We start from the raw sequence: 230,686 nt of genomic DNA, 5'->3' as shown, positions 1-230,686 counted from the left end.
TCAAGGGTCAACTCCTGGCCCGGTTCTCCCAATTCAGCAAGCCGCGGTGCCTGGCGAGTCGAGGTTGCGAAGTGGATGTTGCCCAACCCACCACGTCCCCCGCGAGCGGCGAGCAGGCGTTGACCAGGGCGGGCCAGATCGACACTGTACGTAACGCCGTCGATAGTTGCCCGCACTACTGTGCCCGGTGGTACCGGTACGTAGACATCAGTGCCGTTGCGCCCATGCATCGCATTTTTGCCACCGTGCCCACCATTTTCGGCAACGAACTTGCGCTGATAGCGAAAATGGAGCAGCGTGTTGTATTCAGGATCGGCGATCAGATAGACGTGACCTCCACGACCACCATCACCGCCATTGGGGCCGCCACGCGGAACATATTTTTCACGCCGGAATGTGGCCGCACCGTTACCACCGTTACCGGCACGTACTACAATTGTTGCCTGATCAAAGAAATCGGTTTCAGTTTTCATAAGCGTATCAACATGGGGTGTCTGATGACGCCCCCAAATTGCGTTTATTTTTAACGGTCAGCTTTCATTATACGTCCGAGTGAGGTATGCAGAGCGGACATGACTCTACCAGGACAATAGGATACGTCTCCACAGGGCAGAGAGAGTGTGTACCTGCTCATGTTGGTTAGGGTTGACGTCGCAGGTATCACAACTTTGGAACTGGTGAATGGGGCAAAAGACTTCCGTGCCTGAAACGAGGTTTTTACCCTCCTTGCTTCAGGCCAGACGTTTTCAGGTGCGTGAGATACTCTCTTCTAACGAAGAGCAAGCTATCTGAACGAGCAGCAGCACATTTCACCGGTGAAGACCTAACGTGTGAGACTAGACTTTGGTCTCGCCCTCGGTCTTCGCATCGCTGCGTGGCTCATCATCACCCTTTACCGCTTTGCGGAATTCGCGAATACTGCTGCCGAGTGCTCCACCCAGACCCGCCAGCTTCCCGGCACCAAAGATCGCAATCACAATAATCAAGATGATTAACAGCTCACCCCAGCCAAGACCACCGATCATACGGCACTCCTTCCTCGTTATTGCACCAGCGCTATCCATGGCTATGCTCATTCATTATACCCCACCAGAGGGGTGTGTCAACGCTGCCCGGTACGCTTCCAGGGTCTTGATTGCTGTCTGCGTCCAGGAAAACTGTTGAGCGCGCTTCAGGCCACGGGTACGCAGATCTGCTCGTACATCAGCACTGGTCAGAATACGCTGCATTGCTTCAGCAAGCGCAGTGGTATCGGTGGGTGAAACCATTATCCCGGCATCGCCGACTACCTCCGGCAGGCTGGATGTGTTCGAGGTGATGACAGGTGTCCCGCAGGCCATTGCTTCGAGTGGTGGCATCCCGAAGCCTTCATATATCGACGGAAAAACAAAGACGGTAGCCGCTGCATACCACAGGGGTAATTCCTCTTCGGGAATATAACCAACGAACTTTACCCGGTCACGTAACTGCAATTGTTCGAGACGGGCAAAGATCGGTTCATACATCCAGCCCTTTCCACCGCCAATAAGGAGAGGAACGGTCGGCACCTGTCGGCTCAGGATGGCAAACGCTTCGAGGAGCGTCGTCAGATTCTTGCGCGGTTCAAGTGTTCCGACGTATAAAATGAAGCGCTCCGGCAGACTATGGCGAACACGGAACTGCTCGAGTTGAACCGGATCAGGCGGACGGAAGTGATGACGCACGGCATTTGGTGTCACAACGACCCGTTCTGGATCAACCCCGAGCAATCCCACCACTTCGCGTTTTGTGTGCTCGGAAACAACGAGAATCCGACTGGCCCGCCGGGCGCTGAGCCGGGTGGCGAAATCGAGGTAGATGCGATTGTAGGCCCGAAACGTTTGCGGAAAGCGGATGAAGGCCAGATCGTGGATGGTGATTACCGTTGGCACCGGACTGAGCAACGGTGCCACGTTAAGGCAGCCGTGATAGAGGTCTGCTTTGCCGCGCAACATGAGTGGCGCAATAATCTGTTCCCACGGAATCCGGACGCGCGGGTTAATGGTTGGTAAGCGTGATGGTTTGACCACGAAGTTGGCCGGTAAGCCGAGGGCCGCCTGATCGAGGCCGCGTGTGGTGTAGACGGTGTAGCGATTCTCGCGATCAATTTGGGCCAGGTGGAGTAAGACTTGTTCGATATAGTGAGAAACACCGGCCCGCCGAAACGAGTGGGTATGCGCAAGCAGATGAGCGTTGATAGCGATATGCATACGATTGAGCGGTTGACTAAGGTGCTACCGCAGTACTGGTCTCGTAGCGATGGTGCGGTACCAATCCCCAATCACTAAACGGAAAGTAGATGAGCCATGCCTGACCGACAACCCGATCCAGCGGTAAGGCATCCCACTCTCGCGAGTCGGAACTATTGCCGCGATTGTCACCCATCACGAAGATACTACCGGCTGGCACCAGGACCGGTCCCTGGGCGCAGGGATACCCACCCAGACAATAGGTGGACGCACCGCGCAGGTATGGCTCATCGAGCGGTTCGTTATTGACAAAGACTTTACCTTCACGAATCTCGATAATGTCACCCGGCAAACCAATAACTCGTTTGATATAATCTTTACGTACATCACGTGGATACTCAAAGACAACAATGTCACCGCGTTGGGGAGGGCGAAAAGGATATACAATACGGGGTGGAAGATCAGATTGGCCGGGAAGCAGGCGTAGTGGTGCGTTTAAATCGAAATGAAAATAGATGAGTTTGTTGACTAAAATATATTGACCGGTGTGGAGCGTTGGCTCCATACTTGAGCCTTCAATCTTGAAATTTTGCACGACACCGCGCACGATGAGAAAAACCAGCAGAATAAAGATAGCTGTTTCGAGCAGTTCACGAACCACGTACCGCAGAGGGGCACGAGGTTGACGAACTTGAACAGTTTCCGGATCACTCGTGAGCGGTTCTGATGATGAAGGACTATTCGTCATAGCATGAACGTGGACACTCTATGCTACACTAAGAGATAGCACGTAAAGCCAAAGATGGTATGCGGAGGGAAGGTTTCCCTCCGCCACCCATGGCATTATACTCGAATGAACGGCAAATTGCCAGTCCGTAGCAATAAAGGAACGTCGATCCTATGTCATCGCTGGCCACATTAGCGCAACCGCTTGCCGATGGAACATTTCAGTGTCTGGCATGTCAGTGGCGTTGCACGCTGGCACCGGGCGAGATTGGGCGTTGTCACATGCGTATCGGTCGTGAAGAAGGGATCGAATTGATCAATCACGGCATGATCAGCGGAGCAGCGATTGGCCCGGTTGAGGATCATCGTCTCTGGCATTTCTTCCCGGATACGACGGTGTTGGCGATTGGCGGATGGGGCTATGCGCTACCTATCGATCAGCAGCGTGGTCCTTACGGCACATTACCAACCGAACCGGCAAAGCAGCGTCGGCTTGAACCGCAACGGGCCGCCGATTTTGCGCTCGAACGGCTTTGCCGCGGTGTGGTGTGGGCATTTGGTGAGCCGGCGGTCAATTTTGAATATGTGCTGGCGCTGCTGCAACTGAGCCGTGCTGCCAGCCGCTATACGGCGATTGTAACCAGCGGTATGCTGAGTCTGGAAGCCTTGAATGAACTAGGACCGTACCTTAACGGCATTAGCCTCGACCTGCGCGGCTTTTCCGATAATGCGTACCAACGGTTGGGTGGGATAAGCGACTGGCGCCACATTCTCCGTTTTGCCGAAGAGGCACAGCAGCGCTGGAAATGTCATATTGAAATTACGACCCGTATTCATCACGGCGTCAATGATCACCCCGATGAGCTGCGTGATCTGGTTGAGTGGATCAAGAAGACCCTGGGTGAGGAAACGCCGTGGCATGTGTTGCCAGGTGATGCCGGGAGCGAGACGGCGGCGGCAACCAAGCAGGCTCGTCGTATCGGCCACGAGGGTGGCTTGCAGTTCATTTACGGTCACGAGCCTAATCAGCCCACACGTTGTCCGTCCTGCCACGCAACGCTGATTAATCGGCAGCACGGTGTGAGCCGGCGGGTTGGTCTCGATGGCAATCGCTGTAGTAATTGTGGTTATGCCACGAATTTGTATCTATCGATCTTTAAGGTGCATCGCACGTAATGTTGTTGTTAAACAGCAGACGACGCTAAAGGAGCGAGTTCTGCATTCGTAGCATCGAGAGCACCTCACCGACTATTGGTTGCACACTGTGTGTCCTGTGCTCGTTGCCCGTCTTGAATTGAGCACAGGATCAATTCCACACCCACAAGAGAGACGTGCTATGCGCAAACCTGAAATAATGAGTCCAGCCGGTTACTGGCCACAACTGTATGCTGCCATTGAAGCCGGCGCGGATGCGGTCTATTTTGGATTAACCCATTTTACGGCGCGGGCCAAGGTAGGCTTTACCCGCAGCGAATTACCTGACGTGATGAAGACGCTTCATCGGCGCGGCGTGAAGGGGTATGTCACCTTTAACACGCTGGTGTTCGATCACGAGATACGGGCTGCCGCAAATGCTCTGGCCGAGATTGCCGCTGCTGGTGCCGATGCGATCATTGTGCAAGACCTCGGCATTGCGGCTCTTGCGCACCGGATTGCGCCTGATCTTCCCATTCATGGTAGTACGCAGATGAGTATTACCAGCGCAGAAGGTGTTGAACTGGCGGCTCGCTACGGTGTGTCGCGGGTTGTACTGGCGCGCGAATTATCGCTGGCAGAGGTGGCCGCGATCCGTGCCCGCAGCCCTATCGAGCTGGAGATCTTTGTCCACGGTGCGCTCTGTGTCTCGTACTCCGGTCAGTGCTTTTCCTCGGAGGCATGGGGAGGGCGCAGCGCCAATCGTGGTCAGTGTGCGCAGGCCTGCCGGTTGCCGTATGAGATGATTGTCGATGGTGAGCACCGACCACTGGGTGCAGCTCGTTATCTCCTCTCGCCGGGTGATCTGGCGGCAATTGATGATATGGCAACCATTGCGCGCCTGGGTGTCAGTGCGCTTAAGATTGAAGGTCGCTACAAAGATGCTGAATATGTTGCGATTACGACGAATGCCTATCGCCGGGCGCTCGATGCGGCATGGGCAGGTTTGCCGTCCGATCTGACCGGGGCTGATCGGCTGCATCTTGAGCAGGTGTATTCGCGTGGTCTGGGGCCTCATTTCCTGCGGGGGACCAATCATCAGGCAGTTGTTGAAGGACGGGCACCACGCCATCGTGGTCTCCTGATGGGGCGCGTCGTACAGGTACGGTCGGATGCGATCATCATTACGCCGGAGCCGGGGCGTGAGGCAGCGCCACTGAAACCCGGTGATGGTGTCGTTTTCGATGCCGCCGACTGGCGTAGTCCAGAGGAGCCGGAAGAGGGTGGCCGGATCGTCGCCGTCGAACCGGTAGGTGATGGCCGGCTGGCAATCCGGTTTATGAAGGGGGTGATCAATCCGCGCCGGATTCGGGTCGGTGATCTGCTCTGGCGCACGTCTGATCCGCAGACCGAACGGATTGCTCGCCCCTTCGTCCAACCGGCGGCGCCGGTGCGCCGGCAACCGGTGCGTGTTCACGTCCAGGCATCCGCCGGTACGGCTCTGGAAATGAGGTGGACGCTCATCGATCAGCCGGCATTGTCGGTCGTTGTGCGGAGTGAGACATCGCTCACAACTGCGCAAAACCGACCGCTTGATGAAGCAACGTTACGTGATCAACTCAGTCGACTGGGGGATACGCCCTACATTCTGAGCGAACTTTCGGCGGTGATTGAAGGCAATCCCTTCGTACCGGTATCACTGCTCAACCAGTTACGCCGTCAGGCAACGACGCAACTCGCCGAATTGCAGAGTCAACCACCCGCGTTGACCATTCTTAATCCCGATCAGGTGGTAGATGAAGCCCTGGCCGCAGTAGAACCGACCGCACCGTCGGCAACACCGCACCTGCACCTGTTGGTGCGTTCGCCCGAACAGCTCGCGGCAGCGATTGCCCTGCGCCCTGATAGCATCACGCTCGACTACCTTGATCTTGAGGGATTGAAGCCGGCGCTGGCTCAGATTCGTGACGCCGGTATTCCCGCCCGGATCGCCGCCCCACGTGTGCTCAAGCCCGAAGATGAGCGGATCGTGCGGTTTCTGCGCAAACTACAAACCCCGTTGCTGGTACGCTCAACCGGCTTGCTCGAACTGCTGCGCGATGATCCGACCGTAGCGTTAACTGGCGATTTCAGCCTGAACGCCGCAAATGTCCTGACCGCCGATCTGCTGCTGAAACTGGGATTGCAACGATTAACACCCACCCATGATCTCAACGCCGAACAGATCGCGCATCTGGCGGAGCGGATTGGCGGGAGCCGGATTGAGGTGATCGCCTACCACCATCTTCCGGTCTTCCACACCGAACATTGCGTCTTCTGTCGGTTTCTGTCGAATGGTACCAGCTATAAAGACTGTGGTCGGCCCTGCGAACGGCATCACGTGGCATTACGCGATACAAATGGACGAGAACATCCGGTGATTGCTGATGTCGGTTGTCGCAATACTGTGTTCGGTGCCGAGGCGCAGGAAGCCAGTAAATACCTTGATCGCTGGCGGGCTGCCGGGATCGGGCACTACCGCCTGGAATTCGTTCACGAGTCGGCGGCGCAGGTCACTGCTATCAGCGAGGCATTTCGGGCATATCTCCACAACACGATCAGCGCAGCCGAGCTAGGCCGTCGCTTACGCCAGTGCTCACCGCAGGGCGTGACGGAGGGGAGCTTCTTCGTACCGGCAAACTATCAGTACATTCCACTACAGTAGAGAGGATACGCTCATGGTCGCGAGTTTGTGGGATCAACTGGCCCGGCGCCTGGTTGATGCACTCGGCGCCCAACGCAGTGAGCTGATTGAGGTTCGTGACGAAGCGGGCAATCAACGTCTGCTGCACGCGGTGTTGCTGGCTCTGGAAAGCATTGGCGCGGAACCACTGATTGCCATTCAGCCGGCGCAGCACGTTGAACGTTTACTGGCAACGACACCGCCAGAGGTGCTCACCGAGCGACATCAGCGATATGCCGAATGGTTAAAACTCGTTGATCGCTCACTGACGCTGATCGGCGCGCAACCAGACCTGAAACAGGTGGCTGATGAAGCGCTGTGCGCCTTCGGTACCTCCTACGACCGGCTGGAAATGGTGCGTGAGGAGCGGCGTATTCCACAGGTCATTGCTGCCATCCCGACCATTGGCAAAGCAGCCCAATTGGGCATCAGTCACGAAGAACTGGAATTGCGCATGATGCCGGCGTTGCTGGTAGAACCGGCAGAACTGCGTGCTATCACCGAGCGGGTCATGCCGGCACTGCATAATGCATCTACCATCACCATCGTGAGTGGGCCGGGGTATGAGTTACGACTCGACCACGGTGAACGCCCGTGGTTGTGTGATACCGGCCAACTGACCACCAGTGTCGGTGAGACAGGAGCCATCGTGATCAACCTGCCGGCAGGATCAATCTACACTACTGTCCTTGAGGAGAGCGCCGAAGGCGATCTCTTCTTGCCGGTGGCCGGCCCGGCCCGCGCCGTTCATCTCCACTTTGCCGGTGGTCGCGTCACGCAGATTGAAGCGGCCAGCGGAGCCGACCAGCTCAATGCGCTCTTCGACCGCCACAGTGGTGAACCACGCCGGATCAGCCATATTGGTATTGGCCTCAATCCGCGATTGCACCATCCTATTGGCTGGACAATCGTTGATGAGCATATTCAGGGCGCACTCTTCATTGCGTTTGGCGAGAACCGGTATATGGGCGGAGCGAATGCCTCATCGCTCAACATAGATTTTGTGATCAGTGCGGCCAGTTTGCGGGTCGATGAGCGGGTGATCGTTGATCAGGGACGTTTGATCGTGTAACTGTTCGTCCTACACGTCGTTAGACAGGAGCATTAGAGCGATAATGTTGCAACCGCACGAAATGCATCTGGCGGGTGATCTATTAGACTTCTTGCGCGATCCATCTACTGCCATTGCCCGCGATTTTGCTACGCAGGCGACACTCATGCGTATCGCAAGCGGTGCAACCGTTTTTGCCGAAGGCGATGAGTGTAGCTTTTTTGCGATTCTTGCCGATGGTCAGATTCGGGTGTTCAAAATTGGCGAAACCGGACGGGAGATTACGCTCTATCGGTTTGGTCGTGGTGAGAGCTGCATTCTCACTACCAGTTGTGTCTTGAGTAACCATCAGTTCCCGGCAATCGCTGTGGTTGAACGTGAGGCAACCGCCTTTCTGGTTGGTCAGGCAATCTTTCGCGATTGGATCGAGCGCTATAGCGCCTGGCGTGACTATGTCTTTCAACTGCTTTCAAGGCGGCTGGCATCGGTAATGGCAATCATTGACGAGATCGCCTTCCGACGGGTTGATGTGCGCCTGGCGGCATTTCTGCTGCGGCAGGCTGTTGGTGATCCGCCTACACTCAATCTCACCCATCAGCAAATTGCCGCCGAGCTAGGCACATCGCGCGAAGTCGTCAGTCGCATTCTGGCCGACTTCAGTGAGGAGGGGCTTATCAGCAGCAGTCGCGGGCAAATCACGGTGTGTGATCGAACGCGCCTGTATCAGCGGAGCGAAGCGCGCTGAAGCCGACCGGAAAGGAGACTGCGGTGGATGTGTCGGTGCTGACGCAGAAACTCAGTGATAATGCCAGACGGATACAGGTATTGCTTGCAGGGGCATCGCTCGAACAGGCGCGTTGGAAGCCGCAACCTGCAATGTGGTCGATGCTCGAAGTGATTGGTCATCTGGCCGATGAGGAGCAATACGATTTTCGGGTGCGCCTCGACTACACACTCCACCGTCCGGGAGAACGCTGGCCACCGATTGATCCAGAGGGTTGGGTGATAGCTCATCGCTACAACGAAGGCGATCTTACTACGACCCTGGAGCGCTTCCTTACAGCTCGTGCCGAGTCGATCCAATGGTTGCGTGGCCTGCACCAACCTGACTGGAACGCAACCTACACTGCACCATTTGGTGTCATACGTGCGGGTGATTTGCTGGCAGCCTGGGTAGCCCACGATCTGCTGCATCTCCGTCAGTTGGTCGAGCTGCACTGGGCCTGTCTGGCGCAAGACGTTGTTCCTTATCAGACGATCTACGCCGGTGAGTGGTGACCTTATGAGCGATAGGCGAGGTTTTCTATGACGATTCGGGTGTGCCTGGCGGGTGCGACCGGATGGGCCGGTTCGGCACTTGCCCGTGCGATTGCGCAAACTGACGATATTGTGCTGAGTGCTGCGCTAAGCCGCCGCGCTGCCGGGCAGTCGCTGGCCGATGTGTTGGGTGAACCACGACTGACGTGTCCTGTCTACGCGACCGCTGCTGAAGCATTGACGCAGCCGTGTGATGTCTTTTTCGAGTATACCCGTCCTGACGTTGCGAAAGCCAATGTCTTGACCGCCCTGCAACACGGATGTCACGTGGTGATTGGTACTTCGGGGCTGAGTGATGACGACTATCGCGAGATTGATGCAGTGGCAACAGCGCAGCAACGGGGCGTGCTGGCAGCAGGCAACTTTGCTTTGACTGCCGTCTTGCTGCAACGGTTTGCCAGTATTGCTGCCCGCTACATCGAACAGTGGGAGATCATCGATTATGCCCGCGATAGCAAACCGGACGCACCGAGCGGGACAGCGCGTGAACTGGCTGCCAGGCTGGGGCAGATTCGCTCGTCGCATCTGAGCGTACCGCTTGAGCAAACCCAGGGTGTTCCGGCAACCCGTGGTGCCCGCCTAAACGGCATGCAAGTGCATTCGGTGCGTCTACCGGGCTACACAATCGGGCTGGAAATCATCTTTGGCATGCCCGACCAGCGGCTGAGCATTCGCCATGATGCCGGTGCCAGTGCCGAACCCTATGTCGCCGGAGCACTGTTGGCCATCCGGCGCGTGGGGAAACTGGTTGGTCTGCATCGGGGACTTGATAGTGTCTTAGAGCTGTAGAAACCTGAGCATGTGAAGCAGGTATGCCGCTCGTGCGCATAGGTACGGTGCAGAGGCTCCCACAGCTCGCACATCCACGCCGGTATCATTGCGCTTATGTGCGACTCCACTGCATCTCAAAGGCAACATCCGGCGGCAGGTCTGGGCGAGCTGCGGCAGCGATGGCCAGTTCGTGACAACGTTCATTGTCAGGTACGCCCTGATGACCGGGCACCCAGACGAACTCAACCTGATGACCTTCACACAGCAAGCGCAATTCAGCCCAGAGATCGGCATTTTTTACCGGTTCGGTCTCGCTGCGCATCCAGTTTTGTGCCTGCCAGCGGTGTATCCAGCCTTTGCGAAAAGCATCGACGACGTAGCGCGAGTCGCTGTGCAGGCGTACCGACACCGGTCGCTTGAGTGCACGCAGCCCGACAATACAGGCCATTAACTCCATGCGGTTGTTGGTCGTGAGCCGAAAACCACCGGTGAGTTCCTGGTAATGGTCATTGTAGCGCAGCACAACGCCGTACCCGCCCGGCCCAGGATTGCCGAGAGCACTACCGTCGGTGTACATCATCACAATCCCGTTTGTGGAGGAAGAAGAAGCGTCCTCTGAGGGGGATGTTGCCGGTCGTGACAATGGCTGTTGCGTGTTCTGATCCGGTTCAGCTTCGGCGTGTGGCGCATGCTCGTAGTCAGCGAGCAATTGCAGTGCCAGCGTCTGTTCGGTCGCAGGCAACGATCTTACCCACTCGTGGGCGGCGGCTATGGTTGAAAAGCCTTTGTAGAGTGCGCCGGGAAAGCCGGTTACCTGAGCAGATGCACCATCCTCACCTGACCACTGCTGATAGAGACCGGGATTTCGGCCACGTACCACAAGATAGAATTGCTTTTTTTGCGCCATACATTGTTGTGGTTCTGTACTCGATACCGGCGTTACTATACCATCTTTTTTGCACGTATCTGAAACTCGCCACAAACTTCTGCGCTTCGACCCTTGACTTTCACATAAACCTTGGGTATAGTACCTATGTCGGTATTTGCACACTGTATTGCCGGTCAGGCGTGAAGGAGGTGATGCCCATGGGTAGTAGTAAGCGTATGGGTGTCACCGCTGGTGAGGCCCGCTAGGCTTTACCGAACCGGTGACCCCTTCCTCCAGTGGAGAGACGTTGCACTGCAACGTCTCTCTTTATTTATGGCGCAGAGACGTCAGCGCATGATGTCAATTAGCACGCGATCTAAGATGTATCCCTTTGGCAACCTCTTATTTGCCGCATCCCTTTGTACGGCAATGCGAATAGACGAATGTATCGTCCGTAGGGGCGGGTTCTAAACCCGCCCCTAAAGAATCATGCAGGCGACGCCCACAGATCGTTGTGGGGCACGCATAGTCACGGTTCACCGCGTGTCTGGTGACAGGTAATAATGGCCGGTATCGATTAAGATTTGATATGGGCGGGATAATATACAGACTCGTGGTTTCCCCAACCCTTAACGAACCGTGCGAAAGAAGGTAACCATATCAAGCATCCCGTAGAGGCTGGCACTGCGAAACGTGATACTGGTGCCGGCAGTGTATTGCAAAACAACCTCTTCCCAGGTCGGTACATCTGCCTGCGCTTCCTCGGCCAGCGCTGCGTGCGCAAAATAACCGAGGGTAATGTGCGGCATGTACGGTTCATAAGCGGCTATGCCGAAGCGACTGCGGAAAGTAGCGTTCCAGGAGCTGCGCAGGCCGTTGAGGGTAGTGAAGGTATCCAGTGTCTCTGCGGTGGGCGCCAGCAATGCTACCAGAGCGGCTTGATGAACAATAACCAGCCTCTGCACGGTAAAACTCACCTGCCAGCCGCGCCGCCGGATCAGTGGTGAACCGGCAATCGTGCCGCTGATGAGATTGCCGTGGCTGAGCGCACCGGGAATATCGATCAGCAAATCTTCAATGCGCTGCCGCACCTCTGGCAGCGCATGGGCAACATTGCCATCGTTTGGTCCATCCCAAAGCGTAACGTGATACGTTGCCGGCGGCAGAGCACAAAACAGATACCGGCGTAACAGATCATCGGTGTTGAGGGAACACATCGCGGCACGCAGACCGCGGTAGAGTGTATATTCGGGAATGGCGTCAAGAGCGCAATCGAGTCTTAACCATGGCCCGTCGCGCCGTAATCCAATATTGTCGAACAAGATGGTCAAGCCCCGGTACGTAGCCCAGCACGGCTTAAAACCGGCAATTTTGGGATTGGTGATGGTCAACATAGCGACCGGGTGAAATAATGTTGTTGTGCCATAGCGCCTATACGTATCTATGCGCACACAGCAATAATACCTGATCGGTGAGGGATGCTATTACCTGCGCACAATTGGTACTCGACGTAGCTTTCGCGACAAAGGAAAATAGCAATGTTGTTGGTTCTCTGTACTGTTGCACCCTTACCGCCGGTTGCCACACAACAGCGTTGAACACATGCGTTACCGTATCAGCCCTCTCGTCCAGGCCGGGCGTTGGAGCGTGAACCGGCCTGTAGAGCAGACCGATTCACGCTCCTGATCAGATACCGAAAGGACCTAGCCCTCAACAGCTTTCAGGTCTTCCAGAATTGGCTGCGCAGCCTGGGTCAATTCATTGTTAACCTCGGCGAAGACGGCACTTGGTGTTTCGCCATTGACAATAATCCGCTCCAGGCCCTTGCCGATGATCTGATCGCCGTTGCGCACGAACACGCGAGCCGCATCCTGGGCACGGGTCTTCGGCAACTGATCGACTGCGGTCTTGAAATTCGGGTTCTGATTGAAGAACTCAACCATTTCCGGGGTTTGCTTTGTGCTGATGCGCACCGGCATATAGCCAGTGCTGCGTGCCCACATCCCGGCGTTGGTAGAACTGGTCGCAAACGCGATGTACTTCATCGCGGCCAGTTGCTTCTCGGCGGGTGCGCGACTGACAATCGCCAGGCCGGCACCACCTGTCGGACACCCGAAGTTGGTCTCGCGGGGCAGGAAGCCGACGCCAACCGGGAAGGTAGCAGTCGCCTGAATACCGGCCAGAGCACCGGTTGAAGCCATCATCGACGCAATCGCACCACCGATAAAGTCCTGATTCAGATTGGGCGAGAGGATTGCCCACTTCTCTTTGAGCACGGTGTCCTGGTAGAACTGAGCAGCGCGCAGGGTGTTGGGATCGGTCATGGTCATGGTGAAATCGGGTTGCGAATACTGACCGCCGAACTGCCAGACGACACCCTGGAAGAGCCACGCGATATAGCTGGCGCCGTTAGGGTGACCAAAGGCTGCCCGGCTCCCATCACTCTTCACCAGTTTTGGTGCCCATTCCGCAAACTCGGCCCAGGTTTCTGGTGCGCGGTCGGGTAGGCCGGCCTCGGCCCAAATGTCTTTGTTGTAGTAGAAGAGTGGCGTGCTGCGGGCAAACGGAATCCAGTAGTGAACACCCTTGCGTACCCCTTCGTTCAGCAACACCGGCTCGTAATCGCTGAAGTCGAGATTGACCTGGCGGGCGAGATCATCGAGGGCGGTGATTGCACCGGCAAGGTAGAAACCGAACCACCACACATCCGAGAGCAGGATGACATCGGGGGTGGTGTTGGCCTGCAAGGCCGCCGTAAACTTCTGCGCGGTCTCTTCGTAGCTGCCCTGGAACTGATACTCGACTTCAACTTCGTCTTGCGAGTCGTTGAACGCCTTGACCATCGCTTGCTCGGCTTCACCCAGGTTACCGCTGAACGATCCCCAATACGTGATCTTGACCGTCGAGCCGGGCTGGCTAACAACCGCCGGGGCAGTGGGGGACTGACCGGTTGATTGTCCGCTTTGTGCTCCACACGCCGCCAGCACCGCCGCACCGCTACCTGCCATCATCAGGCGCAACAATTCGCGCCGGGTGAGTGTCTGTTTCATAATTGCTCCTCATTACTATCAAACTATTTGCATACGGCACAAAACCGTATTGCACCAGGAATAGGGTCAACCCTTCACCGCACCGGCAGTCATCCCTTCAACAATTGCCCGTTGGGCGAACAGAAAGGCGATCAGTACCGGTACGATGAGAAAGAGCGAACCGGCCATGACGACACCCCAATTGGCGAACCCCTCGCTGTTACGCAACCAGAAGACACCAATCGGTAATGTGCGCATATCGGTCGTGTTCGTCACAATGAGCGGCCAGAGAAATTCATTCCACTTGCTTACTACTGAGAGCAGGGCCATCGTTACGATGGCAGGCTGAGCGATGGGGGCGACTACGCTGAAGAGGATGCGCAGGTGGCCGGCACCATCGACTCGTGCCGCTTCGAGGATTTCATGAGGTATTGCCAGAAATGACTGCCGTAGCAAGAAGGTTCCGTAAGCGATGGCAGCCCCCGGAATGATGATGCCCTGATAGGTGTTAATCCAGCCGAGGCGGGCAATGGTCAGATAGTTCGGCACAATCGTGATCTCGACCGGGATCATCAGCGCCGCCAGCAGGAGCAGGAAGACCAGGTCTTTGCGCGGAAACCGCAGATAGGCCAGCGCATAGGCCGAGAAGAGGGCAAGGGTGACTTCGAGGGCAGCGCCGAAGAAGGTGGTAATGAAGCTGTTCAGGTAATACCGGCCAAATGGAGCAGCCTGCCATGCCGCCGGAAAGTTGTTGAGCGTCGGATTTGCCGGCCACCACGTTACTGGCAACGAGTAAATCTCGCGGGTCTCTTTAAATGCTGCCATCACGGTCCAGTAGACCGGCAAGCCAATGATCAGCACCGCGCCGATCAGGGCAAGGTAACCGGCGATACGCCACATCAGCAGCGAGAGCGGCAGCGAGCGCCGGCGGGTAACAGTTGATGGAAATGATTGCTCGAGTTCGTTCGTTGTCATCATAACAATCCAGGTCTTATCCGTATGTCACCTGTCGTTCGAGGTATCGAATCTGCACAATGGTCAGTGCAAGCATGATCAGGAACAACACAACCGCAACGACTCCGGCTTTACCCGCATCGTAAGAGACAAAGCCCAGCTCGTAGAGGTGGAAGATCAGGGTCGTTGTAGCATCCGCAGGGCCGCCATCTGTGAGCACACGGATAATATCGAACGCCTGGAAACAGGTCAGCACACTGGTCACCGAGAGGAAAAAGGCAACCGGTGAGAGTCCGGGAAGCGTGACATTCCAGAAGCGTTCCCACGCGCCGGCACCATCAACCCGTGCGGCATCGTACAGTTCACGCGGGATATTCTGTAAGCCGGCCAGATAGATCACAACCGCGTAGCCGATATTTTTCCAGACATACACAATGATCACGGCAGGCATTGCCCAGAATGAGTCGGCCAGCCAGTTGGGCGAGTCGAGGCCAAAGAAGCCGAGGAGTTGATCGATCAGCCCGTATCGCGGATCGAAGATATAGCTCCAAACCACAGCCACCACCGCACCCGAAATCACGACCGGCGCGAAAACGACCGCACGAGCGGTGTTGCGATAGCGCAGCGGCTGGTTGAGCAGCAGAGCCAGAAGCAGGCCCAGAACGAGGGTCAGACCGACCGACCAGACGGTAAAGGTGGCCGTTTGCCAGATAATGTTCCAGAACCGCAGATCACTGAAGGCAGCGATGTAATTTTGGAGGCCGACGAATGGCATTGTGGGGCGAAGAAAATCCCACCGCACCATGCTCAGATAGACGTTGTAGATGAGCGGCCAGTAGGTAAAAATGGTGAAGAGAAACAGATTAGGGCCAATGAATAGCGCAAATAGCAACCATTCACGATGTTCGCGCCGCAACGTGTTGGGATGGCGCTCTTGTTTGGGCATGTGCGTGGCCATAGTGTTCCGCTTGCTTTGTGCATGTCATTCGGCTTTCTATGGTAAGGAGTGGAGATTAATCAATCATCATTGAATTATTAAGTGGACATTAAGTTTTGCCTGCGAATCGATTAAGGCGCCAGTAGTGGAGAGATGTTGGTCAGTGCGGGAAAACTTACTTCATAAAAGCTGTAGATTGTGCTCCCAGACGGTCGCACAGGTGCATGCACGCTTGCCAATCGCCAACGATAGCCTATCCGGCTCCCAGTCTACCGGTATGGCAGCGAGCAGTGCTGGCGACCATCTCTGGTGCCATCACGCGCTGGACTGGTTGCTTTGCCCGCTCGTCATGCGCGTGTTGCGCGGTGTGGAGTGCAGCAGCCATGCTGCCGCAGCAGCCGCGCTCACGATCCGACGCGTGGCACGCCGTTGACCTTGCTGGTCATGCGGATGCAGTGCGTTCTCATCACGAGCATAGCGTCTGTCAGGAATGAATGAGATAACTTCCAGGAGATGTTTTTTGCCATAGGTTCTAGCTCGACGGGCAAATATCCACGACCGTGCGTATTGCGTCGCGTCCTGGCAGCGTGCTGTGATAGATAAGGTGCCTGTGCCTGCAACGATTAGCCTGGTATGAACGTATCTTTGTTGTGGAGCAGTCATGTTGATCCTATACTGGTAGCAGAGAAGTGCTACTATTGTTATCAGAGAAGGTATTGTATTTCGATAGGTTTTGGCAGTACGCTTATCAAATGTCTGCCTGCTTGAAAGAGACGTGCATGCGCAGCATCTCTCGTACAATTGCCGGTGTATATCTTCTGGCGACTGCTCTGCTGGCGATCACCACTGTTATATGGGGTCCAATTGGTTGGGCACCGCTACCGTTACCCACCGCCGCACCACCGATTCAGATCGATGTGGCAATGAGTTCCGAGAAGGAGGCATGGATTCGTAGTGCGCTTGAACGCTTTGCCCAAACGAACCCGACGATCAACGGACGGCGCATCGAGGTACGTTTGCGAGTATCCGGTTCGCGAGAGTTGATTGACGCAATCGGGCAGGGGTACCAGCCAACGATTATCAGTCCGTCGAGTAGCATTCAGTTAGTTGAGCTGCAACAGCAGTATCCCGATCTCTTGCGTGACCCGGCCTCGCCACTGGCACTCACCCCAATAGTGGCGCTGATGCGTGATGCCCCTTCGACAAATGGCATTACCAATCCCTGGCAACTCTGGCAACGTCAACTTCCTGATCAAATAAACCAGCTTAAGCTCGGCATCTCCTCGCCGGTGCAGAGTAATGGTGGATTGCAGTCCCTGATCATTCTGGCTGCACAGTACCACCAAACTGCCAGCCTGACGGTTGATCAGGTGCGTGATGAAGGCTTCCGGGACTGGCTCCGTCAGATCAGTACTCGTGTTCCCAACTGGCCAGACAGTACCGGTACACTGACGACCGATTTCATTATTCGCCCCGGCGTGTACGACATCATTACGACCTACGAAAATCTGGCGCTTCAGGCGTTTCGGCAAGGAGAAGGGCGCGGTTTGCGGTTGCGTGTCTACTACCCGGCGGCAACGTTACTGAGCGATCATCCCTACGTTGTTCTGAGTGCGCCGTGGGTAGATGGTAACGAGCGCGCAGCAGCAATCCTGCTGCGCGATTTTCTCCGCAGTCCGGCAGAACAGACGATTGCCATGCGTGAATACGGTTTTCGTCCGGTCATTCCCCAGGTGACGATCAATTTCGACGATACCTCGTCGCTCTTTGGTCGTTACCGCGAACGCGATCTGGGCGTACAGCTCGATATTACCGCTCAGCTTCAGCTTCCTCCACCGGAGGTCGTCGAGGAGCTGATTGCGACATGGCAAGAAGTCAGGAGACCTTAGAGGTAGCAATACAATCGTGAAAGGATATCGCTCTATGGCAATGCGTCGTCATACGCTTATGACTATACTGTTGCTGTTGATGTTCACACTGAGCGGTTGCGGTGATCTCTTGCCGGTAGGTATAGGTGATGCCAATGCCGTTACCATCACCATTGCCTACAGCCCGGAGAAAGAGAAGTGGCTGACCGAACAGATTGCCCGTTTTAACGAGCAGCGGGTCATCGTTAATGATCGACGTGTTGTAGTTGAGGGTATCAACAAATCATCGGGTGCCGCCCGGACTGAGATCAAGAATGGCACGCTGCAAGTAACGGTCTGGAGTCCGTCGGCCAGCACCTGGCTGGAAGTGTTGAAGCAAGAGACCGGCAACCAGAATGTTGCCATCTCGAACAAGCCGCTGGTGCTGACACCGGTGGTGATTGCGATGTGGAAGCCGATGGCAGAGGCCATGGGCTGGCCGAACCGTCCGATTGGTTGGAAAGACATTCTCGATCTGACGAACGATCCGCAGGGTTGGGGGCGCTTCGGGCACCCGGAATGGGGGCGCTTCTCGTGGGGGCACACCGATCCCGAAATCAGCACCACGGCGCTCAGCACATTGATTGCCGAATTTTATGCTGCCACCGGCAAGCGCGAGGGGTTGACCGTTGCCGACGTGCAGAGCGAGCAGGCGACCGCCTTCATCCGTCAGTTGGGACGCAGCATCAAACATTACGGCTACAACACGCTGATCTTCAGCGAAAACATGAAGAAGTTCGGCATGAGCTACATCTCGGCCTTTCCGATGGAAGAGATTACGCTCATCGACTTTAACAAATTCGATCCACCCCCGACACCACTGGTCGCTATCTATCCAGCCGAAGGTACCTTCTGGCACGACAACCCATTCATCGTTATGGCAAGTACCAGCGCCGATGAACAGGCTGCTGCCGAACGTTTCTACGAGTTTCTACTCAGTGAAGAGAGTCAGCGGGCGGCGATGCAATATGGCTTTCGTCCGGCCAATCCCAACGTTCCGCTAACCGATCCGATCAGCCCGGCGTTCGGTGCCGATCCGCAGGGTGTCCAGACAGTGCTGGCCGTGCCATCTGCCGAGGTGATCGTCGCCGTCAAAGACTCGTGGAAACTCAATCGCAAGCGGGCCGATATTCTGCTGGTAGTAGACACCTCCGGCTCGATGGAAGGTGATAAGATGACGATGGTGAAGGCAGGGATTGAGACCTTCCTGATGCGAATCTTGCCCGAAGACCGGCTGGGGCTGATTACGTTCGACTCGCAGGCGCGGCTGGTGGTTCCCATGGCCCCGCTGAGTGAAAATCGGATTGACTTGCAGATCGCCGTTCAGGAGATGCGTGCCTCTGGGCGTACCGCCTTGTTTGATGCCCTCGACCTGGCACGGCAGACGTTAGAGGCGTTACCGCCGGCTGAGGATGACCGGATTCGGGCAATTGTGCTGCTCTCTGATGGTGCCGATAATGCCAGCCGGTTGACACTTGAGGAGGTTCGGCGCCAGTTTGACGAGAGCGGTATCACGATCTTTCCGGTTGCCTATGGCAGCGATGCTGACCGTCAGGTACTCGATGCGATTGCCGAATTTTCCCGTACTATCGTTGTGGTTGGTGATTCGGGTGATATTGCCCAAATCTTTGAGAACTTGAGTCGCTACTTCTAAACCACGTCTGGGGCAACCCGCCGGCGTGGGTGTGTTGTGAGAGAGTATGTTCGCCTGGAAGATGGCTCTTGCTCAACTGTAGGTAGGTCGTATGAAGGCATTACGCATCGCTGCCCGGCAACCACTCGCCGTACTCGTGCTGGTGGCTGCCATCTTCGGCGGATTAACCCTTACCATCTGGTGGTTACCGCTCGGACTGGTGATCTACGGTGTCGTCGTATGGCTGGTGGCACAAGACCCCTGGTTGACGGCTCCGCCGGCGCGGCCACGCCCACGGATTACCAGTCCGCTGTTGCGCGCTGCCATCAACGAGATCGAACGTTCACAGCGCGAGGTGGAGCGGGCAGTGGCCGGAACGAAGGGGGCACTGGCCGGTATTCTCACGAATATTGTCACGCAGACCCGTGATTTAGTCGAGGAAGCGTATTTCCTTGCCGATAAGGGCCAGATCATCGAACACTATCTGGCATCTAACGATTACCAGCGCCTCACTCAACAAATAACCCAACTCGACTGGCAGATCAGTGCAACGATTGACCCTTTTACCCGCCAGCAGCTTGAAGAGCGCCGTAAGGCGCTGCTTGATCAGCAAAAACATCTCCAGGATTTACGGCTGTACATTGACCGCATTCAGGCCCAACTGGCGAACATCGATGCCAGTCTCGATACGATCCTGGCCGAAGTGATTCGCTTGCGCACAGCCGATGCGGTGGCGATGACTTCGGCGAGCAGCAATGTTCAGCAACGCCTGGCCGATCTCCGTAGTGATATGGAGGTTTTTCGCAAGGTGCTGGATACGGCAATGACCGGGATATGAGCGGTTTGTTTCTATAACCAAAGTTGCTACCTTTGTCACCACAGAGGCACGGAGGACACAGAGGATAGGTATTACCTGAGTTGCAACCGTGAGGCGTGACCTGGCGCGTCTATAGGAAGTGGATGCTCCCCACATCGTTCATGCAGTTACGTCGCATGATGTTGCGCACAACGTCGTGCTGTTCGTCCTGGTAGTCAGCCTCCGTGAGATGCTCACAGCATAGCTGGCAACTTGAGTTGCGATAACAGCCCGGCTCCGGTTGGCTATGGTTGTACGTGCCAAAACGGGATACCCAGGTAGCTCGCGCAGCCGGTTAGCGATCACCTTGCCGGATGGCATACCTGTTGCGCCTGGTGATGCACGACGCAGCACTGCCGCAATCAATGAGCAGCACGACACTTGCCGGATGGTATCCTGTTGCGCCTGATGATGCCCAGGTTGCTTTTTGGCGTGCGGCAGCCAGCGCACCACTGTGCTCTGCACCGAAACTCTGGTCGCAGCCCATCCATACGATCTGACCCGGCGTGGTATCTGACAACGACGGATGTGACAACTGCACGTCAACCGGTCACTGCGATAGTGTGCCGGATAGCAGATGCTGCCTGGAGTCGGTGATGATAGTCAGAACGCGGCACCTTTCCGCGCATGATGATACGTCAACGGCATCCACGCAGAACCGCCTCTTGCGCGTGATCATGGTGTCCGTCCGGTGTCCATCATTGCAAATTTGTGCTACATCAAATAAATCTACATGTGCTATCATAATGCCAGAATTCCGGCCTCTTTCATCATTTTTCAATCTTTATGACAGGTACACAACAGCTACAATACGAACAGGCAATCCATTCATAACGCTCGCGAAGGATAAAGGCCAATGGTTGCGCGTACTCTCAACCCCGCTCGCACTCCGGTCGCAACACCCGATGAAGGGTTGGTCACCGACCTGTTACCACCGATGCTCATCCTGCTGGCTACGCTGGCGGGAGCGGCGACCGGTATTTTGCTCCTCAATCGCTGGAGTGGCAATTTCTGGCCCTACCTGATTATCGGCTTACTGCTCGTCTGTCTCGCGGTGAGTGATCGGCTGCGGCGGCGAGGCGATTTACGCATGGCCAGTATCGTTGTCGTTGCCGCGATAACATTATTGCCCGTGCTGAGTTGTGCTGCCTTTGGGTTTACAAACAATATCTTTATCTACCTCTCGGTACTGGGGGTTTTTGCTGCCGGGATCATAGTCTCGTCGCGCGCACCGTTTCGTGCCGGGCAGGCCGCGATTCTGCTGTACCTGCTTCTCTTGCTGGGTGCCGACCTGATCGGGCAGCCACGACCGACCTGGTTCGAGGTGATCGGTCATCTGTTGCTGCTGATCGCCTTGTTGTTCGGCGCAGCGACGCTCAGTTGGGCGGCAGCCTATGTGGTGCGCGGGACGATCAGTTGGGCGATTGATACGGCTCAAAAATCCGAGCGGCGTGAGCAGTTGCTGCGAGAGACGCAGGCGACGCTGGAGCGGGCACTGCTTGAGCGTGATCTCTTGAATGAGCAGCTCTACCGTACCACGCTTGAGCTTGAAGAAGCGCGTGCTGCTGCCGAAGCGGCGTATCGCTCGAAATCCAATTTTATGGCCACAATGTCGCACGAATTGCGTACTCCGCTCAACATTATTATCGGTTTCAGCACGGCGATGCTGGAACATCCTGAAATGTACGGTGATGTTCGGATTGATGAGCAGGTACTGCAAGACATCGCCGAAATCCGGCGGAGTGGTCAGCATCTGTTAGGGCTGATCAACGACATCCTCGATCTGGCGAAGGTTGAGGCCGGGAAACTTGAGCTGAACAAGACAAATCTGGCACTAGGCCCACTCCTTGAAGAAACGCTTCGTACTGCGCAGGCACTGATCAACGACCGCCCTATCCAGTTGCGCCGCGAGTATCGCGAACCATTGCCGACGGTGTTTGCCGATGAGGTGCGGGTACGGCAGGTCTTGCTGAACCTGGTTTCAAATGCCTGTAAGTTTACGCATGCAGGTGAGATTGCCGTTGGTGCTCGTGTCGATACCAATGAGATTGTGCTTTGGGTGCGTGATACCGGTATCGGCATCGCACCGGCAGATCAAGAGCGTATCTTCCAGCAATTTGAGCAGATCGAAAATGCCGACACTCGCCAGCATGCCGGTACCGGGCTTGGTCTCTCGATCTGCCGCTGGTTAGTTGAACTGCACGGTGGTCGGATGTGGGTAGAGAGTGAATTGGGTAAAGGCAGCATCTTCTTCTTCTCGCTACCGCGGACACGGGCCGGTAGTGAACCGGCGTAAGGCGAGAGGTTGATTGACCGGCAATGTCGTTGGTTATCTATCACCGGTGATGGTTGGGTTAGCAAAGGAGCAAGAACGATGGCCCGAATTCTCCTTGTCGATGATGTCTACACGGCCCGTTCGATGTTTGAGCGAGTGCTCCGTCACGTTGGACGTCACGAGGTGCTTTCGGTTGGAAGTGGAGCTGAGGCGCTGGCAAAGGTGCGTGAGTTTGCGCCTGAGATCATCATTCTCGACATCAGTATGGCTGATCGGGATGGGTTGATGGTCTTACACGATCTGCGGGCCATGGGGATTACCTGCCCGATCATCGCGCATACCGCTCGCACTGAAAAGACGCCGGGTGAGTTCGTGGCCCAGGGCTTCGATGCCTATGTGCCGAAGACGGGTAATCTGACCAATCTGTTGAGTACGGTGCGTGATCTCCTGGGGCGTTGAACGGTCAGCATCAGCGCCGCCTGATGGCAAATGATACGTTATCCAATCACTAACCTGGTGTGGCGCCTGAGCGATGTATCGCGGTGAGTGGTAGGGGCACGGCATGCCGTGCCCCTACTTGTCATCGTAGCAGGTTGCTACATACCGGAAGTTATCGCATTCGTGACTAACAGACGCCATATCGTGACGAGTACACATAACATCCTCGTGACCAGCAGGGTACACGGCGTGACACGCACCGGATCGTGAGCAGGGCTGGTGCACTCCAAACGACGCGACACAACCAATCTGGAAGCAACGAAAGTGTGATCCGCTGTTCACGCATCATTCTGACGCTGCGCCTGAGCGATGTATTGCGGTGAGTGGTAGGGGCACGGCATTGTCATCGTAGCAGGTTGCTACATCATGCTGGCACCGCGCCTGAGCGATGTATCTCTGTGAGCAAGCATTGATAAAACAGAGCACAGCAATCTGTGCTCTGTTTTCGTCTACCGTATCAACCAGAGCGGTGTTGCACGCAACGTCTCTGCGTCGGTTACAATGGAATAAGGAGCAGCAACTGATGGGAGGCGCTGTGAGTATTGATCTGGTACGCGGCATGCGTGATGTCCATCCTGCGGAATTCGCGCATGGCCGATACATACAACGTATTCTCGAACAGACGATGGCCGGTTACGGCTATCAGATGATTGATACGCCTGTCATCGAACATCGCGAACTCTACCTGCGTAAACTCGGTGAAGACCTGGTCGGTAAGGTCTACGAGTTTAGTTTTGGCGGTCGTGATCTGGCATTACGCCCGGAATGGACGGCGTCGGTATTACGGGCTTACGTGGCTAGCATGCAGGATCAGCCATTGCCGTTACGCCTGAGCTATGCCGGGCCGGTATTCCGCTATGAACGCCCCCAACGGTATACCTATCGCCAGTTTACCCAGGTCGGTGGTGAGATCATTGGTGGCCTACCGCCACGTGCCGACGCTGAAGTTATTGCGCTTGCCTGTGCCGGTTTGCAGGCCGTAGGTGTAACCGAATACACGGTTCGGATCGGGCATATTGGGCTGGCCCGCGAGTTGTTGAGTCGGTTTGCACTGCCGGAACGTACCCGTGGCCTGCTGGTCTGGAGTCTCGAACGGTTGCGAGCTGAGGGAATTGCCCCGGTGCGTGAACGGGTGTTGGCCAATCTCGGTACCCCTCCAGAGGGACTGGAACTTCCTGCCGGTCTGGATGATGAGCAGGCCGCACGCTGGCTTGAACGGGTGCTGACCGCGATGCAGATCGATCTACGCACGGGAACGCGCAGTCCGGCTGAAGTGCTTCAGCGCCTGCTCCGTACATTACGGCGCGCCGATGAACAGCCCCTGGTCGAAGCGGCACTTGAGCAATTAGCCCGGCTGGCTGCCATCAGTGGCCCACCTGAACACGCTATCCCCATGCTGGCCGATCTGCCCGGCAGCGAGTCGGCAGCGTTTCGCGAACTACAGGCAATTCTCAATCTCCTCGCCGCTTACCATATTCCGGCTGAGAGAGTTGTGATTGATGGTGCGCTGGGGCGCCGCGGGTTACACTACTATACGGGCTTGATCTTTGAGATTTACGACCGCGAGGGGAATCAGCTCTGTGGCGGTGGACGGTATGATGATCTGGTAGGCGCACTCGGTGGACGGCAGGCCACACCGGCGGTTGGTTTTGCCTATGGGCTTGAACGGGTAACCGCAGCCGCAACGACCGGCAGCGGCGAGTCACCGACAACAGTGCTGGTTGCGGCGGTGAGTGATGATGACTACCCCTATGCCTTGCATGTTGCCGAGCGGTTACGTGCCGGTGGTTATATTGTTGTACTGGATGTGCGTGGTCGCAGTGTTAAAGACAATCTCCGGGATGCGACACGACGCAATTACAGTGCGGTGGTGATTGTCGGTGCGGCAGAACGGGCAGGTGAGTATGTGATTTGGCGCGATCTGGCGACACGTAGCGAGCGTCAGATACCCATCGCGATGTTGGGGAGGCATCTGTGAGGGTGGGTCTTACCTGGGGGCGTGCTGTTGAACTATTGCCTCATCAGCGCCAGCACATCCTCGCTCACTATCCGGTCTGCTGGTTACCGTGGGCCATGGATACAGCGCGAGCAGACCATCTCCCAATTGGCAGTGCCGGGCTGATTGCGACTGCGGTGGTTGAGCGGGCGGCACAACGTGTGGGGGGGATTGTCTATCCAACCCTATGGCACTACGATACTGTTGAGACGGGCGTCTTTCAGCGGGTGATGACGGCATGGCTGACGATGGTTGCCGATCAGGGCTGTCAGGTTGCGGTTGTCACCGGTTTGGCCGGTACCGTTGCTGAAGACCTGGCGCTGATTGAGGCGGCGGAAATGGCGCTGTGTCAGCATCGGTTAATCGCGCTGGCCGTCTCGCCGCTGGAGCTGGTTGACGGAACGATGCATGATCGGGGGGCGTTGTGGGAGACGTCGTTGATGCTGGCGCTGCGCCCCGATCTGGTAGACCTGACCCGCGTGGTTGGTGAGCACGAGCAGGCTGTACGCAATGTCGCCAGTTCATCACTGGGCCAACAGTCGCTGATGCTGGCAGGTGAGCGACTGGCCGGCGCAGTACGCGATCTCCTTGAGCATCGTAATACGGCAGCGCTGGCTGCCCTCTATCAGCAGCGCCGCGAGCGCTATAGACAATAACACCTATGACACTCCGTTTTGCTATTCCTTCCAAAGGTTCCGGGTACGAGGCAACCGTTGCGTTGCTGGAAAGTTGTGGGCTGCGGGTGACCCGCGCCAATCCGCGGCAGTATACTGCGGTGTTGCGTGGCTTGCCCGATACCGAGGTGTTGCTCCATCGTCCGGCTGATATTGTGCTTAAGGTGGCCGAGGGCGCCATCGATTTGGGGGTAACCGGCTACGATTTGCTCCACGAGCTACGCGGTGACGATGACGATGATGTGTTGACGATCATTGATGATCTCGGTTTCTGGCGGGTCGAGCTGGTCTTTGCCGTGCCCCAAAGCTGGATCGATGTTACATCGTGGGCCGATCTGGCCGATCTGGCGGTTGAGTTTCAGTCACGTGGGCGGCGCTTGCGGATCGCGACCAAATACCCCAACACAGTCCGGCGTTTCTGCTATGCGCAGGGAATTAATGTCTTCGAGCTGGTTGAGTCGCAGGGCGCGACCGAGGCGGCTCCCAGTTTGGGGTATGCCGACATCATTGCCGATATTACCGAAACCGGTACGGCAATCCGGGAAAATCAGTTGAAGATTGTCGGCGGGCCATTGATCCGTTCCCAGGCCATTTTGATCGGGTCGCGGCGGGCATTGCGTGGCAATCGTCATCGGCTGGAGCTGGTGCGGCAGCTCTGTGAGTTGATTGAGGCGCGGCGGCGGGGACGCCTGTTCTATTCGCTGACGGCCAATCTGCCTGGGGCTTCGGTGGAAGAGGTGGGGCGAAAAGTCACCGCACGCCACGAGCTGGCAGGCTTGCAGGGGCCAACTATCGCGCCGGTCTGGAGTAAGTTTTCCGGTGACAGTGGCTGGTATGCTGTCAATGTGGTGGTTCCGCAAGAGGAATTACTGCCGGCGATTGATTATTTGCGCGCTATCGGCGCGAGCAGTGTCACAACCGTGCAGGTACAACACGTCTTCCGGGCTGAAAGTGAGGCGTTTGCGCGCCTCTGCGCACGTCTTGACGAGGAGTAGTTATGTCGCAATATAGTGCAGCCGGCGTGGATATTGCTGCGGCAACGCGGGCGAAAGAGTTGATGGCAGACGCGGTGCGGAGTACACACGGGCCGGCAGTGCTGGCCGGGATGGGAGCTTTTGGTGGATGTTTCGATGCGGCACTGGCGCTGGCCGGGATGCAGGCGCCCGTTCTGGTCAGCAGTACCGATGGGGTGGGTACCAAGACGCTGGTGGCCGCGGCGTTGGGGCGGTACGATACGGTTGGGCAAGACCTGGTCAATCACGCGGTGAACGATATTCTGGTGCAGGGGGCGCGGCCACTGTTCTTTCTCGACTATATCGCTGTCGCTAAACTCGATCCGGCACAGGTAGCTGCGATTGTGACCGGTGTGGCCGAGGGGTGTCGGGCGGCTGGTTGTGCCCTGATCGGTGGGGAAACGGCGGAAATGCCGGATGTGTACGCGCCGGGGGCGTTCGATCTGGCCGGGACGATTGTGGGGGTTGTAGAACGAACGGCGATGTTGCCGCGCCCTGATATTGTGCCCGGCGATGCGATCCTGGCCTTGCCCAGTACCGGCTTGCACACCAATGGCTATTCGCTTGCCCGTCGGCTGGTGGCGCGCCACTTTGCGACCGACGGCTATGCGGCCCGTCCGTCAATTCTCAACGGCCAGACCATTGGCGAAGCGTTGCTGGCGATCCATCGCTGTTACCTGGCAGAGGTGAATGCACTACGAGCCGCAGTGCTGGTGAAAGCGCTCTGTCACATTACCGGCGGCGGCATTTACGACAACCTTCCCCGCGTGCTGCCTGCCGGTCTGGGGGCCGAGATTGTACGGGGAAGCTGGCCAATTCCCCCGATCTGTCAGTTGCTGGTCGATATTGGTGGACTTGACGAGCGGGAAGCGTTTCATGCCCTGAATATGGGTCTGGGGATGCTGGTCATTGTTCCTGCCGATGCTGCGGCAACCGCGCTCGCTACCATTGCCGATGCCTGTCTGGTTGGACGAGTGACCGCAACGCCTGAAGTACGGCTGGTTGATGCCTGAAGGAGGCAGCAATGGAACTCGGCTATGTTTTGACCGAAGGGAAGACCAAAATTGTGTACGCTCACCCGACCGATCCCGACCTGGCGATTCTCTATCACAAAGATGGGATTACTGCCGGTGATGGTGCCCGGCGGAGTGTGATTGAGGGAAAGGGGGAACTGGCCGGGCAGACGACAGCCAATGTCTTTCGGTTGCTCAACCGGGCCGGGATTGCCACCCACTTTGTTGATGCGCCTGAGCCGAGGTTAACAGTGGTGCGGCGCTGTAGGATGATCCCGCTCGAAGTCGTAATGCGGCGATTACCGGCTGGATCATACTTGCGACGCCATCCAGAAGCCGCCGGGCAACGCTTCGATCCGCCGCTGGTGGAATTTTTTCTCAAAGATGATGCCCGCCACGACCCCCAAATCGCTCCGCAAGAGATCATTGCCCAGGGGATCGCAACCCCTGCAGAAGTCGAGCAGATGACGGACACGGGGAGAAAGGTATTTGTGACCCTGGAAGCAGCGTGGCAACAACTTGACGTAACCCTGGTCGATCTGAAGATTGAATTTGGCCGTACTGCACAGGGCGATCTCCTGGTTGCCGATGTCATCGACAACGACTCGTGGCGAATCTGGCCATCCGGCGATCCGGCACAGATGCTTGACAAGCAGGTCTACCGCAATGCCCAGGTGGTTGATGAGGCACTGCTGGCCGATGTGCGGGCGCGGTATGCGTTGGTTGCCGAGCTGACGGGTCGGTGGGGAGCGGGTTCGTAGAACAAGGGTCAGTTGCCGCACAAGGGATTCCTCGTAACCGGTGGTGAGAACCTCTGATGGCGATGGGGATGTATCGCATCTTACAAATTGCCTGGAGCTGCGCAGGTTAGCGGCGTTGCGAGGAGCGACAGGTTACATCGGCTAGCGGGTAAAACCCTGTCTCAATTTGTGAAAGCCCCTGCGGAGCTGGCCGGGCGGCGGGGAGATGTTGTTGCGCGTTTCTCCATGGTCGCTCTGCAGGGGACTATGCCGTATTGTTTATAAACCTCCCAAGCACACGTGAGATGTTGGTATGCCTGTTGCTGCCTGTCTGTGATCGGCAAGTATCCATACCATTTTCCATTAGTACTGGCTGCAACTATTGACAACACTATTTTTCAGGTGTTACAGTAGGAATGTTTCGCGCACAAGGAGAATATATGGAAGATAAAGGAGGCAACTATGACTCTACAACCCGGTGGAATCATCTCCTGGATTCTTGTAGGTTTGATTGCTGGTTGGTTAGCCGGAAAATTAACGAATAACTCACGCGGTCTGGCAGGCAATCTAATTCTTGGTCTGATTGGTGCTTTCGTTGGTGGTTTTCTCTTTGGGCTACTGGGTATCCAGGGAAATGCTGGTTTCCTGGGTAGTATCGTTGTGGCAACTATCGGTTCTGTGATCCTGATCTGGCTCAGTCGGTTTCTGGTTAGTAAGCGTTAGCACTGATTTTTCAGCGATTTCTGGCTTCGTCAGGGCATTGCTACCATCAAACAGAGACACCCGCACTCCGCGAAGAGTGCGGGTTTGATGATCGGCGTTGAGGAGCCTGGTGTTGTATTTTTTGTAGACAGTTTTTCAATGCTCACCCAACAATCGTTTCGTTTGTAGCAGGACACCAGCCTTCCCGTTGTTTGTCCATTGACAAATGACAAACACTTGCCGGCCTTCTTTGCAACGCGCCGAAAAACCGGTAGACAGTCTTCATCAGGCGTGTTATATTCAGAGGCAAACCACCGATACCAGTGCACAGGCATGCAAGAGATTATTATTCCATTTCATATTCTTGTGAGTGCCCGTACCCCGCAAGGCTATCCGCTGCGGGCTACATGTGCTGGCCGCAGCGCGGAGGTGATCATGCCTCCGTTAGCCGGAGCGACCATCACCGGTAACGAGCTGGGTGAGTGGTTGTTTCCGGCACCAATCCGGCAATTACTGATCGAAACAGCCCGTGAAGCTGTTGACCACAAAGCACGGATGCAATTACGGCTAGAGGTAGCGGCACCTGAACTGACCGTCTTGCCCTGGGAAAGCGTTGCGCTCAGCAGTGGCGATCAGTGCTGGCAGCCCGCGATACGCGATGATTACACCCTGGTGCGCGTCAGTTCCCGTTCCATCCATCCGCCGCCACCACGCCGGGTCGCCGGGCCGTTGCGGGTCTTAATTGCGGTGGCCCGTGGTCACGATGCAGTGGCCGACGCTTTAGGTGAAGCCCTTATCGAACCGGTACGGGCCGGCCTGCTGGTGGTGGATCGTCTGCGTGAGGCAACGGCTGACGAGATTGTCGCTGAACTGGCAGCAGAGCCACGCCATATCTTGCATCTAATCGGTGAATGTGAGCAGCCGCCCCGGCAGGCCGCACGGATGCGTCTGGGGCGAGCAGTTACTGCCGGCGAGCTGGCTGAATTTCTGGTCGGTATTGATGATCTGCGTCTGTTGACGGTAGCGGGCAGCGCTGTTGAGAGTTGTATCGGCTTCGCCAGCAGCCTGCACCATCTCGATGGGCGGGCGGTCGTTGCTCTACCCAACCTAAGCACTCTTGCGCAGGCGCGTTGGAGTACGGCCTGTTATCACGCTCTGGCCAGCGGTGAACCGGTGGATATTGCGGTAACCCTGGGCAGAGCAGAGCTGGCCACCCTTCAGGAATCCTGGAGTGCACCGCAACTTTACCTGGCCCCCGGCGGTGAGCAACTCTTCCGTCCGGGTGAACCACCGATTGCGCCGGCACCGCCGGAAGCAGTGCGCGCGGTGCGCGCAACGACATCGGTTCAGCGCAAGCCACGATTTGCCCCGATTACAACCAGTGTCGGTGCCCCAACGAAGCGGATCCAAGAACTGGCGCGTCGAGTGCGTCTGCGCCCCCAGATCATTGCCCTGCTGATCGCCAGTCTGGTACTGATTCTACTGGTGAGTCAGGTGATCAATCTGCCGGGTGGCAGCACGCCGACCCCAACATCGGTTGTTACGCCGACACCCCCTCTGTTGCTCGATCCGATACGGATTCCGGTGCCGACGCTCATGCCAACGCCTGTGCCATAAAACGTAGATGGAAGCAACACTTTATTGTACCGTTGGAAGGAATTGATGATGACCGTGCCCCTGGATCGCTCCTACGCAGACCAGCTTGATGCGGCTGATGATTTGGCCGGTATGCAGCAGGCGTTTGTTAATCTTGAACCGGATATGATCTACCTGGACGGCAACTCGCTGGGACGGTTGCCGCGTGCTGCGGTTGATCTGGCCGATGATCTGGTGCGCAGACAGTGGGGAGAGCGCCTGATTCGCGGGTGGAATGAGGGCTGGTTTGATCTGCCAGAGCGGATCGGGGCAAAAATCGCTCGTCTGATTGGTGCTGCGCCAGATGAGGTGATTGTCGCCGATAGTACATCGGTCAATTTGTTTAAGCTGGTTGTAGCTGCTCTGCGGGCGCAACGGGGTCGGATGCGGATCATCAGCGATGACCTCAACTTTCCCTCAGACCTCTACATCTTGCAGGGTGTCGTCGATCTGCTTGGATCGGGGCATGAAATTGCCCTGGCGTATTCAGCCGACGGCATTCACGGCCCGGTTGAGACGATACTGAGCCTGCTTGACCACAACACAGCCCTGCTGACCCTCTCCCACGTTACCTTCAAAAGTGGCTTTCTCTATGATATGAAAGCCCTGACTGCGGCAGCCCACGCGGTTGGTGCGTTGACGATATGGGATTTGAGTCACTCGGTTGGGGCGGTGCCGATTGATCTCAACGGGAGTGGCGTTGATCTCGCGGTTGGTTGTTGCTACAAATATTTGAACGGTGGCCCTGGCGCCCCAGCATTTTTGTATATTCGGCGCGATCTGCAGGAACGTCTGATCAACCCGATTAGCGGCTGGATGGGGCAGCGTGATCTGTTCAATTTTGACCTGGATTACGCGCCGACAGCCGGTCTGCGCCGCTTTCTTACCGGCACGCCACCCATCATGTCGCTGGCGCTGATTGAGCCGGGCGTCGATCTCATTCTGGCTGCCGGGATTGAACGCTTGCGGGCCAAATCGATTGCCCAAACCGAGTACCTGATTGAGTTGTGGCAGCAACGGTTGGCCCCGCTCGGTTACACGCTCAACTCACCCCGCGACCCGGCGCGTCGCGGTTCACACGTCTCACTCGGCCATCCTGCCGGTCTTGGCATTGATCTGGCCCTGATCAATGAGCTGAATGTGCTGCCCGATTTTCGGGCCCCCGATAACATCCGGCTCGGCATTACGCCGCTCTACACCAGTTTTCGCGACATCTACATCGCGGTTGAGCGTTTGGCTCAGGCGGTGATCGAACAGCGCTATCTGAAGTATCAGTCAAACCGACCGACAGTGACGTAACGATATGAGCGGCCTGTTGATGAGGAAAGCCTGTTTGCTTCACTACAGGCGCTCTTCCCGTAGCGATCAGCTTGTTCGGGAAGCCTGCAAATTCGTTCAGAGCGTTTGTACTTTTTTCCTCATACAATGCAGTCGCGCATGGTATAATCAGAAAATAGAACAAATTTTGCAATATGCTGCGCTTGCGCATCAAAGGATCACACCATGCCTCTCGAACGCGAGCAAATTAGAGCATTAATCTTGCAAGAATTGCCTGCACTCATTGAGACAGACCCGGAAGTGCAGCGGCTCATCCTACAACTCACCCAGAAGTATTTCGCCGGTCGCTCAGAAACTGAGAGCCGGTTTGATCGTGTGCTTGAAGAGTTGCGCCAAATGCGGGAAGAACAGACCCGGCGGTGGGAAGAACAGGCCCAACGCTGGGCAGAGCAAGCCCAACGGTGGGAAGAACAGGATCGGCGGTGGCAAGAACAGGCTCAGCAGTGGGAAGAACAGAATCGGCGCTGGGAAGAACAGGCCCAACGCTGGGCAGAGCAAACCCAGCGGTGGGAATAACAGAATCGGTGGTGGCAAGAACAGGTCCAACGCTGGGCAGAGAATGATCGCCGGTGGGAAGAGAACCAGAAGGAAATCCGGGAAATGCTTCGCCGATTAGGTGAGATGGATGAACGGCACGCGGAAATTGAGCGTAAGTGGGCGGAGCAAGCCCGGCGATTGGACGCGGTTGAGCGAAAATTCGACTCGACGATTGGTGCTCTCGGTGCTCGTTGGGGGCTGCATTCAGAGGAGACGTTCCGTAGTGCGCTGCGCGGCATTCTCACCGATTTCTTCAATCTCGAAGTAGTTCAGGTGAACGAGTATGACGAGACGGGAGAGGTGTTCGGTCGCCCCGAGCAGATCGAACTTGATCTAATCATAAAAAATGGCACCCTACTCATCTGCGAGATCAAATTGTCAATGAGTAAGGCCGATATGTACCTGTTTGAGCGGAAGGCGCGCTGGTACGAACGCTGCCACGAGCGGCAAGCCGATCAGTTGATGGTGATTTCGCCGATGGTGGATGCGCGGGCCAGGAAGGTTGCCGAGCGCTTTAATATCATTGTGTACAGTTTTGCCGATGATGCCGGTATGGCTTTGACCGAGACGGAATGAGAGCTGTCTCGTGCCGGTTGTGCTGTTTGTGTGGCTGAGGATAAGCGGCTGAGGCGGGCATATGCCATCACGTCTACGCTTATCCTCTTTTGGTTGTCAGACCGACGCTCTGGATCAGGTGTCACCTTCTTCAATCTGACGCACTGTGCTGCGCCGGCTACGCCGCCGTCCGGTTTCGGCGAGCGGGAACAGTGCGTCTAACGCAGCATTGATGGCCGTTTGTTCAGCCTGGACACCGGCAGTATGCCGATCAAACCAGTCGCTGTGCCGCCACGTCAGTGCCAGCGGTGCAATCCGCCGAATGTCTTCTGCGTTGACGACATTGCGAAAATCGGCGGCGGCCCGTGCTCGTGCGCCTTCGAGAAGCGCAATCTCGGCCCGATGGGAAGGGATGCGCAACTGCTGTACCAGGGCCAGTGCCTGCTCTTCCAGCTCAGGCGGAATTGTGACGTGGGGAAGTATCTCACGAGCGATCATGATCTCTTCGGCCAGCGCAGCCGTTTGAGCCGCGTATGCCTGCCGGAATCCTGCCGGATCGTTGCGAAAATCACGTGCCCGCCGGTAGATTTCAAGCCGGGCACGCTGATCGTTTACCGGCGCTACCCATACTCGCAAGCCAAAACGGTCGAGGATTTGGGGCCGCAGTGCGCCCTCTTCCGGATTCATCGAGCCGATTAACACAAACTGGCTGGGGAAGAGACGCACCATCGCACCACGCCGCACGAATGTCCGTCCCTGCGCCGCAGCATCGAGGATGGCATCGACAACGGCCTGGTCGAGTAGATTGATCTCATCGACGTACAAGACGTTGCCGTGGGCGCGGGCCAGAATCCCCTCTTCCAGCCGGACAATTCGTTGTTCGAGGGCCACCCGCTCGTTAATCCCTCCCACCACGTCTTCGAGGCGGGCATTGAGTGGGAGTTCAATTAGCCGCATCCGCTCGACTATCGTCTTCCCATCGGCATCCGGGGGTTCGCGTGTAACGAATGGCATCAGGTCGATCAGGGCACGGACTGCCGTCGTTTTGCCAACGCCGTAAGGCCCACTGAGCAGGATGCCACCTACCTGTGGATTGATGAGGCCAAGGATTAATGCCGTTTTCAGCTCGGTCTGACCGACCATCGCCAGCAGTGGAAACGGATGAATATCGTCGGTCATAGCTCAGAGCCTCGTATGCGTCCTCAGCGTGCGTCTGATAACTGTGAATTGGGTTGAGAATGGCCCACCCGGCCCGCTTGCCCCATCATAGCATCTCGATCTCGTAGGTCAGCAGAGGACAATCGGGGCGCTGCCGTTCGATGAAATGGACGACCGATTCGAGCTGCCGTTGTGCGTGCACACGGTCGGTGGCAACCACGGCCACGCCGAGCCGTGCGCTTTGCCAGCGATCTTGATCATCAATTTCAGCTACCGAAACGTTGAACTCGTTGCGAATCCGGGCAATAAGTGAGCGCAAAACCTGGCGCTTCTCTTTCAGCGATTGTGCAGTGGCGATGTGGAGATGGATTGTGCAAGAACCGATGATCATGACTTTGTTGATAAATCAGTTCAAACTATTCCAACCACCCAACAGGCTCGACGGATCAAGACCCTGTGGGCCGTGCGGCAAGATTGCCATTTCTGTCCGCAGGGCCATGGTCAGACTGCGTAAACGGTCGGTGACGTCGGTTTCCAGCCAGCGTTGTTTCTGGGCCATATCGATCTGCAACCGGTCGGCCAGAATGTACCCCAGCTTGATCGGGTCGAGCGGCAACGACTCGACCTCGATCTCGGTTCCGGTGATGGTAGCAATGCGCTCCCAGTACCGCTGATAGGTATTGCGCAGTTCAGTTGCCGCAGCGATACTCTCGTTATCGGTCTGTTCAGGAAGCAGCTGCACTTTTGCCACCAGATACGGTGATTGGTCGATGATCTGAAGGATGCGAAAGCGCTGCTGACCCATCACGTGCAACAGGTAACGGCCATCTTCCAGCTTGAGATACTCCTGAATGATGGCGACGGTGCCAACATCGTATGGCTCCGGGGCAACATCAACCACCCGGCCTTCTATGACCTCGTGTCCCCGGCGGAGCAGGACAATCCCAAACCGTTGTTCCCCGGCCAGACAGTGCCCAATCATCAGGCGATAACGTTGCTCAAAAATGTGCAGACTCATTGTGCCGCCGGGGAAGAGGAGCGAACCGAGTGGAAATAATGGCAGAAGGTGTTCCATACCGATTTACCCATCTGTCCATGTGCAGGTCCAGACGGTTGTTTCAGCCGGGCCAAGGTTGAGATCGATCAGCAGTTCTATTTCCGGGCCTGACATCGTCTGCACCAACATCGTCGGGTCGAAAGGAACGGGTGCGCCGCGGAGCATGACCGGCACTGTTCCGATCCGTAAGTCGAGGAGATCGGGGCGCAATTCTACGTTGCTGGCCCCAATTGCCGCCAGGAGTGCTCCCCAATCGGATGAATGACGCCGACAGGCGGCACGTACCGATCCAGAGCGGGCAACGGTGTGGGCAATTGCGCTGGCGGCGGCTTCGTCGGCTGCCCCTTGCACCACTACCTTTATTACTTTACCAGAACCGGCGGCATCGCGCACGATTTGCCCTGCCAGATCTGCACACAAAAAATCGAGTGCTTCTTGAAACACACCAAATTCCCAGGTGCTGGAGTCGGTAATGGGTGGATGATCGATGGCACCGTTGGCCAGCATGATAACACTATCGTTTGGGCTGCAATCGCCATCAATATTGAGCCGGTTGAAAGAGCGCTCTACGCTTTGGTGCAGTGCCCGTTGCAAGAGAGGTTGACTGATCGCCAGATCGGTAGTAATCAGAGCCAGCACGGTAGCCAGGCGCGGATGGATCATGCGGGTTCCCTTCGCCATGCCGGCCAGAGTGAAGCGAGGGCCGTTGCGCAAGGTGACACGCAGGACCCGCTCTTTGGGTCGAGTGTCGGTGGTTAAGATTGCCAGGGCTGCGCGACGACCACCATTGCTGTCGAGTTCGCTCACTGCCCGCCTGATCCCGTTGCGCATCCGTTGCATCGGGAGCGGCACCCCGATCAACCCGGTTGACATCAACAACACCGAGTCGCGTGGTACCTCCAGTTCATCAGCGGTGATCTTGGCACATTCGATAGCATCATTCAACCCGCTCTGCCCGGTGCCGGCATTGGCTTGACCGGCATTGATCAACACAGCACGAATAGCATCGTGATTACGCAATAAAATAGCCTGACTGAGAAAGACTGGTGCAGCTTTGAAGACACTGGTGGTAAATAATGCCGCTGCCCGGCACGGGTATTGCGAGTAGACGAGTGCCAGATCGCGCGCTTTACTGCCCTCTTTTAGCCCGGCGGAAACACCGGTGGCGCGAAAGCCGGTTGGGCTGGCAATGTGACCATCTTCAAAGATCGTGAAGTTCATACCTGCTCTGCAACTACATACGAGTGTCTATAGTTTACCACACCCGGCAGATTAAACCTTTGAGATATTCCGCTTCAGGAAAACTCAGCAATACCGGATGATCGGGTGCCTGCGTCAGTCGCTCCAGAATTTGCACATCGCGACCGGCATCAACCGCAGCCCCGAAGATGATTTTTTGAAACAGATCGGCTGAAACCAACCCCGAACAACTAAAGGTAGCCAGGATGCCACCGCGTCGGATCAGGTGGAGTGCCTGCAAATTAATATCTTTGTAGCCGCGTGTCGCCCGTTGTAAATGTGCCTGTTGATGAACGAATTTCGGTGGGTCGAGAATAACGACATCAAATTGGCGCTGATCGCTGCGATACCGGCGTAACACCTGAAACACATCACCCTCGACAAAGGTGGTTGGTGTTGACAGGTTGTTGAGCCGCAGATTATCAGCCGCCAACCCCAGTGCTTCGGCACTGGCATCAACCAGTGTCAACTGACGAGCGCCGGCCAGTGCGGCGGCCAGGGCAAAGCCGCCCGCGTAGGAGAAACAATCGAGGGTATCGGCGTCCGCACAATACGCCCCCACCCGCAGGTGGTTGATCGCCTGATCGAGATAAATGCCGGTCTTCTGGCCGGTTTGCAGGTCGGCGAACATGCGCCGTCTGGTGACCGGTTGATCGAGTGCAGTGATGAGCGTGACCGGCAATCGCGGCGGGGTTTCGCCCCAGCGTAAACCAACCGCCGGTGGCAGTCCTTCCTTCTCACGTACCTCAGCATCACTCCGCTCGTAGATACCGCGTGGTGCCAGCAGATCGACTAACGCTGCAATCACTTGATCGGCGCGCACCGCCATCGCCTGAGTGAGTAGTTGAATCACCAGATAGCAGCCGTAGCGGTCAACAATCAGGCCGGGTAGGCCATCCGACTCGCTGAACACAAGCCGGCAGGCAATCGCCGGGTTCTGAAGCCAGTATTCGCGCCCGGCTACAGCCCGGGCAATAGTCTCGCGGAGCCAGGTTTCATCGAGGGGCTGGTTTGCATCCCAGGTCGCCAGCCGTACTCGCAGTTGCGACGTGCTGCTCCAGAAGCCACGGGCCAGCCAGCTCCCATCTTTTGCGCATACATCAACCACATCGCCGGGCGCGGGATTACCACGTACTTCGGCGATAGCACCGGAAAAGATCCATGGATGTCGCTGTATAATCGGTCGTTCGCGACCGGGAAGGATGATAACAGTTGTCATAATAGATTAAATCTATCACGTGCTTGCAGTGCGGTCAAGCAGACGATACCGTCTCTATGCGATCTGTGAACAAATTTACACCGAGAGACCCTGTTGGATCATTCCCCTTTAGACTCCCAGCGATGCAAGTATCGTGTCGGTAGGGTACGGTAGCCGTGCTTCCCCATTCACATACTGCGCCGGGTGCATGGGTGGTGTAACAGACATGCTCTGGGCCATTGCTCACCTCCGTTATAATACTACCGTTACCCGATGTTAGAAAAAGAGGAGCTGGTATGCAGTACACCCGTTTTGGCTCAACCGGCATGCATGTCTCGCGTATCTGTTTGGGTTGTATGAGCTACGGCTCGCCCCAGTGGCGCGAATGGGTACTCGATGAAGACGCCAGCCGCCCGTTTATCTTTCGTGCGCTGGAGCTGGGTATCAATTTTTTCGACACCGCCGATATGTACTCGCTCGGGGTAAGCGAAGAGATTCTGGGGCGGGCAATCCGTGATTCCGGGGTGCGCCGCGAAGAGCTGGTCATCGCGACCAAAGTCTATCAGCCGATGAGCGACCGCCCGAACGACCGTGGTCTGTCGCGGAAGCATATTATGCAGGCTATCGATGCCTCGTTGCGCCGTCTGGGGATGGATTATGTCGATCTGTACCAGATTCACCGCTGGGACTACGAGACCCCCATCGAAGAGACGCTTGAGGCGTTGAATGATGTGGTGCGCGCCGGCAAGGCGCTCTACATCGGTGCTTCCAGCATGTTCGCCTGGCAACTGGCGAAGGCGCTGGGGATTCAGGAACGACGCGGTTGGGCGCGCTTTGTGTCGATGCAAAATCACCTTAATCTTGTCTACCGCGAGGAAGAGCGCGAGATGCTCCCGCTGTGTCGCGATGCCGGGCTGGCGGTTATTCCGTGGAGTCCGCTGGCACGAGGTTTTCTGACCGGTAATCGTCCCCAGGGCACCGGTGCGGCGACCGTGCGTGGTCGTTCAGACACCATCTCGCACGCAATGTATGATGCCAGCGACTACGTCATCGTCGAGCGGGTTAGCGAACTGGCCCGCGAACGCGGGGTGAGCAATGCGCAAATCGCGCTGGCCTGGCTCCTCCACAAGCCCGAAGTCACTGCACCGATTATCGGTGCCACCAAGATGTATCAGCTCGAAGAAGCAGTTGCAGCCCTCGATGTAAAGTTGTCGCCCGAAGAGATTCAGCGTTTAGAGGAACCCTACCGCCCGAAACCGATCCGCGGCCATGCGTAGCCGGCAGGGAATGAAGCGATGTCTACCGAGAAAACCATTACCCCTGCCGACATCCTGGCTGCTCGCCGTCGCATCAGCGGTATCGTTCAACCAACTCCGCTTGAGGTGAGTCGCCCCTTGAGCGCCCTGACCGGTGCCGAGGTCTGGTTGAAGCTGGAACTGGCACAGGTGACCGGCAGTTTTAAGCTGCGTGGTGCAGCCAATGCTCTGCGCCAGTTACCACCTGCCACGCATGTCGTGGCCTGCTCGGCGGGCAATCACGCGCTCGGTGTTGCCCATACCGCCGCGTTGACCGGTACGCCGGCCACCCTGGTGGTGCCGACAACCGCCTCGCCGGCGAAGGTCACCGCATTGCGACGCTATCCGGTTGAGGTGATATTGCACGGTGCCGGCTACGACGAGGCTGAAACCGAAGCGCTCCGGCTGGCAGCCCACCACGGCTGGCATTTTGTGTCACCCTACAACGACCCGGCAGTGATTGCCGGGCAGGGAACGCTGGCAATTGAGGTCTGGGACGCATTGCCCGACGTCGATATGGTGGTAGTCGCGGTCGGTGGCGGTGGGTTAGCCAGCGGCGTTGGTATCTGGGCCAGAGCGATGAACCCGCGCGTCCGCATCATTGGCGTACAGGCAGCCGCTTCCGCGGCAATGGCGGCGGCGTTGCGGGCCGGGCGGGTCGTTCCGGCACCTGATGAACCAACGCTGGCCGACGGTCTGGCTGGAGGTATCGCCAGCGATACCATCACGCTCCCGATCCTGCAACAGGTTTTAGACGAGATGATCCTGGTCGAAGAGGCAGCTATTGCCCGCGCTATGCGCTGGTTAATCGACGAACACCATCTGATTGTAGAAGGGAGTGCTGCGGTGACGGTGGCAGCCCTGCTCGAAGGTCAGATCACCCATCTTGTCGGCAAACGGATCGTGGCACTGCTCTGCGGGCGTAATGTTGCCATTTCCACCTTGCACCACATTCTCGCAGTTCCGCCCAAAGACGGAGCATCATCCCATTGACAGCAATCCGTTGACGTGCTATGCTGCACGGGCAAGCGGTTCGTATTCGTTCAGAGGAGGACGTTCATGATACTCATCACCAACCAGGACATAATGATTGCCACCGTCGTGGTGATGACGAACGACTCCGCTGACGTGAGAGGAGCTTCGCACAGCGCAGGCTGACCAGGGATAACCTGTCGTACTGATGGGCTGTGGGAAGCTGAAGTTACCCACAGCCCGTTTTTATGGGGCTGTGGCGTTACCGGCGCATCACAGCCCTTTGTGTTTCCTCCACGTCACGGTTCGTTCGTCGCAGCGGTTTACGGCATGCCACCAGAAAGGAAGATTGCTATGTCGGCATACGACGTCATCGATAACATCGCCGAACCCCGGACACAACCAGACGTGGAGGAGACCATCGTGATAATTCTTGAACGAGATGGCTCGTTATCATATCATCCACCGCAATCGCAGCGGAAACGTCGTGCGCAGACGACGATAACGGCAGCAACGCCGAACGATTTACCATCGGCGACCTTGATTGAGCGGATCATTCGTATAGCTTTTGACATAGCAGGTGTTCATCGGCTGGAGGTGCGCATCGATGAGTCGTAATATTGCACCCGCTGTCACTCATACATCCACCACCACGGAGAAAACGCTCCGACTGATTGGCACCGTTTTGCGTGCCCAGAGTGGCTTCTTCTGGGTGCAGACCGAACAGGGTGTCCTCGAATGCCGGCTGCGCGGGCGTTTGAAGAAAGAGCGGCAGGCCACCGATCTGGTTGTGATCGGCGATCAGGTTGAGGTCATGCCGGTTGGTAACGGTCAGGGCGCGATTGAGGCTGTCTTGCCCCGTCGCAGCCGGCTGGCCCGACGGGCCGCCGGGCCACGCGGCGCTTACAAAGAGGACGTGATCGTTGCCAATGTCGATCAGGTATTGCTGGTCTTTTCCTGCACCAAACCTGAGTTCACGCCGCGCATGCTTGACCGCTATCTGGTGATATGCGAACACAGTGAATTGCCGGTTGTGATTGTCGCCACGAAAATTGATCTGGTGGTGCAGCATGCGGCTGAGGCGATGTTTAGTCCGTATGCCCGCATTGGCTATCCGGTCTTTTACACCAGCATCGTCAGCGGCGAGGGCATTGCCGAACTGCGCAGCCAACTGGCCGGACGTATCAGTGTGGTCACCGGCAAATCGGGGGTTGGCAAGAGCAGCCTGCTCAATGCCATTCAACCCGGCCTCAATCTGCGCACCGGTGAGATTAGCGAGCGACTAACCAAAGGCCGCCATACGACGACCGTTGCCGAGTTGATCCCGCTCGATCTACCGGGTGGCGGCTATGTGGCCGATACACCGGGTATTCGGGAGATTGGGCTGTGGAATGTGCCAGAACGTGATCTGGCCTGGTGCTTCCGTGAATTTCGCCCATTTCTCGACGACTGCTACTTTGCCGGATGCACCCATCTTCACGAACCGCATTGTGCCGTCCGTGCCGCAGTGGAGCGGGGTGACATCACGGCAGCCCGGTACGATAGTTACGCCCGGCTGATGGAGAGTGAAGACGAGGAATAGCAGCCTGCCCAGGAGGAAACTATGATCACGTCATCGCGCCCCCGCCCAAAGGTGATGACCGGCGAGAAGGTCTTTTTGAGCCACGTCTTTGCTGAAGATGCTCCACTTTTGGCGCAATGGTTTGCCGATCTGGAATTCACCACTCTCTTGGGGCAGCAGGGGCGTAGTTTTACCCTGGAGCAAGAACAGCAGTGGATTACAGAGAGCACAGCGGCGAAAGATAGTGAACGTTCGTTTGCGATAGTGCTGTGTGCCAATGAGCAATTGATAGGTACGTGCAATCTGCGAAGCATCGATTTATTGCACGGCACCGCCGAGTTGGGCATTGCTATCGGCGACAAAACGGCCTGGGGGCAGGGGTACGGTCGTGAAGCTGTCCGCTTACTCGTCGCGTATGGGTTTCGTTACCTCAACCTGTACAGCATCAGGTTATGGGTGCATGGCTTCAACGAACGTGCCCGTCGCGCTTACCTGGCAGCCGGCTTTCGCGAGGCAGGCCGGCTGCGCGGGGCAACGCTATTCGACGGCCAGCGCTACGACCGTATTCTCATGGAAATCACCCGCGACGATGTTCGCTGAAGTGAGGCATGTAGAGCGGGCGAATCCGCTGATAGACGGCATCCCAGGTTAACTCGCGCCAGACCCGCGCTCGTCCGGCAGCACCGAGAGCGCGGGCAAGTGCTCTATCACGCAGTAAGCGGTCGATAGCCGCTGCGATACCCGGCACATCGCCAAACCGCACCAGCAAGCCATCAACACCGTGCCGCACAACCGCAGGGACGCCCCCGGCACGGGCGCCGATCACCGGAACCCCGTTACACCACGCTTCAAGGTACGTAATCCCGAAGCTATCAGTGCGTGACGGTTGCACGTAAAGATCGGCTGCCGCCAGTGCATCACGGCGCGTTGTATCATCAACATAACCGAGCACCCGCACTCGCGCCTGTTCATCCGGGCTGAGGGCGGCGACTGTCTCGGCAAAACCGCCAAAGGCCGGCCCACACTGCACCCACACCGCATGACTACCCTGTGCCCACAACTGACGCATCGCAGCCAGCGTATGCACGGTACCCTTATCGAAAGCGGCAACCCCCAGGCTCAGAACCAGCGGGCCATGGATGTGATGGATTGCGCGGAAGCGCTGACCGTCACCGCCGGTCACTTCAGCCGGGTTCACCCCTGCCCCAACCGTCACGATCTGTTGTGCCGCCACTCCACGCCGTATCAGGTATGCCCGCTCCAGATCGGTCATCGTCGCCACCCAGGTTGCCTGCCGCAACAGATCAAGCTGATGTGGCATCGCATAGTAGCGTACCACCTGCTCACTTCCCGGTTCGCCCAAATGCACGAAGGGGGTACAAAGGTGGGGCAGACCACGCCGCCTTGCCCAGCGCACAACCGGGATGAGCGCAAAATCGAGGGTGATGTTGGTAGTATGCACCACCGCGACATCGGCGAGATAGGGGTCGGCCAGGAATGCCTCCAGATCGGGAAGCTGTGGGGTTACGGTAGCCAATCGACGGAGGGTCGGGATGGCGGGACGGCCCAGCCGGCCCAATTCCACCATCAGGCGGCGGATGATGGGGTAGAGGATAGCTGGCGCAGGCAGCCGTCGGATCGGCAGACGCCGTATAACGACGCCATCGTGCTCACCGACCGGTTCAGGAATCCGGCGCTTCCCGGCCATCCAGAGGTGTTCGAGATCGAAGGCGTCAGTTGCCAGCACGGTAACGCGATGGCCTTCAGCGACCAGCCGCTTCCCGATTTCTTGAAAATAACGGGCCGCGCCGCTTGGCGCCGGCCAGTAGAGTTGAACAACGTGGAGAATGTGCATGCAGTATCAGCACCTTGTTATGATCACTACCGGTCTGTTGCAATCAGTGCTGGCAGCATCATAACAAATCTGAGGGGCTACGCAAGCAGGTATGGGATGGTGGTGGAGCTATAGATAGGCACGGCTTGCTGTGCTCCTGACCCCATACTGAAGCCTTTTCATTACCCACAGTCACGCTGCGTTAGGCCGGGCTATAAGCGCTCTCCGTGGCGCGGGTGGCGTGGCGCGGGCTTCCAGCCCGCGTGCAGGCATCCCCACTACTTAACCGCACCTTTGTAAGTCGCAATGTGGTTCGTCTTCCAGCCCGCGTGCAGGCATCCCCACTACCGCCGGCAGGTGCTGGCCGTGGCCGCTGGTGCGCAGGCTTCTAGCCTGCGCCACGGGCCGGCACGTCCTCCCCTTCTGCCCCCGCCGCCACTATTCCGCGATCCGTTCATGAGAGGATCACCTGCGTGATTCGTGTAGGGCGGGTTCTGAACCCGCCCCTACAGACGATGCATGTACCCGTTCACATTGCCACACGAGGTTTCCTATCCCCTATCCCCTATCTCCTATCTCCTATCTCCTACTCATCCCAACTGCGCCTGAAGTGCCTCTGGCGTCGTAACCGGCATCTGACAGGCAAACTGCTCGCAGAGATAAGCGGTCGGCTGCCCATCAACCATCGGGCGGTCGTTCAGGAGTGGGCTGAGCGTGACGACCGGATCGTCAGGCATGGCTCGCGCAATGACCAGGCGAGGACGATATGCAGATCGCGCCACTGCCAGCATCGCCTGCGTTACCGGATGATCAGGCGGGCCGATAATCGCCAGCTCGCGCAGCGGCCCCAGCGCCAGATCAGCCGCACACAGCATACGCCCAAATCCTAACGGAAAGCGCTTGAGCAGCGGTGTTGTCTGTTGCAGCGTCTGCATGGCCCGCGTTTCATACCTCTCGCGCCCGGTGATGGCGTACAGCCGCAGCAGGGCAACCGTGGCCGCCGATGAGCCGGACGGTGTTGCATTATCACTCAAATCACGTGGACGGGTAACCAGGGCGGGTTGATCACGACCGGTATCGAAGAACATGCCGGCCTGATCATCCCAAAACAGATCGATCATCGCATCGGCCAGATCGATGGCGGTAGCCAGATAGCGGGTGTCGCCGCCAGCAGCATGGAGTTCGATCAGGGCATCGCAGAACAGGGCATAATCATCGAGAAATGCCGCCGGTCCTGGCCGCCCGTCCTTCCAGCTTCGCAGCAACCGGCCATCATCACGCCGAAGGTTGGTCAGCAGGAAATCGGCACACTGTCGCGCTGCATCCAGATACGCCGGCACACGGGAACTTGCCACTGCCAGCGCACGGATCGCCATCGCATTCCATGCCGTAATCACCTTCTCATCACGGAACGGGCGGGGTCGTCGCTCGCGAAAGGTGCGCAGGATTGGGCGGGCACGGGCAACGGTCGCTTCAAGCCGCTCCACCGACACGCCCAGCATCGCTGCAACAGCGGCAGCCGGTCGTGGCACGTGCAGGATCGAACGCCCTTCAAAATTGCCCTGGCGCGTCACCCCGTAGTAGGCGCCAACCAGCACCGCATCATCGCCCAGCGCTGCTCGCAATTCATCGGGCGTCCAGACGTAGAACGCCCCCTCTTCGGCGTGGGATGCACCGGGTGTCGGCAAACTGTCGGCATCCTCACTGCTAAAGAACGCCCCATCAGGATGGCGCAGATCGCGTAGCATGTAGGTGAACGTCTCATCGGCAATACGGGCGAGGAAGGTATCACCGGTGACCTGGGCCGCCAGATGGTAGACCTCAGCCAGCAGGGCATTATCGTAGAGCATCTTCTCGAAATGGGGCACCAGCCAGCGCTCATCGACACTGTAGCGGTGGAAGCCACCGCCGACCTGATCGTACATCCCACCCCGCGCCATCTGCTCAAGTGTCTGCTGAAGCATCGGCAGCGCCTGTACGTCACCGCGCAGATGGGTGCGCAACAGAAACTCCAGCACGACCGGCTGCGGAAACTTTGGCGCGTCGCCAAACCCGCCATACTGCGGATCGAATTCACGCCCGATCTGCGCTGCTGCCGCCATCAGCAACTCTTCGTCGAGGGGAAGGGTTTCAGGCAACGGTCGGGTGAGCAACTTGATATGTTCGAGCAGCTCGTGTGCGGAAGCGGTCACATCCGCCCGCCGGGTTTTATACGCCTCGGCTACCGAGAGCAGCACCTGCCGCCAGCCGGGCATCCGGTAGCGGGCGGCTTTGGCGTCGGGTGGAAAATAGGTACCGGCGAAGAACGGTGTTCCATCAGGCAGACAAAACACATTGAGCGGCCAGCCACCGCGCCCGGTCAGCGCTTGTGCTGCCGCCATATAGATATTGTCGAGATCGGGACGCTCCTCGCGGTCAACCTTGATATTGATGAAATATTCATTCTGCACAGCCGCCACTTCCGGGTCGGCGAAACTCTCGTGGGCCATCACGTGGCACCAGTGACAGGCGGCATACCCGATACTGACCAGAATGGGCTTATCCTCACGCCGGGCGCGTTCGAGAGCCTCTTCGCCCCACGGATACCAATCAACCGGATTATCGGCGTGCTGTTGGAGATACGGACTGGCTTCGTGGGCCAGCCGGTTCAATGGACGTGACCCGGCGTTCATGTGTCGCTTCTTCACCAGACATATCTGGTTGGCTGCCTTTCTTCAGCCATGGGTAACAAGTACGTTAAGCGGCGTCATGGTATGCCTGTTCAAACAGGCTTTACGCAGTTACTCCCAAAATTAGCACCGGAATATCAATGTTTGCGATCCCACGATTCTCCAAATCCCAAACGATTTGTTCAAAATACGAAACACCGCTAGACATCTCTTCAGCAAATGATTTAACAGGTACAATCTCAATTCCTGCGTTGATCACGCCAGAGTTACGAAAGATGGTCATTTTCGCACAAACGTTATAGACCATAAAAGCATATTTTCCGAATTGAACCTCAACACCTACAAAGTTCTTAACAAAATCCATTTCACGAAAAGCACCTTTCAGTGGTTTTTTAGGTCGAAATCCATCAATGTAGTACTCAGTTGAATATACGCATTCGATCTTATGTTTTGTCCAGCCGCGTGATTTGAACTTCTCGGTGAAAGCATTATTCAGTTCACGTGGATTGTAAAGTTCACGACCAAACTTCTTCTTCTCGAGACTGGGTTTTGTTTTGCACTTTGTAGCATCTACTTTTTTCTATAACATTGTAGACCTCTTGCAATTCAATCGGATAGTTCTCCTCGATAAACCGTTCACCGTCGTTGAAAGAATATTTGCCGACGACTCTCATTCGTAATCTCCATTTCGCTCCAGAAGTCGGGCTTGTAACGACTCCTTCCACTCCTCTGGAATCTGAGAAACTTTCTCTCTCCCTGTTGGCTGGTAAACGGGTTTGCCGAGCGGACGGTAACGCAGGGTACCATTGAAATAATCAACCACACGTTGACGAGCAATTTCGACATACGTTGCTTCTTTATCACAACCAACGGCACGTCGCTGATGCATCAATGCAGCAATCAAGGTCGAGCCGACCCCCATATACGGGTCAAAGACCATATCACCTTCATTGGTCAGGGCAAGCACGCAACGCTCAACCAGTTCAATCGGAAACTGACAGGGATGTATGGTCTTTTCTGGATGGTTCGATTTGACATTCGGGATGTCCCATACCAGTTCTTCCCAATCCCGTTCGAGGATTTCCCAAACATCCGACGGATTCTTCCCCAGGGGATTACCTGATGGCCTGCCCTTATTCGGACCTTTAAAGTGTCGTTTACCGGGGTATTTGGCCGGAACACGAACTGCATCTAAATTGAAGATGTAGTGGTCCGATTTGGTAAACCAGAGGATCGTTTCATAGCGCCCGGAGAATCGTTTTGAAGCGTGCAAGCCATGCCCAAATTTCCAGACAATCCGGTTGCGTAGTCTCAGGCCCAGTCTCTTGAAGATGGGGTAGTACAGAATATCAAGTGGGTACACTTCACCATGCTCGACGAAGTTACCTACCTGCCAGCAAATACTGCCATCGTCGCGCAACACACGACAGAGCTGCGCAATAAGTTCCGCCTGAGTCTGCAAATATGCTTCAATCGAGACTCGATCTTCATAGGCTTTTCCCAGATTGTACGGCGGTGATGTGACGATCAGGGCGATTGAACGATCGGGAATCTGCGCGATGCATTCACTCACATCGCCTGACATGATGATCACGTCGGCATCTGGCCTGAAAGCAGTTTCGATAGACGTTACCGAACGAAACAATGGTAATTCACTCATATCCTGTCCTATATCAATCACGGTACATACCGTTTTCTCATTGTAACCTGATTCGCGGTAGAAGGGTATGGTATAGCATATTGTAGCACAATAATTGAACATATGTTTCATTTTATTCGACAGAAACGCCTGGATCGGGTATAATGTGAGATGGCAAACATCGCATAATAATGCGCTAAAACCGACGTAACGGAGTAACAAATGGAAATCGGTATCGTCCGGCCCGTCAACATCACCAATGAGATGCGGACGGCCTATCTCAGCTACGCGATGAGCGTCATCGTCTCGCGTGCGCTCCCTGATGCACGTGATGGCTTGAAGCCGGTGCAGCGCCGTATTCTCTACGGCATGTGGGACATGGGCTTTCGCAGTAATCAGCCATACAAAAAGAGTGCCCGTATCGTGGGCGATGTGCTCGGTAAAATGCACCCCCACGGTGACAGTGCCGTCTACGATGCGCTGGCCCGCATGGCTCAGCCCTGGAGTATGCGGTATCCCCTGATCGATGGCCAGGGTAACTTCGGTTCCATCGATGGCGATCCGCCCGCAGCGATGCGCTACACCGAAGCGCGCCTGGCGCCAATTGCCGAAGAGTTGCTCAGTGAGATTGAGAAAGATACCGTCGATTTTCGTGATAACTTCGATGGCAGCTACCGCGAGCCGGTCGTGCTCCCGGCCATTCTGCCCAATCTGCTGCTCAACGGTGCTTCCGGGATTGCGGTTGGTATGGCAACCAACATTCCACCGCACAACCTCGGCGAACTCTGCGATGCGATCAGCTATCTAATCGAACACCCGGAGGCCACGGTTGAGGAGCTGATGAAGATCATCCCCGGCCCTGACTTTCCAACTGCCGGGCTGATTCTGGGCACCGAGGGGATTTTAGCCGCGTACAGCACCGGGCGTGGGCAGATTACGCTGCGCGCCAAGACACATATCGAAGAGGCCGGGCGCGGTGCCTTTATGATCGTCGTCACCGAATTGCCGTATCAGGTCAACAAGGCTCGTCTGCAAGAGCGAATTGCCGAGCTGGTCAAAGATCGCAAGATCGAGGGTATTCGCGATGTGCGAGATGAGAGCGACCGCACCGGCATGCGGTTGGTGATCCTTTTGAAACAAGATGCCCAACCCAAGAAGGTGCTCAATGCGCTCTACAAGCACACCCAAATGCAGACTACCTTCGGGATCAATATGCTGGCACTGGTCGAGCACGGTCGTCAGCCGCGCGTCTTGACCCTCAAACGCCTCTTGCAAGAGTACATCACCCACCGGCAAGAGGTTATTCGACGCCGAACCGAGTTCGATCTGGCCCGTGCTCGGGAACGTGCCCACATTCTGGAGGGCTTGAAGATTGCGCTCGATAACCTGGACGCTGTCATTCAGACCATCCGCGACTCGCGAACTGCTGAGAGCGCCCGCAATAACCTGATGAGTAATTTTTCGCTTACCGAGCGGCAGGCGCAGGCTATCCTCGATCTTCAGTTACGCCGTCTGGCTGCGCTCGAACGCAAGAAGATCGAAGATGAATACCGTGAGGTGATCAAGCTGATCGCCGAACTGGAAGATATTCTGGCCAATCCGCGCAAGGTGTTGCACCTGATCCAGCAAGACCTGACTCGCCTGAAAGAGAAGTATGGCGATCCGCGGCGCACCCGCATTATTCCTGATGTCACCGGTGAAGTGAGCGACGAAGACCTGATCCCCGATGTGCGGGTGATGATTACCTTGACCGACCGTGGCTATATCAAGCGTCAGTTACCTGATGCCTACCGCACCCAGCGCCGTGGTGGTCGAGGCATCAAGGGTATGCTGACCAGAGAACAGGATATTGTGCGCCACCTGTTGACGTGCAATTCGCTCGACAACCTGCTCTTCTTCACCGACCGCGGCAAGGTCTATCAACTGAAGGCGCACGAAGTACCCGACAGCTCCCGAACGGCGAAGGGTTTGCCACTGGTAAACCTGATTTCGCTCGAACCGGGTGAACAGGTGACGTCAATGCTGGCCGTGCGCGAGTTTGATGCCGAGTATCTGGTGATGGCGACGGTGCGCGGGAAGATCAAGCGCACGCAATTGCGTGAGTACAGTCAGGTGCGCTCGAACGGCCTAATCGCGATTGGCCTGGAAGAGGGTGATGTGCTGGGTTGGGTGCGGGTCAGCCACGGCCACGAAGACATCTTGCTGACGACGGCTCGCGGTCAGACGCTGCGTTTCGAGCAGAGCGAAGTGCGACCAATGGGTCGTCCGGCCACCGGCGTGATCGGGATCAACCTGGCAGACGGTGATCGCGTTGTCAGTATGGATCTGGCTGAAGAGGGGGCCGATCTGCTGGTTGTGACTGCGCGAGGGATAGGCAAGCGAACAGCACTCTCTGAATATCCGGTCAAAGGCCGGGCTACCGGTGGCGTCATTACCATCAAACTGCGCAACGATCTTGACGAAGTTGCTGCTGCGGCGGTTGTCCGTGAGCATTCTCTGCTCACCTTTATCACCACCGGTGGGATGGTATTGCGCACCAGCGCCAGCGAGATCTCACGCCTGGGCCGGGCCACGCAGGGGGTGACCATCGTCAATGTGGCGACCGGTGATCGGGTGGCTGCGCTATCGGTGGAAGACCCGGAAGAGAACGGTAACGGCTCCACGCCGACATTAATCGATCCGTTGTCGTAGGGGGCAGGGGACAAAATACTGGAATCAAATCTGGTGTCATCGTGGTCGTAGCGGATTATCCACCGATCACGCCGACACCGCTCCTGGGCGCGGCGGCGCAGCACCAGCGTTTCTGCTGCGCACGCCATGGGATCGCATGCCGGTAGTCCTCGTTTCAGGCCCTATGCATTACCCACATGTCGCGCTGCGTTAGGCCAGGCTGCATGTGCTCCCCGTGGCGCGGGATTCCAGCCTGCGTGCAGGCATCATCGCCACTACCGTCAGGTACTGGCCGTGGCTGCTGGTGCGCAGGTACGAACCTGGTACAACCAAACGTCTACGCGCAGGTATCGCATGCATGCCTGACCGACTCGATGATCGGCACGAGCACATCCAGCACCGCCGTGACCAGGATGGGGAACGGTATGCTACGCGCCGGATCGTGAGCGCGGCTGGCGCGGCAGCATGGCTGCCGCACTCCACACCGCGCGACACGCGCATAACAAGCGGGTACGGCAATCCATCCAGCACGTGCCGGCACGGCTGGAGCGGCGCACTGTCACCGATTCGGTCGCCCAAAACAGCAACAATAGCGATCATACCAGCCGATACGCACGTGGTTGACACCAGTTATGGGTAATGCATAGGTTCCAGGCCGGGTTGCCCATGGCACGTAGTTTGGAGTGCGGAAGCGTGCCTTCCGCACTAGAGCCTGTTATGAACTTTGAACCATGAGAGCGACAAACCGATGGGCCAACAAGATGGCAACGGCAACGAAATGCAAGCCGGCCAGCGTCGCTGCCACACGTTCGTCGTCACGCACCAGGCGACGGAAGCGCGTCATCCAGGCAAACCTGCGCTCGACCACCCAGCGCCGCGGCAGCAAGACAACGCCCCGTTTGGCGGTCGGCAGCGTGACCACCTCCAGGCGACTGCCGTGGGCGGCGGCATCGGCTGCCGGTTGCTCACCAGTGTAGCCCTGGTCAACGAAGGCCACCTCTACCGTGTCGCCAGTTACCTCTTGAATGCGCTGCGCCAGTGCCGCTACCTGCGCCCGGTCTTGGTCGTTGGCTGGCGTGACCACCACCGCCAGCAGTTGTCCAAGCGTATCCACGGCCAGATGCACCTTCGAGCCGTTCCGACGTTTGTGCCCATCGTAGCCGGCACGTCCCCCGCTTTCCGGTGTCGACTGAAGCGTCCGGCTGTCCACAATGACGGCGCGGGGCTGGGGTGTGCGGTCAGTGATGTCACGCAGCAGCATCCGCACATCATGCACCATCTGCTCAAACACGCCCGCTTTCAGCCAGCGCTGGGTCTGTTGATACACCACGTGCCACGGCGGTACGTCGTTGGGCAGCATCCGCCACGGCGCACCGGTACGCAGAAGGTAGCGCAGCCCGTTGTAGACGTCGCGCAGGGAATAGTTCCGCTGCGGCGCTGCTTCGTCCATCAGTGTCAAATAGGGCGCAACAAACGCCCACTCTTCATCGGAAACATCACTGGGATACGCTTTTCGTGTCATAGCGTCATGATATACGAGCAGAACCGAAAAGTCCATAACAGGCTCTAGCCGTGCTCACGATCAGGGGTGGGGCGCAGCAGTTTCTCCACCGGTCACAGGGACGAACATGCAGGCAAAGGATGTCCGTCTGGCTTGCCCATCCGTCATGCACTGCCTGCATGTAAGCGATGACGCGGGCTATGCCGCAGGTATTCAGATCACTTTCGCACTCGTCACGTGACAGTGGCACAGGTAATGGACAAGCACAAGCAGGAAGCCACTCCTCAGAGCGAGGCAAATCCCATTACTGGACTAATGAACAGCGATTGGTGGTATCAGCAGTGTTGCCCCTATCAATGTCAACGAAGATTTGCTAATTACGCCCTATCGTTCAAGCAACGCGGCAATCCGTTCGGCGAGGAGCCGTAAACGAATCGGTTTGGCGAGGTACTCATCAGCTCCGGCTTCGAGACACCGTTCACGGTCGCCGGGCATAGCCAGCGCCGTTAAGACCAGAACTGGTAAATCACGAGTGGCTACCTGACTGCGCAAGTGCTGCATCACTTCAAAACCGCTCATCGTGCGCAGGCGGACATCGAGGAGGATTAAACACGGCAATTCACCCTGAATGTAGGCCAGCGCCTCTTCGCCTGACTCGACATGCACTACCCGATACCCACAGCGGCGCAGGTAGTCGGCAATCAAGGTAGCACTGGCGACATCATCTTCAACCATCAGGAGTGGGCGATCACCGGCCCGTGGCGAGGCGGCAGGCAACTCGGTTGGGTGAGTATCTTCCTCCCGCTCTTGCTGATCGAGTTGTTCCAGAAAGCGATATTGCTCGTCCGGTTCCCAGGGCAGCGTGACGTGAAAACGACTCCCAACCCCTACTTCACTTTCGACGCGAACACTGCCACCGTGAAGGCGAACCAGCTTGGCCACCAGTGCCAGCCCCAGACCACTACCGGTCACCTCTTTCTGCCGTTCACTCTCAATCTGCTGGAATGGCTCAAATAAGCGCACAGCATCTTCAGCCGAAATCCCAATCCCGGTGTCCCATACTGTAAAGCGCACCGCTCCCCGTTCTGGCTCACCACGTACCTCTAGCCCCACCTTACCACCGGCTGGGGTGAACTTGATGGCATTCGAGAGCAGATTAATCAAAATCTGGCGCAGCCGTCGTGCATCAGCCAGAATGACCTGAACCGCAGAATCAATGTCGAAGATCAATGACAGATTGGCGCGCCTGATGAGGTCAGCCACCAGTGGGCGCAACGACATGCAGACATCCTGCACTGAAACTGGAGTCAGGTCTAGCTCCATCCGACCCGCTTCAACTTTGGCAATATCGAGATAGTCATTGATGAGCGAGAGCAGATGCTGACTGCCTTTTTTAATGCCATCAATCGCGCCCATCTGCTCATCACTCAATGGACCAACCAACTGAGCGCGCAGCAGGTCTACCATGCCCAAAATGGCCGTGAGCGGAGTGCGTATCTCGTGGCTCATACTGGCCAGAAACTCGTCTTTGATCTTCGTGGTCTTGAGCAAACTGGCATTGATGCGCGCCAGCTCGACATTCTGCCGTTGCAGCCGATCTTTCAGCAACTGTAATTCATTACGCTGTTGGGAGCGTAGTTGTTCGATAACACTACGTTGGGTCGTATCGGTCACGATCTGGATCAGACCGGTGATGCGCCCATCCTTATCGGTAAGAGGGATCGTTAAGAGATCGATATAGAGGGTAGAGCCATCTGGCATCTGACGGTTGATCAACGGTAAGTAAAGACGATCCCGTTCGCCGTGCAATATCTCGTCTAGTGCCGCTTCATTACCAAATAATTCCGGCAGTAAATCGAGCAAATGCCCCCCAATCGGCGGTTTACCGCCAAGCAGGGCCAGCATGCCACCGGCACTCTGGATGCGCAGATCAGGATCGACCACGACATACGCACTCCCGGTTTCAATCAATACCCGTTGTTCAACCGATAACGACATCGTCTACCTCGCTTGTGGCTGTTATGCATCAGGTCGCCAGCGGTCAAAGGTTCATCCACCTGCTGAATTGATAGGCCAGACACTCGTTCACGGCGACCGTTCTGCCGTGATGCCCGGTTAGAGCAGAGCGAACAGCAGGTACCAGAAGATTCCACCGCCCGTTTATGATTAAACCTGTCATCCCCTTCGTCTGCTTACCCTTAAATATCTTGAACTCAGGGGCGAGGGAAAGGAGTGACAAGCGATGGCGGAATTGGACGCACCAATCCTACCCATCGCGACGGAACCCAACCGATGAGCTGGACAGACTCTTGGTCGATCCGAACGTCAACCCGCACCTGGTACCAATCGCCATATTGCGCCAATACAATGACAGGTGCATTTCGCGGTGCTACGATTGGGCTACGCTCGCTGGCCTCATCTGGGAAGCTGTACAAATACACGTTCCCCGTCATCACACCATCGTATGGAATCGGTGTCACGGTTGGTGTGGGTGTGATCGTCGGGGTTGGAGTACGGGTTGGGGTAGCCGTTGGCGTTGCCGTTGCGGTTGGAGTAGCTGTCGGCGTTGCCGTTGCGGTTGGGGTAGCCGTCGGCGTTGCGGTTGGAGTCGGCGTCGCCGTTGGGATGGCGGTTGCGGTTGGCGTCGCCGTCGGTGCAAAGAGAGTCGCCATGCGAGCTTCCACACTCATCACCCACCAGCCACAAAGAAAGAGGGGTGAGAGAGCGATCAACAGCAGAAAGACCAGGACTGCTCGCTGAATAAAGGTATTTTGTGGGCGGCTACGATCAACCTGAATAGTTGCCAGCGATATGCGTTCACGGATCAGGGCTTCGATGTCGCTAACCAATGCTTCATCATCACCGGCAAAATTGCGGAGACGGTCATAACGTCCTTCGTGAATGGCTACCAGTGTCTGCCGTAATTCTTCGCGGAAGCCTCGCGGTTCAACGCCGGTGATCACCGCTGCCAGGTAGGCGGCACTCCCACTTGCAATCACGATCTGACGTGACTCATAACTGATGGCGCCAAGCTCATCACCTTCACCCAGTGCATCGCGGGCAAAGTCGCGAATAGCGGTGAGCATGCCACTGACCAGATCGCGATCAGCAGCCGGGATACCCGGCGCGGCAAGATGACAGATCAAAATGCCGGAATCGCGTTGGATGAGAAAGACTTCCTGTACCGAAAACGGTAACTGGCTGCGCAGCGCATACTCACCGGCAGAAATACCCTGGGCGCGTGCCTGCCAGTAGCCGGGGTCGAGCATCAGCAGGGGGCCGGTGCGAATGCGTGTGTCGATCTGCGAGGCCAGATCGCGGATTGCTTCGGTTGCCGCCCTGGCGATCATCGCCCCGATCACCGGGTAGAGCGCATCAATAATGTCTTCACGCGCCTTATAGACTTGCTGACGGATAGCCTCACCAATGGCCGGCGCCAGTGCACGGGCAATCTCATCTTTCGACGTGGTAATCTGCTCGGCCAGAATGTCAGCAATCACCGGACTGATCCGGTCAACCAGCGCCTCCGGCTTCAACAGCACACGTCGTAGTTCTTCAATCTCGCGACTCGTTTGTGGATCGGTAGCCATAATCGCTCGTACTACCAGCCTGCCTATTCATCTTTGGCAGAGGAGAGTCCATCGAGCAAACCGGCGACCGTACTTCCGGTTTCCAGCCGGGTGGCAATTTCAATCAGCATACTGGCCAGCGCTTTGCGGTCAGTCTTCTGATTATCCAGGCGGTCAGCGATCCGCCGCAACTCAGCCCGTAGCGCATCTTCGGTACTGCGAATTTCGCGTCGTAGTGCCTGTGTACGCTGTTCGAGCAGATCGCGCGTCTCGGCCAGACCGGCCCGACCGGAGCGAATTTCAAGATCGTGGTGACTCTGCACGCGACGCAGTTCGCTTACGCCATCCCCCAGACCGGTAATTGCCGCTTCGTGCTGCCGGGCCTGGGCCACAACTTGTTGCAACAGCGACTCGCGAGCGCGCTGACGCTCGATTTCACGCCGCAACTCATCATTGAGCCGCCGGGTTTCAACTTCGAGGGCGTCAAAGCGACGCTGCACGCTCTTTTCCACCTCGCCTAACCGATCTTGCAATTGGCGCACATCTTCGGTGAGGTGTTCAAGCTGGCGACGAAGATCGCTAAACATGCGGGCATACTCTTCCATTTGCGGGCCAAAGATGATCTCCCGCAGCCGATCAACCTCAGCCTGACGTGGCTGGCGAACATTCGAGCCAAGAATGATCTGGCGCACTCGCTCAAGCTCTTCCGCTTCTTCTTGCGGAGTTCTGATCCCGTTTACTTCATCAGTCATACCGTCCCCCTTCGTTGCCGGATGCGACGCCCTAGCGCGTGGAATATGTCACTAACACCTTCACCGGTGCGAGCACTGGTGAATATCCAATCAGCCTGGAGCGCTGTTGCTACTGTCGCAATCTCTTCATCGGCAATGCGCCGCTGTGTGGTCAGATCGATCTTATTCGCCGCAATAACGAACGGGGTATGCGGACTGGCCGAGTGAAAAGCTGTCGCGTATTCGTGAAGTGCGGATAACGTTTCAGGTCGGGTTACATCACAGACGAGAATGGCACCTGCCGCACCGCGATAATAGTTCTGAACGACCTGATCAAACTTCTCGCCACCGGCTGTGTCCCAAATAATGAGGTTAATTTCGGTTTGATCGATATGCAGTGTATGCCGGTTGATCTTGACGCCAAGCGTACTCAAATAGCGCTCATCGAAGACACCTTCGACAAAGCGACGGATCAGGCTGGTTTTACCAACCGAGAATTCTCCCAGTAAACAGATTTTGGCAGTGAGTCGGTTCACAGTTTGTGATCAGTTAAAACAATTAGAAAACCATCTGAACGCCGATATGTAGTATAACACAGCTTATCATTCGCGGTGCAGAGATCATCAATTGCTGGATTTGTACGCAGACGTGGATGATCAGTGTGACGCCAGGTATAAGCAATGAATGGTTGTTATGTGTTATATAAAAGATGTTGATCCTATGCCAATGATATGTAAAAGGTAAAATCGTGTAAACTTGATCACAGCGTTCTGTCTGGCATGTCTTTGCATGCTTGATTGCAAATGCTGCATAGCGCAAAATTTACATGTAAATTGTTGTTTCAGATATTATAACACATGATTGTTTCTGTCAATTATCACATAGATAGCAGGTTACAGATTAATCATTCCAAAAACTAAAAATAATCCATCTTATTCTCCTACAACAGATCGTAAATGGATAATTGTTTCAATGTGTGGGGTTTGTGGAAAGAGATCGACTGGCTGCACGAATGTGATCTGATAACCGGCGGCCAGTAGTGGAGCGAGATCGCGCCCGATCAGGCCGGGATGACACGAAATGTAGACGATTTGGGGTGGTGCATGAGCGATAATCGCCTCGATGAGGGCCGGATGACACCCACGACGCGGCGGATCGAGAATGACGGCGTGAAAAGGTCCGCTGAGATGGGCAACAGTGTGCTCGGCAGCGCCGTTGATAAATTGCACATTTGTAATCTGGTTGTCAATGGCGCTCTGCCGACCATCCTCTACCGCCGGTTGATAGGCTTCAACGGCAATTACCTCATCGTAGCATCTGGCCAGTGGCAGGGCAAAGCTCCCCACCCCACTGTAGGCGTCGAGGAGACGACCGCCATGCGGGGCCAGTGCGTCACGAACGACTGCAACCATGCGCTCGGCCTGGGCATGATTGACCTGGAAGAAGCTGCCCAGACTCAACCGAAAGATCACGCCGGCAAGTTCGTCGTACACAAAGGGCGTTCCCACGAATGGTTCATCTTCCAGCGTGACTCCTGCCAGCACAGGGGTTGATGCCTTCCAGGCTGTGGCCAGCCGCCACAGCGCGTGTCGTTCGGCATCTGGCGTCGGCGAGAGGCGAGCAGCGGCATAGCCGTAGGTTGCACTGGCCCGCAGCGTAACCTCTTTGATTAAACCGGCAAAGGCTAACCGGCGCAAACTCCGCAGCGTATCCCGTAGTGCCGGTAAAAGTAGTGGATCATCTGCCAGATCAACGACGGTCTTCGTCCCGGCTGCGTGATAACCAAGAGTCGCTCCGTCTACATGCAGACGGGCACTATTGCGATAGCCCCAGGGATGCGGTGCCGCAATTACGGGCTGGATCGGTATGGTGATGTCGGGGAGAAACTTGCGTAGCTGGTCTGCGACGATGATCCCTTTGTAACGCACTTGAGCCGGATAGGCAATGTGTTGCCACGGTGCGTGATCACCAGGCTTGATCTGGGGTTCAACTCGCTCTGGAGCGGCGCGCAGAATGTCACACACAGTAGCCCGCAGAAACCGGGTGTGGCGCTCGGTGATGGTTGCTCTGACCCGCTCACCCGGTAGTGCTCCGGTGACAAACACGACCAGATCGCCATGCCTGCCTACGCCATCGCCACCCTGGGCAATACCTTCAATCTCAAGTTCGATAGTATCGTGCATATGTATCTCTACGAGTAATACCAACAGTTTGTGTTGTGCAGCGTGGGAACAATGATTGAACCATTTACTGTGCCGTAACTTTACAAATACTTCTCAATCATAGCAAATTCAGACCGATCACGCATCTGGTGTGGGAGTAGGAAGTAGGAAATAGGAAGTAGGAAGTAGGAAGTAGTGGGTGGGAAGCGAGAAATGCGGATGCAGAGGGGTGCATCAGGTGAATGTGTACCTTGGGTGAAGGCTTGCTGCACTGGTTGGGATGCACGACTGTGCGCCACTACTTCATACACTGATAGGTCCTGTCCTCGTGACGATATACCAACGCTTGCGCAACGATATACACTGTTCCGGTATTCACGCCCGTGTTGAAGTGCCACCAGGCACGTCACTGCCAGGTCTTTTTTGGCTTGTCAGTGGTGCAGGGGCGCTGGTACAATGCTGCGGTTGTGATAACGTGTCATATCAAATCTTGCTCGATACGATGTTTCACTGCCTAACACCGGATATGCGGTGAACTGTGATCTTCCGCCTGCGATGATCCGTGGGTGTCACCTGCATGATGCGGGTGGACGGGTAGGGGCGGGTTGCGTAGGGGCGAGTTCAGAACCCGCCCCTACAGAATCGCGTGCCCTGCATTGTATGTTTCAGATTTGATATCTCGCTTGATCTGGTACCAGGTGTAATATGGACGCACCATAGGCGCGTGCTCCCAGCGGGCAGATCAACTCTTACGCACAGCGACGCATCACCCAGGTGCGGCGTTTGGGTGACGTTGGATAGGGTGTCATGACTTCTATCTGTGGCACATCTCACCCTGTCAACAAATGCTCGGCGAAGATGATCCGACGAGTCCGGGTTTCGCAGCGTAGAATCAGTGAATTGGTTTCGGCCCGGTCGCCGGCCAGACGCACACCGCGCAGCAGAACACTATCGGTAATGCCGGTGGCGACGAAGAAAATCTGGTTACTGCTCACAATATCGTCACAGGTCAGGATACGTTTGGTGTCCAATCCGGCACGAGTAATCGCCTCGCGCTCGGCCTCGCTCTGCGGTGCCAGACGGGCCAGCATCGCGCCACCGAGTGATTTGACGGCACAGGCGGCCAGTACGCCTTCCGGTGCACCACCAATCCCCATCAGGATGTCAACGTTGGTACCGGCAATGGTGGCCAGGAGTGCGCCGTAAATGTCGCCGTCGTCGGCCAGCATCACCCGTGCCCCGGCAGCCCGTATCTCTTCGATCAGGTGGGCATGGCGTGGCCGATCAAGCACAAAGACCACCAGATCGCGCACCGAGCGACGGGTAGCGCGTGCCACCAGGGCCAGTGTCCAACCGGCAGGTGCATCGAGACACTCCGGTACCAGGTATGGCGCTACCTGTGGGCCAACGATAATCTTTTCCATATACGCTGCCGGGTGTGGTGCCCACAATGCCCCCCGATTGGTAACGGCTGCGAACGAGACCGCACCCGCTCTGCCCTGTGCGAGTTGCCGCCGTCCGTCAACCGGATCGACGACCAGGTCGGCTGGTGGCCCGTTGCCGGTACCAATCCGCATTCCCCCAGCCAACGCTGTTGTTGTCATTTCCCGTACCTCTTCACCCATCACCAAACGGCCATCCAGCTCCAGATTAGCCAGGGCTGCCGCCATCGCCGTTGCGGCTGCCTGATCGGCAGCCTCAATCTCCCCCCGCCCCATCAAACGGGCGGCGGCAATGGCAGCCGCTTCGGTGGCGCGCACCAGATCAAGGCCGGTATTCGGGCCGAGTTTCTGTGACAGTGGTACATCCATAGATGCTTCCTGCTCTGTTCAAAACTGCTCAACCGCTTCAAGTAGATTCGCCGCTTCCCAGGCCAGCATGCCCCCTTCGAGAATATGGGGTGGTGGGTTACGACCGGCCAGTAAGGCGGCTGCGCGCAGACTGCGCCGACCACTCCGACAGACCAACACGATGGGGCCAGGTGGTAACTGATCACGTTCGTGGAATAACCGTGAGAGCGGAAGGTTGCGCGCACCGGGAATGTGGCCGCGCTGAAATTCGCGCGGTTCGCGCACGTCAATGATCAGGGGTGGATGGTCGGTGTGGAGTAATTCCCACAATCGGCGCGCCGTCACATGGACAGGACGCTTCCCATCGAGTACAGGTATCTCGACCGGGCTGGGGAGCAGTTGTTTAGGTAGCTCCTGACACTCGCGAAAGACGCGCCGGTCACATTCATAAATGCAGACCGCCGGGTCGAGCACCCGGTAAAACAGATATTCGATAGCTTTGTCTTCGTCGAGGAAGCGTTCGGCGCCGAGTTGTTCATAAAACCCGCTGATCTGCATACGATACATCACACTGGCCCGTACCCGCACGAAGAAGAGATCACCACCGCGTACCCGCAAGACACGCCGGATGGTTTCCAGCGCACGGATTCCACTCACATCGCACTGGTTGACACTGTGCATGCGCAAGAGCATATAGCGCGCCTGCCGTTGTCGTTCGAGCAGGTTGAGCAATTGTTCTTCCACGTGATTTACAGCGCCGAAGTAGAGATCACCTTGCAGATCAACCACCAGCAACTGCGGGCACATTGGCCGTCCGTAGGCCGACTCCCAATGGCGAAATTCAGTATCGGGTACCACTGCTTCCACACGCGGCATAGCCGTGCGCAATAGGTAGTAGCCAAGCGACATGAGAACACCGATAAGAATGGCGAACTGGAGTGGTAGTGTCAGGGTAAGCGTGAGCGTTGTGATCATGATCACCGCTTCACCGCGCGATCCACGCCAGATGCGAGCCATTGCACGCTGATCAACCATGCTCCACGCAGTTACGGCCAGCGCACCGGCTAAAGCAGCCCGCGGTACCTCAGCCAGAAATGGCCCCAGCACCGTTGTAGCCAAAAATACTGTGATCCCGGAGACAATCGCGGTCAGTGCTGTCTGCCCACCCGATTGATACGCCAGCGCCGAACGGTTAAACGAGCCGGAGCAAGGCATACCGGAAAAGATACCAGAGACGATATTGGCCAGTCCTTGTCCGACAAATTCCTGGTTGCTGTCGATGCGTTGCCCGCTATAGCCGGCAATCGCCCTTGCAATTGCTACTGCCTCAACCAGACCAATAATCGCTAACGCTAATGCACCATTCGCAAGATGGCCGATCAAGTCCAGGTCGAAGATGGGGAGTTGGGCCAGTGGCGGTAATCCCGGTGGCACCGGTCCCATGACGCGCACCCCCTGAGCTTTGAGATCGAGGAACCAGACAATCGGTGATACGATAGTAATACTGAGTAATACCGCCGGCACTTTGCGGGTGAAGCGTGGTGCAAGGAGAATGATAATAATCGTTGCGAGGCCAATCGCTAGCGACGGCAAGTGAATAGCATCGAGATGGGTCGCCGTTTCGGTGATGGTTGTCAGGATACCGGCACCTGGCGGAAGATCAATCCGCAAGAGTGGGCCAATCTGATTCGAGAGAATGAGAATACCGGCTCCGGCAGTGAAGCCAACGGCCACCGCATCGGAGACAAAGTTAACCAGCATGCCCAGCCGTGCAATCCCCATCACGAGTCGGATGATACCGGCCATGACGGCAATCAGGCTGGCCGCAGTGACAAATTCGGAACTGCCGACAGTTATAATCGGCGCCAGCACCGATAAGGTGATGATAGCAGCGGTGTTGGTGGGGCCACTGTTGAGATGGCTCGATGATCCCCACAGCGCACCAACAATTGTAGCTGTCAACGCACTATACAGGCCAACAATTGGCGGCAGTCCGCCCAAAATCGCAAAGGCCAGCGATTGCGGTAACAAAACCAGCCCAACGGTTAAGCCAGCCAGAAAGTCAGCCCGCAATGTGTCAGGCGTGAAGGTACGTACCAACCGGATTGGTTGGGCGAACAAAATGGCAACTGTACGTAAATAGTCGAGCATAGAAGGCACGATTTCTGCAAATGGTACGTCCGGTAACTATCTCCACTCTGCACGGGTAATTTACTAACCGACTATAATGCAGGTATGACACCCCTATTGTAGCGCTGCTTTGTAATGAATAGATAAATAAAGAGGTCTCATTGGGTTCCAGATTTGCACAATCATCCCTAATTGATAGTAGCTCATCGCAATTGCGATGGTTAGCTGTCATTGATCGTATTCGCTGGCTCCTGGTAGGGATAATCGGTCTATGTTTATTCGCTATCCTGTATCAACGCGGTTACGATGATCCGTACATCACCTACCGCTACGCTCATAATCTGGCTCACGGATTGGGTTTTGTCTATAACCCTGACACACCAACCTTAAGCACAACCGCACCGTTGTTTGGCCTGATCCTCACCCCGATTGCCATGCTGGGCTGGTCGTTACCACTGGCTGCAAATTTGCTTGGCTGTTTAAGCCATGCTGCCGGCGCACTGGCCCTCTGGCAATTGGGGCGGCAGTGGGGTGATACTATCACCGGTGGTAGTGCGGCACTTTTGTATCTCCTCTTTCCACTGCCGCTTTCTACCCTGGGGAGTGAAACATTACCGGCAATGGCCCTAACTCTATGGGTGTTTGTCTTTGCTGCACGCGGGCGGCAAGTGCTGACCGGTCTCTTGCTGGGGGTACTGGTCTGGTTGCGCCCGGACGGTATTTTGGTTGGGCCATTAGCCCTGCTGCTCCTGATGACAATCGATAACAACTGGCGCAACCCGCGGCGTTGGCCGTGGTCGGCAGCGCTAATCTGGATCGGAATCGTGCTCGCCGGTATGGGACTGGCGTGGATTGTGTACGGCAGACCGTTACCGGTTACGCTTTACGCCAAACAACAACAGGCACTGATTCCCGGTTTCTACGATTTTGGTGATCGATTGTGGGTAACGTTGACGGCTCATCTTGCGCAACCACTGTATCGGATGATCCTCTACCTATCTGTATTGGGTCTGATCGTAAGTATTCGTTCCTGGCGCTGGTTGTTTCTGCCCGGCTGGGCCGCGCTCTATGGTCTGGCGTATACGTGGTTGCACGTCGCCGGGTATTTCTGGTACGTTGCTCCTCTCGTGATCGGTCTTGCCCCTCTCTTCGGGCTTGGTGTACGTTTTTGTAGTGATTGGTTGCGGCGAGTTGGCGGTATGCGCTTCATGGTGATCGGCGTTGTTGTATTGGTAGGTGGCACAACGCTCTGGCTGGGTAGTTCTGTCTATCGATTGGGTCAACAGATCGATCAGCGACTAACCGTCTATCGTGCCGCCGGTGAGTGGCTGGCAGCCAATACCTCGCCAACTGACAGTGTGGCGACGCTGGAGATTGGTATTATCGGCTATTATGCCCAACGACCAATGGTCGATTTTGCCGGCCTCTTGCAGCCCGATATTGCGGCCCGGTTGGGACCGGGTGGGTTTGGCGAGGCTGCTCTGTATGCTATCGATCAGTACCGGCCCGCGTATCTGGTGTTGCAAGAGCAGGCGCTCCCATTACTGTCCGGTCGGCCTGATCTTGCGGAGCGCTGTCCGGTCGTCGCCGAGATACCCGATCCGCGCTACCCGGCTCCTCTGACCATCCACGCCTGTCGCTGGGATGAGTAAGGGAGCAGGTAGTATTCGGGCGGAGGGTGAGGATTGCTACATATGAGGTAATGCCGTTTGCAACCCGCTTGAGCACCGGGTTCGGGATGGTTTTCATGCGTCAGAAGCCGTTCAGCAGACACCGTTGGCGAGATGCTCTGTTTGAGTGAGAGAGGAATACCAGCAATGAAACAATGGCTGATCATCAGCGCACTCCTGGCGTTACTGGTATCAACCGCACCCGCAGTAGCCCAAACGGCTGCGCCGGTCTGCTTTCCCGATATTCCGCTCATCGACGATTGTCTCCATCCCTCGTTCGCCGCCTACTGGCGTGATAACGGTGGTTTACCAGTCTTCGGCTATCCAATCAGCGCGCTGGAACAGTTTCGGGGTGATGAAGGGCGGCTGTTAACAGTGCAGTGGACAGAACGAAACCGGTTGGAACTGCATCCCGCTAATCCACCGGCCTATCGCATCCAGATCGGGCGGATGGGGGCAGAGGCATTGGCGCGCAGTGGTCGTGATCCGTTTGCCGATCCGCCCGATAACGGGCCTCAGCCTGGATGCCTCTGGTTTCCCGAAACCGGTCATAATGTCTGCGATCAGGAGCCTGGTATCGGGTTTCGTTCGTACTGGCAGAACAACGGTTTACGCATTCCCGGCCTGAGCCGCTACGCACAGTCGCTGGCGCTGTTCGGGTATCCGTTGACTGCACCGCAGATGGAGCGCAATGCGAACGGTGATCTGGTGCTGACGCAGTGGTTTGAGCGGGCACGGTTCGAGTGGCATCCGCAAAATCCAGCCCGCTCAAGAGTGTTGCTGGGTCTGCTCGGTCGTGAGCTGTACACATCGCCGCAACCATTGCCCGATCTGCGGAGTGGCCGGTCGGGTTTTGGCGTCGAGATCAACCGTGGGTTTGTCGCCGCTACTGCTCAGCGCCTGGCCGAGCTGGGAGCAGATTGGGTGCGCTACAACGGTATTCTATGGTCGGAGGTTGAACCAACGCCGGGTGCGCGCAACTGGGCAGCGCTCCGCCAGGTCGAAGCCGAATTGCAGGCAATTAATGCTGCCGGCGCCAGACCGATGGTGATTATACGCGGGGCACCGGACTGGGCACAGGCGCAACCGAACAGCATTTGTGGCCCGATCCGCACCGAGGCCCTCCCGGCATTTGCCGCGTTTCTCAGCGATCTGGTTGCCCGTTACAGCCAACCGCCGTACAACGTCACGTTTTGGGAATTGGGTAATGAGCCGGATGCACCATTCCAACTCGTTGGCGGTTCATCACCCTTTGGCTGTTGGGGTGATGAAAACGATGCTGACAGTTATGGTGGAGCTGCATATGCGGCAATGCTGAAAGTGGCATATCCGGCGATAAAGGCTGCCGACCCCCAGGCGCAGGTGATTTTGGGTGGATTACTGCTCGATTGTCCACCTGATCGCCCCCGCGCCGATGGTCAACCCTGCCGGGCCGGCCGTTTCTTCGAGGGAGTGTTGCGTGCCGGGGGCGGTGACTACTTCGATATTGTGGCGTATCACGCCTACGGTTACTTTGGTGCAGGGCGTGATCCTGATCGCGAACGTCCAAACTGGCAGGAGTTAGGTGGAGCCACTCTGGGCCGGCTGGCTTATCTGCGCACAACTCTGGCTCAATACGGATACGCCAAACCGATCATGATGAACGAAGGGGCATTCTTGTGTTACCGCAGCTCACCTACCTGCCGGCCTAACGGATTTGAAGCTGCCAAAGCTGATGCAGTCGTTCGTCTCTACGCTCGCATCATAGCTGCCGATGTCTTGATGGCTCACTGGTATACACTCAACGGCCCTGGCTGGCAAGAGAGCGGTTTGCTTGATAAGGATCAGCAACCATTACCGGCCTTCCGTGCCTTTCAGTTCTTGCGCCAGCGCCTTGGCGAAGCACGCTACCTGCGATCTGTAGAGACCTCTGGCCTGGAGGGCTACTACTTCCGCACCGCCGATGGTGAGGTTCTGGTAGTCTGGAGTGTTGATGGCACCGAGCGAACATGGACTGTACCGGCAGGAACACGCGCTATCTATGATCCGACAGGTACGGCCCTGCCGATTACCTCAACGCTGACCCTCACGCTCTCACCGCGTATTGTGGTGGTGGGATCATAAGTCGATGAAGCTAAAAGAGGGGTGATGTATATCTCACCCCCTTTTGGCTACGGTTAGCCTGGAGATAATATCAAATCTGAAAAACAATCTCTGGCACGTGACTCAAGACGTGCCCTTTCACCGGTTCCTCATTCGCTGCATCCCTTGTATAGCAATGTGAACGGGCACGTGCCCCGTTCGTAGGGGCAGGTTCTGAACCCGCCCCTACGAACCCATCCGTATCATGAAATCGTTGCAGAGGAGACGGATTGTCACCGTTCACTGCGTGTTCGGTGGCATCAGCTGTGATGCGTGCTATCACTCAAGATTTGATATGACGCATCACTCAAACCGCGCAGTGCTGCAAGATGGCGACAACTCACCGAATTAACCATAATTCTTCTTGCGGTTGACCAATCCACTCACAACCGTCCGCCGTCACCAGAATCTCTTCTTCAAGCGATATATAGCCGAAGCGCGTTCGTACACCCAGTTCCAGCGTCAAAACCATCCCGGCTTCGATGGTACCATACGGCCTGTCACCGTAGCGCTCCCAGCGTGGGTAGAAGCCAACACCACCGTCATGCACTGATCGACCAACCTGATGACCGAGCGCATGGGGATATTCAGGATAACCGGCAGCGGTAATGGTCTGGCGCGCAATCGCATCGATCTCCCAACCGACCACGCCGGAACGTACCGCAGCGGCAGCCGCACGGATCGCGGTCTTCACGGCATTGAACGCATGCTGCGCTTCTGCTGGCGGCTCGTGTTCATCCGGGCGCAGGCAGTACCAGACACGCTGATGATCAGAGCAGTAGTCGTTTAGTTTGACGCCAAAATCCATGTGAAATACTTCCCCGGGTCGGACAATTTCAGCCGAGGGACCGACGTGCCCCCATGGCGAGTTGGGGCCAGCGTTGAGGCCAGGGCAATGGGCGGGGTCCCAGGCCGTGGTGGCGCCGGCAGCCTGAGTTTGCGCGTGAGCAAAGGCTGCAACGTCGTATTCGCTGACACCGGGACGCAGAAAATCACCAACTGCGGCAAAAATGCGCATACTGAGGTCAGCCGCAGCGCGCAAGCGATCTACTTCCTGGGGCGTTTTGCGGCTGCGCAATGCGGCAACAAACTGCTCGGCTGACACGAGCCGTTCCCGGTAGGGTGTATCGGCCAGATAATCACACAGATTGAGGTACATCCCATACGTTAGTCCATCAGCACTGACATCACTCCGACTGATGTTAATCCCAATTCGCTGTGGATTATATGTGGATAACAGACGTACCAGTTCAGGGCCGATACTTTGGGTGTAGGTACGTACTTCATCAAATAAACCGGTATGGCGTACCGCTTCATCATCACCCAATCCGGTTAGCGCCAGTGCCCGACCCTGACGGGTAATCACAATTGCGGTTGGCCAGGTGAGGGAAAAATGACCGAGAAGTTTCAGGGCGGGATCGGTATGTTCGGCAGTCTCACGGACAAAGATCAGCCAGAGATCAAGGTCATACGCAGCCAGCAGCTCTTGTGCCTGATGTAACTTTTCGTGATAGAGGTCCGTCATACAGCGCTCCATTTCTTACACTGGATCAGCGACACCAGTGTTATACCAAATCTTGCTCAACAATGTGCATTGTCCAGGCGCAACCCTCTTGCTAAAGCGTTACCAGGGTATGCCATCGGCGAGGCGCTGGTGGGTCATTGGCGGCGTGGCAGGAGGGCATGGCATGCCGTGCCCCTCCTGGCTGGCCTCTAGCCGTGCATCGTTCAGGTGCAGCGTCGGGGTAACCGGTGGTTGGTGTGTCATGCTCTCTATCCTACCAGATTTGATAGTATCTCATTCGCTCCTACAGAGAACAAACCACCAGGCGCCTCTTCAGATGTAAGTAGAACTTATTTCAGAAAACATCTACTCGAAGCTATCTCAACTCAACGGCGCGACACGCGCATAACGAGCGGGTAAGACAAACGATCCGGCGGGGGATTTGCACCATAGATGGTCGCCAGCGCTACTCGCTTCCATACCAGCGTGCCGTGAGCGGGATAGGCTGTCATTGGCAATTGGCAAATGTTCATGCGCCTGGGCGACCGTATGGAAACACAACGGCACAACTTTATAGGAAATAAGTTCTAGTAATGCTTCCACATCCATGTCGAGAGCACGCTACCGAATGATTCACCCTATGCCCTTAGTACCGCTTGTGTCCATCACATGAAGTGCGTCAGCCATGCTTCCGCATTCACAGTATGTCATGCCAGGCATCTGGCACACACTAACCCAGCGGTCACGCTCGATAGCGTATGGTTACTGCCGTGATCTGGTAGCAACTTGAAGACTGCGATCTTCGACGCCGCGATGTTCTTGCTCGATAGCGTATGGTTACTGCCGTGATCTGGTAGCAACTCCGATTGAGGAGGCAATGGGGTGCCCGGCAGGCTCATATCTCTTGATTCAGACATCACTCTGGCTACCGGTGCCCACGTTGCCGGATAACCGGCGCTTACCGCCACAGATTGTTCCAGAGGTCCTGCAACGTACTCTGCACACCGGCGATTGTCTGGCGAATGGGATCAGGGGAGAGGCGGGCATCGAGACGGGTCCGGGCATCTTCAATCACCTCGGTCAGCATCCGATGGGACTCTTCGGCATGCAGCCGGGTGAGTAATTCAGCGTATGCATCGAGCAATTGCTCCCGGTCGGCTTTGGGCGTCTCTTCCAGCAGGTTTGCCAGAATCCGCCGGGTCTTCGTGTAGAAATCCTCGATTGCCATAGCATTGTTCCTTTGGTGTTGTGCTGTTACGACGTTGCTGAACCGTTGCGCTTGAGCACTTCTCGTGAACGTCCCCCCTCGGCTGGGCCGACATACCCCTGCTGTTCGAGCAGATCGATCAATTGCTGGGCTTTTGAATAACCGATGCGCAACCGACGTTGCAACAGCGAAGCAGAGGCACGCTGGTGTTGACCCACAAGCGCAATTGCCTGCGGTAATAACTCATCTTGTTCGGCGGGAGAAAGAAACTCGGCTGGCGGTCGGAATGGCTCAGCGCCGGAAGACTCTTCAGCCGCCTTTCCTTCACCGGTGGCCGTATTCGGCTGGGCCGCAGTCGCCTCGGTCGGTGGCGCGGCATGACGCCAGAACTCAACGATCCGCTCGACTTCACGGTCGGCGACGTAGGTGCCTTGAATCCGGATCAGTTTGGCCGAGTCGGCGGCCATATACAGCATGTCACCCCGGCCAAGCAGATGTTCAGCACCCGGCACGTCGAGGATCACCCGGCTATCAACTTGCGACGTGACGGCAAAGGCAATTCGTGACGGGAAGTTGGCCTTGATCAAACCGGTAATCACATCAACCGAAGGGCGCTGCGTCGCAATAATCAGGTGAATCCCGGTTGCGCGGGCCATCTGGGCCAGCCGACAGATATACGTCTCGACTTCATCGGCTGCCATCATCATCAGGTCGGCCAGCTCATCGATCACAATCACGATATAGGGCATCGGTTCCAGATCGGCCCGTTTACGCGCCAGTTGACGATAACTGTCAATGTTACGACAACCGTTACGGGCGAAGACCTTATACCGGCGTTCCATCTCGCGGGTTGCCCACTTCAGCGTTGGCACCACCCGTTCCACTTCGGTGACGACCGGCGAGAGCAGATGGGGGATATGGTTGTAAACAATCATCTCGACCATCTTGGGGTCGATCAGAATGAGCTTGAGTTCATCAGGCGTATGCTTCAAGAGCAGACCGCAGAGAAACGCATTGATAGCCACCGACTTCCCCGAACCGGTTGCACCGGCCACCAGCAGGTGGGGCATTTTGGTCAGATCAGCAATCACCGGCGTACCGCTGACATCTTTACCCAGCGGCAATTTCAGCCGCCCGCGGAAGGTTTCAAACTCCTCGCTGTCGAGCACCTCGCGCAGTGACACCATGGCAATCGCGCTGTTGGGAATCTCGATCCCAACTACATTCTTGCCTGGAATTGGTGCTTCAATTCGTATCGATTGGGCTGCCAGCGCCAGTGCCAGGTCGCGTTCGAGCGTCGTAATCTTGGCGACTTTCACCCCTACTGCCGGTTGCAGCTCAAACTGGGTTACCGCCGGGCCGGTATTCACCCCCACAACACGGGCTTCGACCTTAAAACTGGCCAGGGTCTCCTCGATCACCCGTGCCTTGAGTCGGCGTTCTTCATCAGTAATCCCGCCATCGACCGTGCGTTCCAGGAGCAGATCGAGGGAAGGCAGCGGCCATGCCCGGCGTACCGGCGAAATCTCAAAGCCATCTAGCGGTTCCTGCACCACCTCTTGTACCGGTTCGGGCTTCACCGGTGTAATCGGCTTTACCGACACCGCTGGCTCTCTGGCCGGTGGAGGTAGCTCAGGCGTAGGGCGTTGGAAGAGGCTGGCCCGGGTAGGACGGGCCGCGATTGGGGTCGGCACAATATCATCATCACTCCCACCCTGGGGAGGTGGGGAAAATACCAGATCGGCGCCACTGCGCGGCAGCGTTGCCGGTGATGATTGCGGGCGTCGTGGTGCACTCCACAACACCTGCCAGAACGCGATAGTACGTTCGACCATCCCCACCACCAGCTCGCGTACCGTAAGATTGAACGTGAGCAGCAGGCCGGCCAGACCGAGCGCCAGAATCACCAGCACCGCTGCGATCTGCCCAATCGCCATCTGAAGCAGTTCAAGCAGCCAGTAACCAATCCAGCCCCCACCCTCATTCATTCGATCAGCGATGAGAATGGAATGTACCGGCACTTCAAGCAGACCCAGCATGGCCAGTAATATCATGCCGGTACCCAGAACATTGGCACCGCTCAGACTGGCATCGTGCATGCGCTCTTGCCAGAGAATCGCCAGCCCGATCATGAAGAGCGTGAGCGGGACAAAAAAGACACCGGCACCGAACAGCGAACGCACGGTATTGAGATAGAGAGTTCCCAGACCGCCAGCTTCGCCGGTAAAGACAAAGATAATGGTCAGGACAGCAACCAGCATCAGCCCCAACGCGAAAAGTTCACGTTGGTGTTCGGGTCGCAAGACGATCCGCCAGCCCCCTTTCGCGCTGCTTTTGCCGCGCTTCTGACTGCTCGCTCGTCGTGATCCTGTTGATTTATTACCACTGCGTGAAGCCATGGCTTTTGCTTGTAGTGCATCAAATATATGAAAATATATGCGATACGATTATAGCATATTTGTGCGAGAAAGCTACTGTCTAGGAGATTCAATTATGTTATTATCCACGAGGCGTGTTGGGTAGCGGATCGTGGGGCGAGGTTCTATCCCGTCCACCGGCAATTCCCGCAGAGGTGTGCACGTATTACCCAAAATATGGGTCGGGTGTGATTGACCTGATGCAGGGGATCGTGGCTGTGCGCACCTGCCGATGCGTTCGTGGCACAGCTCACCCTCGCCAGTGCCGTCAATTCGGCTATGAATACTCACACCCTGGTCAGCCCGGAGTCGTTGGGCTATGGGGCAGTTCAGAGCGGGTAGAGTACGGGAACAGCACCTGCGCTACTCTCACCCGGACAGGACAGAGCCTGACGTTATGGGTCTGGCGAGATGATGGGGAGTGGTAATCAAGCGGTGTGACGAGCCGATTTCCAACCAGCATCCACAGGGAGTTATCAGTCTGCAATTGTGCCCCTCTTTACAAATTGCTGCTAACCTCATATAATTGTGGCAAGGTATGTGGTGGATTGCACCGCCTGCCTGACTTCAACTGAGAGATGTGCTCTCAGTTATTCTTTTTATATTGAGGGTTTTCCGACCGTCCGGTTGGGCGGTGCGGGCAGCGTAGAGGCAGTAGTGATGACAGAGAAGCCAACGTATCTGACTCGCGAAGGTCGCGCCCGTTTGGAGGCAGAGCTTGAGTATCTAACCACGGTTGAGCGCAAGCAGATTGCCGAACGGATCGCAGCGGCCAAAGAATTGGGCGATATTTCCGAGAGCGGTGAATATGAGGATGCCAAAAAGGCACAGGCGCTCCTTGAAGGTCGTATTCGCGAGCTGAAGCACTTGCTCTCACGCGCTGAAGTCATTGATGAGGATCAGGCCAGCAATGGTGAAGTACGGGTTGGTTCATCTGTAACCGTGCGCTTTGAAGACGATGGTACAGAAGAGACCTGGACGATTGTTGGTAGTGCGGAAGCCAATCCGCGCCAGGGCCGTATCTCAAATGAGTCACCGCTCGGTGCTGCACTGCTCGGCAAGCGCGCACGTAATAAGGTGACCGTTCACACGCCTTCCGGCGTCATGAAATTAACCATTCTCAAAGTGCGTTAGTAATTAACGATTGTGGACGGGTGAACCACCTTTGTCAGCAACAACTATCTGGTAGTTGCTGATTGCCTGGTGCTGATTGTTGTTTTGAGAGGGCGTCGGTAAGCCGATGCCCTATTGTCTTTTTTCCGGTATAATGGGAAGAGCTGTGCCGGTGCTTTGAAGATATTCTCTGGCTTGATACTATCGTGAAAACATGCTATGGAATTGAATGATTTACAGGCCCAACGTGCGGCAAAGCTGGCCGAATTGCGTGCTGCCGGTCTCGATCCATACCCACCTCGCTGTTACCGCAGCCATACCATTGCCGAAGCTCTGGCTGCGTTTGATGATCTGGTCGCCCAGTCCACCACACTGACGCTGACCGGACGCATCATCGGCGCTCGCCGCATTATGGGTAAGATCGCCTTTGCTCATATTGAAGATGGCACGGGTGAGATTCAGCTCTGGCTCAGCCGGGCCGATCTCGGTGATGAATGGTTCGAGCGTTTTCGCGATCAGCTCGACACCTTCGATATTGTCCAGGCGAGTGGTGTATTACGTTGCACCAAGACCGGTGAACGCTCGCTCTTTGTGCGTGAGCTGGCAATACTGGCCAAGGCGATTAATCCACCCCCTGAAAAATGGGCCGGTTTGCAAGATGTCGAAGAGCGCCATCGCCAGCGCTATCTCGACCTGATCGTTAACCGTGACCGCCGCGAGATTTTCCGGGCGCGGGCCCGTGTCATCAGCACGATGCGGCGCGTCCTGGATGAACGGGGCTTTCTCGAAGTTGAGACACCGGTGTTGCAACCACTCTACGGTGGGGCTGCTGCACGCCCTTTTATCACCTATCACAATGCGCTGGGCCAGAATCTCTATTTGCGGATCGCCACCGAACTCTACCTCAAGCGCCTGATTGTCGGCGGCTTTCCCGGTGTGTACGAAATCGGGAAGAACTTTCGCAATGAAGGGGTTGATCGCTCACACAATCCAGAGTTCACCATGATGGAATGTTATCAGGCGTATGCTGATTATCACGCCATGATGACTCTGGTGGAAGAGATGCTGAGCGAGATTTGTCTGGCTGTCCACGGCACCACAACGATCACCTATCAGGGCCGTGAACTTGATTTTCGTCCACCCTGGCCGCGCATTGCGATGGCAACAGCGATTGCCGACCGCACCGGTATCGACATTACCCAGATCACCGATCTGGATGCCTTACAAGAAGCTATCAGCGCACGTGGATTGCGGGTTGAACGCAAGGCGTCGTGGGCAAAGCAGGTTGACGAACTCTTCTCGGAGTTTGTACAACCTCATCTGTTCCAGCCAACCTTCATCATCGATTATCCGGTGGCGATGTCGCCGCTGGCAAAGCGGATTCCTGACCGGCCTGATTTTACCGAGCGCTTCGAGGCCTTTATCGCCGGTATGGAGATTGGCAATGCCTTCACCGAGTTGAATGATCCATTCGACCAGGAAGAACGCTTCCGTGAACAGTTACGCGCCTTCGCTGCCGGTGATGAAGAGGCGCACCAGATGGACGAAGATTTTATCAATGCGCTACGTTACGGTATGCCACCGACCGGTGGTCTTGGGGTAGGTATCGACCGCCTGGTGATGGTCTTGACCGATCAATCCAACATTCGCGAAGTGATTCTCTTCCCGCATTTGCGGGAACGGTCTGATGAGTAGCGAGCGGTGCAGGCAATCTATCGCCGGAAAGGAGGAGCGTATGCCCCGCTCATTTACGGTTGAGCGTGAGAGTTTGCCTGCGGTTGTGCAACGCTGGATCGAAGCGATTGGTCTCGGCGAAGAAGAGCTGGTTGAACTGGTCTTCACCGAACGAGAACTGCTCATTCGCCGGCCTATGAGTCCCCATCTGCGGGCATGGGCTGAAGCAATGTGTGATCAGTATGATCGAGCGTTTCGGCAGATTGTCGGGATATAGACGCGAGATGGTGTGATGTTTGACGAGGAAGCGACCGACATCGTCTATCTTTCACTGGATGATGTGCTTGATCTGCACACCCTGGTCATAGAGCGCTACGGTGGACTGCTCGGCATTAAAAGCCAGGATCGGTTGCAGATGGTCTTGCAGGCACCACGCCAAATTCTCTTTGAAACCGAGCTGTATCCCGATCTGTGCAGTAAAGCCGCTGTCTTCACCTTTTTGCTCGTGAAGCATCATCCCTTCAATTCGGCTAACGAGGCGACTGCATTTGCCTGCCTGCTCCGCTTTCTTGCAATCAATGGAGCCTGTTTACGACCGGAAGTTGGACCTGATGAGATTGCCTGGGTGTTTCGGGCATTGAGCCACGGTGATATGGATCGGGAAGAGCTTGAGCGCTGGTTGCGCGAAAATGTAGGAATATTGCCATGAAGCGGGTGCTTATCAACGGCGCAAAAGGAATGTTAAGTGCGCAGGCCGCCCAGGTGTTGAGCCAGCATCACGATGTTATCGTCCTGGGACAACAACCACCAACAGCTCCTATCGGCAAAGCCGACTGGCTGGTAGCCCGACTTGATCGTCATCAGTTGCTTGAGTTATTGCGCCATGAGCAGATAGACACCGTCGTTCATTGCGATCTGTTGGGGTTCGATGAACCGCTGCCTGACCACGAAACGACGGTTCAGCACAATGTCATTGGCACGATGGAGTTGCTCGGTGCCTGTCGTGCTGCCGGCATACGCCATGTTGTGTTACGCAGTCATGGCTGGATCTATGGCGCCAGTCCGTTGAATCCGTTGTTGATCAGCGAAGAGCGTCCGATCAAGACGCAGCATAGCCGGGGCCTCCTGCGTACTCTGGGTGAAGTAGAGCAGGTGGTGGCCGATTTTGCTTCCCGCCACCCTCAAATCACAGTGACGGTGTTGCGCTATGCACCGCTGCTTGACCAGGATAGCCCGCTGATGCGCTATCTGCGCGCACCAGCCCCCCAGATGTTGTTCGGCTTCGACCCAATGATCCAGCTACTCCACCTCACCGATGCTGCTCAGGCAGTGTTGGCGGCGGTGCAGCAACCGATTGGCGGTGCTTTCAATCTCGCTCCAGCGCAATCGATGCCGCTGAGCCAGGTCATTCGCCGGCTGGGACATCAGCCGGTACCGGTATTAGGCCCTCTCTTCGACAATCAACCGCCGGCCGGATGGCCCTTCGACGTTGATTTCTTGCGCTACCGTTGTACTATCGATCCTGAGCGTGCCTGTCGCTTGCTAGGATGGTCGGCCCACTACGATATGGCAACGGCTCTCGACACACTGAAGCCGTTGTCGCCAGAAGAGGAGCGGGCTACGGCTGCCCGCGCCCTCGATGAATTTTTCAATCGCAGGAGAATGCACGATGAACGACGAGCCGGTTGATCCACTGACCAGTGATACAGAGGTTCAGCATCCCCGGCGACGCCGGACAAAGGCGGTGACCATTGAGACAACCTCAGAGACGCCGACAACCGCCGATCCCGATCACGTTGATGGAGCTGTCGCTCCGACACCAGCCCTCGATTCGCCGCAACCTTCACCGTCGCTAACGAGCTGGGACGAGCCGTCGGCATCCAGTCGTTCGGCTGAACAGCTTTTCGAGGTAGAGATTGATATTCGTCAGCAGAGTGAGCAACAACCTGCTCCCCAGGCTGCGCTCGGTCAGTTCGCTGCTGGTGTCATTCGGCTCATTGGTGAAAATCTGCAACGCATGACCAACGAGCAGGTCGAGCGCATTAATAGCATGCTGCAAGGTGTTGATCTGCGTGACTATCTCGATCCTGATTTCTGGAAGGGGGTCGGGATGATCTTGCAGTATCAAATCAATGAACAGGCATCCTTTATTCAACGCCGCCTGCGTGGTGAATACAGTACCGATCCGTTTGGGATGGATCGTGAAATTATCGAGATTGCCCGTCCATTTCTCTCGTTTATGTATAGTACGTGGTGGCGGGTGACAGCTACCGGTCTCGAACACGTACCTGCCAGTGGGCGGGCTTTGCTGGTGGCAAATCACAGTGGCGTACTGCCGTGGGACGGGGCGATGATTGCTACGGCAGTTTTCAATGAACACCCGGCCCAGAATGAACGGATTGTGCGCTCGCTGCATTTACACTGGTTCAGCACCTTACCGATCATCGCCCCAACTCTGGCTGCGCTAGGGCAGGTGCCCGGTATTCCGGAAAACGCGATCCGGTTACTTGAACAGGATGAGCTGGTATGTGTTTTCCCTGAAGGTTTGAAAGGGGTTGGCAAACTCTTCAAGGACCGCTACAAGCTGGCCCGTTTTGGACGCGGTGGGTTTGTTCAGGCCGCCTTACGAACACGTTCACCGATTATACCGGTGGCTGTGGTAGGGGCGGAAGAGATTTATCCGATGCTGGCGAACGCTGAGGGCATCGCTAAATTGCTCGGGTTTCCCTATTTTCCGCTTACGCCCTTCTTCCCCTGGTTTGGTCTGCTCGGTGTCATTCCACTTCCGACCCGCTGGAGTATTACGTTCTGTCCGCCGATTGCCACCGATGAGTACGACGCCGATGCGGCTGATGATCCGATCACGGTGCTGGCACTGTCCGAGCAAGTGCGTGAGACGATCCAGGAAGTTATTAACCAGAAGCTGGCCGAGCGCACGTCGGTGTTTTAGCGCTAAGGGTGCACGGCGTGCGGTTTCTGTGGAAGCTATTTAATCACGTGCTGGATCGGGTGCCTTTCCCACGAGTAGAGTGTGCATTGTGTCGTTTGGAGTGCGGAAGCCACGTTTCCGCACTCATCGTTTTGCCTGCCGGTCAGGTGTTGTGCCGATCAATCTGCTGATCACAGATACGATGTGCGACCCTTCATCTGGTGGTACCACCTCTTGCGCAACGATATGCATCGTTCCGATGTCATCACCGTGCTGGAACGTCGAAGACACGTCTCTTCCTGCTCGTTCTGTCCGCCCTTGCACATGAAGGGGCGGGTTCCAAACCCGCCCCTACGGACGATGACGTGCCCGTTCACATTACCATTCGAGGAATGCGGCGAACGGATACGTCTTGGATCGCGGGCTATGCATTGGACTGTAGCAGGTTTGATATAACTCTGTCTCTCTCAGCAATGAATCTCGCTGATAACGCACTCGACATTCATGATGCCAGGTGTGGTATGAATCCTGTAGGATAACGTTCTATAACTAGATGGGAAATCGATGCCACGTATCTTGATGATCTTGATGAGTATTCTCTGGATGACGGCGTGTTCCAGTATCCCGGAACGTGTTGCTGACGATTCGCCCGCACCACCTGCTGCGCCAATCGTGACGCCGGCTACCACCGCGTCTCCTCTCCCGGAGCCATCAGCCACACCACCCGTCGCTACGTTACCGCCGGCCACTGCACCGACGCCTGCGCCAACCTCACCGGCGGTCGCGGTTGATCCCACTATGTTCAGCTATGCTCTGGAACAGGTTGCTGATGGTTTTTCACGTCCGACCCATATCACGCATGCCGGCGATGGCAGTGGCCGTCTCTTTGTGGTCGAACAGACCGGTCGTATCTGGGTCTTGCGAAACGGCGTGAAGGTGTCAACGCCGTTTCTCGACATTCGCGAACAGGTTGGCTCGCGTGGCAATGAACAGGGCTTGCTGAGTGTTGCGTTTCACCCTCAATTTGCCGGTAACGGACGTTTCTTTGTGAACTACACCAACACCAACGGTGATACGGTTGTTGCCGAGTATCGCGCCGATCCTGGCTCGGATCAGGCCGATCCAACCAGTGCTCGTGAGCTGTTGCGGATTGATCAGCCGGCAGCCAACCATAATGGCGGGTTGCTACTCTTTGGCAATGACGGCTATCTCTACATCGGTACCGGTGATGGTGGTGGTGCCGGCGATCCACTCGATGCCGGGCAACGGCTGGATACGTTACTCGGTAAGTTGCTGCGGATCGACATTGATAACGGGCAGCCGTATGCAATCCCAGCCGATAATCCCTTCGTGAATACAGCCGCTGCATTGCCAGAGATTTGGGCTTACGGCTTACGCAATCCCTGGCGCTTCACCTTCGATCCAGTTACAAACCTGATCTTCATTGCGGATGTCGGCCAGAATGAACAGGAAGAGGTCAATGTTGCATCCGCAGCGACGGGCGGTCTCAACTATGGCTGGCGTCTGATGGAGGGCGATCAGTGTTACCGACCGGCAAGCTGCGATCCAACCGGACTGGTCTTACCGGTCGCGGTTTATCCACACGATAGCGCGAGTGGTGGTTGTTCAGTCACCGGTGGTGAAGTATATCGCGGGGTTCAGCAACCGGCATTACACGGTGTCTACTTCTACGCCGATTACTGCACCGGCAATTTGTGGGCGCTATGGGCAAATGGCGAGACCTGGCAACACGCACTGATTGCCCGGCTACCGATCCAAACCACGTCGTTCGGTCTGGATGAACAAGGGGAGGTGTATCTGCTGGATCGGGCAGGTGGGGTGTATCGGCTGGTGATGAGTCGATCCTAGATGGCAATAAGGCGCTTAAAGCATTACCAGGAGGCTCAGGTCGATCATACCTATCACTACCGGAACAGCATATCAGCTTTGGTATGGTGAAGGGGTTGCCAGGCATTGTCTGCACTATCGGGCATACAAGAGGTAGGTGACAGGCCGGCCACCCCTTCGGCTTTGCCAATGAAGACATTCTCCTCAACAGACGAGACGCTTGGCTTCTCTGGGTTCTGGCCTCTGTGCGGTCAGAAGCGAACAGGTCATCGTTGATGAACACATCGCAACATCCCTACCACCCCACCGTAACTTACTCACGTACAAAACTCTCTATAATGAATAGCAACAGCGGCACTGTGCCTGCTGTGCAGTATGTGATACACATTGTGGGCAGCGCAATGACGATTGAAGACCTGCGCGCTATTCCGTTATTTGCCACGCTCGATGAGGCAACTCTGGCCGATACTGCCCGTCGTGTGCAGATATGTCATTATCGCCCCGGTCAGCATATCATCTATGAAGACCAGCCGGCACACGCGATCTTCTTTGTGGTGCGCGGTCGGGTCAGACTGTCACGCACGGCACCTGATGGTCGCGAGCAGGTGCTGGCAATGGTTGGGCCGGGAGAATATTTTAACGCTGTGCCGATCTTCGACGCCGGGCTAAGTCCGGCCACTGCTCGTGCGATGAGTCAGGTCACCTGTTTACTGCTGGCACGCGAGGATTTGCTGGCGCTCATTCGGAAACACCCCGATCTGGCGCTGGCAGCGCTCTCTGATCTGGCCGGACAGTTACGTGAGCTGGTTACTCTGGTTGAGGATTTGGCCTTTCGTTCGGTACGTGCCCGTCTGGCGCGCCTGTTGCTGGCCGAGGCAGCCGAAGGCACCGCCGAAGTCACGCAGCAGGAATTGGCCGAACGTACCGGTACCGTGCGCGAGATTGCCGGACGGGCCCTACGGCGGATGGCCGAAGAACGCCTGGTCAAGTTAGAGCGTGGCCGGGTGGTTGTGCTGGATCGAGTGCGGCTGGCGAAGGTGGCCGAAGAGTAGGGAGAAGCTATCTCGGAGCAGTGAAGTGATGTGACAGGCATCACACCTCTCGCGAGTTTCGCGAGCGTTTGTACGATGATGGCATTCGTTCACGCTCCTATAGCAGTGTAGGAGCCGTCTGCCGCAAGTTGGCATAGACACGGGCTACTCTTCCTGTATGATCGTGGTGATGAATGAGTCTGGTTCAGCGGCTGTAATTCCGCATTCCAGGTGTGGTATGCGGCATATGTGCGGGTGTGTATTCAGCAGAGCAGGCTATACCTGATCATGAGATACGTTCTAATCCGGTACCAGCCCGATGTTCTAAAAACACGGCACGCTGCCCACAATGGCGCAGCGTGCCGTGTTGCAGAGAGATTCAGACCAGATCAACGGATAATGCCTACTGGAAGAGCGCCGCAACGGTATTGTACATGTCGGACAAGGAGCCGCCAATCGCACTGATTGCCAATACACAAACTAGAGCAATTAATGTGATAATTAACCCGTACTCGGCCAGCCCCTGTCCACGCTCGCGGTGCAGCCGTAATGTGTGTACGAGACGCGGTAGGTATGTAACGACCATCTGCTTTCACCTCCTTTCTGAAAAGATTGATAGTTCCACTGTATCCTGAATGCGAGCAATATGCAATCAGTATCAGGTACTATTACGCTATAGTACCTGGGCAATGCAAGGTACATGCTGAATACCAATGACGGCTCTGCTCGTATCTTTATCTTTGTGAGCACAACCGGGTAGGCAATGTTAGCAAAGGAGCATATCTATGACAACATCATGGCGGGTGCCGTTTGGCGATTTACGACGCAGTCATCAGGCACTCACCGCAGACCTGATCGCTGCCGCCGGTCGTGTGATTGAGAGCGGCTGGTTTATTTTGGGTCATGAAGTTGCTGCTTTCGAGCAGGAGTTTGCCACGTTTTGTGGTGCCCGCCATTGTGTTGGTGTGGCCAGTGGTGCCGAAGCGTTGTACCTGGCACTGGCGGCTGCCGGGATCGGCCCTGGTGATGAAGTGATTACCGTCGCAAATGCGTGCATGTACGACGTAGCTGCCATTCTTCAGGCCGGTGCACGTCCAGTACTGGTTGATGTTGATCCCGCTACGCAGAATATTGATCCGGCGGCAGTGGCGGCGGCTATCACTCCGCGCACGAAAGCCGTGATTCCGGTACATCTGTTCGGGCGGCTAGCCGATATGGCGGCTATTACGGCATTGGCCGAACGGCACGGTCTCGTCGTCATTGAAGATGCAGCGCAGGCGCACGGAGCATGGCGTACCGGTGCTGATGGACAACCACGGATGGCCGGGCAATGGGGTAATCTGGCAGCGTTTAGCTTCTACCCCAGCAAGAATCTGGGCGCGCTTGGTGATGGTGGTGCGGTAGTAACCAATGATGATCAGATGGCAGCGCAACTTCGTCGGTTGCGCATGTACGGCTGGGAACGCAAATACTACACGAGCGAGGTGGGTGGGCGGAATTCGCGCCTCGATGAGCTACAGGCAGCACTTCTGCGTGTCAAGCTCCCGCATCTTGCCGCCGCTAATGCGGCCCGTCGTGAACGGGCGGCCTGGTACGCGACTGCATTGGCCGATCTGCCGCTTGGTTTGCCGGTGGACGAGCCGGGTCACGTGTATCATCTCTATGTGGTCACCTTACCTGATCGGGCCAGCCGTGACCGGTTACGCGACCATCTCCTTGCCAACGGCATTGGTTGTGATATTCATTATCCGGTACCAACCCATCTACAACCGGCCTACGCCGATCTTGGCTATCATCCAGGAAGCCTGCCGGTGACCGAAGATCTGGCCGGACGCATTTTATCTCTGCCAATGTACCCGGAATTGACGTATGAAGAGATTATGCTGGTTGCCGAGACGATTCGAGCGGGGGGGATATGGTAAATCTACAAACGTTTGCCGGGGCACGGGTGTTGATCACCGGTGGCCTGGGTTTTATCGGCTCAAATCTGGCCCATCGCCTGGTTGAACTGGGCGCGAACGTCACTCTGGTCGATTCGCTGATCCCAGAGTACGGCGGGAATCTCTACAACATCGCCGGAATCGAAGATCGGGTGCGCGTGAACATTGCCGATGTACGCGATGAATACTCGATGAACTATCTGGTGCAGGGGCAGGATGTGCTCTTTAACCTGGCCGGCCAGACCAGTCATCTCGATTCGATGCGCAATCCGTATATCGATCTCGACATCAATTGCCGGGCGCAGCTCTCTATCCTCGAAGCGTGCCGTAAACATAATCCAGGCATCACCGTCGTGTATGCCTCAACCCGGCAGATTTACGGTAAGCCCAATTACCTGCCGGTAGATGAACGGCATCTTTTGCATCCGGTTGATGTGAATGGCATCAATAAAATGGCCGGCGAATGGTATCACATTCTCTACAACAATGTCTATGGTATTCGGGCATGCGCCTTACGTCTGACCAACACCTACGGCCCGCGCATGCGGGTCAAAGACGCGCGCCAGACCTTTCTTGGTATCTGGATCAGGAATGTCATCGAAGGGAAGCCGATCCAGGTGTGGGGCGATGGTAGTCAGTTACGCGATTTTACCTATATTGATGATTGTGTTGATGCCCTCTTGCTGGCGGCATTGCATCCGGCAGCAAGCGGACAAATTTTTAATCTAGGCGGGCTTGAAGTCATCAGTCTGCGTGACCTGGCCGCACTGACGGTTGAAGTGGCCGGCGGGGGCAGCTTTGAGATTATTCCCTATCCAGCCGACCGCAAGCCGATTGATATTGGTGATTACTATGCCGATGATCGGCGGATCCGCACCATGCTGGGCTGGCAGCCGCGAATTGACCTCCGCACCGGTCTGGCCCGGACTATTGCCTTCTACCGTGAGCATCGCCACCACTATTGGGATGTGCAGGTAGAAGGAGTTTAACAGGTATCGGTACAATATTCATCAAACCTTCACGATGACAGATTAGAATACAGGCTGAAAAGCAACGAAGGAGCACATCATCTATGCGCGTGTTAATTACCGGCGGAGCAGGATTTCTCGGTTCACACCTCTGTGATCGTTTTCTGGCTGAAGGTCATACGGTGATCGCAATGGATAATCTGATCACCGGCAGCACCGACAACATCGCTCATCTGGCCGGACACCCTCGCTTCCTCTTCATTCACCACGATGTTACTAATTACATCTATATCGAAGGGCCGATTGACGCCGTGTTGCATTTTGCGTCACCGGCATCGCCAATTGATTACCTTGAGCTACCGATTCAGACGCTCAAAGTGGGTGCTCTCGGTACGCACAAGGCGCTTGGTCTGGCACGGGCCAAAGGTGCCCGCTTCCTCCTCGCTTCAACCTCGGAAGTGTACGGCGACCCCCAGGTCCATCCGCAACCCGAAAGTTACTACGGGCACGTGAATCCGGTCGGGCCGCGCGGCGTCTACGATGAAGCCAAGCGTTTCGCTGAGGCGATGACGATGGCTTATCACACGTATCACGGTGTGGAAACCCGCATTGTTCGCATCTTCAATACCTATGGCCCACGCATGCGGTTGCGTGACGGGCGGGTCGTGCCCAACTTTATTTCACAGGCACTGCGTGGCGAGCCGCTCACTATCTACGGTGATGGCAGCCAGACCCGTTCGTTCCAGTACGTTTCCGATCTGGTTGAAGGCGTGTACCGATTGCTCTTCAGTGATGAGGTCGAACCGGTCAATATTGGTAATCCGGGTGAGTTTACGATAGCCGAGTTTGCCCAGATTGTGAATGAGATCACGGGCAATAAGGCTGGCGTCGTCTACCGCGATCTGCGCACGAAAGACGACCCTCAAGTGCGGCAACCCGATATTACCAAAGCGCGCCGAATTCTCAATTGGGAACCGAAAGTGACGTTGCGCGAAGGCCTAGAGCAGACAATACCCTGGTTCCGGCAGGAACTACAACGACGTGGCGAATTATAAGCACGAGGAGGCGGTACGAAGCGTATGAAGGCGGTCATTCTGGCTGGCGGCTACGGCACCCGGATCAGCGAAGAGAGTGCCATTCGTCCGAAACCGATGGTCGAAATCGGCAATCGGCCAATTCTCTGGCACATTATGAAGATCTATTCCGCCCACGGGATCAACGAATTCATCATCTGTTGCGGCTACAAGGGGCACATGATCAAAGAGTATTTTGCCAACTACTACCTGCATCACGCCGATGTGACCTTCGATATGCGCGAAAATCGCATGACGGTGCATCACACGGCTATCGAACCGTGGCAGGTGACTCTGGTTGATACCGGTGAGAAGACGATGACAGGCGGACGTATCAAGCGCATCCAGCCCTATGTCGGTAACGAGACCTTTTGCCTGACATATGGCGATGGCGTGAGCGATGTGGACATTCGGGCGCTGATTGCCTATCATCGCGAGCAGGGGGTGACCGTAACGCTGACCGCCGTGCAACCGCCGGGCCGTTTTGGCGCCTTTACGCTGGCCGAAGACCAGAGTCTGATTGCAAGCTTTAAAGAGAAGCCGAGTGGTGATGGTGCTTACATCAATGGTGGCTTTTTCGTAGTGGAACCGGCAGCCTTCGATCTCATCGCCGGTGACGATACCGTCTGGGAACGTGAGCCACTCGAACAGTTAGCTCTAAGCGGCCAACTGGCAGCCTATCGCCACCATGGGTTCTGGCACCCAATGGATACCCTGCGCGACAAGAATTATCTGGAAGAACTGTGGCAGAGCGGTAAGGCACCGTGGAAGATTTGGGCGTAAGCAGGGGGAGAACTATGAAAGTCCTTTTAACCGGCAGTGGTGGCTATATCGGGATCGTTACCGCTCCTTACCTGATCGAACGTGGCCACGAGGTCGTTGGGGTTGATACCGGCTACTACGAAAGCGGCTGGCTCTTCCACAGCGGCCAACGGCAACCGGCACTCATCGTACAGGATATTCGCCGCCTGACGGTGAGTGATCTGGTTGGGTTTGATGCCGTGGTACATATGGCCGAGTTATCGAATGATCCGCTCGGCCAGCTCAATCGTGAACTGACGTTTCAGATCAATCATCAGGGGAGCGTCAAACTGGCGCAAGCGGCAAAGGCCGCCGGCGTCACCCGCTTTGTGTATATGTCGTCGTGTTCAGTCTACGGCATTGGTGAAGAGGGTGAGATTAAAACCGAGGAATCACCGGTCAATCCCCAAACCGCCTATGCCGAATGTAAGGTGCTGGTTGAGCGTGATCTGGCGCAACTGGCCGATGACTCCTTCTCACCGGTCTTTTTGCGCAACGCAACTGCGTTTGGGCCATCACCACGTCAGCGTTTCGATGTTGTACTCAACAATCTTGCGGGCCTGGCCTGGACAACCGGTAAAATTGCGATGGTGAGCGATGGCACGCCGTGGCGACCGCTGGTACACATCCTTGATATTGCCCATGCGGTGGCCTGTGCCCTGGAAGCACCCCGCGAAGCGATTCACAACCAGGTTTTCAATGTTGGCGATAGCCGGTACAATTACCGTGTGCGCGAAATTGCCGAAATTGTCGCCGAAGTCTTTCCTGGCTGTGAGCTGACGTTCGGTCGGAACGATGGCGATAATCGGAGCTACCGGGTTGATTTTAGTAAAATTGCCACGCGCCTCCCCGGTTTCGCCTGTCGGTATGATGCGGTCGCCGGCGCCCGGCAATTACGCGCAGTCTTTGAGCGGATCGGTATGACACGCGAGATCTTCGAGGCGCCGCCTTACACGCGGCTCAAGATGCTGCGTCATCTGATTGCCACCAATCAGCTTGACGCCGAACTGTTCTGGAGGAGCTGATAACCATGCGCTTCATTCCTACCGAATTGAAAGATGCCCACATTATCGAGTTGGAGCCACGCGAAGACAATCGTGGTTTCTTCGCCCGGGTTTGGGCGAAAGACGAATTTGCTGAGCATGGTCTGGTTGATCGAGTGGTGCAGATGAACCTCTCGTACAACCGGGTAGCCGGTACGCTGCGTGGTATGCACTTTCAGCACGCACCCTACGCCGAGACCAAGCTGGTGCGCTGTATCCGCGGTGCGATCTACGATGTGATCATCGACTTGCGCCCTGACTCACCGACATACAAGCGGTGGATTGGCGTGAAACTGACTGCTGCGAATCGGCTGGCGTTGTATGTTCCGGAAGGTTTTGCGCACGGCTTCCAGACCCTTGAGGACGATACGGAAGTATTCTACCAGGTTTCGCAGTACTACACCCCCAGCGCCGAAGGTGGTGTGCGCTACGATGATCCGGCGTTCGGTATCGAGTGGCCATTACCGGTTACCGAGATGAGCGAGAAAGACAAGCGCTGGCCGTTGTTTACCGGTTAGCAAACGGAAACGAAATACCCCGTGAGCATTCCCAACTGCGAATATCGTTGGGGTCTATCTGAACAATGATGGGCAAGGGTCTGACCTTTGCCCATCCGACAAGACACGACCATCCAACCGCTTTCAGGTCATTGCCCGAAGCGGTAGCACGACGACTATTGCCTCTTTTCCCAACACGTTCTAGCGGAGAAACCTATGATCCTGATCGACACCGCACTCCAACGCGCTGAAGCCGAGAATCGCCCGATTCGGGTTGGCATGGTGGGGGCCGGTTTTATGGCGCGAGGTATTGCGCTCCAGATCATTCGCTACACTCCTGGCATGCGCCTGGTAGCAATCGCCAACCGCACGCTTGAGCGAGCAGTGCAGGCGTATACCGAGGCTGATGTGCCGTCTGACGCAATTCGCTACGTAGACTCGCCGGCAACGCTGGCGGCAGCCCTGGCGGCTGGCGCGCCGACAGTGACCGACGATGCGTTGTTGCTGTGTGCTGCCGATGGTATCGATGTCATTCTGGAGGTGACCGGCGCGGTTGAGTTTGGTGCCCAGGTAGCCGTTACGGCAATGCGCCACGGTAAGCATGTGGTGACGATGAATGCCGAACTGGACGGCACGCTCGGCGCAATTTTGCAGGTCTACGCCCGGCGCTACGGTGTAATCTTTACGCTGTCGGACGGCGATCAGCCGGGGGTGACTATGAACCTCTACCGCTTCGTGCGCGGGCTAGGGGTGAAGCCGGTGTTGTGCGGGAATATCAAAGGGTTGCACGATCCCTATCGTAATCCGACCACACAGGCCAACTTTGCTCGCCAATGGGGGCAAAACCCGTATATGGTGACCAGCTTTGCCGACGGGACGAAAATCTCGTTTGAGCAGGCCGTGGTCGCGAATGCAACCGGTATGCGGGTCGCTAAACGGGGTATGTTCGGCCCAACCGTCCCATCCGGCACACCGCTGGCCGATGTGGTTCACGACCTGTATCCGCTTGAGGCTCTGCTCGCAGGGCCGGGCATTGTTGATTACGTGGTTGGTGCCACCCCCGGCCCCGGCGTCTTTGTGCTCGGCACCCACGACCATCCGCGGATGCAGCATTATCTCAACCTGTATAAGCTGGGGAAGGGGCCACTGTATCTCTTTTACACCCCGTATCACCTGTGTCACTTTGAAGTTCCCAACTCGGTGGCGCGGGCAGCCCTGTTTGGTGATACAGTGCTGGCCGCAGCCGGGCGGCCTATGGTTGAAGTGATTACGGCGGCCAAGACCGATCTGCATGCCGGCCAGACCCTGGACGGATTGGGTGGCTACATGACGTATGGGCTGGCCGAAAATGCCGATGTGGTACAGGCCGAGCGGTTATTGCCGATTGGTCTGGCGGAAGGGTGTACCCTGTTGCGCGATATTCCCAAAGATGGGATCATTTCGTATGCCGATGTGCAACTGCCGGCAAATCGGCTGAGTGATCAGTTGCGCGCCGAACAGGATGCCTTATTCTGGGCAGAGAACCGCTGAGCTGTTCTGAGGATCTATGCAGAGCGTGCTACCGTAATGATTGTACCCGGCAATCTGTAGCGTGCGGAAGCTGCACTTCCGCACGCTGAAGAGCAGTAATCGTAGATGATAGCGCGGGGGTGAGCCGACGGCATGCTCGCTACCACCAATGTAACTCCCAGGCATCCCCCTTTCTCATCCGTTTCGTTCCCCTCGTATGTCAGGGTCATTGCACCGCCTTATCACCTTCAACAACCGGTACAGCGGGCACTCGATGCCGCAGCACCCATTTGACCAGCTCTAACACCGGGACAATGGTCAAAGCGACACCACCGATGATTACCCAATCGATCAGCGAGAGTGGAAATGTACCAAATGGTTCATGCAAGAATGGCAGATAGACCACACCCAGCAGTAAGATAAGCTCCCAGAGAATAGCCAGATTGAGCCAGCGATTGGCAAAGGGGCGATGGAAGACGGAGAGGTGATCTGAGCGGAAGTTATACGCCTTGAAAAACTGGATCAACACGAGCGAGACAAATGTCATCGTCATTGCTTCCGCGAGACCGCGCCCACTCTGCAAGGCCCAGACGAAGAGGCTGATATTGACCAATGCTGACCACAAACCACCGGCTAGCATTAACCCAACGACCGGACGGGTAAAGATGCCCCGACGAGGATCACGCGGTGGTTGGCGCATTAAGTCATCTTCGGGTGGATCAACCGCTAATGCCAGGGCCGGCAGGCCATCGGTGGCAAGGTTGACGTAGAGGATTTGTACTGCTGTCAGCGGGAGAGGTAAGCCGGCGAAGGTGGCCCCGGCCATCAGCGTAATTTCGCCGATATTCGACGAGAGCAGATACATCAGGTACTTCTTGATATTGCCAAAAATGCGTCGTCCCTCTTCGACAGCGGCCACAATTGACGCAAAATTGTCGTCGGTGATGGTCATGGCCGCTGCCTCTTTGGTGACATCGGTACCGGTAATCCCCATGGCGATGCCGATGTCGGCCTTCTTCAGCGCAGGTGCATCGTTCACGCCATCGCCGGTCATCGCGACCACATATCCCTTTTGCTGTAGGGTCGTCACCACGCGCAGTTTGTGTACTGGCGCGACGCGGGCATAGACATCGATAGTCTCGACAGTACGCGCAAACTCTTCGTCGCTCAACGTATCGAGTTCGACACCGGTTATTACGCGCCCGTGGGTGAGCAGACCCAGTTCACGCGCAATGGCGGCGGCGGTTAACGGGTGGTCGCCGGTAATCATGACGACCCGAATACCGGCTTGTTGACAGGTTTGAATGGCTGCTTTGGCTTCGGGACGGGGTGGATCGATCATGCCGACCAGACCGAGCAGAGTCAGATCGTGTTCAGCATCGGCTACATCGGCGGTGGCTTTGGTGGCAACTGCCAGCACACGCAGGGCACGACTGGCCATAGTCTGCGCGGCCTGCAATATGGTGTCGCGATCTTCAGGCTGCAACGGGGCAACGCCGTTGGGGGTTAGCCAATGACTACAGGCACTGACAATCACCTCTGGGGCCCCTTTAGCGTAAGCGACTCTTTCGCCCTCGACTTCATGGAGGGTGATCATCCGTTTCGTTTCCGACGAAAAGGGGATTTCAGCAATGCGCGGTGCTCGACTTACGACCTCCTCAACAACCAGGCCGGCCTTGATGGCGGCGACGACCAGGGCTGCTTCGGTTGGATCACCCTGGGCATGCCAGCGTTGTTCGCGGTAGACAATGCGGGCATCGGATGCCAGCACCGCACCTTCGAGCAACCGACGTACAGCTTCATCAGCAGGTGTTGTCCGATCATCGCACCGAAACTCGCCCACCGGATCGTACCCAGAACCGGTAATGTCCCACCAGCGGCCGGCAACAAAGAGCCGGCGCGCTGTCATCTCGTCTTTGGTCAGGGTGCCGGTTTTGTCGGTGCAAATGACCGAGGTGCTGCCGAGGGTTTCGACTGCCGGCAACCGACGCATTAACGCATTACGCTTCACCATGCGCTGAACGCCGATAGCCAGTGAGATGGTTACCACTGCCGGTAATGCTTCAGGAACGACCGCAACCGCGAGTGCGATGCCGAAGATAATCATCTCGACCGGTGGTTGGCCGCGCCAAAAGCCGAGCAAGGTAATCACAGCGACAATGACCAGGGCTGATCGGGCAAGGATATGTCCAACCCGGTCGAGGTTGTCTTGCAGGGGGGTGCGCCCGGTCTCAATCGTTTGCAGCATCGTGGCAATCACCCCGAACTCGGTCTGCATACCGGTGGCTACCACCACTCCCCGACCACGACCATAACTGATCGATGTTCCGGCGTAGACCATATTCCTGCGTTCGGCAACCGGGGCTTCGGCGGGCAAGGTGATGGCGGCAGTCTTCTCAACCGGCACCGACTCGCCGGTGAGCGCTGCCTCTTCCACTTGCAGATTCAGCGCTTCAATGAGGCGGAGATCGGCGGGAACGCGATCTCCAGCGCGTAATAGCACAACATCGCCGGGCACCAGTGTGTGCGCGGGGACAGACTGCTCAATGCCATCACGTAACACAGTCGCATTGGGTGCAGCCATACGGCGGAGTGCTTCAATTGCCCGTTCGGCACGGTATTCCTGGATGAAACCGAGCAATACGGCAAAGAGCACGATAACGATAATGGCAACTGATTCGATCCCGTGACCGAGCAACAATGACAGACCGGTAGCGATCAAGAGGATGATAATCAGGACATTCTTAAACTGGTTGAGTAGCAATGTCCATGGTGAGACGCGCGCTGCTGCCTGTAACTCGTTTGGGCCGTAGATCGACAGGCGTTTTGCTGCCTCATCCGGCGTCAAACCGGTGGGTGAGCTGTTCAGATGGGTAAAAACATCAGTTAGTTCGAGTGCATGCCAGCGTGGTTGAGCCGGGTCTTGTTTAGAGGTGGATAGGGTCATAGTAATTGCTCCTTGCCCATTGCCGTGAAATGTCTATTCGCAACGGGCGTACAGGGCCGTCTATGTTCAGGTGGTCATTGACGGCACAGCAGGCAGTGGGTAGCACACCCTCGTGCCACTTTGAGCATAGCAGATTGTTTCTGGAGATACAACCAGTTCTGCGCGGTAGATTAACAACCGATTTGGCAAGGCGACGCATCGGGTCATATCTTGATTGACACAGTGTGTCATTCAGGTGTTCAGAACCGTGTGGGCGGACTGCCGGGTGTACCACTGGTGAGTCGCTGGTGGAATAGAAGTTATGACACCCGGCCACCTGCATGATGCTGCACCTGAACGATGCATCCCTGGGCGCCGGTAGGGGCACGGCATGCCGTGCCCCTACTTTTCCTGAACGATGCCCTTTTTGGTGGCAGAGGCGGATGAACTGGTTTGCGTGCAGTTGTGCGCAGGGGCAGCACCGGCGTGGTGAATGGCGAGGGGGTGACGGTGGTGCTGTTGCCAACACGAAACCCGCTCCCGCTGGGGGCGGGAACCTCTGGGGTAGGGTGGCGATACTCTGTTGGCAGCAGGGACAGTGTGCTGGTGCAGGTGGGGAGCGAGCCGGAGGCTCGCGCTCCCAGGAGATGCTGCACTTGCGTACCACGATAGCGTGCTTGAGGGCGTGGTGTGAGGGTGACGGTAGATGGCACGTCTGATCTTTGATGACGTCACATCGATACTGTGGGTCACTCCTGACATTACTCATCGGGTTGATTAACGATGCATCTCTGGACGCCGGTAGGGGCGACGCATGCGTCGCCCCTACTGAATCGCCGATACCAGATGTGACATGCGTGACGAGCGGGCAAACATAGCGTCTTCACCATCTCCCATAGAGTTTTGCGGATCGGCACTGAAGGGAATTGTTTGGATGAAGTGCAGTGTATGTGTGGTATGATCTTCATCTATAATAAACATAACGTGATGGTATATATTCATAAAATGCCTGGCTTCCTGATTACTATGACAAAATCGGGATGCTCAACGATAGGCAACGAAGCCTTGTCAGGTCGAACTGATATTCACAGGTCACGATGTGAGAGGAGTTGGCCGTGATCCGGGTCTTCATTGTTGATGACCACCCGATTGTGCGTGAAGGTTTGCGGAGTCTGATCCAGCATCAGCCTGATATGACGCTGGTCGGGGAAGCCGATGACGGTACCAAAGTGATTTCGTCCATCACCACCTTGAAGCCTGATGTGGTGGTGATCGATCTCCGGATGCCGGGTCTTGATGGGCTGGGGGTGTTACGACAGGCTCAGGCGCTTACACCTGCACCATCGTGTCTGGTGCTTTCCAGCTACAACGAACCTGACTATGTGATTGCGGCAATCGAAGCCGGGGCACGTGGCTTTCTCCTCAAGCAGAGTGCCTACACGGCCATTCTTGATGCGATTCGGGCCATCGCTAACGGCGAATATGTCATCTCGCCGAATCTGGTGGGTGTACTGTTTACAAACGTGGCTGAACTTCAGCGCGAGCGGTTGCGTCAGGCGTTGGCCGATGATGAGAGTGCGTTGCGCCTGCTGAAAGCCCTGGCGGATGGCGCTACCACCTTAGAGATTGGGGCTATGCTGCATATGAGTGAGGTGACGGTCAAGCGCCGGATTCAGGATCTGATCAAACTCCTCGGTGTGCGTAATCGGACGCAACTGGTGGCAGAGGCAGTGCGGCGTGGTTGGATTTAGAGGATGTTAGATCAATCCGGTTTACTGGAAGTTATCTCATTCATTCCTGACAAACGCCGTGATCGTGACGAGTACACACCGAATTCCTGTGACCAGCATGGTCAACGGTATGCCACGCACTGGGTCGTGAGCACGGCTGCTTGCGGCAGCATGGCTGCCGCACTCCAAACTTCGCGACACGCGCATGACGAGCCGGCAAGGCAATCAATGCAGTGAGTTGATGGCACGACCGGAGTTGTGCTCTGCCAACGGGCCAGGAGTGGTAGGTTGTTGTTGTTGATTGGCAAGCGTGCCTGCGCCTGGGTGATGGTCAGGTAGCACAACAGCTCAGCGTTGTAAGTGCTAGACCCTATTGCAAAAACATTTACGCGAAGTTGTCTCATTCATTCCTGATCGACTCTATGATCGTAACGATAAGCATTCCCGTGACCAGCATGGTCAACGGTATGCCACGCGCTGGGTCGTGAGCACGGCTGCTTGCGACAGCATGGCTGCCGCACTCCAAACTTCGCGACACGCGCATGACGAGCCGGCAAGTCAATCAATGCAGTGAGTTGATGGCACGACCGGAGTTGTGCTCTGCCAACGGGCCAGGAGTGGTAGGTTGTTGTTGTTGATTGGCAAGCGTGCCTGCGCCTGGGCGATGGTCAGGTAGCACAACAGCTCAGCTTTGAATGAAATAAGTTCTGCATTGTTGTCTCGTGAAACTCACAGGCAGTTGTCATCCGTGTGCCGCATGGTGTGCGTGATCGGCGACAGGTGTAGATTCGCCCGCCAGAATCTCTCTCGTTGTGGCGGCCACCGTTGGGAGTGGCATGGGCATGCTAGAGCGGCTGATAGCAGGATATGAATGAAACCTCGTTTATTCTCCATACAACAACCAACATCCCAACAATTGAATAGACCGGATTTGCCGCACGCGAGTGCTATCTGAATATGGGCAATCGTTGCCACCCATCGCAAGAATCATGCCCTGAGATGGCTGCGCAATAGTTTGACTGTTCATTCAGATAGATGATTGCGTTGTAATTTGACCTGTTCGGATCATCACTCTGACCCCTTTGGATCTTCTCCTCTTTGAGATCGTTGACCTATACTAACAGTATCCAGCAGCTATCAGATGTCATACAATGACGTGGAGGGAGGTCTATGGAAGATCGAGAGATCAGCCCGTCGGAAGAGGAGGCTGCGCGTAGCCCGAAGCCCCGGCTAGATCGGCGTAGTTTTCTCAAGCTCAGCTCGATCAGTGGTGCGGCGGCAGTGCTGGCAGCCTGTGCGGCTCAACCTCCGGCACCGACGGCTGTACCACCGACCGCAGCGCCGCAGGCTCCGGCGCCAACCGCAGCTCCGGCACCGTCGCCGGTTGTGGTCACCGAGACGGTGGAAGTGCCGCTGATTAGTGAGGTTCTGCCCTATCCGCGGATCAAAGTTGCAACTCTTAACGATCTGCAAAGTGGTGCTTTTGGTGCCAGTTATCCCGATCAGTTTTCCCCCATTCAGATATTGAAGATTGGCAAGAAAGTTCCCGGTGGTGTTGGGCCAGATGGGGATATTGTTGCCTATAGCGGGTTGTGCACCCATATGGGCTGTCCGATGACTTACGATCCCGCGACAAAGATCTTTGTTTGTCCCTGTCACTACAGCCATTTCGATGCTGCCGCTGATGCCATGCTGATTAGTGGTCCGGCGACGCAGCATCTACCCCGGATCGTCCTGGAAGTCGAAGGTCAGGATATCTACGCTGTAGGGGCGCAAGGTCTGATCTATGGGCGTCCGCATAATCTGAGCCTGACAGAGCTGTAGGAGGAACCACTATGCCAGTGTATCGTCCGGCAGATCGCATGGTCTTACCACCGGTTGATGCCGAAAAATATCAAACGGTATGCCACTACTGCATTGTCGGTTGTGGCTATCACGTCTACAAGTGGCCAGAGGGACGGTCAGGTGGCTTGTTGCCTGATCAAAATGCGTTGGGGGTAGATTTTACAAAGCAAGTAGCACCGTTAAGTGGTGATTGGATTGCTCCGGATCACCATACGGTGATCACCGAGCGGGATGGTCGCCGCTTCCACATTGCGATTGTGCCCGATAAGGAATGTGTGGTCAACAAAGGTCATCACTCCGGGCGTGGTGGTACGCTCGGTTCCAGTCTGTACCGGCCAGATGGCCCGACTCACGTGCGCCTGACCCATCCGCTGGTGTATCGGGCAACCGAGCAGTCGCCAACGACCTGGGACGACGCCATTGATCTGGCGGCGCGGGTGATCTATGGCAGTATTCTGCGCGATGGGAATAACTCTATCTTCATGAAGATTTTCGATCACGGTGGTGGTGGTGGCGGTTTCGAGAATAACTGGGCCGTTGGCAAGTTCTTCTTTAATGCGGTACAGACGATCAACTGTTCGATCCACAACCGACCGGCCTACAATTCCGAGGTACACGCCTCGCGTGATATGGGTGTACCTGAGCTGAACTTTGCCTACGTTGATGCCGAACTATCCGATACGATTGTGCTCTGGGGAGCGAATTCTTACGAGACCCAGACCAACTTCTATCTGGTACACATGCTGCCCAACCTGCAAGGCACCACGGTCAAAGCCAAGCAGGATGCCCGGCCCGGCGAGCAGGTTGGCCCTGGTCGCATCATTGTGATCGACCCACGGCGCACGGCGACCGTTGTGGTGAGCGAACGGGCTGCCGGCAAGGATCGGGTACTCCATTTGCAGCTCAACCCCGGTACGGATATTGCGCTGGCGAATGCGATTGCGCGGGTGGTGTACGAGCGTGGATGGCATGACAAAGATTTTGTCGCCAATCGGGTTGAAGCCGAGACGGTACAGCCCTTCCTTGAGCAGAGCCTTCAGATTGGGAAGAGCCTTGATGAGGTGCTGGCTGAAGCTGAGCAGATTACCGGTCTGTCGCGGGCGCAGATCGAGCAGGCGGCAAGCTGGATCGCCGAGACGAAGAGTGATGGTAGCCGACCACGATCCATCTTCCTCTACGAAAAGGGTGTCATCTGGGGCATGAAGAATTACCAGAATATCGGCAGCATTGTCAACCTTGCTTTGCTGACCGGTAACTTTGGTAAGCCCGGCACCGGCTGTGGTCGTCTGGGTGGGCACCAAGAGGGTTATGTGCGCCCCGGCTATCCCGGTCCGCGTCCGGCACCCTACATCGATGACCTGCTGAGCCAGGGGCAGGGGAATGTGTTCTACGTTGTCGGTTGCAATCCGGCGGTAACGACGCTCAATGCGCAGCGCATGCGCGAGACGTTGCAGACCCGTGGTAAGCTGGTTCGCGATGCAATCGATGCCAGCTTTGGTGCAGATAATGCAACGAAAGCGCAAGCGATACTTGATGCAATCAGTCAGGGTGGCCTGTTCATCATTGTGCAAGATATCTATCCCATTGAGACGGCCAGATATGCGCATGTTGTCTTTCCGGCAGCAGCCTGGGGTGAAAGCCCCATTACCTCGATCAACGGTGAGCGTCGCTTGCGTCTGTACGAGAAATTTATGGATCCGCCGGGCATTGCTGAGCCAGACTGGAAGATTTTCGGTATGCTGGCACAGCGGATTAAGGCGCTCGCGCAGGCTGATGGTAACGCCGACATTGCCCAGCGCTTCAGCGGCTTTGAATGGCAGACGGCTGAAGAGGTCTTCCTGGAGGGTGGTCAATCGTTCGCCGATGGTGTGAAGGCCAGTACCGAACGGTACAAGGGAGTGGATTACGCCTTCCTCAAGGCTGCAGGCAATAACGGTATTCAAACACCGGTGACGATTGTCAATGGGCAACCGCAGGGGCGGGTGCGTTATTTCGAGAACGGCGAACCATTCTACACCGAGAGCGGTAAGGCCAAGATGCTACCCACGCCGTGGCCCGGTTTCCCGGCCATTGTGCAGGAGCAGATCAACAAATATCCGTACTTCCTGACTAATGGGCGCAACAACAACTGGCAGACCTTCTACAACGATCTTAACATCCCATTCCACGCCGAACGGGTACCACTATCCTATATTGAGATCAACCCGCAAGATGCCCAACGAGAAGGTATCCAGCCCGGCGATATTGTTCAACTGTATAACGACTATGGTGAGACGACCGCATATGCCGTTGTGAGCAATAGTGTTAAACCCGGTTTGATCTTCATGCTGTTTGCCCACCCACGCTCGACGGCCAACAGTCTAACCACACCCTACGTTGATCCAGAAGTGATTATTCCGTACTACAAAGGGAGCGCGGTCGGGTTGCGACGGCTCGGACGACTGGCTGATTTCGATGCCCGTCTGACCTATCAACCAACCAACTTTGAGCCGGTAGTCTAAAGAGTAATTGACTACCAGTACCACGTCATTGCTGCGGGCAAGCAGATGGGTGGAAGGTCTGCCTTCTGCCCATTCTGCTTTTGACAAAAGTTCTGGAAGGCGGGAAGGTGGGTGGTAGCGGGATAGAGATGAGCTGTTTCCGTGGGAACGTGCGCCGACGGATCGCTCCAGCGTCATTGCACACGGGATTGGGCATCATGTAGAACCTGTTTCAAAAAACATCTACTATGAAGGTATCTCATTCATTGCCGACTGATTCCATGCATGATCGAGACGAGCACACCCGGCATTCGCGTGACCAGCCGGGTTAACGACCTGACACGTGCCAGATCGCGAGCACGGTTGGCGCGGCAGCATGGCTGCCGCACTCCAAACTTCGCGGCACGCGCATGATGAGCGAGCAAGGTAACCAATCCAGCGCATGATGGCACCGGAGATGGTTGTTAGAGCATGACAGTACAGCGTTTTATGAAATGAGTTCTAATGTACGCGCAGTGAGGTGGGTAGTGCGTAGACGTTATCTCAGTAATTACAGACTCCGTGCTGAGAGCACGCATCATCCCCGTGACCAGCGGTGAACAGCCTGACACGCGCCTGGTACGAAGCACGGCTGCTGCGGCAGTATGGCTGCCGCACCCCAAACGCTGCGACACGGGTAAACCAGTCTGGCAACGGTATCTGATCCGAAATGTGATCCCATTGCGTGCGGAGGTGGCAGGCTGGTTCGGCGCATCTGCACTTGGGTGTAGTGAATAATACCCGGCAGACAGTGATCGTGGTTGAAGAAGATTCTGGTGAGCGATTGTGCGAGCAATCGCATGCGATACCCGCTCATCCTTGCAATGACTTTCACAACATTGACGATGAAACAGGAAGGGAGTACGATACATGGCAAGAATAATCCACATTTTTGGCAAGAATGAATATCACCTTCGTGAGAGGAGTGTCGCGATAGCACGTTGACTCTACTGCTCTGGCAGGTGGTGGGGGGCCGATTCTATCTTACTTCCGTGGTGGATCAGCTCTCTTCACCTGAAGGTTCACTGATGATCCTGGATCAGTAACTTGTGATTAACAGGATACTGATTGATATGTAGCACTCTTCTCATCGATTTCTGCAACTTTCTGGCATATTTGCCCTGTTGAACAGTTGAATGATGTTCAACAAAAGAGACAGTAATCTTCACATACAAACATACTGGTCATTCAGTTATCAGAATGGAGAGAAAGCCATGGCAGAATGGGCAGGTGGACAGGGAACGCAGGAACAAGCGGTTGACAAAGGCCCGGTAACAACTGACCGCCCCCGTCCTGATCGCATATCGCCGATGAATACAGCGCGTCGGCTTCTGCGTTATCTCGGTCATCAGCGCTTACCCCATGTTGTCGTACAGATTGGTTGCGAGATACTGGGTGCGCAGCGGGGTGCCTTGTACCTGCTCGACCAGAACCAGGAGGTTACGCTGATTGCTCAGTACCCTGACGACAAAGATGTGCAGGTTCCTGATGATCTCGATGAAGCACGGTTATCATGGCACACGTTGCATGATTTTCTGCCGCAACTGGTGGATTGTGCTCACGACCACGAAGCACGGTTTCATTACTGCTCTGGCGGCGATTGCTGGCTCACGCTGAGTATTCCTTTGCAGTGGGAAGGGCAAAATATCGCGGTTGTGCAACTGTCTTACAAACCAGACGTGACGATTGATCAAACCAGTATGCTGGGGCTGGTTTACGAATACGCTGAGCTGGCAGCGCTGACCCTGGTACAGCATTGGCGTTGTATCCATCCTGCGCACAGCAGTGGTACCCAGGCCGTTCCCCCTTCGTCGTTGACTAATGATTACTCATTCTCGTCGGGTGTATCGCTGGCGCTGGCGGTCAGCGAAGCCGAGCGGGCCAGGATCGCTCGTGATTTACACGACGGTGCCCGTTCGGCGATCCTGGGGGTGCAGTTGCACCTGGAAGCGCTGCGCCTGGCCTGCATGCAAGGTGACTCCCTGGCAATCCAGGATCATCTTGCCCGTGGGCGGGCGGCGCTTGATGCTATCGAACAGGAACTATCACATATTGTGCGTGACCTGTATCCACCACAAGTTGGTGAAGCGGATTTTCCAACTGTCCTGGTTAATCTCAGTGAACGCTGGTCGGCGGCAACGCGGATTCCGGTGGAGTATGCGTTTGCTCCCAACATACCTGTGCTCGAAACGGCCCAGGTGATTGCGCTGTACCGGATTGTGCAGGAAGCGCTGGCTAATTGTAACCGTCATGCTCAGGCATCACGGGTTACCATTAGTCTGGCCTGCGCCGACGATACGTTGCTGTTAACGGTAGCCGATAACGGTCGTGGTGGTGCCAATCTGCGTGGTGGCGGGATTGGCCTCTTGAGTATGGCTCAGCGTGCTCACGCAATTGGGGCCAGTTTTCATATCGACTCACCGCCTGATCAGGGCACCCGGATTGAGGTGAAATTGCCACTCAGGCGTCGCGAACCGGATGTGCATGTATGCAGTGGTGATTGTCATGAGGGGGCTGATGAATGATTCCCCCATACCTCTACCCTGACTCCGTGCCGCTCCCCCTGCCATAACGGCACGCGACAGGTGTCGCGGAGGAGGCGCTTCCAGAGTTGCGCGTGTTGGAAGACCTCTTCGTCGGTGGCGAAGAGCTGGAAAACGGTGCGGGCCGCAATCAGGATCAGTTTTTTGCGGGCGCGGCTGAGCGCAACATTGAGCCGCCGCGGATCGAGGAGAAAGCCGCTGGTTGTGCGTAGATAGTCTGGATCGCTCTCGGTAGCCGATACGATAATCACATCGCGTTCATCGCCCTGAAACCGCTCGACGGTATCGACTGTTGCTCCCTCGTGTTCAACGAAAAGATCGCTCATCAGCGTGGGCAGACGTTCGCGCAAGGTCAGCCGCTGTGCCCGATGAGGCACCACAACCCCGATACCATTCGTTGCGTCTAACTGCAATTGCCCGACCAGGGTCTCAATCAGTGGACAAATGAGTTCGGCCTCGAAGGGATTGATGTCCTGGCTTTGCGCTTCATCGTGGACGATGACGGTCAGCGGGTGAGCGGGATTGAGTACGGCGGCCAGAAAGTCGTCGGCGATGGCGACCTCGCTAAGCCGTGAGGTTCGCTGCGAGAAGTAATGGATGCCGTCTTGTTCGTAGATGGCACGCCGGAGGAATTCGGCAATATCCTGATGGACGCGGAAGCTCTCGGTCAGCCGTACTATGGGGGGTGCTGGATCGAGCAGCAAGAGGGTCTCGAAAAGCGAGCTGTAGACCCGGTAAGCCTGGAAGGTGCGACGGCGCTCGCTGCGCCATTCGTGCTGAACAATCGGTGGCATCTGACGATGATCGCCGACCACGATCAGGCGACCGTGTTTATGGAGGGCGATTGCCGCCATACAGGCTTCAGCCAGGTTCATCTGCGAGGCTTCATCGAGGACAAGGATGTCGGCAAAGGGATCGGTGTGGTAGCGTTGCTGCTGTTTCAGCAATGAGCTGATTGCGAAGGGTGTCGCTGCTACGAAGCAGAATGGTGTGCTGGCGATGATGTCTGCCTCGTCGACGATCTGCACTGTTTCCGGCAGATCGCTGTCGATTTTGGGGCGTACCCGGAAGAGTGGTGCCTTGAGAATGCGCTCGTCGAAATAGGCGGCAAACAGGGCAGGTTGCCGTTGCTGGATACCGGCCAGCATGGCCTGAACGTCGGCAATCTTGCGCAACAGGACATCGGTGGCGGCGTGGGTTTTGCAACTGAGCAGGACACGACATGGCAGGTCGGCAGCCAGTAAACCCTGCATGCGTGCCAGTAGCGCAAATGCTGAGGTGTAGCTTTTACCGGTGCCGGGTGGTCCCTGCACAACCAGGGTAGGCGCATCGCCATAACCGGCAATGTAGCTCATCTGGTATGTGTCGAAGGTGTGGAGTTCGTGGGCGTCGGCCAGGGCCTGAAGCCCTGCGACAAAGCGGGCGTGACCTGCTAGCGCTGCCGGTGGTATCTGACACGTCACCGAGGCTGGAACGGCAAGGCGCTGGTACAGTGCGTTGCTTGCGCCGCCCCGCAGCTCGTTGACGATCTCCATACAGCGTTGACCGTATATGTCGTTGGGATCACTTTCAATGGTGTAGAGTGTGCCGGTTGTGGGCCATTCCCATTTTGCAGGGAAGGTGAAGCGACGGTCGCCGTTGCTGTAGCGCCGGTTGGGTTGGAGCACGACGAATCCATTCGGATCGAGTTCGATCAGGGTTGCCCGCGACTGGTACAAGAGTTGACGGGCTGTGGTCGTGAATGGTTGCTGCTGATCGGCGGGCAGGCGTTCATCAACACTCCAGCGTGGAGCCAGAATCACTTTGTCGCCCGGTGATAAGCCGGTCAGCCGCAACGCTGTCTCCAGGTCGCACTCAACGTCATCGAGGACAATGCGTAACCGCAACGGCACATCCGGGATCGGTAGTGGCTCAACCGTCTGGCGTTGTTCGTCGTTGAGCCGCGCCCGTTTACGCTGGCCGGTTAGTTCTGCCTTCAACGCCTGGCGACGTTCGTTTTCGGCCAGTACTGCCAGCAGAGCCGGGTCCTGGTCATCCGCTTCGTAGCGTACAAGCAGGCTGACGCCGGCCAACACCCGTTGCTCTGGCGGCGGCAGGTGTTGTTGTCCCCACGTGACCAGGGCGACGTAACGCTCGATCAACAGAAACTCGGCCAGGGCATCGGCCAGTGATGGTGAGCGGCGGGTGTAACGGGTAATACAGGTCAGATCAAATGGCGGTTTGGTCGTGCGGTGATTGGCCGGTAAGCGGGCAGCCAGGTGTGCGAAGGCTTCAAGCCGCTTGTTGATGAATGCAAGCAGTTGTTCGTACTTGACGTCACGGTAGTCGACCAGATCATCTTCGCCCCGATCCGGTGGTGGTGGTAATGCCTGCCAGGCTGCGTAGGCGTACTCTAGCGGAATCTGATTGTTGAAGCGAATCCGTCGCGTATACCAGCCAATCTCTTTGTCGTTACTCAGATCATCAAAGACGCGCCGGTAAAATTTGCGTCGGCATTCACCCCAATCAAACCCTTCGATGCGGGCCAGGCGGGCCAGTGAGTCGTAAGCCAGCGGGTCGTTGAGGAAGCGACGGCGCTCATTCACCAGCACTGTCACCATTGGGGCTTCAAAGCCGGCACTCTGCGCCGCCAGATCGTAAAGTGCGGTGGCGCCGATGACATCTGGATGGCGGGCCAGCCCATCGAGCAGGGTTTGCAGGCTGAATGTGTCGGGCACGATCAGATGAATGGGAACCTGCGTATCAGGATCGGCGACAGCGACAATTGCCTGTAATAACTCATTGATCCATTCGGTCAGTAAGCGCTCCTCATCGGCCAGGGTTTGTGGCCGTTGCGTGGGCAGATTGACGACGTAGCGACTCTGGTGACGCTCGCCGTTGCGGTGGCCGACGACCAGCGCAGCGAGCATGACGATCATGCCTTGCGTGTGATCGTACAGGGTATCAAGATAAATCGCGACCAGATTGGCGTGCAGATCAGGGCTGACGGCGGGCAATGATCCGTATCCGCGGTACGGTAGCCGGGTAGGGGCTTTGATCTGATCACCTTTCCAGCGGCGAAAAGCACGAGCGCGATAGATCAGCTCGTTCAGGCGGGGAGCCAGCACAGGGTGTCGTACCAGATCACGCACCTTTGCATGATGGGTGGGCGGTGTGTACAGCGTTTCACCATCGTCAGCCACCTCTTTCAGCAGAGCGAGTTGCGGTACGGTGTTGATCTGGTTGGCCTGGAGCGCCGATTTTTCGGCTACGGTCAGGGTTGGAATGAGTGAAAGGTCGTCGTGGGTTGCTGCCCACCGCATACAGATTTCATTGTAGAGGCAGCCATCGCATTTGGTGGTCAGGTGGAAGGGCACGGCGGCGAAGGGAACAGTCGCAATCGTATCGAGAATCGCATTCGGGCCATGCAGCAGCGTTTCGATCTCGGCCAGGTAGGGAGCTGGATCAACCAGTTCCAGGCAAGCGGTCTGCACGCCGAGTAATTGTGCTGCCTGTTGACGTTCAAGTTCGATGCGACGCTGATCTGCCGGTGACCGCATCGTGTTCACGAGTTCGCCGCGATAGAGCACACCGAGTTCAATAACAACTTCCGCAAGACCTGCTCGCTGTACAACCTCCTCGATCAGACGCTGATAACACGCCAGTTGCAGACGATGCTCGATCTTCGCCGTCGCCGAGCTTTTGGCATCGACAATCAGGATACGTAACGCTCCGTTGCTGTCACGTCGTACCACCAGAATATCAACATCACCGCTAAGCGACCAGTTGGCGAGTTGCGCGGCCAGCCGCGGTTGAAAGAGTACGTGCGCGGTGTCGGCGCTGCATTGCTGAAGTGTATTCAGCACAATGTGATTGTGGTCAGGTTTGGTAAAATCAGGATCACCCTGCTGACGGCGCCGGGCGCAGTGGATGGTGAGCGGGAAGTGCTGCTGTATCTGTTCTTCAATCTCCTGCTCGAACAGCCGTCCGGCAATGGTGAGCATTGGTGGAATAGATTGTATTGACAGGCCGTATTTTGGCAGCCAGTATAGCTCTTTGCGCCGCTCGTGGAGACGGAGACGCAGATAGCGCTGACACTGATCGAGACGCAGATACTGCGCGAGGTCGGTGGGCGCAATCGCCTGGGGTTGCACCGGATCGAGGGCGATGGGGCGAAGCAGTTCATCCATACGGGGTTCACGTCGTGGGTTCATCAAAGACACCCGGTTCAGGTTTTGGCTCGATCCGATTGCGCAGCATGCGCTCGAACGTACCGACTTGCCGGGGGCTGATGGCACGGGCCGAGATCAGCAACACCTGGCCGTTCACCAGTTGCAATTCGTACACCCCGGCCAGTTTGCGCCAGTTGCGTACCTGCGACCAGGGAATGGTGCTGCGTCCACTGCGGGCACTGACGATCAGTGTATCGCGGCCCAGTTCGTAGCGGGTCGGCTGATAGATCGGTAGATCGCGATTGCGACTCTGACGGCGAATCGTGATCCAGCCGACGATGGCGTAAACCAGGAACGGAATCCAGCCGCCCAGCAGCGCTGGAGCCTGGGGTATGGTTGGGTCGTAGATCACAAATGCGGTTAGGACGGCGGCAACAAAGGCAAAGACGTAGAAAATCGGACGACGAAAGTAGCGACTCAAAGCGTGCTGAACAAATTCTTTCTGACTGATTGTGCTCTCGATAATCATAGCCGGGTACCACTAGAATGCACGTCGCTTGATCAAGAGTAACTCATTTCCACCGCCTGGTAAAGGCCGGTGCTGGAGATCGTCCAGTAAATGGCGGGTCAGGAACAACCCAAGTCCACCGATGCGCTGTTGGCCACGCTTGATGAGGTTGCGCGGTAACGGTACGCTGAGTGGATCAAATACGGGCGCGGTATCGCGAATCGATACGTACAGGGTATCGCCTTCTTGCCAGATGTCGATCCAGATCGGGCCAGCCTGATTGCCGTAACCATACGTAATGGTATTCGAGATCAACTCGTTGGCAGCGTATACTACATCATCAATACTATCACGACGAGCACCTATCTGGTTGGCCGCATCAATCATTGCCCGCCGGATGTGTTTCAGGCTGCGTAGATCGGCGTCAAAGCGAAGCGATGCGGGCATACTATCTCTCTTGGAATTAGGAAAGCCGATACGAACAGCAGTATGATACCATACGATTGTGCGTTGTGGTGTATTATTTTATTCGCGACGGAAATGTATTGATTGTATCGAAAAATGACAAAAAACTTATTTATCACATACCCTGCTCTTTATCTATTACATTGTTATTTAATTCTAAAGGTTCGATACCTGACGACATAATGTTCCTGATCAGGAGTCTGCCTTATGAAGCATGATGCTGTTGAATTTCTTGTTCGTTTGCTGCGCACGCCATCGCTTTCCGGTCAGGAAGCGGCGGCAGTTGCGGTGATGGTTGACCAGATGCGCTCCTTCGGTTGGGAAGCCTTTGTTGACGAAGCGGGGAGTGCGGTTGGGCTGATCGGTAGCGAAGGGCCGCTGGTTGTGCTGCTTGGTCATATCGATACGGTACCCGGCGAGGTGCCGGTACGGATCGAGGACGGCAGGCTCTACGGACGTGGGGCGGTTGATGCCAAGGGGCCACTGGCAACGTTTGTCTGGGCCGCCCGCCAGGCCGAGCTGTCGGGAACGTTGGGGTGTCGGCTGGTGATTATTGGGGCTACCGAAGAAGAGGCCGCAAGTTCACGCGGTGCCCATGCGGCTCGTGACCGCTACCGCCCCGATTTTTGTGTGATCGGTGAACCGAGTGGTTGGGATCGGATTACGCTCGGCTACAAAGGTCGACTCCTGGTCAATTATCATTACCGGCAACCGGTTGCGCACAGTGCCGGTGAGCAGCGCGCAGCGCCAGAGGTGATGGTTGATTTCTGGCGTGCCGTTGAACAGTACTGCCAGAGTATCAATGCCGGTCGTACCCGACTGTTCGAGCAGTTGATCCCTTCGTTGCGGCGTGTGCATAGCGATAGCGATGGCATTACCGAATGGGTGGAAGCAACGATTGGTTTGCGGCTACCCCCCGGTATCGATCCCGCGGCGTTGGCCGATACCCTGCACATGCTGGCCGGTACTGCTGAAGTCTCCTTCACCGGCGCCTGCCCCGCCTTTCAGAGTCCACGCACAACACCGCTGGCGAGCGCGTTTGTGCGTGCGATCCGGCAACACGGCGGCCAACCGGCATTCCTCCACAAGACCGGCACTGCCGATATGAATGTGGTTGGGCCGGTGTGGCAGTGTCCGATTGTCGCTTACGGGCCGGGCGACTCACGGCTTGATCATACGCCCAATGAGCATCTTGAACTGGCCGAGTACGAGCGGGCAATTGCTGTGCTGGCCGGGGTACTCGCTCAGTTGCGTTGACGATCAGCCCGGTCTGTGCTACCATCGGCTACGATTGAATTGAATACAAGCAACACGGGACTGGCAATTGCTAGACGTTATATACCTTAACGTGTTATGGTATACTCAGCTATGAAGCGCAGTGTATGGGCCAAACAACAAGGGCTGACGTACAAGACTGCCTGGCGACTGTGGAACGAGGGCAAGCTGCCAGTACCGGCCGAGCAGTTGCCCAACGGCACCATCATCTATTACCCGCCTAATGCGGCGCAGTCCGGTGGTGCTGCCCTAGACCCTCGCGTTGCCAGCGCCGAGCACGCTCAGGACCTCGGTCGCCAGTTTGCCCGACTCGTCGAGTGCGCTGTCCAGCGCACGCAGACCATCGTTGAAGTGGTCAAGGACATCGGCTACTGCCGCAATGGTCACCGCGCAGGGCTGATCTGGCTGCTATGCCACTCCACAGCCCAGACCATCGTGGTGGAACATCGTGACCGGCTCACTCGCTTCGGGTTTGCGGACATCGAAGCGGCGATGACCGCTCAAGGCCGCAGCATCGTGGTGATCTAACCTGATGACGGAGCCAATAATGTGGTGTGTGATCTGCACGAGGTGACAGTAGCGATGTGCGCCAGGCTGTACGGCAAGCGCACAGCGGCCAATTGAGCCAGGAACACGATTGAGGCCCTGCAATGCGAGTGATCCTCACCCATAAGATTGAGCTTCGTCCCACCAAACAGCAAGAGTTGCTGCTACGTGAAGCTGTTGGTGTTGCCCGCTTCGCCTACAACTGGGCCCTGGACGAGTGGAAGAAGCAATACTGCGCTGGCCTGACGCCTAACGAAGCTGCCCTGCGCCGACAGTTGAACGCGATCAAGCGCGAGCAGTTCCCCTGGATGCTGCGCGTGCCCAAGTCCATCCCGCAACAGGCGATCAAGAATCTCGGCGCTGCATTCAAAAACTTCTTTGAGCGCCGCGCTGGCTACCCAACACACAAGAAGAAAGGCCGCGACGACAGTGCGCGGTTCGACAACGGGCCGGGCACGTTCCGCTGTGACGGCAAGTGCATCCGTCTGCCCGTGATCGGCTGGATCAGGATGCGCGAAGCCCTCCGCTTCACCGGCAAACCGCTCTCGGCCACGGTCAGCCGTGTCGCAGATCGCTGGTACGTCGCCATCCCAGTTGAGATTGACCTGCCCGATCCCGTCTGCGATAACCAAGCGGCGGTGGGTGTCGATCTCGGCGTGACGACTGCGGCGACGCTCTCCAGCGGCGAGAAGCTGGCTGGGCCAAAGGCGTTGCAGGCGAACCTGGAGCGGCTGCGCCGGTTGAGTCGCCGCCACAGCCGGAAGGTGAACGGCAGCAAAAACCAATACAAATCGGCGCTGAAGCTGGCTCGGCTGCACGCACGCATCGCCAACATCCGCCGCGACTGGCTGCACAAGACCACCACCCGTCTGGTGCGGACCTACGGCGTGATCGGCATCGAAGACCTGAACGTGCGGGGTATGTTGGGGAACCGGACGCTGGCACGCCACATTGCCGACATCGGTATGTACGAGTTCAAGCGGCAATTGCAGTACAAGGCGGCGCTGTATGGGGTGGAAGTGGTCGAGGCAGATCGCTGGTTTGCGTCGTCGAAGACCTGCTCGGTGTGCGGGGCGGTAACTGAGCAGATGCCGCTTGGGATGCGCGACTGGGTGTGCCCAGCGTGTGGGACGGATCACGATCGGGACGTGAACGCAGCGAAGAATCTCCAGCGGATGGCGCTGTCTAGGGCGAGTTGCGCCCGAAGGAACGCCTGTGGAGAGGCAGGCACTGGCCATGGCGACACGACCATGGTGAACCCAGCCTCGGTGAAGGTGGGGGGATTTTTATTGCCCGGTGGGTGTTCGCTGAATGGGAAGAAAGGAATCTGGTACCATGCGTCGGGCTATCTCATGTGTTCTTGCCCTCTTTGTGAGCATATTTTTATGGCAACCGGTGGCTGCTCAGGCCGACGTGGTGGCGGCAGCGTTGCGATGGGTACAGGCACAGCAGCAGGCTGATGGTAGCTTTGCCGGTTTTGGCCCTGGTGATACGGCTGATGCGATTGTGGCGCTGGTTGCCGGCGGTGAGCAACCACCGGCCAATGCAATGACGTATCTGGCCGGTCAGGCCGCTTCCTACGGTACCTCTTCGGCAGGTGCGACGGCGAAATTGATTCTGGCCGCGGTTGCCGCCGGACGCGATCCGCTCAATGTTGGCGGGGTCAATCTGGCCCGTCAGTTGGGGACAACCTACGATCCGGCGACCGGTCAGTACGGCGCCGATGTGTACGGTCACGCGCTGGCGCTGCTGGCGATCAAGGCGATGGGTGTGCAACCGCCAGCCGCAGCCATTGACCGTCTGATCGCTTTGCAGTTGCGCGATGGCGGCTGGAGCTTCGATGGTGCTGCCGCAACCGGCAGTGATACCAATACCACCAGTCTGGCCGTTATGGCGCTGGCCGGTTATGCCCGTGCCGCCGATGCCTTGAGCGCAGCCCGCACCTACCTGCGCGGCCAGCAGAACCCTGATGGCGGCTTTCCCTACTCGCAAACATCGGCCTTTGGCAATGCCAGTGATGCCAACTCGACCGCAGCCGTCGTTCAGGCGATTCTGGCCCTTGGCGAAGACCCCAACGCTGCACCCTGGCGGCAGGGTGATGCCACACCGCTGAAGGCGCTGGTTGCGTTCCAGAATCAGAGTGGGGCGTTCCGCTATCAAGATGCGATGCCTGACGATAACGCATTGGCTACCTATCAGGCCATACCCGCGATTGCCGGGAAGACCTTGCCGGTGGTCAGCACGACGATTCCGGCTGCTCAGTCACTCATCGCGCCGGCCCCCAACCTTCCGACGACCGGTGGTGAAGAGGTGCTGGTCTGGCCTGTGGTGTTGATGGGCGTCACACTGCTCGCGTTGGGTGTCTGGCTCCGTCGTCGCCAGGCGCTATAGGGATGTCGTTATGCGATCCGCACGCACGCTGCTGCTCTTGCTGGCTATGATCCTGCTTTCCGGCGTGGTCTCAGCACAGTCGCCGCTTAATCGCGCCGGGGTTGTTGTGCGCTTTGGCGATGGTGAGGTGGTGACGGCGTGTGTCGAGTTTGCTGAACCCACCATCAGTGGTCTCGATTTGCTCGAACGGAGTGGGTTGCCGGTCATCAGTCAGCAGAGCAGTATCGGTGCGGCGGTGTGTAAGATTGGGCGGGAAGGGTGTGATTATCCGGCTACCGGTTGTTTCTGCGCACGCGATCAGGGGCGGGCCGTCTATTGGGCGTTTTACCGCCGTGAAGCCGGTGCCTGGCGTTACTCCAGTTTGGGGGCGAGCAATGTCGTGGTGAGCGATGGCGATCTGCACGGTTGGGCATGGGGGCCGGGTGATGCCAGTAGCGGTGCGGTGCCCCCCGATCTGGAGCTGACTGATGTGTGTAAACCGTTAGCGGAACCAGCCCCCACCACCGTTCCTACAGCAACGATCACGCCTGCCAGCTCTCTCCCTCCGACGGCCACCGTGCTACCGACGGTGGTGCCTATAGCGACGGCAAGCTCAACCCCGACGGCCCAACCGGCTACGGCCATACCAACGGCATTACCATCACCTACTGCCATCCGGCAGGCGGATACGATCAATACATCGTCGCCATCGCCGGCGGTGACGCCAGCTATGACCCCTCCGCCGGCAGGTTCAGCACCGGCGAGCAGTGGCGGGCAGTGGCTCGGCTTTCTGCTGATTGCGGCAGTGCTGATCGGCGGGATTGTGGCAACGCTTAGCCGGCAGCGGAGCGGCTGACGTGAGGTGGGGAAGGAGGAACCGGGTGACCGCTCGTTCGCGCCATACCAGTATCTGGCTTGTTCGTCATGGGCAGACGGAGGCAAACCGCCACCGGCGGTATCTCGGTCGCGGTGACAGCCCGTTGACCGATTATGGTCGGCGTCAGCACGCTGCCCTGGCCCGGCGGTTGCGGGCACTGCCCTTCACCCGCGTTATTGTCAGCCCTACGGAACGCACTCGCGCGCTGGCGGCTGCGATTCTCGATGGTCGTTCACCCATTCCGGTACTCGAAGACCCGCGCTGGCGCGAGATTGACCACGGGCGTTGGGAAGGCTTAACCTACCGGGAAGTGATGCAGCGATTCCCGGCTGAAGCCCAGGCGCGCTGGGCTGCCGGGATTGACGGGCGGCCTGCTGAGGGTGAGAGTCTGGCTGATGTTGCCAACCGGCTGGCTCCGGCCTGGGACGAGGTGCTGACCCAATATCCCGGTGAGCGAATTCTGATCGTAACCCACGCCACCCCTATCCAACTGGTGATCTGCTGGTGCTGCGGGCAGCCGATAGCCGAACACTGGCGCTGGCGGGTTGATTTGGGGAGTATAACGGCCCTCGACACCTACGGTACGACGATCATTGTCCGCACCGTTAACGCGGTTCCGCGGTTGGTGGGTGCAGGAGAGAGCGTATGAGCGACACATCGACACGGCCCACGCCTGGTTTGATCGAAGCGATCCGCTTTCTGACCATCATTCCGCTCCCCGGTCTGTCACCGATGAGCGAACAGAGTGTGGTGCGGGCAATCCCGTGGTTTCCGGCAGTGGGGCTGGTGATTGGTGGAGTCTTGGTGGCGGTTGACGCGCTGGCGCGTCCGTTGTGGGGCGATCTGACCGCTGCCATGCTGGTAGTCGTTGGGTGGGGGATTATCACCGGTGGCCTGCATCTCGATGGGCTGAGCGATACTTTCGATGCGGTGATGAGCTGGCGGTCGCGTGAGCGCAAGCTGGAGATTATGAAAGATAGTCGGATCGGGGCGATGGGTGCCCTGGCGCTGATGGCTGTGCTGCTGCTGAAAGTGGCATTTGTGGCCGGCGCGGCACCGGCCTGGCCGGCTCTTCTCCTGGCACCGATGCTGGGCCGTTGGGCAGATTGCTACGTCATCTATCGCTTTCCGCCGGCGCGGGAAGGGGGGTTGGGGCGTACATTCAATGCGCAGGTACGCCAGTCCGATCTCTGGCTGGCATCGCTGTTGATGGTCGCCAGTGCCTGGATTATCGCCGGCCTGGCCGGCCTGATCACGGTTGGCCTGGTGTTCGGCGTGGCTCACGTGCTAGCGCGCTGGTGGGTGCGCGATCTGGGCGGATTGACCGGCGATACCTACGGTGCCCTCTGTGAGATTGGTGAGGTCGTCGCGTTAGCCGCGCTTACCGTGCGGTGGGGGGGAATGTGATGCACACACGCACATGGCTCTGCTGGCTGATTGCCACTACCACCATCGCCATCCTGGCCCCGCACCCACTCTATCACATCCTGCTCATGCTGGTCGTGACGCAGGTTTTTGTCAGGCATCGTGATGATCGGCCACTGGCCCGCAGTTTTAGTCTGTTTGCCCGTGTCGGTGCTTTGATCTGGTTTGGCTACGTCGTCTTCTCCGTCGTGACGGTTGGAGGTGTGCGCGGGGCGACGGTGCTGCTCCATCTTCCTGCTATTCACCTGCCGGTCTGGCTCGGTGGGATTGTGTTGGGTGGCCCGATCACTGCTGAAGCGCTGGCCTGGGGCGCGACTCGTGGATTGGGTCTGTGGACGCTTTTGATCATCTTTGGTGCGTTCAATGCGCTGGTTGATCATCATCGGCTACTCCGTCTGACGCCGCGTTCGCTGTTTCACGCCGGGCTGGCGGTGACGATTGCGCTTTCCTTTGCCCCCTCGCTGGTACACGCTATTCAGGACATCACGGCTGCGCAGCGTGCGCGTGGTCATCGCTTCGGCAGTGTCCGAAGCTGGTGGGCACTGATTGGCCCGCTACTGGCCGGTAGCCTGGAACGGTCGCTGCAACTGGCGGAAGCGCTGGAGGCGCGGGGCTACGGGCGCACGCTGTCAGCGGCCCACAACCCAACCCGTGTCTTTGCGCTGATTGCCGGTCTGCTGAGTATGACAACCGCTCTGATCGGCTGGCTATGGGTGGGGCCGGTAAGCTGGCCGTTCGCGCTGCCGGTCGGTGGTGGTGGCCTCGTCCTTACCGCCTGGGCAGCTTACGATCTGAGTCGTTGTGTGCCACGCACGACTTATCGGCGCGAACGCTGGCGGCGACTTGACACGCTCACCTGGATTGCTGCGGCGGCTGCCGTCACCGTTGTCGCGACGATCCACCTGATCGATCCGACGATCCTGGTCTACTATCCCTTCCCGGTCATCACCGAACCCGGTTTTGATCTGCGAGTTGGAGCGGCGATTCTGTTGCTTGCCGTGCCTGCGCTACCGCTGACCGCCGGCGTACCCCGCCGGGCCTATCGTGTACGCGCCGACCGTCGCGCTGCCCGCCAGGAGACAGTGTCACAGCATGTGTTGAGTGCCCAATCTTGACTCCTGATGCTCTTCGCGCTACCATGTCAGTCGGCGTCAATCGCAAAGCGCTGACGAGGACGAGTAGCCCGATTCCGGCCACAGGGAGGGCGTGTCGCGACTGAGAGCATGCCTGGCGATGGGTCGGGGGAAAACCCCCTCTGAGTGCATCCCGGAACGCGCAGTGCCAGTATGGGATGACGGGATTCGCCCGTTACCGCGAACAATGAGGCTCAACGCCGGCATGCCGGCGTTGGGTGAACACAGGGTGGAACCACGAAGCAGCTCTTCGTCCCCGTGCGGACGGAGAGCTGTTTCTGTTAGACCATAGCTGTCGCAAGGAGGACGTATGCGTCCATCTGCCCGCTGGATACCGTACCGGCGGCGTGAAACAACCGGCTGTGTTGGGCAACTGGTTCGGCTTGGGCTGGGGATACTGCTGATCGGCATCCTCTACCTGCTCTTGATCCGACCGCAGATCAGTTCTGCGCTTGGTCGTACCCTTGCCGACCTGATCGCGCCTGTCTCGACTCCGGTTGAGGTGGCTGATCAGGCGCCGTTACCTGCGCTGCTTGCTGCCCTGCCCGCCGGCCAGGTGACGGTGAGTGAAGCCGAGATTAATGGCTATCTCACCGACGTGCAAACCACTTTACCGGTAGATGCTATCAATGTGCGCCTGCGTGATGGCCGTGCTATCGTTACTATCCAGGCTTACGGGGTGACCAGTGTGGTGAGCAGTGGCGTGATGGTGCGGGATGGTGAACTGATTCCGCTTGACCCCCAGGTTGAGGGGCCGTTAGCGATGTTGATCTCGGCCTCCGACCTCTCAACGGTGCTCCACGAACGGCTCAATGCTGAACTGAACCGTCAAAACCGCCAGATTGTTGATGCACGTATCACCGACGGCTACCTGAGCATTGTCACAACCAGTAGATAACAAGAAGGAGAACCCAGTATGCCAGTCGATCCCAACAGCGATCCCTATTACCGCCTGCGGCATTCGCTGGCCCACGTGATGGCCCAGGCTGTGCTCGAAATCTTTCCCGATGCCAAAATTGCGATTGGGCCACCGATTGAAAACGGCTTTTACTACGACTTTGATCTGCCGCGCCCGCTCACGCCCGAAGACTTGAGCGAGATCGAGCGACGGATGAAGCGGATTATTGCCGGCAATCACCCCTTCATCTACCGTGAGGTGACGGCTGAAGAGGCTCGTCAGATCTTTGCCAATCAACCGTATAAACTGGAATTGATCGAAGGCCTGGCCAAAGGGCTTGATGAATATGGCGAGACGCACCACGGCGATACCGTCATCTCAACCTACCGCCAGGATACGTTCGAGGACCTCTGCCGCGGTCCGCATCTCAACCATACCGGCGAGATCAATCCCGAAGCCTTCAAGCTGATGAGCATCGCCGGCGCCTACTGGCGGGGTGATGAGAAGAATCGGCAGTTGCAGCGTATCTACGGCACCGGCTGGAATACGAAAGAGGAGCTGGAAGCCTATCTGCACCGGTTGGAAGAGGCGCGTAAGCGCGACCACCGCCGTCTGGGCAAAGAGCTGGGACTCTTCTTCTTTTCAGATGATATTGGTCCCGGTCTGCCGATCTTCACCCCCAAAGGGGAAATCATTCGCCACGAAATGGAGAAGTTTGTGCGCGAAGTCCAGACCCGCTACGGGTATCAACATGTCTGGACGGGCAATGTGGTGAAGGAACAGCTTTACCGCAAGTCGGGCCACTACGACAACTACCGTGACAGCATGTTCCCGCCGATGGTCGAGAGCGAAGACCTTGTCTTCCGGCTGAAGCCGATGAACTGCCCCAGCCACATGACGCTCTACAACCAGCTTGGCGTGATCAGTTACCGCGACCTTCCGCTAAGGTTTGCCGAATTTGCGACGCTCTATCGGTATGAAGATAGTGGAGCGCTGAGCGGCTTAACGCGCGTGCGCGCCTTAACCCAAGACGACTGCCACATCTTCTGTCGGCCCGATCAGATACAAGAAGAGTTCAGCCTGGCGCTCCAGGTCATTCGCGAAGTGCTGGGCACCTATCAGTTTACCGATTACAAAGTGCGGCTATCGTTGCGCGGCAGCGAAGGCAAATACGTTCAGGACGATGAGAAGTGGGAGCTGGCAACCGCCGCGCTGCGCAGTGCACTGGAAGCCAACGGTGTCGAGTACTTTGAAGTCGAAGGTGAAGCGGCATTCTACGGCCCGAAAGCCGACTTCCTTGCCCGCGATGTGCTGGGGCGTGAATGGCAACTGAGCACCATCCAGGTCGATTTTATCCAGCCGGCCCGTCTGGGGTGTGAATATATCGGCGAAGACGACAAACCCCACACACCGGTGGTCTTGCACCGCGCCGTTACCGGCACGACCGAGCGGTTTATGGGTATCCTGATCGAGCACTACGGCGGCGCGTTTCCGCTCTGGCTGGCGCCGGTGCAGGCGGTCGTCATCCCGATTACCGATAAACAGATGGAGTTTGCCCGCCAGGTGCGCCAGCGCCTGTTCATGGCGGGGCTGCGGGTCGAACTCGACGACAACCGCGACCGCATGCAGGGCAAGATTCGCCGTGCTCAGTTGCAGAAGATTCCGTATATGCTTATAATCGGCGCCAGGGAGGAAGCTGCTGACTCTGTTGCAGTACGCACCCGCGCAGGTGAAGACCTTGGCGCAATGCCGGTTGATGCATTCCTGGCCCGTGCTCTGGAGGAGATTCGCACCCGCAGTTGAGGAGTGTTCCAATGACGGTTGAGAACGATGCTATCGCCGAAGTGGCTCGCCGCTTTGCCGAGTCGATCCACGCTGAACGCACGGCAACCCTCGAAGCATTGGCGGCTGAACGTGAAGCTGCCCAACGCCTGTTAGCCGCATTGCGTCGTGAACACGAACGGCAAAGCGCATCAGCAACCGGTGCGTTTGTCGCCGGGTTGGTCGTTGGTGCAGCGTTGGGCTTCGCTGCGGTTGCCCTGTTCAATCCGCGTTCAGGGAATGAGACCCGCCAACGCCTTGCAGCACGCGCCAGCAGTGTGCGCCAGTCGTTTGCCGAACGGTTACGCGCAGCGATTGCCGCCGGCCAGCGAGCTGCCGCCGAGCGCGAGCAGGAGTTGTGGCGCGAGTATCGCAAGCGCTTGAGCGAACCACCACCTGACTCGGCAGCATAACCAGTCCGTCAGCTCATTCAGCGCTGCAAAGCTGTGGTGATCGCCCCAATCGAGCACAGGCTTGAACCTGTGCTCACTGGGGCGCAGATGTCATCAACAGAGCACCTGACCGTCTGGCGGAGACGTACCATCCGCTCGTCGTGGGAAGCGCATAGATTGCACGCTGGCGGGAACGATTGCCGGGTTGGTGCAGGTCGCATACGCCTGAAATGGAGCGCAGTGGCGTGGAAGCCTGGCTTCCGCCATTCGCTGTGATACATATTGACCGGGCGGGTGAAGTGGATCGTGCAGTGGATGGATCAACCCTGACCGGCATGGCTATCTGCCACATTCGCAACCGCGTGGAGTTTGTATCGTCGTGAGGGAAGCATGGATGCCGAGATCATCGCTATCGGTTCAGAGTTACTGTTAGGTGTCACCATCGACACCAACAGCGCCTATCTTGCCCGTCAATTGGCCGCTGCCGGTGTCAATGTCTATCGCAAAACGGTGGTTGGCGATAACGAAGGTCGGATTACGGCGGCAGTGCGCGAGGCGCTTGAGCGGGCCGATCTGGTGATCTGTACCGGTGGTCTCGGCCCAACCCTCGACGATGTGACCCGTGAAGCGGTTGCCGCAGCGCTTGATCGTCCCCTGGAATTTCATCCCGAACTGCTCGACCAGATTGCGGCCCGCTTTGCGGCCATGAATCGACCGATGAGCGAGAGCAATCGGCGGCAGGCGTATGTTCCGGCAGGCGCCCGGATCATTCCCAATCCCCGTGGTACTGCGCCCGCTTTTCTGGTCGAAGACGAGCGGGGGACAGTGATCGTGCTGCCCGGCGTGCCAGGCGAGATGCGGTACCTGTTTGAGACGGCCGTATTGCCGTACCTGCGCGATGAACGTGGGATCACAACTGTGATCCTCGTTCGTACCTTGCATGCGGTGGGGCTTGGTGAAAGTGTGATTGGTGAACGGATCGCCGATCTGATGCAGCAGGCCAACCCAACCGTTGGCATTTCGGCCAAGCGTGCGCGCTACGAGCTGCGGATTGGTGCCCGTGCGGAAAGCCAGGCGGAAGCGGAAGCGATGATTGCCCAAACCGAAGCCATCATCCGCGAACGCCTGGGGCCGTACCTGTTGGGTGAGGAAGATTTGCCGGCGACTGTGGCCCGGCTGCTGCGTGAACGGCAACAGACCATTGCCCTGTACGAAGGAATTGCCCAGGCTCCCGTGTTTAAGGCGCTCTTGTCGTTGCCCAATGTTGAACAGGTACTACGTGGTGCCGAGATACATCCACTTGATAGCCCGGCTGATGCGCAGGCATCCTCCGATCTGGCCTATGCCGGTGCGGCGAATGTCGCCGAGCGCTGGCAGAGCACGATTGGGCTGGGGGTGCAGTCGGCGAGTGGGCCAAACGATCAGGGATTTACCGCCGTGTCGCTCGCGCTGGTAACCCCCGATGGTGAACGACGCCTGACCCGCCCCTTTGATCTGCGTTCGGCTGATGGATTTGAGTTTATCGGTACAGCAGCTCTCGACCTGCTGCGCCGCTACCTGAACGGAGAGTCGGAGTAGTGTACACCTCTTCATCGCCTGCTACGTTACGTGCGGCCATTGCCCTCGTCTGTCGCGATCCAACCTGGTGGCGCAAATGCCTGCTGCATGGTGCGCTGGCGATGACCATCATCGGCCTGCCACTGGCCGTTGGTTTCATTATGGAAAGCTACGACAATAGCCGACGCGGCTTTCCCTTCCCGCTACCGCCCTGGCGCGACTGGACGCTGCGTGCGTTGACCGGCATTTTGGCCCTCTTGATCGATCTGGCCTTCTTCGTCTTGCCACTGATGGTGGGGGGGCTATTACTCACCTGTAGTGGCCTGGCCCTCGTGTTAGCCGCCCAAACCGAACTGCTCGAACCGGTAATGCAGGGCATTCTGGCGCTGACGGGGTTGGTCTGGCTGATCCTGTTCCTGATCGGGGTGGCGCCTATTGGTCGTCTGATTTTTGCTGAAGAAGGACGAATCGAACAGGCGTTGAGTCGGGAGCCGCTCCGCCGTGCCTTTACTCCGCCATACCGCCCCTACTTTTGGCGAGCGCGACTGGCCAGCCTGGCCGCGTATCTACCTGCCGCCATTATGGTTGCACTTACGGCTGGTCTTATCGTTGTCAATGCTCCCTGGTTCATTATTCTCCTGTCGGCCTGGCTGGGATGCAGTGCAGGTGTCTTTGCCCAACTGGTGGGTGCGCAGCTCTACGTAGCTGCCGAACAACAGGCGCAGCAGGCACTCCACGCCTGAGTGCGGTATGGTTGTCACCCGAACAGCACCTTTCCGCTGTCACACTGTATTGAATGGACGCCGCGCAGCGTGTCATTGGGCGCAGCGGTAGCGAGGATGGCTGAACGCGGGCCGACCGCCTGCCCCACAGCGTGCTGGTGCCGGTGGTGCGTCGGGGCGGGTTCGGTAGGGGCGGGTTCTAAACCCGCCCCTACAGACGGTACCTGTGCCGTTCACCTTATCATACAAGGGACGTGGTGAATGGGAATGCCTTGCATCGCGTGTAATGGATGGTTGTTCAGATGTGATCGCAGCCTTTACACTCCCCGCTCCCGCGCAGCGCTATGCATTACCCATAAGCAAGTTGTCAACCGCTTCGCTCATCAGGAGCAAGCTCATCGTGCACCATCCTGGGCACTATCACGTTGCACCGCTGTTGTGTGGGTCTCACATCACGAACGGGAAGCGGATGGTTGCAGTAGTGGCGGGGTAGATGATGTATCAGACCGTGGGGCAGGCTGGAAGCCTGCCTGACGGCGATAAAGATGATACCTGTACGCGGGCTGGAAGCCCGCGCCACACCACCTGCGCCACGGGGAGTGCTTGCAGCCTGGCTTAATGTAGCGTGATATATGGGTAATGCATAGCCCAGCGGGGGCGGGATAGGGTGGGAGCGGGTCGCATACTGCCATTGGACGCAGCACCACCACGACACGCTCGCCATTCATCATGCTGGTACGGGCCTGGGTGACGGTGCGTGAATCAGTTTGTGCGCCGCTGGTGAACCACCAGTAACTTGCTGAGGGCACGCTGCCAGCGTGCCGGCACGAGCCTGGCAACCTAAACGAGTCCGCAGTGTCAGTCAAGATGTGACATACCCTGCCATCATTCATACAGATCGAACAGGAGTCAACTCTGCCGGGTTGCAGATATAACAACTGTTACGTGGTATCCTGTAAGATATTCGTGAAGGGCTACATCCAGGAAATCTTATGAACGTAACTCGTGCTTTCAGCTTTGTCTTCGATGACCCAGGCTGGTGGAAAATAACGCTGGTGATCGGTCTGTTACAGTTGATTCCCGTGATTGGGCAGATCGTCGGGTTAGGTTGCATCGTCGCAATCGCGCGGGCAGTCGCTAATGGGCAAGAGCGTCCCTTGCCGCAATTGAATCAGCTTGGCGCTCTGTTCTCTGCAGGAGTGTACAGCGCTACCATTTGCATTGTCTACTCCTTACCCATCTTCCTGATCTCGTGTCTGTTTAGCTGCCTGCTTGGCGCCTCCATTGCCTTTGCCGGCAATAGTGAATCAACGTTCATCATCTTGATCGGTTTGATGCTCTGTTCCAGTGTTTTTATTGTGCCGCTGTCTCTGATCATTCAAATACTGTTGATCGTCGGTATAGGTCGCTACGTGCAGACCGGCTCGGTCAGCGCCGCTTTCCAACCAGGCAGTGTGTGGGCACTGCTGCAACGCTATCCGGCAGAATGGCTGGTACTGTGGCTGCTCTCGCTATTGTGTGGTACTGTCGCCAGTTTTGGCACATTTGCGTTGTTAGTTGGTTTGGTAGTTAGCATTCCATACGCAACCTTTGTATTCGGGCATCTCCTGGGACAAACGGTTCAGCAAGTAACGTCCTCTCCTGCTTCGCCGACACTGTCATCGTAAGAGGAGGACTCAATGGCGCTCCGTGATCTTATTCAGCCGCGGGAGCTACTCTACCCATCGAACCTGTTGACGATCAGCCGCATCCTGCTATTGCCGGCGACCATCTACTACATGCAGCGCAGTGATCGGCGTCAGCGGGCGTTGGTCTTACTGGCGATTACAATGCTCACCGACGCTCTCGACGGGCCACTGGCCCGCCGGCGGGGAGAGGTATCGAAGCTCGGCCAGATTCTCGATCCAATTGCCGATAAGGTGCTGATTGACTCAGCAGCAGTGATGCTCTCGCGCACACGGGGATTTCCGTGGTGGGCAACCGGCTTACTCATCTTCCGGGATGTTGGGATTTTACTGGCCGGATTAATTGTCCTGCGCCGTAAAGCGCATATCACGACGGCGGCCAGTAGCGGAAAATTGACCACCCTGGCAATGACGATTGTGGCGTTGCTGTACCTGGCCGGTGGCCCCCGCTGGGGCAAGCCGGCTCTCTACATCGCCTTGATCCCCTTTAGCCTCTCGTTTGTGCAGTACGGGTGGCGCTTTTTGCGCATTATGCGATCTGGCGATAAGTAGAGGGTAGCGCACGTCCATTTGGTTTCGCCTGCTGTGATGAGGTCGCAATGTGGCCTCACTCCTGGGTACGAAGCATTGCCTCGCATCCTGCCGTTTTCCGGCAGAGAGGTGGCTTCAGCGAGGTGCTGCTCCTCACGGCACCAGTGCCACCGTTCATATCAATGATACGGTGCATCACTGCATGTCACCGGATATGCGGTGAACTGTGACAATCCGTCTCCTCCGCAACGATCTGTGGGGATTACCTGCACGATACAGATGGGGTAGGGGCGGGTTCAAAACCCGCCCCTACGGGCGGTGCATGCGCCTGTTCGTATTGCCATACGAGGGATGCGGCGAATGAGGGGGAGCGGAAGGGTTCGTCTCGCATCGCGTGCTATCCATGGTGTTGTCATGTCTGTACCAGAGAAGCTGTCCGACGTATGCTGTGGTAGCTATACCGTGTAGGGCAGAGTATGACATCGGGAAAGGGCGACGCTCGCGCCGCCCATACCAGTTGGGTAACGTGTAGATTGCCTGCAAACAGTCTGACGTGCTATCACAACTTATCCTACTGTACGTTCCTGCAAAGCCCAATAGCGGCGTCCCAGGAACGCGCGGGCGAGGCGGGCTGCATGTGCTACTGCCCGCTCGGTAGCCGGGCTGAGTGATAGATTGAGGGTTGTATCGTAGGCCGGGATAGTAATCAGCACCGCTCGTGGTACACGACCATACAGCACGCGAGCCAGAGCCAGCAATGCAGGAGGATCACTCCGATGACTTCCATTCAACGTGAGTGCCGGTTCGATGACGCGAACATCAACATCAGTGCGATCAACCGCAGCATCGAGAAACACGACGCGCCGGGCTTGCGCAATGACCGCTGCCAGTTCTGGGGTAAGCTGTGCCCTGGCAATTACCTGCACTCCAACCATATGCCACTGTCGCAAACGTGCAGCCGCAGCCTGTCCGGCATAATCGTCACCACGCAGCGGGCTGCCGTAGCCGATGACCAGTCCTCCTGATCCGACCACCGGACATCGACGCTGGCAGATGCTTCTCATAGCCAAACCTTTCTGCACTGTTGTCTGGTATCGATGATACAATTATACCGCAAAAGAGTACAAGCCTATCGCCTGTCTCCCGATCAGGGGTTTCCGTCTGGCAGGTAATTTGTTGCGTAACCACCAGGAAATACCGCCACAGCACCGTGCAGGCTTCGAGTCGGCAAACCACGACGGAACTACCCCATCGGGTCACCGGGCGCGTGCGGTCGGTGCTGTGATGTTCCTGATGCTATCTTCCGATGCTGCTGCCTTAGCGGGAGAGGCGATTGATCAATTCGCCCTGGGCATTGTACAAATCCACCTCCATCGCCATCTGACCGACCGCATGGGTTGAGCAGCTCAGACACGGATCGTAGGCACGCACCCCGGCTTCGATCCGATTGAGAATGCCTTCATCAAACTGACCATGCCGAATATAGCTCTGTGCAATCTGACCAACGGTGCGATTGATTGCCAGATTATTCTGACCGGTCGCAATGATCAGATTGACATCGGTAATCAAACCTTTCTCATCGACGCGATAATGGTGGAAGAGCGTGCCCCGTGGCGCTTCGCTGACGCCAACCGCTTCGTGACGATTCACACCGGCATCGGCACGGAGTTCGGTAGAGAGCAGATCGTCGTCTTCAACCAGCACTTCCATCCGCTCTAGCGCGGCGATAATCTCGATCAGGCGGGCGTGGTGATAGTAGAAGCTGCCATGGATAACCGGCCCAACAGCCTGGCGCAACTCGCGTAACTCAGCATCAGCCCGTTCAGCACCCATGGTTGTGCAGATGTTGATCCGCGCCAGTGGCCCTACCCGATACATGCCCTGCGGATAGCCCAAGGCTCGAATGTACGGAAACTTCAGGTAGCTCCACGGCTCAACCGCTTCGCCGATGACATCACGGTAGTCGATAGGATCGAGTTCATCGATCAAGATATTACCGGTGTGATCAATGACGCGCAGCTTGCCGCCGTAGTGCATCCATCGTCCGCCCGGCCCTACCATACCCAGGTAGAGGCTGGGAAACACGCCGAACGTTTCAATTTCACGCTGATACTTCGCACTGAGTTGTTTCAGCCGCCCAAGGGCATCGCAGGCGATGGTCAGCATTTCGGGCAGCTTAGCCCGAATATGATCACGACTGCTCGCACTCAAACCGCTCCGCACACCTCCCGGTACGGCCCATGCCGGATGGATTTTGCGCCCACCCAACATCTCGATCACTTCCTGGCCAAACTGGCGCAGGCGAATCCCGTTCCGTGCCACGTCCGGGTCGGCAGCGATCAGTCCAAAGATATTCCGCTGCGCCGGGTCACTGTCGAAACCGAGCATCAGATCAGGCCCGCTCAGATGAAAGAAACTGAGCGCGTGTGACTGAATGATCTGGGCAAGATTCATCAACCGGCGCAATTTTTCCGCAGCCGGTGGAATCAACACGGCAAGGATACCGTCACCGGCACGGGCCGAGGCAAGCAAGTGGCTCACCGGGCAGATGCCGCAGATACGCGCCGTAATGCCCGGCATCTCCCAGAAGGGTCGTCCGATGCAAAAGCGCTCGAAGCCACGAAATTCGGTGACGTGAAATCGTGTTTCGGCAACGTCGCCATGGTCATCGAGATGAATGCTGATTTTGGCATGCCCCTCGATGCGTGTCACCGGATCGATGATGATACGTTGACCCATCGTGTACTCCTTGCTCAGAATATCGTCGCCCTTCATCCGTAGCGAATATCGGCTGGTGGTTCACGGCCCTCAATCAGGGCTTCAAGCAATGCCCGAATCCGCGGCGCTGAAGGAGGGCATCCCGACAGGTAATAATCGACCGGAATGATCTGATGAACCGGTACGACTTTGTCGAGTAATACCGGCACAATTCCCGGTTCGTGTGGGATCACACCGCGCGGATCACCATGTTCGATGTAGACCTGTTGCAGTACAGTACGTGCCGGGCCAAGCGGGTTGCGTAGTGCCGTAACGTTCCCGGTTACTGCACAGTCACCAAATGCGATAATCAAGCGGCTATGCCGACGTGCTGTTTTTGCCAGTTCACGATGTTCGTCACTGGCAATTGCCCCCTCGATCAACGTAAGATCAACATCTGGCGGAAATTGTTTGGCGTCGGCAATCGGGCTGTAGACCAGATCGGCACGTGCGGCCAGATCGATCAACCATTCGTCGAGATCGAGCAGTGACATATGGCAGCCCGAACAGCCACCCAACCAGATGGTAGCAATCCGTAATCGGCTCATAGACTTCTCCCTCTCACCTGCGGTTCGTTCTATCGCAGCACCTACCAGCGTTGCTTCCGCGCTTCGACAATCAGAGCGATGCGTTCACTGTCGTGTGGACGTTCGCCAACGGTCACACCACGCGGGAAAATGGCACCGGTTGGGCAGGCCAACTGGCATTTCCCGCAACTGGTGCAGGTGGTGGAAGTTCCCCAGGGCTGGTTCATATCGGTGATGACTCTTGCATCAACCCCGCGTCCGGCCACATCCCAGGTATGAACACCTTCAATTTCGTCACAGGCGCGCACGCAGCGCGTACAGAGCACACAACGATTGTGGTCGATGCCGAACCGTGGGTGCGAGATGTCAACGGGACAGGCAGGAGAGAGGTATTCGTAGCGAACGTGATCCATCCCCACCATCGCCGCTAATCGTTGCAGTTCGCAGTTGCCACTGGCTACGCATACAGAGCACACGTGATTGCGTTCGGCGAACAACAGCTCGATAATTTGACGCCGATAATTCTGGAGCCTGGGTGTCGCGGTGTGGACGACCATCCCCTCGCTAACCATCGTCATACAGGCCGGTTGCAGACGACGTTGACCTTCGATCTCAACCAGACAGAGCCGACACGCGCCGACATCCGATAATCCGTCGAGATGACAAAGGGTAGGAATGGGAATACCAGCGTCGCGGATAGCTTCCAATAGCGTTGCACCGGGGCGGGCCGAGACGAGATGGCCATCAATTGTGAGTGTTTTAGCCGCCATGATCAACCTCCGCTCCGATGAGCTGTTCGTATTCGTGTCGGAAGTAGTGTAGGGTGCTAAGTACCGGGTTTGGCGCTGATTGGCCCAGGCCACAGAGGCTTGTTTCACGCATCAGTTCGCATAATGCTTCAATCGTTTGCAAATCACTCTCGCCGGCCTGTCCATTGCGCAATTTGGTGAGTAGATTGAAGAGCTGGACAGTTCCTACCCGACATGGGATGCACTTACCGCACGACTCATCTTTGCAAAACTCCATATAGAAACGAGCGACATCAACCATGTTCGTGTGCTCGTCCATCACGACCATCCCACCCGACCCCATAATCGAGCCGACCGCTGCCAGCGATTCATAATCAACCGGCGTATCAAACAGGCTGGCCGGAATGCAGCCACCTGACGGGCCACCGGTTTGTACTGCCTTGACCGGGGTTCCATCGGGGGTACCATCACCAATGTCTTCGACAATCTCGCGGAGCGTGATCCCCATCGGCACCTCGATTAAACCGGTGTTGCGAATCTTACCGGTCAATGCAAAGACCTTTGTTCCTTTGCTTTGTTCGGTACCAATCTGGCGAAACCATTCCGGGCCGTGCTCGATAATGGCCGAAATGTTGGCAAAGGTCTCAACGTTGTTGATCAGAGTTGGCATTCCCCACAGACCACTCTCTGCCGGATACGGCGGACGTGGCCGGGGTTGGCCGCGCCGACCTTCAATCGAGGCAATCAGGGCCGTCTCTTCGCCACACACAAAGGCCCCTGCACCAACGCGAATATCAACCCGAAAGTTGAAACCACTCTCAAAAATCTGGGCACCGAGGAGACCTAACCGTCGCGCCTGCACTATCGCTTTTTGCAGGCGTTCGATTGCCAGCGGATACTCTCCGCGCACATAAATAAAGCCTTGCTCGGCGCCGACTGCGTAGGCTGCGATTGCCATTCCTTCCAGCACCAGATGCGGATCGCTCTCAAGCACGCTGCGATCCATAAAGGCACCGGGATCACCTTCATCGGCATTGCAAATCACAAACTTCCGCTCACCGGGGCTTTTGGCAACAGTGGCCCACTTAAGCCCGGTTGGATAGCCGGCCCCACCACGTCCACGCAGACCACTGCGCGTAATCATCTGAATCACCTCAGCCGGTGTCAGATCGTGAATGACGTGGTAGAGCATACGGTAGCCACCCGCAGCGATATAGTCCTCGATGCGTTCGGGATTAATGCGACCACTGTGACGCAGGACTATCGGATACTGGCGAGTGAAGAAAGGATGGTTCAGGTTACATTGCTGCACGTTGCACGAACCCTGATCGAGCGCAGCGACAAGCTCTTCGGCATCCGCCGGCGTAACGCGCTCGAACACCTTTCCGGTCGGTTCCAGACGAACTAACGGGCCGTGACCGCACAATCCCATGCACCCAACCGGAACAACGTCAACATCAGCCTGTTTGCCGGCAGCGGAGAGCACCAGTTCTAAGCGACGCTTAATCTCCAGGCTGCCGGAAGCCTGGCAACCGGCAGCAGCGCAGCAGAGGATGCGGAAACGCGCACGTTGTGCCTGTTCTCGTTCAGCAATCGCTTCCAGTTCGTGAAGATCCATACATTACTCCTCGCGTTTCAGCAACGCCTGAATGCGAGCTTTCAGGTCGGAGCGATCAGCATGACCAACCACTTCCCCATCAAGAACGACGGCAGGCGCAATGCCGCAAGCACCGAGACAGCGAGCAGTCAGCAGCGAAAACCGACCATCTGCACTTGTCCGCCCGGCCTGGACGCCACTCAATGCTTCCAGTTCACGCAGCAAGATTGCTGCACCGCGCACGTAGCAGGCAGTGCCCAGACAGACCGTACAACTGTGTTCGCCCTGGGGTGCCAGTGAGAAGAAGTGGTAAAAGGTAGCAACCCCATACACCCGACTGGGTGGCAGCTTGAGGCGACGGGCAACCTCACCGAGCAGCTCTGGCGAGAGAAAGCCGTACAGTTCTTGCGCTTTGTGCAACACTTCGATCAGCGCATCGCCCTGATACTGAAACCGTTTCATCGTCGCTTCCAGTATCTTTTGGCGATTATCACCAACAGGACGAGGATTCCGGTCAGCAGTGGTATCGGTCGCAGGTGTCGTCATCGCACTTCTCCCAAACTGATGCACGGGCACTACCCTGATCCTATCCCGACTGCAACTGTTTTAGCGGAAAGAATTCACTACCAACTGTTAATAACGGGTGAAGTAGGGTGACAACCGTATCTCGCTGCGCGAAAGGTGGGTGGTTCGTATCAAATCTTGAGTGATACTGTGCATCACTGCCGGGCACCGAATATGCGGGGATTCGCGATCATCTTTCCCCTCCGTGATGATCCGTTGATACAGATGGACGGGTACCGTTGGGGCGGGTTCTAAACCTGCCCCTACGGACGGTGCATGTACCCGTTCACGTTGCCACTACGAGGGTTGCGGCAAGCGAGGGCTGCAAGAGTATGTTCTGGTTCGCGTACTATGCATTGTACTGGATCAGATTTGATATTACAATCCTGACTCAATAGGCTGCCGGGGAGTGCAGCGTATCACCTGTTTCGTGACCAAATCTCTGGTAGAACCCGGATGTTGTCGGTACGAGCGTTAGCCCCATGAACACCCGCAATGAGGTTGACAAACAGCGACACTTGTTGTATATTCTCAGCGGGCCTCTAGCTCAATTGGCAGAGCAGTTGACTCTTAATCAATCGGTTGTGGGTTCGAGTCCCACGGGGCCCACCACTACAGCACCGGCACGAGCCGGTGTTTTTTGATTCTCTGCAAAGCTACACCACTCGCTTCGGCTGCAATATTCCAGGAAGAACCCTCTGGTTGTCTACGGATGAAGTGGAGGTAATATCGCATTTTGATCCCGCAGGAAGCAGGCACAGGGGGCTGTGTCAGGTGGGGAGCGAGCCGGAGGCTCGCGCTCCCGGCAGGTGCTTTCTTCTCTGTTCACCGACATTCATGCCGTGTACGTCACCCAGGCTCCTGGTGGGTGAGGTGCAAGGGCCAGAGGGTGAGGTGCGGGAGCATACCCCCACCCCGGCCCACCCCTGCTGGGCTATGCATTACCCACAACTATACGCATGGTGTCAACCATATGCTATCGTGAGCAACATGCCAGGGAACAGTCGTACCGTGAGCGGTGCGCATCAGGGACGGAACGCGGCATGATTGCAGTGGGAGACGTCGTGCCGAACCGTGGGGTAGAGTGCTCGAACGTCTGTCATCACACTGTGCTATCGCGCACCTGTTGCCTACGCGACCCTGATGATGGGGATGGCTGTAGGGGCGGGTTCTAAACCCGCCCCTACGGACGGTGCCTGTGCCGTTCACCTTACCATCCAAGGGATGCAGTGAATGAGGGACATCACACGATCACGCCAGGAGTGATCACAGACCCGGCAAACGTCATTTCCGCTGCACCCGCCGGGGTGGATACGGGTTTCCGGCGGTGTTACCCGTGGCGCAATGTGTGGCGTGCGGCAGCCACGCTGCCGCAGCAGGCGTACACACGATCCGGCGCGTGGCCCACCGTTCCTCATGCTGGTCACGGGGATACTGGATGTGCTCGTTCGAGCATCGAGGCGGTCAGGCATGCATGCGATCCCTGCGTGTAGACGGTTATGTTGTAATAGGTGCGTGCCTGCGCACCAGCGGTCATGGCCAGCACCTGCCGGCGGTGGTGATGATGCCTGCACGCGGGCTGGAAGCCCACGCCACGAGGAGCGCTTGCAGTCCGGCCTCACACAGCGTGACATGTGGGTAATGCATAGCCCGCTGGAAGCGTGGGCAAGGTGAACGGGAGCTATATGGAGCACGTCCATCCCCTCTCTCCACTCCCCACTCGCCCGATGGAAGCGGAGCGAGGGTCAGGGGGTGAGGTGCGGGAGCCGAGACGGTTGCATCGTTTATCATACAAACATGACTCCCGCGAGCAGGCAAGATGTCATCACCGGTCGACAAGCGTCGCAATCGTGACACCATCACCACCATCGCGGCCACCACTGCTGAACGAGGCTACCAGTGGGTGACCGGCCAGAAGTTCTCGCACCACCTGGCGCAGCGCACCGGTGCCTTTGCCGTGGATCAGGCGTACCTGGTGCAGGCCGGCGAGATACGCATCGTTTAGATAGCGATCCAGACGATCACTCACCTCAGCCGCTCGCCAGCCCCGCATGTCGAAGGTCATCGAGACATCGGGTGTTGGGGGAAGATGAACGGTTCGTGCCGGAGGGGTAAAGCGCTGGCCGTCATCACTTTTGCCCTTTGCCCGCTTCAGATCGTTGAAGCTGACTGTCATGCGGAAGCCGCCAACCTGTACCGTGGCAGTTTGATCCTCTTCATCAATGGCGACAATTTCGCCGTTCAGGCCGATGGAAGTAACCTGTACCTGATCGCCAACCTGTAACGGCTTTTCGGCTGGGGGTGGTGGCGCAGGTTGGGTCTGCACGTTTAGACGGGCAACGGCCTGTTGTGACTGCTCGGCAGTCGTCGCCAGTCGTTTCTCGGCTTCTTCAAGCCACTGGCGTGATATATTGACGGTGCGAAACTCTTCACGTAACCGGCGTAGTTGCTGACGGACTTCCCGCAGTTCTGCTTCGATCTCGGCACGGGCGGCTTCAAGTGCTGCGGCCCGTTCGGCGGCAAAGGCCTGTTGTTCAGCCGCCAGCCGGTCACGGTAGCGTTCGGCGTCAAGCCGCAATTCCTCGGCACGCTGTAATGCGGCGGCAGCGGCATCACGTTCACGCTGAATGCCGGCCAGCAAGTCTTCAACCTGCGCCTCTTTGCGGTCGATAAAAGAGCGCGCCTGTTCGATCAGTGTCGGGTCTAAGCCCAGACGGGCGGCAATCGCCAGGGCATTTGAACGACCGGGGATACCGATACTTAACCGGTAGGTTGGCGCCAGGGTCTCGATATCAAACTCAACTGAGGCATTCTGCACCCCTGGAGTCGTGTACGCAAATGCCTTCAGCTCGGCATAATGGGTGGTAGCAATACCCAGTACTCCCAGCTCAAGCAGGCGGCCAATAATCGCTCGTGCCAGGGCTGCGCCTTCTACCGGATCGGTACCGGCACCTAATTCGTCGAACAGAACCAGCGCTGCCGGTCGGCGGTCATCGAACAGGGCGTATGCGTCGCTCTCCGATGGCATTTGTTGTGCAGCCGTCAACGTTTGTAGCACGCGGATAATATTCGCCATGTGCGACGAGAAGGTACTGAGGCTCTGTTCGATGCTCTGCTCATCACCGATGTCGGCAAAGATGTACTGAAACACCGGCAAACGCGACGGTTGATCGGCTGGAATTTGCATGCCGGCCTGTGCCATCAGGGCCAGCAAGCCGGTGGTTTTGAGGGCTACCGTCTTGCCACCGGTATTGGGGCCGGTGATCAACAACAGCGAAAACTCGCCGCCAAGCCAAAGATCAATCGGGACTACGGTCTCAGCAGGGAGCAACGGATGGCGTGCCCGTGTCAGGCGTAGCGGTGGTTCAGGCGACGGCGGATCGTCGGGTCGCCAATCGACAATCTCCGGTGCCGTGCTGCGGGTAGCAATGGCGTAGCGGGCCAGCGCAAATGCCAGGTCGAGGGTAGCCAGCGTATTGACGGTACTGGTGATCAGATTGGCTGCTGCACCGACCTGGTCGGATAACGTGCTGAGAATGCGCTGCACTTCTTCCGCCTCGGCAGATTGCAGCTCGCGCCAGCGGTTGTTCAACTCGACAATTGCCATTGGCTCAATGTAGAGAGTTGCCCCCGATCCCGACTGATCATGCACCAGACCGCGAACTTCCCGGCGGTGGCTGGCCTTCACCGGAATGACATACCGGCCATTCCGCACGGTGATAATCGGCTCCTGAAGCGCACCGGCCAGTGCGCTGGAATGGATCATGCTCTGGAGGCGCTCTTGCAGACGGTTAAATGCCACCCGCACTTCGTGACGTAAGCGGGCAAGTGTAGGGCTGGCGCTATCCAACACCTGACCATCATCACCGATTGCCCGATCAATTGCCTCGCTTAACGATGGAATGACGGGCAGCGTATTGGCCAGGTCAATCAGCAACGGAAAACGTTCGTCGAGGCGGCTCAGTCGCTGACGGAGTAGCGCCGCACTCTGCAAGGTGGCCGCAATCTCGCGCAGGGTTGTGCCATCAAGAATACCGCCACGGGCAGCGTGCTGCACGGCGCGACGCACATCACGCGCCCCACCGATACTCACCTCCGGCCATTCTTCCAGCAGCAGCCGGGCTTCGGCAGTTAAAGCCTGCCGTCGCCGGACTTCAGCCAGATCGGTGGCCGGAGTCAGACTTAAGGCCAGTTCACGCGAGGCTGAAAAAGCAGTATATTGAGCCAGACGGTCACGAATGACGTCGAATTCAAGTGTAATCAGCGAAGATTCCGGGATCGACATACCAGCACTCATTAACGCAAGATTTCTTGCGTTCAGGTTATAACTAACCGTCAATCATGCCATCGGCCCAGGGGTTGATTATTGGACCTGAAAGATAATTTGGGCGGCATCAGGCAAAATCGGATCGATAAGTTCGTACAAACTAGGCAAAATCGCATTAGCGAAGAAGCGGAGCATCAACGAAGTCCCGATTTGCCCACCCAACCAGCGTGTAATCGGATAATCGATGTTGGCAAAACCGCGCACGATAAACAGATTCCAAAGCAGAATCGCCGTCAAGCCGAGGGCCAAACCACCGATGATCACACCCAGTGCGGTACCAACAATCCGATCTACCATCTCAAGATGGTGTGGTGTTTGCACATAGCGAAAACTATAGACTCCGACCCAGGTTAATACGATAAAGCAAAACAAATGGATCAACGCAAAGGCAACATACTGGCTTACGAAACGTTGTCCACCCAACTCGCGCACAAAGACATCGGCCAGACTTTGGTAGTAGAGACTGGCCAGCACGGTGCTGAAGTAGAACGAGAGAATGACGAGGACCAGCCGAATCGTGCCCTGAAAAAAGCCGACGGCCAGCGCGCCGAAGAAGAGCACGACGAAGAGGAGATCGATGACGTTCATAGCAATTTCTCCCGGCGCAAATTCCGGTTTACCCAAAATATACGAGCCTGCACAGCGATTATAGCATACCGCACAACGCTACTCTGTGTGATGATACACGGTTTAGGTGATAATACTGCTGACCATCCTCAATCTTTACGCCATTTTGTAACAAGGATCGCCCTATGACCTCTGCCAATTCGACAACCGTTCAGGCCACATCTGTGCAACCTACAGAGCAGTCTGGTTCATCGTTGCCGGGCAATACATCATCACTCGTTCCTTCGGAAGTACGGCGCGGTTTACTCATTTCCATCTGGGAAGGTGCGATTGCCAATATTCATATCAGCATTACAGGCGCTATCGGTGGGAGCGTCTTTCTCAGTGGATTTGCGCTGTTGCTCGGTGCCAATAATTTTCAACTCGGCTTGCTTGGTGCTTTGCCATTCATTGGCCAGATGTTTCAGTTCCTGAGTGCCTACCTGGAAGCCCGGTTTGCGAATCGACGAGCCATTGTGCTCTTTTCGGCACTGGCGGGGCGGCTGGTTTGGGCGTTGTTGCTCTGCCTGCCGTTCACCGGCTGGCCGGCGACCTGGCAGCTTACCGTGTTTTTCGTGGCGCTGGGTTTCTCGTATGGGCTGAATGGCATGGCAGGCAATGCCTGGATGAGTTGGATGAGCGATCTGGTTCCGCCTAACCGGCGTGGGAGCTATTTTGGCGTGCGGAATACGGTGGCCGGTATCAGCGCGATGGTGAGTGTCTATCTTGCCGGGTTGACCCTCGACCATTTTCGGGCGCAGGGTGCGGAAGCGCACGGGTATGCCCTGATCTTTGGGGTAGCGGTGCTGGCTGCTTTTGGGGCAGCCGTGCTGATTGCCCGCCAGCCAGAGCCGCCATTGCAGCCACAACCGTGGCAGGGGGTTGGTTCGTTTCTGTTCGACCCGCTCCGCGATACGGCTTTTCGCCGTTTTACCGTGCTCGCGACAGGTTGGGCGCTGGTTACCGGTATCGCCGCTCCCTTCTTTAATGCGTATGGCTTGACTACCCTGCAACTCGATTTCTCGCTGCTGGCACTGACCGGTATCGTGACCAGTGCCGTGGCGCTCTTTTTCTCGCCGCTTGTGGGATGGTTGATGGATCGCTACGGCTATCGTGTGGTCGTGACGGCGTGTGTGATGGGGACGATTCCACTGCCGCTAGGTTGGATACTCTCAACACCAGACAATATTCTCCCGCTCTGGCTAACGTCAATCTTTTCTGGCGTCTTCTGGCCGGGCGTGAATCAAGGGCTGGGCAATCTGCTGATGGAACGCGCTCCTGCTGCCCAACGTGGGGTTGCAGTAGCAATCTTTAGTTTGCTTACCGGCCTGGGTACACTGATTGCATCGTTGATCGGCGGTGCGTTAGGGCAGGTACTGACCGGGACTACGCTGATGCTGGGGCCATTGGCGGTTCACGGGCTGGCGGCATTGTTTGTGATCACGATGATTGGACGCATGGCCATGGTTGGTGCGTTTTGGCGCGTGCTGGCCGGCAATCGGTAGGCGTATTGAACAGAGAGTGTTTTGAGCTGTTGAAGGGGTATCTTGAATAGCAAGCAGTCCGTACCCCCTGAATAAAAATGTGAGCCTGCTGAAGCTCATGTTCAGCAGGCTCACCGACGGTAACGATTAAGCCTGGGGCGTGTTCACACCGGCAGCCAGTTCGAGCAACTGCAAAATCCGCGGAGCCATTGCCGCCGGATCGCGATGTAACCCTTCGATCAGCAGTGCGTTATCGTAGAGTTGTTCGGCGGCCAGTTTGAGGAGTGGATCGTTCGGATTGGAGGCAGCACGTTGTGCCAGCGCTGCAATCAGCGGGTGGGCCGGATTGAGTTCCAAAATGCGCGGCCCCATCTGCACTTCCTGACCGAGTACCTGCTGAATCCGCTGCATCTCGCGGCCAAAGGCTGCTTCATCGGCCACCAGCCGGGCCGGGCTGTCACGCAGCACGCGCGATGTGCGCACTTCTTTCAGGCGGTCGCCAAGAATTGCGGCAATGCGTTCAGCCAATGCGGTGAACTGTTCGTCATTAATGGCCGGTGCCGGTCGTTCGACCTCACCCGGCAGATCAAGATCACCCTCATCGATATTGCGCAGGCGCAACCCATCGTATTCGCGCAGACCTGACAGCATAAAGCCATCCATCAGATCGGTGAAGAGAATGACTTCGATGTCGCGTGCTCGCAGTGGGTCGAGGTGCGGACTGCTCAACGCGGCATCGCGACTGGCCGCCATCAGGTAGTAAATCTCCTTCTGGCCGGGGATCATGCGCTCTTTGTAGGTCGCCAGCGTGATCCATTCCTCACCGCTCTTCGTTGTCTGCACCCGCAGCAGCTTGAGTAGATCATTGCGATGCTCGTAATCGGTAGCAATACCCTCTTTGATGAACGGGCCGAATTCCTTCCAGAAGGTGCGATACTTCTCCGGATCGCGCTCGGCCAGTTCATTCAACTCCTTGTGGAGACGACCGGTGAGCGTTTTGCGCAGGCGTTGCATGACCGGCGATCCACCGGCGGTACCACTCTGAACGCTTTCCCGCGAGACGTTCAGCGGTAGGTCTTCGCTATCCACCACACCTTCAACGAAGCGGAAATAGGCGGGCAGCAAATCTTTGGCTTCTTCAAGGATCAGAACTTTGCGCGAATAGAGTTTGATCTGACCTTCGATGCGGCGTTCGAGGATGCCGCGCTCGCGCCGCGATGGAATGTAGAGAATGGCGTGCAGATCAACCGGCGCGTCAGTCGAAATGTGGATGAAGCTGAGTGGTGGCTGGCTGTCGAGGGTGAGCTGGCGGTAATAGCCGTTGTATTCGTCGTTCGTGACATCACGCGGGGCTTTGCGCCAGATCGCCGTGCGCGCATTGATCTGGCGACCATCGAGCATAATCGGGAAGGCGACATAATTGGAATGACGACGCACGATCTGCTCGATCCGCCATGGATCGGCGAATTCAGTCGCGTCTTCTTTCAGGTGCAACGTAATGGTGGTACCACGACGCTCGCGGGTCGCGGGGCCAACCGTGAAGCTATCGCCACCGCTCGACTCCCACATCGCTGCCGGTGCATCGGGGCGGTACGATTGGGAAACAACCGTTACCTTGTCGGCAACCATAAATACCGAGTAAAAGCCGACGCCAAACTGACCAATAATCTCGCTGGCAGTCTGTTTGGCGCCCTCACCGGCCTGTTTGACAAAGGCGCGTGCTGCCGATTGCGCAATCGTACCGAGATGCTCCACCATTTCATCGGCTGTCATGCCGATGCCGGTATCGCTGATCGAGAGGGTGCGCGCTTCCTTGTTGACTTCGATGGTGATTTGTGGTTCGAGGTCAGGATCGCGCACTTCGCGATTCGTCAGCATCTCGAACTGCACGCGATTGATCGCGTCAGAAGCGTTCGAGATCAGTTCACGCAGGAAAATCTCGCGGTCGGTGTAGAGTGAATGGGCGAGAATGTAGAGTACTTGTTGTACTTCGGCTTTGAACGTATGCGACTGCCGACCAGTTTCAGTCAACGGTTCCGTGGTCATACTTCTCCCTCGTCACAGTTGAACAATGCACCATCATCAATCCGCCTGACGCAGCGGCGGATTGCGATATTAGCACCATCATGCATTGTAATCACTCAGCCGGCAGTTGATCGTTAGAGAGTTGTTGGAAAATGACCCTGCGGATCAGCCACCTAACTCTGACATCCCGCGCAGGGTTGGCTTCACGCCGGCAGGGAGGCCGTGCCCCCATGGTTTGATATAGACGGCGTGGCGAATGATTTGTTCAAGATCGGCGACGCTGGCCCCGCCCCGGACTGCGGCCCGCAGATCAACTTCGTCATCACGGAGCAGACAGAGGTGCAGGCGACCATCAGCGGTGAGCCGCATCCGGTTACAGGTGGCGCAGAAGGGGTCGCTGACGCTGGAAATAAATCCGATCACCCCCTTCGCACCGGGTAGGCGATACGTGCGCGCCGGATCACTCGGCGCGTGGCCGATCTCCTCAAGCGGGCCATAGTGTTGTTCGAGCCGCGCAATCAGCTCGGCGCTGGCCACGATACCCTCTTCAGCGAGGCCGGCCACCCCGGTGAGGGGCATCACCTCGATGAAGCGGAATTCCCAGGGTCGCTCCAGCGTCAACCCCGCCAGCCGCACCACTTCATCATCATTCATCCCTCGCACGACCACCGCATTCAGTTTGATGGGATGCAGGCCAGCCGCGTCAGCAGCTTCAATACCGGCCCAAACCTCTTCGAGATTACCGCCACGGGTAATCATCCGAAACTTCAGCGGATCGAGGGTGTCGATACTGATATTGACCCGATCCAGACCAGCTTCGCGCAGCGGTTGGGCCAGTTTGCGCAAACGAAGCGCGTTGGTTGTCATCGCAATATGTTCAATGCCGGGAATGCGTTTCAGTTCACGCACCAGATTGACCAGATCATGGCGCAGCGTCGGTTCGCCGCCGGTCAGGCGCAACTTGCGGAAGCCGGCACGGGCAGCGGCAGTGATCACCAGCAGCAGCTCTTCATTGGTCAGCAGTTCAGGACGAGGGGCGAATTGCACACCAACGGCAGGCATGCAGTAGACACAACGCATATTGCAGCGGTCGGTCAGTGAGACGCGCAGATAGTCGATACGGCGGCCATACTGATCGAGTGCCGGCGTATCGGTGGCATAGCGGGGATGGCGGGCGGGGTCGTAGAAGATGATCGGGGTCGTGCCAGAGAGCTGGTTGGCGGCCATAGCCTCACCTCATTGTGACAAACAGACGGCGAACGAACAACCGATGTGAAACACGTACCGGTGGGCTGAATTGGCCCACCGGTACCGAATCGGCTACACCATTGCGTACTGCAACACCGAGATGCGAGCAGCGACCTGGCGAGCCAGCTCGCGGAAAATATCGGCATACGCATCAGGGGCATCACTGATCACAGCCGGCTGACCATTGTCACCACCCTCGCGCACACTCATGCCAAGGGGAATCTGGCCGAGGACCGGTACACCCAACTGTTGTGCCAGGCGTTCGGCGCCACCGCTACCGAAAATGTCGTAGCGCTTACCGGTATCGGGGGCGATGAAGTAGGCCATGTTCTCGACGATCCCTAACAGCGGCACGTTCACTTTGCGGAACATCTCCATCGCCTTGATTACGTCGATGGTTGCCACCTGCTGCGGCGTAGTCACGATAAGGGCACCGGTGAGAGGCAGGCTCTGGGCCAGGGTAAGGGCAACATCGCCGGTACCGGGCGGCATATCGATAATCAGATAGTCGAGTGGCGCCCAGGCAACCTGATAGAGAAATTGCCGCAGTAACTGACTGACCATCGGCCCACGCCAGATCACCGGCTGTGACTCGTCAATCAGAAACCCGACCGACATCACCTTGATACCGTGGTTGCTCAGCGGCAACATCATCGGCTGACCATTAGCGTCGCTAACGGCCATCGGCTGCCCGCGCACTCCCAGCATGAGTGGCAGGCTCGGCCCAAACACATCAGCGTCGAGCAGACCGACCTGTGCCCCCATCTGGGCCAGGGCAACCGCCAGGTTGGCCGCTACCGTACTCTTGCCGACACCGCCTTTACCGGCAGCCACCGCAATCACATTGGCAACGCCGGGAATGGCTGATTGTTCGGGAATACCGGCAGGGCGGCGGACATTGGCGGTAAACTCGATGTGAACCTCTCTCACCCCTGGCACCGCCAGCACTGCTGCCTCAGCCTCACTGCGGATCTGATCTTTCAACGGACACGCCGGGGTTGTCAACTCAATCGTACAACGGACAATACCGTCACAGATGGCAATGTGCTTGACCATCTGCCGAGAAACCAGGTCGCCACCCAGCTCTGGCTCTTGCACCTGTCGCAGCGCAGCGAGAATCTGATCTTCGCTCACCGTCGCCGATTGATGATTTGTTAAGCGACCCATGTATCTACTCCATCCTCAGTTATGCGCGTCTTGTTACATTATACCAGAGAATTAAGAAAGCAAGATGTTACTAAAGTCATAGACGGTGTGGGATGTCGGCGCGATGGATGATGGTTTCCGGCATATATCTGGGTGAAGCAGGTGTCATTATCTTGCTTGACAGTACGGAGTACGGTTGCTATACTCGCATTAAGACTATTCGATAGTAGCATACTCGTAAAGTGGTATATCGCCGATGAAAGTTGAGCGCAGAGCACAGGGCGCAACCCGGCGCAGCATTCTCCAGTTGTTACGCCGCCACGGTCAGATGAGCGCCATTGAGTTAAGCGATGCACTGGCAATTGGCGCGGTTGGTATTCGCCAGCACCTCACCGCTCTGGAGCAAGAGGGGCTGGTGTATGTCTGCGGTCTGCGCCGGAATGTCGGACGTCCGGCACACCTGTATGCGCTCACCGAACGGGCCGAGGCGTTCTTTCCCAAGCATTATGAGCGGCTCGTGTGTGAACTGATCGACAGTGTTGCGGCAGTCGGTGGCGAGCCGGCAGTCAGGGAGATGCTGGAACAGCGGCGCAAAATGCTCTTCGCCCGCTTAGCCCCGCAACTGGCGGACAAGCCACGGGCAACACAGGTCGCGATACTCGCCGAAGCGCTGGCCGAACAGGGGTATATGTGTGAGTGTGAACAGGGCGAGAAGGGTGATCTCTTCCTGACTCAGTATAACTGTCCGTTTGATTGCGTTGCCCGGCGCTATCCGCAAATCTGCGCCCAAGAGTTACGTCTTTACGAAGACCTGCTGGAGACCACTATCGAGCGTGATACCACGATTGCCGAAGGTGGTCACTGTTGCCGGTACCGGATTCCGGCCTAGCACTTACTCGCACATCCGCGGTACAATACAGGTACGCCACAGATGACGGCCAGTGGTGGCCGTCGTTGTTTGCAATTGCTACGGAGGTTTCACATGGCCTTTGAAGTTCCGCCGTTGCCTTACGACTACAATGCCCTTGAACCGTATATCGATGAAGCCACGATGCACTATCATCACGACAATCACCATCAGACGTATGTTACCAATCTGAATAATGCGCTGGCGAATTACCCGGAGTTGCAGAGCAAGACGATTGAAGAGCTGCTGGGTAATCTTGACGCCATCCCAGAGGCGATTCGGACGGCGGTGCGCAACAATGGTGGTGGGCACTGGAACCATACCTTCTTCTGGGAGATTATGGCTCCCAATGCCGGCGGTGCGCCTACCGGTGATCTGGCGGCGGCGATTGATGCGGCCTTCGGCAGCTTCGACGCTTTCAAAGAGAAGTTCAAGGCGGCGGCTCTGGGCCGGTTCGGTTCGGGATGGGCATGGTTGGTGGCGGCAAAGGATGGTAGCCTCAGCATTATGAGCACTCCCAACCAGGACAACCCGCTGATGGAGGGGAAGACGGCCATCCTTGGGCTGGATGTATGGGAGCACGCCTATTACCTCAAGTACCAGTACAAGCGGGCCGCCTACGTTGATGCCTGGTGGAACGTGGTGAATTGGGCCAAAGTTGCCGATCACTACGCAGCGGCGAAAGGTTAATGTTGGTCGGGACGGGAATCTCAGCCGCGTAGTGCTCCGCGAACGTTGCCGGGCACTACGCAGTGGCGAAAGGTTAAATAGACACGCTGAGAGGGGCCACAACAAACAGTGGCCCCTCTCTTTGGCAGAAACTCGTATTGCCCTGGCTTATGGCACACTGGCGTTCGGGTCGAGACGATAAGTGTTGATAATCTCGTCGGTGCGGCTGACCAGCGTATCGAATTGATCTTCAGGAACCAGGGTTGTCAACACCGAGAGCTTGTTGCCACGCTGCTCTATGAAACTATTCCCCAACATTGGTGCCTGCACGTTGTCGGAAACCGTTGCGGTATACCCCCACACGACCAGGATACTGCCATCACTTTGCGGTCGCGGCTCTTCGTAGAAGAAGTCGGATTGACTGCCAAATGCCGATTGCAAGAAGCTCACCAGCTTGTCAACCAGCTCATCATCGCTGTAGGTAGTGCTGTCTTCCAGCACGTTGACGATGATCGCGGCATTGTTTGTTGGATCAGACCAGACCAGGATCAGTTCGCCGGGGCGACTGTTATCGGTCAGGCTCCAGTTTTCCGGCAGATCGATCCTGAACACGCCGGATGGATGATTATAGGTTTGCAACTGTCCAATCTGAACTGGAGCCAGTACACTGCCACTGGCAGTTTCACCGCCGGTTGTTGAGCCGCCGCTAATGGAAGCGGAGGGGTTAATGCGGTAGGTGTTAATAATAGCGTCAGTTTTGCTGTCCAGTATCTCAAACTGCTCTTGCGGTATCATAGTGGTAAGGATCGAAATCTTATCACCCCGCTGCTCAATGAAGCTGTTCCCCAGCAAGGTTGAACGCACATTGTTGTCGGCCGTGGCAGTATACGACCAGGCTACCAACTGGCTACCATCGCGCTGAGGACGCGCATCTTCGTAGACAAAATCTGGCTGTTGACCGAAGCGCTCTTCGAGAAATGAAGTAAGTGCATCGACCAGTTGCTGATCGGTATAGCTCCGGCTATCTTCAACAATATTCACCCAGATCGCCCCATTGCCGGTCGGGTCTGTCCAGATCAGTAACAGCTCGGTTGGGGAGCTGTTATCCTCTAGTGTCCAATTGTTGGGAATATCGATCTGAAAAACACCACTCGCGTGCCGATAGGTCTCAAGTGGGCCAATATCGACCAGCGCCAACTGACCACTCTGGCTGGCGGCTGTTGGTGAGGGGCGCGGGGTGGCCGTCGGCTGGGCTGGAGGCAAGGTAGGGCGTGGCGTGCGTGTGGGCGCGGCAGCCGCCTGGGTTGGGGATGCAGTAGGAGCGGCGCTCCCTCCACCACCACATGCGGTCAGGGCGAAGAGTAACAGGCCGATGAGCGAAATGAACCAGTACCGGTGTGTAAGGGACATACAACCTCCCTTCAAAATACTGTGAACCGTGATGGACAACGACTCTGTGCTGTGTAGCGTGCAGGAGGAGTCTCAGATGCATGTACGTGCTATGGGTGCAGAAGTTTCAGGGGAGGTGTGATGGTGTTGGGCGAGGGGTAATACGAATCGTCATTATAAATATCACAAAACCGTTATTGTTGATGTTGCCAACCTGACAAATTTGCCATTCCCCTTTCCCAACTTCTCCCATATAATAACGGCTACCACCGTCGTAAGGAGGTGCATATGCGTCGTGTCCTGATCCTCTGGTTTGCCATCTGGTCACTCTTCTCCGCTTCGGCGGTGGCTGCGCAGCCGTTGCTCACGGTCACACTCGATTTTGAAGGATTTGCCGATAATCTGGATATTACCGGCTATGGTGGGCTACAATTTGGCACCGGCTGGCGCTTCGGCGATGTGCGCAGTGGACGCTACAATGCCCCGTTTCCTCAACTCTGCCCTGACTTTGGCGGCACGTGCGCTTTCTGGCTGAACGGTAACGGTTTCGGGCGCGTCAGCGGGAGTGGTAACGGTAGGATTACCTTGCCGGCCAATGTGATTGCATTCAGTGTTGGTGTCTCCACTTCCGAGACGCTTGGTATCACGGCCTTTGCTGCCGATGGGTCTGTCCTGGCAACAACCGAGGTGCTGGCAAATATCTTGACCGGTCGCCTTGATCGAGCTACGCTGACCGCACCCCCAGGGCAGGTGATTAGCTCCATCGAACTGAATGGTGTACGCGATACCTGGTTGATTGACGATATTGAGTATGTGATCAATCCTGCCTTGGGAGCGCGGTCGGCCCGTCTGGTGCTGGCTCAGCGGGTTGATGATGTGGTGAAACCGGGTGAGATGTTGAGCCTGGATCTGGTGCTGGAAAATTACGGTCAGGGGCCGGCCCTTGCGACCACGATTGAGTTGCCGTTTGCCGATGACGCCTTGATCCTGCTTGACGCCAAAACGAGTCGCCCTGATGTGTGGGTCAGCGATGTTCAGCCGGGACGCATCACGATACGTACGGGGATACTGGCTGCCGGGCGTGATCTGATTACAATAACAATCCGTTTCCGGGTGCGCGAAGATGCCCCGTTGGGTACCGCCATTGGTCGCATTGCCCGACTCAGTTTCCGCGATGCGGTCAGCGAATTTGGCCGCGGTCAAAGCAATCTGCCTGCAACGGTGATTGGCGACGGCCCGGAACGCACGTTTTGGCGGACACCGAATCTTACCATTACCGGACAAACACTGTCCTACACGGCTGCCGGCTTTGCCCCCGGCGAACCGGTTGGTATCTGGTATAACCCACCCGCCGGTGCGCCGCCGGTCACCGTGGCCACCGTGCGCGCCGATGGTGATGGCCGCGTAAGTGGCTTCCTGGCACTGACAGACTTACCACCCGGTGATTATTCGCTGGTATTGTTCAGCCACCACTCACAGCAGACGTTTGTTGGTGGGTTTGGACGGTAATGGTTGCCGGGCCGGTCATTCCGGCGCTCAATCTGTCAGTCGGCATCAGCCAGGCTGTCAGTTGGTGAGAGAGCTGGGAAGCGGGGCAATTATGAATCCCGGGGCAGCGGTTTCAGGTACGTCGCCGCTGTCGCGAAACGGGCATAGCACGCTGCGGCGATCCAGGTATTATTTGACATAAAAACCTATCTGAAACGTCTTACCTAAACATCGGTAATCCCTGCGCGACATGTCATATCAGGCTCATTCACCACTCTGGTACTGTACCTGATGCCCCGTGCACGCCATTATACCCTGGGAGCGCGTGCCTCCGGCGCGCTCGCCACCTGCAATAGCCCACCGCCCCTGCTTTCAGCGGGGTAGCACATCCAATCTTGAGTGATACGGTGCATCACTGCCTGGCACCGGGTATACGGGGAATTCGTGGCTATCCGTCTTCTCCGTGATGATTCGTTGATACAGATAGGCGGATTCCGTAGGGGCGGGTTTTGAACCCGCCCCTACGCATGCGTCTGTTCACAATTGCCATACGCGAGGATGGTGCAAGGGTACGTCTTGAATCGTGGGCATGCATTGTGTTTTTCGGGTTTAATATCGCCACCCTGAACCAATGCACGACGGCGTGAACCATCCGGCACCAGTACTTCCCGCTCCCAGCGGGGGCTATGCATTACCCACATGTCGCGCTGCGTTAGGCCAGGCTGCACGCGCTCCCCGTGGTGCAGACTTCTAGCCTGCGTGGATGCATCCTCGCCACCACCGTCAGGTGCTGGCCGTGGCCGCTGGTGCGCAGGCACGAACCTGGTACAACCAAACGTCTACGCGCAGGGATCGCATGCATGCCTGACCGACTCGATGATCGGCACGAGCACATTCAGCACCCCAGTGACCAGGATGGGGAACAGTATGCCACGCGCCGGATCGTGAGCACGGCTGGCGCGGCAGCATGGCTGCCGCACTCCATATGAGGGCAATCCGGGCTGGAAGCGGTATCCCTGCCGGTGTGCGGGATGAGAACGAGATACGGCTATTTGTTCGTGCTATGACCATCCGGGGCACCGCTCCACCACGCGCCAGATCGTGAGCACGGCTGGCGCGGCAGCATGGCTGCCGCACTCCAAACCACGCGACACGTGCATAACGAGCGGGTACGGCAATCCATCCAGCACGTGCCGGCACGGCTGGAGCGGTGCTCTGCCATCGGGCTAGTCGCCCACAACAGCACCTATGGAGATCATCCCCGTTGATACACACGTGGTTGACACCAGTTGTGGGTAATGCATAGCAGCGGGGGTGGGGCAGGGTGGGGTTTGCCTGCATACCCTGGGAGTGCGTGCCTCCGGCGTGCTCGCCACCTGCAATAGCCCACCGCGCCTGCTTCCGGCGGGGTAGCACATCCAATCTTAAGTGATACGGTGCATCACTGCCTGGCACCGGGTATACGGGGAATTCGTGGCTATCCGTCTTCTCCGTGACGATTCGTTGATACAGATGGGCGGATTCCGTAGGGGCGGGTTCTGAACCCGCCCCTACGCCTGTGCCTGTTCACAATTGCCATACGAGGGGGTGGCGCAAGAGGCATGCCTGGCAACTCTCCAGCATGAGTAGGACAACCTGACCAATGCACAGTGTCGGTCAAGATTTGATATTACCGGCTGCGAATGGTGATCTCCTCGTAACTCACCGTAATCCCACTCTGATCAAAACTGGTGACCGCCAGCCCAATGTCACCGCGCGTAAATGTTGGATCGCGGGTCTGTTCAAGCTGACGATCATTTACAAACAGCGTGATCTCATCGCCGTTGAGTTCAACCCGGAGCCGATTATTTTCGGGGTCAATCGCTTCGTGCTGCGTCCAATCGATCAGGGTTATCCACTGATTGTTCTCCAACAGCTCAAGTGCGTAATACCCATCATTCGACACACTGAACAGATAAAAGTTATCCTCGTCCTGATAATTGAAGATGATACCCGCAGCGCCAACCGGCCCCCCTCGAACAGTAGAATAGCTGGTTTCAATAATGACATCGCGGTAAGATCCATTCACCAACGCCCAGACCAATAGTTCTGGCTCTTTGACTTCGATGACATACCGGCCTGCTTCGTAGGCATACCGTGAACTGCTATCTTCACTCTCTCCCAGTTCACTGGCCTGTGGATTCTCGAAATCATCACTGAACAAGACCCTACCGCTGCTCCCTGATGCCAGCGAACCTCCGTCCCCGGTAGTTGCCGTTGCCTCAGTCGAACTGCTGGTTGGCACGGAGTCGACAACCGCGAAGATTGATACGGCAATGAATACACATATGCCGATCAAGATCAGGAGTAAGCACCCGCTTCCGCCTACCAGTCCCCAGATCAACCACTTGTTTGTCCCGGCGGTTTGCATCGGGCTTGTGGTTGAGGGTACCTGGAATGGGTCGGTGCCGGCAGGTGGTGGGCCATACGAGACAGGGGTTACCGGTGGCGGCATAAATGGATCTGGTGGCGTTCCTGCACTCTGGGCAGGTGGTATGACCGGTGGTGGATAAGAAGCAGGTGTTCTTCCCACCGACGGTTGGGGTGGAGGAGGGGTGACTGGTGGTACGCCTGCCGGTGACTGCTCAGGGGGGATCACGACAGTTGGAGCAGCTCCCGCTGGTGGCTGTTCAGGGGGGATAATGACTGTGGGTGGTACCCCTGGCGTCGGTTGCTGCGGTGGGATGACGACGGTAGGCGGTGCCCCTGTTGCCGGCTGCTCCGGGGGAATCATGACGGTTGGTGGCGCACCCGGAGTCGGTTGATCTGGAGGAATGATCACCGTTGGTGCTGCTCCTGCGGTGGGTTGCTGCGGTGGGATGACAACAGTGGGTGGTGCTCCTGTGGCTGGTGGCGAAGGTCGCTCAGGTGCTCGCGTACCACACTCTGGGCAGAAACGATCTTCTGGGGTGAGCTTTCGTCCACAGTTCATGCAAAATATTGGGGCCGCCGTTGCTTCAGGTGAGGTTTCCGCTCCGGCTTGTCCAGGGGGAATTACCACCGTGGGTGGTGCTCCTGCAGCCGGTGCCGACGGTCGTTCAGGTGCTCGCGCACCACACTCTGGACAAAAGCGATCTTCCGGGGTGAGCTTATGTCCACAGCTCGCACAAAATGTTGGGTTCGGTGAGTCGCCCATATCTACATCCTTGGGTGCTACGATATTGTTGCTGTTGCCACGGTACCTTTTGACATCAAATTGCGTAGTACCTCAATAAACACACGGTTCTCTTCCGCAGTGCCAAACGAAATCCGCATCCAGCCCGGTAAGCCCCACCCACTCAGCGGTGTGACCAACACCCCGCGGCGAGCAAGCTCTGCTGCCACTGCAGTATCATCGGCAATTGCGGCGACGACAAAATTGGTTTCACCGGGGATCACCGTCATCCCCATAGCCCGTAGATGGTCGGTGAGGAATGCCCGGCTGGCAGCGGCATGGGCCAGAGAGCGTTCGAGATGGTCAACGTCGTCAAGGGCGGCAAGGCCGGCAATCTGGGCCAGAACGTTCACGTTGAAGACCGGACGCGCCCGTTCCAGGTACGCTATCAGATCGGCGTTGCCGAAAGCGTAGCCCAGCCGTAAACCGGCCAGACCGTGAATCTTGGCGAAGGTGCGCACAATCAGCAGGTTATCGCGTCCGTCGCGCAACAACGGCAGCAGATCGGGAAAATCCGGGCGCGTCACAAATTCCAGATAGGCTTCATCAACAACGACCAGTACATCAGGCGGTACCTGTTCGAGAAATGCCATCAATTCAGCGGCGCCGACCGTGGTACCGGTCGGATTGTTGGGATTACATACAAAGATAAGGCGGGTTTGCGGTGTGATCGCGGCAGCCATGGCTGGGAGATCGTGTGTCATCTCGCGCAGAGGAACCTGACGGGCAATCGCGCCTTGGGCCTGAATCCGGCGGGCATAGCTGATAAACGATCCCTGCGCCAGGACTGCTTCATCACCCTCGCCGAGCATAGCATGGCAGATAAGCATAATCAGCTCATCTGAACCATTGCCCAGCATCACCTGGTCGGGGTGCAGATCGACGCGAGCGGCCAATGCCTCCTTCAAGGCCACGCCACTTGCGTCGGGATAACGGTGGATCGTGCTCAGCGCCTCTTGCACGGCAGCCATAGCCCGCGGTGATGGGCCAAGTGGATTTTCATTGGCGGACAGACGGGCAACGACGACACCGGTCGATGATCGGCGAGGTGGTGGCGTTGGCGATAAAGCCTGAAGAAACGCTTTCTTACGGATCGGCACATCAAATCTCCGCTGACAGTTCAAAAGAGCGATTCATCCGCTCAGTACGTGAACGCTGCATTCGTTCAACCGGTAACAGCACCATAAACGTGCTGCCCTGACCCTCGCGACTCTCAATCCAAATCTGACCACCGTGCAACTGAACAATCTCACGGCTTAGATACAAGCCCAACCCCAACCCCTCTGCCCGGCGGCCAGGTGCACGATAGTAGCGCTGAAACACGCGCTCCTGCTCTTCAGGGGGAATGCCCGGCCCCTGATCACTGACACTGATCAGCACCGCAGGTGCATTGTTGTTTAGCAGAGTCGCGCTGCGGAGACGCACGCTGATCACACTGTCGGGTGGACTGTACTTGATAGCGTTGCTGATCAGATTTGTCAGTACCTGCCGGATACGCATCGCATCGCAGGTTACCATCAATTCCGCCGACTCGGCCTCAAGCAGTAAATCGCGTTGACCGGCGTTTGGTCGTTGTTGATCGATCACCTGCTGAGCCAGCCCGACGAGATTGACCTGTTGATATTGCAAATCAAACTGGCCGGCATCAAGGCGCGAAACATCGAGGAGATTATCCACCAGGCGGAGCATATGCGCCACCTGTTGCGAGAGGATCGTCAAGCCGTGCAAATCGCGATGATCCCCCTCCCGCTGTTGTTCTCGTCGCAACAAAAGATCGGCATAACTGCGTACCGCTGCCAGCGGGCTGCGTAATTCATGGGCGGCTACGGCCAGAAATTCATCCTTTGCCCGCTGCACCTTTTGGGTTGCAGTAATGTCGCGGAACGTAATCACTGCGCCTTCAACTTCACCCTGTTCGTTAACCGCTGGGGCGCCACTGAAGCTGAAGAAGCGCTCACTGTTATCGGGCAGGCGTCGCATCACCCGATAATCGTAAAACGTTTCGCCACGCAAAGCGCGGGTAAATGGTAAATCATCAGGCGTCAGAGCATTCCCATCGAGATCGCGCAGATCGTACAGATCAGGAACAGTTGCCAGGGGTGTCTCGAAGCTCAGCGTTGCGCAGGAGAGAAGATCGTGGGCAGCCTGGTTGGCCAGGGTTAAACGACCGTAACGATCACACAGTAACACCCCCTCGGCAATCGACTCGATCACCGTATGGAATTTTCTCCGCTCGTGTTGGCTATCTTCATACAACCGCACGTTAGCAATCGCGAAACCGACCTGATTACAGATCGGCATCAGCATGTCTTTGTCAATTGCCTTGGTGAGTTCGATATCGCCGAACAGCGCCAGCACACCGGTCACAGTACCGCCGGCGAGCAGCGGTAGATAGGCCGCCGCCGCCATACCGGCCTCGATCAACGCCGATTCGCCACGCTCGCTGAGCAGTGGCCGAAATGCCGGCTGGCCGTAACGAACAACTTCTGCACAGGGAGTCGCATCAACCGACACCTGGTCGAAACAGGCAAGAGCAGTCAGGTCAATGTTACACCAGGCACTGACCTGTAGACGTTCCTGGGCCGGATCGAAGATCAGGAGCGCACCACTCTGGGCAGGGGTCAATTCGAGGACAACGGTCAAAACACTCTGCACCAGATCGGGCAGATCGGCAGCAGTGCTGATCGACGTTACAACTGCATCAAACGCTTTCAGCCGTTGGTGGCTGCGCCGGAGTTCATCGTACAATTGGGCGTTGCGAATGGCTGCGGCAACGATACCGGCGATAACCTCGAAATCGGCCATCTCTATACCAAGTGGCTCATTGGCATTGCTGGCCAGCTCCAGCACCCCTACCAGCGTGTGCCCTGCGCGCAGTGGGATAGCGGTCACCAGCAGGCTGCGCGGTAAGAGATCACCGATTGCCTGAAAGACCGTCTGTGCCTGGGGGGATGCAATACCCTGCAATTCACGATAGCCGTGTTCGCCGTGTTGTTGGATCACCGTCTCACGCTGCCAGGCCAGCCCGGCGGCTCCTTCTCCAGGTCGCAATCTGACCCGCAACCAGTGTTCACTGATTGCAGACGGTATCGTGAACCCGGCGTGAGCTACCGGTTGCAAGCCGCCCGTGGTAACGAGCCAGAGAATGACGGTGCGCACAGCCGGTAAATGTTCGGCAAAACTGGAGACCAGGGTCGGAAAGAGGCGTTCTGGTTCTTGCAAGGCCAGCCAGGCCGCACTGATCTTGAGCCAGTGCTGGATACCCTCACCTGACACTGCTCGCTCTATCATCTGATCAGATGCGCTAAGCTCTGGCTGGTGTTCAGTCATCGTAGCAACTCTCCGTGCGACCAGGCCACGGCGCGGTTGATACCTTCCGCTAACGGTACTTGCGGGTTGAATCCCAACAATTCGCGGGCCTGCCGAATATCAGCGACATAGTACGTTACTTCACCGACCCGCTTTGCCGGCTGAACAATAATCTCCGGCTGCCGACCAAAGGCCTCACCGATCAACTCCGCGACCCGAATCAACGTATTTCCTTCGCCGTAGGCCAGATTAATTGTGCGGTTGTATACCTCCCCTCGGAATAAACGGTTGATACCGCACATAATTCCATCAACACAATCGTCAATGTAGGTAAAATCAAGCACCTTATCGGCACCGTATACCGTCACCGGTTCCCCACGACTGATCCGATGAATAAATAGCGGAATCACCCGTTCCATGCGTGCCAGATCGTTATCGAAGCGGCCGTAGACATTGGAAAAGCGAAAGACAATGTAGCGCAGCCCATAGCAGCGGGCATAGGCATAGATCAGGGCTTCACCGGCAATTTTGGAAGCTGAGTAGGGACTCTCGGTAAAGCTGAAGTCGGCGCGCGTCTCCTCTGTCATGTAGCGGTGAATGTCACCGTAGACTTCCCGTGAGGAGGCAAAGATGATCGGGATTTCATGATGCCGGCAATATTCGAGCACATTATAGGTAATGTTGATATTTTCCAGGGCGCGATGTGGCTCGGTTACCAGCTCGTAGACTTTGGCGTTGGCCGCCAGATGCACCACCAGATCGCAAGGTGGGTAGGGGGCACCACCGATACCGGCGCGAAAATCACGTTGGGGTATAGCGAGGTCTTGTAACAGGGTGGGAATGCGATCCGTCCACGGATTAACCCGACGATCAACGCCAAAAACCTGGTGACCAGCCTCGATCAGCCGAAGACCGAGGTTGGTACCAATCATGCCTGAAGAACCGGTGATCAGGATGCGCATTGATAGAACCGTCTCGCCAAACTGGATCAGGAAGTTGCTACCGATACATCATTGTTGCAAAACCCAAACGCTATCACCGGAAGCGGTTTGGCGTTTGGGTTCATCATCTGGCAACGTGCGCTTACAGTATATCATGCAGATTGCCACATGAGCGATAAAGAGCATGATTGTAGCGTCATGTCGCCGCACCAACGGGTAATAGGCAGGGCTGAAGCGTGCCTGGGCAGATGCTGCGTGTCCTTACTCTCCTACTCATAGCGCAGTGCTGCAATCGGATCGAGGCGGGCAGCGCGATCAGCCGGGTACAGGCCAAAAAATATCCCAACTGCGATAGAGGTAAGGGTTGCGAGCAGAATTGCATCGAGGCTTACTTCAGCGCGAGCGTTCGGTGAGAAATTGGCCAGTAAAGCTGTCCCAATCGCTGCCAATCCATACCCCAGGCCAATGCCGAGGATACCGCCCATTAAACTGAGCACGGTCGCTTCAACCAGAAACTGAAGCCGGATGTCATTGCGCCGGGCGCCAACCGCTTTGCGCAAACCAATTTCGCGTGTGCGCTCCGTCACACTGACCAGCATAATATTCATAATCCCGATCCCGCCGACCACCAGCGAGATAGCGGCAATGGCACCAAGGAAGATGGTAATTGCACCGGTAATCGTCGCAAACGAGCTTACCAGGTCTTGCTGAGTGACGATGGTAAAATTGTTGTCCTGATAGGTCAGCCCATTACGTTGCCGGAGCAACGCGGTAACCTGATCGATCAACTCATCGATGCTATCTTCATCACGAGCCTGAATGTAAACCACACTCACATCCACGCGCCGGGTCACATTTTGGGCAGGTGGAAAGAGACGGTCTTGGGCTGTGGTCAGGGGAACAAAGATCTGATCATCTTCGTTTGAGGCGAAACTGCCACCGCGTTCGGCCATGACGCCAATCACCTGAAACCCGATACCGTTGATCCGGATTCGCTGGCCCACCGGATCGGCACCGTCGGGAAAGAGACGTTGGGCGACGCGATACCCCAACACTGCCTCACGTGAGCGCAGTTCAAGCGCACGTTCGTCAAAGAACGTGCCTTCAGCCACCCGGGCATTACGTACCTGGGGATAATTGGCACTTACCCCGGCGATCAATGCATCGTAGCTGGCACCGCCATACGTGGTGAGTGCCCGCCGACTGAACTCGGCACAAACCGCTGCCACTGCCGGTACATTCAGCGGATCGGCAATGGCAGCAATATCCTCATTGGTCAGGCGTGGTGGTACCCGGCGGTTCGTCTCTGGATCATTTGTTCCCGCGAAGAGAAACACCAGATTACTCCCCAATCCCTGCAACTCGCTGGTTACCAGCGTTTGAATAGCACCACCCAGCGCCAGGAGAGCAATGACAGCGCCTACCCCGATGATGATGCCGAGCATGGTCAGAATGGCGCGCAGTTTATTGGCCAGTAAACTGCTGAAAGCGATCCGCAACGCTTCTATCAGCTTCATCGTTACCTGCTCCGTTTAGCTTAGCGTCCGCGTACACCGGGAGGTGGGCCACTGAAGAGATCGATACGGGCATCGACGCCAGGGACGTAGACACAACTGTTTTCATCGATATTCCCTGAACTGATTTCGATGATCTGTTCGTTGCTCAAGCCGGTTTGCACCGCAACCGCCTGTAGCGGTGGCTGCAATGGACGTTGCGCGATGTCGAGCGAACACAGCGCCGGATCGGTCGTCACATCCACAAAAAACTGACCACCTTCAGCACGGATCGCCCGGCGTGGTACGACCAGCGCTTCACTCTTCTCGGCCACGATAATATCGGCGCTTGCCGACATACCCGGACGCACTGAGGCGGGTGGATCATCGGTCACAATCCGCACGGTGTAGGCAGTAACCCCGGATTGCACAATGGAGAGCGGATTGATGCGGGCAACCGTTCCACGCAGATCGAGGTTAGGCAGCGCATCGAGGACGAGAATAACGGGTTGACCAACCGCAATCTGGGCGACATCGATTTCATCAACGGTCACATCAACGTAATAACCACTCAGATCAGCCAATACCACGGCCGGTCGTGCAGCGTTATAGAACTCACCAACTTCCAGATTCACCTCGGCTACCACTCCGGCAATAGGTGCGGTCAGGGTTGCCCGTTCCAGGGCAAGCTGCGCCTGCGCCAGGCTGGCCCGGGCACTGGCGACCTGGGCTTCAGCGCTGGCCAGATCAGCCTCGCTCGGAGGAGCGGTAATCCGTTGCAGATTTGCCTGCGCACTGGCAACCGCCGCATTGGCCGCAGCCAGACTGCCGGCTCGCTGATCGCCGAGCAGCTTATTCAGATTGGCTTCAGCCTGGGCTAACTGGGCACGGGCTGCGGCTACCTGATCTGGATCGGCGCCGGCTAATATGCGCTCAAGGTTGGCCTGGGCACTGCGGAGTTGAGCTTCTGCCTGCGCGATGCCGGTAATCTCGGCCTGCCTGGCCTGTTCATAGGCTACCTGAGCCTGCCGCATCTGCTCTTCGGCATTTTCGACCGCCCGCAGTGCTGCTGCTTCAGTATCGAGCGCTGATTGTGGTAACGACTGCCCGAAGCGAGCCAGTTGCTGCTCGCGCTCTCGATTTTCGTTGTAAATACGGCTATACTCGGCCTGGCGGTCGCGTAATGTATTGGCGGCTTGTAATAACTGCGACTCGGCTCTGGTTTTTGCTGCTGAAAGCGAATCACGTTGCGCCTGCAAGGCCGCTGCGGCCTGATCCACCTGCGCCTGCGCCTGCGCTACCTCGCTGGCCTTTGGCCCACCCAGTACCCGTTCAAGATTCGCCCGTGCCTGTTCAACCTGGGCCCGCGCTGCCGCCAAATCCTGCTCGGTAACATTACCGGTTGTCTGGCGTAACTGCGCCTGCGCCTGCGCCAGTTGGGCCTCTGCCGCAGCGACCTCGGCAGCGCTCGGTCCGGCCCGCAATCGGTCAAGGCTGGCCTGCGCCTGCGCCAGTTGGGCCGCAGCCTGATCGACCCGCAATTCCAGATCGCGAGTGTCAAGTCGGGCCAGCACCTGGCCGGCTGCTACCTGATCGCCAACCTGTACCAGGACCTCACTGATCAGACCACTGCTGGCGAAAGTGAGATCGATCACCTGCTGAGGTTGAATAGAGCCACTGGCATTCACTGTTGCACTGATTGGGCTGCGTTGTGGGCGGGTGAGGGCATAGTTAAGCCTGACATTGGAAGGTTGGTCACGGTTAAAAAGAAAGAAACCGGCTACGAGAACACCGATAACAACGAGAATGCCGATTCCCCATCCAAGACGATTTTGACGACGGCGAGGGCGTGATGATTGACTCATACGAAAGCCTCAATACTGCGCACGCACAATTGTACACATCAGTATCATCATACTACGAGTTACTACCGGTAACCGGTACATTTGACGGTATGCAAGGTTAGGATGTTGCGCTACGGGAAGTGACTTGCACAATCAATGGTACAGTCAAAGAATTGGGAGCGTTTTGGTAACACAGCACGTCAGCAGTCTGCCATACCGGTACCAGAACAGCGTTTGCATACTGACATGTTGCCGGTATGGGTGACTTTGATATAACCCACCTGACGGACACACGTTCGGGCTGGCTTGCACCACCCTCGCCCAATCCGGATCGCGGCAGGTGTGGAAGCCAGACGTTCGCACTCCAGACGACCCGATACAGGCATCGGTGGGTACGAAACGAGTATGATCCAACGCAGCGTTCAAAGATGGTAATATCTCGAAAAGACCAGAGAAGGGCACGGGCAACATCACCCGTCGTCAATTGTGACACCAAGGGTGGTTTACTCGACCATATTCGCGTTACGTTCAAGATCGCGACAGCCGATCAACTCATTGATCCCATCAAGCAACAATTGGAGCAACTGTGCGAGGTCTTGCAATTGTTCCAGGCTAAAGCGAGACAAGATACGATCCATATCGGCGCGCCGGGCTTCCTCGACTAACGCCAGCCGCTGCTCTCCCTGACGGGTAAGCATCACTTGCACAACCCGGCGATCTTCGGCGTCGCGCACCCGTCCAACCAGATTTTCTTCAATCAAACGGTCAACAATACCGGTCAACGTGCCCGCGGATTGCTGCGTAATGTCGGCCAGATCACTCATCCGACACAGGCCCGCCTCACGGATGGCAAAGAGCGTCACCATTTGCGGTAATGTCAACCCAATCTCGGGTCGACTCAACGTTTGCAATAACTGCTTCTGGCTCTGCCAGGTGATCTGGCGGACGATGTCATCAATGACATGCGTGTGATGAGCACGAGCCTCTTGTTCGTTCATGCATTTCCTCGCAGGCAAGTATGCTGAGGAGAGAATAATTCTGAAGACAAATATTTGAACCTCTGATAACCATCGTACCCTATTGTTTTACGAATGTCAATGTCTTGCACAGCTAATATCATGTCTTCGCTTCAGGTATTCAACGCCGACGGCGTCAGTAATCGCTCGTTACTCACCACTTGCGATTTCTATGGTACCCTTCGTAACGGCAACAACTCGTGGAACAGGAGGCAAGTATGACAACAGACGATATGACGCGGCTGGCGGCACTGGGACCACTCGATGGCCGTTACCGTGCTGATGTGGCAAGTCTGGCCAGCTTTTTCAGTGAAGCTGCTCTCTTTCGCTATCGTGTGCGGGTAGAGGTGGAATATCTCATCTTTCTCTCCCGTGCCCGTGGCATCCATTTTGTCCCGCCGCTGACCCCGCCGCAACAGGCTGCGCTCCGTGCCCTCTACCGTCAGTTTGGTGATGATGATGCGCTGGCGATTGCGGCATGGGATCGGCGTGTCAATCACGATGTGAAAGCGGTTGAGTACTGGTTACGCGAACGGTTAACAACACTCGGTTTAACCGGTCATCTGGAAGCGGTGCATTTCGCGCTGACCTCTGAAGATGTGAACAATCTGGCGTATGCGCTGATGGTCAAAGAGGCACGTGAAATGGTCTTGCTGCCGGCACTTGAGTCCTTGCTCGAACGCATTCGGCAGTTGGCCGACGAGGAAGCAGCGACGCCGATGCTGGCCCGCACGCACGGACAACCCGCGACGCCAACAACGTTCGGCAAAGAGATGAACGTCTTCTTTATGCGGTTACGACGGGCGATCAACGACATGATGGCGATCAAGATCACCGGTAAGCTCAACGGCGCAAGTGGTGTTTTTGCCGCCCACCACGTTGCCCTGCCCCAGATCGACTGGCTAAAATTCTCGCGTGCCTTTGTGCGTTCGCTCGATCTGGAACCGATTTTGCTCACGACCCAGATTGAACCGCACGACACACTGGCAGCGCTCTGCGATGCGCTCAAACGGATTGGCGCAATTCTGACCGACCTTAGCCAGGATTGCTGGCGCTACATTAGCGATGGTTATCTGGTACAGGCGGCCCGGGCCGGTGAGGTTGGCTCTTCAACTATGCCGCATAAGGTGAATCCTATCGATTTTGAAAATGCCGAAGGCAATCTGGCCCTGGCCGGTGCTTTGCTGGAATTGTTCAGTCGTAAGCTACCGGTTTCGCGCCTCCAACGCGATCTCTCCGACAGCACGGTCTTGCGTAATCTGGGTCTGGCCTTCGGCTATTGTCTCCTCGCTTACCAGCGCCTGCTGCGCGGCCTGCAAAAAGTGGCTGTTGATCGCGCCCGCTTGCGCCGCGATCTCGATGCGCATCCCGAAGTCCTGGCCGAGGCCATTCAGACAATCCTCCGCCGTGAGGGTTTTGCTGAACCCTACGAGTTGTTGAAGTCTTTTTCGCGTGGTCGTGCGCTGACTGCCGAAGATATTGCCCGCTTCATCGACAGTTTACTGGTCAGTGATGCGGTGCGGGCCGAGTTGCAGGCGCTCGCACCTGCGGCGTATATCGGTCTGGCGGTCAAGCTTGCCCAACTACGCGATGAGGCGACAGTTGGTAACTGGACGTAGCGATAGTGCAATATAATTCCACTGTCACGCTGATCACTGTCGTGACAGTGGAAGAGTTTGTTGCCGGTACATGCACAATTTTATATTTGCAATCTATTGACAAAGAGTGTACACTATAGAAGAATGTCGGATACGATCTGTCTGAACGTCATTGCCAGTGTAGAGACGATCAGACAGCACACAGACAACACAGCGACGATAGCACGATGAGATACCACTACATCTGCACCCTCGAAATGAACAGTCATAGCAGAAAGGCAGGCAGGGAATGGCCGTCATTGAACTGACGATTTGCCGGCTTTGCTCCCGTAGCCGCCCCGACATCTGGCAGACACTGTCACGATTGCGTACAGCGTATTCCGGTGCGCTATGCATTGTTGAGCTTGATTGCATGGCCGCATGCGATGATGTGCCGGCGGTTATGCTGGAATATGACTATTTTCCCCGCGTTACTCCACAACAATTGATCGAAATTGTAGAATCACGACTGCACACGGTAACGAGGTCACCGGAATAGGGTTTGTGGCGGAGAGCATTCTATACCACCTCTCGCACAAAGACATCTATCGCTTAGGGCATGCTCGTGGCCGATACACCGGCAAGCCGCTGATGGATCGTTGCCGGTACAAACGCACCGGTTTAACGCATCCGCGCTCTGGTGCGTTGTCAGGGTGATGTCTGGTAGCGTACCGTGCTTTTGTTGATACCGGATGGGATATGCCTTCCCCCGTAGCGGTGCCTTCTGGAGCAGACATGGTGCTGGCTGGAAACGGGATGGTGGATAGGGGTGTTATCCGCCATCCCGGCACTTTCCTGGCAGTCTGAACGTCTGGCGAACCATCCTTACTCGCGCACCAGTAGCGCTATCGGCCAGTGACCAAGCACCTCGGCCATTGCCAGGCCGGCACCAGCCTGGTGTTCGACGACGGTCAGGCATTCGTCGGTGAACAGGTTGCGGTAACGTGTTCCCGGTAGGATGTCGGGTAACGGGAGCCATGTCTCTCCCCAGAGGTCGTCAAGCGGTGGCACTTCCTGTCCACCACTCAGGCGAGCGGTCAGCCGGGGTGCGACAGTCACCGCTTCGCCGGCAGTTGGATGGCGACGGGCAAAGGCGATGACATGTCCGGCTGCCGGCCCTTCGGCGTACAGGGGTACATACTCGCCATAGGCAAAGAGTTCGGGACGGGCACGGCGAAACTCTAGCGTTGTCGCAATCGTGTACAGTTTGATCCGTCCATCAGCGGCTGTGGCCAGTAAATCGGCAGCCAGCGCCGCTGTACCGTCCTGCTCGCGTTGCCGACGGATGGCGGCCAGCAGCGCTGCCCGCCGGGCAAAGTCCACCGGTCGTCGATTGTCGGGATCAACCAGGCTGAAATCCCACAGTTCGCAACCCTGATACAGATCAGGAACACCGACTGTCGTCAGGCGCACGAGGGTTTGGGTCAGACTGTTGAAACGACCGAAAAAGGCGATACGCCGGGCAAAGCTGTCGAGACTTTCCAGAAATCGCCGTGAGCGACGTGGATCAAGGATACCGGTCACAAACCGTTGTATCGCTGCATCATACTCTGGGTTCGGATTGATCCAGCTCGTGTTGACCTTCGCTTCACGGGTTGCCTTTTCCATGTAGGCAACCATCCGTTCGGTGAAACTGTCCAGATGTTCCATCCCCTCCCAGGCACCAACCAGTGTCTGATAGAGCAGGTACTCGTCATTTCGGGTTGGTGCCTGGCTACCTTCAATGGTGCTGCGCTTCGCGGCATTGAAGCGACTCCAGCGTCCCACGTGCTGTCGCCACTCATCGGGTAACTCGCTGAGAACACTCAGGCGAGCGCGCACATCTTCGCTGCGTTTGGTGTCGTGGGTTGATGTCGTCACCATACTGTGCGGCCACTGCTGTTGCCGTTCCTGAGCTGCCTGATGCAGGTCGGTCACCTCACACCCGAAGAGTTCGGGATGCCCACCAACTTCATTCAGGGCTACCAGCCGGTTGTAGACGTAGAATGCGGTGTCTTCAACCCCTTTCGCCATCACCGGCCCGCTTAACTGCTGAAACTTCATCACGAAACGCAGGACCTCGGCATGCGCTTCGGGGGCAAAATGGTGGAGATTGCGCAAGAGCAACGTCTCTTCCAGAAAGTCGAAAATCTGGGCAGCCGTGCGCGGATTGCGTCGTTTGGCTTCACGCACTGCGTAGCGAATCGCCTGTTCGTCACGCTCGCTGACAACGCCATCCAGGCTGATATATGTGCGGTAGACGGGCATCGCCGCAATCACCTCGCGAATCGCGAAGGTCAGGCTGTTGAGGGTAAAATCGCGATAGCGGCGGGTATGCTCGCTCAACCGGTCGAGGAGATGGCTCAGGGTATTGACCTCACTGGCCAGTGAGACCAGCATGATCTCCTTCTTTTTGCTGTTGACCAGGTTGGCGAAGGTGGGTTGGGGGCCGGTGAACTGGGTGTACAGACGGTTGAACACCCGTTGACTGCTGCGGTCAATCAATACGCCACCGATCTGGTTGAGAAAGTCGTAGCCGGTTGTACCGGCCACGGCCCAATCGGCAGGTAATGGTTCGCCGTGGCTGAGAATCTTCTCGGCAACAATGTAGAGGGGCCAGGAGCGCTCGCCACGTTCGGCCTGGGTCAGGCGCTGACGGATTTGGTCGTCGAGATCAGGGGGAGCACTCCCACCGAAGTGGAATGCGGCCCGGTAGCGCAGATAACTCTCTTGCAATTGGCGAAAGTAGGCTGCTGGCTGCCACAGTCCATCGGGGTGATCAATCCGAACGCCGGTAGCAATTCCTTCAGCCAACAAACGTAACACCAGATCATGCGTGGCCTGCAATACTTCGGGTAGTTCAACCCGAATTGCTGCCAGGTCGTTGATATCGAAGAAGCGACGATAGTTGATCTCCTCGGTGGCGACCCGCCAGAACGCCAGGCGGTACGATTGGCGGGCAATCAAGGCATCAAGCAGGTCGAAACTACGCGGATCGCCGGGCACGCCGTTGTAGTCGGCCAAGGCCCGTTCGACCATGCGGCGCACCGGTTCGCTGGCTTCGATCAGTGTTGCAATCCGGCGCTTGACCACCTCTTTTTCGCGGTTGCGCTCGATCACCCGATCAGGCGTGGTTTCGTGGCGAGACGGTAAGTAACCGATGGCAGTGATAATGCTCTGCAATTCGATGGCGTCGGGATGATCTGCGCCCAATTCATTCAGCAGCTCATCGAGGCGGTGGGTGAGAATGTCGGCATAGCTCCGCGGATTGAGCGGGAAGCGATGCTCCCAGTAGTTGAGGCTGAAACCGCCGTCATTGTCGTAGGACAACCGTAGCTCGCCCCGCTCCAGGATGACGCCGTATTGGTCACCCAGCACCGGTAATAACACTTTCCCCTGCAATTCGGGTGGCACCGGGTCCCAGTCGATATCGAAGTACGGTGCGTAGATCGAACTCGGCCCGTTTTCGAGCACATCGCGCCACCAGGTGTTGCGCGGATCGCCAATTCCCATATGGTTGGGGACAACATCGAGAATCAGCCCCAGGTGGTGTTCGCGTAACACGGTTGCGAGATGGGCAAACCCCTCTTCACCTCCTAGTTCGGGGTTCAGATGGGTGTGATCGGTAATATCGTAGCCGTGACGACTCCCGGCGCGAGGGGTTAGAATGGGGGAGAAGTAGAGATCACTAATCCCAAGCTCAACGAAGTAGGGGACGTAGCGAGCAACGTCGGCAAAGGTCAGGTCGGCATTCAACTGTAGGCGATAGGTTGCACGCGGAACACGCAGTTCTACATCAATCATGGCTCTCCTGGTGGCAGGCGAAAGCGTAACTTGACACCCAATGATCGAAAGAGGCGTAACCACGCATGGGCATCAGCATAGCCTTCACCTGCTTCAATGTTCATTTGCGGATACACAGTTTGCAACAACTCGTAGTAGACATTTTGCGTATGCCAGACATCAACCTCGAAAGGCAGGTTGCGGGCCAGGCCAACGGCGGCATCGAGCTGCGTCAACAATCCACGGTCTTCTGGCGTTAACTGGAATTGCTCGCTGATTGAGCGGATTGTCCGCGATAGCGCGTAACTCAGTCCGTCGCTATCGAGGGTAACGCCCGACCGTTGGGCTTCTCGTAACAGGCTATTGATCCGATCAAAATCGAGCGGCTCAGCCTCGAACAGGCGGCGTAGTTCGGTATTGATGGCAAATTCGGCGGCGATCTGAAATTCACGCGGCACCGGCATACCTATACTGGCAAGAAACCGCATGAGTGGGGCATGGTTTTCGTAGATTTGACGATACGCAGCTTCCGCCTCGGCCAGACTTGAGGTGAGGATGCGATGCAGAATCTGGCGCTGCTCATCACCGAAGAGCAGCTTGAGCGAATACTGTTCCTGACCGAAATTCCGATCAACCATGCGGATCACACCCGGAATATCCGCCCGCAGAAAGAGTTCGCTTAACTCTTCAATCAGTTGTCGGTATGACTGTTCGCCCTGGTACGCCCGGACGCCACCCGAAATGTTGTGATCGCCGAGATGCAGTACGCCAAAGCTCAGGCGGGTCGATTCACCGGTGATCGTCGACTGAATGTGAATCCGTCCCAGGGCCAGGCGGGCTTTACCGGCGAGCAACAGATGGTAATCTTCACGGTCAACTGTGTAGGCGTAGATTTGTTCACGCTCACCTACACCGTTGAAGAGGGTCTTCATGGCGTAGTGAGCGCCCACTTTACGCAGGTCGACCATTGCCGGGCGTACATGGCGTTCGTAGAGATCGCGACCATTGCCACGGGCCGGTAGATTGCTCCGCGCCTGCGCCAGGCGATCAAGAAATTCTGCCTCGAAATCCTCGCCAAACAGATCGTGCGCCAGTTGCAGTGCCCGTCCGGCGTACATCATGACCTGAATGGTCTCAATCCCGCTCAGATCGTCGAAGAACCAGCCACACGAGGTATACATGAGCATCAAGTGGCGCTGCAATTCCATCAGCTTCAGCACCGCGATCCGCTGACCCTCATCGAGCCGGCCACGACCGTGACGGCCAATGAAGGCGGCAATGTTCTCCGGGGAACGATTCAAAATGACGCTGATGTAGTCATCGCGGGCAGCCCATGGATCGACGAGTAAGCGACGGGCGTACCCCTCGAAGCGAGGGGCAATCGTGTCGCGGAGCCAATCGAGGGCAGCGCGTAAGGGAGCACGCCAGGCCTGATTCCAGCCCGGATTGCCACCGGTATTACAACCACAATCGCTCATCCAGCGCCCGACCCCATGCGCACAGCTCCACGACGTTCGCTCGATGATCTGCACTTCGTGGGTTGGCCGATAGCGCTGCAAGTAGGCGGCGTAATTCGTCAACTGCGCCAGCCCGGTTTTCTCGATGTAATGTAACGCATAGGCCAGCGCCATATCACCATGGCGGTGATGATGCCCATATGTTTCGCCGTCGGTGGCGATATGGGCTAATTGCGGCCACGGACGCTGATCGTTGAAGATACTGGCCAGACGGTTGGCAAAACCCACACCGCTACTCAGCAGGCGCTCGAAGGCAACGGCACGGGCCACCGGGCCGTCGTAGAAGAAGACCGTGATTGACCGTCCTTCCGGTAGTTTGACCAGATACGGCTGGGTGGGATCGATCCGCCCACCGCTGACATCGTGCCAGATCATTTCGCCGATTTTGCGCACATGGCTGACCTGGGTTGGGGCCAGTATGGTAAAGCGAATCCCGTGCGTAGCCATAATATCGAGGGTTTCAAGATCAACGGCGGTTTCCGGTAACCACATCCCTTCCGGGTCACGGCCAAACCGGTACTTGAAATCCTGAATCCCCCAGATGACCTGCGTCACCTTATCACGGCGGGCCGCCAGTGGCATAATCAGGTGGTTGTAGCACTGGGCCATTGCTGAACCGGCCCCGAAATAGCGCTGGCTCTCTTGATCGGCATCCAGGATAGCCTGATACACCTGCGGGGCGTGATCGGCCAGCCAGGTCAGCAGGGTTGGCCCAAAGTTGAAGCTGATCCGGCTGTAGTTGTTGACAATCTGAACAATCTGGTTTTGGCTGTCCAGAATCCGTGAAGCGGCGTTTTGTTCATAGCACTCGGCAGTAATCCGCTCATTCCAGTCGTGGTATGGATACGCCGAGTCTTGCTGTTCGATTGCTTCAAGCCACGGGTTTTCGCGTGGTGGTTGATAAAAGTGGCCGTGAATACAAATCAGCCGCTCGGCCATGATGCACGCTCCCAGAATACTCGTAAACGGTTATGACGCTTCTGCTGTGAGTAAGACAGCACTGTGACCAACACAGGTTACCCATCCATTGGTGAAGGTTGCCGATGGCGGATCGGCACTATCCATGCGGATGCGCCAGGAATCAGCAGTCAATGTAATTCGGGCCGGTTCAGCCCCAAAATTGAGCAGTAACCTGATTGAGGGCCATTCTACAACAATTACCCGATCAACGATGCGGGTTCGCGGTCGTTGGCGCAGGCCGGGTAGAGCGCGGCGGAGTGACAATAGTTCCCGGTAGAATGCCTGATGCGCGGCGTGGCGGCCAACGGTGCGTAGCGCATGGTTGAGTTTCGAGCGGGTGAAGGTGGCCGGGTCTTGGGGATCGGGTACCTCCTGCCCCGGACTGAGAAAATATGCAAATTCGCGCTTGCGCCCCTCGCGTACCCCCTCGATAAGTGCCGGATCGCTGTGGTCGGTAAAATACTGGAACGGTGCCGGTTCGTTGTACTCTTCACCCATGAAGATCAACGGTGTATACGGGCTGAGTAGCACAGTTGCCGCGACCAGTCGCATTTGCGCTTCACTCAGTGTTGCCCCCAGCCGGTCACCCAATGCGCGATTGCCGACCTGATCGTGGTTTTGGGCAAAGACCACGAACTGCTCGACTGCCAGATCAGACGGGTCACGCCCAAAACGGCGGCGGGCATGCGGCGAGTATTCCCCGGCGAAGACAAAGCTTCGTTCGAGCGCAGTTGCCATCTGCTCGATGCTGCCGAAGCCTTCGTAGTACCCACGCTGCTCTCCTGTTAACAACGTATGCAGCGCATGGTGAAAATCATCCGACCAGACACCGCTTAACCCATAACCTCCCAATACCTTGGGGCGGGCAAAACGCGGATCGTTGAGCGGATGCTCGGCGAAGAGATACGCCGGTCGGCCCAGACGGATTGCCTGCGCCTGTACCCGATCCGCCAGTTCTTCGAGGACGTGGTACGGCGATACATCGAAGATTGCGTGCGTCGCATCGAGGCGCAGGCCGTCGATGTGATATTCGCGGAGCCACTCCAGCGCATTTTCGATGATCAGCCAGCGCACCAGATCGCTCTCCGGGCCATCGTAGTTGATTGCAGCACCCCACGGTGTCTGGTAGCGATTGGTGAAGGCCGGAGGGGCAATATCCCACAAATAATTCCCTTCCGGGCCAAAGTGGTTGTAGACCACATCGAGCAGGACGGCTATGCCATGCGCGTGAGCGGCGTCGACCAGCCGTTTCAAACCGGTCACCCCACCGTAGGCGGTATGCGGTGCGTAGAGGTACACGCCGTCGTACCCCCAGTTGCGGACACCGGGAAAATGTGCCACCGGCATTAGCTCAATGGCCGTGATCCCCAAATCACGCAGGAGTGGCAAGTGAGGAATAATCGCCTCAAACGTTCCCTCCGGGGTAAATGTACCAACGTGGAGTTCGTAAATGACCAGGTCGGAGAGCGGTACACCCCGCCATGCCGTGTCAGTCCAGGCAAAAGCGTGATCGACAACGGCGGACGGGCCATGCACTCCTTCAGGCTGGCAACGTGAAGCCGGATCGGGTCGCTCGCGGTTGCCGTCAAGGCGATAGCGGTAGCGACTGCCCGGTGCTGCCGTGGTAACCACATGCCAGCAGCCATAGCCAATCGGTTGCATCGCTATCGTCTGCGGTGTGGGGTCGAGTAACATCAGTTCGACCCGGTTTGCAGTCGGTGCCCATAAGGTGAAAGCAGTTGTACCATCGGCGCGATAGATTGCGCCAGGGAGAGGAAGATCAAACATCGCTAGCCCTCTTGATATACAGGCAGAAAACCTGTCTGTGTCGTATACCATGCTGTCCTGGTACGAAGTGCAGTTTCGTTGAGAACGGGATGTACGGTCAGCCAGGGATGGCAGGAAGCAATGCTGTTGCGACGAACGCAGCAACGGGGTCGCTGCTGTAGCCGGGAGTAACTCACGTCGGCAAGTCACTCCCGGTCAAGTGTAGTACGAACAATCGGCAGGTACGAAATGGAAGCACGCTAAACGTGCGTCTTGCAGTGGCAGCACTTAGCCGGCAGGTTTCAGGAAGAGCGCACCCAGGGGCGGCAGGCGCAGTCGCAACGAAAAATCCCGGCCATGGGTTGGAATTGCTTCGGCCATCACGCCGCCGGCATTGCCTTGCCCACTTCCCCAATAATACTCCGAGTCGCTGTTAAACAATTCACGCCACCAGCCACCCACCGGTACCCCAATTCGGTAATCCTCACGCACGACCGGCGTGGCATTGATCACGATCAGAATTTGCTCGCCGTAGCGGCTCTTGCGCAGAAAGCTGTAGACGCTGGCATCGGCATCATTGGCATCGATCCACTCAAACCCACGTGGATCACAGTCCAGTTCGTGCAAGGCCGGCTCAGTACGGTAGAGACGGTTAAGATCGCCAATCAATCGTTGTACGCCCTGATGGGAGGGAAACATCAGTAAGTGCCAGTCCAGGCTGGTGTCGTGTGACCATTCGCGCCACTGTCCGAATTCACCACCCATGAAGAGCAGTTTTTTACCGGGTTGAGCAAACATATAGCTGTAGAGCAGGCGCAGGTTGGCAAACTTTTGCCAGACATCGCCGGCCATCTTGTCGAGCAGTGACCCTTTGCCGTGAACGACCTCATCGTGCGAGAGTGGTAGCACGTAGTTCTCGCTGAACATGTAGAGGCCACGGAAGGTCAATTCGTTGTGATGAAAGCGCCGGTAGATCGGATCGCGCCGGAAATACTGCAGGGTATCGTGCATCCAGCCCATGTCCCACTTGAAGCCGAAGCCCAATCCACCAACGTAGACCGGTCGCGATACCATCGGCCAGGCTGTGCTCTCCTCGGCAATTGTCTGCACATCAGGGTAGTACTTGTAAATCTGGGTGTTCAATTCGCGCAGGAAGCTAATCGCCTCCAGATTTTCGTTCCCACCGTATTCGTTGGGAATCCACTCGCCGGCTCGGCGCGAATAGTCGAGATAGAGCATGCTCGCAACCGCATCAACCCGTATCCCGTCAATGTGAAACTTATCCAGCCAGCAGAGCGCCGAGCTGATCAGGAAGCTTCGTACCTCGTTCCGACCATAGTTGTAAATATAGCTTCCCCAGTCGGGATGGTAGCCTTTACGCGGATCGGCGTGTTCGTAGAGATGGGTACCATCGAAGTAGGCCAGCCCATGACCGTCGGTCGGGAAGTGGCTGGGCACCCAATCGAGGATCACCCCAATCCCGTTTTGATGCAGATAATCCACAAAATACATGAAGTCTTGCGGCGTTCCGTACCGGCTGGTCGGCGCGAACATACCCGTCGATTGATACCCCCAGGAACCGTAGAAGGGATGCTCGGTGACCGGTAACAGCTCAACGTGGGTAAAGCCACAATCTTTCACATGCTCGACCAGCTCGTGGGCCAGTTCACGGTAATTGAGCGGACGGTTATCCTCTTCCGGTTTGCGCCGCCACGATCCCAAATGCACTTCGTAGATGGAGATCGGCGCATCGAGGCGCTGCCGCTGCCCCCGTTCGCTCATCCACTGTTGATCCGACCAGGTGTAATCGCGATCCCAGATAATGGCAGCCGTCTGCGGTGCGACCTCGAAGTAGGTGCCGAAGGGATCTGTCTTGTCTTCGCGATAGCCGTAGTAGCGCGAGGCGATGTGGAACTTGTAGCGCATGCCTTTACCGACGTGGGGGATAAATCCCTCCCACACACCCGAAAAGCCGCGCTGCCGGAGCGGGTTGGCACCGGCGTCCCAGTTATTCCAGTCGCCGATCACGGCCACATACTCGGCATTTGGTGCCCAAACCGCAAAATAGGTGCCCGGTACACCTTCCAGCACCACCGGCTGAGCACCAAATTTGTCGTACAAGCGGTAATGGGTGCCCTGGTTGAACAGATAAATATCATCCTCGCTGAGGATACTGGTCATCATAGCACGAGCAGCCGCCGAAGGTTCCTCAATGGTTGCGGTTGGTGCATCCGTGGTCGAGGCCGTCACTGTCGTGGAAGGCTCATCAGTATTCGCCACCTGTTTACGGCGGGTGCGGCGAGGTTTTTCGGTATCACTCATTGCAGCCTCCTTTATGGTGCTTCAAGCCGATGGTAGTGCAGGAACATCGGCGGCAGCGATCATTCTTCAATCTGGCGTAAGATGCCGTTGATCGGGATCGGCAGCCAGTCAGGGCGATTGTTCATCTCGTAACCCAGTTCGTAGACGGCTTTTTCGACGACAAACGTCTCGAGCAGGGCTTCGAGATCGGCCTGATCCTGGGGGACGAATGCTTCATGGCCGGCTGTGGTCAGATAGCCATTAAGAAAGGCTGCACAGACCCAGAAACTCCACATATCAGCCCAGCGCTGAAGTCGCTCGATCTCTTCAGCGCTTCTGCTTGCACCATTATGGGCATATAGAGCGGCATAGGCGACATACTGGTATGAGCGCAACATGCCGGCCACATCACGCAACGGTGAGCGTTTGATCCGCCGCTCGCTGATTGGGCGCAGTGGTTCACCCTCGAAGTCGATAATCATGTAATCTTTGCCGGTGAAGAGCACCTGTTCGAGATGGTAGTCACCGTGAATGCGAATACGCACCGTCTCGATCTTGTCACCGGTAATCCGTTGCAACCGCGCCAGGAGCGCCTCTTCACTCTGGGTAACACGCTCTGCCGCCGGACGAACGGTTGCCGGCAACGACGGCAGCAGTTTCCGCAAATCTTGCAGGGTTTGCCCGATCAGACTCCGAATACTCTGGTAGATTGAGCGCTGGTAGAGGGTCGAGAAGGGTTCAGGTGCCATTGCCGGTCCACTTCCTTTGGCCAGAGCCTGATGCATCTCCGCAGTCCGCTGACCGAGCAGGCGTGCCGACTCGAGGTAACCACCGATCAATTCCTCAACCAGGGCTGGCGGTGGCTGATGCGCAGCCGCGAGCATGCCGGCAACGCTTGCCTTCACAACCGGTGGCACGACATCGGTACGGGTGAGCACCGTATCATAGTAGCGGCGCACGACATCGAGCGCGTAATCGAAGGCATCACCTTCGTTCTGCACATAGCCCTGAACGATTGCCAGCGTCAACGGTTCATCTTTGCCGCGCAGATATTCAATGTAGCCGGCTACCGGTGGTGTATGGGGGAACCCAACCTCTTCGGTCAGGAAACGTCCCAGTTCCAGATCGGGATTGCGGCCCAGCTCGATCTTACGGAAGAGCTTCATAATGAGCCGACCACCAAAATTGATCGATGAATTGCTCTGCTCGCCACGCATCAAACTCGGTTCCAGGCCATCACTACCGCCGAGAAGCTTGCGGAGCGCACGGGTCGTGCCACCCACCAGCTCTCCACCGGCTTCACCCCGTAGACGGCGTCGTCCGATTATCAGTTCCAGGAGCGCCGACGCAAAGCGACGCTCACCGAGTGGGTCGTACAGGATACCGGCTTCAGGTCGACGGCCAACCCGTAGGCGGGCAATCACCATGTGGCGTTGATCGGCCAGTATCTGGTCGGCGCGCTCGCCTTCGGCATACGCCATCGGCAACAAGTAGGTTTCTGGGGCGCCTTCAACATAGGTGACCTGCAACAGTGTCAGGTAGGCTGGGCCACCGGCATAATCGAGACGGGCAAACTCGCTTACCTGCACCTGTTTGATCTTGCGTGTTTTGGCCCCAAACCAGCGCCGATAACGCAGGTAATCGGGTAAGACTCGCTCAAGCCGCGCCTGCCGGCCATCGTAGAAGATCGCATCCCACTCAATCGCATCAACCGGAATCTCAACCAGTTCGGTTTCAGGTTGGGGTGTGGGCAAGCGTACTCCTTCAATCCGTTGCGGTGTTAGCGTAAACCAGTAGAAGCTGTGTGGGCCAAGGGTCAGGAAATAGGGCTGATCGCCAATCGGTGGAAATTCCACCTGACCGAATAGCTCAACCGGCATCAGGCCACGGTACGGCGAGAGATCGAGTTCGACACCCTGAACAAACCGCGACAGATTGAAAACGGCCAGGAGAATCTGATCCTCGGTTTTGCGCAGGAAACAGAGCACCTTACGATTTTCGGGATAGAGAAATTCGAGCGTGCCCCGGCCAAATGCGGCGTAACGCTTCCGTAGTGCAATCAGGCGTTTCGTCCACCATAACAATGAATGCTGATTGGCGCTTTGCGTCTCGACGTTGACCGTCTCGTAGTGATACTCCGGATCGGTAATTACCGGCAGATAGAGTTGCTGAGGATTAGCCCGCGAAAAACCGGCATTCCGATCACCGCTCCACTGCATCGGCGTGCGCACACCGTTGCGGTCGCCGAGGTAGATGTTATCGCCCATCCCGATCTCATCACCGTAATAGATCACCGGCGTACCGGGCAGCGAGAAGAGCAATCCGTTCATTAACTCGATCTTGCGGCGATGGTTGCCGAGCAATGGTGCCAGTCGTCGGCGAATGCCGAGATTAATCCGGGCCTGGGGATCGCGAGCGTAGACCCGGTACATATAGTCGCGCTCTTCATCGGTGACCATTTCGAGGGTCAGTTCATCGTGATTGCGCAGAAAGATTGCCCACTGGCAATTGTCGGGTATTGGCGGCGTTTGCCGCATAATATCAATGATCGGATAGCGATTCTCAAGGTGAACCGACATAAAGAGGCGGGGCATCACCGGGAAGTGAAAGGCCATATGGCACTCATCGCCATCCCCGAAATAGGCAACCGCGTCTTCTGGCCATTGATTGGCCTCGGCGAGAAACATACGCCCCTGGTACTTTTCGTCCATATGCTTACGTAAGCGTTTGAGAAAGGCGTGGGTTTCCGGCAGGTTCTCGCAATTGGTGCCCTCTGCTTCGTAGAGGTAGGGGATGGCATCGAGACGCATGCCATCGACTCCCAGATCGAGCCAGAACTCCATCGCCTTGAAGACAGCCCGCTGGACAGCCGGATTTTCAAAGTTGAGATCGGGTTGATGGCTGTAGAAGCGGTGCCAGTAGTACGCCTGCGCCACTGGATCCCACGTCCAGTTACTGGTCTCAAAATCTTTGAAGATGATCCGGGCGTCCTTGTAGCGGTCGGGTGTATCCGACCAGACATAAAAGTTGCGGGCTGAAGTACCGGGCTTAGCCCGCCGGGCACGTTGAAACCAGGGGTGCTGGTCAGAGGTGTGGTTACAGACAAGCTCGGTGATGACGCGCAGCCCACGCCGATGGGCTTCGCGAATAAACACCTTAAAATCGGCCAGCGTGCCGTAATTGGGATGAATGTTCGTATAATCGGCTATATCGTAGCCATCATCGCGCAGCGGTGAGGGATAGAAGGGGAGCAGCCAGATTGCCGTTACGCCCAAATCTTGCAGATAGTCGAGCTTGCTGGTCAGACCGGGAAAATCTCCGATACCATCACCATTGCTATCGCAAAAAGCGCGCACGTGCAATTCGTAGATGACCGCATCTTTGTACCAGAGCGGATCATCGGCTAACAGAGTCGGCGTCTTGGCCGGGCGTACACGGTTCATGCCACTCCCTCATCGTACAACTATCAGGCGAAATACTCAAAGCCGCGCTCGTCACGGCGGAGCCGGCGAATACAAAAGATATGGACGGGAGCCATCGGGCTGAGCTGCACGTAATTATACTCTCCCGACCAGGTGTAACGTGCGTCCGTCAACAGATCGTGGGCCTGGAACACGCCATTCACGTTCCAGTCGTTCAGCGGCACCTGAACCCAACCACTGTGGGTACGTTCGGGGTCAAGGTTGACCACCACCAGAATGATGTCGCTGCCGTCCGGTGATGTCTTGCTATACGCGAGCAACCATTCGTGCTCGTGAAAATCGATGTCTACGCGGTGGAAGCGCAGGGTGTCATTCCGGTGAAGGGCCGGATGCTCACGCCGAATCCGATTGAGCTGGCCGATATAGCCGCGCAGGCTGTGCGGTGCATCGAGATTCCAGTGCCGGATTTCGTACTTCTCATTGTTAATGTACTCTTCACGTCCGGCTACCGGCGTGTGCTCCATCAATTCATACACCGGGCCGTACATACCCCAACTGGCCGTCAACGTCGCCGCCATCGCAGCGCGGGTCATAAACACCGAGCGCTGACCAGCGTAAAACTGTGGGGTCAGAATGTCAGGCGTATTCGGCCAGAAATTGGGAATGAAGAAATCACTGACCGGGCGGGTATTCAATTCCTGCAGATAGCTGGTCAACTCGTGTTTGGTAGTGCGCCAGGTGTAATAGGTATAGCTCTGCGTAAAGCCAATCTTGGCCAGATGGTACATCACCTTTGGCCGGGTGAACGCTTCCGAGAGAAAGATCAGGTCGGGATGCGCACTCTTCAGCGAGTTCAGACACCAGTCCCAGAAGCGAAAGCTCTTGGTATGCGGGTTATCCACCCGAAAGATACGCACACCCTGCTCGATCCAGAACTCGAAGACCCGGCGCAGCTCTTGCCATAGCCCCTGCCAGTCTTCCGATTCAAAATCGAACGGGTAGATATCCTGATATTTTTTCGGTGGATTCTCGGCATACTGGATGGTTCCGTCTGGGCGAGCGCGGAACCACTCTGGATGCTCACGCACGTACGGATGATCGGGTGAGCATTGGAACGCGATGTCAAGTGCTACTTCGATACCGTATTTCTGCGCTTCGCGCACCAGCGCCCGAAAATCATCCAATGTGCCCAATTCGGGATGAATGCTCATATGCCCGCCATCGGCATTCCCAATCGCCCATGGGCTGCCCGGATCGTTGGGGCCGGCATTCAGGCTGTTATTTTTGCCCTTGCGGAAGGTATATCCAATCGGATGGATCGGTGGCAGGTACAGCACATCAAAACCGAGTTCGGCAATGTACGGCAGCCGCTTGATCACATCGCGGAACGTGCCGTGGCGACCCGGCTCGTCAGCCGCCGAGCGGGGAAACAGCTCGTACCAGGCGGAAAAGCGTGCTCGTTCGCGTTCGACTGTTATCGGGTAAATCTCAGACTCGGTAGCAAATCGGCGTGGCAAATGGACAGCCATCAAGGAGTGGATTTCAGCGGCAAAGGCTGTATCAACGTCACCGGCAATCAGGGCCGCTTCGGCGACATGCAGCACCGCAGCATCAGCGCCACTGGCATTGCGTGCAGCCTCACCAACCAGCGCGGCACCGATCTGCAAATCGACCCGCACATCTTGCCCGGCAGCCAACCGCTTCTCAAGTTGATGCACCCAGGTCGCAAAACGGTCGATCCAGGCCACAACCTGAAACTCATGCCGACCGATGCTATTCAGGGTAAACTGACCTTCCCAACGATCATTGACCAGTAAGCGCATTGGTGCTTCATGCCATGTCTTAGCGCTGACCGGTCGATGGCGTACTACTGCTGCCAGTTCATCATGACCATCGGCAAACAGATCGCAACTGACCACCAGCGTATCACCGATGATTCGCTTCACCGGATAACGACCACCATCAATGATTGGCTCAACCGCTTCAATAATGACCCGTCGCCGTCCTTCACCGATCACCGATAGATCGAGTTTCGCTTTTGCCGCCGTGCGGCGAGTACGAGTGCGTGACTCCTTGACGGTCATTAGACCTCCTCAATTTGACAGCAAGCAATGTGCGTTCTGTGCACTTGCGATAGACGACAAACCGTATAGGTCGGTACGTCGTATGCTGGGGTATTGATAATCTGTGATGAAGCGCCAGCAGATGATATACGACAAACCGTATGGGCCGGCAAGCCGCATGCCGGGCATGTCCGTGATCTATGACAATGTTCAGTATGCCTGCCCTTTTGATTGTACGTTCCCCGGCGGGATGTGTCAAACTAGTTGCATGCGGTACTGATTGGTAACTTGGGTTGCTCGTCTAAGCATCTGCCGAAACCAGAACATAGTAGTTCTCTGCACGCACAAAATCGACAACGACATACCCGGCGGCAAAGGCAGCTTCAGCCCAGGCCCGAAAATGATAACGCCAGGCCTGGGCAATTGCTGGATCGTGCTGCTGAAGAGCAGCAAAATCGGCAGGAATAGCCAGCCGCACGACCGGTTCATGGGTGATCTGCACCGGCGTATCTAGTGTTGGGTTGAGCAAGGGTGATCTGGCAACCTGATCGGCTGATGGGCGGGCAAATGGCGAGTGTACCAGCCACCACTCGACCTGAAAACGGTCGCTGGGCAGGATGCCATCAACGAGTTCTGGCTCAGGCCCATACACATTCCGCAGGTAGGTACGGCTGATAGTGCCGAGTTTGTGCAGATTGAGATGGGCATTCCGGGCCAGCAGTGGATCAAACGTCCACGTCATCAGCTCCAGGTCTTGGGCCAGCACAAACTCGCGTTGCGCCCGTTTGAGTTGTTCGCCAATCCGGGCATCGCGCAGATCGGGGTGGACTGCTGCCATGTGTGAAGCGTGTTTTAACCGTCCGTCGGCAGTGCGCGCCAGAAAACCAAAGACGAAGCCGACCAGTTCGTCACCTTTGAAAGCCCCTAACACCAACCCGCCGTTCCGCTGTACGGTGGTCAGTAAGTTGAGCGGCACCACAAACTCATCACCCCATACCAGTTGCTGAAGCTGTTCGCACGCCCGATATTCGGCATACGTTGTCACCGGTCGGATATCAATCTGCATGGCATCCTCTCAATAGAAGTTTACAGTTATCGATGAAGGTATACATCATTCGTATCAGTAATACAGGTGGTTTCCTTAATATTTTGTTCCTGCTGTGCGACTTTGTTCTTTTATTATACGTGGTTCGTGCCTATAGCAAGCCAAACCCTTGAGAGCCGGGTTGTCGTTGGTCTGTTCCAATTCTTCCCAGCGACACAGATTGTCATTGGTGACCCAACTGGGGTCGCATGTCTGAGTTTGGTGGTTCTACTGTACACACAGGTCTGAAGCGAACACAGCTCCTGGCACGATCTATTCTGCCACTGTTAGCAGGCAAACAGAGAGCTACTTGCCAGAACCCCATCGTATTACATGCTTAACTGTCTTGTTCTGATAAAAATGTTCGTTATTGGAAATATTTTTAAATGATTTATAAAGGATACTTGTGAATTAACAATTTTGATTTGGTGGTTGATGAATTTTAAAATGATCTCATTGAATGCATTGTGTAATTCTGGTTGACAAGGTCTTGAGAGATTAATTTTGTGGAAATTTTTGAGGTTTAGGGGTTAAAACTGGATAAAAAATATTGTGATGCGAACTGTATGATCAGACGGTTTTTGAGGTTGGTTATATATAAATTGTTTCAAAATCTTGGACAGACTTCAAAGTTAGAAGTCACTTCATAACCCCATAGTATTAGGAATGATTTGGTAGACATTAATTATGCCCATGTCACCCTAGTTGGAGTGCAGAACCATGACTGACTACCTTCTCTCTATTATCACTGTGCACCTGAGAGGCGAGCCAGTCAATTGTTATTATGGAAGTGTGCGGTGACTATGTTGCTCCTAGAACATTTTGTGTGCACTCATACATAAACTGTCAAGATATGGCTGCCCATCAATTAACGCTTGCGGCCGGTTTAATCAGACATGCTTGGTTAAGAAATGAGTTCATATGTGTGTTGACAAGACAACAATGGTATGCTATATTCTCGGTCAACTAGAATATTCCCAAATACTTAAGTCAAGTCTCGCGAGAGGAAGCAGACGGTTCTAATGGGATGAGAGCGCTCCCATGTTTGTAGGGCAAAGTCTCGCGGGAGGAAACAGGCGGTTCTAATGGGATGAGAGCGCTCCCATGTTTGTGGGGCAAAGTCTCGCGGGAGGAAACAGGCGGTTCTAATGGGATGAGAGCGCTCCCATGTTTGTGGGGCAAAGTCTCGCGGGAGGAAACAGGCGGTTCTAATGGGATGAGAGCGCTCCCATGTTTGTGGGGCAAAGTCTCGCGAGAGGAAGCAGGCGGTTCTAATGGGATGAGAGCGCTCCCATGTTTGTGGGGCAAAGCCTCGCGGGAGGAAACAGACGGTTCTAATGGGATGAGAGCGCTCCCATGTTTGTGGGGCAAAGTCTCGCGAGAGGAAGCAGGCGGTTCTAATGGGATGAGAGCGCTCCCATGTTTGTGGGGCAAAGTCTCGCGAGAGGAAGCAGGCGGTTCTAATGGGATGAGAGCGCTCCCATGTTTTAATGAATGATATTACACCTGATAAGTATCCACAAAATCATGATTTGGTGCTGAACGTTGAAAAATACGCAGAATCAATTGCATGTTCTGGATACGCAAGAAGAAATGTTGTAGGTCTCTCGCTGGTAATAATGTCATAATCAGACCTGCCCGGTATAAGGACTAATATGCAAGGCGCCATCAACGTTGACTGTTGTTTGAGGAAGAGTGGCATCGTTGCACGTTATATGCGAGAACCGTTTAGTAACCGACAGGAAAAGGTGTTTTATCGGCAGAAATATCTGAAAGAATAAAGTAATACTGGTCGGCACCTTGGTGTGTATGACTAATCAGTGAATGCCAGGAGAGCGGTTGTTGGCTCACAATGTGGTGGCAGTGTGCACCAGAGAGGTGGAGCAGTACTTATCGTGAGCAGCTTCATTCCATCTGCTCCTGGAAACTCAACTGAGCTGGTGTACATGCATGCCAGAGAAGCGTAGATTCGTATCCAAAGGGGGATACTGTGGATAACCCAGTCAATGATGATCAACCAGTATATGCAGGATGTACTGAAGCTCTACTAAGACAATATCTTCATCCGCAAGATAGCTGGTATGTCATGACCCGGTACTCAACGAGGAGCGGTATTGTTGGGAGTTGTGGATGGGTTAACAGCCTAACTCCTGACTTTTCATCTCCCCTTACATGGTCAAGTCCTGAGAGTGGTATTAAGTTACACGCACTTAGCGCTCTGAGCCTGCGACACCATCGGCTAGGTAAGCAAGTTCTTCCAACACCGTTATATCGAAAGTATCCCCTATCATCTGATGTAAGGCGCCGAAGTAGACTTTGTTGCCTGTTGGTATCCTCAGACAACAGTAGCCAGACAGTAAACATTGCCTCTGCCAAACGCCTGCATGTTACCTTCCGCTTGCATCTGGGCAGTCTAACGTGCCGAACCATCCATGGCGCTCGATCCCTGCCCAAACTGCCTTTAGGCATGTACCCTGGTCGGTGCTGTGGACAATTTCTGCATTCCTTACAACACGCTGACCAGTATTCGAGACTATCCCTGTACGTTAGATACAGTCACAGAGTTGATCAAATCTGGACGATTGCCAAATTGCCTCGTTACTACATGTTATTTCCGCACCGGCAGTCGCACAGAAGCCAAGAACTGTGTTCCAAAGTATTGGCCTATCAAGTACTGAGCAAGATGATCAGCATTTTGTGGGTATTTACCAACAAACAACACAACAAGCATACAGTGCTGATGTACTCGCAATTCGTTTCTACCAAATGGAGATACAGATGACACTAGAAGAAATTGCGCGCCTTGCCGGTTGTTCACGCTCGACAGTCTCTCGGGTGATTAACCACGATCCACATGTGAGTCCAGAAATGCGAGAGCGAGTATGGCAAATCATTAAAGAGCACGATTTTCAGCCTAATCTTGCAGCACGCGCATTAGCTGGTCGTCGCAGTCGAGTCATCGGTCTGGTCATACCTCATCCACTCAGCACGATTTTTACCGATCCGTATTTTTCAGTATTGATTCAGGGGTGTGCAAAGGCATGTGATGAGCGTGGGTATTATTTGATGCTATCACTGGTGCTACGACAAGAAGACGACACCTATCAATGGTTAATTCACGCTCGACACATAGATGGTCTGCTTCTGGCACCACCGTTGATGGATGACCCGTTCGTGCAGCATTTGTTGGCCAAACGACTGCCGCTTGTCATGATCGGTCGAATTCCTGGTCGCACAGATATTTCTTCGGTGAATGTTGATAACCTCAAAGGCGCTATCCTGGCTACGCAGCATCTGTTGAAGCTTGGCTACTCGAAGATTGCCACTATTACCGGTTTAATGAGCCTGGTCGGCGCCTATGATCGCCTGGAAGGCTATCTGTGTGCGCTGCGCGAGGCGGGTATCGAGCCGCATCCGGAATATATTCAGGGGGGCGATTGGTCAGAAGCCAGCGGAAAGTACGCTATGCAACGCCTATTGCAGGTTACCCCTCGGCCTGATGCCGTGTTTGCTGCCAATGACAGCATGGCTGTCGGCGCGATAAAAGCAATCCAGGCGGCGGGGTTGAAGGTTCCTGATGATATTGCCGTAGTGGGATTTGATAACTTGCCGGTAGCGACAACGATTGATCCGCCTCTGACTACGGTACATCATCCAATTGAGCAGATCGGCTTTCTGGCTGCTGCTACGCTAATTGAACAGTTAGAGACCTGTACAACCCAGGCGGCGAAAGTTAGTGTTCAGCATATTGTCCTACCTACCAGGTTGATTGTTCGTATGTCTTGTGGAGCAGCGCTGCGACGTAGCACTCATCCCAAGACTCATTAAGGATTCGGAACGCAAGATAAAAAACAAGGAGGTGAACCAGGCCAGGACTACCAGGAGTAAATGTTGTACCTTATCGATTTATTTCCATGTTTTGGATCCCAGACGTTTTTTCGTGGAGGTACCTATGAAACACCGCTTCAGTCTTTTGATTGTTTTCATGGTGAGCGTGATACTAACCGCTTGTGGCCCATCTCCTGCACCGGTGGGGCAACCGACTACGGTGCAGCCAGCGCAGGCTCCAACTGCGCTGACCGAAGCGTCTGCACCGACACAGGTTGCAGCCCCGATAAGCGCTGATGCATTGCCACGTAAGGAAACGCTCTATTTCAATGGCTTACAGTGGGGACCGGTCGTCGGTTGGAATCCCTATTCCAATAACAACAACAACGGCATGGTGATTGCGCTACAAGACAGCGCTCGCGTGACCATGTTCGAGACGCCGTATTTGTATAACATGTTAGACGGTAAGCAATATCCATTGCTGGCTGATGGCGACTGGACATGGAACGCAGATCGCACCGAAATCACCTTCAAGATCAAATCGGCTGCCCGCTGGAGCGACGGCACGCCGGTGACTGCCGAAGATGTCGCCTACACCTGGGCCACGCATGTGAAGTACGAAACCGCGGTTGCTGCTGCGAATAGGGATTACATCGAGACCATCGAAGCAGTTGATCCACAAACTGTTGTGATCAAGGCAAAGCTCGATGCAAACGGACGGGCTGTCAATCCTTTGATCGTCCAGGCATACCTGAGCACGTACTACGTCATCCAGAAAGCCTGGACGCAGAAGCTGGAAGAGCGTAGTGGTGGTGATCCTACCAAACTGTTAGCCGATCCTGCGGAAGATGTCGTATATTCCGGTCCCTATGGCAAATTCTTTGCCGACGATACTAAGGTTGTATTGGTCCGCAACGACAATTACTGGGGCCAAGACCCCAGCATGTGGGGCAAGTTGCCGATGCCCAAGTACCTGGCGCACGTAATCTTCAAGGACAACGCAGCCGGTTCAACGGCCCTGGCCGCCGGTGAAGTGGACGTCAGCCAGCAATTCAACTCTAACGTGCAGGACCTGTGGGAGAAGCAGAATCTGCCCATCTCCACCTATCTACCCGAACCGCCCTATCACATTGGCGCTAGCCTGCCAACTGCGTTCTTTAATCTGAAAGCTGCCGGTCTGGATCAGGTTTGCATTCGCAAGGCGATTGCAATTGCAGTTGATTATTCAGCAATCATTGCCAACGCCATGACCAATCAGTCCGCCACTTTCGAGCAGGTGCCGCGCTCCCTGATGAACCCGACGCCCTTTGAGCAGGCGCTGTACAACCGCGAGGCGGTTGCACATTTGCAGTGGACGGGCAACGATATTGAAGGGGCTAAGAAGCTGCTCGATGACTGCGGGGTTGTTGATACCGACGGCGATGGATGGCGAGAGTATAACGGTCAGAAGCTGAGCTATGTGGCCACCTGCCCCAACGGTTGGTCTGACTGGCAAGCTGCTATCGAGATTGTCGCCGCAGCCGGCAAGCAGATTGGTATTGACATCACTACTAATTTCCCCGAGTGGTCGGTTTATCAGACAGTCGTCACCAAATCTGACACCCCCTTACCTGCTGGCTATGAGATCTTTATGATGTGGAGCGCAGGCGCCGGCCCGACGCAACCATGGGGACGTATTCGCAACCTGCTCAGCTCAGAGTGGATCGGCATGCCGAGCAACTGGAGCGGTAACTGGGGCCAATACTCCAACCCAGAGGTGGATGAGCTGTTGAAATTGATCCCGCATGAGACCGATGAAGCCAGGTTGAAAGAAATGTATACCCGGCTGGTCGAGATTTATCTGACCGACGTGCCTTCGTTCACCCTGATGTATCGCCCACAGAACTTCCACACTGTCAACGAAAGTATCTGGACAAACTTCCCGCATGAAGGTGATGGCACCAACCCGCCTGTCCCACCGCTTAACCTGATCGATGGCTGGGGCATTGCTGGTCTCTACAATCTCAGGCTTGTAGAGCCGTAGCGAGGCTGAAGAGACCCTTTCCGGACTATCTCCGAAAGGGTCTCTTCAAATCACTGACATGCTCAACTCACAGGCTCAAACGTGTTTCCAGGCATTTTGGATGTAGGGTCTTGTTCTGGAAGATGGTTCTCCGGAATACGGCTTCGCTCTGAGCAAGCCGGTGGGGATTGACAAACGGAAGGCAGGGTTGCGTTGAAAGGGTACATCAGATATTTTCTCAACAAACTCGGTTGGTTTGTAATCACCTTTGTCTTTGCCTTCGTCCTGAATTTTACGTTGCCTCGTCTAATGCCAGGTGATCCGGTTGCCGCAATCGTGGCACGGCAGGCGCAAGGCATCAGCAATCCAACCGGTGTGCAGGCAATCTATCAGCAATATACTGAGCTGTTTGGCACCGATAAGCCGATTATCGAGCAGTTTTTTATTTACGTACGCAATGTGTTTCGGGGTGACTTCGGGTTTTCATTTAGTCAGTATCCACGCACAGTGGCCGAGGTGATTGGTTCGTCGATTGGGTGGACACTGATCTTGCAGTTTCCAGCCATCCTTGTTGGCTGGATTTTAGGAAACTTGCTCGGTGCCATGGCTGCCTATCTCCGGGGCGGCTTTGATAAGGTACTCATGCCCTCTGCACTCTTCTTGAGCAGCTTTCCGGCTTTTGGGATGGCAGTGATTTTACTGGTGATCTTTGCGGTGTATTTGAAGTGGTTTCCCACTTCGGGAGGCTACGGCTATACGCTTATTCCTGGCCTGACACCAACGTTTCTATGGTCAGCTTTTATCCACTACCAGCTACCCTTCTGGTCGATTGTGTTGATTGCCATCGGCGGGCAGGCAATTGGCATGCGTTCGATGTCAATTTATGAACTGAATGCGGATTACGTGAAATTCGCTCGCTTCATGGGAATCAAAGACGACAAGATTGTCACTTATGTCTTTCGCAACGCCATGTTGCCACAGGTAACCGGTCTGGCATTGTCACTCGGCACGATGGTGGGCGGTGCGCTGATTGCGGAGATCGTCTTTAGCTATCCGGGTCTTGGTACAACGCTCCTGAATGCCGTTATGGGGCAGGATTACCCGCTCATCTCTGCGGCAACCTTGATCATCACATTTATGGTATTGACCGCCAACTTTATCCTCGAAATTTTATATGGCGTGATCGACCCGCGTATAAAGGCGGCTCAGTCTGATTGAGAGGATAAGTGCTTATGCAACACACACTTCGACAGGTTTTTCGCTCTGGTAAGTTTGTGGTGGGATTCACTATCCTGATGACAATCCTCCTGATTGTCATTGTTTACCCTTTAATCGTGCGCCATCCACCGTTACAGATCATTGGGCAGGGAACGTTCTTCCCACCTGGTATCTATGTCAGTGTCTACGATGCCGTCAACTCGCCGGTCTTGTATACGCTTAACCTTGAGGACGCCGCCGTCAAGCGCATTGAAAACCGGTTGCGTCAGGAAGACCGTGTTGCCATGAAGGAGTGGCTGGTCGCGTTCGGGGTGCCCGCAGAAGAGATCGATACCAACGATACGGAAAAGTTGTTGGCACTCTGGGAGGCGAACTATGATCCGAACCTGCGCTTAGAGGGCATGACCTTTGCCCGGCAGCGCTATTTCCAACGGGTTGATGCTGCTCTTGAAGGGCTACTCTCTACGGAGCCGGCGATCATTGCTGTGCCCAACTCAGCGACGGGTGCCCTCGAGCAGAAAGCGATAATCCAACAAACGGACTACGCTAACGTGGGTGAGATCGCTAATGTGCGCATTCTGCCATTGGGCACGGATAATTTTGGACGTGACGTACTGACCCAACTGGTGACAGCTACGGCGGTTTCTCTGGTAATCGGACTGGTTGCAGGATTGATTGCTACTACCATCGGCCTGACATTAGGGCTACTGGCAGGATATATTGGTGGGCTAGTTGATGACATGATCATGTTCTTAACCAACTTATTTACCGTTATTCCCACGTTTGTGCTGCTCATTCTCATTTCGTTCAGTATTGGTCAGGATCAGCGCGGAGCAATTACCATTGCTGCTGTAATTGGCTTGACCTCGTGGGTGTGGACAGCCAGAGCTGTACGGTCGCAGGTACTTTCCCTGCGTAATCGTGATCATGTCAATTTATCGAAACTCTCCGGCCATTCGGTGCCTCGTATCATTCTGACCGATATTCTGCCCTACATTGCCTCATATGTAGTGATGGCATTCATCCTGCAAGTCTCATCGGGCATTTTAGCAGAGGCAGGTCTATCTATCCTGGGTCTTGGTCCACGCACTACCGAAACACCGACCTTGGGGTTGATGATGAACTGGGCCATGATTTATCAGGCGCATATTCTAGGCAAATGGTGGGCCTATCTGCCGGTGCTCGTGACAATTGCATTGATCTCCTTCTCGATGAATCTGATGAACACTGGTCTTGATCAGGTTTTCAACCCTGCTTTGAGAGATTGAGTAAAGCGATGGGAAAAGTCATGCTTGAGGTCCGTGACCTCACTACCAAATATGTCACCCGCTACAAGGAAGACGTCTATGCCGTTGACCGCGTATCGCTGAAGATCGAGGAAGGCAAGACTCTCGGTATCGCTGGTGAGTCAGGCTGTGGCAAATCGACATTGGCCCTCAGTCTGATGGGCTACTACTTTCCACCCCTCCATTACATTAGCGGCGAGATTATCATCGACGGACAGAATATTACCGGCATGAAACCGGATGAGGTGCGCAAGTCGATTCTGGGGAAAGAGATTGCCTACATCCCGCAGGCGGCAATGAATGCGCTTAACCCGACACGTAAAGTCATCGACTTCATCGGTGATGTCATTCGTGCCCATGAGCCGAGCTGGACCAGGCAGATGATCCTTGATCACGCCCGCGCTTTGTTTGAGCGGCTCGGTCTACCGCCCGAGGTGCTGTACAAATATCCGGTGGAATTGTCGGGTGGTATGAAGCAACGCACGGTGATTGCTGTGGCCGTGATCCTGACACCAAAGGTGTTGATCGCTGATGAACCCTCTTCGGCACTAGATGTTACTTCGCAGAAGATGGTTATCAAGATGTTGCGCGACATGATGGAGAGTGGCTTCATCAAGGCGATGATTTTTATCACGCATGAGTTGCCGCTGCTTTACAATGTCGCCGATGACATCATGGTTATGTATGCAGGGCAGATCGTCGAAAAGGGTACGGCCAAACAGACGGTCTTTGACCCACTCCATCCATATTCCAAAGGGTTAATGGGGTCGATCCTTGTGCCAGAGAGTGGCTTGCGCAGTGCCAAGCTGACTGCCATTCCCGGCGCACCGCCAAACCTCAAAAACCCGCCACCCGGTTGTCGCTTTGCTGACCGTTGTAAATATGTCAAGCCAGAGTGCAGAGTCATGTCGGTTCCTCTATACGAGGTAAGCCAGGGCCGTGCCTATCGGTGCATTTTGTCAGAGGAGGAGTTGAGGAGGGCATACAACCATGGTGAGCAAGGGAAATCCGTGTTTGAGCGGTAGAGGAGTTACCAAAATTTTCGGCTTTGGCCGTCACAAGACGATCGCCGTCGATCATGTTGATTTTGATTTCCACGAAGGAGAAATCGTCTCGATTGTCGGTGAGTCGGGTAGTGGTAAGACTACTCTGGCAAAGATGTTGCTAGGGCTGATCAATGCCACTGAGGGGGAAATTTACTTCCAGGGAAAGAAACGCGACCTCAGCTCCGGCAAAAAGAAGCAGGAATACTGGCGCAACATCCAGGCTATCTTTCAGGATCCATTCTCTTCCTACAATATCTTCCATAAGATCGACTCCGTACTGCTTGATTGTATCCGAATGCGCGGCGGGGGTAACCTTCCGCGCGAACAGAAGGTGGAGTTGATGACGGAGGCGTGCAGTTTTGTCAACCTGAAGTTCGCCGAGCTGACCAACAAATATCCCTTCGAGCTGTCAGGTGGACAAATGCAGCGCTTGATGATCGCTCGCATTTTCCTCCTGAAACCCAAAATTTTGATAGCGGATGAACCGACTTCCATGATCGATGCCTGTTCACGCGCAACTATTCTGGATTATCTGATGAAGCTGCGCAGCGAAACTGGCATGACGCTTATTTTTATCACCCACGACATTGGTCTGGCCTATTATGTTTCAGATACAATCTACATCATGGAACGTGGACGCTTCGTTGAGAGGGGTTCTGCCGATGATGTGATTTTGCAGCCAAAACATCCGTATACCCGCCGATTGATCAGTGATGTGCCCAAAATCTATGAGGAATGGGATCTCTCGACGGTGTAAACGTTATCTGGTTGCCAGGAGCAGGATGGCGAGTCTTGGGTAAAAACAAGATCTTCTGGTATCTCTACACAGAGACACAAAGGTTTTCTTTGCACCTTTGTGTCTCTGTATAAATGTCCGAATCTTTCCACAAAATGTTGCGGCTAAAACCTGTTTCGTGAATCTATAGCGAGCCTGTTTTTTCAGGCTATTGCGTTACGTCGTGTGTGTGATAGCAGGATAGATGATGTGCATCATAGCTGAGACTACCAATTCGTTAGTTCGTTACTGAATGATGTTCGGTTGCATTGTCAGGAACGCACAGCGTGCCATGACTGCGAATGCGATGTGCGTGGCATAGTTAGTATTCAGAGATAGATATCACCAGGTTGTGAGTAGATTCGACGATTGGTGCGCTCAGTCAGCTATGAGGCACCGGTTGGGTCAATCTAACGACCACCTCCAGGCTCTGGTCGGGCAAGAGCTTGAGAGGCTTCTTGCCGCTGGTGCGGGGATTGATAGGTTGTGCAACTGCCAGGATGGGCGATATGCGGGTAGATGACCGGGTCTGGTTCCTGTTCGTTAGAAGTGTGTGATAACGGTGTGACGTCAGGTGCGATGGAAGCCAACATTTGATATTATCTCTGCCAGTTTGGCCTGCATGAACCCATTTCCGCTCCAAGTCCAGGGAAGAAATTACCACGAGATCGCTACTATATCATCAAGAAATACCGATGACCGAGATGCCTGTAATCTCGACCCAAACCAACCCGACGCCAGATCAGGCCGTGGCCGTTTTGCACATAGCTCTTCTATGCGATATGTTATAATCCAATTCTCAATAACCGCATATGGGAGTCGAACCTGCCTGGTCTGGCAGGTTTGGCGAGGAGCCTTGTGTGCCTGCGCGTCCATTCCTCAAGTGGGCTGGTGGGAAAAGTCAGCTCTTGCCAGAGCTTTCGCGGCGCATTCCAGAGCGTTTTGGCCGCTATCACGAGCCGTTTGTCGGTGGTGGCGCACTCTTCTTTTACCTCTGGAACAATGGTCTGTTGCGACACGGGGCCATGCTGAGCGACCTCAACGCGGAACTGATCGACTGTTACATTGCTGTTCGTGATGAGGTTGAGGATCTGATTGAACTGCTGCATCGTCTGCGCCCGTATGCGACCGACCGTGATTTCTTCTACGATATTCGCAGTTGGGATCGCCAACCAGATTTTGCTCGTCGCTCACGGGTGGAACGTGCAGCCCGCACCATCTTTCTCAATCGCACCTGCTACAATGGTCTCTATCGCCTGAACAATAAGGGGCAGTTCAACGCCCCCTTCGGCTATTACAAGAATCCGCAGATTGTAGACAGCGATAATCTCCGTGAGGTGAGTCGGGCCTTACGCAATGTTGATCTGCGGGTGGCCGATTTCGCGGCTGTCCTCGATGAGGCTCAGGCGGGTGATTTTGTCTACTTCGATCCGCCGTATGTGCCGGTAAGCAGTACCGCTTCCTTTACCAGTTACACACGACGCGGCTTCGATGAGGGTGAACAGCGTCGGCTTGCCCTGGTCTTTCATCAACTGGCAGCGCGGAATTGTTTCGTGATGCTCTCGAATTCATCAACAACCCTGGCACATCAGTTGTACGCCAACGCCTGCCGGGTCGATGTTGTGCTGGCCAGTCGTAAAATCAATTGCAACGGCTCACGTCGCGGGCTGGTTGAAGAGCTGATTGCCTGTAGTTTTCCGGCTGGCGTGTTCACTCCACACAAGCTTGCCAGTGATTAGAATGTGTGCCGGTACACGGCCTGTCAACGATATAGATGCGTCTACTCGCTCCGGCGCCAGTTCCAGGCGATCACGGCCAGATAACCTGCGGCACCAATTGCGATACCTACCGGCCAGGAACTACTGGCCTGAAAACTGATCAGACCGGCCAGCAACGGCCCAACGGCTGCCAACAGCGGACGCAAATCGTCACCGGGCGGATGACTGGCCCGCAGACGACGGCGCACCGGCGTTGCCCTCTCTAGCTGTTCGGGTAACGTATCATCAGTTTCGTCGTCATCGTCTTCGTCTGTCTCGAAAATAGCAGGTGGTAAGGGGTTATCGAGCGGTGGATGTTCGCGTAGCTCGGCCCGGTACGCTTTCCGCCAGCGGTATGTTGGCCGCCGGCGCGTCTCGTAGAGATGGTAGGCCGCACGCTGCAAAAAGGCCGGCTGACCGGCACTCAGCGTCATCAACTCGCGTACTTCATCAGCACTAAACAGACGCTCACCTTCTTCGAGGTAGCTATCGAGCAAAAGGCGCGCTTCGGCGAAGCTCAATGGCCCTAGCCGCACCGTGGCGAATGGTTCACTCAGCATGGGTGGTGTGCCACGGATGGCCCCGACAACCATCAGATCGTATGCCAGCGTTTGCCCGGTTGGCCCGGCTACTCCGTGGTAGCCGGGCGCACTTCGCCGGGCCAGGCGGCCCAATCGTTCGAGCAGGTCTTCACCCCAACCGGCGGCAATCGCGGCCTCGACCCCATCGAGACAGATCAAGACCGGCCTGCCACTGGCCGCCAGACGCTGTTCCAAAGCCGCAATCGTTGGTTCACTCCCCCCCAGAGCACGAACGATCAGACCATACGTTGTCGCCGCATCAGGCAACAGGGAAAGATCAAGGTAGAAGGCGTTCAGATTGGGGATTTCCAGCACTGCTCCAGCGGCCTGTGCCAGGTGCGTCAACAGCGATGATCGACCACTCCCGCTCGGCCCGTACAGCAAGAGTGGGCGACGGCGTTCGAGTTGTTCACATGCCGCTCCCAGCTCGCGCCAGCGACCAACAAATTTGCCCGGATCGGTAATCCGTCCGCGCTCAGCGAAGGGATTTTTCATGCGACCTCCACCGCTAACCTGTTTACCGGGTTACTGAAGGTACCAGCGTTCAATATTCCACAAGTAGCGCGGTGTCGTCAGATCAACCGGCCCGTCAAGCGTTTGTACCCGTGTGTTGATCACGACTGCGGTGCGATCAACCCATAAGTAGAGGTAAGGCAATTCACTGGCCAGGCGAGCCTGGGTCTGGGCAATTGCACTGCGCCGTTCCTCACGACCGTAGAGCTGACGGGCAATCAGTGCCTGCTCGTCGTACACCGGATCGTTGAAGCCAACAAAATTGCGGGTAGCACGGGTGTCACCCGGCCCCTGTTCAAGCTGACTGGAATGGAAGAGCGCAAAATCATCGGGGTCGTAGAACATCGTATCGGCAAAGTTCGGATCACCGGCGCCGTTCAACCAGCTTCCCAGCAAGAGGTCGAAATCGTATGGTGCCACGTAGCGTGCCAGAATGACGGTTGCGAAATCAGCCGGTTCTACGACAATCTGGATACCGATGCTGGCAGCAATTTCGGCGATGCGACGGGCAGCCACCAATCGCCGTTCATCATCGTTCCGAACGTAGAGGCGGGCGATCAGCGGTACTCCCTCCCGTTGGCGGATTGTTGCACCGGGAGGCAATACCCAACCGGCGGCATCAAGTATCTCGCGTGCAGCCGGCAGGTCGCCAGCCGGCAGTGGCGGCGTCAGATCGGCCCAGCTACCCGGCAAGGCGCCATTGCCGACCGGCACCCCCACCCCCTTGGTTGCCGTCTCCACCAGGCGCGGCAAATCGATAGCCGTTGCCAGCGCCTGCCGCAGGCGCACATCGGCAAACGGACGACCGGGACGCAAATTGAAGGCCAGAAAATAGACCCCATTTTCGGGAATACTGCCATTACGCAAGGTTGTGACATCAACGAGCGCATCCTGGGCACCCCAGGGCAGTTCGGCCACCAACAATTGCCCATCACGAAGGGCTTGCTGAGCTGTCGCTGTTTCCGGCATGACTGTCAGCATCACCTGATCGAGGAGTGGTGAGCCGTGATGATACTGATCGTGTCGTTCCAGCACCAGACTGCCATCGGCCTGCCGTTCCCGCAGACGAAAAGGGCCGCTCCCAATCGGCTGATCAAGAAAATTGATCTGACTCACATCACGCCCGGCAAACAGGTGACGGGGTAAGATAGGAACGGCTAGCAGACTCAGCATCGGCGCATAGCGGCTGCGCAACTCAATCACGACCGTGCGTTCATCAGGGGCAGACGCCGCAGCAATGTAGCGCAGGTCGGCCAGGAGGGCAGTACTGGTTTCGGGCAGACTGCGCAGCGCTTCCAATGTGAAGAGCACATCGGCAGCCGTCAGCGGTTCACCGTCGTGCCAGTACACGTTCTGACGGAGCGTAAACGTCAATCGTCGTCCATCGACATCAATGTCAAGCCGCTCAGCCAGATCGGGGTTTGGCCACAGATCGGCATCGAGACGCATCAAACCACTGTAGAGCAGACTGATCAGATGTTCTTCACCACGAGAACGTGGCTGCCAGGGGCGCAGATCGGTAACAGGAGCAGCAATTCGTATGCTCAGTGTACCACCACGGGGAAGTGGGGTTGCCGTTGGTGGGAGCGTGGCTGTAGGCAGCATCGTTGCCGTTGGCGTCGGTGGGGGGAGTGTGGCACATGCAGCCAGGAGGACGCTCAACATGATCAAGATGAATAGCAATCGGTTGTGGCGAAGCCTGTAATCGTTATGCATAGAAATATTATACCAACGCTTATTTTCTTGGGCAGCACCTACCGAAACCTTATGGTACAATACAAAAGCAATGCAGAAACACAATTCCGACCGAACACCGGGGCACGGAAAGGGAACCACAATGACCTCACGGCTGCAAGAAGCGGAAGTGATCGTCTGGGATCGTTTAAGCCCTTTTGGACAGGCGCAATCCTTTCGCCGGCACAATACAATCTACACTCCGACCCAACCGGCACAAACCCTTTACCTGCTAATGAGTGGTCAGGTTGGGTTACATCTTGCGTCACGCGAAGGACGGCTACTCACTATGCGTGTTGTCGAAGAGCGACAGGCGTTCGGCTTGAGTGTCTTTGAGCGTGATGCAACCTATGATACCTTTGCCGAAGCGTTGACGCCGGTACGGGTGTTGGCGGTTCCCCGGAGTGAGGTACTGCAAGCGATGGCTGAAGACGGGACGCTGGCCATGGCAATGCTTGAACTTCTCGGCCAGCAACGTATGATCGTGAGCCGACGAATTGAGGAGGTGGCCTTTAAGTCAGTTCCGGCCCGGTTGGCTTCAGTCCTCCTCGAAATGTCGGAGACGCAACAGGTGGCTGCCCCGCAACCGAATCGCTTGCCCCGGCGCACCCATCAACAGCTTGCTGATATGATCAATGCGTATCGCGAAACCGTGACTAAGGTCATTAATCAGTTCCGCGATGCCCGTCTGCTCGACGTGGATAGTTCCGGCATTACCCTGTTGAACCCATCCCGACTACGCGAGCTGGCTCAGAGTTAGCGAGCAATCTCTTCAGGTGCCAGGCGCTTTTTGCGCTTGCGCATGTGCTCACGACGTACCACCAGCTTCCACCACAGGCCAATAAGTTGAACAAAGGTGCGCCAGAGCCGTGGGAAGTTGAAGAACTGACTCTTGCCGTAAGTGCGGTGGTAGTGATGAACCGGTACTTCGGCGAAGCGATAGCCGGCATCTTGTAGCTTCTTCACCAGCTCCAGGCAAATCGTCCCGCTGTCTGATTCCAGCTCAATATCGTCGAATACATGCCGGCGAATAAGCCGAAAATCGCAGTCAACGTCGCGCAATTTAAAGCCGAAGAGAAATTTCACCGTGTGGTGGTAGATACGACCGATGATAATGCGATGCAACGGGTCTCCGCGATCTATCTTCCAGCCATTCACAATGTCGATATCGTCACGCAGTGCCGGTAAGAGAAGCTTGAGTTCGCGTGGATCGTACTGCGCATCGCCGTCGGTGTAGAAGATCAGGTCTTTCGTTGCTTTGGCAAAGCCAACCCGTAACGCTCCACCGTACCCTAACGCCTGGCGATGTGTGTACACGCGCAGCCGATCATAGCGCTTTGCCAGTGATTCGAGAACATCAACCGTGTAGTCAGTACTTCCATTCTCGACAACAATCACCTCGTAATCATCGGTAATTTCTTCCAGCGTCTCGATAGCTGCAACCACCATACTACCAATTGTACCGGCATCATTGCAGGCGGGAAAAAAGACGCTGATACTGGGTCGCTTGTCCATACAGTTGAACTCCATGCGCCGTTTGAAGTGCCGCCGGCTGATTATAACACAGGCGTCGTGCACTCCTCGTCAGGGGCTGAACGTAAAGCTGTGCTACGGTGACAGCAACACAGGCTGATGAACGTTTACAACGTACCTGAGATGAAGAAAGGAGTAAACGCTGTCGCTCATTCGCAGCGTAATCACGCGCTGGATGGGACATCGTGTAGGTTTCCTGGTTTGGCGTGCGCAAGCCACATTTCCGCACTCACCGTGCTCGATGTCGGGTGTGTGTAGAAGTTATCTCATGAACTACTGACAGACCCCATAATCGTGACGATCACACTCAGCATCTCCGTTACCAGCAGGGTCAACGTCAGGCACGCGCCGGATCGTGATCACGGCTGACGCGGCAGCCTGGCTACCGCACTCCAAATGCTGCGACATGTGCATCACGCACGGGCAAGGCAATCAATCCAGTGCGTGATAGCACCGGAGATGGTCGTCATCCATCCCCGCAGCTAAGCCGACAGATTGGGAGCAGGATAGGCAAGGCTTTGGTGATCGGTAATCGTTCATGCGCCTGGGTGCAAGGCTGGTAGGACGACAGTGCAGCTTTGTGAAATAAGTTCTGGTCAAGATTGATATTGATGACTGCTGGTGTGCTATCATACGGATAGCACTGGCAAGTATCACGGGGTTATCTATGGCAACACTGCTTTCCTGGTTGTTGATCGTCATGATATTGTTGTCGGCCTGGTATGTGATAGCCTACACCGTTGCCTTCTTTCATCTACGCGAGCGGATGTTGCTGCTGCCGGTTGGACAATGGTTGCTGGTCGGTGTCGGGCTTGGTTCGATCATCCTGAACAATGGAACGCCAGTACTGGTTTGGGTAATGACTCCGCTGCTGATTGGGCTGGCCCTGGCCGGTATCTGGCGCCGCCATCCGCGTGGTCTGGCACTGGTCTTGCGTTCATATCCTCGCGGTACGCTCGACATCCTGACGTTTCGCCGGCCGGTTTTTGATCTGAAGCGCCGTGTACGGACAAAATGACAATGCGTGATGACCTGATAACCGCTCTCCTGAGCGTCGTTGATCCGGCAATTGTGCTGCGCCGGCCAGAAGAGCTGATGCTCTACGAGTACGATGGCTCAGCCCTTGATCAGGGTATGCCGGAGGTGGTCGTTGTGCCGCGCACTACTGCCGAAGTTGCGGCCTGTGTGCAGGTGGCAGCTCAGCTTGGCGTGCCAATCGTTGCCCGTGGTGCGGGCACCGGTCTGGCCGGTGGCTCGGTACCCGAACAGGGTGGGCTGGTCATTTCCCTAACCCGCCTCAATCGGATTCTAGCCATCGACCCGGTGGCGCGTACTGCTCGCGTGCAACCCGGTGTAGTCAACACCGATCTTAGTCTCGCTGCTGCACCTTACGGTCTCCACTTTGCTCCTGATCCCAGTAGCCAGCGCGCCAGTACCATCGGCGGCAATATTGCTACCAACGCTGGTGGTCCGCACTGTCTGAAGTATGGCGTCACCACCAACCATGTCCTGGCGGTAGCGCTAGTCTTGGGTGATGGGCGGGTGATCGAGGTGAGTCGCGCTGCCCTTGATGCGCCAGGCTACGATCTGCTGGGGGTTGTGGTGGGCAGTGAAGGAACCCTCGGGATCGTCACCGAAGCAGTGGTGAAATTAACGCCAAATCCCGAGTCGATCTACACCTTTCTGGCCATCTACGACGATCTCGACGCAGCCAGCGAGACAGTATCCGCGATTATTGCCCATGGCATCATTCCCGCTGCGCTTGAGATGCTGGTTGGGCAGGGCATCGCCGCTGTCGAAGCCGCAGTCCAGGCGGGGTATCCGTCTGATGCGCGGGCGGTATTGTTGATCGAGCTGGATGGGTTGCGCGAAGAGGTTATTGCCCAGGCGCAAGCGATTGAACAGATCTGCCACCATTATGGGGTGCGCGAGTTGCGGGCGGCGCAAGATGCCCATCAGCGCGAGAAGTTGTGGGCCGGTCGTAAAGGCGCTCTGGCGGCCTGCGCACGGATTGCCCCGCACTATCACATTCAGGACGGCGTCGTGCCGCGGTCGCGTCTGCCGGAACTGTTGCGTCTGACCGAAGAGGTGGCGGCCCGCCACCAGATCACGATTGTCAATATTTTTCACGCCGGTGATGGTAATCTCCACCCGCTATTGCTGTTCGATCTCCGTCACGCCGGTGCGCTTGAGCGGGCAGTTGCCGCCAGTGAAGAGATTTTGCAGGCGTGTGTTGCTGCCGGCGGTACGATCAGTGGTGAACATGGTATCGGGATTGAGAAGCGTAATTATCTGGGCTGGATTTTTGGCCCGTCCGATCTGGCCGCCTTCGCCGACCTGCGCGCCATCTTCGATGCGAATGGGGTGATGAACCCCTGTAAACTGCTGCCGGGGGGCAGTAGTTGTGCCGACATCCGGTTTGCTCGCGGTGCTCTGCGTGCGCTTGACCGGGGGGCGTGGATTTAGACTGGTATGAATGCCTTGCCTTTTTCAACCAGGCCATCGCCGACAACGTATGCATTGGCTGATCAACAACCGCAGCAGGTTGTGCAGCCGACATCCGTCGCTGATGTGAGCGAATTGCTCGCCGCAGCGACCCGTACCCACACCGCAGTGGTGCCGTGGGGGGGCGGTACACACCAGTTTCTGCTCGATCCGCCGCAGCGTTACGATGTTGCCCTTGATCTGCGCCAACTGAACAGGGTGATTGAATACCAGCCTGCCGATCTGGTGATAACGGTTGAAGCCGGTGCGTCGCTAGGGTCGGTACAGGCACTGTTGCGCGAACGGGGACAGTGGCTGCCCTGGGATCCACCTGCATCAGATGGTGCGACTATCGGAGGATTACTGGCGACCGCGGCATGGGGGCCGTTGCGGTTGGGTTACGGTGGGCCACGGGAGTGGCTCCTCGGTATGCAGGTCGTGCTCGGCGATGGGCGAGTGGTACAGAGTGGTGGGCGGGTGGTCAAAAATGTGGCCGGTTACGATACCCACAAGCTACACCTCGGCGCGTATGGCACGCTTGGGGTGATGGCAACAGCAACGTTCAAAGTCGCGCCACTCCCGGAAACATTTGTTTCACTGCGCGTTACCTGCTCTACCGTTGACGAGGCCTGGCAGGTGGCCGAGGCGCTGCGTAGACCGCCATTACAGCCGGTCGGGCTGGTCATTACCATCTCAAATACTATCATGCTACAAGCCCAATTCGCCGGTGTGGCAGCCGCGGTGGAACGCCAGCTAGCGCTGGCTACCGCAGCCTGTTTTACTGTGACCGATCTGACGGTCGAATACAACTATCGCGCCCTGCCCCATGCCGCCTATCCACCCGCATCTGCCTCCAGCCTGATCCTTCGGATCGGTGTGCCTGACAGTGCGCTGCCGGTGGCGATGGCTGCGCTGGCGACGGTCACACCTGAATCAGTAACCGTCTTTCCCGGTCTGGGGCTGATCATTGCCTGTTGTCCGCAGACTGCTGCCACGCACTTGCCCGTGTTGCGCCAAGCGCTGGCCGGGGCAGGCGGGTATGCCGTGGTTGAATATAGTCCGGTCAGGATTGATCGCTGGGGGCCGCCGCCACCAACCATCGATCTGATGCGTGCCTTGCGTCAACGCTGGGACCCGGCAGGCATTCTCAATCCAGGGCGCTGGCTGATTGAATAAGAGCGATGATGTTCACGAAGTCAGGAGATGTCGTATGGCGCTACTCGGTTCACTTATCGCGCTCGGTGCCGCACTGGTCTTTGCCGCACTGGCACTGGCAACCTTATGGGGTGGCTGGCAGGCAATCCGTCGCGAATTACTGCGTGGGTTCGTGAGTACCAATCCTGCAATGGGTGAACGCATCTGGAGCCTGTTGCTGACCGTTGTTCCTCTACTCGGAGCCGCGCTGCTTGGGCTACTGGCAGCGTGGCGCATCGTTCAGGTAGCTCTTGGTTTGGGATAAGGAGAACGTCCAATGACACGTCCACGTCCGGTGGTCTTGATAATTATGGATGGCTGGGGTATTGCGCCGCCAGGGCCGGGTAATGCGGCTGATTTGGCCGATACGCCCCATGTTGATGCGTGGATGGCGAATTGCCCCTTTACAACATTGGGAGCTTCAGGGCTTGATGTTGGCCTGCCTGAAGGTCAGATTGGGAACTCCGAGGTAGGCCATCTCAATATTGGGGCCGGTTTTGTGGTCTATCAAGAACTGACGCGCATCAGCAAAGCGATTGCCGATGGTGATTTTTTTACCAACCCGGTCTTGCTCCAGGCTATCGAACACGTCAAACAGCGCAACTCGGCCTTACATTTGATGGGGTTGTTTGGGCCTGGAGGCGTCCATGCCCATGAAGATCACCTGCACGCGCTGCTGGAACTGGCCCACCGCCATCATCTCCAGCGCGTCTATCTCCACCTCTTCCTCGACGGGCGCGATGTGTTGCCGCGCAGTGCCCTGGGTTTTCTCGACACCCTCGAAGGGGTGATCGCCCGGCTTGGCGTCGGCACGATTGCTACCGTTTCCGGTCGTTACTATGCGATGGATCGTGATAAGCGCTGGGAACGCACGGGACGGGCGTATGCGGCCCTGGTTGATGGGGTGGGTGAGAAGGCACCTTCAGCGCGGGCAGCGATTGAGGCATCGTATGCCCGTGATGTCAGTGATGAATTTGTCTTACCCACAGTGATTGTCACCGCCAGCGGCGAACCAACCGCTACCGTGCGCGATGGCGATGCCGTGATCTTTACCAACTTCCGCCCCGACCGCGGTCGGCAGTTGACCCGCGCTTTTGTTGATCCAGACCTCAACGAACGTATTCGTCAGCACTATGAACGGCAAAAGGCTGAAGGCCAGCCGTTGCCTGCCACGATCTGGCAGCGTGAGCGTCAGTTGCGCGATCTCTGTTTCGTGACCATGACCCAATACGAAGAGGGCTTGCCGGTACTGGTTGCCTTCCCGCCCCGTTACGTCACCAATCCGCTGGCCGCTGTGATCAGTCAGGCCGGGCTGCGCCAGTTTCATATTGCCGAGACCGAGAAATACCCGCACGTCACCTTCTTCCTCAATGGTGGGCGCGAAGAGCCGTTTCCTGGCGAAGATCGTCAGCTCATTCCATCACCCAAAGTCGCCACTTACGATCTGAAACCGGAAATGAGTGCCCCGGAAGTCACCGAGGCTCTGCTGGCCGCAATTGATAGCGATCAATACGATTTCATCGTGGTCAATTACGCCAACCCTGATATGGTTGGTCACACCGGGAGTATCCCGGCGGTGATCAAAGCCTGTGAAGCCGTTGATGCCGGGTTGGCGCGGGTGGTGCCGGCCATTCTGGAGCGGGGCGGCGTGGCCCTCGTCATCGCCGATCACGGGAACGCCGAGCAGATGATTGACCCGGAAACTGGGGGGCCGCACACGGCACACACCACCAATCCGGCACCTTGTTTCCTGATCGGTGGTGCCGGTTATGGCAAAGATGCTATCGAACTGCGGCACGGTGGACGATTGGCCGACGTGGCACCAACACTGCTCGAACTGTTGGAGTTAGAACCGTCACCCGATATGACCGGGCAGAGCCTGATTGTGCGTCGTGCTTAGTCAATCTGGACAGGTTGAACCCTGCCGCACAAGTAGCCTGTCAGGTGCTGTTTCAGCAAAGGGATGTCTCTGAACAACACCCCTCGTTGTACAAGCGGTGGGGTTGCGGCAGGAGAAGATTCATCTGTCATCGATCCACGCAAACATCACGGATCGACGCGAATACCGTTCATGCTCAAAATGTCGCGTGCCACATGGTTTGGAGTGCGGAGGCCTGGCTTCCGCACTCACCGTAGTTCTCTCCTGGTGGGGTACCGCACTCCTGAACCAGCGCCAGCGGAGGCACTCTGTAACGGTGACTCCGGCCGGTAGTGGGTTCAAGGACGGCCAGAAAATATAAGCTAACACAATGCCCCCTCATTACCTCATCAGGAGGACCTGGATCAGACTGCTGCACTCCCCTCTCGCGCAGCATAGAAGAAGGGTCGGGGTGATGGTATTCAGCGCATTCCCAAGCCGTATTCCCCGCACGTGCTTTCATGCTCTGTTGACATCCAGCATGAGCGGGTTAGTGTAGAAGCGTGTTGCAGAGCACTGCTGGAAGCAGTGCAAGCACGACACGCTAACCACGCATCATACTGGTGCTGCCCTCACACGACTGCCCGTGAACTGGCACATGCACCCGTGTTGACCCGCCAGTGGCTCACTGGTAGTTAGCAAGGGTCTGAAACCTGCATGATATACCGTGTCAGTCAAGATTTGATATAACCCGGCGTCATACCACGACAGTCACCCCTGAATCGATGCTCCTGGCGCATTGGTTCAGGGGTGACCCTATCTTGCGGAGGCCAGGACTACGCTGCGTTCACGGAAGACCAGATCACGTCATCGGTAGCACAAAGACGCGGCTGTCTTCATCGCACTGTATGTCTCCCGCTAGCATCTGATAGTGGCTATTCGACAACATCGGGCTACCTCCTCGTCATCATCCCCTGCGCTTACCGGATGTGCCTCTGCTGAACCAAGAGATACAGGATGTTCCTCGTGCTGAAGAGATAAAAGACAGATAACCGGATTATACTTTTTGTTAACTTTTTATTTAGATTAAATAATATTTTTACTGGTTATTTGATAAAAGTGTTGTATGATTAATTATGCAATATCGATAAATTTTGTATTGGTTAAAGCCGCAAAATAGTTAATATATTATTAAAATCAATAAAAATCGCAAAAATCATACTCTTCAACGTTAATAAAGACATCGAGTGCGAATAATGACGTGAAAGGTAAACGTATGGTTTAGAACAAATAAACTGAGAAAACGCTGATTTTCACAAACAAACCCACAAACCATTTGCTGTTCAGCAATGGTTTACGGTACTGTTGTGAAATTTACAACTAACTCCATCCACGACCACGAAGCAAGGCACTGTTCTGGTCTCAGTACGCACGTCGGGATTAGAAGGATTCAGTATTAGAAGGAGGTTCGTAATGGCAGACCAAAAGCAATCACGGCGACTGAGTTTCGAGATTCCCCTCGATGCAAGCAGCGTTGATGATTTCTCTCCTGAGACGCCGGTCAAAGTCGTGGTTGAGGGTGCCGGTAACATTTTGCACTCTTCACTGGCTCGTTTTGATAAAACGGGCAGAGCGGTAGTCCGCGTTGAACTGAGTGGTGCTCCTGATACCCTGAACATCATCGTTGGTCCAGCCGATGCTGAGGACGAGGATTTGCCTCGTCTCCAAAGCATTAGTCGCACTATATCAGCACGGACGTTGCAGGAGCGCCAGTTTAAGCTGGAACCGATCTCGATCTCAACTTACTACTGGCATTGGTGGCGACGCTGGTGTCGCTATTTTGTGATCACCGGTCGGGTTGTCTGTCCTGATGGAAAGCCGGTCCCTGGGGCACGGGTGTGTGCCTTCGATATCGACCACTGGTGGTGGTGGTCCAGTCGCCAACAGGTGGGGTGTGATACGACCGATGCCAATGGTGCGTTCACCATCAAGTTTCGCTGGTGTTGTGGCTGGTGGCCATGGTGGTGGTGGCGAATTCGCTACTGGCAGCTTGAACCCTGGCTCGTCGATCTGTTACGCCCGATTGTCGAGCAGGTACCTGATTTTCCCATTCCTATCCCCGATCCGCGGCCCTCACCCGCTGTCTTTGCGCCATTGCTGGAACGCGATGGTCAGGCAATGGCCCTGGTGAGCCAACCATTCGATACAGCCGTGTTGCCAGCACTGCGTGAGAAGCTACGCACACGTCTGCCACATATCCCCGAACTTGAACAATTGCGCATCTGGCCCTGGGCACCCTGGCAACCATGGTGGGATTGTACACCGGATATTATCTTTCAAGTCACCCAGCAATGCGAAGGTCGACTCAAAGTCATCGTTGACGAGACTATCGCCGATACGCGCTGGAATATTCCCACGAATATGAGTGTGACGCTGGTCGCTAACGAGGCAGCGTGTTGCATTGACAATCCACCGCCACCTGAAGGCAACTGCGTTGTGGTAGCGAATGTGTGCAGTAGCCTGAGCAACAATATCGGCGGGAATATGGGCGCTATTCCAGCACCGGCTGGTTATCTAAATCCGAATGTCGCAGCCCTGTACGGTGATCGCCCCTTTGCCGGTACGGTATCAATTGGCGGACAGTTTGGCAGTGCAGCGATGGTTGATTTCTACGAATTTGAATGGGCGACCAGTCCAGGTGGGCCGTGGCAACCCATGCCACCCGCGGCAGTTGGGAATTTTACGCGCACCTTCTGGGGGCCGGCACTGCCTGCGGGGCCGGTTGACTTCCATACGGTCCCGATCAATTTCACCCCGATCAGCGGACGACTGGTTGCTCCTTCACGGACATTCTTCGAGGCAAACAATGCTCCGGGGAGCTGGGGGCTGAGCCGTTTCTGGGTGAGTAATCCCAATCTGCTACTCCAGTGGCTGACTACCAATACCTTTACCGATGGTACGTACTATTTGCGTCTGGTCGGTTATCAAAACACCGGGACAGGAGCGAATCCGCAATTGGGTCATCCCCAAATCCTGCCGATCTGCAATACCGATCACCCGAACTACCTGGTGCTTACCATTGACAACAGTACCAGCAATCTTGAGCCGGCAGCCGATATTGTCGCAGTACGCATCAATGGTAGTCTGGCCGATCCCTGTGCCAATATCATTGCCGACAGCGGCGGCACGCTTGAGATTGATTTTATCGCCTACGATGTCGGTCAGCATCTGGCGTTCTACACCCTCGAAGCAACCTACGGCAAGAACGGTCGTGTCAATCTGCTGACGTGTCCGGGGGCCACACTAACGCCTATTTCTCTACCGCCAACTGCTCCCGCCGCTGATCAGGTTGGTCCCGATTACGGAGCAGCACGTAGTCAGGGGGCAACGGCACCACACTGGCGTGGTGGGGGATTACGCTTAACCATTCCTGACCTGCGCTGCGCCTTCCCGATCACATGCTGCTATCAAATCGAGTTGCGGGTCTACAAGCGCACCATCGTCAATTGCAACTACGATTATCACCCGCGAAAGCTCAGTTTCTACAGCCTGACGGTTGCCGTCTAGGAGAGCGGTGAGTGCGTGTTAGCCGGTACGGCATTTTCTACCGAATCGGCTAACACCACTCGCCAACACTGAATATCACGGATTGCTGTTATGTCATGGCTGAGCCTAATCATTGCGATATGTGCCGTCTGGCGCATCACCCACCTCTTTCATGCTGAAGATGGCCCCTGGGCGATGTTCTTACGCTTGCGACAGTGGGCAGATGGGAGTTTTTTGGGTCAGGCACTCGCTTGTTTCTATTGCCTGAGCCTCTGGTTCGCATTACCGGTCGCCTTATACTACGCGCCAACCTGGGTTGAAGCAGGATTGTACTGGCTGGCATTTTCTGGTGGCGCTATCGTTATCGAGCGAGTAAGTGCACCGAAACCAATAGTCTATGAGATACCATCTCAGGGAGGTTATGATGACATGCTGCGGCAAGAATCGAGCATGGGCACCGATCACAACCGGCACAACGACCAGTCCCTCGCAAACCACGGGTAATCAGCGCTTCGCTACCTTCTGCGAGTACACCGGTCATGCGGCGCTGATTGTCATCGGCCCGGTGAGTGGTCGCATCTACCGCTTCAACTACCGCGGTGCCCGTCTCCCTATCGATCCGCGAGATCGTTCGGCACTTGGGCAGATTAGCCAATTGCGGATAGTCGAGCATCGGTAAGCACGCTGTTATGTGCCGGAAACTCGTCACAAAAATATCGCTTTTGGATAACGCGGGGCGAGACAGGACGCGCAGCCATACGTGCAGCACAGGCTGTAACCTGTGCTAGAACTTATTTCATAAAGGCTGTGCGGTCGTGTTACCTGACCATCACACAGGCGCATAAACGCTTGCCAATCACTAACGAAGTATATCCTGATTCCAGTCTGCCAGGATGGCAATGAGGATGGCTGCCAACCATCTCCGGTGCAGTCACACGCTGGATTAATTGCCTTGTCCGATGTCATCCGCGTGTCGCAGCATTTGGAGTGCGGCAGCCACGCTGCCGCAGCAGCCGTGCTCACGATCCGATGCGGGTTACGCCGTTGACCCTGCTGGTCACAGGGATGCTATGTGTATTCGTCACGATCATTCAGTAATGAATGAGATAACTTCTACACTGATTGGAAAAACCCTGGCGATCTCCCTGGCGCATGTCAGCAGTTCTTGTGTTTGCAGGAAAGATAGTTTTCCGGGTGGCTGTACCATGCCCGTGTTCGAGATGCCAGATCATCTATGACATGATCCTGACATCTCCAGATTCGTGCAACCGATAGCTGCAAATTCACCAAAATGACTCGTATAATGAGATAGCATACCATCAAACGACAATCGGGCCAACATCATGCCGGGTTGGCACTATTGAATAAAGCTGAGAGCAACCTATGCCAGACATAACAACTATTCTGCGCCGTGACCCCAACACCGGTACCGCTAACCTACTCGCTTTCGCCGAATGGCTGGCGCAACCGACCACGCCATGTGGCCTCATCGACATTCAACTACCACATCCGCCAACACCCGCAACATTACGCTGGCTGGCCCTCTTGTTGCGCGAAGAGCTGGCGGGAACAATCTACCAACCGGGGAATACCCAATTTGTGATCGTAGTTCCACCAGGCGCTCCAGCCACACAGGTTGCACAGATTGAACGGTTACAGACACTCTTGCACCGGCAGGCACAACGTCTCGATCTGAGCACAATACCGGTTATTCGCTACCATCACGTTCCCGCGGACAGTGACCCGGCGACGATTCTGCAATTTCTGATCCCCGATACCGCCGATCCGGGGACACTGCTCAACCGATTGATTGCTCAACTCGCAGCGTTAGGGGCTACGCTCAATGATCAGCATCAATTCGATCTCGACCCGGTTACCGGTTTGCCAAATAGCTTTGCTGCCCGGCAACGCCTTGAGGAGCTGATTCTAACAGCGCAGAGACAAAGTCAGGCGTGTAGTGTGTTGCTGATGAATGGTGATGACCTCCGTCGCTACAACGAAATGAGTTATGCTGCCGGCGATCAGATGATCCGCGATCTGGCTACCGTCCTCCGTGAACAATTACGACCGAGTGATTTTCTCGCCCGCTGGCAGACGGGAGACCAGTTTCTGGCGGTATTACCCAACACCGGTGTAAGTGGAGCGGCTGCACTGGCTGAACGATTACGCCAGCGTGTCATCGAACGATCACAGCTCTGGCCGTTTCCAGTCACAATTTCGGTTGGAATTGCCTCGATCCCACAACACGGTCATACTGCCGGGGTTGCGCTGCAAATTGCCACCACAGCACTCTTACAGGCGAAAGCCGCCGGCAAAAATCGGATCGTTGTCGGACGACCAGGATAACTACCGACACGGGTAGTAATATACCGACAAAACATAAGTCAGCGTGGTACAATATAAAATAAAGAATAATCTGCATCGTTTCGGTTTCGGTAGGCGCCTATGGCAATGATCTTTTATCGAGACATGGAATTGATCTGCCGTAGTTGTGGAGCAACGTTTATCTTCACTGCCGGTGAACAGGAATTTTACGCTGATAAAGGCTTTCTTAATGAGCCGACACGCTGCCCAAAATGCCGTAATCGTCGCGATAATCAGCGTCGCCGTCCTGAATCGCCCGCTGAAGATGACGAGTCGTGATCTCCTCCCACTGGCGACAACTCACTGCCTGGTCAATCAGCATCCTGATCGCTGGTATTGCAGGGTGGCTTGCACTTCGCCCTGATCCCTACGATGCATTGCGACAGGTAGATACCCTCTTCGCTGCTGGTCACTACCGTGCTGCACTTAACCAATATGCAGCCCTGGCAAATGTGTTAAGTGAAGCAGAGCTGCGGCGAGGTATTGTATTCACGATACGTGGTGAAACCGATCCGGCCCGGCGAGCATTCGCTGCTGCTATTCAAACCGGTCTACGGCCGGCAGAATATCAGCTTGCTGTGCTCTACCTGGGACAGATAGCCTTCCTGGAGGGTGACCCCAGAGCAGCACGTCGCACCTGGCAGACACTAACCACTTGTCTTCCCAATCGTTGTGCCATTCGTGATCTATTGCTGGCCGACGATGATCTGCGGGCAGGCCGGTTTGACGCAGCCTTCGCTGCGTATCAATCAGTGGCGACGGAACAATTACCAGCAGACTGGGTTGCAATGGTAGGGGAACGGCTAACATTACTCAGTGCTCTGCACAATCCAAACCACGAAACGCCGGTGAATCTACAAGTGTCTACTGTCCTTGCAGATCCCTTTTTGCGTCCACTCCTTCCGCCGCAGGCAGGGACAGAAGCTCTTTCAACTGCACTTATGGCCGATCCGGCTGCACGACCACAACTACTCGGCCAACTGGCCCTGGAATTGGGATACGATCATCTGGCCCTCGCATTCTTCGCGCAGGTCGATCCAGCAGGTGCCCATGGGTTGAGTGCAGCCATCTATCGAGCCTACGCTCACTTGCGTCTGGGGAACCAGCAACAGGGGATCGTACAACTCGAACAGCTTGCTGCGGCGCATCCTGACGATGTCCGGATCGGGGCATTGCTCGCAGTCGCCTATATTCGTACCGGCGACCTCTCGGCAGCGGCCGCTCGCCTGCAACAGATTCAGGCTCAGCATCATAGCGGACCGGCCATTGCCCTGGCACAGGCGGGATTAGCTTTTGCTCAACGTGACTTTGTGGCCGCTGCCGATGCTTACGAACAGGCAGTCATTACTGCTTCACCAGATGAGCGCAGCCGTTATCTGACAATAGCCGCTCGTTTTCATCTTGATAGCGGCTTCGAGCGTTGCAGTAGTGGCATCCTCGCAGCGCAGGCAGCAGTCAATAGCTTACCTACCGATCCCGAAGCCTTAACCATCCTGGCCGGTACCCGCTACTATTGCGGCGATCTGAGCGGTGCGTTAGCCGCAGCCGATGCTGCCCTGACAGCAGGGGGTGGCGTTGAAGCACGTTTCTACTACGGGTTAATTCTTTGTGCTCAAGGTGACCTAAGGCGCGGACGTGCCGCTCTGGAAGCAGTTGCCGATCAGGCACCAGCCAGCATCTGGCGACAACGAGCTGAAACTGCGCTTGAACTGTTGGGTACGTAGTGCTGGTGGTATGAGAGGCGAATCAGCGCTTTACCGCTTCCTGAAGCGATCTGGCGTGTGCGTTGCCTGTGATTACTCTGCCACTTGACAGACTGACGACCTTCGAGTATACTACGCAGCGTTGCGACGGCAACGGTCTCACCTCCACGGTAGACCTGACAATCCAGCGGGCGCGAACTCGCCAACTAGCGTCACTCCCGTGACACTAGTTTTTTGTTCCCCCGCATCACCTGTACCTTGACAAGCAAGCGTGATCCATCGCGCATCGTAGTCCAGCAATGTAGAGTTTGATCCTGGCTCAGGACGAACGCTGGCGGCGTGCCTAATGCATGCAAGTCGAACGCAGCAGGCTTGGCCTGGCTGCGTGGCGAACGGCTGAGGAACACGTGGGTCACCTGCCCCGGAGTGGGGGATACCCCGTCGAAAGACGGGACAATCCCGCATACGCTCTACGGAGGAAAGCCGCAAGGCGCTCCGGGAGGGGCCTGCGGCCCATCAGGTAGTTGGTGTGGTAACGGCGCACCAAGCCAATGACGGGTACCCGGTCTGAGAGGACGACCGGGCAGACTGGGACTGCGACACGGCCCAGACTCCTACGGGAGGCAGCAGCAAGGAATTTTCCCCAATGGGCGCAAGCCTGAGGGAGCAACGCCGCGTGGAGGACGACGGCCTTCGGGTTGTAAACTCCTTTCGGGTGGGACGAGCCTGACGGTACCACCAGAAGCAGCCCCGGCTAACTCTGTGCCAGCAGCCGCGGTAAGACAGAGGGGGCAAGCGTTGTCCGGAGTTACTGGGCGTAAAGGGCGCGCAGGCGGTGGGCTGCGTCGGCGCTGAAAGCGCCCCGCTTAACGGGGCGAGGCGCGCCGATACGAGTCCACTCGAGGCAAGCAGAGGGTGGCGGAATTCCGGGTGGAGCGGTGAAATGCGTAGAGATCCGGAGGAACGCCAGTGGGGAAGCCGGCCACCTGGGCTTGACCTGACGCTGCGGCGCGACAGCGTGGGGAGCAAACCGGATTAGATACCCGGGTAGTCCACGCCGTAAACGATGCCGGCTCGGCGTCTGGCGCACGTTGGTGTGCTGGGTGCCTTAGCTCACGCGGTAAGCCGGCCGCCTGGGGACTACGAGCGCAAGCTTAAAACTCAAAGGAATTGACGGGGGCCCGCACAAGCAGCGGAGCGTGTGGTTTAATTCGACGCAACACGAAGAACCTTACCCGGACTTGACATGGTGCTGCACATCCTGGAAACAGGGTGGCCTGCGAGGGTGCACCACAGGTGCTGCATGGCTGTCGTCAGCTCGTGTCGTGAGATGTTGGGTTCAGTCCCGCAACGAGCGCAACCCGTGTCGGTAGTTACAGGTGTCTACCGAGACTGCCGCCGTGACCGGCGGAGGAAGGCGCGGATGACGTCAAGTCAGCATGGCCCTTACGTCCGGGGCGACACACACGCTACAATGGCCACGACAATGCGTTGCCAAGCCGCAAGGTGGAGCTAATCGCCTAAACGTGGTCTCAGTGCAGATCGGGGGCTGCAACTCGCCCCCGTGAAGGCGGAGTTGCTAGTAACCGCGTATCAGCCATGGCGCGGTGAATACGTTCCCGGGCCTTGTACACACCGCCCGTCACGTCATGGGAGTGGCCAATGCTTGAAGTCCGTGTGCTAACCCCAGTCGGGGAGGCAGCGGCCGAGGGCAGGGGCCGCGACTGGGACGAAGTCGTAACAAGGTAGCCGTACCGGAAGGTGCGGCTGGATCACCTCCTTTCTAGGGAGCAATCCCACTATCACGATTGTTCTTGCTACGATGCCGCTGATGGATCACGCTTGCCTGTCCAGGTGCTACCCCCTGTCACGATGTGACAGGGGGTTTTTGTTGGTATTTCATCCTGTTATGGGCGAAGCTGGCGCGGCGATCTCCCTGACCCAGTGGCTATTCATACCAGTTTCTCACGAACACATTGTATGATTTCACATCTGGTAGCAGCGAATGCATGACACGCTACCCAACCATCACCCTGACGCTGCATCAGTGCTCCCGCCGGTGCAGTAAGAATGCGGTTCACAGCCGTTCCCATATCAGTTTGCGAACCAGCTCAAGGAGATCACCCCGTCGATAACGCCCCTTCTGCAACACGACTGCGCCAATACTGGCAAGAAGTTCCAGCTCCTCGCGCCGCAGTGTCCGCTCTGATACCACAATCACCGGTGTTTCCAGATCGGCGCGCACTTCGCGTAAGAGTACCAGACCATCAACGTCCGGCAACGTCATATCCATGATCACCAGTTGTGGCTTATTGGTACGCCAGATGGTTGCTCCAATCTGCCCGTTGTTTGCTTCCAATACAACCCAACCATCACTCTCCAATGCCCGACGGATCATCAGCCGTGTTGGAGGTTCATCATCAATTACCAGAATGGTGCGCGACATTGCAGTTCTTGAGCGGCGAGATAACACGACCTGCACCGTCTGAATCACCTGTTCAGTCTCCCCCGGCCATACTGCATAATCGGTGCTACCGGTACTCTCAACGTTATCGGTCAACCAGATGATCGGCACATCTTGCCAGCCGGCAGCCTGTAAGGTCGCTACCACCAGATCACGATTTTCCGGTACATCCATCAGAATGGCAGCAGGCGGACGGTAGAGACGATTTAGCACATGCGCAAGACTGGCTTCGCTTTGCACCTGCCAGCCAAATTGTTCTAATGCTGACTGTAGCACACGTGCCTGCGTTGTCGTAATCAACACCAGATCAGGCTGAGGGAGGTACGCCGGCGGTGACACTTCCTCAGCATTGCGTAGCGTGCTAAGAGGGATACGAATAGTGAACCTGACTCCACCCGCAGTACGAGGAACTGCCTGAAATGTCCCTCCCATCAACTCACACAATTGACGGCTCAGCGCCAGACCACATCCTTCATCTAACTGGCGTGTTGTGTCTGGGGGAACGGCGAAAGGCGTAAGTAGTGCATTCAGATGCTCTGAACTCAGTGATGGTCCAGTATCGGTGATTATGACTTCGAGTGTGTCTATTTCGTCGCCACTCAATCGCTGTACACGTAGTGTGATCACACCGCGCATCGTGGTCGTGGCAGCAAAACGCAGCGGATAGATAAAGATCTGACGTAACCGATTCAGATCAGCTACGATCATCCCCACTTGTGCAGGGCGCTCAATGTCAAAACGATGCTGGTGTTGGTGGATGAGAGGTGATATTTCTTCAAGAATATTATCGAGCAGGGCATCAAAGATAAAAGGTTCCGGTTGTAAGCTGAGAGAACCGATCTCGATTTTTGCACTGTCGAGAAGAAGGTTAAAACGGTTCACCAGGTGACGTCCGGCACGCCGAATCTTGTCGATATCTTCGGCAAACATGGTCTGGGTGGCCAGCGCCTCGCGCAACAATTCACTGAGCGCAATAATGGTATTTAACGGTTGACGAATATCGTGATCGAGACGAACCAAAAATGTGCTGCGTTCCCGGACGGCCACCTCAGCGCGTTCTCGGGCACGCTGTAATTCAGCCATTTCAGCCATTATGGATACCCGATTAAGCGCATACGTCGTTAACTGCGCAGCAAGGCGCAAGTTCTCAATATCAGCGTGATCGAAGGCGTGAGGCTGTGGACGATAGACAACCAGTATGGCCTGGGGATGTCCTTGCACGGCAATCGTTGCCACAATCGCCGATCCCTCGGCCTGGATCAGGTCTGTGAACTGATGCTGCCGAAGATCAGGAATGTAGAACGGATTAGCTGTATACTGCTCAAGTGCAGGCGGCGCCGTCAGCGTAAGGAGGGGATTATGCTGATAACCATAGGTAATGTAGGGCAGCCATTGCCTTGAATCCGTATCACGGACGTAGATACCAATCCGATCTTGATTTTCACGAATGGCAACAAACGCATCGACGATAGATCGATAAATCTCCTCCTCGCTGTGGGCACTATTCAAGCGCAAACTCAAATCAATCAATGTCCGTTCGCGCCATCGTTGCTGCTGCGAACGGACAAGAACCGTCTCTTTTTCGCGTAAGGCGTCTTGCAATTGTGCAGTACGCTGTTGGATGCGCTCTTCAAGTGTAGCAATCGTTGCATTCAAGCTGGCAGTTAGCCTCGCTAATGAGCGGGCAAGGTCACCAATTTCATCAGTACCGACGAGCGGGATTGGTGTATCGCGCCATCCCTCGGCAACTCGTCGCGCTGCGTTTGTCAATGTGATGAGTGGCTGAGTAAAGTAGCGGTTAATAAACCAGCCACCGCCGATGAAAATTGCGGCACTGCTCCCGATCATCCACATCACGAGCCAGAAGCCAATCCAGATCGTTGTCGAAAAAGAGGCATTTACTTGTTGTTGTTCAGATTTCAGTATGCGCGTAAGTTCGCTGATGATCAGCAGGAGATCATCAGTCTGATACTGTAAGGTGTTAGCGTGTTACTGCAAATCGCGATCAAGTGTGACTAACAGTAAAAAATCTTCCAGATAGTCAGCAACATCTCGTTCTACCACGACTCGTTCCGTATCCGGCAAAGAGGATGCGATGGCGTAGAGTTTATTAATCTGAAGTCGAACATTATCGATATACTCTTGTCGTCGGGTCGAGAGATATGCCTGTTCGTCTAAGGAGAGACGTAAACCAAGTTCTCGAAAGTCGGCGGGACTACGCTCAAGGTGTTGCCAGAGTTTGTACCGTGCGTCACGCAGCTCCTGTTCAATACCGTCAGTACGCTGACGCTGTTCGATCTGATCTTTGATCTGGTTTACTGTCGTCTGGTATTGCTCCAGCAGACGAGCCATCGCTTGTCGATGGGATACCAGTTCAGGAACATCTGCATCAAACGTCGCCAGTTCATGCAACCCTGTTACAACATTAGTGATGGCTGCTGAATGTTTCCTCTCAACTATCGAGTCGAGGCGTTGATTGTGACGCGCCAGCTCAATCAGGTCGTAATCGTACTGGCGGGCTATCAGAAAGTCTGCCTTGAGATCGAGCGTTGTTTCCAGTATCTTTTCAAGTTGCCGTGATCGCCGAATGGCCTGATCTTGAAGGAATAAGAACAGGCCCAACCCAATGAATGAGATCAATAACGAAAACGAAACGGCACCGGCAATCCCGACAACGAGACGACGTCGGCATGAAGGGGTTGATGACGTCATTGGCGTACCTCTATCCACGCCGCACGGTACAGTTCACGTACCGCAGGGTCTACATCAATTAGCCGAAAGAGTAATCCTCTTTGCTCAAGAGTCTGTTGATGCTGAATCTGCGCCTGTAACTCAGCATCTAACAGCGGCCACGCAGCCTGATTGGGTGTGCCGTAGCGGGTCGTATTGGCTAGAGCTGCACCGTTTTCAGCATCCAGGATAAAATCGATAAACTGTTCGGCAGCCGCTTGCTGAGCAGACCCAGTCGGTATACACATGCTATCAACCGTAAACAGACTACCCTCCTGGGGAATGGCAAAACGCAGGTTATCATCGGTACGTGCCACTTGCAACAAATCACCGCTCCACTCCACAACAATGTCAACCCTGTCTTGTTGCAACATATCCTGTCCGTCATTTGCGGCAAGATACTGTATGTACGGTCGCACCGTTAGTAACCAGTCCCGGGCCGCACCGATAGCGACCGGATCACTGGTATTTGGACTATACCCCAACATAATCAGGACCAGTCCCAAACTTACACGTGCATCATCGATCAAGGCCATGCGCTTGATTTGAGCCAGATCAAACGCTGCTGCCAGACTCTCGATCTCGCGACCGATGGCTGAATAACGATAACCAAGGCCGACGATGCGCCACAAGTATGGCACACAAAAGCGATAACCTGGATCAATGCTCGATCTGGCAAAGACCGGATCGATGTTGTTCAGATGTGTGATCCGTTCGTGATTGAGCACAGCCAGTCTTTGCTCACGACGTAAGCGCTCGGCCAGTTCATCACTGACGATGATCAGATCGTAGCCTTGCTTGCTCGTTGTTAGCAGATTGTACGCTTCTTCACTACTCCTGTACGTATGATACGCAATATCTACCCCGGTTTCGGCAGTAAATTGCACCAGGAGCGCATGATCAATCGAGGTTTCCCGGTTCAGAATATGCAACACCGGCAACGAAGAAGGCAGTGATGGCGGTGATGGTGGTATGGTACATCCGATCAGGATGCAGCAGAGCAGGATTGTAGAAATGAGACGTGGTAGCATAAAGTGTGATGATAGTGCAACGATTTACCATTCTCAACGGTTTTAATAATAGCACTCCACTATTACCGACAAATGGAGATACGTATGAAAAATCGTTGCAATTACCTCTGAGATGAAAACAGCGTATAATAATCGCCGCTTGCCATGATGCTATTGGCCAGGAGTTACAGGTATGTCAGCTCGCCGTCAGCGCTGGGAGATCCGTCCGCCAGCACCCACTTCTTTCGTTGAGCAACTTGGTCTGCACCCGTTGCTTGCACACCTTCTTTATCAGCGTGGCTTGCATGAGCCATCCATCGCCAGAGCTTTTCTTAACGCTGATTACAGCTCCGGCCTGCACGATCCGTTTGCCATGCGAGGTATGGCAGCCGCTGCCGGTCGTATTGCCGAAGCGATTGAGCGGGGCGAATTGATCGCCGTCTACGGCGATTTTGATGTCGATGGGATCACTGCGGTTGCCCTGCTGACGCAGGCGATCAAGGCGATGGGGGGACGGATTCGGCCATACATTCCGCATCGTGCCCGCGAAGGGTATGGTCTTAACAATCTGGCGATTAGTCAGTTGGTGGCCGATGGTGTCACATTGCTGATAACGGTCGACTGCGGCATTTCCAATTATGCAGAGGTAGCCGAAGCCAATCGGCTCGGCCTCGATGTGATTGTCACTGATCACCACCATCCACCCATGTTGCTGCCGCCAGCCCTGGCAATAGTGAATCCACGCCAGCCCGACTGTGCCTATCCATTCAAAGGTCTGGTTGGGGTCGGGATTGCCTTCAAAGTCGTGCAGGCACTGGCACGCTACGGTAAGCGGCCAGCCGGTTTACGTGGACGTGATCTGCTCGATCTGGTTGCGCTAGGCACTGTCGCCGATATGGGTCCACTCCACGACGAGAATCGGGTGTTGGTACGGGCCGGCTTGATTGCGCTCAATGAAAGTTCGCGTCCTGGTGTCCTGGCATTGGTGGCGGCTGCCGGCCTGTCGCCGGGTATGATCGACAGCGGCGCAATTGCGTTCGCTCTGGCACCGCGCCTCAACGCAGCCGGTCGCTTAGCCGATGCGCGTCGTGCGTATGAGCTGCTCCTGGCTGATGAGCGAATGAAAGCCGATCTGCTGGCTGCCGAATTGAATACCACCAATCGTGAGCGGCAGGCATTGACCCGGCAATTATATGCCATGGCAGAAACCATGGTGATGCAGAGTGGTCGCACCGAACATCCGCTGATTGTCGTCTCGCACCCCGGTTTTAACGCGGGTGTTATCGGATTGGTCGCCGCCCGTTTGGTTGAGACCTATCATCGTCCGGTAATTGTGATCGAGCAAGGCGAGGAGACATCACGTGGATCAGCGCGCTCGATCCCCGGGTTTAGTATCATCGATCTGTTCGATCAATGTGCCGATCTCTTTGTCCGTTATGGTGGACATGCTGCGGCTGCCGGTTTTACGATTTCCACGAACCAGATTACGGCGCTCGAACAGCGGTTACTGGCCCTGGGGAGCCAGCATCTGTCAGCCGAACAGCTCGTACCACGATTGTTGATCGATGCCACTGTGCCATTAAGTGATTTATCGTGGGATCTATACGCTACCCTGTGCCAGCTCGAACCGTTTGGACAGGGTAATCCGCAGCCTGTGTTCATGACCCCCAATGTTACAGTCATCGATCCGCAACCGACAACTGATGGCAATCATCTGCGGATGCGTGTGCGTGTCGGTCAGACCTCGTTCGAGGCTATCGGTTTTCACTTTGGTCGCTTCGCGGATGCGCTTCGTCGTCATCCAAACATCGATCTGGCGTACCAGTTGGCAGTTGATGAATGGAACGGACAGCGTCGCTTACGGCTGCTGGTGCGCGATTTCCGGCGCGCAACGAAGAGCGAGTGAGTGGAGAAGATGGCAGCAATCCTGGCATCGTGCAGATTGTTATGCCCGTGCCGGCACGCTGTCAGATGTGCTACCAACTAAATTGCTGCCATCGGTGCACGAACTGGTTCACAGGCTGTCAGGCGCAGGGGCAACGCCGGGGTGATGGGTGGTGAGCAAGTGACAGTGGTGTTGTGTCGAACAGGGTGCCGCGTTACGCCCTCACTCTAGCTCGCCATCGGGGACGGACAGAAAATATGATCGAACACAATGTCTACTCTCTCTTCTTTTGCTGCGCAGGAGAGGGGCTGGGGCGAGGGCGTTCAGTTCATCTCCAGGCTTTATTTCTGCATGCGTTCGCATGTTCTGTCTATCAGAGAAGTCATGACCCACGAGTCGGTTATGAACCTGATACCACACCTGAATGATGCGCGCGGGTCGTAGGGGTACGGCATGCCGTATCCCTACGACTACGCCAACAACAACCCACCAGCGACTCGCAGTTGGTGCACCTGGTAACGCTTCAGCACGATGATCACACCTGAACAATGCACATTGTAGAGCAAGATTTGGTATACCCGGCCTGCAGAGGCGGGAACCACTGGTGATGGATGGCTTCCGCTGTTGCAATCTGGTTCAGGTCGTGAGCAAGCCGGAGACTCGCGCTCCCAGGGAAGAACGGTGTTTGTGCACACAAGTCGCCACGCGAAGAGGTATAGCACGTCGCGGCTCGCGCTCTCAGGGGAGACCAGCGCTTAGGCTCTACGATGGAGCGCTCAAGGCGTAGATAGCATGCCATGCCTCTGATTAAACCAGGCATAAGGCAACCCAGCCATCGGATTAACGTCTCTGGCATGGAGCCAACCACTATACAGCCCCAAATGCAGCTCACTGCCTGCCGGCAGAGACTGCTCCGTTGCGGCGTTGTGCCTTCAGGCCGGGCTATACCCGTCGCCCAAACTGGCGTTCGAGCTGAGCCGGTGTCATCAAGATCATCGTCGGACGACCGTGGGGGCAGGTACGCGGACTGACACACTGTTCAAGTTGTCGCAACAATTGCCGCATCTCTTCGTGGGAAAGTGGCTGTCCGGCGCGGACTGAGGTGTGACAGGCCAGCGTAATCAACATCGCTTCACGCCATTCCAGCGGATCACTGCCCCCACGTCCGGCCAGCTTTTCGGCTATCTCGTGGATAGCTTGCGTCAGTTCATCGGTCGGTAAGGTGGCCGGGATGGCGCGAACCAGCACACCGGTGCCCCACGGTTCGAGGACAAAGCCCCATTCTGCCAGCCGCTCTGCATTACCCAACAACAAGGCACTTGCTTCCGGGCTAACCTCAACCGCCTGTGGAATCAACAACTGCTGCGACTCAACCGCGTGTTGGGCATACTGATTCATCAATTTCTCGTAGGTGATGCGTTCGTGGGCTGCGTGCTGGTCGATCAGATACATCCCTTCGGGAGCTTCAGCCACGATGTAGGTCAGGCCGACCTGCCCAACTACCCGTAACGGGGGTAGTGCCGAGGGTGCCGCTGCCGGAACTGCTGGAGTTATCGGCTCGCCTGGGGTTTGCCGGGCAGGTTCGGGCACAAGCGTTGGCGATGGCGGTGACTGTGGTGCTTCGGGCACAATGGGAAGGGGCGTGTTCAGCGCAGTTGCCGGCGAACCGACATCCCAGCGCGAGCGTTCACGATCCCACGCCGAGGCTCCAACACTCCAGCCAGAGGAGGGTGTGGTTGCTACCTGACCCAGCCGACGTAACTCAAAGCGTCGCTGGGCCGTTGCCGGATCAGGGGCATCCCAGGTTGGAATATCGGCGCCGCGCAGCAAAGCGTCACGAATGGCACGTCCTAGGACACTGTGAACGTGAGCAGCGTAGCGAAACTTCACTTCACTCTTGGTAGGATGGACATTGACATCGATGGCGGCTGGATGGACGCGCACATCGAGGATGGCAATCGGAAACCGTCCCTTCATCAGCATCGTATGGTACGCATTCTCGACCACCGCAGCCAGTGCCCCCCGCGGTTGCAGCGCACGGCGGTTGGCAAAGAGCGAAAGATAATTCCGTGAACTGCGCGTTAATTCAGGTGGCGAAATCAGACCATTGACCGCGACCCATGTTTCGTCTACGCCAGCTTCTGCCTGTACCGGCAATAGTGCTCGCCCAACTTCGAGGCCGTACAGCTCGACGACCACCGTCCGGAGATCGCCATCACCACTGGTCTGTAAGGCCATACGGCCATCGATCAACAAACTAAAGCTCACTTCCGGGTAAGCCAGTGCGTATTGTTGGACAATTGCGCTGATGGCTCCGGTTTCCGTCGCTTCAGAACGGAGGTATTCCCGCCGGACTGGCGTGTTGTAAAAGAGGTTGCGTACCGTGATCGTCGTACCAACCGGACAACCGCACGGCAATCGGGATTGAACTTCACCACCGGCAATCCGCAACTCAACACCGAGTTCAGCATCGGCAACCCGCGAGATACAGATGACCTGAGCAACGCTGGCGATGCTGGGCAGGGCTTCGCCGCGGAACCCCAGTGTCCGAATAGCCCACAAATCGTCAGCAGATTGCAATTTGCTGGTTGCGTGGCGGGCAAAGGCCAGTTCAATTTCGTCAGCCGGAATACCACAGCCATCGTCTTGCACGCGAATCTCGCGCAATCCGCCACCCCGTACCTCGATCACGATCCGTTGCGCACCGGCGTCGATGGCATTTTCGAGCAACTCTTTGACGACTGACGCCGGTCGTTCAACTACTTCGCCGGCAGCGATTTGCGCGGCAATGGTTTCATCGAGGAGACGAATGGGCATATTACACCATTGAGCTGTATTCCCGAAGTTCTACTGGTGTCTGATGAAGAGTCGTTACTGAGTGCCAGGCCAATAATACAAACAAATGTTCAACGCTATTGTACCATCTCTGTTCCTTCAGGGCAATCACCTGAATAAAACAAATCCAGGTGTATAGCACTCTGCGAGATGATTCCCTGCCATACGCTGTATGGGCATATTGCGTTGGATGGCATGCGAAGGCTACGATCTATCCGCTTCCCATTCATCAGGGTGTCTCGGTGGGCCGTGGCAGGGGTGTTGTTGTCGTCGGTGGCAGGGTGGCGGTAGCGGCAAGCGTTGGCGAACTGAGCAGAGGTGGGAGCGAAGGTTCATTGGTGACCAGTAGCGACGTTGCCAGCCCGACCAGCAACACAAGGATCAGGATGCTCGTGATCAGACCGGTTCGCGAAAGCGGACGGGCCATCGGCGGCGAAACCGGTGCCGATGGCGATGTCACCGTCTCTGCCGGCGTGTCATACCCGATTGGTTCAAGGCCATCAACCTGAGCCACGACGACGGTAATGTTATCCGGCCCACCGCGTGCATTCGCCTCATCGACCAGACGTCGACTCGCGACATCGAGCGGATGCATGCTGGCAATGGCCGCAATCTCTTCATCGGTTAGTAAACCGTGCATCCCATCGGTGGAAAGAACAACCGTATCACCCGGCAACAGTGGCTCACGGAAAATATCAACCTCGACATGGGACTGATGACCAATGGCGCGGGTAATAATGTTGCGGATGGTTGATGTGCGTGCCTGTTCAGGTGTGAGTAAACCGGCGGCAACCTGATCGCCAATCAATGAGTGATCGTTGGTCAGTTGGCGGATAAGCCCTTCGCGCACCAGATAGGCCCGGCTATCACCGACATTGGCAACGTAGAGCATGTTATGCCAGAAAAAGGCGGCTACCGCCGTGGTGCCCATCGTGCCACGGCCCTCTTGATATACGCGCTGGTTGGCGCTGATGAGAGCCTGGCGCAATCCTTCTGCGGGGTCATTGTCAGCCCGAAATGAGGTAATGATCGTTTCCACGGCTAGCCTGCTGGCAACCTCGCCGGCCAGGTGCCCCCCCATCCCGTCGCAGACTACGAGCAGTGTGCCCTGATCGATCTCGGCACTGCCGTATGCATCTTGATTTACTTCCCGTCGCTGCCCAACATCCGTTCGAGCACTGTACCGCACACGCATTGGCGACTCCGTTGCCTCCATGCTGATTGTTAGAAGTATACCATATGCTTTCTGTTATGTATGACGGGCCATTTGTGGTATTATTATGACGAAGAATGTTTGACAAAGCAAGGATTGTCTTATGCCCGCAATTGATTTCACGCGCTATTACCGTCCACACGAAGTTGAAGCCGCATTGAAAGCCTGGGCCGAAGAGTATCCTCACCTTTGTTCTCTGCGTAGCATCGGTACCAGCTACGAGGGACGTTCGATCTGGTTGCTGACGTTGACCAATCAGGCTACCGGAGCCGATGACGAAAAACCGGCTTTCTGGCTTGATGCCAACATCCATGCGACCGAAGTGACCGGTTGTATGGGGGCGCTGCACGTTATTCAGACTGTGCTGACCGGCTACGGTCACGATCCTAACCTGACTGCTTTGCTCGATGAACGTGCATTGTATATCGTGCCATGCCTCAACCCCGATGGCATGGAACAGGCGCTCACCTCACCGGTCTATGTGCGCTCAGGTACCCGGCGTTACCCATTCACCGACGACCGGGACGGTCTCTACCCGGCTGATATTGATGGCGATGGTTTGATCTTGCAGATGCGCGTGGTCGATCCCGATGGGGGCTGGAAGGTGAGTGAGCGCGATCCGCGGCTGATGCGGCGGCGTGCTCCCGACGAGCGCGGTGGCACGTACTACCGGGTCTATACCGAGGGATTGATTCGCAATTTTGATGGCTACGAGGTCAAGATTGCACCACCGGCCCAGGGGCTGGATTTTAATCGCAATTTTCCCTACATCTGGGCACCGGAAGGGGTACAGCGTGGTGCTGGCCCGTATCCAACCTCTGAGCCGGAGATTCGGGCGGCGGTTGAGTTTCTCACCTCCCATCTGAACGTTAGTGGGGCCATCTCATACCACACCTATTCCGGTGCTATTCTCCGCCCCTATTCCGATAAACCCGACGATCAGATGCCGATTGATGATCTCTGGACGTACAAAGAGCTGGGGAATCGCGGCCAGGAGATCACCGGCTACAAACACGTCTCGGTTTATCACGGCTTTCGTTATCACCCGCGTGAAGTCATGCGCGGCGCTTTCGATGATTGGGCCTACGAACAGCTTGGCATCTTCGCCTTTACCGTCGAGTTGTGGGATATGATCGGCGAGGCCGGCATTAAGGATCGTGATTTCATCGAATGGTTCCGCGATCATCCCGAAGAGGACGATCTCAAGCTCTTGCGCTGGAATGATGAACAGCTTGGCGGCGCCGGTTTTGTCAACTGGCGACCGTTCAATCATCCGCAGCTTGGCCCGGTCGAAATTGGGGGATGGATCGAGCGCCGCACGTTTGGCAATCCGCCCGAACAATTTCTGCTACGAACGCTGGAACCCAATACACGCTTTGTCCTGGCCTTTGCTCAGACCGGCCCACGGCTCGAATTGCGCCACGTGCAGGCCGAAGCGCTAGGCGGTGATCTCTACCGCTTGCAGGCAGTCGTGGTCAACAGCGGCTATCTGCCGACGTATGGCAGCCGCAAGGCTTTAGAAGTAAAAGCAGTGCAGCCAATTGAGGTCGAAGTGTTGCTTCCTGAAGGCGGTGAGATCGTGAGCGGTGAACGGCGCCAGGAGATCGGCCAACTGGAAGGGCGGGCGAACAAGCGCGCGTTGTGGGGAGGGAGTTTCCCAACCGATCATCTGCGGCGCCTGACCTGGACGGTACGTGCACCGGCGGGCAGCAGCGTCTCGGTGGTTGCCCGTTCCCAGCGCGCCGGTACGGCCCGGGCAACGGTGCAGCTAGACGGTTAGTATCGCCTTAGAGAATAGGCGGCACTGCACGTGCGCGACTTCTGGGAGGGCGGAACATCTGCTTCCGCCCTCCCAGTATGTTGCTCCGTGCAGCTATGAGCCATCCCGGCCCTGTAGATGGCTGATTGCCAGGCTTACTGGCTGAAAGGTGAATGATAAGGTTTGACCGTGGTTTATTGAACAGCGTTCCCGTGGTCTGAACTGCAATACGATCAAATCTGGTTTTAGAGAAGTTGTGGTACGCTATCTACCATCACGCTCACGTTGTACCCTTGAGCGCTCCAGTACGGTGCGCAAGTACCGGTCGCGCCCTGGGATCGCGAGCCTCCAGCTCGCTTACTGCCAGGCATAGCACGCTCTGCTGCATCACTCTGATCGGGCGTTCTCCCAACTCCAGCGGGGGACAGGGGTGAGGGCTTGTCAAGATGTGACACAACTCTGGCGGGGAATGCACAACCCGATGCGATCCCTGCCCTACACTCACCCACTCACCAAGACACCGCCGACCACAAGCGCCAGTCCAATCACCCCGCTGGCAATGGCAGCGTAGCGCATATTCCGTGCCCAGGTCGCAGCGGAGTTGGCCAGTTCGTGTTCACTTTTGCGGCTGATAATAAAGGTCTGCTTACTGTTGGTCGGATGGCGGGCAATCACGACCTGACCGTTCTGATCGATTGCTGTACCAGAAACGAAGACACGTATCCCTACTTCCAGACCACGCTCAAACTGACGTTGACCGAGTGTGCGGGTTGCGCCTGTCCACGGTTGGGGTGTTTCAAGAAAGCGATTCGCGGTTTCAATCAGATCAATCTTAGCGCCATCGGGGACAACCAGCACTTGACCGGTGTCGTCACGAATGGTAAACGGCACGCGCCGCTCGTTCTGTTCGAGCTGCTCACTCCGGCGTTCGATACGGGTTGTGCTCCGTCCGCTCTCCTGGGTAGTGATCCGTTCCTCATATTCCCGATGAGTCGTGTACAGATACGCAACCAGCGCCTGTCCTGAAACGGGACCGGTGAGTGGCGTGGCACATTCGATCAATCCCATCACTTCGCAGGGTTGGGCAAAATCATGTGCCCCCAGCGCTGTTGTGATCCGGCGGTGAATTGCCGACAGGGTGGCCGTATCGTAGGTGTCAACCGCATTCAGGGCTTGCAACTTGCCGGCATTGGCCCGCGCAACAAAAAAGAAGATGACGGCCAGCACAAGCAACAATACACCGCCGACAATCATGAGTACACCTCAATGATAGCTAAAACGAGGTTACCAGGGAGCTGAGATGGGTAGTGAACAGTGTTTTTTACTGTAACACGGGCAAAGGCATTATCGATATGCAGTCAGGATTGCCGGCGACAACAGACGATGAGAGCGCTATTCGTCTTTCTTGCCCCCAAACAGGCTGCCCAGCATCGTTTTGGCTGCATCGATCTGATCGGCAAGGGCGCTGATGTCACCTTTCAACACCTGATCAACTTGGGCTGCAATCGGTTCCGGCAACTTCTCCTTGAGAAAACCGGTGACCACGTCTACGACTTGTTGAGCCTGTTCGGCGCTAACCCCCGTCTTCTCGCGGATCAACTCAACCAGTGTCTTTCCTGAACTCATCGTTGACACTCCTTAACTTCACATGTATGTTCGGCGGAACGATCATCAGTATACCATCTGTCGCACACTCTTGCCGTCTGCTATAATGAGGGTTAGCATACGTTCATCTTGTTGCAACCCACCAGCAACACTGCTGACGAAAAGGAGGCAGGAGTGAATACTTCGCATTCTACCACAACCTTACGGCGCCGTCACACCAGTAGCGGTAGTGAACCGACGGCCAAAGAGCGCGAATATCTTGAGGTTATCTATTATCTGGCATCCCGTAACGAACCGGTTATTGCAGCCCGTCTGGCGCGTTGGATGAAGGTACAGCCACCTACCGTAACCCATATTGTTTCTCGTTTGCTTGAAAAGGGTTTGATCGAACGCAACGCCCATGGCGAGATTACACTCACCGCAACGGGTTTTCAGTTGGCCGAAGCAATGGTGCGTCGTCACCGAATCCTGGAGCATTTCCTCGTTGATGTCATGGGATTGCCCTGGCATCTGATTCACGAGGAAGCCGTTCGTTTGGAACATACCCTTTCGCCGGTGATGGAAGAGCGGATTATGGCGCTGGTCGGCCATGCAACGACCTGTCCACATGGTAATCCTATTCCAGGACAAAATGAAGTGTATACCGGGAATACCCGCATGGATACAGTCCAACCCGGGCAACAGTTCAGAATACGGCGGATTGCAGAAGAGGCCGAAGAAGAAACGCCGATTGTCTCCTTCCTTGAGGCGAATGGGCTGGTACCGGGAGCTATCTTTACCGTTGCCGATAATACGGCGGCAATCGGGGTCACCCTTCAGCGACCGGGTTTATCGATTACTGTTCCGGCGCACATTGCTGAGATGATTTGGGGTGATGTTGAGACCTCTGCGCAATAGGGGGGTACTGCACCTTTGCGAAAACCCGTGCTTCACCAATTGCCGCTTTCTCTGCAAAACTATGCGCAATCTAGCCGCAAAAGATCGGCGATAATGTAACGCTCTTTTGTCAGCAGTGCCCTCTCGGCTTTGGGACGGTTTCAGATCAAACCGTAAACCATTTTTACTCAGCGTATATCCTGTCACTTTCGTTGCTGTTTTCAGGCTTTTGAAGGTGAGTTCGTACAGCAGGCAGCCGACTTCGTGGCAAGAGGAGAATATACGCGCAGGCCAGAGAGCAACGAGGAACGAACGGTGACCGCCAACAGTTGGCAAGTAACGGGTACAGGAGAGAAGAAGCATGGCACGGATTACGGTCACCATTCATGGCGAACAGCATACCTTCCCGATTACCGAGCGCGGTCTGACGATTGGACGCCAGCTTGACAACGAGATTGTGCTCAACCACGCGATTGTCTCGCGCAAGCATGCACGAATTGAATTACGGGGCCGGCGCGCATGGATCATCGATCTCAATAGCCGCAACGGTGTAACTGTTAACCGACTACGGGTCAAAGAAGAACAGCTCAACGATGGCGATGTGATTGGTGTTGGTCCGTTCGAGCTGGTCTACGAAGACCGGGCAGCGCAAAGTGTTGTCCTGGATGACAATCGTTATTTTCCGGTTGCCTCAGAATCTCAGGTTGTCGCAGCCCACGAGTTGCAGTTACTGCCGTCCGATCTGCAAGCGTTCTACCAGATCAGTATGCGGGTCAACCAGGCGCTCGACTATCGCGAACTGCTCGATCTGGTGATGGAGGAGATTATCCGTCTGGTTCCGGCCCAACGCGGTTTTCTGCTCTTGCGCAAAGGTGATGAACTGGTTCCGCGCGTCATCTATCCCCCCGGCTTGGGTGATGTAGCCATCGCCGGGAGCATCGTTCGTAAAGCCATTGAGCGTGGCGAAGCTGTCTTGACTCACGATGCCCGTATCGAGTTTGCCGGCTCAAAGAGCATCATTGCCGCAAATATTCGTTCGGCTATCTGCGCACCGCTGATGACGCAAGGCGGCGCGATTGGCGTTATCCTGCTTGACTCGCCGGGCCGAGAACAATTTTCGGTGCGCGACCGGGATATTGTGGTAGCAATTGCCAATCTGGCTGCGGTGGCGATTGAACGGGCACGTCTCACGGAAGAACTACGCATCCAGGGTCAGGTGCGGCAAAACCTTGAGCGATTCCTGTCACCAAATGTCGCTCAGGCGCTGGCGCGTTATGTGGCTCAGCACGGTAAACTCTGGGAGGCGCAGGAACAAATCGTCACCGTATTGTTTGCCGATGTGAAGGGCTTCACCTCGCTCTCCGAACGGCTTTCACCACGTGAGGTGCAGGATTTGCTCAATGAATACCTGCACGAAATGACCGATGTCATTTTCCGGTACAATGGCACCGTTGATAAATACATTGGTGATGGGATTATGGCCGTGTTCGGAGCACCACGCTTACCGGAAGACCCACTCGATGAACAGCACGCCGTGCGGGCAGTGGCAGCCGCTGTTGAGATGCAGCAAGCTCAACAACGGCTGGTAAGTCGGCTCGATCCAGATAAAGTCTTTACCATTCGGATCGGTGTGAACACTGGCCCCGCCTTCACCGGCTTTTTCGGTACGCGCCACCGCCTGGAATATACCGCCATCGGCGATACGGTAAATACCGCATCGCGGTTAGAGTCGGCAGCCGAACCAGGGACGGTCTTTATCGGCGAAGACACGGCCCGTCTGGTGAGTAGCGAGTTTGAACTGCAAGAGATGGGAGAATTGCAGTTGAAGGGCAAACAACAGCGTGTCCGCGCGTTTAAGGTGCTCGGGACACGACCTAAGCCGGGTGGATTGCAAACAATAGCGTACACCAGTTCATAAGGAATATCATTCCCTTGAGGGATTGCATATCGTGTAAGAAAGACAACCTATGCCTGTCGTAGTTGGCATTCGCTTCAAAGATAGTGGCAAGATTTACTATTTCGATCCACGAGACCTTGAGCTGCGCGTTGGCGATCAGGTCATTGTTGAAACGGTACGTGGCTTTGAACTGGCCAAAGTTGCCTTTGAACGGCGCGAAGTTGGCGATGATGAGATTGTCGGTGAGCTAAAGCCGGTTGTGCGGCGTGCCGAGGCGAGCGATTTGATGCGCATGGCTGAATTGCAGCAGTATCACGCCGAAGCGCTGGCTCGCTGTGCCGAAAAGGTGCAAGAGCATGGCTTACCGATGAAGCTGGTGAAAGCCGAATATTCATTCGACGGCTCGCGTTTGACGTTCTATTTCACTGCTGACCAGCGCGTCGATTTTCGTCAGCTTGTGCGTGATCTGGCCCGTACCTTCAAGACGCGCATTGAGTTACGACAGATCGGGCCGCGCGATGAGGCAAAAATGCTCGGCGGCATCGGGCCGTGCGGTCGTATCCTGTGCTGCACCTCGTTTCTGCCTGATTATGCCCGGGTGACCATCAAGATGGCCAAGGATCAAGACCTGCCACTCAACCCCAGTAAGATCAGTGGCGTTTGTGGCCGTCTGCTGTGTTGTCTGTCGTATGAGCATGAACAGTATCTTGAGATGCGTGCACAATTGCCCAAACGTGGGAGTTGGGTCATGACCCCCGATGGGCCGGGTGAGGTGATTGGCCAGAATGTTTTGAAGCAACAGGTTCTGGTACAACTGGCCAGCAGTGGAATGATTGAGACCTACGATTTGAGCCAGATTACGCTGGCAACTGAGCAGGTAGCAGCACTGGCACGCGCACGAGCTGCCGAGGGAATTACACCGGTCTCACCCGCTAAACCTGATCGTGGCGAGCGCCGCATGCTGCGCGATGAGATTGATGCGTTTGACTGGAGTGATGATCTCAGCCTGCTGGAAGATGAAGATGTGCTGCCATCTCCACCTCCTGCACCGGTGTTACCTCCTGCATCGGTGTTACCGCCGCCTGTAGAATCAAAGCGGGATACAGAACAGAAGCCAACACCCAAATCACGGCCAAACCGCCGTAATGATCAGCCGATGAAAGCCAAAGCAGAAGCTGCCACCAAACCGGCCAAAACGTCGGCATCACAGCAACCGGCAACCGCTTCCAAAGCAACACCGGCCAGGGATGCAGCGGAAAAAGCGACGCCACCCGCCGGCAACAGTGCCGGTAGGCGGCGCCGACGGCGGCGGAATTAGTCAGGGTCGGTCAATATTGATCTGGCTTTCTGCATGTAGTCCTGTTTCCTAATCGCCTGCCAGGGCGAGGGGTGTTCGTTTTATTGTGCAACGAGCGAAGGTGAGGGATGGAAGTTTTCGCGGTAGATCATCACATCTGGGCTATTGACCACGAATTGCTCGGCCTGCCCGGAGTTGGCGTGACGTATGTGGTGCGGGGAGAAGAGATTGCGCTGATCGAGACCGGAACGGCGCTTACTGTGCCGCAAACACTGGCCGGTCTGGAAGCACTCGGTATCGAGCGGGAAGCTGTCCGCCACATCCTCTGCACACACATTCATATGGATCACGCCGGTGGTGCGGGACACCTGGCTGAGGCATTACCGAACGCTGTCGTCTACATCCACAGCAGTATGGCTGAACACCTGGCGAATCCCGCCAAACTCATGGCCAGCGTCCGCCGTGCTGTTGGCGAAGAGGCGTGGCCATTGCACGGCGAGATGTTACCCATCGCTGCCGAAAGGATTCGGCCTGCCGAGCACCTGCACCTTGATCTGGGGCGAGACATAATCCTTACGGCGATTGCGACGCCGGGTCATTCACCTGATCACCTCTCGTACCTTGACCACAAGAGTGGTGGTCTGTTTATCGGTGATGCGGCTGGCCTGGCAATGGATCGCTGGGGATTGGCGTTTCCGGTTACGCCAGTTCCTGCCTACAATCTCGAAGCCCATCGCTCGACAATTGCCATGTTGCGAACCCTCAACCTGCCACGGATCTATCTCACACACTACGGGCCACACGATGACGTTACTTATCAGCTTGATCGGGCAGCTCATCGGCTGGATGAACTGGTTGATCTGGTTGAACGGGCACTCGCCGATGGCGATCCCGACGTTGCCGCACTGGCAGCCCGTTGGGTCCCTTACCCTCCAGACGGCCCGGCTGGCGTAGTGGCGCGCAGTTGGACACAGATGAGCGTAGCCGGTCTCATTCGTTACGAATTAAAGCGTCGCCAGGCCACCGGCTAGACCTGTTGCATCCCAAGAGGCCAGTAGATTAAAAACCCCGCTTCACGTCGTGGCAGGCCGGCAGGGTTGGCCTGCCGGCGGGGGTGAAGTCGGCGGGTTAAAACCCTGCCTCAAGTCATTGAAGCCCCTACGGGGCTAGCCTGCCGGCGGGATGGGGAATGCATCCAGCCCCAACGGGGCTTCCACGCTGTCAGGCAGGGCTTCAGCCCGCATGACCCGACGGGTTAACACGAAACTCCCCTGGCATCTATGCATGTCCTTAAACAACCCATACGCTGCTTGCGTTTGCACCTGAAATATAGTACACTTGTTCGGTAACAGGTTCATTCTCCTGTAGAAACCGACGTTGTGCAGAACATGTAAAACGGGATTGACGTATTTTAGCCAAATGACACGACATGGGCGGTGTCGGGCGCACAAGGGGAAGCATCTGGCTGGCGAACCTCTGCGTCGTAGTGGCGGTGTCCGTCTCGTGCGCCAATTCTGACTGTATCGTATGCCTGCTGGAACAATCACTGCAATTCGGCAACAAACGAACGACGCGCAGCGTGTGAATATCTTTATCGACGGTGAGTTTGCGATTGGGATTAGCCTCAATACTCTCACCCGTATGCGCCTGGCGGTTGGCGTGCATCTCGACGATCACGGCTGGCAACAGCTCGTTGCTTGTGAAGAGGCTGATCAGGCGATGCAAAAGGCCCTGCGCCAGCTTGAACGACGACCACGTTCCGTCAATGAAATCTATCGCTATTTGCAACGCAAAGGCTTTCGCGAAGCGATCTGTCAACAGGTCGTTGCCCGGTTACAGGAATTAGGCCTGCTCAATGATGCCGACTTCGCCGAGCGTTGGGTCGCAAACCGGCGTACACTGCGCTATCGAGGTGAACGGGCTTTGCGCGCAGAACTACGCCAGAAAGGGATTGCACCCGAGTTGATCGAGGATGCACTATCCGGCGAGAAAGACGAACTTGGGGAAGCGTTGCGGGCAGAGCAGGCAGCTCGTGCTGTGTTAGCGCGTTACCTCAGGCATACTGACTGGCTGACGTTCCAACGCCGACTGGGTGGATATTTGCTGCGTCGGGGTTTTGCGAGCGATCTGGTGCGTCCACTGCTCCTGCGCCTCTGGCGAGAAGCGCATCCTGCTGACGACATCGATGATGAGGAACCCTATTGAACAGGTCGTGATTGTCCTGACATGCTCATACACGCACGGCGCGAGCGAGTACCCCTTGACCGGCAAGAATTGTGATAAGCGTACCTTTCAGCGTACCGTGAACCTGATTGCAGGGGCAATGTGCAGGATTACTTCGCTTGCAGTTGCAATGACGTTATTTGAGCAAAGGTCGCTGTTTGAGTAGAATACTGTGAGTGAAAAGGATACCAGGACGGTAAGGATTTATCTTTATGGCAGAAGTACAGTTTCTCGGTCATTCCTGTTTTCGATTACGCGGTCGTGATGGCACTATCGTCTGCGATCCCTACCATCGCTCAATCGGCCTCGATATTGGCCGACCCACCGCAACCATTGTGACCGTCAGCCATCACCATCCCGATCACGATAATGCTGCCGCTATCCGCCCGTTGCGCGAGCGCGTGTTCGTGGTTGATGGTCCTGGCGAGTACGAAATCGGTGGTGTCCTGATCACCGGTGTGCGTACCTTCCACGATCAGGTAAAAGGTGCCGAACGTGGGTTTAATACGGTCTACATCATCCATCTGGACGATCTGGTCTTTTGTCACTTGGGCGATCTTGGTCATGAGTTGACAACCGGTCAGCTCGAAGAGATCGGCTCCAATGTTGATGTCCTGTTTGTGCCGGTGGGGGGTGGTGAGACGATTGGGTCAGCACTTGCCAGTAATGTGATCAGCCAGATTGAACCACGGTTTGTGATACCGATGCACTATGCGATGGGGCAAACAAATTTCGATCCTCCCCTGGCGCCCTTGGAGAAGTTCATCAGTGAAATGGGATTGAAAGAGTATACGGCTGAAGACAAGTTTGTGATCAATGCCAACGCACTACCGGCTGACGAAGAACAGACGCGGATTGTCATTTTACGACCGGTGAATGGCTAACGAACGGGTTTTGTTTGTGGTATACTAAGCGATTGAGGTGAAAAACGCTGTCTTGATCAGGGACATATTTGACCGTTCGTATCATCACTAAGCAACGATTGTGAAGCATGCAATCGTCCTGGATACAAGTGAAACGAGTACCGGTGTGGGTCGGTTCAACCCGAAGGTTGACCGACCCACAAATCTTTAAGACGGGGAGTACTGCTCTATGACAAAGTACATTTTTGTGACAGGTGGTGTGGTTTCATCCGTGGGGAAGGGCATTGGTGTCGCCTCCATTGGCCGCCTGCTGAAGAGTCGTGGCCTTTCAGTTTCGGTTATGAAGCTCGATCCGTACCTGAATGTCGATCCGGGTACGATGTCACCGTATCAGCATGGTGAGGTCTTTGTCACGGCTGATGGAGCTGAAACCGATCTCGATTTAGGTCACTATGAACGATTCATCGATGTCAATCTCAGTCGGCTGAGCAACGTCACCACCGGTCAGATCTACTCGGCGGTTATCGCGAAAGAGCGGCGGGGTGATTACCTTGGCGGAACGATTCAGGTTATTCCGCATATCACCAACGAGATCAAGTCGCGGATTGGGTCACTGGCCAGGAGCAGTCAGGCCGATGTAGTGATTGTCGAAATTGGTGGTACAGTTGGCGACATTGAAAGCCTGCCGTTTCTGGAAGCCATCCGCCAAATGCGTAAGGATGTCGGGCGCGACAATATCCTTTACATTCACGTAACGCTACTGCCACATATCAGCACTGGCGAACTTAAGACAAAACCGACCCAACACTCGGTGATGGCGCTGCGCAACGTTGGAATTAGCGCCGACATCATCCTCTGCCGGGCCGACCGTCCGATTGACGATGAGATTCGCGAGAAGATTGCCTTCTTCGCCGACGTGGACGTGCGGGCTGTCATTCCGGTGCCGACGGTCGACTCGATCTACGAAGTACCACTGGTGCTGGAAGATATGGGATTAGGCGATTATCTGGTCGAACGGTTAGGGTTACCGGCTACCCCGCCCGATCTCGAAGAGTGGCGCGCACTCGTTGCCCGCATCCGTCAGGAAAAGCGGCGGGTGCCAATCGCACTGGTCGGCAAATATGTCGAGCTGCACGATGCCTATATCAGTGTCGTTGAGGCACTGCACCACGCCGGTCTCGAACAATCGATTGATATTGACATTCGTTGGATTGCCGCCGAGGAAGTGGAACGGGAAGGGCCGGCGCGCTTGCTGTCGGGAGTGTATGGGATACTGGTGCCGGGTGGTTTCGGCGAACGAGGGATCGAAGGCAAGATTGCGGCTGCTGACTACGCCCGGATTCACGGCATCCCCTATCTGGGTCTTTGTCTGGGGATGCAATGCGCCACCATCGCCTTTGCCCGCCATGTCCTCGGCACCCACGACGTCAACAGCACCGAATTCAACCCCCAGACTGCCCATCCGGTGATTGATCTGATGCCCGATCAGCGCGACATTACCGAAAAGGGTGGCACCATGCGGCTGGGTTTGTACCCATGTGATTTGGTACCGGGGACGCGAGCGCATGCCGCTTATGGCTGCGACCGGGTAGAAGAACGCCATCGCCATCGGTTTGAGTTTAACAATCGCTATCGCAGCGTGCTCGAAGCTGCCGGTCTGGTGATCAGTGGTATCTCACCCGATAAGCGGTTGGTCGAGATCATCGAACTTCGCGACCATCCCTGGTACGTTGCCAGTCAGTTCCATCCCGAATTTCAGTCCCGGCCCGGCAAACCGCACCCGCTCTTCCGCGGCTTTGTAGCGGCAGCCGCGCAGACACTCCTCGCCGGCGAAGCGCGCCAGTTGCCGCTGGTGGAAAGCACGTCGTAGTGCGGAAGCACAGACAGCGGATATGTAGCGTCGGTTTGGAGGTGCGGGAGCATAGCTTCCGCACCTGGTGTGTTTTGTCACACCAGCCTCCTTTGAACGTAGCGCATTGTGGTCTTACGGAGAGAGGCAATGTCGATAAGGCGCGCGTATCCCTGATGAAGAGGGGTAACCACAGATAGTCGCGGATGGTAAATTCGTCCTAATCCGTTGTAGCTTTGGACATCCGTGGTCAATACAAAACAGGCGCTGCTGGTGATCATGGGTGAAAGGCGTTCCGCACTGCTGGTAATGCCGTGGTGGTAATCGCGTTGGCAACAGGAAATCAGGCTCACATCAGGATAGCCAGTGCATTTAAAACATGTGGCTTGGCAACGTTGAAAGAGCATCGGATTACAATCCTCACGAACCATTGAAGTGTCAAAAATTTTGTCGCATCTTTCGACATCTCAACAACTCATGAGATCAAGCAAAGATCAATCTCATGCACATAGTTTGCACAGGCAAAATGTTTGACATCTCGCCGATCCCTGTGATACTATTCCGGCAGTTATATGGTAGATATCCCGTGAGTATAGGCGTTCTCTTCTACCAAAAGATCGTGATGCGGGCAGTGGAGATTTGGCATGAAGTTGCATGAATATCAGGCTCGCGACCTGTTAGCCCGTTTTGGTATTCCGGTGACAGGTGGCGGGGTAGCGGTTACACCGGTGGAAGCACGCACCATCGCCGCAGAGATCGGCGGCCCGGTCGTGGTGAAAGCCCAGGTACATGTTGGTGGACGTGGTAAGGCTGGTGGTGTAAAGCTGGCGCAAACCCCAACTGAGGCCGAGCAGGTTGCCAGACAGATTCTTGGCATGAACATCAAGGGGTTGACGGTGGAGAAGGTATTGGTTGCCGAAGCGGTGAGCTACAAGCGCGAGCTGTACCTTTCGGCCATCCTTGATCGCGGCAGCAAGCGCGTGATGATGATTGCCTCGGCTGAAGGTGGGGTTGAAATTGAAGAAGTAGCGAAGACGAACCCCGACGCCATCATTAAGATTCCGGCCCATCCAACGATGGGTCTGCTCGATTTTCAGGCCCGGGAACTGGCATTTCGCATTGGCTTAAACGATGGCAAGCAAGCGCGTCAGTTCGCACAAATTGCCAGTGCTCTGTATCGAGCTTTTGTTGAGTGTGATGCCTCACTGGTGGAGATCAATCCGTTGGTTGTCAAGGCCGACGGCAGCCTGCTTGCCCTCGACTCGAAAATTCTCCTCGATGAGAGTGCGCTATTCCGCCATCCCGATCTGGCTGCCCTGCACGATCCCTCTGCCGAGCCGGAAGCTGAGCGGCGTGCCCGCGAAGCGGGTATCACCTATATTAAGCTCGATGGCAACATTGGCTGCATGGTCAATGGTGCCGGTCTGGCGATGGCCACCATGGATGTGATTAAGCTGTCAGGTGGCGAGCCGGCCAATTTCCTTGATATTGGTGGTGGTGCCGGCAAAGAGAAGGTCAAAGCCGCTTTACAGATCATTCTCTCTGATCCAAACGTGAAGGCGGTGTTGTTTAATATCTTTGGTGGGATTACGCGGGTCGACGAAGTGGCACGCGGGATTATTGCTGCGCTCGAAGAGGTGCCAACCGATGTGCCGATGGTGGCCCGGCTGGTGGGGACAAATGAAGAAGCCGGACGGGCACTGCTGGCCGAGTCGAAGTTGATCCCTGCGGCAACGCTGGCTGAGGGTGCGCAGAAGGCAGTAGCAGCCGCTCGCGGTGAGTTATAAGTATCGATCAAGATTGCGGCGAGCAGCGGCAAGTAAGTCTAGCTCGCGCCGGTCGGTTGTCTCCTGTGTGAGACGTTCGAGCCGGATACGCCATTCGTCAAGGATGGCCGTTGCTCGCCCGGTCGCAATTGGCCCGACTGCCGCAATCCACTCACAATCACGGGCCAACAGCGCAAGTTGTAGTTCGACTTCAGTATAGCGACAGGTTACAAACGGTAAGCGCTCGGCCCGCGCTGGTGGGTAATCGGTACCGGCAACAAGCTGCAACGGCTCGCGCTTAAATAAACCGGCTAATAGCGTAATGGTACGCTCTCCAGGCACTGATAGCCCCAACTCGATATGCGATACTGCTACTCGCGAAATGGCGAGCCGTTCGGCAAGCTCTTGCTGAGTCCAGCCCAACTCATTGCGGAGGCGGGCAATCCGTTGTCCTATTGGTTCGTTCATACAGGCACATGGTAACTCACTTAGCAGACACACAACTCGTTTCATTGTATAGTAGCACCGTTTGTCGCAGTGCGAGAACGTTTGCTCGTGCTGGTTTTGTGCTGCTAACGTGAGAGGATAACAAAGTATGGCTCCAAAGCGTGCGTTGATCACCGGTATTACTGGTCAAGATGGCAGTTACCTTGCCGAGTTCCTCCTTGCCAGGGGGTATGAGGTGATCGGCATGGTGCGTCGCTCGAGCACCGTCAATTTCGAGCGTATCAGGCATATTCAGGACAAAATCACGCTGGTAAGTGGCGACCTGCTCGATGAAGTGTCGCTGATCCATATCCTGCGCGAGCATCGCCCACACGAGGTGTACAATCTGGCTGCGCAGTCGTTTGTGCAGACATCGTGGCCCCAACCTGTGTTCACCGGCGAAACGACCGCTCTGGGTGTGACCCGCTTACTTGATGCGGTACGGATTGTTGACCCCGAAATCCGCTTTTATCAGGCGTCGAGCAGTGAGATGTTCGGCAAAGTGGTGGAGGTGCCCCAGAAGGAGACGACACCTTTTTATCCGCGAAGCCCCTACGGGGTGGCTAAGGTCTATGGTCACTGGATCACGGTCAACTATCGTGAGAGCTACGGCATGCACGCTACGTCGGGCATTCTGTTCAATCACGAGAGTCCGCGTCGTGGTCTCGAATTTGTGACGCGCAAGATTTCTCATGGCGTGGCGCGAATTAAACTCGGTCTCGATGAAGAACTACGCCTGGGTAATCTTGAAGCGCGGCGGGATTGGGGGTTTGCCGGCGATTACGTGGAGGCAATGTGGCTGATGTTGCAGCAGGATCAGCCAGAAGATTACGTGATCGCTACCGGTGAGACCCATTCGGTTCGTGAGTTTTGTGAACTGGCATTTGGTTATGTTGGTCTTGACTATCGCGATTATGTGGTGATCGATCAGCGCTTTATGCGTCCGGCTGAAGTCGATTTGCTGATCGGTGACGCCAGCAAGGCTCGCCAAAAACTGGGCTGGCAACCACGCACTACGTTCCCTGAACTGGTGCAGATGATGGTTGAGGCTGATCTACAGTTAGTTAAGGAGCAGATGCGATGAATCAAGCTGAGACTCGGTTGATCGAGGAAGGATGGGCAGCATTGGTTGAGCGTCTGGGTCTGGCGAATGCAAGTCGGTTTATTATGTTGCTGGATCGACGCACTGGCGGTGCGCGTCAGCATCTCCAGTCATTGTGGGGGGTGCGACCTCATCCGTCGCACCGTTCGCAACCTCCGGTTGTCAATCATTCTGACTCGTAACTCACCTCGCATCCGGTCTCAATCCGCCGCTCTGCCCGGATATGGGTAGAGCGGTTTTTTTGTTTCATCACCGGAATATGCCAGGTTGCAGTATCGTGTTTCACGCCAGTGTTACCTGCATGTATACCAACTCTTGCTCAACGACAGGCACCGGCATACTCTCTGTGTTAAAGTACAACTGGCGTGCCGCTGTTCATCCCAGCGCCGCAGCGCATCCCACTTTGCGTCACCTGCAGAGGCATCCCTGTTGGTCAGGAATGTACCATGACCCGGTATGCTCCTCGCCCTACTATGCTAGCAGCGTGTAGTTCAGACGATAATCACCTGCGCCCCATGCTGTGCCCACCGCTATGCCAGTGCTGCCCGCATCTTTGCACCAGCGTTGCATCAGTCACCATACCGGTCGTAGGGGCAACGTGCGGGATCGTTGCGATCATCTGACTTGTCAAATAAAATGGCTTCTACATCGAACTGGCAAACAGCGCTGAGGCGCGTCTGTGGTAAGATGAACAGTGACATCATCGCAGCAAAGGACTCATCGCTATGTTTGACTTTGATCCTACGTCTGCACTCCGCATATTGGCCGCCGAAGTGATGCTGGTGCATTCCAGTGAAGAACTGGCAAACGGTGATCAGCGGGCGGTGCGTTGTCGAGGGCAGTTACTACTGGAGGCGCAGGCAGCCCACGATACTATTGTTGCCCGTGCCCAGGCGCTTGGGTATACGCCACTCTTTCAGCACGATCCTATCGGGGCCGCGATTTTGTTTATTCCGACACCGCCGAAGGCTCCGCCGTCGCGACTCTGGTTAGCGGTCTTGCTCTTTGTGCTGACGATTGCCTCGACGATGCTGGTCGGCGGGCAGGAATATATCGAAAGCACCGGTCAGATTGTCTTCAACTGGGGCTACGCTCTGAGTTTTAGTGCGTCGTTGCTGGCAATCCTGCTTGCCCATGAACTCGGCCATTTCATTGTGGCCCGACGTGAGGGCGTGGCCGTCAGTTATCCGTTCTTTATCCCGATGCCGTTCTTTTTACTCGGCACCATGGGTGCCTTCATCGCGATTAAAGACCTCGTTCCGAATCGACGGGCACTGCTGGCAATCGGTATTGCCGGTCCACTCGCCGGATTAGTCGTCGCCATTCCGGTTCTGGCAATTGGGCTGAGCATCTCGGAAGTGAAGCAGGTAGTGCCGCTCCCTGGCAGTTTTACCGAAGGCAATTCATTGCTGTATGCCGCAATGAAGATTCTTATCTTCGGGCGCTTCCTGCCCTCAGGCGGCGAAGATGTCTATCTCCATCCGGTGGCCCTGGCCGGTTGGGCCGGTTTGCTGGTGACCGGTCTGAACCTGCTGCCGGCTGGGCAACTCGACGGTGGTCATATCTTTTTCGCTCTGTTTGGTGCACGAGCGGCACGGATTATGAGCATGATCGTTGCAGTTGCTTTGCTGGGACTGGGATTTCTCTGGTCGGGCTGGTTCATCTGGGCGGTTATGGTCGCGCTGATCGGTCAGCAGCGTAGCCCGTTGCGCAATGAGATTTCGCCGCTTGAGGGGCCATGGCGCTGGCTGGCGTATCTTGGTCTCTTGACGTTTATTCTGGTCTTCACACCGGTTCCGATTACGGTCATGACGCCGTAAGTGTGGGTGATACGGAGGTCACATGAAGCTCTTAACCTATCGGTATGGTGGGGTTGAACGGGTTGGTGCCCTGCGGGGCGATGAGGTGATCGATCTGTCGGCGGTGGCAGCGTCCATGCTCGATCTGATCGATGGTGGGCCAGAGTTACTGGCTGCGGCACAGCAGGTCGTCGCTACGGCGGAAGGAGGGGTGCGCTGGCTGCGGTTGAGTTGCGTGCGCCAATTCCGCGCCCGCGCAAGAACATCATCTGTCTGGGGATGAATT

The 230,686-nt window shown here is 56.2% G+C and carries 179 protein-coding genes, 1 tRNA gene, 1 rRNA gene and 1 pseudogene (2 of these 182 cut by a window edge); 108 read left to right on the top strand and 74 right to left on the bottom strand.

Annotated features, from left to right (window positions below; all coding sequences use genetic code 11):
• The 4 genes from obgE to lepB all read right to left on the bottom strand — a co-directional run.
• On the bottom strand, nt 1-473 hold the 5' portion of the coding sequence (obgE, locus tag CAUR_RS06730; protein ID WP_012257169.1) for a GTPase ObgE. It extends 847 nt beyond the left edge of the window; only the first 473 of its 1,320 coding nucleotides appear in the window; the start codon lies at nt 471-473; its stop codon lies off the left edge, out of view.
• A 363-nt stretch (nt 474-836) separates the two neighbouring features.
• On the bottom strand, nt 837-1,025 hold the full coding sequence (tatA, locus tag CAUR_RS06725; protein WP_012257168.1) for a twin-arginine translocase TatA/TatE family subunit: 189 nt from the start codon (nt 1,023-1,025) through the stop codon (nt 837-839).
• A gap of 54 nt (nt 1,026-1,079) precedes the next feature.
• Nucleotides 1,080-2,228 carry a glycosyltransferase family 4 protein gene (locus tag CAUR_RS06720; RefSeq protein WP_012257167.1) on the bottom strand — a complete coding sequence of 383 codons (1,149 nt, stop codon included), beginning with the start codon at nt 2,226-2,228 and terminating at the stop codon, nt 1,080-1,082.
• Nucleotides 2,229-2,244: 16 nt separating this feature from the next.
• Nucleotides 2,245-2,955, bottom strand: coding sequence for a signal peptidase I (gene lepB / locus CAUR_RS06715; RefSeq protein ID WP_012257166.1), 711 nt, complete (start codon nt 2,953-2,955; stop codon nt 2,245-2,247).
• 152 nt (nt 2,956-3,107) lie between these two features.
• On the opposite strand from lepB, the gene CAUR_RS06710 reads away from it, so the two are divergent.
• The 6 genes from CAUR_RS06710 to dapB all read left to right on the top strand — a co-directional run bounded on the left by CAUR_RS06710 (nt 3,108) and on the right by dapB (nt 9,946).
• Nucleotides 3,108-4,109, top strand: coding sequence for a radical SAM protein (locus tag CAUR_RS06710; RefSeq protein WP_012257165.1), 1,002 nt, complete (start codon nt 3,108-3,110; stop codon nt 4,107-4,109).
• Between the two features lie 160 nt (nt 4,110-4,269).
• Nucleotides 4,270-6,771, top strand: a complete 2,502-nt coding sequence (locus tag CAUR_RS06705; RefSeq protein WP_012257164.1) for a U32 family peptidase — start codon at nt 4,270-4,272, stop codon at nt 6,769-6,771.
• 13 nt (nt 6,772-6,784) lie between these two features.
• Nucleotides 6,785-7,861, top strand: a complete 1,077-nt coding sequence (locus tag CAUR_RS06700; RefSeq protein ID WP_012257163.1) for an aminopeptidase — start codon at nt 6,785-6,787, stop codon at nt 7,859-7,861.
• A gap of 43 nt (nt 7,862-7,904) precedes the next feature.
• On the top strand, nt 7,905-8,585 hold the full coding sequence (locus CAUR_RS06695) for a Crp/Fnr family transcriptional regulator (protein WP_012257162.1): 681 nt from the start codon (nt 7,905-7,907) through the stop codon (nt 8,583-8,585).
• A 23-nt stretch (nt 8,586-8,608) separates the two neighbouring features.
• Complete coding sequence (locus tag CAUR_RS06690; protein WP_012257161.1) at nt 8,609-9,118, top strand: DinB family protein; 510 nt, start codon at nt 8,609-8,611, stop codon at nt 9,116-9,118.
• Nucleotides 9,119-9,145: 27 nt separating this feature from the next.
• Nucleotides 9,146-9,946 carry a 4-hydroxy-tetrahydrodipicolinate reductase gene (gene dapB, locus CAUR_RS06685; protein WP_012257160.1) on the top strand — a complete coding sequence of 267 codons (801 nt, stop codon included), beginning with the start codon at nt 9,146-9,148 and terminating at the stop codon, nt 9,944-9,946.
• A 94-nt stretch (nt 9,947-10,040) separates the two neighbouring features.
• Here dapB and rnhA read toward each other — a convergent pair whose 3' ends face one another.
• The 5 genes from rnhA to CAUR_RS06660 form a co-directional block, all read right to left on the bottom strand.
• Complete coding sequence (gene rnhA / locus CAUR_RS06680) at nt 10,041-10,835, bottom strand: ribonuclease HI (protein ID WP_012257159.1); 795 nt, start codon at nt 10,833-10,835, stop codon at nt 10,041-10,043.
• Between the two features lie 590 nt (nt 10,836-11,425).
• Nucleotides 11,426-12,190 carry a hypothetical protein gene (locus CAUR_RS06675; protein ID WP_012660645.1) on the bottom strand — a complete coding sequence of 255 codons (765 nt, stop codon included), beginning with the start codon at nt 12,188-12,190 and terminating at the stop codon, nt 11,426-11,428.
• 309 nt (nt 12,191-12,499) lie between these two features.
• Complete coding sequence (locus CAUR_RS06670) at nt 12,500-13,846, bottom strand: ABC transporter substrate-binding protein (protein ID WP_012257157.1); 1,347 nt, start codon at nt 13,844-13,846, stop codon at nt 12,500-12,502.
• Nucleotides 13,847-13,912: 66 nt separating this feature from the next.
• Nucleotides 13,913-14,803: a carbohydrate ABC transporter permease gene (locus CAUR_RS06665; RefSeq protein WP_012257156.1), complete on the bottom strand. Its 891-nt coding sequence runs from the start codon at nt 14,801-14,803 to the stop codon at nt 13,913-13,915.
• 13 nt (nt 14,804-14,816) lie between these two features.
• Nucleotides 14,817-15,737 carry a carbohydrate ABC transporter permease gene (locus CAUR_RS06660; protein ID WP_012257155.1) on the bottom strand — a complete coding sequence of 307 codons (921 nt, stop codon included), beginning with the start codon at nt 15,735-15,737 and terminating at the stop codon, nt 14,817-14,819.
• Nucleotides 15,738-16,495: 758 nt separating this feature from the next.
• Here CAUR_RS06660 and CAUR_RS06655 point away from each other — a divergent pair.
• The 15 genes from CAUR_RS06655 to CAUR_RS21490 all read left to right on the top strand — a co-directional run bounded on the left by CAUR_RS06655 (nt 16,496) and on the right by CAUR_RS21490 (nt 33,109).
• Entirely contained in the window at nt 16,496-17,605 is a 1,110-nt protein-coding gene (locus CAUR_RS06655; protein ID WP_012660643.1) for a substrate-binding domain-containing protein, read from the top strand.
• A gap of 34 nt (nt 17,606-17,639) precedes the next feature.
• Nucleotides 17,640-19,277, top strand: a complete 1,638-nt coding sequence (locus CAUR_RS06650) for a VWA domain-containing protein (RefSeq protein WP_012257153.1) — start codon at nt 17,640-17,642, stop codon at nt 19,275-19,277.
• Between the two features lie 91 nt (nt 19,278-19,368).
• Nucleotides 19,369-20,094, top strand: coding sequence for a hypothetical protein (locus CAUR_RS06645; RefSeq protein WP_012257152.1), 726 nt, complete (start codon nt 19,369-19,371; stop codon nt 20,092-20,094).
• An 874-nt stretch (nt 20,095-20,968) separates the two neighbouring features.
• Nucleotides 20,969-22,408 carry a sensor histidine kinase gene (locus CAUR_RS06640; protein ID WP_012257151.1) on the top strand — a complete coding sequence of 480 codons (1,440 nt, stop codon included), beginning with the start codon at nt 20,969-20,971 and terminating at the stop codon, nt 22,406-22,408.
• Nucleotides 22,409-22,486: 78 nt separating this feature from the next.
• On the top strand, nt 22,487-22,846 hold the full coding sequence (locus CAUR_RS06635; protein WP_012257150.1) for a response regulator: 360 nt from the start codon (nt 22,487-22,489) through the stop codon (nt 22,844-22,846).
• A gap of 562 nt (nt 22,847-23,408) precedes the next feature.
• Nucleotides 23,409-24,863 carry an ATP phosphoribosyltransferase regulatory subunit gene (gene hisZ / locus CAUR_RS06630; protein ID WP_012257149.1) on the top strand — a complete coding sequence of 485 codons (1,455 nt, stop codon included), beginning with the start codon at nt 23,409-23,411 and terminating at the stop codon, nt 24,861-24,863.
• On the top strand, nt 24,860-25,537 hold the full coding sequence (locus tag CAUR_RS06625) for a creatininase family protein (protein WP_012257148.1): 678 nt from the start codon (nt 24,860-24,862) through the stop codon (nt 25,535-25,537). Before hisZ ends, CAUR_RS06625 begins: the two co-directional genes overlap by 4 nt.
• 5 nt (nt 25,538-25,542) lie before the next feature.
• Nucleotides 25,543-26,550: an ATP phosphoribosyltransferase gene (gene hisG / locus CAUR_RS06620; protein WP_012257147.1), complete on the top strand. Its 1,008-nt coding sequence runs from the start codon at nt 25,543-25,545 to the stop codon at nt 26,548-26,550.
• Between the two features lie 2 nt (nt 26,551-26,552).
• Entirely contained in the window at nt 26,553-27,581 is a 1,029-nt protein-coding gene (purM, locus tag CAUR_RS06615; protein ID WP_012257146.1) for a phosphoribosylformylglycinamidine cyclo-ligase, read from the top strand.
• 11 nt (nt 27,582-27,592) lie between these two features.
• The gene (locus tag CAUR_RS06610; RefSeq protein WP_012257145.1) at nt 27,593-28,342 is read left to right on the top strand and encodes a phosphoribosylaminoimidazolesuccinocarboxamide synthase; all 750 of its coding nucleotides are present in this window, start codon (nt 27,593-27,595) and stop codon (nt 28,340-28,342) included.
• A gap of 441 nt (nt 28,343-28,783) precedes the next feature.
• Nucleotides 28,784-29,044 carry a GlsB/YeaQ/YmgE family stress response membrane protein gene (locus CAUR_RS06605; RefSeq protein ID WP_012257144.1) on the top strand — a complete coding sequence of 87 codons (261 nt, stop codon included), beginning with the start codon at nt 28,784-28,786 and terminating at the stop codon, nt 29,042-29,044.
• Nucleotides 29,045-29,458: 414 nt separating this feature from the next.
• Complete coding sequence (locus tag CAUR_RS06600; RefSeq protein WP_242605090.1) at nt 29,459-30,640, top strand: polysaccharide deacetylase; 1,182 nt, start codon at nt 29,459-29,461, stop codon at nt 30,638-30,640.
• 45 nt (nt 30,641-30,685) lie between these two features.
• Complete coding sequence (gene kynU / locus CAUR_RS06595; protein WP_012257142.1) at nt 30,686-31,957, top strand: kynureninase; 1,272 nt, start codon at nt 30,686-30,688, stop codon at nt 31,955-31,957.
• Between the two features lie 204 nt (nt 31,958-32,161).
• The gene (locus CAUR_RS21495; protein ID WP_012257141.1) at nt 32,162-32,512 is read left to right on the top strand and encodes a hypothetical protein; all 351 of its coding nucleotides are present in this window, start codon (nt 32,162-32,164) and stop codon (nt 32,510-32,512) included.
• Nucleotides 32,513-32,596: 84 nt separating this feature from the next.
• Nucleotides 32,597-33,109, top strand: coding sequence for a PD-(D/E)XK nuclease family protein (locus CAUR_RS21490; RefSeq protein WP_012257140.1), 513 nt, complete (start codon nt 32,597-32,599; stop codon nt 33,107-33,109).
• 114 nt (nt 33,110-33,223) lie between these two features.
• On the opposite strand, the gene CAUR_RS06585 is transcribed toward CAUR_RS21490, so the two are convergent.
• The 5 genes from CAUR_RS06585 to CAUR_RS06565 form a co-directional block, all read right to left on the bottom strand.
• Nucleotides 33,224-34,267: a magnesium chelatase ATPase subunit I gene (locus CAUR_RS06585; protein WP_012257139.1), complete on the bottom strand. Its 1,044-nt coding sequence runs from the start codon at nt 34,265-34,267 to the stop codon at nt 33,224-33,226.
• Nucleotides 34,268-34,352: 85 nt separating this feature from the next.
• On the bottom strand, nt 34,353-34,637 hold the full coding sequence (locus CAUR_RS06580; RefSeq protein ID WP_012257138.1) for a DUF503 domain-containing protein: 285 nt from the start codon (nt 34,635-34,637) through the stop codon (nt 34,353-34,355).
• A 15-nt stretch (nt 34,638-34,652) separates the two neighbouring features.
• On the bottom strand, nt 34,653-35,321 hold the full coding sequence (locus CAUR_RS06575) for an LON peptidase substrate-binding domain-containing protein (RefSeq protein WP_012257137.1): 669 nt from the start codon (nt 35,319-35,321) through the stop codon (nt 34,653-34,655).
• A 6-nt stretch (nt 35,322-35,327) separates the two neighbouring features.
• Nucleotides 35,328-36,524 (bottom strand): bifunctional glutamate N-acetyltransferase/amino-acid acetyltransferase ArgJ, encoded by a 1,197-nt coding sequence (gene argJ / locus CAUR_RS06570; protein ID WP_012257136.1) that lies wholly within the window; start codon nt 36,522-36,524, stop codon nt 35,328-35,330.
• A gap of 34 nt (nt 36,525-36,558) precedes the next feature.
• A complete protein-coding gene (locus CAUR_RS06565) occupies nt 36,559-37,761 on the bottom strand; it encodes a class I SAM-dependent rRNA methyltransferase (RefSeq protein WP_012257135.1) in 1,203 nt (400 codons plus the stop codon).
• Between the two features lie 275 nt (nt 37,762-38,036).
• Here CAUR_RS06565 and CAUR_RS06560 point away from each other — a divergent pair, with 275 nt between their 5' ends.
• The 5 genes from CAUR_RS06560 (at nt 38,037) to CAUR_RS06540 (ending at nt 42,168) form a co-directional block, all read left to right on the top strand.
• The gene (locus tag CAUR_RS06560) at nt 38,037-39,017 is read left to right on the top strand and encodes an aldo/keto reductase (protein WP_012257134.1); all 981 of its coding nucleotides are present in this window, start codon (nt 38,037-38,039) and stop codon (nt 39,015-39,017) included.
• A gap of 18 nt (nt 39,018-39,035) precedes the next feature.
• Nucleotides 39,036-40,028, top strand: coding sequence for a threonine ammonia-lyase (locus CAUR_RS06555; RefSeq protein WP_012257133.1), 993 nt, complete (start codon nt 39,036-39,038; stop codon nt 40,026-40,028).
• A 333-nt stretch (nt 40,029-40,361) separates the two neighbouring features.
• Nucleotides 40,362-40,625: a hypothetical protein gene (locus CAUR_RS06550; protein WP_012660639.1), complete on the top strand. Its 264-nt coding sequence runs from the start codon at nt 40,362-40,364 to the stop codon at nt 40,623-40,625.
• On the top strand, nt 40,615-41,589 hold the full coding sequence (rsgA, locus tag CAUR_RS06545; protein WP_012257131.1) for a ribosome small subunit-dependent GTPase A: 975 nt from the start codon (nt 40,615-40,617) through the stop codon (nt 41,587-41,589). The genes CAUR_RS06550 and rsgA overlap by 11 nt, the downstream gene beginning before the upstream one ends.
• Before the next feature lie 21 nt (nt 41,590-41,610).
• Entirely contained in the window at nt 41,611-42,168 is a 558-nt protein-coding gene (locus tag CAUR_RS06540) for a GNAT family N-acetyltransferase (RefSeq protein WP_012257130.1), read from the top strand.
• On the opposite strand, the gene CAUR_RS06535 is transcribed toward CAUR_RS06540, so the two are convergent.
• From CAUR_RS06535 to CAUR_RS06520, 4 genes are all read right to left on the bottom strand, one after another.
• Nucleotides 42,146-43,423, bottom strand: coding sequence for a glycosyltransferase family 4 protein (locus tag CAUR_RS06535; protein ID WP_012257129.1), 1,278 nt, complete (start codon nt 43,421-43,423; stop codon nt 42,146-42,148). The two genes, CAUR_RS06540 and CAUR_RS06535, sit on opposite strands and share 23 nt — an antisense overlap.
• A 569-nt stretch (nt 43,424-43,992) precedes the next feature.
• Complete coding sequence (locus CAUR_RS06530) at nt 43,993-46,074, bottom strand: thioredoxin domain-containing protein (protein WP_012257128.1); 2,082 nt, start codon at nt 46,072-46,074, stop codon at nt 43,993-43,995.
• Between the two features lie 100 nt (nt 46,075-46,174).
• Complete coding sequence (locus CAUR_RS06525; RefSeq protein ID WP_338067500.1) at nt 46,175-46,567, bottom strand: BglII/BstYI family type II restriction endonuclease; 393 nt, start codon at nt 46,565-46,567, stop codon at nt 46,175-46,177.
• Between the two features lie 174 nt (nt 46,568-46,741).
• Entirely contained in the window at nt 46,742-47,731 is a 990-nt protein-coding gene (locus CAUR_RS06520) for a DNA-methyltransferase (RefSeq protein ID WP_012257127.1), read from the bottom strand.
• A gap of 201 nt (nt 47,732-47,932) precedes the next feature.
• On the opposite strand from CAUR_RS06520, the gene gyrA reads away from it, so the two are divergent.
• The gene (gene gyrA, locus CAUR_RS06515; RefSeq protein WP_012257126.1) at nt 47,933-50,401 is read left to right on the top strand and encodes a DNA gyrase subunit A; all 2,469 of its coding nucleotides are present in this window, start codon (nt 47,933-47,935) and stop codon (nt 50,399-50,401) included.
• Between the two features lie 444 nt (nt 50,402-50,845).
• Nucleotides 50,846-51,004 (top strand): hypothetical protein, encoded by a 159-nt coding sequence (locus CAUR_RS21175; RefSeq protein WP_157866402.1) that lies wholly within the window; start codon nt 50,846-50,848, stop codon nt 51,002-51,004.
• 91 nt (nt 51,005-51,095) lie between these two features.
• On the opposite strand, the gene CAUR_RS06505 is transcribed toward CAUR_RS21175, so the two are convergent.
• From CAUR_RS06505 to CAUR_RS06470, 8 genes are all read right to left on the bottom strand, one after another.
• Nucleotides 51,096-51,902: an IS5 family transposase gene (locus CAUR_RS06505; protein WP_012257125.1), complete on the bottom strand. Its 807-nt coding sequence runs from the start codon at nt 51,900-51,902 to the stop codon at nt 51,096-51,098.
• Nucleotides 51,903-52,265: 363 nt separating this feature from the next.
• Nucleotides 52,266-53,879 (bottom strand): ATP-binding response regulator, encoded by a 1,614-nt coding sequence (locus CAUR_RS06500; protein ID WP_012257124.1) that lies wholly within the window; start codon nt 53,877-53,879, stop codon nt 52,266-52,268.
• 215 nt (nt 53,880-54,094) lie between these two features.
• Complete coding sequence (locus tag CAUR_RS06495; protein ID WP_012257123.1) at nt 54,095-55,471, bottom strand: SH3 domain-containing protein; 1,377 nt, start codon at nt 55,469-55,471, stop codon at nt 54,095-54,097.
• 23 nt (nt 55,472-55,494) lie between these two features.
• A complete protein-coding gene (locus CAUR_RS06490) occupies nt 55,495-56,202 on the bottom strand; it encodes a coiled-coil domain-containing protein (RefSeq protein WP_012257122.1) in 708 nt (235 codons plus the stop codon).
• Nucleotides 56,199-56,717, bottom strand: a complete 519-nt coding sequence (locus CAUR_RS06485; protein WP_012257121.1) for a Rab family GTPase — start codon at nt 56,715-56,717, stop codon at nt 56,199-56,201. Before CAUR_RS06485 ends, CAUR_RS06490 begins: the two co-directional genes overlap by 4 nt.
• Before the next feature lie 396 nt (nt 56,718-57,113).
• Nucleotides 57,114-58,364 carry a class I SAM-dependent RNA methyltransferase gene (locus CAUR_RS06480; protein ID WP_012257120.1) on the bottom strand — a complete coding sequence of 417 codons (1,251 nt, stop codon included), beginning with the start codon at nt 58,362-58,364 and terminating at the stop codon, nt 57,114-57,116.
• 809 nt (nt 58,365-59,173) lie between these two features.
• Nucleotides 59,174-60,154: a fructose-bisphosphatase class II family protein gene (locus CAUR_RS06475; RefSeq protein ID WP_012257119.1), complete on the bottom strand. Its 981-nt coding sequence runs from the start codon at nt 60,152-60,154 to the stop codon at nt 59,174-59,176.
• A gap of 18 nt (nt 60,155-60,172) precedes the next feature.
• Nucleotides 60,173-62,284 (bottom strand): SulP family inorganic anion transporter, encoded by a 2,112-nt coding sequence (locus CAUR_RS06470; protein ID WP_012257118.1) that lies wholly within the window; start codon nt 62,282-62,284, stop codon nt 60,173-60,175.
• 191 nt (nt 62,285-62,475) lie between these two features.
• Here CAUR_RS06470 and CAUR_RS06465 point away from each other — a divergent pair, with 191 nt between their 5' ends.
• A complete protein-coding gene (locus CAUR_RS06465) occupies nt 62,476-63,915 on the top strand; it encodes a hypothetical protein (RefSeq protein ID WP_242605089.1) in 1,440 nt (479 codons plus the stop codon).
• A 165-nt stretch (nt 63,916-64,080) separates the two neighbouring features.
• The gene (locus CAUR_RS06460) at nt 64,081-66,036 is read left to right on the top strand and encodes a hypothetical protein (protein WP_012257116.1); all 1,956 of its coding nucleotides are present in this window, start codon (nt 64,081-64,083) and stop codon (nt 66,034-66,036) included.
• 358 nt (nt 66,037-66,394) lie between these two features.
• Here CAUR_RS06460 and CAUR_RS06455 read toward each other — a convergent pair whose 3' ends face one another.
• The 4 genes from CAUR_RS06455 to CAUR_RS06440 all read right to left on the bottom strand — a co-directional run bounded on the left by CAUR_RS06455 (nt 66,395) and on the right by CAUR_RS06440 (nt 71,164).
• Nucleotides 66,395-67,579: a M24 family metallopeptidase gene (locus CAUR_RS06455; protein ID WP_012257115.1), complete on the bottom strand. Its 1,185-nt coding sequence runs from the start codon at nt 67,577-67,579 to the stop codon at nt 66,395-66,397.
• Between the two features lie 99 nt (nt 67,580-67,678).
• Nucleotides 67,679-67,822, bottom strand: coding sequence for a hypothetical protein (locus CAUR_RS06450; protein WP_012660637.1), 144 nt, complete (start codon nt 67,820-67,822; stop codon nt 67,679-67,681).
• Nucleotides 67,823-68,516: 694 nt separating this feature from the next.
• Nucleotides 68,517-68,786: a hypothetical protein gene (locus tag CAUR_RS06445; protein WP_012257114.1), complete on the bottom strand. Its 270-nt coding sequence runs from the start codon at nt 68,784-68,786 to the stop codon at nt 68,517-68,519.
• A 26-nt stretch (nt 68,787-68,812) separates the two neighbouring features.
• On the bottom strand, nt 68,813-71,164 hold the full coding sequence (locus CAUR_RS06440; RefSeq protein ID WP_012257113.1) for an FtsK/SpoIIIE family DNA translocase: 2,352 nt from the start codon (nt 71,162-71,164) through the stop codon (nt 68,813-68,815).
• A gap of 678 nt (nt 71,165-71,842) precedes the next feature.
• Between CAUR_RS06440 and greA the strand changes: the two genes are divergently transcribed.
• From greA to CAUR_RS06410, 6 genes are all read left to right on the top strand, one after another.
• Nucleotides 71,843-72,316, top strand: coding sequence for a transcription elongation factor GreA (gene greA, locus CAUR_RS06435; protein WP_012257112.1), 474 nt, complete (start codon nt 71,843-71,845; stop codon nt 72,314-72,316).
• Nucleotides 72,317-72,514: 198 nt separating this feature from the next.
• A complete protein-coding gene (lysS, locus tag CAUR_RS06430; protein ID WP_012257111.1) occupies nt 72,515-73,990 on the top strand; it encodes a lysine--tRNA ligase in 1,476 nt (491 codons plus the stop codon).
• Nucleotides 73,991-74,030: 40 nt separating this feature from the next.
• Entirely contained in the window at nt 74,031-74,246 is a 216-nt protein-coding gene (locus tag CAUR_RS06425; protein WP_012257110.1) for a hypothetical protein, read from the top strand.
• Nucleotides 74,247-74,261: 15 nt separating this feature from the next.
• Nucleotides 74,262-74,678, top strand: a complete 417-nt coding sequence (locus CAUR_RS06420; RefSeq protein WP_012257109.1) for a type II toxin-antitoxin system death-on-curing family toxin — start codon at nt 74,262-74,264, stop codon at nt 74,676-74,678.
• A complete protein-coding gene (locus tag CAUR_RS06415) occupies nt 74,675-75,658 on the top strand; it encodes an NAD-dependent epimerase/dehydratase family protein (protein ID WP_012257108.1) in 984 nt (327 codons plus the stop codon). The genes CAUR_RS06420 and CAUR_RS06415 overlap by 4 nt, the downstream gene beginning before the upstream one ends.
• Nucleotides 75,639-76,919, top strand: coding sequence for a lysophospholipid acyltransferase family protein (locus CAUR_RS06410; protein WP_012257107.1), 1,281 nt, complete (start codon nt 75,639-75,641; stop codon nt 76,917-76,919). The genes CAUR_RS06415 and CAUR_RS06410 overlap by 20 nt, the downstream gene beginning before the upstream one ends.
• A gap of 123 nt (nt 76,920-77,042) precedes the next feature.
• Here CAUR_RS06410 and CAUR_RS06405 read toward each other — a convergent pair whose 3' ends face one another.
• On the bottom strand, nt 77,043-77,189 hold the full coding sequence (locus tag CAUR_RS06405; protein WP_157866400.1) for a hypothetical protein: 147 nt from the start codon (nt 77,187-77,189) through the stop codon (nt 77,043-77,045).
• Nucleotides 77,190-77,462: 273 nt separating this feature from the next.
• Between CAUR_RS06405 and CAUR_RS06400 the strand changes: the two genes are divergently transcribed.
• On the top strand, nt 77,463-78,767 hold the full coding sequence (locus CAUR_RS06400; RefSeq protein WP_012257106.1) for a PQQ-dependent sugar dehydrogenase: 1,305 nt from the start codon (nt 77,463-77,465) through the stop codon (nt 78,765-78,767).
• Between the two features lie 356 nt (nt 78,768-79,123).
• Nucleotides 79,124-79,798 carry a Crp/Fnr family transcriptional regulator gene (locus CAUR_RS06395; RefSeq protein WP_242605088.1) on the top strand — a complete coding sequence of 225 codons (675 nt, stop codon included), beginning with the start codon at nt 79,124-79,126 and terminating at the stop codon, nt 79,796-79,798.
• A 382-nt stretch (nt 79,799-80,180) separates the two neighbouring features.
• Here the strand turns inward: CAUR_RS06395 and CAUR_RS06390 are convergent, their stop codons facing one another.
• Nucleotides 80,181-80,363: a Flp family type IVb pilin gene (locus CAUR_RS06390; RefSeq protein WP_012660635.1), complete on the bottom strand. Its 183-nt coding sequence runs from the start codon at nt 80,361-80,363 to the stop codon at nt 80,181-80,183.
• Nucleotides 80,364-80,562: 199 nt separating this feature from the next.
• On the opposite strand from CAUR_RS06390, the gene CAUR_RS06385 reads away from it, so the two are divergent.
• The 7 genes from CAUR_RS06385 to CAUR_RS06355 all read left to right on the top strand — a co-directional run bounded on the left by CAUR_RS06385 (nt 80,563) and on the right by CAUR_RS06355 (nt 87,629).
• Nucleotides 80,563-81,699: a DegT/DnrJ/EryC1/StrS family aminotransferase gene (locus tag CAUR_RS06385; RefSeq protein WP_012257104.1), complete on the top strand. Its 1,137-nt coding sequence runs from the start codon at nt 80,563-80,565 to the stop codon at nt 81,697-81,699.
• Nucleotides 81,693-82,706 (top strand): NAD-dependent epimerase/dehydratase family protein, encoded by a 1,014-nt coding sequence (locus tag CAUR_RS06380; protein ID WP_012257103.1) that lies wholly within the window; start codon nt 81,693-81,695, stop codon nt 82,704-82,706. The genes CAUR_RS06385 and CAUR_RS06380 overlap by 7 nt, the downstream gene beginning before the upstream one ends.
• An 83-nt stretch (nt 82,707-82,789) precedes the next feature.
• The gene (locus CAUR_RS06375; protein ID WP_012257102.1) at nt 82,790-83,740 is read left to right on the top strand and encodes a UDP-glucuronic acid decarboxylase family protein; all 951 of its coding nucleotides are present in this window, start codon (nt 82,790-82,792) and stop codon (nt 83,738-83,740) included.
• Between the two features lie 24 nt (nt 83,741-83,764).
• Nucleotides 83,765-84,541 (top strand): glucose-1-phosphate cytidylyltransferase, encoded by a 777-nt coding sequence (gene rfbF, locus CAUR_RS06370; RefSeq protein ID WP_012257101.1) that lies wholly within the window; start codon nt 83,765-83,767, stop codon nt 84,539-84,541.
• A 14-nt stretch (nt 84,542-84,555) separates the two neighbouring features.
• Complete coding sequence (locus CAUR_RS06365) at nt 84,556-85,584, top strand: NAD-dependent epimerase/dehydratase family protein (protein WP_012257100.1); 1,029 nt, start codon at nt 84,556-84,558, stop codon at nt 85,582-85,584.
• A gap of 5 nt (nt 85,585-85,589) precedes the next feature.
• Complete coding sequence (gene rfbC / locus CAUR_RS06360; protein ID WP_012257099.1) at nt 85,590-86,120, top strand: dTDP-4-dehydrorhamnose 3,5-epimerase; 531 nt, start codon at nt 85,590-85,592, stop codon at nt 86,118-86,120.
• Nucleotides 86,121-86,315: 195 nt separating this feature from the next.
• On the top strand, nt 86,316-87,629 hold the full coding sequence (locus CAUR_RS06355; RefSeq protein WP_012257098.1) for an NAD(P)H-dependent oxidoreductase: 1,314 nt from the start codon (nt 86,316-86,318) through the stop codon (nt 87,627-87,629).
• Nucleotides 87,630-87,834: 205 nt separating this feature from the next.
• Here the strand turns inward: CAUR_RS06355 and CAUR_RS06350 are convergent, their stop codons facing one another.
• The gene (locus CAUR_RS06350) at nt 87,835-90,555 is read right to left on the bottom strand and encodes a cation-translocating P-type ATPase (protein WP_012257097.1); all 2,721 of its coding nucleotides are present in this window, start codon (nt 90,553-90,555) and stop codon (nt 87,835-87,837) included.
• Between the two features lie 1,094 nt (nt 90,556-91,649).
• Here CAUR_RS06350 and CAUR_RS06345 point away from each other — a divergent pair.
• The 4 genes from CAUR_RS06345 (at nt 91,650) to CAUR_RS06330 (ending at nt 99,153) form a co-directional block, all read left to right on the top strand.
• Nucleotides 91,650-92,285 carry a response regulator transcription factor gene (locus CAUR_RS06345; protein ID WP_012257096.1) on the top strand — a complete coding sequence of 212 codons (636 nt, stop codon included), beginning with the start codon at nt 91,650-91,652 and terminating at the stop codon, nt 92,283-92,285.
• A gap of 1,149 nt (nt 92,286-93,434) precedes the next feature.
• Nucleotides 93,435-94,088, top strand: a complete 654-nt coding sequence (locus CAUR_RS06340; RefSeq protein ID WP_012257095.1) for an arsenate reductase (azurin) small subunit — start codon at nt 93,435-93,437, stop codon at nt 94,086-94,088.
• A gap of 11 nt (nt 94,089-94,099) precedes the next feature.
• The gene (locus tag CAUR_RS06335; protein ID WP_012257094.1) at nt 94,100-96,610 is read left to right on the top strand and encodes an arsenate reductase (azurin) large subunit; all 2,511 of its coding nucleotides are present in this window, start codon (nt 94,100-94,102) and stop codon (nt 96,608-96,610) included.
• Nucleotides 96,611-97,842: 1,232 nt separating this feature from the next.
• Complete coding sequence (locus tag CAUR_RS06330) at nt 97,843-99,153, top strand: sensor histidine kinase (protein ID WP_012257093.1); 1,311 nt, start codon at nt 97,843-97,845, stop codon at nt 99,151-99,153.
• Here CAUR_RS06330 and CAUR_RS06325 read toward each other — a convergent pair.
• From CAUR_RS06325 to CAUR_RS06315, 3 genes are read right to left on the bottom strand one after another with little or no spacing between them, the layout of a single operon-like run.
• Nucleotides 99,132-103,340, bottom strand: a complete 4,209-nt coding sequence (locus tag CAUR_RS06325) for a bifunctional RecB family nuclease/DEAD/DEAH box helicase (protein ID WP_242605087.1) — start codon at nt 103,338-103,340, stop codon at nt 99,132-99,134. The two genes, CAUR_RS06330 and CAUR_RS06325, sit on opposite strands and share 22 nt — an antisense overlap.
• 7 nt (nt 103,341-103,347) lie before the next feature.
• The gene (locus CAUR_RS06320; RefSeq protein WP_012257091.1) at nt 103,348-103,851 is read right to left on the bottom strand and encodes a YcxB family protein; all 504 of its coding nucleotides are present in this window, start codon (nt 103,849-103,851) and stop codon (nt 103,348-103,350) included.
• A gap of 12 nt (nt 103,852-103,863) precedes the next feature.
• Complete coding sequence (locus CAUR_RS06315; protein ID WP_012257090.1) at nt 103,864-104,277, bottom strand: ATP-binding protein; 414 nt, start codon at nt 104,275-104,277, stop codon at nt 103,864-103,866.
• 225 nt (nt 104,278-104,502) lie between these two features.
• Between CAUR_RS06315 and CAUR_RS06310 the strand changes: the two genes are divergently transcribed.
• The 16 genes from CAUR_RS06310 (at nt 104,503) to CAUR_RS06235 (ending at nt 119,548) form a co-directional block, all read left to right on the top strand.
• Nucleotides 104,503-105,552: a [LysW]-lysine hydrolase gene (locus tag CAUR_RS06310; RefSeq protein WP_012257089.1), complete on the top strand. Its 1,050-nt coding sequence runs from the start codon at nt 104,503-104,505 to the stop codon at nt 105,550-105,552.
• A gap of 111 nt (nt 105,553-105,663) precedes the next feature.
• Nucleotides 105,664-106,098, top strand: coding sequence for a recombinase family protein (locus CAUR_RS06305; RefSeq protein WP_012660630.1), 435 nt, complete (start codon nt 105,664-105,666; stop codon nt 106,096-106,098).
• Nucleotides 106,099-106,220: 122 nt separating this feature from the next.
• On the top strand, nt 106,221-107,576 hold the full coding sequence (locus tag CAUR_RS06300; RefSeq protein ID WP_242605086.1) for an RNA-guided endonuclease InsQ/TnpB family protein: 1,356 nt from the start codon (nt 106,221-106,223) through the stop codon (nt 107,574-107,576).
• A complete protein-coding gene (locus CAUR_RS06295; protein WP_242605085.1) occupies nt 107,488-108,507 on the top strand; it encodes an LPXTG cell wall anchor domain-containing protein in 1,020 nt (339 codons plus the stop codon). Before CAUR_RS06300 ends, CAUR_RS06295 begins: the two co-directional genes overlap by 89 nt.
• Before the next feature lie 10 nt (nt 108,508-108,517).
• Nucleotides 108,518-109,342: a hypothetical protein gene (locus tag CAUR_RS06290; protein ID WP_012257086.1), complete on the top strand. Its 825-nt coding sequence runs from the start codon at nt 108,518-108,520 to the stop codon at nt 109,340-109,342.
• A 25-nt stretch (nt 109,343-109,367) separates the two neighbouring features.
• On the top strand, nt 109,368-110,012 hold the full coding sequence (locus CAUR_RS06285) for a histidine phosphatase family protein (RefSeq protein ID WP_012257085.1): 645 nt from the start codon (nt 109,368-109,370) through the stop codon (nt 110,010-110,012).
• A complete protein-coding gene (gene cobS / locus CAUR_RS06280; protein WP_012257084.1) occupies nt 110,009-110,770 on the top strand; it encodes an adenosylcobinamide-GDP ribazoletransferase in 762 nt (253 codons plus the stop codon). Before CAUR_RS06285 ends, cobS begins: the two co-directional genes overlap by 4 nt.
• Nucleotides 110,770-111,903, top strand: coding sequence for an energy-coupling factor transporter transmembrane component T (locus tag CAUR_RS06275; RefSeq protein ID WP_012257083.1), 1,134 nt, complete (start codon nt 110,770-110,772; stop codon nt 111,901-111,903). The genes cobS and CAUR_RS06275 overlap by 1 nt, the downstream gene beginning before the upstream one ends.
• Nucleotides 111,904-112,231: 328 nt before the next feature.
• Nucleotides 112,232-112,819: a hypothetical protein gene (locus CAUR_RS06270; RefSeq protein ID WP_012257082.1), complete on the top strand. Its 588-nt coding sequence runs from the start codon at nt 112,232-112,234 to the stop codon at nt 112,817-112,819.
• Nucleotides 112,820-112,837: 18 nt separating this feature from the next.
• Nucleotides 112,838-114,622 carry a threonine--tRNA ligase gene (thrS, locus tag CAUR_RS06265; protein WP_012257081.1) on the top strand — a complete coding sequence of 595 codons (1,785 nt, stop codon included), beginning with the start codon at nt 112,838-112,840 and terminating at the stop codon, nt 114,620-114,622.
• A gap of 11 nt (nt 114,623-114,633) precedes the next feature.
• Nucleotides 114,634-115,053 (top strand): YtxH domain-containing protein, encoded by a 420-nt coding sequence (locus tag CAUR_RS06260; RefSeq protein WP_012257080.1) that lies wholly within the window; start codon nt 114,634-114,636, stop codon nt 115,051-115,053.
• Between the two features lie 224 nt (nt 115,054-115,277).
• Complete coding sequence (locus tag CAUR_RS06255) at nt 115,278-115,415, top strand: hypothetical protein (protein WP_157866398.1); 138 nt, start codon at nt 115,278-115,280, stop codon at nt 115,413-115,415.
• Between the two features lie 7 nt (nt 115,416-115,422).
• Entirely contained in the window at nt 115,423-116,610 is a 1,188-nt protein-coding gene (locus CAUR_RS06250) for a CinA family nicotinamide mononucleotide deamidase-related protein (protein ID WP_012257079.1), read from the top strand.
• Nucleotides 116,610-117,332, top strand: coding sequence for a DUF4013 domain-containing protein (locus CAUR_RS06245; RefSeq protein ID WP_012257078.1), 723 nt, complete (start codon nt 116,610-116,612; stop codon nt 117,330-117,332). Before CAUR_RS06250 ends, CAUR_RS06245 begins: the two co-directional genes overlap by 1 nt.
• 971 nt (nt 117,333-118,303) lie before the next feature.
• On the top strand, nt 118,304-118,978 hold the full coding sequence (locus CAUR_RS06240) for a DUF4013 domain-containing protein (protein ID WP_012257077.1): 675 nt from the start codon (nt 118,304-118,306) through the stop codon (nt 118,976-118,978).
• Nucleotides 118,979-118,990: 12 nt separating this feature from the next.
• Entirely contained in the window at nt 118,991-119,548 is a 558-nt protein-coding gene (locus CAUR_RS06235; RefSeq protein WP_012257076.1) for a CDP-alcohol phosphatidyltransferase family protein, read from the top strand.
• 545 nt (nt 119,549-120,093) lie between these two features.
• Here CAUR_RS06235 and CAUR_RS06230 read toward each other — a convergent pair.
• From CAUR_RS06230 to hoxE, 6 genes are all read right to left on the bottom strand, one after another.
• Nucleotides 120,094-120,591 carry a hydrogenase maturation protease gene (locus tag CAUR_RS06230; protein WP_012257075.1) on the bottom strand — a complete coding sequence of 166 codons (498 nt, stop codon included), beginning with the start codon at nt 120,589-120,591 and terminating at the stop codon, nt 120,094-120,096.
• A gap of 253 nt (nt 120,592-120,844) precedes the next feature.
• Nucleotides 120,845-122,266: a Ni/Fe hydrogenase subunit alpha gene (locus tag CAUR_RS06225; protein WP_012257074.1), complete on the bottom strand. Its 1,422-nt coding sequence runs from the start codon at nt 122,264-122,266 to the stop codon at nt 120,845-120,847.
• 32 nt (nt 122,267-122,298) lie between these two features.
• Nucleotides 122,299-122,832 (bottom strand): NADH-quinone oxidoreductase subunit B family protein, encoded by a 534-nt coding sequence (locus CAUR_RS06220; RefSeq protein WP_012257073.1) that lies wholly within the window; start codon nt 122,830-122,832, stop codon nt 122,299-122,301.
• A gap of 41 nt (nt 122,833-122,873) precedes the next feature.
• Nucleotides 122,874-123,581 carry a bidirectional hydrogenase complex protein HoxU gene (gene hoxU, locus CAUR_RS06215; RefSeq protein WP_012257072.1) on the bottom strand — a complete coding sequence of 236 codons (708 nt, stop codon included), beginning with the start codon at nt 123,579-123,581 and terminating at the stop codon, nt 122,874-122,876.
• Nucleotides 123,571-125,178: a NuoF family protein gene (locus tag CAUR_RS06210; protein WP_012257071.1), complete on the bottom strand. Its 1,608-nt coding sequence runs from the start codon at nt 125,176-125,178 to the stop codon at nt 123,571-123,573. The genes hoxU and CAUR_RS06210 overlap by 11 nt, the downstream gene beginning before the upstream one ends.
• Before the next feature lie 3 nt (nt 125,179-125,181).
• Nucleotides 125,182-125,703 (bottom strand): bidirectional hydrogenase complex protein HoxE, encoded by a 522-nt coding sequence (hoxE, locus tag CAUR_RS06205; protein ID WP_012257070.1) that lies wholly within the window; start codon nt 125,701-125,703, stop codon nt 125,182-125,184.
• Between the two features lie 554 nt (nt 125,704-126,257).
• On the opposite strand from hoxE, the gene CAUR_RS06200 reads away from it, so the two are divergent.
• Nucleotides 126,258-126,333, top strand: a tRNA-Lys gene (locus tag CAUR_RS06200).
• 1,213 nt (nt 126,334-127,546) lie between these two features.
• Here the strand turns inward: CAUR_RS06200 and CAUR_RS06195 are convergent.
• On the bottom strand, nt 127,547-130,006 hold the full coding sequence (locus tag CAUR_RS06195) for an endonuclease MutS2 (protein WP_012660626.1): 2,460 nt from the start codon (nt 130,004-130,006) through the stop codon (nt 127,547-127,549).
• 78 nt (nt 130,007-130,084) lie between these two features.
• Nucleotides 130,085-130,636, bottom strand: a complete 552-nt coding sequence (locus CAUR_RS06190; RefSeq protein ID WP_012257068.1) for a CvpA family protein — start codon at nt 130,634-130,636, stop codon at nt 130,085-130,087.
• Nucleotides 130,637-130,800: 164 nt separating this feature from the next.
• Between CAUR_RS06190 and CAUR_RS06185 the strand changes: the two genes are divergently transcribed.
• Nucleotides 130,801-132,159, top strand: coding sequence for an MFS transporter (locus CAUR_RS06185; RefSeq protein WP_012257067.1), 1,359 nt, complete (start codon nt 130,801-130,803; stop codon nt 132,157-132,159).
• Between the two features lie 126 nt (nt 132,160-132,285).
• On the opposite strand, the gene htpG is transcribed toward CAUR_RS06185, so the two are convergent.
• The 3 genes from htpG to apbC form a co-directional block, all read right to left on the bottom strand.
• On the bottom strand, nt 132,286-134,184 hold the full coding sequence (htpG, locus tag CAUR_RS06180) for a molecular chaperone HtpG (protein WP_012257066.1): 1,899 nt from the start codon (nt 134,182-134,184) through the stop codon (nt 132,286-132,288).
• A 144-nt stretch (nt 134,185-134,328) separates the two neighbouring features.
• On the bottom strand, nt 134,329-135,390 hold the full coding sequence (gene moaA, locus CAUR_RS06175; RefSeq protein ID WP_012257065.1) for a GTP 3',8-cyclase MoaA: 1,062 nt from the start codon (nt 135,388-135,390) through the stop codon (nt 134,329-134,331).
• Nucleotides 135,391-135,483: 93 nt separating this feature from the next.
• Nucleotides 135,484-136,578, bottom strand: a complete 1,095-nt coding sequence (apbC, locus tag CAUR_RS06170; protein WP_012257064.1) for an iron-sulfur cluster carrier protein ApbC — start codon at nt 136,576-136,578, stop codon at nt 135,484-135,486.
• A gap of 235 nt (nt 136,579-136,813) precedes the next feature.
• On the opposite strand from apbC, the gene CAUR_RS06165 reads away from it, so the two are divergent.
• Both CAUR_RS06165 and CAUR_RS06160 read left to right on the top strand, forming a co-directional pair.
• The gene (locus tag CAUR_RS06165; protein WP_012257063.1) at nt 136,814-137,446 is read left to right on the top strand and encodes a helix-turn-helix transcriptional regulator; all 633 of its coding nucleotides are present in this window, start codon (nt 136,814-136,816) and stop codon (nt 137,444-137,446) included.
• 93 nt (nt 137,447-137,539) lie between these two features.
• Nucleotides 137,540-138,154, top strand: coding sequence for a superoxide dismutase (locus CAUR_RS06160; protein ID WP_012660625.1), 615 nt, complete (start codon nt 137,540-137,542; stop codon nt 138,152-138,154).
• A 147-nt stretch (nt 138,155-138,301) separates the two neighbouring features.
• Here the strand turns inward: CAUR_RS06160 and CAUR_RS06155 are convergent, their stop codons facing one another.
• Nucleotides 138,302-139,543 carry a hypothetical protein gene (locus CAUR_RS06155; protein ID WP_012257061.1) on the bottom strand — a complete coding sequence of 414 codons (1,242 nt, stop codon included), beginning with the start codon at nt 139,541-139,543 and terminating at the stop codon, nt 138,302-138,304.
• 267 nt (nt 139,544-139,810) lie between these two features.
• Here CAUR_RS06155 and CAUR_RS06150 point away from each other — a divergent pair, with 267 nt between their 5' ends.
• The 3 genes from CAUR_RS06150 to CAUR_RS21170 all read left to right on the top strand — a co-directional run bounded on the left by CAUR_RS06150 (nt 139,811) and on the right by CAUR_RS21170 (nt 142,278).
• Nucleotides 139,811-141,031 carry a hypothetical protein gene (locus CAUR_RS06150; protein WP_012257060.1) on the top strand — a complete coding sequence of 407 codons (1,221 nt, stop codon included), beginning with the start codon at nt 139,811-139,813 and terminating at the stop codon, nt 141,029-141,031.
• Nucleotides 141,032-141,870: 839 nt separating this feature from the next.
• Complete coding sequence (locus tag CAUR_RS21730) at nt 141,871-141,999, top strand: hypothetical protein (RefSeq protein ID WP_278043631.1); 129 nt, start codon at nt 141,871-141,873, stop codon at nt 141,997-141,999.
• A 135-nt stretch (nt 142,000-142,134) separates the two neighbouring features.
• Nucleotides 142,135-142,278, top strand: a complete 144-nt coding sequence (locus tag CAUR_RS21170; protein ID WP_162015856.1) for a hypothetical protein — start codon at nt 142,135-142,137, stop codon at nt 142,276-142,278.
• Nucleotides 142,279-142,679: 401 nt separating this feature from the next.
• Here CAUR_RS21170 and CAUR_RS06140 read toward each other — a convergent pair whose 3' ends face one another.
• The 8 genes and pseudogenes from CAUR_RS06140 to CAUR_RS06110 form a co-directional block, all read right to left on the bottom strand.
• Nucleotides 142,680-143,831 carry a zinc ribbon domain-containing protein gene (locus tag CAUR_RS06140; protein WP_242605126.1) on the bottom strand — a complete coding sequence of 384 codons (1,152 nt, stop codon included), beginning with the start codon at nt 143,829-143,831 and terminating at the stop codon, nt 142,680-142,682.
• A gap of 96 nt (nt 143,832-143,927) precedes the next feature.
• A pseudogene (locus tag CAUR_RS21485) lies at nt 143,928-144,185 on the bottom strand (double zinc ribbon domain-containing protein); the annotation flags it as partial.
• Nucleotides 144,186-144,202: 17 nt separating this feature from the next.
• Nucleotides 144,203-145,303, bottom strand: coding sequence for a histidinol-phosphate transaminase (hisC, locus tag CAUR_RS06135; protein WP_012257058.1), 1,101 nt, complete (start codon nt 145,301-145,303; stop codon nt 144,203-144,205).
• Nucleotide 145,304: 1 nt separating this feature from the next.
• Nucleotides 145,305-147,533 carry an ATP-binding protein gene (locus CAUR_RS06130; RefSeq protein WP_012257057.1) on the bottom strand — a complete coding sequence of 743 codons (2,229 nt, stop codon included), beginning with the start codon at nt 147,531-147,533 and terminating at the stop codon, nt 145,305-145,307.
• Complete coding sequence (locus CAUR_RS06125) at nt 147,530-148,474, bottom strand: NAD-dependent epimerase/dehydratase family protein (RefSeq protein WP_012257056.1); 945 nt, start codon at nt 148,472-148,474, stop codon at nt 147,530-147,532. The genes CAUR_RS06130 and CAUR_RS06125 overlap by 4 nt, the downstream gene beginning before the upstream one ends.
• Nucleotides 148,475-148,722: 248 nt before the next feature.
• On the bottom strand, nt 148,723-149,970 hold the full coding sequence (locus CAUR_RS06120; RefSeq protein WP_012257055.1) for an ABC transporter permease: 1,248 nt from the start codon (nt 149,968-149,970) through the stop codon (nt 148,723-148,725).
• Nucleotides 149,971-149,990: 20 nt separating this feature from the next.
• Entirely contained in the window at nt 149,991-151,811 is a 1,821-nt protein-coding gene (locus CAUR_RS06115; protein WP_012257054.1) for an efflux RND transporter periplasmic adaptor subunit, read from the bottom strand.
• Nucleotides 151,812-152,293: 482 nt separating this feature from the next.
• On the bottom strand, nt 152,294-152,788 hold the full coding sequence (locus CAUR_RS06110; protein ID WP_012257053.1) for a MarR family winged helix-turn-helix transcriptional regulator: 495 nt from the start codon (nt 152,786-152,788) through the stop codon (nt 152,294-152,296).
• A gap of 236 nt (nt 152,789-153,024) precedes the next feature.
• Here CAUR_RS06110 and purB point away from each other — a divergent pair, with 236 nt between their 5' ends.
• Nucleotides 153,025-154,425: an adenylosuccinate lyase gene (purB, locus tag CAUR_RS06105; RefSeq protein ID WP_012257052.1), complete on the top strand. Its 1,401-nt coding sequence runs from the start codon at nt 153,025-153,027 to the stop codon at nt 154,423-154,425.
• A gap of 268 nt (nt 154,426-154,693) precedes the next feature.
• Nucleotides 154,694-154,942: an NAD(P)H-dependent oxidoreductase subunit E gene (locus tag CAUR_RS06100; RefSeq protein WP_012257051.1), complete on the top strand. Its 249-nt coding sequence runs from the start codon at nt 154,694-154,696 to the stop codon at nt 154,940-154,942.
• Nucleotides 154,943-155,268: 326 nt separating this feature from the next.
• On the opposite strand, the gene CAUR_RS06095 is transcribed toward CAUR_RS06100, so the two are convergent.
• From CAUR_RS06095 to CAUR_RS06065, 7 genes are all read right to left on the bottom strand, one after another.
• Complete coding sequence (locus tag CAUR_RS06095) at nt 155,269-158,226, bottom strand: malto-oligosyltrehalose synthase (protein ID WP_012257050.1); 2,958 nt, start codon at nt 158,224-158,226, stop codon at nt 155,269-155,271.
• Nucleotides 158,223-160,661 (bottom strand): DUF3536 domain-containing protein, encoded by a 2,439-nt coding sequence (locus CAUR_RS06090; RefSeq protein WP_012257049.1) that lies wholly within the window; start codon nt 160,659-160,661, stop codon nt 158,223-158,225. The genes CAUR_RS06095 and CAUR_RS06090 overlap by 4 nt, the downstream gene beginning before the upstream one ends.
• 30 nt (nt 160,662-160,691) lie before the next feature.
• A complete protein-coding gene (gene treZ / locus CAUR_RS06085) occupies nt 160,692-162,470 on the bottom strand; it encodes a malto-oligosyltrehalose trehalohydrolase (RefSeq protein ID WP_012660623.1) in 1,779 nt (592 codons plus the stop codon).
• Between the two features lie 267 nt (nt 162,471-162,737).
• Nucleotides 162,738-164,771 (bottom strand): 1,4-alpha-glucan branching protein GlgB, encoded by a 2,034-nt coding sequence (gene glgB, locus CAUR_RS06080; protein WP_012257047.1) that lies wholly within the window; start codon nt 164,769-164,771, stop codon nt 162,738-162,740.
• A gap of 59 nt (nt 164,772-164,830) precedes the next feature.
• On the bottom strand, nt 164,831-168,193 hold the full coding sequence (treS, locus tag CAUR_RS06075; protein ID WP_012257046.1) for a maltose alpha-D-glucosyltransferase: 3,363 nt from the start codon (nt 168,191-168,193) through the stop codon (nt 164,831-164,833).
• 23 nt (nt 168,194-168,216) lie between these two features.
• A complete protein-coding gene (locus tag CAUR_RS06070; protein ID WP_012257045.1) occupies nt 168,217-170,256 on the bottom strand; it encodes an alpha-1,4-glucan--maltose-1-phosphate maltosyltransferase in 2,040 nt (679 codons plus the stop codon).
• A 280-nt stretch (nt 170,257-170,536) separates the two neighbouring features.
• A complete protein-coding gene (locus tag CAUR_RS06065) occupies nt 170,537-171,301 on the bottom strand; it encodes a hypothetical protein (protein WP_012257044.1) in 765 nt (254 codons plus the stop codon).
• Between the two features lie 2,664 nt (nt 171,302-173,965).
• Here CAUR_RS06065 and CAUR_RS06060 point away from each other — a divergent pair.
• The 7 genes from CAUR_RS06060 (at nt 173,966) to CAUR_RS06030 (ending at nt 183,213) form a co-directional block, all read left to right on the top strand.
• Entirely contained in the window at nt 173,966-175,147 is a 1,182-nt protein-coding gene (locus CAUR_RS06060; protein ID WP_242605084.1) for a LacI family DNA-binding transcriptional regulator, read from the top strand.
• A 91-nt stretch (nt 175,148-175,238) separates the two neighbouring features.
• A complete protein-coding gene (locus CAUR_RS06055) occupies nt 175,239-177,170 on the top strand; it encodes an ABC transporter substrate-binding protein (protein WP_242605083.1) in 1,932 nt (643 codons plus the stop codon).
• 192 nt (nt 177,171-177,362) lie between these two features.
• On the top strand, nt 177,363-178,367 hold the full coding sequence (locus CAUR_RS06050; protein ID WP_012257041.1) for an ABC transporter permease: 1,005 nt from the start codon (nt 177,363-177,365) through the stop codon (nt 178,365-178,367).
• A 14-nt stretch (nt 178,368-178,381) separates the two neighbouring features.
• On the top strand, nt 178,382-179,635 hold the full coding sequence (locus CAUR_RS06045) for an ABC transporter permease (protein ID WP_012257040.1): 1,254 nt from the start codon (nt 178,382-178,384) through the stop codon (nt 179,633-179,635).
• Between the two features lie 20 nt (nt 179,636-179,655).
• On the top strand, nt 179,656-180,678 hold the full coding sequence (locus CAUR_RS06040) for an ABC transporter ATP-binding protein (RefSeq protein WP_012257039.1): 1,023 nt from the start codon (nt 179,656-179,658) through the stop codon (nt 180,676-180,678).
• Entirely contained in the window at nt 180,668-181,456 is a 789-nt protein-coding gene (locus CAUR_RS06035) for an ABC transporter ATP-binding protein (protein WP_242605082.1), read from the top strand. Before CAUR_RS06040 ends, CAUR_RS06035 begins: the two co-directional genes overlap by 11 nt.
• Before the next feature lie 878 nt (nt 181,457-182,334).
• Nucleotides 182,335-183,213, top strand: coding sequence for a DNA adenine methylase (locus CAUR_RS06030; RefSeq protein WP_012257037.1), 879 nt, complete (start codon nt 182,335-182,337; stop codon nt 183,211-183,213).
• Nucleotides 183,214-183,254: 41 nt separating this feature from the next.
• On the opposite strand, the gene CAUR_RS06025 is transcribed toward CAUR_RS06030, so the two are convergent.
• Entirely contained in the window at nt 183,255-184,307 is a 1,053-nt protein-coding gene (locus CAUR_RS06025; RefSeq protein ID WP_012257036.1) for an ATP-binding protein, read from the bottom strand.
• A 30-nt stretch (nt 184,308-184,337) separates the two neighbouring features.
• Complete coding sequence (locus CAUR_RS06020) at nt 184,338-185,990, bottom strand: peptide ABC transporter substrate-binding protein (protein WP_242605081.1); 1,653 nt, start codon at nt 185,988-185,990, stop codon at nt 184,338-184,340.
• Between the two features lie 172 nt (nt 185,991-186,162).
• Here CAUR_RS06020 and CAUR_RS06015 point away from each other — a divergent pair, with 172 nt between their 5' ends.
• Entirely contained in the window at nt 186,163-186,819 is a 657-nt protein-coding gene (locus CAUR_RS06015; RefSeq protein WP_012257034.1) for a Crp/Fnr family transcriptional regulator, read from the top strand.
• On the opposite strand, the gene CAUR_RS06010 is transcribed toward CAUR_RS06015, so the two are convergent.
• Nucleotides 186,816-187,574 carry a glycosyltransferase family 2 protein gene (locus tag CAUR_RS06010; RefSeq protein WP_012257033.1) on the bottom strand — a complete coding sequence of 253 codons (759 nt, stop codon included), beginning with the start codon at nt 187,572-187,574 and terminating at the stop codon, nt 186,816-186,818. The two genes, CAUR_RS06015 and CAUR_RS06010, sit on opposite strands and share 4 nt — an antisense overlap.
• Before the next feature lie 685 nt (nt 187,575-188,259).
• Here CAUR_RS06010 and CAUR_RS06005 point away from each other — a divergent pair.
• The 11 genes from CAUR_RS06005 to CAUR_RS05955 all read left to right on the top strand — a co-directional run bounded on the left by CAUR_RS06005 (nt 188,260) and on the right by CAUR_RS05955 (nt 202,524).
• Nucleotides 188,260-188,610: a hypothetical protein gene (locus CAUR_RS06005; protein WP_012257032.1), complete on the top strand. Its 351-nt coding sequence runs from the start codon at nt 188,260-188,262 to the stop codon at nt 188,608-188,610.
• Complete coding sequence (locus CAUR_RS06000; protein WP_012257031.1) at nt 188,607-190,058, top strand: FAD-binding oxidoreductase; 1,452 nt, start codon at nt 188,607-188,609, stop codon at nt 190,056-190,058. Before CAUR_RS06005 ends, CAUR_RS06000 begins: the two co-directional genes overlap by 4 nt.
• Before the next feature lie 6 nt (nt 190,059-190,064).
• Entirely contained in the window at nt 190,065-191,252 is a 1,188-nt protein-coding gene (locus CAUR_RS05995; RefSeq protein WP_012257030.1) for an FAD-binding oxidoreductase, read from the top strand.
• 34 nt (nt 191,253-191,286) lie between these two features.
• Nucleotides 191,287-191,535, top strand: a complete 249-nt coding sequence (locus CAUR_RS05990) for a hypothetical protein (protein ID WP_012257029.1) — start codon at nt 191,287-191,289, stop codon at nt 191,533-191,535.
• A 12-nt stretch (nt 191,536-191,547) separates the two neighbouring features.
• Nucleotides 191,548-193,170, top strand: coding sequence for a 2,3-bisphosphoglycerate-independent phosphoglycerate mutase (gene gpmI / locus CAUR_RS05985; RefSeq protein WP_012257028.1), 1,623 nt, complete (start codon nt 191,548-191,550; stop codon nt 193,168-193,170).
• Between the two features lie 1,431 nt (nt 193,171-194,601).
• Entirely contained in the window at nt 194,602-196,695 is a 2,094-nt protein-coding gene (locus CAUR_RS05980) for a carboxypeptidase-like regulatory domain-containing protein (protein ID WP_012257027.1), read from the top strand.
• A gap of 400 nt (nt 196,696-197,095) precedes the next feature.
• Nucleotides 197,096-197,353, top strand: coding sequence for a hypothetical protein (locus CAUR_RS05975; protein ID WP_157866396.1), 258 nt, complete (start codon nt 197,096-197,098; stop codon nt 197,351-197,353).
• 704 nt (nt 197,354-198,057) lie between these two features.
• Complete coding sequence (locus CAUR_RS05970; RefSeq protein WP_012257026.1) at nt 198,058-199,020, top strand: GGDEF domain-containing protein; 963 nt, start codon at nt 198,058-198,060, stop codon at nt 199,018-199,020.
• A gap of 99 nt (nt 199,021-199,119) precedes the next feature.
• Nucleotides 199,120-199,317, top strand: coding sequence for a zinc-ribbon domain-containing protein (locus tag CAUR_RS05965; RefSeq protein WP_012257025.1), 198 nt, complete (start codon nt 199,120-199,122; stop codon nt 199,315-199,317).
• A complete protein-coding gene (locus tag CAUR_RS05960) occupies nt 199,314-200,762 on the top strand; it encodes a tetratricopeptide repeat protein (protein ID WP_012257024.1) in 1,449 nt (482 codons plus the stop codon). The genes CAUR_RS05965 and CAUR_RS05960 overlap by 4 nt, the downstream gene beginning before the upstream one ends.
• 275 nt (nt 200,763-201,037) lie before the next feature.
• Nucleotides 201,038-202,524, top strand: a 16S ribosomal RNA gene (locus CAUR_RS05955).
• Between the two features lie 294 nt (nt 202,525-202,818).
• On the opposite strand, the gene CAUR_RS05950 is transcribed toward CAUR_RS05955, so the two are convergent.
• From CAUR_RS05950 to CAUR_RS05940, 3 genes are all read right to left on the bottom strand, one after another.
• A complete protein-coding gene (locus CAUR_RS05950) occupies nt 202,819-205,059 on the bottom strand; it encodes a response regulator (protein WP_012660617.1) in 2,241 nt (746 codons plus the stop codon).
• A 135-nt stretch (nt 205,060-205,194) separates the two neighbouring features.
• Complete coding sequence (locus tag CAUR_RS05945) at nt 205,195-205,917, bottom strand: hypothetical protein (RefSeq protein ID WP_012257022.1); 723 nt, start codon at nt 205,915-205,917, stop codon at nt 205,195-205,197.
• Nucleotides 205,914-206,966 carry a polyamine ABC transporter substrate-binding protein gene (locus CAUR_RS05940; protein WP_012257021.1) on the bottom strand — a complete coding sequence of 351 codons (1,053 nt, stop codon included), beginning with the start codon at nt 206,964-206,966 and terminating at the stop codon, nt 205,914-205,916. The genes CAUR_RS05945 and CAUR_RS05940 overlap by 4 nt, the downstream gene beginning before the upstream one ends.
• 172 nt (nt 206,967-207,138) lie before the next feature.
• Here CAUR_RS05940 and recJ point away from each other — a divergent pair, with 172 nt between their 5' ends.
• Entirely contained in the window at nt 207,139-208,851 is a 1,713-nt protein-coding gene (gene recJ / locus CAUR_RS05935) for a single-stranded-DNA-specific exonuclease RecJ (protein ID WP_012257020.1), read from the top strand.
• A gap of 921 nt (nt 208,852-209,772) precedes the next feature.
• Here the strand turns inward: recJ and mutL are convergent.
• Both mutL and CAUR_RS05925 read right to left on the bottom strand, forming a co-directional pair.
• The gene (gene mutL / locus CAUR_RS05930) at nt 209,773-211,647 is read right to left on the bottom strand and encodes a DNA mismatch repair endonuclease MutL (protein ID WP_012257019.1); all 1,875 of its coding nucleotides are present in this window, start codon (nt 211,645-211,647) and stop codon (nt 209,773-209,775) included.
• A gap of 247 nt (nt 211,648-211,894) precedes the next feature.
• Nucleotides 211,895-212,860 carry a PP2C family protein-serine/threonine phosphatase gene (locus CAUR_RS05925; protein ID WP_012257018.1) on the bottom strand — a complete coding sequence of 322 codons (966 nt, stop codon included), beginning with the start codon at nt 212,858-212,860 and terminating at the stop codon, nt 211,895-211,897.
• A 121-nt stretch (nt 212,861-212,981) separates the two neighbouring features.
• Between CAUR_RS05925 and CAUR_RS05920 the strand changes: the two genes are divergently transcribed.
• Nucleotides 212,982-214,658, top strand: a complete 1,677-nt coding sequence (locus tag CAUR_RS05920) for a M14 family metallopeptidase (protein WP_012257017.1) — start codon at nt 212,982-212,984, stop codon at nt 214,656-214,658.
• 480 nt (nt 214,659-215,138) lie between these two features.
• Here CAUR_RS05920 and CAUR_RS05915 read toward each other — a convergent pair whose 3' ends face one another.
• A complete protein-coding gene (locus CAUR_RS05915; protein WP_012257016.1) occupies nt 215,139-215,891 on the bottom strand; it encodes an E3 ubiquitin ligase family protein in 753 nt (250 codons plus the stop codon).
• A 138-nt stretch (nt 215,892-216,029) separates the two neighbouring features.
• Complete coding sequence (locus tag CAUR_RS05910; RefSeq protein WP_012257015.1) at nt 216,030-216,263, bottom strand: hypothetical protein; 234 nt, start codon at nt 216,261-216,263, stop codon at nt 216,030-216,032.
• A gap of 153 nt (nt 216,264-216,416) precedes the next feature.
• Between CAUR_RS05910 and CAUR_RS05905 the strand changes: the two genes are divergently transcribed.
• The 8 genes from CAUR_RS05905 (at nt 216,417) to sucC (ending at nt 227,034) form a co-directional block, all read left to right on the top strand.
• On the top strand, nt 216,417-217,139 hold the full coding sequence (locus CAUR_RS05905; protein WP_012257014.1) for a metal-dependent transcriptional regulator: 723 nt from the start codon (nt 216,417-216,419) through the stop codon (nt 217,137-217,139).
• Nucleotides 217,140-217,479: 340 nt separating this feature from the next.
• On the top strand, nt 217,480-219,036 hold the full coding sequence (locus CAUR_RS05900; RefSeq protein ID WP_012257013.1) for an adenylate/guanylate cyclase domain-containing protein: 1,557 nt from the start codon (nt 217,480-217,482) through the stop codon (nt 219,034-219,036).
• A 49-nt stretch (nt 219,037-219,085) separates the two neighbouring features.
• Nucleotides 219,086-220,333, top strand: coding sequence for a PSP1 domain-containing protein (locus CAUR_RS05895; RefSeq protein ID WP_012257012.1), 1,248 nt, complete (start codon nt 219,086-219,088; stop codon nt 220,331-220,333).
• Between the two features lie 107 nt (nt 220,334-220,440).
• Nucleotides 220,441-221,343, top strand: coding sequence for an MBL fold metallo-hydrolase (locus CAUR_RS05890; protein ID WP_012257011.1), 903 nt, complete (start codon nt 220,441-220,443; stop codon nt 221,341-221,343).
• A gap of 496 nt (nt 221,344-221,839) precedes the next feature.
• Nucleotides 221,840-222,517, top strand: a complete 678-nt coding sequence (locus CAUR_RS05885; protein WP_012257010.1) for a regulatory protein RecX — start codon at nt 221,840-221,842, stop codon at nt 222,515-222,517.
• A 230-nt stretch (nt 222,518-222,747) separates the two neighbouring features.
• Nucleotides 222,748-223,419 (top strand): MBL fold metallo-hydrolase, encoded by a 672-nt coding sequence (locus CAUR_RS05880; protein ID WP_012257009.1) that lies wholly within the window; start codon nt 222,748-222,750, stop codon nt 223,417-223,419.
• Between the two features lie 208 nt (nt 223,420-223,627).
• A complete protein-coding gene (locus CAUR_RS05875; RefSeq protein ID WP_012257008.1) occupies nt 223,628-225,268 on the top strand; it encodes a CTP synthase in 1,641 nt (546 codons plus the stop codon).
• Nucleotides 225,269-225,891: 623 nt separating this feature from the next.
• Nucleotides 225,892-227,034, top strand: a complete 1,143-nt coding sequence (sucC, locus tag CAUR_RS05870) for an ADP-forming succinate--CoA ligase subunit beta (protein ID WP_012257007.1) — start codon at nt 225,892-225,894, stop codon at nt 227,032-227,034.
• On the opposite strand, the gene CAUR_RS05865 is transcribed toward sucC, so the two are convergent.
• A complete protein-coding gene (locus CAUR_RS05865; RefSeq protein ID WP_242605080.1) occupies nt 227,029-227,481 on the bottom strand; it encodes a helix-turn-helix domain-containing protein in 453 nt (150 codons plus the stop codon). The genes sucC and CAUR_RS05865 overlap by 6 nt on opposite strands.
• Before the next feature lie 127 nt (nt 227,482-227,608).
• On the opposite strand from CAUR_RS05865, the gene gmd reads away from it, so the two are divergent.
• The 5 genes from gmd to CAUR_RS05845 form a co-directional block, all read left to right on the top strand.
• Nucleotides 227,609-228,583 (top strand): GDP-mannose 4,6-dehydratase, encoded by a 975-nt coding sequence (gmd, locus tag CAUR_RS05860; protein WP_012257005.1) that lies wholly within the window; start codon nt 227,609-227,611, stop codon nt 228,581-228,583.
• Nucleotides 228,580-228,783 (top strand): hypothetical protein, encoded by a 204-nt coding sequence (locus tag CAUR_RS05855; RefSeq protein WP_012660612.1) that lies wholly within the window; start codon nt 228,580-228,582, stop codon nt 228,781-228,783. The genes gmd and CAUR_RS05855 overlap by 4 nt, the downstream gene beginning before the upstream one ends.
• 543 nt (nt 228,784-229,326) lie before the next feature.
• A complete protein-coding gene (locus CAUR_RS05850; RefSeq protein WP_012257004.1) occupies nt 229,327-230,421 on the top strand; it encodes a site-2 protease family protein in 1,095 nt (364 codons plus the stop codon).
• A gap of 22 nt (nt 230,422-230,443) precedes the next feature.
• Nucleotides 230,444-230,683, top strand: a complete 240-nt coding sequence (locus CAUR_RS21480; RefSeq protein ID WP_242605079.1) for a hypothetical protein — start codon at nt 230,444-230,446, stop codon at nt 230,681-230,683.
• On the top strand, nt 230,680-230,686 hold the 5' portion of the coding sequence (locus CAUR_RS05845; protein WP_242605078.1) for a fumarylacetoacetate hydrolase family protein. The gene runs 620 nt beyond the window's last position; the window shows 7 of its 627 coding nt (coding positions 1-7); it begins with the start codon at nt 230,680-230,682; its stop codon lies off the right edge, out of view. The genes CAUR_RS21480 and CAUR_RS05845 overlap by 4 nt, the downstream gene beginning before the upstream one ends.

The sequence above is a fragment of the Chloroflexus aurantiacus J-10-fl genome (assembly GCF_000018865.1).
In the GTDB taxonomy this organism is placed as follows: Bacteria; Chloroflexota; Chloroflexia; order Chloroflexales; family Chloroflexaceae; genus Chloroflexus; species Chloroflexus aurantiacus.
This window is presented reverse-complemented; position numbering and strand designations above follow the sequence as displayed.

Coding starts and splice junctions, on each gene's coding strand:
- CAUR_RS06705 (WP_012257164.1), top strand. CDS start 4,270: ATGCGCAAACCTGAAATAATGAGTCCAGCCGGTTACTGGCCACAACTG.
- CAUR_RS05990 (WP_012257029.1), top strand. CDS start 191,287: ATGGCGCTACTCGGTTCACTTATCGCGCTCGGTGCCGCACTGGTCTTT.
- CAUR_RS06700 (WP_012257163.1), top strand. CDS start 6,785: ATGGTCGCGAGTTTGTGGGATCAACTGGCCCGGCGCCTGGTTGATGCA.
- CAUR_RS06300 (WP_242605086.1), top strand. CDS start 106,221: ATGCGAGTGATCCTCACCCATAAGATTGAGCTTCGTCCCACCAAACAG.
- rnhA (WP_012257159.1), bottom strand. CDS start 10,835: ATGGCGCAAAAAAAGCAATTCTATCTTGTGGTACGTGGCCGAAATCCC.
- CAUR_RS06445 (WP_012257114.1), bottom strand. CDS start 68,786: ATGGCAATCGAGGATTTCTACACGAAGACCCGGCGGATTCTGGCAAAC.
- CAUR_RS06560 (WP_012257134.1), top strand. CDS start 38,037: ATGCAGTACACCCGTTTTGGCTCAACCGGCATGCATGTCTCGCGTATC.
- CAUR_RS06190 (WP_012257068.1), bottom strand. CDS start 130,636: ATGAACGTCATCGATCTCCTCTTCGTCGTGCTCTTCTTCGGCGCGCTG.
- CAUR_RS05980 (WP_012257027.1), top strand. CDS start 194,602: ATGGCAGACCAAAAGCAATCACGGCGACTGAGTTTCGAGATTCCCCTC.
- CAUR_RS06160 (WP_012660625.1), top strand. CDS start 137,540: ATGGCCTTTGAAGTTCCGCCGTTGCCTTACGACTACAATGCCCTTGAA.
- lysS (WP_012257111.1), top strand. CDS start 72,515: ATGGAATTGAATGATTTACAGGCCCAACGTGCGGCAAAGCTGGCCGAA.
- CAUR_RS06095 (WP_012257050.1), bottom strand. CDS start 158,226: ATGATTGATGTAGAACTGCGTGTTCCGCGTGCAACCTATCGCCTACAG.
- CAUR_RS06185 (WP_012257067.1), top strand. CDS start 130,801: ATGACCTCTGCCAATTCGACAACCGTTCAGGCCACATCTGTGCAACCT.
- CAUR_RS06530 (WP_012257128.1), bottom strand. CDS start 46,074: ATGAACGCCGGGTCACGTCCATTGAACCGGCTGGCCCACGAAGCCAGT.
- cobS (WP_012257084.1), top strand. CDS start 110,009: ATGAGCGACACATCGACACGGCCCACGCCTGGTTTGATCGAAGCGATC.
- CAUR_RS06275 (WP_012257083.1), top strand. CDS start 110,770: ATGCACACACGCACATGGCTCTGCTGGCTGATTGCCACTACCACCATC.
- CAUR_RS06710 (WP_012257165.1), top strand. CDS start 3,108: ATGTCATCGCTGGCCACATTAGCGCAACCGCTTGCCGATGGAACATTT.
- CAUR_RS06670 (WP_012257157.1), bottom strand. CDS start 13,846: ATGAAACAGACACTCACCCGGCGCGAATTGTTGCGCCTGATGATGGCA.
- rfbC (WP_012257099.1), top strand. CDS start 85,590: ATGCGCTTCATTCCTACCGAATTGAAAGATGCCCACATTATCGAGTTG.
- CAUR_RS06475 (WP_012257119.1), bottom strand. CDS start 60,154: ATGGATGTACCACTGTCACAGAAACTCGGCCCGAATACCGGCCTTGAT.
- CAUR_RS06450 (WP_012660637.1), bottom strand. CDS start 67,822: ATGACACACCAACCACCGGTTACCCCGACGCTGCACCTGAACGATGCA.
- mutL (WP_012257019.1), bottom strand. CDS start 211,647: ATGCCCATTCGTCTCCTCGATGAAACCATTGCCGCGCAAATCGCTGCC.
- CAUR_RS06640 (WP_012257151.1), top strand. CDS start 20,969: ATGGTTGCGCGTACTCTCAACCCCGCTCGCACTCCGGTCGCAACACCC.
- CAUR_RS06315 (WP_012257090.1), bottom strand. CDS start 104,277: ATGCCCGCATCGCTTCGCTTTGACGCCGATCTACGCAGCCTGAAACAC.
- CAUR_RS06000 (WP_012257031.1), top strand. CDS start 188,607: ATGACAATGCGTGATGACCTGATAACCGCTCTCCTGAGCGTCGTTGAT.
- CAUR_RS05895 (WP_012257012.1), top strand. CDS start 219,086: ATGCCTGTCGTAGTTGGCATTCGCTTCAAAGATAGTGGCAAGATTTAC.
- CAUR_RS06010 (WP_012257033.1), bottom strand. CDS start 187,574: ATGGACAAGCGACCCAGTATCAGCGTCTTTTTTCCCGCCTGCAATGAT.
- greA (WP_012257112.1), top strand. CDS start 71,843: ATGACAGAGAAGCCAACGTATCTGACTCGCGAAGGTCGCGCCCGTTTG.
- CAUR_RS05925 (WP_012257018.1), bottom strand. CDS start 212,860: ATGCGTGTGCGGTACAGTGCTCGAACGGATGTTGGGCAGCGACGGGAA.
- lepB (WP_012257166.1), bottom strand. CDS start 2,955: ATGACGAATAGTCCTTCATCATCAGAACCGCTCACGAGTGATCCGGAA.
- CAUR_RS06225 (WP_012257074.1), bottom strand. CDS start 122,266: ATGGGTCAACGTATCATCATCGATCCGGTGACACGCATCGAGGGGCAT.
- CAUR_RS06495 (WP_012257123.1), bottom strand. CDS start 55,471: ATGGCTACCGATCCACAAACGAGTCGCGAGATTGAAGAACTACGACGT.
- CAUR_RS06110 (WP_012257053.1), bottom strand. CDS start 152,788: ATGAACGAACAAGAGGCTCGTGCTCATCACACGCATGTCATTGATGAC.
- CAUR_RS06600 (WP_242605090.1), top strand. CDS start 29,459: ATGCCTCCGTTAGCCGGAGCGACCATCACCGGTAACGAGCTGGGTGAG.
- CAUR_RS06305 (WP_012660630.1), top strand. CDS start 105,664: ATGAAGCGCAGTGTATGGGCCAAACAACAAGGGCTGACGTACAAGACT.
- tatA (WP_012257168.1), bottom strand. CDS start 1,025: ATGATCGGTGGTCTTGGCTGGGGTGAGCTGTTAATCATCTTGATTATT.
- CAUR_RS05965 (WP_012257025.1), top strand. CDS start 199,120: ATGGCAATGATCTTTTATCGAGACATGGAATTGATCTGCCGTAGTTGT.
- CAUR_RS21170 (WP_162015856.1), top strand. CDS start 142,135: ATGGCTGCCGCACTCCAAACCACGCGACACGTGCATAACGAGCGGGTA.
- CAUR_RS06380 (WP_012257103.1), top strand. CDS start 81,693: ATGGTAAATCTACAAACGTTTGCCGGGGCACGGGTGTTGATCACCGGT.
- CAUR_RS06290 (WP_012257086.1), top strand. CDS start 108,518: ATGCGATCCGCACGCACGCTGCTGCTCTTGCTGGCTATGATCCTGCTT.
- CAUR_RS06675 (WP_012660645.1), bottom strand. CDS start 12,190: ATGTTGACCATCACCAATCCCAAAATTGCCGGTTTTAAGCCGTGCTGG.
- CAUR_RS06550 (WP_012660639.1), top strand. CDS start 40,362: ATGTCGGCATACGACGTCATCGATAACATCGCCGAACCCCGGACACAA.
- CAUR_RS06425 (WP_012257110.1), top strand. CDS start 74,031: ATGCCCCGCTCATTTACGGTTGAGCGTGAGAGTTTGCCTGCGGTTGTG.
- CAUR_RS06020 (WP_242605081.1), bottom strand. CDS start 185,990: ATGTTGAGCGTCCTCCTGGCTGCATGTGCCACACTCCCCCCACCGACG.
- CAUR_RS06120 (WP_012257055.1), bottom strand. CDS start 149,970: ATGAAGCTGATAGAAGCGTTGCGGATCGCTTTCAGCAGTTTACTGGCC.
- CAUR_RS06660 (WP_012257155.1), bottom strand. CDS start 15,737: ATGGCCACGCACATGCCCAAACAAGAGCGCCATCCCAACACGTTGCGG.
- CAUR_RS06385 (WP_012257104.1), top strand. CDS start 80,563: ATGACAACATCATGGCGGGTGCCGTTTGGCGATTTACGACGCAGTCAT.
- treS (WP_012257046.1), bottom strand. CDS start 168,193: ATGAACCGTGTACGCCCGGCCAAGACGCCGACTCTGTTAGCCGATGAT.
- CAUR_RS06420 (WP_012257109.1), top strand. CDS start 74,262: ATGTTTGACGAGGAAGCGACCGACATCGTCTATCTTTCACTGGATGAT.
- CAUR_RS06635 (WP_012257150.1), top strand. CDS start 22,487: ATGGCCCGAATTCTCCTTGTCGATGATGTCTACACGGCCCGTTCGATG.
- CAUR_RS06250 (WP_012257079.1), top strand. CDS start 115,423: ATGGATGCCGAGATCATCGCTATCGGTTCAGAGTTACTGTTAGGTGTC.
- thrS (WP_012257081.1), top strand. CDS start 112,838: ATGCCAGTCGATCCCAACAGCGATCCCTATTACCGCCTGCGGCATTCG.
- CAUR_RS06415 (WP_012257108.1), top strand. CDS start 74,675: ATGAAGCGGGTGCTTATCAACGGCGCAAAAGGAATGTTAAGTGCGCAG.
- CAUR_RS06100 (WP_012257051.1), top strand. CDS start 154,694: ATGGCCGTCATTGAACTGACGATTTGCCGGCTTTGCTCCCGTAGCCGC.
- purM (WP_012257146.1), top strand. CDS start 26,553: ATGTCGCAATATAGTGCAGCCGGCGTGGATATTGCTGCGGCAACGCGG.
- CAUR_RS06375 (WP_012257102.1), top strand. CDS start 82,790: ATGCGCGTGTTAATTACCGGCGGAGCAGGATTTCTCGGTTCACACCTC.
- hoxU (WP_012257072.1), bottom strand. CDS start 123,581: ATGGCGGCTAAAACACTCACAATTGATGGCCATCTCGTCTCGGCCCGC.
- CAUR_RS06125 (WP_012257056.1), bottom strand. CDS start 148,474: ATGCGCATCCTGATCACCGGTTCTTCAGGCATGATTGGTACCAACCTC.
- CAUR_RS06585 (WP_012257139.1), bottom strand. CDS start 34,267: ATGACCGACGATATTCATCCGTTTCCACTGCTGGCGATGGTCGGTCAG.
- CAUR_RS21175 (WP_157866402.1), top strand. CDS start 50,846: ATGGCTGCCGCACTCCACACCGCGCGACACGCGCATAACAAGCGGGTA.
- CAUR_RS06220 (WP_012257073.1), bottom strand. CDS start 122,832: ATGAGCCGATTACGGATTGCTACCATCTGGTTGGGTGGCTGTTCGGGC.
- CAUR_RS06645 (WP_012257152.1), top strand. CDS start 19,369: ATGAAGGCATTACGCATCGCTGCCCGGCAACCACTCGCCGTACTCGTG.
- CAUR_RS06695 (WP_012257162.1), top strand. CDS start 7,905: ATGTTGCAACCGCACGAAATGCATCTGGCGGGTGATCTATTAGACTTC.
- CAUR_RS06505 (WP_012257125.1), bottom strand. CDS start 51,902: ATGACACGAAAAGCGTATCCCAGTGATGTTTCCGATGAAGAGTGGGCG.
- treZ (WP_012660623.1), bottom strand. CDS start 162,470: ATGTTTGATCTTCCTCTCCCTGGCGCAATCTATCGCGCCGATGGTACA.
- dapB (WP_012257160.1), top strand. CDS start 9,146: ATGACGATTCGGGTGTGCCTGGCGGGTGCGACCGGATGGGCCGGTTCG.
- rfbF (WP_012257101.1), top strand. CDS start 83,765: ATGAAGGCGGTCATTCTGGCTGGCGGCTACGGCACCCGGATCAGCGAA.
- hisG (WP_012257147.1), top strand. CDS start 25,543: ATGACACTCCGTTTTGCTATTCCTTCCAAAGGTTCCGGGTACGAGGCA.
- CAUR_RS21480 (WP_242605079.1), top strand. CDS start 230,444: ATGAAGCTCTTAACCTATCGGTATGGTGGGGTTGAACGGGTTGGTGCC.
- CAUR_RS06235 (WP_012257076.1), top strand. CDS start 118,991: ATGGCGCTCCGTGATCTTATTCAGCCGCGGGAGCTACTCTACCCATCG.
- CAUR_RS05875 (WP_012257008.1), top strand. CDS start 223,628: ATGACAAAGTACATTTTTGTGACAGGTGGTGTGGTTTCATCCGTGGGG.
- CAUR_RS06005 (WP_012257032.1), top strand. CDS start 188,260: ATGGCAACACTGCTTTCCTGGTTGTTGATCGTCATGATATTGTTGTCG.
- CAUR_RS06240 (WP_012257077.1), top strand. CDS start 118,304: ATGAACGTAACTCGTGCTTTCAGCTTTGTCTTCGATGACCCAGGCTGG.
- CAUR_RS05915 (WP_012257016.1), bottom strand. CDS start 215,891: ATGATTGTCGGCGGTGTATTGTTGCTTGTGCTGGCCGTCATCTTCTTT.
- CAUR_RS06155 (WP_012257061.1), bottom strand. CDS start 139,543: ATGTCCCTTACACACCGGTACTGGTTCATTTCGCTCATCGGCCTGTTA.
- CAUR_RS06015 (WP_012257034.1), top strand. CDS start 186,163: ATGACCTCACGGCTGCAAGAAGCGGAAGTGATCGTCTGGGATCGTTTA.
- argJ (WP_012257136.1), bottom strand. CDS start 36,524: ATGAACTTCACGATCTTTGAAGATGGTCACATTGCCAGCCCAACCGGC.
- gpmI (WP_012257028.1), top strand. CDS start 191,548: ATGACACGTCCACGTCCGGTGGTCTTGATAATTATGGATGGCTGGGGT.
- CAUR_RS06720 (WP_012257167.1), bottom strand. CDS start 2,228: ATGCATATCGCTATCAACGCTCATCTGCTTGCGCATACCCACTCGTTT.
- CAUR_RS06480 (WP_012257120.1), bottom strand. CDS start 58,364: ATGCACGATACTATCGAACTTGAGATTGAAGGTATTGCCCAGGGTGGC.
- CAUR_RS06440 (WP_012257113.1), bottom strand. CDS start 71,164: ATGGCTTCACGCAGTGGTAATAAATCAACAGGATCACGACGAGCGAGC.
- CAUR_RS06460 (WP_012257116.1), top strand. CDS start 64,081: ATGAAACAATGGCTGATCATCAGCGCACTCCTGGCGTTACTGGTATCA.
- recJ (WP_012257020.1), top strand. CDS start 207,139: ATGTCAGCTCGCCGTCAGCGCTGGGAGATCCGTCCGCCAGCACCCACT.
- CAUR_RS06390 (WP_012660635.1), bottom strand. CDS start 80,363: ATGGTCGTTACATACCTACCGCGTCTCGTACACACATTACGGCTGCAC.
- CAUR_RS06260 (WP_012257080.1), top strand. CDS start 114,634: ATGACGGTTGAGAACGATGCTATCGCCGAAGTGGCTCGCCGCTTTGCC.
- CAUR_RS06410 (WP_012257107.1), top strand. CDS start 75,639: ATGAACGACGAGCCGGTTGATCCACTGACCAGTGATACAGAGGTTCAG.
- CAUR_RS06335 (WP_012257094.1), top strand. CDS start 94,100: ATGCCAGTGTATCGTCCGGCAGATCGCATGGTCTTACCACCGGTTGAT.
- CAUR_RS05920 (WP_012257017.1), top strand. CDS start 212,982: ATGCCCGCAATTGATTTCACGCGCTATTACCGTCCACACGAAGTTGAA.
- CAUR_RS06470 (WP_012257118.1), bottom strand. CDS start 62,284: ATGCTCGACTATTTACGTACAGTTGCCATTTTGTTCGCCCAACCAATC.
- CAUR_RS06130 (WP_012257057.1), bottom strand. CDS start 147,533: ATGACTGAACACCAGCCAGAGCTTAGCGCATCTGATCAGATGATAGAG.
- gmd (WP_012257005.1), top strand. CDS start 227,609: ATGGCTCCAAAGCGTGCGTTGATCACCGGTATTACTGGTCAAGATGGC.
- CAUR_RS06400 (WP_012257106.1), top strand. CDS start 77,463: ATGCCACGTATCTTGATGATCTTGATGAGTATTCTCTGGATGACGGCG.
- htpG (WP_012257066.1), bottom strand. CDS start 134,184: ATGACCACGGAACCGTTGACTGAAACTGGTCGGCAGTCGCATACGTTC.
- CAUR_RS06490 (WP_012257122.1), bottom strand. CDS start 56,202: ATGACTGATGAAGTAAACGGGATCAGAACTCCGCAAGAAGAAGCGGAA.
- CAUR_RS05945 (WP_012257022.1), bottom strand. CDS start 205,917: ATGACGTCATCAACCCCTTCATGCCGACGTCGTCTCGTTGTCGGGATT.
- CAUR_RS06365 (WP_012257100.1), top strand. CDS start 84,556: ATGAAAGTCCTTTTAACCGGCAGTGGTGGCTATATCGGGATCGTTACC.
- CAUR_RS06575 (WP_012257137.1), bottom strand. CDS start 35,321: ATGGAACACCTTCTGCCATTATTTCCACTCGGTTCGCTCCTCTTCCCC.
- CAUR_RS06350 (WP_012257097.1), bottom strand. CDS start 90,555: ATGACCCTATCCACCTCTAAACAAGACCCGGCTCAACCACGCTGGCAT.
- CAUR_RS06150 (WP_012257060.1), top strand. CDS start 139,811: ATGCGTCGTGTCCTGATCCTCTGGTTTGCCATCTGGTCACTCTTCTCC.
- CAUR_RS06210 (WP_012257071.1), bottom strand. CDS start 125,178: ATGGATCTTCACGAACTGGAAGCGATTGCTGAACGAGAACAGGCACAA.
- CAUR_RS06025 (WP_012257036.1), bottom strand. CDS start 184,307: ATGAAAAATCCCTTCGCTGAGCGCGGACGGATTACCGATCCGGGCAAA.
- CAUR_RS06065 (WP_012257044.1), bottom strand. CDS start 171,301: ATGCAGATTGATATCCGACCGGTGACAACGTATGCCGAATATCGGGCG.
- CAUR_RS06270 (WP_012257082.1), top strand. CDS start 112,232: ATGCGTCCATCTGCCCGCTGGATACCGTACCGGCGGCGTGAAACAACC.
- CAUR_RS06330 (WP_012257093.1), top strand. CDS start 97,843: ATGGCAGAATGGGCAGGTGGACAGGGAACGCAGGAACAAGCGGTTGAC.
- CAUR_RS06090 (WP_012257049.1), bottom strand. CDS start 160,661: ATGGCCGAGCGGCTGATTTGTATTCACGGCCACTTTTATCAACCACCA.
- CAUR_RS05850 (WP_012257004.1), top strand. CDS start 229,327: ATGTTTGACTTTGATCCTACGTCTGCACTCCGCATATTGGCCGCCGAA.
- CAUR_RS05995 (WP_012257030.1), top strand. CDS start 190,065: ATGAATGCCTTGCCTTTTTCAACCAGGCCATCGCCGACAACGTATGCA.
- CAUR_RS06310 (WP_012257089.1), top strand. CDS start 104,503: ATGAAGCATGATGCTGTTGAATTTCTTGTTCGTTTGCTGCGCACGCCA.
- CAUR_RS05940 (WP_012257021.1), bottom strand. CDS start 206,966: ATGCTACCACGTCTCATTTCTACAATCCTGCTCTGCTGCATCCTGATC.
- sucC (WP_012257007.1), top strand. CDS start 225,892: ATGAAGTTGCATGAATATCAGGCTCGCGACCTGTTAGCCCGTTTTGGT.
- CAUR_RS06115 (WP_012257054.1), bottom strand. CDS start 151,811: ATGAGTCAATCATCACGCCCTCGCCGTCGTCAAAATCGTCTTGGATGG.
- glgB (WP_012257047.1), bottom strand. CDS start 164,771: ATGAGTGATACCGAAAAACCTCGCCGCACCCGCCGTAAACAGGTGGCG.
- moaA (WP_012257065.1), bottom strand. CDS start 135,390: ATGGCCGCCAACCAGCTCTCTGGCACGACCCCGATCATCTTCTACGAC.
- CAUR_RS06580 (WP_012257138.1), bottom strand. CDS start 34,637: ATGATCATCGGTTCTTGCACAATCCATCTCCACATCGCCACTGCACAA.
- CAUR_RS21490 (WP_012257140.1), top strand. CDS start 32,597: ATGCTTCGCCGATTAGGTGAGATGGATGAACGGCACGCGGAAATTGAG.
- CAUR_RS06325 (WP_242605087.1), bottom strand. CDS start 103,340: ATGGATGAACTGCTTCGCCCCATCGCCCTCGATCCGGTGCAACCCCAG.
- CAUR_RS06070 (WP_012257045.1), bottom strand. CDS start 170,256: ATGACCGTCAAGGAGTCACGCACTCGTACTCGCCGCACGGCGGCAAAA.
- CAUR_RS05865 (WP_242605080.1), bottom strand. CDS start 227,481: ATGAACGAACCAATAGGACAACGGATTGCCCGCCTCCGCAATGAGTTG.
- CAUR_RS06655 (WP_012660643.1), top strand. CDS start 16,496: ATGCGCAGCATCTCTCGTACAATTGCCGGTGTATATCTTCTGGCGACT.
- rsgA (WP_012257131.1), top strand. CDS start 40,615: ATGAGTCGTAATATTGCACCCGCTGTCACTCATACATCCACCACCACG.
- CAUR_RS05950 (WP_012660617.1), bottom strand. CDS start 205,059: ATGTGGATGATCGGGAGCAGTGCCGCAATTTTCATCGGCGGTGGCTGG.
- CAUR_RS05855 (WP_012660612.1), top strand. CDS start 228,580: ATGAATCAAGCTGAGACTCGGTTGATCGAGGAAGGATGGGCAGCATTG.
- CAUR_RS06565 (WP_012257135.1), bottom strand. CDS start 37,761: ATGACAACTGTTATCATCCTTCCCGGTCGCGAACGACCGATTATACAG.
- hisZ (WP_012257149.1), top strand. CDS start 23,409: ATGGGAGGCGCTGTGAGTATTGATCTGGTACGCGGCATGCGTGATGTC.
- CAUR_RS21495 (WP_012257141.1), top strand. CDS start 32,162: ATGCCTCTCGAACGCGAGCAAATTAGAGCATTAATCTTGCAAGAATTG.
- CAUR_RS06045 (WP_012257040.1), top strand. CDS start 178,382: ATGCAACACACACTTCGACAGGTTTTTCGCTCTGGTAAGTTTGTGGTG.
- CAUR_RS06605 (WP_012257144.1), top strand. CDS start 28,784: ATGACTCTACAACCCGGTGGAATCATCTCCTGGATTCTTGTAGGTTTG.
- CAUR_RS06455 (WP_012257115.1), bottom strand. CDS start 67,579: ATGACGGACCTCTATCACGAAAAGTTACATCAGGCACAAGAGCTGCTG.
- CAUR_RS05970 (WP_012257026.1), top strand. CDS start 198,058: ATGCCAGACATAACAACTATTCTGCGCCGTGACCCCAACACCGGTACC.
- CAUR_RS06520 (WP_012257127.1), bottom strand. CDS start 47,731: ATGAGTGAATTACCATTGTTTCGTTCGGTAACGTCTATCGAAACTGCT.
- CAUR_RS05900 (WP_012257013.1), top strand. CDS start 217,480: ATGGCACGGATTACGGTCACCATTCATGGCGAACAGCATACCTTCCCG.
- CAUR_RS21730 (WP_278043631.1), top strand. CDS start 141,871: ATGCCTGACCGACTCGATGATCGGCACGAGCACATTCAGCACCCCAGT.
- CAUR_RS06040 (WP_012257039.1), top strand. CDS start 179,656: ATGCTTGAGGTCCGTGACCTCACTACCAAATATGTCACCCGCTACAAG.
- CAUR_RS06230 (WP_012257075.1), bottom strand. CDS start 120,591: ATGAGAAGCATCTGCCAGCGTCGATGTCCGGTGGTCGGATCAGGAGGA.
- gyrA (WP_012257126.1), top strand. CDS start 47,933: ATGGAAATCGGTATCGTCCGGCCCGTCAACATCACCAATGAGATGCGG.
- CAUR_RS06555 (WP_012257133.1), top strand. CDS start 39,036: ATGTCTACCGAGAAAACCATTACCCCTGCCGACATCCTGGCTGCTCGC.
- CAUR_RS05975 (WP_157866396.1), top strand. CDS start 197,096: ATGATGACATGCTGCGGCAAGAATCGAGCATGGGCACCGATCACAACC.
- kynU (WP_012257142.1), top strand. CDS start 30,686: ATGATGACCGTGCCCCTGGATCGCTCCTACGCAGACCAGCTTGATGCG.
- CAUR_RS06540 (WP_012257130.1), top strand. CDS start 41,611: ATGATCACGTCATCGCGCCCCCGCCCAAAGGTGATGACCGGCGAGAAG.
- CAUR_RS06320 (WP_012257091.1), bottom strand. CDS start 103,851: ATGATTATCGAGAGCACAATCAGTCAGAAAGAATTTGTTCAGCACGCT.
- CAUR_RS06355 (WP_012257098.1), top strand. CDS start 86,316: ATGATCCTGATCGACACCGCACTCCAACGCGCTGAAGCCGAGAATCGC.
- CAUR_RS05885 (WP_012257010.1), top strand. CDS start 221,840: ATGCCTGCTGGAACAATCACTGCAATTCGGCAACAAACGAACGACGCG.
- CAUR_RS06340 (WP_012257095.1), top strand. CDS start 93,435: ATGGAAGATCGAGAGATCAGCCCGTCGGAAGAGGAGGCTGCGCGTAGC.
- CAUR_RS06195 (WP_012660626.1), bottom strand. CDS start 130,006: ATGTCGATCCCGGAATCTTCGCTGATTACACTTGAATTCGACGTCATT.
- CAUR_RS05880 (WP_012257009.1), top strand. CDS start 222,748: ATGGCAGAAGTACAGTTTCTCGGTCATTCCTGTTTTCGATTACGCGGT.
- CAUR_RS05910 (WP_012257015.1), bottom strand. CDS start 216,263: ATGAGTTCAGGAAAGACACTGGTTGAGTTGATCCGCGAGAAGACGGGG.
- CAUR_RS06665 (WP_012257156.1), bottom strand. CDS start 14,803: ATGATGACAACGAACGAACTCGAGCAATCATTTCCATCAACTGTTACC.
- CAUR_RS06535 (WP_012257129.1), bottom strand. CDS start 43,423: ATGCACATTCTCCACGTTGTTCAACTCTACTGGCCGGCGCCAAGCGGC.
- CAUR_RS06650 (WP_012257153.1), top strand. CDS start 17,640: ATGGCAATGCGTCGTCATACGCTTATGACTATACTGTTGCTGTTGATG.
- CAUR_RS06165 (WP_012257063.1), top strand. CDS start 136,814: ATGAAAGTTGAGCGCAGAGCACAGGGCGCAACCCGGCGCAGCATTCTC.
- CAUR_RS05890 (WP_012257011.1), top strand. CDS start 220,441: ATGGAAGTTTTCGCGGTAGATCATCACATCTGGGCTATTGACCACGAA.
- hoxE (WP_012257070.1), bottom strand. CDS start 125,703: ATGACGACACCTGCGACCGATACCACTGCTGACCGGAATCCTCGTCCT.
- CAUR_RS06610 (WP_012257145.1), top strand. CDS start 27,593: ATGGAACTCGGCTATGTTTTGACCGAAGGGAAGACCAAAATTGTGTAC.
- CAUR_RS06500 (WP_012257124.1), bottom strand. CDS start 53,879: ATGTCGTTATCGGTTGAACAACGGGTATTGATTGAAACCGGGAGTGCG.
- apbC (WP_012257064.1), bottom strand. CDS start 136,578: ATGGGTCGCTTAACAAATCATCAATCGGCGACGGTGAGCGAAGATCAG.
- purB (WP_012257052.1), top strand. CDS start 153,025: ATGACAACAGACGATATGACGCGGCTGGCGGCACTGGGACCACTCGAT.